The organism is Thalassospira sp. SN3W (assembly GCF_038070535.1).
Taxonomy (GTDB): Bacteria; Pseudomonadota; Alphaproteobacteria; order Rhodospirillales; family Thalassospiraceae; genus Thalassospira; species Thalassospira xiamenensis.
In genome coordinates, this window is the sequence record NZ_CP121124.1 from 3728993 (window position 1) to 3959678 (window position 230686).

Genomic DNA, 230686 nt, shown 5'->3' on the forward strand with positions numbered 1-230686 from the left:
TCGAATGCGTTGGCAAGTGCGCCTTCGATTTTCGAAATCGCGTCATCGTCAAAGCCCTTGGCCTTGAGATCGTCATGGGTGATGGTTGGCGAGTCGACCAGGGTGCCATGACCGACCGCGTATTTTTCAATGTCGCGGATCTGGCGTTCGGTATAGCCGAGTGTGGCGAGTGCAACCGGAACGGTGCGGTTGATGATTTTGAAGTAACCGCCACCGGCAAGCTTTTTGAACTTCACAAGCGCGAAGTCCGGCTCGATCCCGGTGGTGTCGCAATCCATGACCAGACCGATGGTGCCGGTCGGGGCGATAACGGTGGTCTGTGCGTTGCGGTAACCGTGCTTTTCGCCGAGTTCCAGCGCCTTGTCCCATGCCGCACGTGCGGCAATCGGGAGTTCGGCATAGGGGCTATCGGCGGCAACCAGCGGCACCGGATTGATCGACAGGCCTTCGTAGCCTTCCTGTTCGCCGTGCGCGGCACGACGGTGGTTGCGCATGACACGCAGCATTTCCTTGGCGTTATCGGCATAGCCCGGGAAGGCACCGAGTTCGGACGCCATTTCGGCCGAGGTCGCATAGGAAACGCCACACATGATCGCGGTAAGCGATGCGCCAATCGCACGGCCCTCGTCGCTGTCGTACGGGATGCCCATGCTCATCAGCAGGCCGCCAATATTGGCATAGCCAAGGCCAAGCGTGCGGTAACGATAGGACAGTTCGGCGATACGATCCGACGGGAACTGCGCCATCAGAACCGAGATTTCCAGAACAACAGTCCAGAGACGCACGGCATGTTCATATGCCGCGACGTCAACACCACCGTCGTCAGAACGGAAATTCATCAGGTTCAGCGACGCCAGGTTACAGGCCGTATCGTCAAGGAACATGTATTCCGAGCACGGGTTGGACGCATTGATGCGACCCGAATTCGGGCAGGTGTGCCATTCGTTGATGGTGGTGTCGTACTGGATGCCCGGATCGGCGCACGCCCATGCGGCTTCGCCGACCTTGTCCCACAATTCGCGGGCGGCAAGGGTTTTATGAACCTTGCCATCGGTACGGCGGATCAGTTCCCAGTCGCCATTATCAAGAACAGCCTGAAGGAAGTCGTTCGAGACGCGAACCGAGTTGTTCGAGTTCTGACCCGAAACGGTCAGGTATGCCTCGGAGTCCCAATCGGTGTCATAGGTCTTGAAGCTGATTTCGGTGAAGCCCTGACGGGCGAATTCGATGATCTTGTTGATATAGCTATCAGGGATCATCACGGCACGGGCGGCCAGCACGGCTTCTTTGAGCTGCGGGTTGGCACGCGGCAGGAAGCGATCCTCGGAATCGGCGGCACCGTCCCAGTTGGTGCAGGCCGCGAGAACCTCGGTCAGGTGCTTTTCGGCCAGTTTCGAACCGGCGACGAGGGCTGCGACCTTCTGTTCCTCGACGACTTTCCAGTCGATATAGTTTTCGATGTCCGGGTGGTTGATATCAACCACGACCATTTTGGCCGCACGGCGCGTGGTGCCGCCCGACTTGATCGCACCAGCAGCACGGTCCCCGATTTTAAGGAAGCTCATGAGGCCGGAAGAACGACCGCCACCCGAAAGCGTTTCGCCTTCGCCGCGGACATTCGAGAAGTTCGAACCGGTGCCCGAACCGAATTTGAACAGGCGGGCTTCGCGGGTCCAGAGATCCATGATGCCGCCCTCGTTGACGAGGTCATCGGAAACCGACTGGATGAAGCAGGCATGGGGCTGCGGATGTTCGTAAGCACTGGCCGATTTGGTCAGTTCGCCGGTTTTGAAATCGACATAGGAGTGACCCTGTGCCGGGCCATCAATGCCGTATGCCCAATGCAGACCGGTATTGAACCATTGCGGCGAGTTCGGCGCGCCCATCTGGTGGGAGAGCTGATAACGCATTTCATCAAAGAAGGCCTGGGCATCGGATTCGGCATCGAAATAGCCGCCCTTCCAGCCCCAATAGGTCCAGGTGCCCGCAAGGCGGTCAAAGACCTGGGTGGCGCTGGTTTCGCTGGTGTAGCGGGACTCTGATGGCATTTTTTCGAGCTTGGCCTTGTCCGGCGCCTGACGCCAGAGCCAGGACGGAACGTCCTTTTCCTTGACCGGTTTCAGCGCGACCGGAACACCCGCCTTTCGGAAGTATTTCTGCGCCAGGACGTCACTTGCCACCTGCGACCAGGAGGACGGGACGTCGATATCTTTCATTTCAAAGACCACCGATCCATCGGGGTTTTTGATGACGCAGGATGACTTACGAAAATCGATGTCTGCGTAGGGGCTGACACCTTCCTGGGTGAACTTTCTGCTGATCCGCATGGTCTGCTCCGTTTTGGTCAGACTTGATGTCGTGCGCATAAGCACCAACACGGCCTGAACATTATATAGTTTGCTCAACGCTCATACGCTGCCCCCTGGCCCTTATAAACGGCCATGATTGGGCGAACGGAATTCGGTAATCTGTGGCGGTGGTTCCTTGGTTGTCCCCCCTTGGAACCGTCCTGTCCGTGGGCAGGACTATAAGGGGAAAATTTCGGGCTCGTCCACCAAACTTTGTGGTTGACATCAATTTTTATCACTAGATGTAGTGGTTCAATTGATGTCGCGCATATCTGATGTTTGGAAAATCTCGTTAAGATTGTTTAAACGCGCGGCAAGCCCGCGGAATACTGCGCTTTTGCCGCGACGGCGGCGAGGGCAAGCCCGTAAGACTCGGACTACATGTTGTGCCGGGACGAGAGAACCCCCACAAGGCAAAAACAAGCTAACGCCGTTTGGGTTTGAAATCCAGCATCAAGCACAAACAATCTTGTTCCTGTTGTTTTGTTAGCATGAAAAAGTTCGATAACATTTTGATATTTATGTGAAAATCGTTGTTTCCGTCCGGCGCGAATTTTCAAGCCGGGCAGGGTATGTTTCAAACCGGTCGCGTTGAAATGCTGTGGATAAACAGGTGGACAAGGCGGCGTGATGATTGTGTTGCAATGAGTCGGGCATACACAAGTGGTTGTGGGTTGTTTTGATGGTGTTTTCGCGGAGTCATACCCCATATTGTGTGTATATTGTGTGTCTGTGGCGGTTTCGGGCGGCCGTGTGCGGGAAATGCGATGTGATGGCCTGTCTGAAACATTGACTTTGCGCTAACATCACGACATATAAGGTCCTTATTGACCGCCGGACACAGGCCGCAAAATCAGACCCGCCAGCAAACACTGGTTTGCACATAACCGGTTTGCATATACGGGCCTTTTGTCTGCGCGCCGCCAAAGGCGGAAGAACCAGATCTGGAGAGAGACCACACATGGCCACCGTCGGGACCCGCATTTATACCGCGCTGTATGGCAAACGCGTCGGCGAAGACCGTTTTGGAAATATCTATTACACCGAAAAGAAAGCCGCCAATGGTCGCCGTGCTAAACGCTGGGTGATCTATAAAGGTATTACCGAGGGTTCCAAGGTTCCGGCTGAATGGCATGCATGGCTGCATTACACCGTTGATGCGCCGCTGTCGGAAAAGGCCGAAGACCGTTATGACTGGCAGAAAGAACATCTGCCGAACCTGACGGGGACCAAGCATGCCTATCGCCCGAAAGGCCATGAATATAGTGGTGGCAAGCGTGCGAAAGCGACCGGTGACTATCAGGCATGGTCGCCGGAAGGCTGATCAAAGATCGGTATATTCTGCATCCGGGCGCGACAATATGTTGGCGCCCGGTTGTGTTTTTACTGTGTTTTGCCTGATGGTAATTGACCCGGTTGTTTTTTCGGGTCGCACAAGACAATATGCAGATCAACAAGATACCACAGACGGATCGTATCCATGAGCAACAGACTGATCGAGAGCCTTGCCGGGGCAGCCGTAATCGCAGTGGCGGTCGGCTTTGCGGCCTATTCCTATTCCCGGGCGGGCATCGAGTCTGTTGACGGATACGAACTTTCGGCAAACTTCAACAGGGTTGATGGTTTGGTGGTTGGCAACGATGTGCGGATTTCGGGCGTCAAGGTTGGCTCGGTCACGGCACAGGACCTGAACCCGCAGACCTATATGGCCGTCGTCAGGATGACGGTGCGTTCGGATATCGAATTGCCGACCGACAGTTCGGCCAAGATTGCATCGGACGGTTTGCTCGGCGGCAAGTTTGTATCGCTGGAGCCGGGCGGGGATATCGATATGCTGGCCCCGGGTGGCGAGATTGAATACACGCAAGGGTCGGTCAATCTGGAAGAACTGATCGGGCAGGTGATTTATTCGTCCGGTGGGGGTGCTGGTGGTGGCTCCGGTGGGGGTGCCAATAATGAGGCGGGCAGCACTTCATCGGAAGAAAGCCCGCAATAGGCAGACAGGGCAGATCGGTAAAGGCGGCCATGATTTTGCCGGTTTTGCAGGTCAGTTTCCCGGAATATCCTTTGGGCAGCTTGCGTGAAGCGATGTCGACACCGATATTCTCGGCAGATATCCAGAGCAGATCGAAAGGCAGCGGAGCCAATTGATGAGCAAGTCTGAGAGCATGAACAAGAATTTCCCCACATGGCAGGACCCGAAAGGGGCGCCTCTTTCGTGTGTGGAGAAAATCAAGGTTCTGAACGAGAATTTCGGCGAACTGCGTGACATGATGCAGGACGCCATGGAAGACGCGTTGCTGATGGGCTGCGACGAGGAACAGTTCCGCCAGGTGATGCGCAGTGTCGTTGAAGAGCTGCACAATCCCTATGGCAAGCCAGACGATCAGGACTGATTATTGATGAAAACCAAGATAGTGTTTGGTGCTGCTGTTGGCGCGGTTGTTTCGGTGGCGGCAATGTCGTCTGCCTTTGCGCTGGATTACCGCCCGGCCGAGATCGCCCAGCTTCAGGGGCTTGATAAAATCACCGCGCGTATTTCGACATTCGAGGTACCGGTCGGGCAGATGGCGAAATTCGGCACGCTTTCGATCCGGGTGGATGCCTGTTATCGCACGCCGCCGGAAGAGCGCCCGGAAAGTGCCAGTTTCCTTGAAATTTCGGACCAGCGCGAAGATGCCAGTGGCACGGTTGATCAACTGTTTTCCGGCTGGATGTTTGCATCTACCCCCGGTCTGTCAGCCCTTGAACACCCGGTTTATGACGTTTGGGTCAAGGAATGCATTGATGCAGGCGATCAGGGAACCGGGGCCACCGAACAGGGGCAACCGGCACCGGCCCAATAATCTTGCCGCCGGGAATGCGTGATGCGCCATGTGTCCCTAAAACCTTCGGAGCATCAATTGTTTCCCAATGCTGGCCGATGCGCAGTGTGTCGGCCACAATTGTTTGGTCGGGATGATTTGTGACGGCGTGATTTCAAGCGGTTTGACGTTACGTCATGCGGGGGATTCGCAGCGTGGATGATGCGCCGTTTGCCTGTTGTTGCGCGAAATTGCGGGCAAAGTGCAGTGATTTTAGTTTCAATATAAGACCGTTCTCATTCTGGATAAAATAAGGCGGAAACGCCGATGATTGTTTCCATATGAGAAAATGAGTGTTGAGGACTGCCCGACTTGAGGCGGCGGAGGTCAAGTGTCATTCTCTGTTCAGTTTGTTGCGATGCGGTATTGTGTGTCGAACGATTTTGAAACAAGGGATGTGCATATGTTTACTTCGATCAAAAAGGCCGGTTTTGTTCTGGCGATTGCGGCGGGTCTTTCGGGGGCGGCTTTTTCGGCGCAGGCAGCCGAGAATTACAAACTTGATCCGACGCATACCAGCGTGATTTTCATCGTTAACCATCTTGGTTTTTCCAACTTCCAGGGCCGTTTTGGCGGCACGAGCGGCGAACTTACCCTGGACCGTGAAAACCCGGCAGCATCGTCGGCCACCATTTCGATTGACCTGACACAGGTCGATAGCGGTGTCGAAGGCCTCGACAATCATATGAAAACCGCTGATTTCCTGAATGTTGAACAGAGCCCGACCGCGACGTTCAAAAGCACTTCGGTTGAGATGACTGGCGACAAAACCGCCACCATCACCGGCGATCTGACCCTTTTGGGCCAGACCAAGCCGCTGGTTCTGGACGTGACGCTGACCGGTGAAGGCGATCACCCGATGACCGGTGATCATGTTCTTGGCTTTGGCGCGACCGGCACGGTGACCCGTTCGGAATATGGCATGAACTATCTGGTTCCGGCTGTCAGCGACGAAGTCGAACTTCAGATTTCGGCCGAGTTCCTGAAACAGAAATAATGATACTGACACACCGGCGGCGGCAGATGATGGCCCCGCCGGTGTGCCTGTTTTTGATCAGAAAGGATCACATATGGCGCTTCGCAGTACGCAAACGGGCTTTGGTCCGGTGACCAAGGGGTTTCACTGGCTGATTGCGATCCTGTTTGTCACCATGTTTGCGATTGGCTGGTATATGGATCTTCTGCCGCTGGGACTGGAAAAGCTGGCATGGATTTCGCGCCATAAATCGATTGGTGTGACCATCCTTTTGCTGGTGGTTTTACGCATCATCTGGCGTCTGGCCGAACAGACACCGGAAGGGCTGGGCGAAAAGGCATGGGAACGACAGGCCGCGAAGCTTGCGCATTTCGCGCTTTATGTCGTGATGCTGGCCATGCCGCTTAGCGGGTGGTTGATGTCGTCGGCGGCGAATTTTTCGGTCAGTGTGTTTGGCCTGTTCACGCTTCCTGATCTGGTCGGGCCGGACAAGGTGCTTTATGAACAGCTGCGTTTCACCCACTGGATATTGTCCTGGGTGATTGTCGGCCTGGTCGGGCTGCATGTGGCGGCGGCTTTCAAACATCATTTTATCAATCGCGATGCGACGCTCCGCCGGATGCTTCCGGGGACGGGGAAAGGGAATTGATCATGACGTCTTTGTTTAAAAATATTCTGCGGGCTTCGGTGATTGTGCCGGCGATTGCCGTTTGGGTACCGGCCTTTGCCGCCGATACATGGCAGGTCAAAGCCGATGACAGCGATATTAAATTTTCAGGCACCCAGCTTGGTGCGGATTTCGAGGGCGCGTTCGATAAATTTACCGCCGAGATCGTATTTTCACCGGATGATCTTGCCGGATCAAAGGTTAGCGTTCTGATCGATATCGCGTCGGTTGATACCGAAAATGCCGATCGCGACAGCCAGATCATTTCCGCAGACTGGTTTGATGTCGCCCAGTGGCCGACAGCAAAGTTTGAAACCAAGTCGTTCCGGGAAGTTGGCCCAGGCCAGTATGAAGCACTGGCCGATCTGACGATCCGGGACGTGACCAAGGAAGTCGTGTTGCCCTTCAATCTTGAGATCGAAGGCAATGAAGCCGATGCGGAAGGGACGCTTGTGATCAAGCGTACCGATTTCGGCGTCGGGCAGGGCCAGTGGAGCGACACCAGCCAGGTTGGTGATGAGGTCACCATTCGTATTGATATCGACGCGACCCGGTAATCCGGATCGCCGTCTGGTTCTGATCCATGCAAAACAGCCGCCCGGATTACAGGCGGCTGTTTTTATTTGGATCGCAGAGCTGGCTGAAATCAGGCCGAGGCGCTGCGGCGCAATTCGGCAAGGAAGCTTTCGACGGCTTCGTCGAGGGATACGGCTTCGGTGACCAGCTTTTCGGCGGTCTGGGCAAGCTGTGTCGTGCCCGAAGATACCTTGCCCGCATTGTCATTGACGGTTTCAATGCGTTCTGACACTTCGCGGGTGCCGTTGGCGGCTTCTTCGACGTTGCGCGCGATTTCGCCGATGGCGGCGTGCTGTTCTTCGACCGCGGCCGCAATGGCGGTGGAGCTATCGGCGACCTTGGCAATGGTTTCGGAAATGCGGCGGATGGCGTCAACTGCCTCGCCGGTTTCGTTCTGGACCGAGGTGATCTGCTGATTGATTTCCTCGGTCGCCTTGGCGGTCTGGTTGGCAAGGTTTTTGACCTCGCTTGCGACAACCGCAAAGCCCTTGCCGGCGTCGCCCGCACGGGCGGCTTCGATGGTGGCGTTCAGGGCGAGAAGGTTTGTCTGTTCGGCGATGTCACCGATCAGTTTGGCGACGTCGCCGATTTTTTGCGCTGCATCGGCAAGGCCGGTTACGGTTTCATTGGTGCGGGTGGCTTCGTCATTTGCCTGATTGGCGATATCGGCCGAACGCGCGATCTGCTGGGCGATTTCATCGGAGGATGCGGTCAGTTCCTCGGTCGCGGCCGAGACGGTCTGAACGTTGCCCGATGTTTGCGATGTGGCGGTTGCAACCGCACCGGACAGCTTACTGTTCATTTCGGTCGCCGACTGCATGTTTGCCGTCGCCTTTTTCATATCGGCAATCGATGCTGATATGGACCGGATCAGCCCCTTGACGCGGCTTTCGAGACTGCCGGCCATGTCGAGGATATCCTGACGGCGTTTCTGTTCGGCATCTGCTTCCATCTGTTTCTGGCGGTCCTGCAATTGCAGGTTTTCATGCGCCTGTTTGCGGAAGGCAACAACGGTGCGCGCCATATCACCAACTTCGTCGGCGCGATCCTGACCTTCAATTTCACCTTTGAGGTCACCATTGGCGATCTGGGTCATTCGACCCGATAGCTGGCCAAGGGCGGACGTTATGTTGCGGCCAATCGCCAAACCGGAAAGAACCAAAACCACGACGATAACGACACTGATGATGATTGCGGTCGTGGCTGCACTGCGAAAGGCGGTTTCAACATCATCAATGTAAATGCCGGTGCCAAAAATATCGCCCCAGGGCAGAACCATGGCAAAAGAGAGCTTTTCAAACAGCACGTCTTTGGCTTCGCCGGGTTTGGGCCACATATAGGTAAAGAAGCCATCGGTGCGGGTTGCCTTGATCATATCCTGAATGATGAAGGCACCGGTCGGGTCCTGAATATTGTACATTTCCTTGCCGACCAGCGCGGGGTTGGCAGCATGCATCACGTTGCGACCGGTTTCGGTGTAGGAAAAGTAGTAGCCGATGTCACCGTCAAACCGGCCCGATGAAACGGATTTGTAGAAGGCGTCAATTGCCTGCTGCTGTTCGAGTTCGCCTGACTTGACGCGCGCCTGATAACCTTCGGCCATGCTATGGAGAAGTTCGGTCGTGGCACGTATTTTGTCCTTCCGGTCTTCGAGAAGGGTGTCTTTGAGTGTCATGAGCTGAACACTGGACGCGATGATCAGGCCGATCAGGGCGATTAGCGACAGTAGAGCCAGCTTGTATCCGATTTTGATGTTTTGCAGCATTTTATGCAGATCCGTTTTCAATTCGCACACGCGGCGTCGTTGTTTCCGCTGATCAATCGGATCACCGGCATTTGATCATTAACATGATGATGTACGAATGTTTTTGATTTATCCCAATTTCACAAGGCTTTAGGCATATTGTTGCGGCGCTGACGGTTTCAAGATGACCCATAAGAAAAAAGGCCATCCGGGGAAAAACCGGATGGCCTTTTCGCAGTCATGATCGCGACAGATGCGCAGATCAGCCAAGATGCTCTTGCAGGAATTTCGTCGCCAGCATGATGCCTTCTTCGTCGATGCCGTGCTGAAGGCCAGGGCGTTCGTGCAGTTCTGTGTCAAAGCCGTTGGAGGTCAGGGTATCAAGCGCCAGGCGTGATGCCTCGATCGGGACGACCGGATCAGCGGTGCCATGGACCAGCAAAACCGGCGGTCTGGTTTTGATCGCACTTGCAAATGCCTCGTCGCCCAGAAGTGCACCCGAGAAACCGACAACACCAGCCAGGGCCGGATCGCGGCGCGGGGCGGTTTGCAGGGCCATCATCGTGCCCTGCGAGAAGCCGATCAGAGCCAGTTTATCCGCCGGAAGGTCATGTTCGGCCAGAAGGGTGTCGATGAAGCGGTCGATATAGACGGCATTTTTCGCCGCCCCCTCGGCCATGGCGCGCAGCGCGCCGGACATGGTTTCGGGCTGCCGACGGAGGAATTCCGGATCATATTCGGCCAGACTGAACCATTGCCGTCCGAACGGCGACATTTCGCATGGAAACGGGGCATTGGGCGAATAAAACGCGGTGTCGGGCAGGGCACGGGCAAAATGCGGTGCCAGCCCGATCAGGTCATTGCCATCGGCACCATAGCCATGCAGCAGGATCACGATGCTTTTGGTCGTGCCTGATGCGGCCGGCAGCATCGGGCCGTTCAATGCGGTTTCAGCGGTCATGTCAGATCAGATCCCTTTGTTTGTCTTTGTTCCTGATTAGCAATGCTGCGTGGCAACGGCCAGACTTTTTATATCTGCTTATATCTGGCGATTTCCTGTGGCCGCAATTTGACCGGCCTGGGTTCCCCTAAATGATGCGAGAGATGATCGGTTTGCCAAGGATTGCATCAGGCCAAAGAGCAGGTCCGTCGGACAAATGCCGGATGGGTATGCATCTGGCATGTAAATGGCGGAACAGGGGTGTGATCCGGGTTGTGATAGCGCCTGTGGATAACTTTGGGGATAATTGGTTCGGTATAGTCAGAATTGATCAGGATTTCTGCTGTGAAAGTATGAAACTGCGTCGAGAGGTTATGCATTGGGATAGTATTTTGGACAGGAAACATGGCCAAATGGCCGAAAATTTTTTTATAAATTTATCGCAGTTTCACAGTCGTTTGAGGGGGATTGTGAAAAAACTGTGAACCGTCGTTCCACGCCAAACCGGAAATTTACCGATGCCGGGTACGCGCAAAAATCACCTAAAGGGTGAATAACCCGCGGAGGTTGTTCACGAATGTGGATTCTTTGATGCATAACAGTTCCAAAGGTGCCTTTTGCGCCGGTGCAAACTGTGTCACAAGAAGTCCTCCGGGTGATCCGGAATTCGCCCCATCCGATCAGACGATTTTCCGAGGCCCCGATGAGTTCCCCGACGAGTTCCCCAGTGAGCCGCACGCGTCGCTGGTTCGGCAAGGGGGATCGACGCGTTCTGGCGTTGACCCTGCCGATTATCCTTTCGAATGCCACCGTTCCGTTACTGGGCGCGGTTGATACCGCTGTGGTCGGCCATCTGGACAGTCCGCATTATATCGGGGCGGTTGCGGTCGGGGCGCTGATTTTTTCCTATGTGTTCTGGAGCTTTGGCTTTTTGCGCATGGCGACCACCGGGCTTGCCGCACAGGCCGATGGTCGGCGTGATCCCAACGGGGTCCGGGCGGTGTTTGCCCGTGCGGCCCTGATTGCGGTGACGGCGGGGCTTGCGGTTATGGTGCTGCAATGGCCGATCATCGAGCTTGCGATGGCCTTGATCCGACCGACCGCAGCGGTCGAGGCGGCGGCACGGGATTATTTCCATGTGCGCATCTGGGCATCGCCCGCGACATTGATGCAGTACTGCATGCTGGGCTGGTTGCTGGCGATGCGTGATGCGCGCGCGGTGTTTATTTTTCAGGTGGTTCTGAACAGCCTGAACATGGTTCTGGATATTCTTTTTGTCCAAGGCTTTGGCTGGGACGTCAAGGGGGTGGCAGGGGCCACGGTGATTGCCGATTATTCCGGTGTGATGCTGGGCTGGTTTTTGATGCAGCCGCATTTAAAACGGCTTGGCGGGACGTGGCGCGGGATTGGTATTTTTGATCGAACCCAACTGGCGCGCCTGATGAAAATCAATGGCGATATCTTTGTTCGCACCATGGCGCTGACATCGGCCTTTGCAATTTTCACCAGTTTTTCCGCCCGCTTTGGCGAGGTGACATTGGCGGCGAATGCGGTTTTACAAAACTTCCTGATGTTTGGCTCGTTCGCGCTGGACGGTTTTGCCCATGCGGCGGAAACGCTTGTCGGGCAGGCCTATGGCGCGGAGCGGCGCAAGCAGTTCCTTTGGGCGGTGCGCAAGACAACGATCTGGGCGATTGTATCGGCGGTGGTGATGGCGGCGATCTTTGGCCTTATGGGGCCGTGGATCATTGATGGCCTGACATCGATCCCGGAAGTCCGCGATGCGTCATACAGCTATTTGCTGTGGGCGGTGATGTTGCCGATTACCGGGGTGCTTGGTTTTCAGTTCGACGGGGTGTTTCTGGGCGCGATGCAGACCAAGCACTGGCGCAACATGATGCTTTTGTCGGTGGCGATCTATGCCGGGATGGCATGGGGGGCGGTGGTGGCCGACAGCAACCATTTGCTGTGGGCGTCGTTCAATGCGTTCTTCCTGCTGCGCGGGGTGACGCTGGCGGTGCTGTTCCCGACGATCATTCCTGCCCGCCGGGTTGCCACGGTTTAGGGCAGGGGTCCGCGTGTCCCTTATGCCTCCGGCACGGGCAGGGTGGTGCTGTTTTTGACTTCGTGCAGGGTGAAGCTTGATTTGATGTTGGCGACACCAGGCAGCTTCATCATGACGTCGGACAGGAAACGCTGATAGGCGGCCGGGTCCTGCACGACGATGCGCATCATGTAATCCTGATTGCCGACCATGGCATAGCAATCAACGATTTCCGGGTGGGATTGCACCGCGGTTTCAAAGCGGCGCAATGACGGTTCGTCATGCTGGGTCAGGGACACGGTGACAAAGACATTCACACCCAAACGCAGATGTGACGGGGCCAGCAGGGCGACATATTTGCGGATTACGCCGCTTTCTTCGAGCTTGCGCAGGCGACGCAGGCAGGGAGACACGGAAAGACCGACCTTATCGGCCAGTTCGACCATCGAGATGCGCCCGTCTTCCTGAATCTCGCGAAGAATTTTGCGATCAATTGCGTCGAAACCGTTGCGCGCCATGGCGTGCCCCACTCCTTATACTCGATGGATATTATTGTGATCCGGGTTGATTTTGCCGCATTGCGGGCTTTGCATAAATTACCCGCCAGCGCAAAAATCATGCTGCGCGATAAGCCATGACTTCGCGTTCCTGTCAATCCTTGCGTGATCCGGGCGTGATCTTTTTACGGTAACAGATTGTGATTTCGAAGCCGGACCAAAAGACCCCGAAATTCCCGGTTGCCGGGCGGGCAAAACAGTCTGGTTTGCAGTGCGAAAAGCGTTAGGACTTGCATAGAACAAATATCGGCGTTATGTCGTTCAAATCCTTGCATTGCTTTGCTTTGTTCGCACTTGCGGCGGAACTTATCGTTGCCGCGCGTGGTAATGACAGTGTAGTATAATCGTACCAATTTACGTATTTTTACGGTGGTTATTCTCCTGTCAGGAGCTGGGGGGTTGGGGTTTTGCCAACCTGCAGGACAAGAAAGGCATTACGTGGTGGACGCTGCGCAAGATACACCGGGATATAACCTGGTCTCGATTGGCGAGCATAAAATCAATATCCGTCCGGCGGTCAAGGATGACCTTGCCAATGTGGTCGCGCTTGACGACCGCACAACGGGCCTTCGCAAGCCGGAATATTGGGATGACCTGTTCACCCGTTATGGCAATCGTAAGGATTCCCGGTTTTTCCTGATTGCCGAAGAAGGCGATACGTTGCTGGGCTGCATTTTCGGGGAAGTCCGGTCATGGGAATTCAACTCGGTCCCGTGCGGCTGGGTCGGCACTGTCAGTGTCGAGCCGAATTTGCGCATGGGCGGGATCGGCAGCATTCTTTACAAGGAAATCTGCCGCTGTTTCCGCAAGGCCGGTGTGACCAAGATCCGCACCATGATCCCGCGCGATGCGACCGACCTTATGTCGTTCTTCCGCGCGCAGGGTATGATGGCCGGACCCTTTATCCAGCTTGAAACCGATATGGACGAAGGGGTGTAACGCCATGATGTCTTTGCAAAAGGCGACCCTGTTTGCGCTGTATGCCGTGCTGGAACTGGCCGAGGATACGGACCGGCAGCTTTCGGCATCCGAAATCGCCGAGAGATACAATATTTCGACCAACCATCTGGCGAAGGTCCTGCGCGATCTGGGCCGGGCGGGGCTGGTTGAATCGGTCCGTGGGGCCGGTGGCGGTTATCGTTTCTGCGGCAATGCCAAGCGCACGACGTTGCTTGATGTTGTCAGGCTGTTTGAGGAAGTCGGTGCAGGCCCGACAAGCGGCATTGTGCAGGACACCAATGCCGGTGTCGCGCTGTCGCAGGTGATGGACGAGATCGAGGAAATCACCCATGCGACGCTTCTGTCGATTTCGATTGAAACCATGCTGAAACTGATGCGCAAGCGCCGCCCGGAAAAACCGCGGTCGACCGGATTGTTCCGCGCGGTATAAGCCGCCATTTAAGATAATCGCACCAAAATCAAAAGGCCGTCAGAGCAATCTGACGGCCTTTTTCGCATTCGATGAACCGGTAGGGATCAGCCTTCGCTGCCGGTCGTTTCGGCGTCCGCAGTTTCGGTTTTGGCGGCCTTTTTCGGGGCCGGTTTTTTGCGCGGACGACGGGCGGCTTTCGGTTTTTCTTCCTTGGCGGGCGCGTCATCGGCCGCCGGTGCAGGTGCTGGCTCCTGAGCCGGAGCTGGAGCTGGAGATGCAGATGCAGCAGAAACGGCTGCTGCCTCGTCCTTGGTCTCTGGTGCCGGGCTTGCTTTTTTTGCTGTTGCCCGTGTGGTTCTGGTGCGGGTCGGTTTGGCGCGTTCGGTTTTCGCCGTACCGGTTTTTTCCGACGCGGATTTTTCAGCCGTTACTTTTTCGGCAGAGGCCTTTGACGATGTTTTTCTGGCCGGTGCTTTTTTCTCGACCTCGTCGGCGCGCGGCTTGCCAAGGCTAGAGGCCGGGACCGGGGTCAGAAGGAAGGCCGGAGTATGGTCAGCAAAACCGATGACCGGCTTGTCGTCACGATCATGCCGGTCATGACGATCATAACGATCATCGCGATCACGACGCGACGCGGAACGGCCCGAAGAACGATCATTACGATCCTGACGTTCAGGACGGTTCGAACGTTCGTTACGCGGCTTTGCGTCACGCTGCGGCGTATTGTCTCGCGGCTGCTGGGCCGGGCGTGTGTCCTGCTGCTTTGCTTCTGGCGCGGCGGCAGGGGCATTGGCACCAGCATTGGCGGCCTTGCTGTCGCGTTCTGCGCGGTCGTTACGGTTATTGCTACGCGCCGGACGATCATTGCGCGGGGATGCATCACGCTGCGGCGCCTTGCGGCTTTTCTTCACACGGCGTTTCTTGCCGGTGAAGTCCAGTTCAAGGGTTTCGATGCCTTCAAGCTCGGTCAGGGGAATATCCATGTTGATGGATTTGTTGATCGCAGCAACAAGTTTGCCGTCTTCGGGCACGGCCAGCATGAAGGCCTTGCCTGCGCGACCTGCACGACCGGTACGGCCGGTACGATGGACGTAATCCTCGGCGTTGAAGGGCACGTCGAAGTTAAAGACGTGCGAGACATCAGCAACGTCAATGCCACGTGCGGCAACGTCCGAGCAGATCAGCAGGGTGATTTCGCCCGTTTTGAATTTATCAAGCGTTTCGGTGCGTTCGCTCTGGACCAGATCGCCATGCATGCGACCGGCATTGAAGCCGTGCTTGGTCAGCGATTTGAACAGGATATCGACGTCTTTTTTGCGGTTGCAGAACACAAAGGCGTTTTTGACGTCTTCCTGACGGACAAGTTTGCGAAGGGCTTCGCGTTTGTCCATTTCATCCATGACAAGGAGTTTATGTTCCACCGTGGTCGCCATGGTTGAGGGCGGGGAAACGGTGATTTCCTTGGGATTGGAGAGGAATTTGTCGGCAAGGCGACGGATTTCCTTGGGCATGGTCGCCGAGAAGAAAAGCGTCTGGCGCTGTTTGGGCAGCATATTGACGATTTTTTCAATGTCGGGAATGAAGCCCATATCAAGCATGCGGTCGGCTTCGTCGATCACCAGCAATTTGCAGTCCGACAGAAGCAGTTTGCCGCGTTCAAAGGTATCGATCAGGCGACCCGGGGTCGCGATGATGACGTCGGCACCTTTTTCGAGGATTTTCTGCTGTTCGACGAAGGATTCCCCGCCGATGATCAGTGCCTTGGACAGCGACATGTATTTGCCGTAAATGTCGAAGTTTGCTGCTACCTGGGTCGCGAGTTCGCGGGTCGGTTCGAGAATGATCGAACGGGGCATCCGCATGCGCGCACGGCCATGATGCAGGATATCAAGCATCGGCAGGACGAAGCCTGCGGTTTTGCCTGTACCCGTCTGAGCACAGCCCAAAATATCACGTGCCATCAGAACGGACGGAATGGCCTGGCTCTGAATGGGGGTCGGGGTATCATAGCCGGCGTCTGCGACGGCTTTGAGGATATCTTCGCTCAGACCGAGATCGGCGAAATTCATATGGTTCGTTTTCCCGCAATAGAATGCGTTATGATGTGATTATCGCTGCGATAAAGCAGCTTGCGTCGTAAAGCGAAGCCTTAATTAAGTCAAGAAAAACGCCTCAAAAAAGGGTTAAAGAGGCAAATTAACCCGGTGCGAGAGGCTTGTTTGCCACAGACCGGAAGCGTAATCTGGTGAAATAGACAATGAAACGGGGAGAAAAACGGTGTTGATGGATGCATCACGTGCAAGTCTGGTGATTATCGATGTTCAGGAGAAACTCTATCCGGCCTGTCAGGACCCTGATCAGACCGTCGAGAATTGCTGCTTTCTTGTCAAATGCGCCAACCGTTTGAATGTTCCCGTCATTGTGACGGAACAATATCCCAAGGGGCTTGGCCATACGGCGGCCCCGATCCTTGATCTGGTGATGAAGGCATCCGATACGGTCGATGGCGGCAATGTCGTTTCCAAGGTCAGTTTTTCAAGTGTGCCGGCCGACGGCTTTATGGAAAAGATCGAAGAAACACCGGGCCGCGACCAGATCGTCATTGCCGGGATGGAAACCCATGTCTGTGTGCTTCAGACCGTGATGGAGCTTATTGATCGCGGGCGGGAGGTTTATGTGGTGGCCGATGCGGTGACATCGCGCAGCATGCATGACAAGATTTTCGGCTTGGAACGGATGCGCGATGCCGGGGCGAAAATCGTGACGCGGGAAAGCGTGATGTTTGAATGGCTGCGCGTGGCAGGAACCCCGGAATTCAAGGAACTGAGCGCGCTGATTAAATGACGGCCAATCCCCAAAAGGCCATTCCGGTTGTCTTTCTGTCGGGGATGCTGGCCGATCAGCGGATGTGGCAGCCGGTGATCGCACGCATGGATGTGCGTGGCCGTATTGGTGCGGCCCCGGCGATCGCACCGATGATCCCGGCACTTGATACCAAGGAGGATGTGGTGGCCATGGCAAGGGATGTCCTTGATCTGGCACCGGATCGTTTTGTGTTGGTCGGGATGTCGATGGGCGGGTATGTCGCGTTTGAAATCCTGCGCATGGCGCGGGAACGGGTATCGCATCTGATGCTGGTCAATACGCGCGCGACGGCCGATGATCCGGTGATGCGACGGCGCAGGCTTTTGCTTGCCCGGCTTTCGGGTGTGAACCTGCCGTTCAGGGGGATCAATGACGCGATGCTTGACGACATGCTCCATCCCGATCATCGGCACAATCGAGAACTTGTCGGCCTGCTTTCGGATATGGCGGAGGATCTTGGCGAGGATGTTTTCAAACGTCAGATCATAGCTGTTGCCAACCGACCGGACAGTATGGCGTTGTTATCGGAACTCGATATGCCCTGCACCGTGATGGTGGGGGAGGCTGATCGGGTGATCAGCCCGGCATCGCATCATGACATGGCGGCCCGCATTCCCGGTGCACGCATGATCGTGGTTGCCGGGGCCGGGCATTATGTGCCGCTGGAACAGCCCGATATATGCGCCGATGCGCTTTGTGCGCTTATTACCTAGGGCGTAGATGTTTTGGTGTCGGACGGGGTGAGTGTATCGCTCAGGACCATTTCGATGGTGTTTTCATTGGTCAGATACTGCGCATAGAGTTTTTCCAATGCGCCACTGCTGCGCTGTCTGGCGAGGTAGCTGTTAAAGTGCCGCATCAGGCGGGCATTGCCGGGGGTGGCGGGCAATATCAGGCGGTTGATCGTATTCATCAGCGATGTCGGGTGGATCGACAATGCGGCAATTTCATCATCGGTCAAATGGGCGATCTGTTTAAGCGATGCCTTTTGCGCATATCCGCAATAGATCAGCGCAACATCAACCCGCCCGGCAAGCAGCAGGGCAATTGACTGTCGAATTGAATTGAACCGGCTGATATCAAATCGACCGTCGCGCAGATGGCGGGCCAATGGGCCATGCAGTTCAAGGCCGCGCGCGATGGAAACCTGAAGCCCGTCAAGGTCGGCGGCGGTTGTGATGTTCAGGTCGCGCTGCTTAAGGGTAAGGGCATGCAGGCCTGTCGTGCTGATACCGTCCGAAAAGATGACGGTATTGCTTGCCGTGTTGCCGGGAATGCCGATGAAGCCCGCGCGATTGTTGCCGCTGTTTTCAAGCGCGCGTTTGAGCGGCAATTGCTGAAAGGACATATCGATCTGCTGAAGCTTGCTGAAATCACGCAGCAGATCATATAGCGCGCCATTGGCATGGCCGTTAAGCTGATAGCTTTGCGGATAGAATTCCTGATCGGCAAGCACGGTCAGATGCAGGTCATCGGCACTGGTTGCATTGGCGGCATCGGTCGCAACATCGGGATGGCCATCACTGGCCTTTGCCCCCGCGCCAAAACCGGTGATTGCAACGGCGATGACAAGACCGGCACATGCCATGCGGAACAAGGATGGCCGGATCGATTGCCAGACGGACAGAATATGCGACGTCAAGTGTACCCTGTTTTTCATTTCAGGGTCGCCAGCCAGTGCCAGAGGCAACCAGATGGGCGCGCGCAATTTGCCGATACGTGCCATTTCTGGCAACGGTTATTCCCCATTCGAGTAGTCTTCCCTGTTTTTATCGGCACTTATTTTCATGCCTGAAACCTACCCTTCAGAGTAGTTGGCAACAGGGTGCCCGGAATAAAGGGCAAGAGCAAGCATGATAGGGGCAAAATTATACCAATTGCTATTTCGGGTTTAGCAACCGGCACGGAACATGCCGCAACGACGATCACTGTCATCGCGGATTTCGCGTGGGAAAAGCTGTGCGATGATGCTACCACCATTATTGGTAACCTGTTGTTCAAGATCAGCTTTTACGAAATTCGCACGCAGTTCCGAGATCGGTTTGTCGCCTGCGCAAAAGGCAATGCGTGTCGGGATTCTGGTTGTATCTGCGGGGTAGTCGGTAGCCTCGGGCGTGGTGCAGATTTTTTCACCCATCGTGGCTTGTGACGGGCTTACGACGACGACAACACGATACCCGTCGCGCAGAACCTGATTCGGGCCGAGTTGGGTGGCATCGGTGATGAAATCAAGGCGCGGGGGAAATCCGTGACCGGACAGGGCGGATGCCCATGTTTCGGGCGATACAGATGATTGCTTGTCGTGGACTTCGACCATCATGATCTGGTTTGGCGCACCGTAAACCTTGAAGGTCTGCACATCATTGACCTGATAGGTTGGTGGTTCAATCGTTGTGATGTTGCCACATCCCGCCAGCAGCAGGGCACTTCCCAAAACGCCCCCTGCAAGCACGCGCAAGGTGACACGCGGAGACAATCGTTTGGACGCATTGAAAAGGATTCTCATGAGGGCTCCTTGCGGGTGCGGGGCGATAAAAGTCCGGTCTGCGACAAATTGATACAGATGCGACAAAACCTTGCGAAACTTTGCGGCTAGATTGGTGCCGGGATCAGTTACGTCATAGTCAGCAATGAGGTTACAATTATGTCAGATGTCTCTGAAACGCAAATTTCGCGATGGCCGCACTGGTCTGTTCCGGCGCTACACTGGATCATGGCATTGTTGATGGCGGCCGCCTTTGGCATCGGTCAGGTCATGGAAGAAGTCCCGCGTGCCGAACGGGCTGAAATCATGGGATATCACGCGCTTGTTGGCATTTCGGTACTGGTCCTGTTCCTGCCGCGGATTTTGGCGGTTTTGCGCCTGTCCCCAGCAGCGGTACAGGACGATCCCCGTCTGGTTAAAATCATGGCGCGCATTGCGCATGGTCTGCTGTATCTGGCGATGATTGCGATGCCGGTCACCGGGCTTCTGGCGGTGATGACATCGGGACGCAATTTTCCGGTCGCAGGATTATTTTCCCTGCCGGATCTGGGGCGGATCGAATGGCTGCATGAAGGGGCCGAGGAAATTCACGAATTTTTCGTGCCGGTTCTGGTGACGCTGGTAGTGCTGCATGTGATTGCCGCCATTTGGCACCATTATATCCGCCATGATGATGTGCTGGCGCGTTATGTGCCGTCATTGCGAAGGCGCGATTCCTGATCCTTTCTGATCGGCAAACCCGGTCAGAAAACCGATCGTCCGATGGCGCGGATCAGCATTTCAAGCGCCTTGATACCGGCCGCCGAATTGCCGCGTGTATCAAGGCGCGGCGACCAGACACAGACGGAAAATTCACCGGGAATGACGCCGATGATGCCGCCGCCAACCCCGCTTTTGGCCGGGATGCCGACGGTAAAGGCAAAATCGCCCACCCCGTCATACATCCCGCAAGTCAGCATCAGGGCGTTGATGCGGCTGGTTTCCCCGGGTGCGATCACGGTGCGACCGTCAATGCCGACACCCTTGTTGGCAAGGAAGAAGGCCGCACGCGCCATTTCACGGGCCGTCATCGCGACGGAGCATTGCTTGAAATAGGCCCGCACGACGTCTTCGACCGGGTTATCAAGTTTGCCGAAACTTTTCATCAGATAGGCAATCGCGCGGTTGCGATCCCCGTGCTGATCTTCGGAGAGATAGACATCGTTATCGACGCGAATGCCGGGATTACCGCAAAGCTGACCAAGGAATTCGGCCACCGAACGATCCGGGTTGGCGTAGCGCGAGGCGATCAGATCAGCAACACGGATCGCCCCGGCATTGATGAAGGGATTGCGCGGGATGCCGTGTTCCTGTTCGAGCAGGATCAGGGAATTGAAGGCCGAACCGGATGGTTCGCGCCGGACGGCTTTCCACAGATCATCACCATGCGCGCGCTGGGCCAGCACAAGGGCGAAGACCTTGGAAATGCTTTGGATGGAAAAGGGCAGGTCGGGCTGGCCAATGGCAAGTTCGTTTCCATCGGCGGTGCGCAGAACCATGGCAAAATGATCGTCGGGGACGCTGGCAAGGGCCGGGATATAGTCGACCTTGCGGGCGTCGGTAAAATCGGTCTGGTGGATCGCGTCCGAAATATCCTGGAGGATGGCGGCATAATTGTGGGTCATTATGTGCTTGGCCCGCATTTTGGTCGGTTCTGACGAATTGTTTTTGCTATCGGAGGCACAATAGAGAAAAGGTGTCAGACGACCAGTCGGAAAAAAGGTCCCCTGATATGCAGCTTATGGGATTGCAGGTCAGGCCGCGACCAAGGCAAGAGTACGCAGTGCCTTGAGATGGTGAGGCTTTTCCACAGTGCTGATTTCGCTATGTATATAAGCGATCAGCTTTTGCAGTAGAGCGGTTGTATTAAGGTCGCATATCTGCGCCATTTTTTCGATTTCGGACTGGTTGCGGGCGGTGACTTTCAAGGACAAACGTTTGCGGAGCTTGCTGGTCTTCCCTATTGGCGCAAGCTGGTCCGATGCGGCAAGAAATTTGGTCAGACTGGCATTGTTCGTCGCGCAGTCATGCAAATAATACATCAGCAGGCGTTTGCGAAAATCAGGGGTAAGTTGCGCATCAATTCGATAGGCCGCAAGATCGAGAGCCTCGATATAGATTGCGGGCAAGTTTGTTTCGACCGGTACAGATGCCTTGTCACGTTTTGCACGAATTGCCGGTGTTGATTGCGGCGGGGTTGCGATGACGGCACCACATTTGTCGCAAACGCCGACCAGAATATCGCGCACGTAGCCTGTACCATTTTCAAACGGGACATCACGATAGGCAAATGTCATGCTTGTCAGGCCGTCTTTTTCACAGATGGCTTGTCCTGTATCACCGGGAAGATAAAGTTTCATGACATGCCTTTGGGTTCTGCCCCTAGCGATGAACGCTGATGAAAACGGTATCTGGATCAACGAAGTAGAATTTGATGTACCAACCGCTATGCCGCAAAACGTGGACCTCGATAGAAGAGGCACGATGATGCGGGCTGCTGGAATGGTGGGTGCCGTTGCATTTGCGGATAACATTGCTGACGTCGTCCGGTGTGACGTCACCCACGGCAAGCAGGTTCTTATCGTCAATTGATCCACGGGATTCATGAAGAAAGGAACCAGAAGCCAGTGCTTTCAACACATTGGCTTTGACCTGTTTCCAGCCCATTCATAAACTCCGCATGATTAATTATACGATAATCTTCGTATAAATCCATAGGTTTTTTTAAACGTCGATATCCTCGACAAAGCGGGCATGTTCCTGAATGAACTGGAAGCGGAGCTCCGGCTTTTTGCCCATCAGGCGATTGACCAGATCCTTGGTCTGGCCACGCGCATCGGGTTCGGCCGCATCGGGCAGGCAAACGCGCAGCAAGGTGCGTTTTTTCGGCGCCATTGTGGTTTCGCGAAGCTGCGGGGGCGGCATTTCGCCCAGACCCTTAAATCGGGAAATCTCGACCTTGCCGCGGTTTTTGAATTCGGTATCGAGCAGGACCTCTTTTTCCGCGTCATCCATCGCATAGATGGACTTTCCGCCCTGTGTCAGGCGGTAAAGCGGCGGCATGGCAAGATACAGGTTACCGTTTTCAATAAGGCCGGTCATTTCCTGATAGAAGAAGGTCATCAGAAGCGATGCGATATGAGCGCCGTCGACGTCGGCATCGGTCATGATGATGATGCGTTCATAACGCAGATCGGCAAGCCGGAAATCGGACCCGGAACCGCAGCCAAAGGCTTCGATCATGTCCTTGATTTCCTGGTTGGCCATCATCTTTTCACGCGTCGCGGATGCGACGTTAAGGATTTTACCGCGCAGCGGCAGGACGGCCTGTGTTTCACGATCACGTGCCTGTTTGGCTGAACCACCTGCCGAGTCACCTTCGACCAGGAAGATTTCAGTGCCAGCCGCGATGGAACGTGAACAATCGGCAAGCTTGCCCGGAAGGCGCAGGCGGCGGGTTGCTGACTGGCGCTTGGTTTCTTTCTTTTCCTTGCGGCGCTGGCGTTCTTCGGCGCGCAGGATGATGCGTTCGAGCAGGCGTTTGGCATTTTCGGTATCACCGGTCAGCCAGTGATCGAAATGGTCGCGAACCGCGGTTTCAACCAGCTTGGTTGCCGATGCGGTGCCAAGCTTTTCCTTGGTCTGGCCCTGGAACTGCGGATCGGGAATAAAGACCGATAGCATGATGCAGCCACCGCCAAAGACGTCCTCGGCGGTGATGGCAGCGGCCTTTTTCTGACCGACCATGTCGCCATAAGTCTTGATCGCCTTGGTCAGTGCATAGCGGAAACCGGCTTCGTGTGTGCCGCCAAGCGGGGTCGGGACGGTGTTACAATAGGAATGGAAGTACCCTTCGCCACCGTCCGGCCATGCAATCGCCCATTCAACGCGACCGGCACTTTCGGAAAACTTGGCTTCGCCGGCGAACGGACGTTCGGTGATCAGATCACGACCTTCGATGGTCATGTTCAGGTAATCGAGAATCCCGTTGGGGAATTTCAGGACTTCGCTTTGCGGCGTCGGATCATCACTGGTCAGCAGTTCCGGATCGACCGACCAGCGGATTTCAACACCCTTGAACAGGTATGCCTTGGAGCGCGCCATACGGAAGATCGTGGCGGGTTTCAGCTTGGCCCGGCTGCCGAAAATTTCGGGATCGGGGCGGAAGATGACCGTGGTACCGCGGCGATTGTTGACCGCACCGCCATCCTGAAGTGGACCCAGCGGGGTGCCTTTGGAATATTCCTGAAACACCAGTTTGCGATCACGTGCGACTTCGACCCGGAATTTGTCGGTCAATGCGTTCACGACCGACATACCCACCCCGTGCAGACCGCCCGAGGTTTCATAAGCCTTGCCCGAAAACTTGCCGCCCGAATGAAGCGTGGTCAGAATGACTTCGAGGGCGGATTTATCGGGGAATTTCGGATGCGGATCGGTCGGAATACCACGGCCGTTATCACGCACCATGACGGTGTTGTCGGTTCTGAGTTCCAGCTCGATCCAGTCGGCATGGCCGGCAACGGCCTCGTCCATCGAGTTATCGAGGATTTCGGCAACCAGGTGATGCAGTGCGGCATCGTCCGTACCCCCGATATACATACCGGGACGGCGGCGCACAGGCTCCAGGCCTTCGAGAACTTCTATATCCTTGGCGGAATAGGCGTTTGTGGTCGATTGGTTTGAATCTTCGAAAAGGTCGGTCATGCCCCGGAACGCAACTTCTTTATTATGTTAAAACAAGGTCCAACGACGCATATCTGTTGATTGATTTTACGGGGTTGGATGCCTTTAGGCTTAACGAGTATCATATGTTTTCAGATGCGACCCATAAAAATGTTTTTTGATCGCGAATGCAAGCGGTGGTCTTGCCAGAGATCATAATTTCGTTGTGGCAGCGCAGAAAACGGTGCCAGACTTGTCGCGAAAACCGAGACCGTCAGGTCCAATAAAAATACCGGCCCAGACAGGAGTAAGCCCGATGGCGAATGAGAGTGAGATCACACACGGTACCGACAACAGCATGCCGCGCGGCGACATGTGCACCCGAACCCTTGCCATGCCCGCCGACACCAACCCGAGCGGCGATATTTTCGGCGGCTGGCTGATGTCGCAGATGGATATCGCGGGTGGCGTGATGGCAAGCCAGATTGCCGAGGGCCGCGTTGCCACGGTCGCGGTTGACGGCATGACGTTCCATCGCCCGGTCTATGTTGGCGATGTGGTGTGCGTGTATGGAGATATCGAACGGATCGGCAATACATCGATGGTGCTGCATCTTGAAAGCTGGGTACTGCGCAAAAACCAGCCGCCGCGCATCAAGGTGACAGAGGCAACCTTTACCTTTGTCGCGATTGACGCCGAAGGCCGCCCGCGCCCGGTGCGCAAGGATGAAGCCAAGGTCTAAGATGGTAAATATCAAATGTCAAAAGATGTCGCTGTAAAGAGAGTTGAAAACCTATGGTGCGTGATACAAAGCGTTGTTGTTTATGTGCTTTAGCATTAAGATTGAATATGCAATGTTTAAATGCTTGAGCTATTTGAACTTGGTAGATGTTTTTTATAATCATTGCATTCTACAAAACTGGGTATAGTTTTGGATTGCGAAGAACTTGGATTTGGACTTTATCATGTCTATTGCAAATCAGATTATTGATCAGCGTGTTATCGGAATAGTTAACGAAAAGTCACAAGATTTTTCCGATCAGCTAAAGATTAAAAATGACCATGGAAAGTTGAAGTCTGCGGCTTTCGTTTATCTAGTTGCAAACACCGCGTTGGGTTTGAATGAAGAAGACGTGCTTGATGGTATTGTTGACGGTGGGAATGATTTCGGTGTCGACGCTGTATACTATGATGAGCCGTCAGATGGTGAAATAGCGATAACGATTATTCAAGGAAAGTATAGACTAGATATAGAAAAGGAAAGTAACTTTCCTGAAAATGGTATCATTAAAATTATTGACGCGATTTCGGCGTTGTTTGATCCAAATAAAAAGCTAACACTTAATATTCGTCTTCAGAAACGGATAGAAGAAATACGTTCTTTTGTTGCTGGTGGTGCAATCCCAAGGGTAACAGCAATTGCAGCAAACAACGGTATTTCTTGGACTGAAGTTGCAGAGCAAAGAATACAGGAATCGCGCAAAGTTTTTCTTGATCAGGTTGAATGGCGTCATATCGGTCCAGAAGAAATATTGGGTTTGCTGCAAGCTCAAAAGCCAATTGATACGACTTTGAAGATGAGTGGTCAGGCAATTGTGGAGCCGTTCGACTTCCGCAGGGTTCTCATCGGTAGGATGTCGGTTAGTGAACTTGCCAACCTTGCTGAGCAATACGGCGACCGTCTTTTAGAAAGAAATATTAGGCGCTACTTGGGGATGTCCGGGAATCGGGTAAATGAAGCCGTTGCTGCTACCCTTAGAGATAGTCAACAGCGTTCAAATTTTTATTTCTATAACAATGGAATTACGATCATTTGTTCGCAATTCAGGCACAACGCCTTGCAGCAAACCGATTGGCATGTCCAAGTTAATGGGCTGCAAATAGTAAATGGTGGGCAAACTTCGAAGACAGTTCAGCAAATTGCAAAGGAGATCGGGGGCGACATTGGGGCGGCACAAGTCTTGGTAAGGATTTACGAGTTACCTAGTGATGACGATGATTTGGTTTCAGCAATTACTTATGCAACTAACAGTCAAAATCCTGTCGATCTTCGTGATTTAAAGGCCAACGATGCCAATCAAAAGAATTTAGCTCAGTCTATTTCAGCGCTTGGCTATAGCTACCGAGCAAAAAGGGAAGAAAAATCAGTTTCTTCTGATGAGTTTACTAGCGCTGTAGTAGCAGAAGCAGTGCTGGCTGTTTGGAGGCATCGACCTCATCAGGCGAGGTTCTCTGGGCGTAAGCATTTCGGTGCTTTATACGACATCATATTCACGCCAGACTTAAACGGTGCACAAGCAATTATTGCTTCTCTTATCTTAAGGCAAGCGGAAAACCGTCGTAAACGCCCTCCTGTAGATGCACCTGATTTTCTTACTTATGGGTCTCGGTTTGTGGCTATGCTTGTTGGTAAGTACTTGCTTGATGATAAAAATATTAATTTAGAAAGACTAGATCATACAAACTTTATAGAAGTTAAAGAGCATTTGGAGGATAATATGCAGGGATATATTCTTCTGGCAGAAAAGGAGATAGAATCAGCGCTATCTCCTCTATTTCAAGACAGGGAGAGAACATTGCAGCGGCTTTCGGCAACTTTTAGAAGAGCTGATTTAGTTGAAGATTTGTTGCATTCGGAATTGCGTGCTTTACCGGATTGATAATCCACAGTCTCCGCTTAAGTTTGTGAATGAGCCTGTCTAAGCTAAACCGTCCAGCTTTCCCTCGCCACGCGGATAAAGTTTTCACCCATGATTTTATCGACGTCGTCGGGTTTGTAGCCTCCGGCGATCAGGGCGTCGGCAAGGGCCGGGAGCTTTTTGGGGTCGAAGACGGCAGCACCCCCAGCACCCGGGCCATAGCCGCGTTCGGCAGGCCAGTAATAGGCGCGGTCAACACCATCGGGGAAGTCGTTGGTGCCCGCGACACTGGGCATCGTATCAAGGCCGATGCCGACATGGTCCACACCGACCAGTTTTACCGCATAGTCGATATGGCGGATCATGTCGGGGACTTCAGGCGCGTTGGGTGATTTGATGAAGCGCTGGAAGCCGCAAATGCCGATCACCCCGCCGGTATCGGCACAGGCCTTGATCTGTTCATCATCGATGCAGCGTTCATGCCCGCCAAGCACCTTGGGGTTGGCGTGGCTGAAGACGACCGGTTTGGTTGATGTCTTCATGATATCAAGGCTGCTTTGACGGCCGGTGTGCGAGCAATCCATGATCATGCCGCTGTTATTCACCGCCCGGACCATGGCATGGCCCAGCGCGGTCAGCGGGATATCATCATCATGACAGCCACCGGCCACCGAATTGTTGCGGTTATAGGCAAAGTGGATTTGTTTCACGCCCAATTTGGCAAAGACCGGGACCATTTCGGGCATGTCCTGCAACATGACCGAGCCTTCGAGGTCGAAACCAACCCCCAGCAAGCCCTTTGATTTGGCGATTGCCAGATCATCAAAACGTTCGATCTGCATGTATTTATCGGGGTGGGCGGCGATTTTGGCCCGGAAGGCGGCAATCACGCGCAGGATATGGGCAACGGAATTCATATCCATGCCGACATTGACACAGACATAATCAACATCGCCCGCGACATAGTTATCCAGCAGGGTAATCGGTGTTTTGGGATCAAGCGGCAGGCAGGCATGCGCATCCCACGTGAAAGCGGGGCGATGGCGTGACTTGCTGGCGGGCGTGTTCGGGGCGGTGGTGACGTTCATGGTTTCCCTTGTTCTTCTGGCGCGATCAGGCCGCTGTTCAGTCCCAGTCAACGAAGCTGTCAACGACCGCGCGGTCATATCCCGCGGCGGCCTTGAAAAGCTGCTGCGAATAGGGATTTTCCAGTTTGCCTTCGGCAAGTTCAACTGCGGTGGCGCGTTCGACGATGCGGCCGTGGTTCATGATCGCGATATCGTCGCACATATGGGCGACCACAGCGAGATCGTGACTGACCATGATATAGGTAAGTCCCAGATCATTGCGCAACCGGGTCAGCAGGTTCAGCACCTCGGCCTGGATCGAGACATCGAGGGCTGATGTCGGTTCATCAAGCAGCAGGATTTTCGGTTCGAGAATAAGCGCACGGGCAATCGCGACACGCTGGCGCTGTCCGCCGGAAAGCTGATGGGGGTAGCGGAAGCGGAAGGAATTATCGAGCCCGACCTGTTTTAATGCCTCGACCACGCGGGCATCCGAATTGCCGAGCCCGTGAATATTGACCGGTTCGGTCAGGATGCGGTCAATGGTGTGACGCGGATGAAGCGATCCGAACGGGTCCTGAAAGACCATTTGCGCCAGACGGTAAAATGTCTTGTCGCGCTTTTGGGTCGGTTCCCTGTCATTGACGATAATATTGCCTTCCCAGTCATCGACAAGACCGGTGATGGTGCGAAGGACGGTTGATTTGCCCGAACCGGATTCGCCCACCAGACCGAACGATCCGTTGGCCGGGACCGAAATATCGACATCCTTGAGCACGTGGTTGTCGTCAAACCAGGCATTGAGTTTGGTGATTTCAATCATTGCAGTCATTTTTATCTCAGGCCTCCGCCCAGCTTGCTTCGCGGGTCAGGACGGGAAGTTCGGCGTGATTGCCATCCATCTTCGGCAGGCAGTTCAGAAGGCCCTGCGTATAGGGGTGTTTCGCCTGATCGAGTTCGGATGCGCGGATTTCTTCGACGACATGGCCCTGATACATCACCAGAACCCGGTCGCAGAAGCTTGAGACCAGATGCAGATCGTGGCTGATGAAAACCAGCGCCATGCCGCGTTCACGCACCAGATCATCAAGGATCGCCATTACCTGGAGCTGTACCGTGACATCAAGAGCCGATGTCGGTTCATCGGCAATCAGGATTTCCGGATCGGGGATCAGCATCATGGCGATCATGACGCGCTGGCCCATCCCGCCCGATACTTCGTGCGGGTAGGATTTGAACACGCGTTCGGGATCGCGGATTTTGACCGCGGCGAGCATATCGAGGGCGCGGCGTTTGGCCTCGGTCGCGTTGACCTTGTGGTGTTCGCGATAGGCTTCGATGATCTGATCACCTATGGTCATGACAGGATTTAGCGAATATTTCGGGTCCTGCATGATCATGGAAATACGCGCACCACGGACCTTGCGCCAGTCGCGTTTCGAAAGGTTGCGCAGGTCCAGATCGTGGAACTGCATCTGATCGGCGGTGATTTTGCCGTTTGCCGCCGTCAGGCCCAGAATGGCGCGCCCGGTCTGGGATTTGCCCGAACCGGATTCGCCAACAATACCGAGCCGTTCACGTCCGAGATCGAACGACACACCACGCACGGCATGGACCGGCCCCTTGGATGTGGAAAAGGTGATGGCGAGGTTTTTGACAGACAGAAGGGTTTCGTTTGTCATGATCAGTCGCCCCCACGTGGATCAAGAACATCGCGCAGGCCATCGCCCAGAAGGTTGAAACCAAGGCTGACCACGAAAATTGCAAGGCCCGGTACGGTCGATACCCACCATTGTTCCAGAAGGAACTGGCGGCCTTCGGACACCATTGCCCCCCATTCGGGCATCGGCGGCTGTGCGCCAAGGCCAAGGAAGCCAAGCCCCGCCGCAATCAGGATCATGCCCGCCATATCAAGGGTGACACGCACAACAAGCGAGCTTATGCACATCGGGGTGATGTGACCAAGGATCAGACCCATATTCGAGACACCCTGCAACCGGGCGGCTTCGATATAGTCGGACCTGCGGACGGTGATGGTTTCGGCGCGTGCAATGCGGGCATAGGGTGGCCATGCGGTCAACGCGATGGCCAGAACCGCATTTTCGATCCCCGGTCCCAATGCAGAAACGAAGGCAAGGGCCAGGATCAGTTTCGGGAAGGCCAGAAAAATATCGGTGATGCGCATCAATGTCGCATCAATCCAGCCGCCAAAGAACCCGGCAGCGGTGCCGACCAGAAGCCCGACGGGGGCCGCGGTAATCACCACAAGGGCCACGATCATCAGGGTGTATTGCGCGCCGTAAATCAGACGCGACAGAATATCGCGACCCAGTTGATCGGTACCAAACCAGTGTTCGGCACTGGGCGACTGGATGCGATTGGCAAGGTCGGCGGCCAGCGGATCATAAGGTGCCAGAAGCGGGGCAAATATGGTGACAAGGATCAGGGCCAGCACGATCGAAAGACCGATCATGGCGAGCCTGTTTTCGGTGAATTTAAGCCAGCCCAGCCATGCCCGGCCACATTTGGCCTGCCAGCGTGATTGCGGGGTGTCCGATGTCAGCCACTGTTTCAGGCCGGGTTTGACGGCGTTGCTTGTGATATTCATGGTGACCTATCTCCGTGCGCGCGGGTCAAGCAGGCGATAGAGCACATCGGACAGCATATTGACCCCGATGAACACCGCACCCACGACGACGGTACCACCCAGAACCGCGTTCATATCGGCATTGAGCAGCGAATTAGTGATGTAAAGACCCAGTCCCGGCCAGGCAAAGATGATTTCGGTCAGAACCGATCCTTCGAGCAGGTTGGCGTAAGACAGCGCAATCACGGTGACGAGGGGCACCATCACATTGCCAAGGGCATGACGCCAGATGATGCGGGTTTCGGAAATGCCCTTTACCCGTGCGGTCAGGATGTATTCCTGGCTGAGCTGTTCAAGCATGAAAGAGCGGGTCATGCGCGCAATATAGGCCAGTGAAAAATAGGCAAGAATCGAAGCCGGCAGAATGATGTGCGACACCGCATTCCAGAACAGGTCCATATCGCCTTCGATCAGGGTATCGACCAGCATCAGACCGGTGGTCGGTTCGATGAAATCGACATAGAAGGCATCCAGTCGGCCCGGACCCGCAACCCAGTCGAGTTTCAGGTAAAACACCAGAAGCCCCATCAGGCCCAGCCAGAAGATCGGCATCGAATACCCGGCAAGCCCGATGATGCGCACGATATGGTCGGGCCATTTGCCCTTGTTGATCGCGGCAAAAACACCGGCCGGAACGCCAAGGAAAACACCGATGACGGTGGCAAGGGTTGCCAGTTCCAATGTGGCGGGGAAGACGCGTTTGATGTCTTCTAGGACCGGGTTTGATGTCAGAACTGACGTTCCGAAATCACCCTGAACCACATTGCTGATATAGACAAAGAACTGCTGCCAAAGCGGCAGGTTCAGGCCCATTTCTTCTTTGACGCGCTCATAGACCTGTTCGGAGGCATGATCGCCGACAGCGGCCAGTACCGGATCGATTGGCAAAACGCGCCCGATCAGGAAGGTGACCAGCAAAAGCCCGAAAAAGGTTATGGCGAGCGATGAAGCAATACGCACAAGGCTTGCGCCCGTGCTGGAAAAGAGACGGGCGCGTGTGCGCCCGTCCCGTGATTTTCGCGTAGCTGCGGTCATCCGACCGTTGCCTCCCTAGTCCTTGGTGACAAAACGATAATAGTTGTTATCGAACGACGGACCGAGGACGAAATTGTTCACATTGTCCCGCATCGCGGCGATTTCGGTTTCCTGGAACATGATTACGAACGGACCGCTTTCGAGAACCTTTTTCTGAAGGTCCACATACATTGCAGCACGTTTTTCGCCGTCACGTTCAAGAATGGCCTTGTCGACCTCGGCGGTCATGTCACCCGGGTTCCAGGAGTTACGCCATGCAAGCGGCTTGGCCGATGCATCGTCGGAATTGTCGGGGTTCCACGCGAAGGTGGAGGCGTTGGTGTGCGGATCCTGATAATCCGGGCCCCAGCGACCGATATAGATATCGTGCTGGCGGGCGCGGTATTTGGTCAGGGTCTGTTTGTTATCACCCGGAATGATTTCCAGATTGATACCTGCCTGTGCCCAGGTCGCCTGGATCGACTGCGCCATCGACATCACTGCCGTGGTGTTGCGCGTATCCATGGTCACCTTGAAGCCATCGGCAAGGCCAGCGTCGGCAAGCAGCGACTTGGCCTTTTCGATGTCAAGCGAGTAGGGGTTTTCGTTATAGGCGCCAAGGAAACCTTCGGGCAGGAATGCCTGATGGGTCTGGGCGCGGCCCGCCATGATGGTTTCGGTAATGCCATCATAATCGACGAGATATTTAAGCGCTTCGCGAACTTCCGGTTTGGACAGGAATTCGTTTTTCTGTGACAGGCCAAGATACCAGAGCGCGCCTTTGCCTTTGGACAGCAGCTTGATGTTTTCGTCACCCTTGACCGAGGCAAGCTGATCGGCTTCGAGGTTACGCGCAATATCGATATCACCTTTCTGCAACAGGAGCTGCTGGGAAGCGGCTTCCTTGACGTTACGGATGATGACGCGCTTCATGGCTGGTGCGCCGTCCCAGTATTCCTCGTTCGCCGTCAGGCTAAGGCTTTCGCCCGGGGTCCATTTGTTCAGGACAAACGGACCGGAACCGGCATAGTTGGTTTTCATCCATTCTGCGCCCAGGTCGCCGTCCTTTTCATGTTCAAGGACGAGTTCCTTGTCGACAACAGCGCCCACGCCCGAGGTCAGGCAGTATAGCACGAAGCTGGGCGCATAGGGCTTATCGACTTCCATGACCAGCGTGTTTGCGTCGGTCGCGCGAATCCTGTCCTTGACGTTGTCGGCGGTAAAGCCGAACTGGCCGAGAATGAAGGCCGGGGACTGATCCATCAGGACGACACGTTGCAGCGAGAAGGCCGCGTCTTCGGCGGTCAGGTCGTTGCCTGACGCGAATTTGATGCCGTCGCGAATCTTGAAGGTAAAGGTCAGGCCGTCTTCGGAGACGTCCCAGCTTTCGGCGACGACACCATAAATTTTCGAGACGTCGTCATTATCAAAGCCAATCAGGCGGTCATATGTGTTGCCAGCATATTCCAAGGCGGTAAATTCGAACATCCCGGCCGGATCGAGTGTGATGAGGTCGTCGATGGCAAATGCCATGACGAGGGCATTTTTAGGGGTTTCGGCCTGTGCGGCCATTGGCGTGGTAGCCAGTGCGGTTCCCAGAACCAGCCCTGCGATCAGTTTGCGCATTTTGCGCCTCCCGTTTTGTTGCTTGTTGGATCAACAGGTCATTCTGTGTGGGGCGACCTGTAGGATCTTCGACTAGAACCTGTAGAGCGAAGCATAAATTATACGATTAATCAATGACCAGACGGTCAGGAATGCCCAAAAAACACGCAAGATATTGTGTGGTATCTTGCCTGTTCACGTTTGGGTTGTGATGGTCTGGTTGGTGAGGGGCAAGAGATGGGAGGGGCCTGATTTCAGGCACAAAAAAAGCCGCTGTTAAAGCGACTTTCCGTACTCTTTAAAAAGAGTGGCGCGAGTGACGGGACTTGAACCCGCGGCCTCCGGCGTGACAGGCCGGCGCTCTAACCAACTGAGCTACACCCGCTTGGTGTGGCGCGGTTTATATAAGGGGTGGTTCGGTCTGGCAAGGGCTTTTTTTCAAAAAAATGAAGCCTTGATTGGTCAGGGTAAAGGGGGCTTTGCAAATGCGTTGAAAACCGGGAGACGAAATGCTTTGGCGGTCGTGTGGTCGCGCCGTTTTCGCGCAGCACGGGATGGGAAAATCGACCTGCCTGTTTTTTCGACGTGTTGCGTATGAGCGATGGACGCCATGTCGCTCGTCGGCATGTCAGTTCAATACGAAAAAGGGGATGAGAAACAAAAAAACGCCAACGGCGAACCGTGGCGTCTTTTTTGAACTTTCCATCAGGTGGAAAGTGGCGCGAGTGACGGGACTTGAACCCGCGGCCTCCGGCGTGACAGGCCGGCGCTCTAACCAACTGAGCTACACCCGCTCGGTGTGTGGCGCGGTTTCTAACAGCAGGTCCGAGGGGGCGCAAGACCTTTTTTGATCGTGTTCGATACTTTTTTGGCTGTCGCCACCATGGCGCGTTTTGTGTCGTGCAAAATATATCCTTGAGGTGATGGATATCTGCTGAAGATCGTTTCCGGGGCCTGTTTGATGCTGATCAAAGTACAGGTCGCTAAGCAGATGTAAAAGTTTGGGATGATTCAAAAACAGGGTGCGGGGCCCTGACAGGGAATAACCGAAGCGGGGGCTTCATGGGGAACACGATCCTTGCCGTGCTTGATGATATAGATGCCGGGTTAAAAGCCGATCTTGCGACGAGATCAAACGCGATATCGTCTGCAATCCGCCCCAGAGGCGGCGTGACGTGCGATCTGCGGATCGTGCGCAGCCTGATTTTGCTGTGGAGTGGACAGAACGCTGCCTTGGCCGGGGGGAGTGACGAAGTCCGTCAATGGATCATGGATCAGCTGCCCGAAATTACCGAGCGACTGGAGCGGATCGAGGCGCGCATGGAGCATGCCATTGATGACAATGAGCGTGTCGCGGCGGGACAGATCATGCTTTTCGCTGTGAACGGGAACGCACGGTGATGGCATGCATCGTCAGCATCCCTGTCCGATGCGGGCAAAGGCCTTTGATGGCTGGTTTGCTGGCAGGCTATTCGCGTGGCAGCTCGTAGCGTTCGGCAAGCTTGGTCAGTGCGGCAACGGTTGCCTGTTCGACGGTGGTGCCAAACCCGGTGACGCGGCTTGCCAGAATGACGTAAAGAGAATCAATATGAAGCTGAATGACAAGAAGCTGCTTCATATTGGCGGTGGTCCGGTCTGCGACAAAGATTTCAAGTGACTTTGCGATCTGTGTCATCAGCGGATACTGGAATGTTCCACCCAGTGCCTTCACCGAATAGGCAAGGTCGGCACTGTTTTCCAGCGCGGTTGATGCCTTTGAATTATCGCTGATGGCGGCAACGACCAGTTTGCGGCAGTCGGCAAGGTCCTTTCCTATATCGCGAACAAAGGTTTCCGTGCTGCGCTGGACGACCTGCTCAAGTTCGTCGAGCTGTTGAGGGGACAGATTGATGTCAAAGCCCTTGACGAAATTGACCGTACGTCGCTTCAGATCCGTCTGAGGCGGAATGATCTGGGCTTTTTTCTTTTTCTTTTCGGGCGTCACGATTGCTCCGGTCCCCCAGTCAAAATGGGTCATTAATCATCGGGGCTCCGTCTGTCGGGGCCGTCGAAGGCGACCTGTCTGCGGCGGCGATCCGGCCCGAAATAGGTGCCGGTATTGACGAAATGCCGCGGACGGGTGATGACCGATACCAGTCTGCTATAAAGTGCCTTGGCATTGAACGGTTTGGCAAGAAATTCCGTGATGCCGAGGTCACGCGCAGTGGTGACGTATCGCTGCTCCGAATGTGCTGTCAACATGATTACCGGAATGAACCGGTTGGGCGAATTGACCGAATTCCTGAGAACATCAAGGAATTCAAGGCCATCCATCCCGCGCAGACGCCATTCGGTGACGATGATATCAATCTGCTGGGTCCGGAGAACCTCGAACGCATCGTTCGGGGAGCGGACACGCTGCACGGCTGTCGCACCAAGATACGAAAGTGTATCGAAAACTACCTGGGCCGAAATCTTGTCGCCATCGACGACCAGAAAACTGATTTTACTGAAATCGATCTTTGCGCTCATTCGGCCTTTTATCCTGTGCGTCGTCACGGTCCCGGTCCTTGTTCTGGTCAGGGCCTTTTTTCGCGTGATGATCGTACTAGCGTGATCCTAATTGCTTATACCTTTGTCTGATTAGCAGCAAGGCTAAAGCGGCGTTTTGTCAGCTTGGAATTCTGACAAATACTGACGCCTAACCTTGTGCAGATATTGAACAAACGACGTTTACGTTCTTTTTGTTCATGCTCATGATCCCACAGATCACCCTATATTGGGCGGGTCTGCAAAATTAAAAGGGCAAGATCAGGAATGATCGGGAACGGTGTCGGGCAGGGGTTCGGTTGTGCCTTCTTCGTCAATGACCTGAACGGCCACGCCCGCCTCGCCAAACATTTCGGTCGAGATGGTCATGTCCTGTTGCCAGCGTTCGAGAAAATCGGGGGTCAGTTTGCTTTTATCGACAAATACTTCGGCGATGCCAGCCTGAATGATGGCGCGCGCGCAGTCACAGCAGGGGAAATGGGTGACATAAAGCGCGCAGCCGTCAAGCGATGTGCCGGTGTAGCTGGCATTATAGATCGCATTGCGTTCGGCATGTTCGGTATAGGCGTATTTTTCCGGGCGTTGATGGCGGCTTTCGACATTGTCATCGACACCGCGGGGAAACCCGTTATAGCCAACGGCGCGAATTTCTTTTTTCGGGCCAATGACAACCGCGCCGACCTGGGTGCTACGGTCTTTTGACCATTCGGCAATATGGGATGCCAGTCCCAGGAAGCGATGATGCCATTTGCTCATTTGTCCGATCCCCGATGTGTTCGCGCACGGTTGTAAATGTGCGGTTATCAAAAGCGATTGCCGGGCAGGGCCGCCTGCCAGCAATTGATTGCTGCACTGCTTCTTTAAAGGAGTGCCTGCTTGTAATTGTCCAGAGAAAAATCACATTTTTGTAAAGGCATTTAGCGAAAAGTCCCTGTTCAAACAGGGCTTGATTGACTATTAAGGGGATACCCCCAGAGAAAAATCAGGACGTCTCGACGCCTCGCCGGGAAGCTATGGCCGAAGCGGAGAGACCCAATGGAAACCAAAAAACAAGAGGTAAGAGCCGATGCGCCGACAACGTAAGGCGAAGATCATCGCAACCCTGGGGCCAGCGAGCTCTCATCCGGAAACTCTGGAAAAGATCGTAAGGGCGGGTGTTGATGTATTCCGGCTGAATTTCTCGCATGGTGAACATGCAGAGCATCAGGCGCGTTTTGAAACAATCCGTGAAGTCGAGGCCAAGCTTGGCCGTCCGATTGGCGTGCTGATGGATTTGCAGGGGCCAAAGATCCGCTGCGGTACCTTTGCCGACGAAAAGATCGAACTTGAAGCCGGTGCGACCTTCCATTTCGATATGGACAAGAAACCGGGGGATAAAACCCGCGTTTCATTGCCCCATCCCGAAGTTTTTGCCGCACTCAAGCCCGGTGCGAACCTGTTGCTTGACGATGGCAAGCTGCGTATGCGGGTGGAAAAATGCGATAGCAAATCAGCCGAGTGCACCGTTATCACCGGTGGGCCGCTGTCGAACCGCAAGGGCGTTAACCTGCCCGACGTGATGCTGCCGATGTCGCCCCTGACCGACAAGGATCGTATTGATCTGGATTACGGTCTTGAGATGGGCGTTGATTTCGTCGCACTTTCATTCGTCCAGCGTCCCGAAGACGTTGCCGAGGCGCGCAAGATCATCAATGGTCGTGCGGCAATCGTTTCCAAACTGGAAAAGCCGCAGGCGATTGAGCATCTTGATGAAATCGTGGCACTTTCGGACATCATCATGGTCGCACGTGGTGATCTGGGTGTTGAGTGCCCGCCTGAAGATGTTCCGATCCTGCAGAAACGCATCATCAAGGCATGCCGCGAAGCTGGCAAGCCGGTGATTGTTGCGACCCAGATGCTGGATTCGATGGTCAGCAACCCGGCCCCGACCCGTGCCGAAGCATCCGACGTTGCGACCGCCATTTATGACGGTGCCGATGCGGTGATGCTGTCAGCCGAAAGTGCGGTGGGCAAATATCCGATCGAAACCGTCAGCATCATGGACCGGATCATGATCCGGGTGGAGCAGGACGAGCTTTATTATCGTCTGCGCGATGCCAACCGTCCGGATCCCGAGCATAATGCGCCGGATGCGATCAGTGCTGCGGCCCGTCAGGTTGCCGGAACGATTGGTGCCAAGGCGGTCGTGACTTATACCACGTCGGGTTCAACGTCGCTTCGTGCGGCGCGTGAACGCCCGGAAGTTCCCATCCTTGGACTGACACCGAAAATCCAGACGGCACGCCGGATGACCTTGTGCTGGGGCGTGCATGCGGTCTTTACCCGCGATGCGACCAACTTTGCCGAGATGGTCGGCATTGCCTGCGAGGTGGCCAAACGTGAAGAGTTTGCGGCGGCTGGGGATTCGCTGGTGATTACCGCAGGTGTCCCGTTTGGGACCCCGGGGGCGACCAATATCCTGCGCATTGCGTGGTTGTCCGCGAAAAACTGATCAGACTATTGCGTGACGAAACGAGACGGGCGGCAACAAGCCGCCCGTTTTTTTGTGCGAGAGTTTCGCGATGTTCGAAATACCGGCCATACCGCCGGATAGTGGTTTGTATTGTTAATGTTTTTTTGAGTGTTTGCCGTGATAGTCAAAGTGTTCTGACCTGTATCCTTGGTATTTCCGAGAAACGGTCATGACCATGAGTTTAAAAGGTTTTTGGCTCTTGTATTGTTGTTTGGGGTGGATTGCTTTGCTATAAGCGATCCAAGGCCAGATAAAAAATGTTGGCGTTGCAAGGGGTTGACGCCGATTTGCCGAAAGGCAGGGGACAGGGGAATTACTGCGATAATGCTGAACTGGATGTTCAATCGGCAGAAATCGAAGGATGACGGCGCGCTTGACGACAAGTCGGCGGCGAAACTTCGTGATCTGGCGGAAACGGTCCGGAGCATCGCGCCAGACGAGTTTGGCGCGGCCGAACAGGCAAATTCGCGTGCCACCCGTATCCCGCGTAAAAAAGATTCCGATGGTCAACTGGCGCAAAGTGGCCTTGATTATGCCGCGCGCCTGTCGGTCGACCTTGCCGATGATGACGAAGATGAAGACGGCCAGCCGGATTTTGACAGCGACGTCCGCATGGATGTTGCGCGCCGCCTGCGCCGGCATCTGAATGATCTTAGCCCGTCCGAACGCCTTGATATGGTCGAGGAATTCGTAACGGCGATCGGCAATATGGCCGATTGTTATCGTCCGCAGGTCATTGCCCTGATCGAGCAGGAACTGAGCCATACACCTTATATGACACGCCAGGCCGCGATACGTTTGCGTCAGGATATTGCGGCGATTGGCCGGGTGTCGCTTGGCGAATATGTCGAACTTTTAAGCGATGCCGATTTTCTTGATATTCTGCGTGGGCGTGGCGAGTTTGTGCAAACAGCCGCCGAAAAGCTGGAAGCCGAACAGGAGGCCGCGGCACAGGCACGTCTGGCACGGGATCGTTCGGAAAAGGAAAAGGGCGGGTTGCTTAACCGGTTGCTGTCATCGGATGACGCGCCGCGCAATGTGGTGGCCCTGACCCCGAAATTCGGCAGCAGGAAAGAAGCCGCCAGCAAGACGCCACATGATGAAATGGCGGATGGTCGCAACAAGATTTCCCGTCAGGCGCAGCGCCGTGTGGCGCATTTCATTCTGGCATCGTTGTTCGACACGCTGGTCGAACGCGGTCGCATGCGGGCCGAAGTGGCAAGGGCCATGCGCCAATCAGTGCGCCAGCGTATTGAAAAAGCAAAGTTCGAGAGTCGCATTGTAAGCCGCACGGCACCGGTTCCGGTGGAACATGAGTTTGACGATGTGATGCATGACGATGCTGGCGAGCAGGGCGGACCGGTCGAGCCGGTCACCATTGATCATTACATTCTTGATGCGTTGTCGCGTAACGAAGACGCGCTGGTGGTTCAGAGCCTTGCGCATTATGCGCAGATGCCTGCTGCAATCGTTTCCAAAATCCTTGATTCGGGAAGTGCGCGCGCCATTACCGCCCTGGCCTGGCGCGCGGGTATGAGTGCCCCGTCGGCGGTTGTCCTTCAGATGAGCGCTGCGATCCCCGAAGACAGCATCGAGCGCCCGGCGGCGGGTGGCCGTTATGCCATGGCATCGACGGATATGGATTGGTATATCGATTTCTTTAACGAGCTTCAGCCTTCCGGACCGCGTGGTCGTGCGGCGGGTACGACGGCTGTGGCATCGCCGCACGGTTCCGAAAAATCTGGTCGCACACGCCGCTTGCCGGATGAACGACCCCAGGGGCCGAAGGGAGAGTAAACGGGATGCGCAAGGATCTCGGAATCTCCTATGACGGGCTGAAATATGCCCTTTCCATCAAAGATAATTATCGCAGTGGCGAACCGCTGACCGTTACCGGGGCAGGGGCGCAGCAGCGGCTTCTGATGCCGGAGCATTTGCTGAGCAATGATCTGGCGTTGATGCAGTATGATGATCCGCTGGCACTTGCGGTGATTGCAACCAAGGATCCGGAAAGCCCGATGGCATTGGCCGCAGCGATCCGTATGGGACCGCACGCCAAGTGCAAGGAACTTATTACCGGCGTTTTTGAAGTGGTGTCAGAAGCAACCAAGCATGAACTGGTGGCAGATTGCGCCAAGCTTCTGTCGCGGAATGCGTTCAGCCCGGAAGCGTTCCAGTTGGTGCGCAACCGCGCAAGCAACCATGTTGTCGAAATTCGCGAAGCCTATCGCCGGGCGATGGCGGGCAATTTGCGTGCGCTTCTGGATGGCAAGATGGCCGCGCGCGAATTTGTCGAGGAATTCATCGAACTGGCATCGCATGGCAATCTGCGGATTGATATCTATCGTCGTCTGGTGATGAAGCTGATGCGTTCCGACGCCGTGCGCCCAAGTGTCAAATTCATGCTTCTGGAGCGGCTTGATAAATTTCCGCAGATGGTCAAGCTGCAGATTGTTAACGAGGTTAACTCTGCGCCCGATACGCCGGAATACCAGACCCTGAAACAGGAACTGCGCTGGATCTACGAAAGCAAGGCGCGGGAAAAGACCACGCCAGAAGCGCCGGAAACGTCGAAAAACTGGTTTGGCGGTTCGTCACTTGATTACGGTGCCGCAGCAGGGCTTCAAAGCCGCAATGCGATCATCAAGCCCCAGCAGCCAACCCTGAAACGGCAAAGCGTTCCGTCGATGATGGCCAGTGGCGGGTTCAGCTCACGTGAAATTTCATCCTGGCTGAACTGATTTAAGCCAGACGTGCTGCAACACCCGGCAATGCCTGTTCAGCCCGCCAGACGACTGGCGGGTTTTGTTGTTTCCGGGTGCGTGGCCAAGCCTGCCTGATGTTCCAGATAAACCGTGCAGACGACGCGCAGAAGCGATGCGAAATTGGGAATATCGCCGCGCTGGCTGACAACTTCATCATGCAGTTTGCCAAGAAATTGCGGGGTGCTGAAGCCTTCGCCCGCGGCTATTTCATCAAGGATCTGCCAGAATCGCTGTTCAAGGCGGACACTGGTTACAACGCCATTGATGCGCAAAGATCGACTGACGGACTGATAGAGTTCGGGGTTGGTGCCGGAATAGATCTGACACATGATGACGACCTCTCCTGTTTTTGCCACCGACGATGGAACGTCGGTGGCTGGTTACAGGGTCATGGTCCGGCAAACCGTGCCGAAAGGCAATCGCCGATTGTTCTAGAGGCTGATTTCAGTCCCAAGCAGGGTCAGGAAACCGGCCAGCCATTTTGGATGTGCCGGCCATGCCGGTGCGGTGACAAGATTGCCGTCGATGCAGGCATCATCAATCGCGATTTCAGCATAAGTCCCGCCTGCAAGGCGTACTTCGGGGGCGCAGGCCGGATAGGCAGATACACGGCGATCTTTGAGGATATCCGCCGCAGCAAGAATTTGCGCACCGTGGCAGACCGCGGCAATCGGTTTGTCGGCATCGTTGAAGTCACGAACCAGACGGATGACATCCTCGTTTAAGCGCAGATATTCCGGGGCGCGCCCGCCGGGGATCAGAAGGGCATCATAGTCCTGCACCCGGGCTTTTTCGAAATCGGCATTCAGCGCAAAATTGTGCCCGCGCTTTTCGCTGTAGGTCTGATCGCCTTCGAAATCGTGAATGGCGGTCGCAATCGAATCACCGGCTTTTTTGTTTGGGCAAACGGCGTCAACCGAATGACCAACTGCAAGCAGCGTCTGGAACGGAACCATGGTTTCGTAATCTTCGGCATAGTCGCCGACCAGCATCAGGATTTTTTTCGCTGACATTATTTTATCCTCCCGTTTGTTGTGATCCTGAAACTATAGATCATGGCGGGGATCAGCGGGTAACAGCGGGCTACTACGCGTCAAAACGGGCGAAACGGATTGCGTGAAACAAAAAAAGACGGCCCGGATGGGGCCGCCTTTGGCAGATCAAATTTTTATGACAAATCAGCTTTTGGTGGTTGTTGATTTGCTGGCAGCGGGGTTTTTGGCTGCTGTGGTTTTGGCCGCCGTCGCCTTGGTCGCCGGTTTTGCTGCCGTGCTGCGTGTTGCAGGCTTTTTCGCCGGGGCGGCCTTTGTCGGAAGGGCCGTTGATGCGGTTTCGACACCTTCTTTGATATGCAGGTCGCGCTGCGGGAAGGGAATCGCGTAACCGGCGGCTTCAAGTTCCGTTTTCGAACGGCGGCTGAGATCCCAGAAAGTCGCCCAGTAATCGGGCGTGCTGGTCCAGCCGCGTGCCGTCAGATCGACAGAGCTTTCGCCAAGGTTGGCGACGAAGCTCATGGGTTCGGGGTCCTTTAGAACTCGCGGATCGCTTGCGACCAGATTTTTAAGGAAATCAAGTGCGGCATCGACATCATCGTCATAAGAAATACCAACCTTGATATCCAGACGACGGGTCGGATTGCGCGAATAGTTTTTGATCGCGCTGTTCCAGATTTGCGAATTCGGAGCGGAAACAAAGACCCCGTCTGCCGTTTTGAACAGCGTCGTGAACAGGGTGATTTCAACCACGGTGCCCGAAACCGAACCCGCTTCGATGAATTCGTCGACTTTGATTGGTCGCAGGATCAGGATCATTACGCCAGCGGCAATGTTGGACAATGTCCCTTGCAGGGCCAAGCCGATAGCAAGACCGGCGGCACCAAGTACGGCGATGATGCTTGCGGTCTGGACGCCGAAATTCGACAGAACGGCGATCAGGACAAAGATCAGTATCAGGTAGCGCACAATGTTTGCGGCAAGGGGTTTGATCGTCGCGTCGACAAATTTTGCATTCTTCAGGGAATGGCGGACCAGGGCGGAGGCGCGACCAGCGACCCACCAGCCGACAATCAGAATCAGAACCGCACCCAGCAGATCCATCCCGAAGCCCAGCGCAAATGCCTTTAGCATTTCGGCAATCGTCGCCATATCTGTTTCCATCATTTAAACCTCACTTGCTCAGAGATTGTATGTGCTGCTAACATGGGTTGTAGTATAAAGCCCACATACTAGCTTATGATGCTTCAGCATCGCAGGTTTAGGCGATCTTGAAAAGTGACCTCAAAGTACCACCTGAACCTAATGTTATGGAACTTTTCGTATTTTCGGTCGTTTAGAGACATAATATGACCATCATTGGTGATATTGTAGGTTACTGAATAACAACCTGAACTATAGGGGCAAAAACATGCAGCTTCGTCCGTCTTTTATCTGTGCTATCGGGGGCATCGCCCTTCTTAGCGCGTGTAGCAGTGTCGACAACTCGGGTACGGCAGTCCCGTATGGCGGTAACCCGTTTACTTACGGTAACTCCGTGAATGGTGCGATTACCGGCACGGAACCTTCAACCGCGTTTGGCAAGGCGCTTAAAGCCGAATATATCGCATACGCACAGCGTGAAGCCGATGAATGGTACGATTTCTTCGACGCCGACTTCTTTGCGAAGAAAGCAGGCAAGGTCGCTGAAAACGAAACGATTCTTCCGGAAGATCCGGCCAACTGGCGTTTTGACGCCGAAGAAATCGCTCAGAAGCGCGCAGTTCGTGATGAACTGATCGCTCTTCTTGACGATGGCAAGCGTGAAGCAAAACCGGATACGGCCGCAATTGCGCAGGCTCGTTTCGATTGCTGGATCGAAGAAAGCGAAGAAGGCTGGCAGACCGATCTGATCAGCCAGTGCTGGAAAGATTTCGAAGCCGCAATGGCAGAATTGCGTGCGGAAGAGCCGAAAGAAATGGCACCGGAACCGGTTGCAGCCGCGCCGCGTCTGTTCACCATCTTCTTCGACTTTGACAGCACCGCGATCACCCCGGTTTCCGAGCGTGTTCTTGATGCCGCTGCCGAGCAGTGGGCGTCGAGCATGAGCAACGTGACCGTCGTTGGCCATACCGATGCGTCGGGTGCGGCTTCTTATAACCAGGGTCTGTCGGAGCGTCGTGCTTCTTCGGCACTGTCAGAGCTGACCAAACGTGGTGTTAAAGGCGACATGGTTGACAGCGAAGCTGTTGGCGAGAGCGATCTGCTTATCCCGACTCCGGATGGTGTTCGTGAACCGCGTAACCGTCGCGTGACCATCTCGATCGACTAATCCGCGATCGTTTACCAAATCTTCGGCAACGGGGTGGCATGATGCCACCCCGTTGTTTTTTATGGATAGTCGATTAAATACAGATTTAATCCTGTGAATAACGGTTGAAATTGGACGCAATACACCTAATGTCTGCGGGATATCCGAGCCGCGAAAGGGAGAGACGGGGGAAGATGATCAGAAATTTGTGCCGTTCATTGCGCGGTGCCGGTATCTGCGCGATGGCCGTTGTTATCATGGCCGGAAGTTTTGCCCGACCAGGGGCTGCTGCAGATAAAACGCCGCCAGTACCATTTGAAAAGCTTTATGCCGCCGAGCGCGGTGACGGCAAGTATCTTCGTTTCAATGCCTTTTCGGGCGAAATTCCGGGCAAGCGGATCAAGGCACTTTTGCGGTCCGGTCAGGTCATCGGTGATCGCATCCTTCTTGCCGAGGACGTCGCTGTTTATTTCCCGGACGGTTATATCGTCCAGTCACAGGTTCGTTTTGGCAAATATGTTCCCCGTCCCGGTCTGATTGCCGGTGCTGTTGCCAAACGTGACCATCTGATCGAAAACCCGCGCTATGCGCTTGTCGGGCAGTTTGACCAGATTCTTGGCAAGGAATGCGCCCGTACCGAATATGCCAATGGCTTTGCTGCGCTCCGGATCAAGTCCGATGGCGTGATGTCGCTGGTGATGGAAACGTCGGGACTTTACGATCCGCTGGTTGACGAAGCGACGACGACCTACACGGTGACCAGTGCCGTGCAGCCGGATTTCATCGGCAATCAGGGGCTGGTTCCCGATTTGATGAAAATGTGCGGTCGCGGCTGATTTCGGCCTGCTTGGTATGAAATGAAAGGCACCGCCATCACGCGGTGCCTTTTGTGTTTTTGGCGTCGGTCCGGCGCGCCGTGTCAGGCGACTTTCCAGTCCGGGGCGAAAAGACGGGGGATTTCGATTGCCGGGCAACGGTTCATCACGACATCAAGCCCGGCATCCTGTGCGCGGGTGGCACCACTGATGTTGATGACGCCAAGCTGCATCCAGACGGATTTGGCACCAATCGCAATGGCCTCGTCAATCACGCCACCGGCATCCTCGCTATTGCGGAAGATATCGACCATATCGACCGGCTCAGGAATATCGCCAAGGGTTGCGAAGACCTTTTGACCGTGGATTTCACCGCCAGCCTGGCCGGGATTGACCGGAATGACGTGATAGCCGCGCGATAAAAGGAACTTCATCACACCGTTTGACGGGCGTTCGGGTTTCGGGCTGGCGCCGACCAGCGCAATTGTCTTGGTACGTTCAAGCAATGCCTGCGTGGCATTGTCGTCGGGATTTTTGAAATCGCTCATGTCATCTGCCTTTGGTTTGCGATGCGGCATCGTTATGTTTGTATGATACATAAGGTTTTGATCTGCTGCTGCAATCTTCTGGCGTCGGGATTATGTGATGCCGCGACGCTCGCAGAAAGTTGATGGCAAATTTAACTGACGGATTGAACGAAACAGGGTTGAGTAAGGATATATTGCCCATTATCCAAAACACCAAAGGTATCCCGCATGTTTCCATGGCTTGATCCGTCCGGCAGATTTTCGGTTTTTAAGCTGACCGTGTTTGTGCTGCTGCTTGTGCCGGGCTGTTTCATTCTGTGGCCGGTGATTGCCGAAGGCGGGGCGACCATTCCGGTCAAGGAGGCGATCCTTGAAAGCGGGGACTGGGCGATCCGGATGTTGCTGATCTCGCTTCTGATCACGCCGCTTCGCCGGATTACACGTGCCAGCAAGCTTGTTCAAATTCGCCGTCAGGTTGGTTTGGCGGCGTTGGGATATGCCTTAATCCATCTGTTTTTATATATGCTGAGCCAGTCATGGGATGTGCTGCGCGTGGCTAATGAAATTGTGGTGCGGATTTATCTGACCATCGGCTTTGTTGCGCTGACGGGGCTTGTCATTCTTGGGATGACATCGACCAAATCAGCCATGCGCAAGCTTGGCAGGAATTGGACCCGGTTGCACAAGATCAGTTATGGCATTGGCGTGTTGGCGGCCCTGCATTTCTTCATGCAGTCCAAAATCGATGTCAGCGAAGCGACCCTGATGTCGGGATTTTTTGTTGCACTTATGCTGTATCGTGCGGCCCATGCGCGCGACTTGTCGCTGCGATCACCGTTCGTTCTGGTCTCAATCGCGGTTCTGGCTGGGCTGGCAACGGCAGGGATTGAATATGCGTGGTACGGGCTTGCGACCGGTGTGCCGCCGTCGGCGGTTCTGGTCGCCAATCTGGAATTCATGTGGCCGTTGCGACCGGCATGGAATGTGTTGCTGTGCGGATTGGGTGTCGCGGTAATCAGCCTGTTCGGGCGTGATGCGATCGGCCGTGAATGGCTGGGCCAGATCGCATCATCCCTGTCGGTCAGACCGCAGCGTTCGCGCGGCGGGTAAGGGCGGTCAGAAGGCCCGCACCGATCATTACGGCACCGCCTGCACGGGTCAGGCGCAACATGGCGGTCGGTTTGCGGAATTTTTCCCGCAGGGCACCGGCCATGATTGCCCAGATCGCAACATTGACCGCCGCCAGCGAGACAAAGGTTGCGGTCATAATCACGAATTGCGGCAATATGGGCATCGAGGCATTGACGAATTGCGGCACAAAGGCAATGAAGAACACGATGCCTTTGGGGTTTAAGGCCGTCACGATATAGGCCTGCAGGAACATGCGTGATGGTCGGTTGCGTTTGGCATCCGGGTTATCTTCCAGTGCGCCCGGTTTTTCGCGCCACATCTTGATGCCAAGATAAATCAGATATCCCGCGCCGCATAATTTCAGCACCGTAAACGCATTTGCCGATGCCGCCAGCAACGCACCGGCACCGGCCAGCGAAACCGTCATCGCGGTCAGGTCGCCCAGCGCAACACCCGGAACCGTCGCCCATGCGGTCTGGCGGCCCTTGCCAAGGGCATAGCTGACCACCAGCATGATGGTCGGACCGGGAATGGCCAGCACGATTGAGCAGGCCAGAACGAAGGTAAGCCAGATTTCCAAATTCATCATTCCCCTCCTTCGGGTGATTTTCAGCAATTATCAAGCCAGAGCCGACGGGGGAAGTCGAGGGCAAAGTAACGGGCGATATCGCGCCTATTCATGCCGCCATTCCGGATGGCGTTTTTCAACGAATGCGCCGATCCCTTCGCGGGCATCGTGTTTTTGCATGTTGTCGGTCATCACCCCGGATGCATAGGCATAAGCGTCGGACAATGGCATTTCGAGCTGGCGGTAGAATGCTTCCTTGCCCAGTTTTACCGTCATGCCCGAACGTGATGCGACGCGTTTGGCAAGGTCGTCAGTTGCGGTGATCAGGTCGTCATCTTCGACGACATCGGAAATCAGCCCCATCTGCCACGCGGTTTGGGCATCAATCGGGTCACCGGTCAACAGCATGCGCATGGCATGTTTGCGCGATACATTGCGGCTGAGTGCGACCATCGGGGTCGAACAGAACAGCCCGATATTGACGCCGGGTGTGGCAAATTTTGCAAATGTTCCGGCAACGGCAAGATCGCAGCTTGCCACCAGTTGGCAACCAGCCGCGGTCGCCACGGCATGAACGCGTGCGATCACCGGCTGGGGCAGGGTGACAATCCGCATCATCAGCGCGCTGCATTGGGAAAACAGGGCCGCATGGCCGTCGCAGGTGGAAATGCCGTTCATTTCCTTAAGGTCATGACCGGCACAAAAAGCCGGACCGTTTGCTGCAAGGATCACACAGCGAATGGCAGGATCGCCTGCGATCTGATCCAATGCCGTGTGCAGAGCCGCCATCATCGCCCCGGAAAGGGCATTACGGCTTTTGGCGGCATTCAGGGTCAGGGTTGCGACCGGGCCCTCGTCTTTGCGCAGGACAAGGCTGGTTTCATCTGTGTGGCTGTTGGGCGAGTTTCTGGTCATTTATGCCTCCCTGTGATGGCGCGCACTGTATGTTTTTTACTTTTACGTCAATATACTGTCGTTGTAGAATTTCACGTCCCGGTTTTGTTGGAAACCAAAAATACCACAATAATGATCCTGACCTGTGGGGCGGTCCCGTTTATGGGCAGTGGGAAATGACCGACGACGAAAAACGTAAACCACAGCGGGCTCCTGGTCGTTTTGTCACGACCAAGGAAATCGTTAAAAAGCGCCAGCCGGTTTCGCCGGTCGCCAAGACGAAAATGAAACGCTATGACCGTAAGGAGGCCATAGACTGGGACATGGAACGTCAGCGCGCCGAGGCACGCGCCCGGTTGTTAAGCCGCGGGTTTGACGTTCCCGAAATCCTTCAGCCCCGCCGACCGGAAAAGGATCCGGATAACCCGGATGTCAGCGCCCCTGATCCCGATATGGCGCGTGATATTTCCGGGACGGCAATGGCGGGACCGAAACCCGCCGCGCCGAAAAAGATAAAGCCGGTTACCGCAAATGATCTGCGCAGTACCGGTAAACCGGGCGACAGGCCGAAACCCAATCGTCACGTCCTTGCCGGAAATGCCGCTCTGTATCAGGCCCAACCCAATGGGGCGCAGACAAATGCCGCGCAGGAAGACCCGCGGGGCGGGGATGACGGGACAGGAAATGCGTATAAGGAATATCTGGAAAGTCTGGGCGATGGGGCGCAAACCGGCCTGGATATGCATAACGATATTGCCGGTCGTGTAGATGATCTGAAATCCACATCGCGCAATGGATCTGGCAATATCGATCTGCCTGATAACAGTGCAAACTGGCTTAGTCAGGAAGAAGCCCGTCGACTTAATGCCGGCATCGTATCGCCGGCACATTCGGCACGCGTGGGCGGCCGGAAAGCCACCAAGCAGCGCCGGGCCAACAAAAAAGCAACGGAACGCAGAAATGTTTTGGCGCTTGATAAAGTCCTGCCGAAGCTTGGTGCATATATGGTTGCAGCCATTGCTGTCGGCTATGTTCTGGTGCTGGTCTATACCGAGCTTGGCAAATTGATCAGCGGATAGCGTAAAAGCAATCCAGGATAGAATATGAATTCCTGAACTTTGCCTCAAACCTGCCTAAATGTGGGGACTATTATACCGTGTTGCACGCTTAAGCGTGTGACAGGGGATTTTATGATTCGTAATCATGCTTAATGGGGAGAGTGCAAGACGAGGGGGGCCCTGTATTGGCTGGCAAGGTATGCCGGGTAAGGCAGGGGCTGGAATGTGACATTAACCCTTGTTGCAGGAGACGGCGGAGGTAGCGCCGTAGTCGCCATGGAAAGTGACGTAAAAGGTCAGGAAGACCGCCACCCGGTTTACCTTCCGGAAAACCGGTATCACTGGGCGTCCAACGATGAAGTGGACAAGCCCACAGTTATCCTGCGTGGTCCGGTCAGGCCAAGATTTAAACGTCCCACATCCGATATCAGTTCCAATTTCGATCTGAATGACTGGTTGCGGAAAAAATTACCGCGCGCCAGTGCATCCCTGATTGTCAGTATCATAATTGCGAGTGTGATCCTCGCGACCTATTCAGAACTTGCGGTTCTGTTATCACGATGATGGCACGCATATCAGGCGTGGATCGCGCGGCGCCAGCGCGTCTGGTGTCGGCCGGTGTCCGCCATCGGGCGCACATGCAGGGCATCGATAATCCCCAGCCAGATGGCAATCCATCCGCGGCGCAGGACCCGATTGATCCTAACCCGGATCAGGATGCCCGCGACAGTGATCCGCGCGAAAGCGGGGAGCAACCCAAAAAACCAAATCCCATTACCGCAGCGACCGAAACGATATCCGAAGATGGTAAACCGTTTGCTGATTTCATTTCGATCCTGACTCCCTTTGGACACCGCTCCGTTACCCAAGATGGTGACGACACGATGCATTCCAAGCTCCCACAAACCCGGCCCGGTGTGTTTTCCGAAGCCTTGCCGGGGCATCCACCAGAAATTCCTGTCCATGCAAATGCGCTCAGGCCGACTGCATTGTCTGAGGCTGCCGTGAAGCGGCGTGGAGTGGAAAAGTGGTTGCCCAATATCGGATCCTTCCTGATTACGGTCATTGTGATTTTGGCCGTGATCTGGATAACGGTGATCGATCTTTCGTCAATTCTTGGCGGGTAGGAGAGGGGATTGTCGGGGGCGTTTCTATGCGGCACCGGTTGTGATCATCAAGGGTGTCTGGTTCTTCGAAAATATTGACGTTAACGTAAACGTTATGTCAGGCTGTGTTCAAAGGAAACAGTGCTACCAAAGGCAAGGGTGGCGACAGGGAGGAACCCGCAATGACAGCCATGCCACCCCGCACGGGTATAGCGCCTGCTGATTTTGATGTGATCATGCGCGAGAAAGTTCCGTTCGTCGGGGATATGAACGTACGAACCGAAGAACTTTCGGGGGGGCGTGCCCTGTTACGTCTGCCGTTTAACGAACGGCATATCCGGCCGGGCAATGTGATTTGTGGCCCGGCGATCTTTGCGCTGGCCGATATTGCGCTTTATGCGGTGGCGTGGCTTGTGGTACCCAAGGCCGATCTGGCGGTGACGACCGAGGCGACCGTGCATTTCCTCTCCGGGGCGAAGCCGGGTGATTTGCTGGCAGAGGCGAAAATCCTCAAGGCCGGGAAGCGGCTTCTGATTGCGGAATGTCATATCCGGTCGGCTGTTGATGGCGCACTTTGTGCGCATGTCATCGGGACCTATGCCATGCCGCCGGAAAAGGGGGAGGAGCCGAAACCGGTATGAAAATGCGGAAAATCAGTGTGGTAAAATAATACCTATTGATTTAAGTGTTTGAAATATAACGAAATATTCCTGTTGCTTTCCTGTTTAATGCTGGCATACTGCGCCGACTTTCAACGAGGGGCGATTCCCTCCGTGGAACCCAGTTTTCGAGTATTAAATTATGAAAACCTTCACTGCGACACCGAGTGACATCGAGCGCAAATGGTTTGTAGTCGACGCAGAAGACGTCGTACTCGGCCGTCTTGCTGCCGTTGTTGCCAACCGTCTTCGTGGTAAACACAAGGCGATGTTTACCCCGCACATGGATTGTGGCGATCACATCGTCATCGTCAATGCCGAAAAAGTCAAACTGACCGGCCGTAAACTTCAGAACAAGAAGTTCTACTGGCACACCGGTTATCCGGGCGGCATCAAAGAACGCACCATGGACAAGCTGCTGAATGGCGAGCATCCGGAACGTGTGATCATCAAAGCTGTCGAGCGTATGATGTCCCGTGGTCCGCTGCGCAGCCAAGTTCTTTCCAAGCTGCACGTCTATGCCGGTACCGAGCATCCGCATGATGCACAGAAGCCGGAAGTTCTCGATCTTGCCGCAATGAACGACAAGAATAAGCGGAGTGCTAAGTAATGGCCGACACCAAAACTCTTGAAGATCTCAAGGATCTGGCACAGGGCGGTGAAGCTGCTGCTGCAGAAGGCACCCTGCCGGAACCGAAGATCGACGCACAGGGCCGTTCCTATGCAACCGGTCGTCGTAAGAACGCAATTGCACGCGTCTGGATCAAACCGGGCTCGGGTAAAGTCACCGTCAATGGCCGCGAATTCGAAGATTACTTCGCACGTCCGGTTCTGCGCATGGTGATCAACCAGCCGTTCGGCGTTGCCAATCGTAAAGATCAGTTCGACGTCGTTTGCACCGTTACCGGTGGTGGTCTTTCTGGTCAGGCCGGTGCCGTTCGTCACGGTATCTCGCGCGCGCTGACCCTGTTTGAGCCGGCACTGCGTCCGTCGCTCAAGGCAGGCGGCTTCCTGACCCGTGACTCCCGTGCAGTCGAACGTAAAAAATACGGTCGCGCCAAAGCACGTCGTAGCTTCCAGTTCTCGAAACGTTAAGTCGTTTTCGGGCAACAGGCTCGCGATTTTATTGGAAAAGCGTCACCTTCTGGTGGCGCTTTTTCTTTTTGCGGGGGTGCTTTGTCTCCGAGCAAAACCAACAAAAAAACGGCCTCTTCGCGAAGGAAAGACGCCGTTTTTTGTTTCGCGTTTAAAGACTGAGCAGTCTCTGTCGCGTTATTGCCAGCGATCCGAGAAATCGCGCGGGATCATCAGAATATCGCGATCCACCTTGGTCACGTCAGTATGGCCGCAAAGCGCCATGGAAACTTCAAGTTCCTTGTGAATGATCTCAAGCGTCTTGGTCACACCGGCTTCGCCCATTGCGCCCAGACCATAAACATAAGCGCGCCCGATATAGGTGCCCTTGGCACCCAGTGCCAGTGCTTTCAGCACATCCTGGCCGGAACGGATCCCGCTATCCAGATGGACCTCGATCTTGTCACCGACGGCATCCATGATTGCGGGCAATGCACGGATTGAGGACAGGGCACCATCAAGCTGGCGTCCGCCATGGTTGGAAACAATGATGGCATCTGCGCCAACGTTAAGGGCTTCCAGGGCATCACGCGGATCAATGATCCCCTTGATGATCAAGGGCCCATCCCACATTTTGCGGAACTCGCGAATACGGTCCCAATCAAGTGATTCATCGAACGCTTCGGCGGTCCATGTGCTCAGTGAAGAGGGGTCGGCAACCCCCTTGGCATGGCCGACGATGTTACCAAAGAAGCGGCGCTTGGTACCAAGCATACCCAGCCCCCACTGCACCTTTGTCATCATGTTGGCGACCGATTTGACGGTCAGCTTGGGCGGGGCGGAAAGGCCGTTCTTCAAATCCTTGTGGCGTTGCCCGAGCATCTGAAGATCCACCGTGATGACCGCGGCCGAGCACTTGGCTGCTTTCGCCCGGTCAAAAAGCCGCTTCATGAAATCGTCGTCTTTGAGTGTGTAAACCTGTAACCAGAAGGGCTTGGAGGTGTTCTCGGCAACATCCTCGATCGAACAGATCGACATGGTCGACAATGTGTAGGGGACGCCGAACTTCTCTGCTGCGCGGGCAGCCTTGATTTCGCCGTCTGCACATTGCATGCCGGTCAGTCCCACCGGGGCAAGGGCGACAGGCATGGCGACATCCTGACCGATCATCCGGCTTTTGGTCGAGCGCCCGGCCATGTCGATCGCGACCCGCTGACGCAGGTGAATATCCTGAAAGTCGGTGGTGTTTTCACGGAATGTCTGCTCGGTCCAGCTTCCGGATTCTGCGTAATCGTAAAACATGCGCGGTGCGCGACGTTTATAGATACGTTTCAGGTCTTCGACGCAGGTAATCACTGGCATGAGGTCAACTCCGAATAAAATGCGCTCGGTAATGGTAATACCAGTTTCGGAGGTTATCGCAAACCGAATTGAAAATCAGCTTCTTGCAGGGCCCAAATTGTTTCCGTATTCCAGAAGCAGGGTGATGTTGTGGTCGGAAAAGAATTTTAAAAAGAAGGATCGAAAATTCGAAAGGTTGTGATAATAACAATCCATCGAAGAGGCATTTATTGAATTTAAGGTGACATCCGATGGTTGGAACAATGCGACGAGCTTTCAAGACATAAGTGTTTGAACCTCTGTTGGATTACCTTGCGATATGTGAAGGGCCGCTGATGGAGCGGTCTTTTTTTATGCCAATTCGGATGGTTGGCAATTACCTGAAGCCCAAAGAAAGGGACCCCCGATATGCAGTACAGAAAGCTGCAAGATGATGATCTTCATGCCCTTGACGCATTTCTCGCGACCCATGCCGAAACCAGCATGGTTCTGCGCAGCAATTTGCGAAAAACCGGCATGAACCGACGTCATCATCCGCTTTCAGGCTGCTATTACGGTGAAGTTTCCGGCGATGGCACGGTGACGGCGGTTTTGACGATATTTGGCAACGGTAATGTCTTTGTGCAAACCGGCGGTAAACCGGTGCCGCGTGGTTTGATTGATCTATTTCGTTCCGAAAATGCGCAGGCGGTGGCCGGTTTCTATGGTCCGGCGGATCAGGCGAAAAGCGTGATCGAGATGCTTGGGCTTGGCGATGCGGAATTTGCAGTCAATGCATGCGATGCGTTCTATCGGCTTGATCTTGCCAATCTGATTCTGCCGCAAAATGTGCGGTCGGACAGTTTCCAGATGGTTGATGCCGAACGGATTGATCGCAATACGCTGCTGCGCTGGCTACGCGCCTACGAGATCGAGGCACTGGGTGGGCAGGATACGCCAGCCCTTGACAGCCGGATCGCCGGAAGGCTTGTCCATGCGCTTAATGACCGCAATATGTGGGCGCTTATCGTTGATGGCGTTCCGGTCAGTCTTTCGGGTTTCAACGCCGAACTGTCTGACATGGTCCAGATCGGTCCGGTCTGGACGCCGCCCGAACAGCGCAGCAATGGCTATGCGCGCATTCTAGTGGCGAAAACGCTTCTGGCGGCACGAGCGCGCGGCGTAACCCATGCTGTGCTGTCTACGGATAGTCCGGCGGCGGCAAAGGCATACGAAGCCATCGGGTTCGCGCATTGCGGTGCCTATCGCTTGGCGTTGCTGACAGGCCCCTTAAGCGTTTTGCAGCACGCTTAGTGGTTTATCGAAAGATTTTTCTAGCCCGGCCCCGGTCAGTATCAGCTGGCCGGGGTTTTGTTGAGATTGATGATCGGTGGGATAAATAGATCAGTATTTTCTTTCCATTTTTGATGATGGAATGTCAGGTCCATGTTGCCGGTGTCGTAATCGTATGGCACCGGAATCCTTTCGCCGTTTATCGTTGCCAGCAAGCGGTCCCTGCAAGCGCTGATGGACATTTTTGACCTGATGAAAGAGGTACGTTCGGCAAGAACGGTTTCGTCCGGGCCATTTGCAAGGAAGTCCGAAACCTTTTCCTGAAGGTCGGCCATAGATGTCGACAGGAAATCGTCCCCATACATGCCCTCACTGATCCGGTAGCCAAAAATCGGTAAGCCAAGTTTCATCGCGTTGACCACAGATGTGCCGCCACCTTCCGGAAAGCTATCTATGTATGCTTTGGCGTTTGCCATTAATGCCAGTGTCTGATCGCGTGCAACCATCCCTTTTACAATCAGATTATTTCGGGCATCAGGGGATAGGTTGATAAGGGCTGCGTGATCGCCCGGCCCGATCAGAAGTAGTTTTTGTTTCTTCTTCCCGCAAAGAAATTCAATGAATTCCAGAAAGTCATTTGAGCTGCCAAATCGGTATTTGAGTGGAGTACCAACCGATATGAAGTAGGGGGCATCGATGTCAATTTCGGAAGTTCCGGTCTTTCGAAGTTCTTCAATGTCCAGATCGCTTGCTGGAATACCGAGAAATGATTGCGCTTTGGGGTGACGATATTTCTGACTTGAAAGCCAGCTTGAAGCTGTAATTTCAAGGATTGCGCTGCATTGGGATGGGCCGTAAGCGAAATGAATATTTGCATGGTTAACAAAATAGCACGGTATGCCACTACGTTCGGCAATCATCACAGCAAGGCAGGCAGTTATATCGTCCGGATTGATGTGCAGGACAACTGCCTTGCTTTGCATGAATGCCTGGGCAAGCTGAAGCATTTGTGCCACCCCCGTTGCCGGGGTTGATTTTATCGGGACCTGAGCATTTCGCAGTTCGTCGATTATGCTTTGGGTGGCGCTGCGTGTGATGATCAGTTCGACGTCGTCGCCGTGTGCCTTTTGTTCCTTGATCAGATTGACGCAAAGCGGGGTATGACCGCCGGTATCATACCCTTCGGAAAGAACGTGGGTGACGGTGGTTCTGTTTTTTGCAGGCGTGAATTGGGGTAATCGTGGTTCAATCAGATTGAAAATATAGTTCTCTAGATCATTATGCGACCAGCGATCAGTGAGATTAAACCAGTGAAAACGCCCATAATGGCGCGCGAGGTCAAATAATTTGTTAGCGTCCCGGCAGGAATGGATCGCGTTAAGGAGCATTTCATCAACTTTCTGGACCATCAGGCTTTTTTGTTCTTTATCCATTTTGCCTGTCTCCATCCTGTTTAGCTCTTAATTCTATTTCTGAAGTTTCGTGTATAGCAATTTATTGTGCGTGTTGTTTGGCAAAGCGTGCCATCGAACCGATGATTTCTTCACAATCCGGACCGGATATGTGAGGCCCGATCGGAAGGCTCAGTACCTGGCTGGCGATGGTTTCGCTAACAGGGAAGTCGCCTTTTTTGTGCCCGCCATTTTCATATGCTTTTTGCAGATGAGGCGGGACCGGATAATGGATCAGACTGCCAATGCCTGCTTTGGTAAGATGATTTTGCAACGCGTCACGGTTGGGGGTCAGTATGACGAAAAGATGCCAAACCGGAGAAGCCCATTTCGGCACATATGGAAGTGTAATTTCGTGAACCTTCAAGCCGTCCAGATAGGCTTGAGAGATGCTTTCGCGGTGCGCGTTCCAATCGTTCAGATGGCGTAATTTGACGTCGAGCAGGGCGGCTTGAAGTGGATCCAGACGACTGTTAAATCCCTGAATTTCGTGATGGTATTTTTCACGTGAGCCATAGTTTCGCAAGACGCGCAGGCGGTCTGCCAGATCGGCGTTATTGGTCGTGATTGCACCAGCGTCGCCAAATGCCCCCAGATTCTTGCCGGGGTAAAAGCTCCAAGTCGCGGCGTCGCCGTGGGCACCGATCCTTTGGCCTTTGTATTTTGCACCATGTGCTTGTGCCGCGTCTTCGATCACATACAGTTTGTGACGTCGCGCGATTTCAAGAATTCCATCAAGGTCGGCGGGTTGCCCATAAAGGTGAACCGGGATCACGGCTTTGGTGCGTTTGGTAATTGCAGTTTCAATAAGGTCTGCGCGCATATTGAATGTGCGGTCATCCACCTCTATCGGGATCGGGGTTGCACCGGTTTGCGACACGGCAAGCCAGGTTGCGATGAAAGTGTGTGCGGGAACAATGACTTCGTCACCCGGCCCGATTTCAAGCGCGCGCAACGTTAATAACAGCGCGTCCAATCCGCTGGCGACGCCGACGCAATGAGTAGCCTGACAGTATCTTGCGTAGTTGTCTTCGAAGGAGGAGACAGTTTCACCCAGGATATAAACCCCGGAGTTCATGACGCGATGATAGGCATCGTCCAGTTCTTCGCGAAGTTCCCGATATATTTGTCCGGGATCCAGAAAAGAAATTGTCATTTCATCGTTTCCCGGGCTTTCATGAAGCGGTCATAATCCCGGTAATAGTCGTCTTCGTCATACAGATTGGATGCGAGGACCATGCAAACCGATCCGGAAGAAAAGTTATCAAGTTCGCGCCAGATCATGGGGCATATATAGAGCCCCTGATAGGAGCGGTTTAGATGAAAGCGTTGCTTTTCGTTGCCGTCATCAATGACAATATCGAAGCTTCCGGACATGGCGACAATCAACTGATGCAAATCTTTATGCGCATGCCCGCCCCGTGTCGCACCACCTGGCACATCGTAGAGGTAATAGACACGCTGAATGTCAAAGGGGATATGATTATTGCCTTCGATGAATGTCAGATTTCCCTGTGCATTCGAGATTTTAGGCAGTTCCATGATCTTGCAGTGATGAATGCTCATTTCGATCACGATCCCGGTTGAATTCGGTTGCAGATTTATCCGTACCAGTTTGCCGCTTCAATCGTCTAATTTTTGTAAACTGTTGTTGTCTTTGTAACGTGTTTTCGAAGGTTCATGCAAAATTTAACGAATAATTTTTCGGATTTTTGTATTCGGTTTCAGTTGCTTGATGGCAGACTTTGCCAAAATGAAAGATGTTTGATGATATCTGTCCATGTTGCGGAGGCGAAGATATGAGAACAGTGCTTCTTGGAGCAGCTGGAACCGGGACTGCTTTTGCTCTTGCTTCTCGTATACGGGCAGTATGGGGGGCAGACGTCAGAATTGTTGCCGTGGATATCAATCCTGCGGAACTGGTCACAACCTCACTTTTAGCCGACAGTTTCGTTCAGGTGCCGTTGGTAAACGATCCTGCATATGAAAAATGTATTCGAGAGCTTATTGAAGCAGAGCAGGTGAATACATTCATCCCGATCCTGAACGAAGAGCATGTAGTTGCGGTAAACCTGTTAAGCGATCCTGCCTTGGCAAAGCTCGATGTCTGGAGTTCTGAGTTGTACGCGCGCTGTACCGACAAGCGTGTCGCAGACGACTGGCTTTCGGAGATTGGTGTGCCAACCCCCATGAAACCGGACCTGACGGAAGCCTCGGGGGGCGGTGAATGGTTTGTAAAGCCGGTTAATGGAGTGGGGAGCCGCGGGGCGCGGCGCATCAGTGCGGAGGAACTGCATGGATATGACCAGGCCACACGCGAAACTTTGATTGTTCAGGAAGTGTGTAAAGAACCGGAGGTGACAGTTGACAGTTTCCATGATGATCGGACCGGAGCGTCCTTTGTCTATTGTCGGGAACGACTGGAAACCAAGGCAGGGGTTTGTACCAAAGCGCGCGTTTTTTTTGATCCTGAACTTGCAGCAATTGCAAAAAAGATCGCGAGGGGATTGAGACAGCGGGGAACCCTTTGCTTTCAGGTCATGAAGGGGCTGAAAGGATGGGTGGTAACCGACCTTAATCTTCGATCCGGCGCGGGAACGGCAATTACATGCAGTGCAGGCTTCGATGTGCTTGCGGCAGCATTTGCCTGCCGCGCGGGGGAGGACTACACAAAATTTCTGTCACCAATTGCAGCGGGTGAGGAATTTATCGTTACGCGCCAATATGCCGAATTTGTCATGCAGCACCGCACATGAATATCGCAGTTGATTTTGATGGGACATTGATCACGGCGCAGCAGCGTCAGATGACGTTGTTAAAGGCTGTAGCCAAGCGTTACGATGTTGAAATTGATGTGCGCTTGGCGTGGAGTCTAAAGCGTGAAGGTGCTTCGACAAAAGACCTGCTTGCAAATGTTGGTGTCGAGAATGCCGTTGCAGCGCAAATTGCAATCGACTGGATGCACGACATCGAGACGCCGTATTGGTTAAGTTTGGATACATTGTTTGCTGATAGCATTTCGGCATTGGAAGGTTTGGCGGCGAAGGACGTTGCGCTGACATTGCTAACGGCGCGTCAGAATGAATACCTGTTGCGCAATCAGATCCGTCAGTTGAAGCTTGCGAAATATTTTCGGGAAATTGTGTGTGTGTCGCCATTTTCGGCTGAAACAGGTAAGTCCAACGTCCTTAAAGAGGGTCCTTTCGCGGGTATTGTCGGAGACAGCGAAACTGATTTGAATGCCGCAAAACGGGCAAACGTTAAGTTTTGGGGGGTTTCAATGGGGCAGCGCTCTGCGAATTTCCTCAGAACCAGGGGCGCGGAAGTCGTTTTTGAAACGCTTGGAAAATTTGAGAAAGAGTTTTGTAATATTCTACCGCGGTAAGAGCAGAATATACCAGGAGGTCCGCTATGGATGCCGAAGAAAAACAGAGACTGGAACACATTGCGAATAATTCCCTCTATGACAAGGGAGCAAATGCCGCGACGATCCACTACGAATTTAATGTATTTCGCAGGTTTGTTGTTCCGGGCAGTATTCTGGAACTCGGTCCTGCAGAAGGACTGATGACCGGTCATCTTGTCGATTTGGGGCAGGAAGTCATATGCGTGGATGGATCGGAGTTCTTTAGCGAAAAGCTTAAAGAGAAGTATCCGAGTATCGAGGTTATTACCTCGCTTTTCGAGAATTTTGAAACTGATCGCAAGTTTCAGAATATCGTGTTGGGACACGTCCTTGAACATGTTGATGATCCGGTAGAAATCCTGAAGCTTGCCCGTAATTGGCTCGCGCCGGATGGAATCTTGTTTGCCGCTGTGCCAAATGCGCGGTCCCTGCATCGCCAGGCAGGCGTAATTATGGGATTGCTTGGTGCGGAAAACGAGCTGAATGACCTTGATCGTCATCACGGCCATCGACGTGTATTCGATCCGGAAAGCTTCCGTCAGGCCTTCCTGCAATCAGGGTACAATATTGATTACTTTGGCGGATACTGGCTGAAGCCTGTTTCCAATAGTCAAATCGAGGCCCATTGGAGCCCCGAAATGCTGGAAGCCTTTATGAAGCTGGGCGAACGTTATCCGGATATTTCCGGCGAAATATATGTCGTCGGCTCGCTAAAGAAGTAATTTTCTGCGCTATGAAATACCGGGCCAAGATACAGAGCCCGGTATTTTGTTTGCCGTATGTGTCCCTGCCGGTATTTGAAACGTTGGGCGCAAGATAGTTATGTTCATAAAAGGCCGCTACGACGCATGACCAAATCCAAAACATACAACATCTGCATCATCCAGCCACAAGGTTACATCCATTCACTGGCGTTTCTTGAGCTGGCTGAATTGCTGATGTTTTCGATGCGTGATCTCGGTCATGAAGCAGTGGTTCGCAAAAACCAGCTTGGTGCGGATGGGGTAAATATCATTATCGGGGCGCATTTACTTGACCCGAAAGTGCAGGGGAATATTCCTGCCAACACCATTATTCTGAATACCGAGCAGCTTGGCGGAGTTTACACTGCCTGGCGCGACCGTCTTGGTGTCTGGTTTGAGTCCGGTATCGGGCTTTGGGATTATAGTCCTGCCAATATCGACGTTATTCGTGATATGGGCGTTGAAAACGTCAAGCTGCTGAACATTGGCTATCAGCCGGAGCTGAAGCGTATTCCCGAGGATGTCGAGCAGGATGTTGATGTTCTGTTTTATGGATCAATCAACGAGCGGCGCAAGGTGGTTCTGCAGGAACTGGTCGATCGGGGCATCAAACTTAAAGTGCTGTCTGGCGTTTATGGCACCGAACGGGACAAATGGGTGGCCCGGTCCAAGATCATCCTTAATCATCACTTCTACGAAAGCCAGATTTTCGAGATTGTCCGGGTGTTTTATCTGCTGACCAATGCAAAGCCTGTGGTCGCCGAAATCAATGATGCAACCGTTGTCGATCAGCGGTTCCGCGATGGTGTGGTTGGTGTGCCCTACAGCCAGTTGGTTGATACGGTTTGTGATCTCGTAAAGGATCAGACTCGTCTGAAAGAACAGGGCAAAAAGGCTTTTGAGAGCATTTTGAAATATCCACAAACAAGCTTTACTCGAAAGATCCTGTAGTCTGACGGCAAATAGCGATTTTTCGTTTTCAGGTGCGAGTTCGTTGTGTTTTGCTATCGCCAAAATATTTTAGGCAGTCTGCATCAATCATTTTTCCGAAAATGTGTGCATTCGCTCTCGTGCGGATTGACTCTGTGGGCGTTGGCAGGCTCGGGGCATGCGATGGCACAGGATTTATCCCAAGTCCTATACCGTTTCGAAGAGCGGCCGATGGTTCTGGGGAAATATGGTGCGGCAGCCGATTTTCAGCGCCGGTTGTTTACCGCCGCAGCAGAGTGTGCGGGGGGAAAAACGTCTGTCTATGGGGCGGCGGATGGTATTGTTGGCGCCAAGACGCGCAACGCGATCATGGATTTACAGCCCTGTCTTGATCCGAGTGTTAAAGCGGCCATCGGTGGTGCGAATCCCGGCGCGATCACGGTCGGGCTCTGGAGGTTGCTGATGCCGGCAGAACAGCCCTTTCCTGATGCGATCACGCGGGCCAATCATCTGACCTTCGCACTGGAAGGCACGGATTACGACGCCATCCAGTTCAATTTCTGCCAGTCGCGCAATCCGAGGAGCGGCAAGCGATATCTGGAAGGGGATCCGTGGTGTTATACCAATGATCCCAATGCCTATCTGACCTGGGGGCCGCGCGGGGCGACCGCCGGGGCAGGGGCGGAAATCCAGCAGATTGTCTTTGCCGCCGAACGGGCCAATCCCGGATTGCTCAATGCCGTCTTTGGCCCGCATACCGATGCGATTCACCGGTTGGCGCTGGGCAATAATCAAAGTGCGTTTGATATCCTGTGTGCGATCTGGATCGATCCGAAACGTCGGGCCGATTTCACCGAAAGGTTCGCACGATATGGTGCATTGCCCGAAGTGCAGCGTGCCTATCGCCGCGTTTATGATGCAGCCAATGCCGATGGCGGAAAAATCGCCCGGTTTTTCAAGATTTATGCTGCGCTAAAGCCTGTTATCGGTCGTGATCCGACGGAAATTGATCTGGCCTATTTTATCGATATGGCGACCCATGGCATGGCCCCGCCCGGCAATGTTTCCGATCTGTCGTCAAAGATGGTCAAGTTTGCCAGCCGGACGCGCAAGGTGCCAAGCCCGGGAGAATTGCGCCGTCAGCTTGCCGCGTGGTTGCCATCACAGCACAAATATAACGACCGGATCGCACGTGATGCGATTTTCCTGATTGATGATCCGGAAATCACATTGTCCGATACCCATCGCCGTATCTGGCAACAGCGATCGGGCTTGAAAGCCAGCGATTTTGGTCTTTCAGATCATCGATATGTTTCGGATTATCCGGTGGCAGCACCGACGGGGTTTGAGAAAATCGAACGGTTTTATACTGTTCTGCCTGAGGATAAGCGCGCCTGTCCGGCCAATGTGCGCAAATCCCGACGTCCGTAAAAGGCAACTTTTCCCTGTGATGCATGTCATCCCTGCATGGGGCATGATCGCGCAATGCAGGGGAAATACCGCCTAAAGGCTTGCATCTGCGGGGCTTGTTTGCCAACATCCGCCCGTTAATCGCGCCCAGTGACCATAAAGGCCCGGGCGAGCCTAAAGGAGCAGGATTTGAAATGAGCGACGTTAAGGTTAAAGTCGGAATTCTCGGTGCCAGCGGATATACTGGGGCGGAATTGGTTCGTATTCTTGCGCACCATGCCGCTTCTGAAATCACACTGCTGACCGCAGACCGACGCGCCGGGCGTCCGTTCGGGGAGGTTTTCCCGCATCTTGCCCATCTGAAATTGCCGACCATGATCCGGATCGAGGATGCGGACTGGTCGATGGTTGATGTGATTTTCTGTGCGCTGCCGCATGGCACGACGCAGGAAGTGATTGCCGGTTTGCCTGATCATGTCAAAGTTGTCGATCTGTCGGCGGATTTCCGTTTGTTCGATGCCGCGACCTACAAGGAATGGTACGGGGCGGAACATGCCGCACAGGATTTGCAGAAGGATGTGGTTTATGGCCTGACTGAACTGCACCGTGAAAAGATCAAAAAGGCGCGTGTAGTGGCCAATCCGGGATGTTATCCAACCCCGGTGCAGCTTTCGCTGACACCGCTTCTGGAACAGAAGCTGGTGCATGCCGATGACATCATCATTGATGCGAAATCCGGTGTCACCGGTGCGGGCCGTTCGCCCAAGGAAGGCATTCTGTATGCCGAGGTCACCGAAGGCATTCATGCCTATGGCACCGGCGGGCACCGCCATGCGCCAGAAATCGAGCAGGGCCTTGCCTGGGCCGCAGGGCAGGATGTCGTGGTGAATTTTTCCCCGCATCTGATGCCGATGAGCCGGGGCATCCTTGAAAGTATCTATGTCAAAATGACCGATGGCACGACGACCGAAGACATTCAGGCCGCCCTTGAAAAACGTTATGCCGATGAGCCGTTCGTTCGGGTCCTGCCGTTTGGCTTAACCCCGCAGACACGTCACGTACGTGGATCGAACTATGTTCTGATCGGGGTGGTCAAGGATCGGGTGCCGGGCCGGGTGATCATTGTGGCGGTCGAAGACAACCTTGTTAAAGGGGCATCTGGCCAAGCAGTTCAGAACATGAATGTCATGCTGGGCCTGCCGGAAACCATGGGGCTCGAGATCGAGCCGCTGTTCCCGTAATCCGGTATCGGATCGTCAAAACAGAAAAAAATGGGGCGCTGTCCAAAAGGATTGCGCCCCTTTCTATTTTTCAAGCGCGCGTTCAAGCACCTTGAAGATGCGTTCATCCTGACATTGGGCGACGTTAAAGCGCATCAGGTTTCCAGCTGTTTGCGAGATGCTGAAAACATTTCCGGGGGCAAGAACCACACCATCGGAAAGCGCGTTTCGGGCCAGGGTTGCCGCATCCATGTGATCGGGCAAGCGGCACCATAAAAACAGACCAGCATCGGGATTGATTGCCGGTGTGATGCCAAGGTTGCGAAGCCGGGTTTCTGTGATGGTCATCGTGCGTGCCAGTCTATCGCGCAGGGTTTCCATATATTTGCGATAGGTGCCGTCCTTGAGAACCGCAAAAATCAGTTCGGCGGATAAATTCGGACTGGAAAAACCGGTTGCGATTTTAAGATCGGTCAGACCGTCGATCCAGTCGGGACTTGCCGCGATATAACCGCACCGGACCGAGGCCGACAGCGTTTTGGAAAAGCTTCCGATATGGACAACACGGTCAAGCCCGCCCAGTGCGGCCAGCCGCGGGGCAGGGGTGTTTTCGAAATCGGCAAAGATATCATCTTCGATGATGATCAGGTCGTGCTGTTCGGCGATATTCAAAACCCGATGCGCAACCATTGGCGAAAGTGACGCACCGGTCGGGTTGTGCAAGCCGGAATTGGTAATGTAAAGGCGCGGTTTCGTTGTTGCGGCGATCCTGGCAAAGGCATCCACATCCGGGCCATTTTCGGTAAAGGGGACGCCAACGATATTGGCGCGATGGGCGCGCAAGAGTGCCTGAAAATTGAAGTAACACGGATCATCAACCAAAACCGTATCGCCCGGTGCGATCAAAAAACGGCACAGCATGTCGATTGCCTGGGTTCCTGACTCTGTCAGAAGCAGATGGTCGGGATGGGCATCAATGCCGTATCCCGCCATGCGACGGGACAGGAAATGACGCAAGGATGCCAGGCCAAGCGGAGTTCCGTAATCGACCAGTGTGGCGTCATCGGCGCGCGACAGGCTGCGCAAGGCGCGCCTGATTGCGGTTTCGGGCATCCAGTCCGCCGGAAGCCAGCCGCAACCGGGTTTTAGCATATCGGGGGGCGCATCAAGCGACTGTCGTGAGACCCAGAACGGATCAATCGCCCGATCCAGTTTCGGTCCGATCCGGGCGATTGAAAGCGGGGCGGTATGAGGGGCGACATAAAACCCCGATCCGCGTCTGGCCTGAATAACGCCTTCGGCCACCAGTCGATCATAGGCTTCGACAACCGTCGAATTCGACACCTTCATTTGACGGGCAAAGCCACGGATGGATGGCAGACGATCCCCCGCAAGCAGGTTGCGCGTGCCAATCCGGTCACGAATGACATTCATGACGCGGGTGACAAGTGTTCCGTCATCGGGTTGTTTTGATGCCCCGTCAGGTGCCACTGTATTGCTCCTGTAATCAGTACAGTTTGCTCAAATTGTATTTTATTGTGTCTGTTCGGTTCGATGCTGGCAAGCCATAGATAAACCTTCGCACATGACGGAGGTTTTGATGGCAATTGCAGTTCAAAGATCAAGTGGCGGCTGGATCAGCGGGTTGATCGGTATCCTGATTTTCAGTGGATCGCTGCCTGCGACCCGGATTGCTGTCATGGATTTCGATCCGCTGTTTCTTACGGTGGCGCGCGCAACGATTGCCGGACTGCTTGCCGCGACTTTGCTTCTGATATCGCGGCCAAACCGTCCACAGAAATCAGACTGGATGTCGTTACTGGTGGTTGCCGGTGGGGTGGTTGTCGGGTTTCCGCTGTTAACGGCCCTTGCGCTTGAACATATCACGTCAGCACGATCAATTGTCTTCATAGGTTTGCTGCCTTTGGCGACAGCGATTTTTGGCGTCTTGCGCGGTGGTGAAAGGCTACAACCCGTATTCTGGCTGTTTTCTATTTTCGGTAGCGGCTTGGTCGCCGGATTTGCCGCCACAGGAAGCAGTGCCGGGGCGTTACGCGGTGATCTTTTTATGCTTGGCGCGGTCATCGTTTGCGGGCTTGGCTATGCCGAAGGTGCAAAACTGTCGCGCCGTCTTGGTGGATGGCAGGTGATCTGCTGGGCGTTGGTGATATCGCTTTTGCCGATGGCGGCATTCTGCGTTGCGACCTTGCCAAGTAGCTTTGCCGGAGTTGGCGGTCCTGCGTGGTTTGGTCTTGGTTATGTTTCTCTGTTCAGCATGCTGATCGGTTTTTTCTTCTGGTATCGGGGACTGGCGCTTGGTGGCATTGCCGGGGTCGGGCAATTGCAATTGTTGCAGCCGTTCTTTGGTCTGCTTTTGGCGGGGATCGTCTTGGCGGAACCTGTTGGCGTGACCATGATGGCGGTCACCGTCGGGGTCGTTGCCTGTGTTGCCGGGGCAAAGCGGTTTTCCCGATAGGGCGGCTGCTTTATTCATTCGCTGTGGATTGGTTTGCCTGCATCCGCTGCATCGTCACTGGCAGGCCAGTAACGTGCATGTACCCTGGCAATAAAACCCTCTTCGCGCAGGTCGGTGATGATTTTCGATATCTGGTCTGTCTGGCTCATCAGTGGGGAATTGCGCGATACCGCAATGTGGATGTCGTTGTGATGGTCCGGGCGAAATGCGGCCTTGCGGATGATATCATCAAGGTTGTTGCGCCGGATTTCAAAATCGACATTGGCATCAGACCCGACAATGGTATCGACGCGATTTGCCTCAAGCATACGCAGAAGCAGCATTTCGCTGCTGGCTTCGAATTTGTTCAGCGATCTATCGCTATCGAATGGTTCGAAATAGCGGGAATCAACGACCGATCCGACTGCAAGCGTTTTAAGATCGGCATATTGCGCGATGTGCGTATTTTTGCCTTGCCGGACATAGAAAACCGGGCTGACGCGGCTATAGGGTGGTTTGATGTAAAACGCGAATTTTTCGCGTTCGGCGGTGTAGGCAAAGCTTGAAAGAATGTCGATATCGCCATCTTCAAGCATTTTAAGACATCGCCGCCACGGGCAGGGATGTAGCGACAGAGCCTTGTCCATGCGATGGGCCAGTTCTGTCAGGATCGCCATGTCGATCCCGTGTCGTCCTGTTTCATCGTCGATCACGAATGGTTCCCAGACCGAAAATGCCACGCGCAATTCACTTGAGCTTGGCCCGGTGGACTGCGCGTACGCATCGCCATTCGTAAGGATTGTGCCGCAAAACGCCGTTGCCGCCATCATTATCATGATGCTGGCGCGACGGAAGCCTGCAAAGAGGGAAAAATACTGAATTGCGTGCATCTTCACGATTTGAATGAGAACGGGGTTTCCATATCCACATGTTAGAATTTAAACTGCCAAATCAAGATGCCGCTATTTTCCCGGTAACGGGCAAGTGCAGTGCCAGTGAAAACCGATCCCAGAAGTGAAAGGTCGTTAGACCATGATCCTGTCCTATCGCGGGGTACGCCCGACTATTGACGAGACGGCCTTTATCGCGCCGAATGCGACCATCATTGGCGATGTTGAAATCGGGGCGGAGACCGGGATCTGGTTTGGCTGCGTCATTCGTGGTGACGTGCATGAAATTCGCATCGGATCGCGGACCAATATTCAGGACCTGACCATGGTGCATGTCGCCAAGGGAAAGTTTGGAACCTATATCGGCGACGATGTTACTATTGGCCATTCCGCCGTCATCCATGCCTGCACACTTGAAGACAGAAGTTTCGTCGGCATGAGTGCCACGGTCATGGATGGGTGTGTGATCGAGCAGGGCGCAATGCTGGGGGCGGGGGCGCTTTTGGCACCCGGAAAACGCATTCCGGCCGGGGAACTTTGGGCAGGTGTCCCGGCACGCAAGGTGCGAGATCTGACGCAGGAAGAAATCGAGTTTTTCAAAGTATCTGCGGATCGTTATGCCGATCTTGCGCAGGAATATCGTGTGACAATTCCGGATGATCTGAAATCTGAGTAACAATCGCGATTGTCAAACGCAGAGGATCTTCTTGCCTGTGGCAGGACGCTACGATAGCAAGTAATTCAGAAAAACCATATGAACAGGCCGCGCGCCACCACGCCCGGCGATCAGGAAACGGAACCGGGAAATGACGCGTTGGCAGGCGAACGGTGTAATCGTCTTTGTTGCACTTATTTGGGGCACGACTTTTGTCGTCCAGCAAACCAGCATGGACAATATTGGCCCGCAATATTTTACCGGTGTGCGGTTCCTTCTGGGGACGTTTGTGGTGCTGCCGTTTGCACTGCGTGAATTGCGCAAAATGAAGCGCGAAGGACGGACGCTTTCGAGGGTCAACACGCTTGGCCTGATCGTTACCGGCGTTTCAATGTATCTGGCCAGCATCCTGCAACAGATCGGCATCATGGATACGACCGTGACCAATGCTGCGTTTCTGACGGCGTTTTATGTGCCTCTGGTACCGGTACTGGCTTTCGCTGTTTTCCGGGCAAAGCCGCATTGGTCGGTTTGGCCGGGCGGAATAATGTGCGTTTTGGGTACATATCTTCTGAGTGGCGGGAACCTGTCGGCACTTGGTAAAGGTGACTTCTGGGTGATGGGAAGTGCGCTGTTCTGGGCCGTTCAGGTGGTGATGATCGGTATAATGGTGACGCGCACCAATACCCCTGCGCTGGTCGCTGCCGTTCAGTTCTTTATTACCGGTCTGCTTGGCATGGCGATGGGCGGCATGTTCGAGACTTTCAGCTTTGCCGATATCCAGAATGCCGGATTTGAAATTCTTTATGCCGGGATCATGTCGGCCGGAATTGCCTTTACCCTGCAGGCGGTGGCGCAGAATTATACCGAAGCAGCAGATGCCGCGATCATCATGAGTGCCGAGGCGGTATTTGCCGCAATTGCCGGGGCGTTTTTCCTGGGCGAGCGGTTGGCACCCGCCGAATATGCCGGATGCGGTGTTATCCTTGCCGCGATCATTGGGGTGCAGTTGTTGCCGATGATGGGGCGTCGGCCCAAAGTTGCCATTTGATCAATATCGGGGGTTTCATCGCCCCGAATTAAAGGACGGTAACCATTGACCTTTATCAAGGCAGGGTGCAATTAAGGTATTGTAAGTGATTATTGGTCGCGATCATGCGGCCACCAGTGAATACCGGATATCGAACATGCCTGTCTTGTCGCGCGTTTCCAGCATGCCCCTTCGCGGGTTTCTTCACCTTGGTTGTGCGTTTGCAACTACGATGCTGATGATTGGTGCCGGTGGTATCGGGATTACCAGTGCAAAGGCACAAAATGGCCTTGGTGCGCCGAACTCGTCCGCGGCCTTGCTGGCGGAACTGGCAAGCAATACGTCTTCGTTTGCAGATAAAGCGGCACTGGGCGAAGCACTTTATTTCGATACCAACCTGTCAAAAAACCGGACGCAGGCCTGTGCGAGTTGTCATGAACCGACGACTGGGTTCCGTGATCCGCGTTCCGAAATCGCCCATGGGGCCTATTCGCTTGGCGATGATGGTGCATCGCTTGGCGACCGCAATGCGCCGATGGCGGCATATGCGAAGTTCGCACCCGATTTCCATTTCAAAGAAGACGGCACGCCGGTTGGCGGGCAGTTCTGGGATGGGCGCGCGAAGGATTTGGCCGAGCAGGCCGGTGGGCCGCCGCTTAACCCGGTTGAAATGGGCATGCCGGACAAGGCAACCGTTGTCGCGCGCCTTCAGGAAGATGAAGATTACGTCGAAAGCTTCAAGTCATTGTTTGGTGACGATGTCTGGAGCGATACGGACCGTGCTTATGCTGCAATGACCGATGCGATTGCCGCGTTCGAACGCACCGATCAGTTCGCACCTTTTGATTCAAAATATGATCGTTTCCTGCGCGGGGAATACAAAATGACGCCGCAGGAAGAATTGGGGCGTGTGCTTTTCTTCTCGCAGCAATTCACTAACTGCAATGTCTGCCATCAACTTAAATCGTCGCCGACGGCAGAGGGCGAGACATTCTCAAATTACGAATATCATAACATCGGCGTCCCCAGAAACGTTGCCGTGCGGTTGGAAAATGCCAAGGACCCGGATTTTACCGACAATGGATTGCTTGATAATCCGGCAATTGATGATCCGGCCCATAAGGGCAAGTACAAAACGCCGTCGCTGCGCAATGTCGCCGTCACCGGACCATATATGCATAACGGTGTATTTTCCGATTTGCGCACGGTGATCAAGTTTTACAACAAATATAACAGTCGCGCGAAATCGGCCCAGTTGAATCCGGAAACCAAACAGCCGTGGGGCGATGCCGAAGTCCCCGAGACCATTTCCCTTAAAGAGCTGGAGCAGGGGGACGCCCTTGATACCAAACGCATAGATGCGCTGGTCGCGTTCCTTAAAACACTGACCGACGCCCGTTACGAGCCGCTTCTGGCCGAGCAGGAAGAAGTCGCAGCCAAGGCCAAGAAGAAATAGGATTACCGGCCGCGGATGGTTTCCAGCACGGCACTTTGTGCAAGATCGCCAAGTCCGGCTTCGATGGCGCGGTCAAACATTTCGGTGGCTGATCTGCCAACCGGCAGGTCAAGGCCAAGTTCATCGGCAAGCCACATGGCATAACCGGCATCTTTGGCGCGCAACGCGGTTGTGAAATGGATGCCTTCATTGTGATTGCCGCTGATCATGCCCAGGATCGTCATGACACCGGCCCGGCTGGCAACGGCACCATTGGCAAATGCGTCGGCAACCAGATTGCCATCCAGTCCGGCCTTTTGTGCCACCGCAACCAGTTCGGCGGCAGCGGCAATGTGGACCGCCCCCAAAAGGTTGTTCATCAGCTTGTAGATTGTCCCCGATCCAATAGGCCCGAAATGCACGATACGGTTGGCAACGGCTTCCATGATCGGGCGTGCCTGTTTCAGGACGGCGTCATCCGCACCGATTAAAAACATGGTTTCGCCCGCGGCAACCTGTGACGGTACCGCGGTGACCGGTGCATCGACATAAAGGCAGCCTGCCGTCATGATCTTGCCGGACAGTTCCAGAACGAACCCGTGCGAAAGGGTGGAACACTCGATGGCAAGCGCCCCCGGCGTCATTGCACCAAGCGCCCCATTTTCGCCCAGCCAGACGGTTTCGGCAGCGATGTCATCGGCCATGAAGGAAAGGACCGCGTCAACATCACTTGCCGCCTCGGCTGGTGTCGCGCAGGCAATGGCCCCCTTGGCAACCAACGGTTCGATTTTGGCAGCACTACGGTTCCAGACCTTGACCGGATAGCCTTGTTCAAGCAGGCGCGAAATCATTGCAGACGCCATGCGGCCTGCGCCTAGGAAACCGATTTTCTGGGGCATGATATTTTCCTTCGGACCAAAGAAACGGCCCGCCACCTCGGGCGGGCCGGAAATTCCAGTTATCAAGAGATGATCAGGAAAGCTGCACTTTGACATATTCACCCGGTGCCGGGCCAAGCACTTTAAGCTTGCCATCGCCCGGTTTGCGGGCGTCGACTTGCCCGCCGGAACGACGGCTGATCCAGTTTTGCCAATCGGTCCACCATGATCCTTCATGCTGGACCGCCTTGGCGAGCCAGTCATCGGGATTGGGGGGATTGCGATTATAAGTCCAATGGCAATATTTGTTGGCTGCGGGCGGGTTCACCACACCGGCAATATGACCCGATGCCGATAGCACGAATTTCACCTGGCCTGACATCAATTGGGTTCCGGCATATGTTGCCTGCCACGGTGCAATATGGTCTTCGCGGGTGGAGAGGAAATAGACCGGGATTTTGATGTCGCGAAGGTCGATCTTTTCGCCCAGAATCGTAATGCCACCCGGTTCACGCAGCAGGTTCTTGTTATACATGTTGCGCAGATAGAAGCTATGCATTGCCTTGGGCATCCGGGTCGAATCGGAATTCCAGTACAAAAGATCGAACGGGAAGGGATCCTTGCCCAGCATGTAGTTGTTGACCACAAATGACCAGATCAGGTCATTGGCGCGCAGCATGTTGAACGACATCGCCATATCTCGGCCGTCAAGATAGCCTTCCTTCGACATGCGGTTTTCAAGGCTTTCGATCTGTTCGTCATCGACAAAAACCGAAAGTTCGCCGGGTTTTTCAAAGTCGGTCAGGGTGGTAAAGAACGTCGCCGATTTGATGCGTTCATCGCCAATCTTGGCCATGTAGGCCAGCATGGCCGCCAGAAGCGTTCCACCAAGGCAGTAGCCGATTGCGTTGACTTCCTTTTCGCCGGTTGCCTTTTCGATCATGTCGAGTGCCGCAAGCACACCGTCACGCCCGTAATCTTCAAAGCTTTCTTCGGCAAGTTTGCTGTCCGGGTTGACCCACGACAGGACAAAAACCGTGTGGCCCTGATCAACAGCCCATTTGATGAATGAATTTTCCGGGCGCAGATCAAGGATGTAATATTTGTTGATCCATGGCGGCACGATCATAAGCGGCCGTTTCGCGACCTTGTCGGTTGCCGGTTTGTATTGCAGCAGTTCCATCAGCTGCGTGCGACCGATTACCGATCCTTCGGTGGTTGCGACATTCTCGCCGATCTTGAAAGCGTCCAGATCGGTCATTTTGATCTGAAGCTTGCCCTTGCCGCGTTCCAGATCGTCCAGAAGGTTGCTAAGTCCCTTAAGAAGGTTTTCACCGCCACTTTCGATGGTGGCGCGCAGGACTTCCGGATTGGTCATCATGAAATTGGTCGGCGAAATCGCGTCCGCAAACTGCCGGGTATAAAATTCGACCTTTTGGGCGGTTTTTTCATCCAGCCCGTCAACATCATGGACAACATTCTGCATCCATTGCGAGGACAGCAGATAGGATTGTTTGATGAAATCAAAAAGTTCGTTGTTTTCCCACGCCTCGTCGCGGAATCGACGATCCCCCTTTTGCGGGAAGGCGACAGGTTCCGATTCCTGCCCCAGCATACGCATCGTTGTATTGTGCCAGAGCATATAATATTGCTGCCACAGGTCCATTTGTGCTTCGACCAGTTTGGTCGGATTTTGCATCATATGGGTGGTCAGTTCGACAAATGCCGATCCGATATTAAGCGGGTCCGGGTCGGAAATTTCCGGGTCTTCTGCCTGTTTTGCAAGGAAGTCGGACACAAGTCTTTGACTTCTCTCTGCTATTTCTGCCATCGCTGATGACAGCTCTTCGGGATCAGGAAGATGAATTTCGGTTTCTTTGGCCTGTTGATCGTTCATGGCGCATTCCCTTATGATACGGCCGCCGGTGCATCGGAACATAAAACGGGAAATCCGATCTTTGCGATATCGCAATCATTTTCCCGTTTTATGATCCAATGCTCTCAAACTGCGTGCTGGGTTGAAACTCTGCTTGATCCCAAGCTTATCATGGCCTTAGCCTAGCTCGCTGATGAGGGGTAATACAAGAATTATAAGGTGACGGATTTGTCGCAATCTTCAACGGCAACGTCACACATAACATAGTTTGGAGCAGCGAAATCAAATGGGCGTTCTGAAATCGACGACATGGCGGTGGTCGGGGCACGGGTCCGCGAAAGTTAAATTGCGGCCCTTGCTGCATGCGGGATCGGCGCTTGCTGTTGTGCTGATGCTGGGCGCCTGTTCTTCGGTCCCTGATGCAATCAATCCGGTCGAATGGGGAAAATCGATTGGTGATGCTTTTGACGGCGACGAGGAAACTGCTGCCAAGTCGGATCAGCCGATTCCGGGTGAAGACGAAGATTATCCGCGTCTGGCCGATACGCCGGCCAAGCCGGTTGTGACCGGTGATGCCGAACGTGATGCGCTTGTCGCCGGTTTGGCAGCAGACCGCGCCAATGCGCAATATTCCCAGTCGGGCCGTCGTCAAAGCACGCCGCCGGTCAACGCGCTTCAGCCGCAGCCGCAGCAAAGTGCCGAAAGTGTTGATATGCCGACGATTGCGCCGGCACCAACCACATCGGTTAGCAGTAGCGCCATGGCGGAGCCGCAAAAAGCAGCTGAAACCAAGGCAACTGCAACCGCTAGCGCCGCAACGGGCAGTGCTGTGACTTCGGCGCAGTCCGGTTCTAGGATTGCCGATGAATGGAGTGCCAAGGCACCGGCGTCTGGACCCGTTCCAACACCGCAACCTGCGCCCGAGAAGCCCGATGTTCTGAAATCTGAACAGGAAAGAGCCGAGTCTTCACAAGTCGCGCCCGGATCGTCAGGATCATCAACCGGTGACCCGGTGATGGACCAGTACAATCGGCGTCTTGCAGAAGGTCAGGGCGTGTTTGCCAATGAACCGCCGGCACAATCATTTGACTATTCTGCCTATTCCGATAACGGGGCGGTAATTGTCGATGAAAGCCAGCTTGGTAGCGGTGACAATGCCTATCTGTCCGATTCTGCCATGCCCTATGCCGAAACCGCGAACGAGGTTCTGGCATCGCGTCTTGGTGTGCGTTCCGTTGATACGCTGGGACCAAGTGTAAATGGTGTGCAGGTTGCACAAATCCAGTTTGGCCATGGTTCGTCGAATCTGTCGGGCACGGATAACAATGTCCTGAGCCAGGTTGCCCAGGCGTGGCGTCAGACCGGCGGTATCCTTCGTATTATCGGCCATGCGTCGATGCGTACCGCGAATATGAGCCTTGAAGAACATCTGGCGATCAACCGTCAGGTTTCGGAACAGCGCGCTTCGGCGGTGGTGTCGCAGCTTGTGTCTCTCGGTGTTAACCCTGATGCGATCTTTGTCGGGGCCGACGGATCGGCTGACCCGCGCTATTATGAAGGCGTTCCTGCCGGTGAAGCCGGAAACCGCCGTGTTGAAATCTTTATGGATTATTGATCCTAAAAAAGGTACATCCTTCGAATTGTACGGCGCGCCACCCGCATTTTGTCGTGTGGCGCGCAATTTTTTTCAATTCGACGACCCGGTTTTCGCAGAAAATTCGAAAATCGGCGAAATGACGAGGATGTAGGATAATGTCCCAGGAATTCCATCGCATAAAACGCCTCCCGCCATACGTATTTGCTGAAGTAAATGCGATGAAAGCGGCGGCGCGGCGAGCGGGAGAGGACATTATCGACTTCGGCATGGGCAACCCGGACCCGGCCACCCCGCAACATATTGTCGACAAGCTGGTTGAAACGATCAAGAATCCGCGCACGCATGGTTATTCCATGTCGCGCGGTATCCCCGGTCTGCGCAAGGCGCTGGCGGCTTATTACGGGCGCCGGTTCGGGGTGGATATTGATCCTGAAACCGAAACCGTTGTGACGCTGGGCTCCAAGGAAGGGCTTGCGAACCTCGCCGCAGCTATCACCAGCCCCGGTGACATCATTCTGGTGCCCAATCCGTCCTATCCGATCCATGCGTTCGGTTTCATCATTGCCGGTGCGGCATTACGCCACATTCCGATTGGTCATGACGAACAGGGCGAATTCAACGCCGAAAGCTTTATGGAGCAACTACACCGCGCGGTGAAACATTCGGTCCCGAAACCGAGTGCGGTGGTCCTGAACTTCCCGGCCAACCCGACATCGCTGGTGGTTGACCTTGATTTCTATAAGGAAGTTGTCGATTTCTGCCGGGCGCAGGAAATCTATATCCTGTCGGATATCGCCTATTCGGAAATCTATTTTGATGGCAATCCGCCGCCCTCAATCCTTCAGGTCGAAGGGGCGAAAGACATTGCCGTTGAATTCTATTCCCTGTCGAAAACCTATTCGATGGCGGGATGGCGCATCGGTTTTGCCACCGGCAACAAAAAGCTGATCAATGCACTGACGCGGATCAAATCATATCTTGATTACGGTGCATTTACCCCGATTCAGGTGGCGGCAACGGCAGCATTGAACGGCCCGCAGGATTGTGTCGAAGAATTCCGTAACCTGTATCGTGACCGTCGCGATATCTTTATCGAAGGTATGCAAAGTGCCGGATGGCATATTCCGGTCCCGGCGGCGACCATGTTTGCCTGGGCTCCGATTCCCAAGGCGTTTGAAGAACTCGGATCGCTTGATTTCTCGAAGCTTCTTTTGCAGGAAGCGGGCGTTGCGGTGGCACCGGGACTTGGCTTTGGCGAATATGGTGATCGCCATGTGCGTATCGCGCTTGTTGAAAACAAACATCGCATCCGGCAGGCCAATCGTAATATCAAGGCATTCTTCCAGAAATATCCCGATGCAGAATCTGCACGTGAACTGTTGAAGAAATCCGTCTGATATTCGATAAAGCATTCTATGTTTCGCCCGGGACATGTCCCGGGCGAAGTTTTGTGTGCGTATCAGATGTTGTAAAAGACTCCGTCGCGCATGCGCAAATCCAACCACGGCATGAGGAGTTATCGTGCAAAACGTCGTAAAAATCGGTGTGGCAGGCCTTGGTACGGTCGGTGCCGGAACCGTTAAACTGCTGAGCGAACACAGGGGTAATCTGACGGACCGTTCCGGTTCTCCGATGATTGTCACAGCAGTATCGGCGCGCGATCGAACTCGGGACCGTGGATTTTCGACCGAAGGCATTACCTGGTACGAAGACGCCCGTGACCTTGCAACTGACAAGAATGTCGATGTGGTTGTTGAAACCATTGGCGGTTCGGACGGCATTGCCTATGACGTCTGCAAGGCCGCCCTTGAAAACGGCAAGCATGTCGTGACGGCCAACAAGGCGCTGATTGCATTGCATGGGGTGGAACTGGCACGCATTGCCGATGCAAATAACGTGACGATCGCCTATGAGGCCGCGGTTGCTGGCGGTATTCCGGTGATCAAGGCGCTGCGCGAAGGATTGGCGGGGAATGTCATTTCTCGCGTGACCGGGATTCTGAACGGGACGTGCAACTATATCCTGACCACCATGCGCGAACAGGGGCGTGACTTTGCCGATGTTCTGGCCGAGGCGCAAAAACTTGGCTATGCCGAAGCCGACCCGACCTTTGACGTTGATGGCATTGATGCCGCGCACAAGCTTGCAATCCTGACCAGCCTTGCCTTTGGCGTCGAGGTCGACTTTGACGCGATTGCGGTTGAAGGCATTCGTAGCGTTTCCGCCCTTGATATCCAACTGGCTGAAGAGCTTGGTTATCGCATCAAGTTGCTGGCGATTGCCAAACAGACGTCTGAGGGCATCGAGCAGCGTGTTTCACCGGTTCTTGTTGACCGCAGCACCCAGATTTCAAAAGTTGAAGGTGTGTTTAACGCGGTCGTGCTTGAAGGCGATTATGTCGGGCCGGTCGTCCTGCAGGGGCGTGGGGCGGGCGAACGTCCGACCGCATCGGCTGTGGTGGCCGACCTTGTTGATATTGCGGCCGGGCGCAATGCGCCGGTCTTTGGTGTTCCAGCGGATCGTTTGAAAAAGAATGTGCGGGCCTCTCTCGAAAAGCATGTCGGGCCTTATTACCTGCGTCTGATGGTCTGGGATCGCCCGGGTGTCATGGCCGAGGTCACCGCGACCCTTGCCAAGCATGGTGTGTCGATGGCGTCCATGATCCAGCATGGCCGGGCCGAGACCGAGGGTGGGGTTGTTCCGGTGGTGTTCGTGACCCACGAAACCAGTGAAGCGGCGATGTCCGGGGCGCTTTCCGACATTTCGGCGTTCGAAAGCAATTCGCAGCCGCCGGTCCTGATGCGGATCGAAGGATTTACTTCGTAACAAAACAAAAAAAAGACATATGCGCCTCGCAGGTATAATACCGCGAGGCGTAATTATAAGTCCCGAGCCAAACGGGACACGCCGGGAAACAGAAAGACGGGGCTCCCAGACCCCGCGTTAATGACGAGGATGAAGTTATGGATCGAAATCTCGCGCTTGAAACCGTTCGTGTTACCGAAGCCGCAGCACTTGCCTGTTCCGGGCTTATGGGGCGCGGTGATGAAAAGGCCGCTGACCAGGCCGCCGTGGACGCAATGCGCAATGCCCTTAACAGCATGGATATTCGCGGTACCGTCGTGATCGGCGAAGGTGAACGCGACGAAGCACCGATGCTGTTTATTGGCGAAGAAGTAGGTTCGGGCGAAGGCCCGGAAATCGATATCGCACTTGATCCGCTTGAAGGCACGACCATCTGCGCGACTGGTGGCCCGAACTCGTTGGCCGTTGTTGCCATGGCGGAAAAGGGCGGGTTCCTGAACGCACCGGACACCTATATGGACAAAATCGCCGTTGGTGGTGGTCTGCCAGATGATGTTGTCGACCTTGATGCCAGCCCGGCCGAAAACCTGAAAAGCCTTGCCTCGGCAAAGGGCTGCGATGTTTCCGATCTGGTGGTTTGCATCCTTGATCGCCCGCGCCATCAGGAAATCATCGCCAAAACCCGCGAAGCCGGTGCGCGTATCATGCTGATCGGTGATGGTGACGTTGCCGGTGTTATCGCGACCTCGCAGAAAACGTCGGGTATCGATCTTTATATGGGAACCGGTGGCGCGCCCGAAGGTGTTCTTGCGGCGGCCGCCCTTCGTTGCATTGGTGGCCAGTTCCAGGGGCGTCTTGTTTTTCGCAATGATGACGAAATTGCGCGCGCCAAAAAATGGGGCATCGAAGACCTTACCCGTAAATACAAACTGACTGAACTTGCCAAGGGCAATGTCATGTTTGCCGCAACCGGTGTGACCGATGGTGCAATGCTGCGCGGTGTGCGCCGTTTCGCCAATGGTGCGGAAACCGAAAGCATCGTGATGCGGTCGCAGTCGGGCACTGTGCGCTATGTGCGCGCGGTTCACGATTTCAGCCGGAAAATCTGGTACAAGTAATTCGCCAAAGCGGATCGCGAAAACAAGGGAGTGCCTTTGCGCTCCCTTTTTTCGTTTATCGCTTGCGGGGGTACGCTGTCCGGGTTACATCCTCCGCCCCTTGAAAATGAAACGCCTTTGCCGGAGCCGCCATATGTCCGAGATTATCGCCCTTGATTTTGGTACGACCAATTCGGTGCTTGCCGTGGCCGACAGCAACGGCAATGTGCAATCGGCAACGTTCGAGGTCGGGCAGAACAGTTTTGATACCTATCGGACCATCCTGTATTTCTGGGAAGAACAGAAGCTGACCACACCCGGTGCGCCGATCAGTTTGCAAAGCTGTTCCGGGCCGTTTGCTATGGCCGAATATCTGAAGGAAAGTCAGGATTGCCGACTGATTCAGTCGATCAAATCCTATCTGGCGTCCAAGGATTTCGAGGGCACCGAGATTTTCGGCAATGTCTATACGATCGAAGATCTGATCGCGACGTTCCTGACCCAGATACATCATCACGCGCAATACAGCCTTGGCGGCCTTGGCTATCGGGTGATTTCCGGGCGTCCGGTCGCGTTTGCCGGAACAAATCCCGATAACGATTATGCCGAAATGCGCCTGCGTGCGGCCTATGAGCAGGCCGGGTTCGAGGTCGAGGCCATGGTGTTCGAGCCCTTGGCGGCAAGCTATTATTACGGTCGTCAGCTTGATAAACCCGAAACCGTTCTGGTCGCCGACTTTGGCGGCGGTACCAGCGACTTTTCGGTGATCCGCTTTACACCGGGCATGGGGATTCGCGGGGTTCAGGCGCTTTCGCACACCGGTCTTGGCATTGCGGGCGACAGCTTTGATTACCGCATCATCCAGAAAGCGATCTGGCCGCGTCTTGGTTTTGGCAGCGAATATCGCACGATGGGGGCCGCACTTCCGGTGCCGCGCCAGTATTACACCGCGTTTTCGCGCTGGCATTACCTGTCGATGATGCGCCAGCCCAAGGTGATCAACGAAATCAGAAGCCTGATCCGGACCGCCGAACAGCCCGACGATATCGAAGATCTGGTAACAATCATCGAAGAAGAACTGGGTTTCCATCTGTATCAGGCGGTGTCAAAAGCCAAGGCGGAGCTTTCAAGCGAGCAAAGCACGATCCTGCAATTCAACCATGCCGGGGTCGAGATCGAGGAACGCCTGACACGTGCCGATTTCGAAACTGCGATTGCGCCTGATATCGCCGATATCGAAAAGGCCGCCAAGCTGTGTCTTGAGCAGGCGGGTATTCAGGCCCACGAGGTTTCGCGCGTTTTCATGACGGGTGGGACGTCCTATGTCCCGGCGGTGCGCAAAATTTTTGAAGACGGCTTTGGCCAGGAACGGGTCGAAATTGGTCAGCCATTCCTGTCGGTTGCGCATGGTCTTGCGCTAATTGCAGCGGATGAGGGGATCGTTTAGCAACTAAAACTGCCCTGACACTGGGTTTCAAGCAGGATCACGGCCACCGTTATCAGGACAAACCCGATCACGCCAAGCCCGTAAAGCCACAGCGATTTCGGGTGGTTCTTTAGAATCCACGGCAGGATGCCGCCCATCAGGCACAGCACCGGAAACGCCAGAACGGCAAAAAACAGAAACCAGGTCAGGTTGTTTTCGTCCGAGCCTGGTGCATCGAATATCATCGGTGAGAACATCACCAGCGGGGCGGCCATCAGGGCACCCAGAATGGAAAGGACGGTAAGGCCGATCCGAAGACCTTTTCTATGGTTCATTGCGCGTATCCGTTTTTTGTTTATCCCGGCAGTCTGCACAGCTTTGACGTGTGAGCAAGAGGTTGCAGGCAGGCGCATGTTTTTCACGATGCGAAATCGTCACTTCTTTTTGTGAAAGATCGATCACACTCATCTTCAGGTTATCAAGGGGCGGGCATTCGTTGCTGTATAAGGCCCGATGAGCTTTTTCAGGGAGGATGATTGATGAGCAGTGAAAGTGACGCACATGTTGTTGCACGGTTGACGGGCCAGATGCTGCCGTCCCTTGCGTTGGCGGCAACCGATGGTCAGGCGGTTGATCTTGCGACCCTGACCGGGCGCACGGTTGTCTATGCGTATCCGCGCACAGCCGAACCAGACAAGCCAGCCCCCGATGGGTGGGATGAAGTCCCCGGTGCAAAGGGCTGCACGCCGCAATCCTGTTCCTTCCGCGATCACGCCAAGGAGCTGTCGGCTGTCGGTGTCGATCATCTTTTCGGGCTTTCCAGCCAGACCACCGAATATCAGAAGGAAGCCGCCGAACGGCTGCATCTGCCATTTGCGCTTTTGTCCGATGCCGATCACCGGTTCAAGGAATCCATGGCGATGCCGGACTTCATCGTTGATGACATGCGGCTGTTCAAGCGTCTGACCATGATCATTGATGATGGCAGGATTGCCAAGGTTTTCTATCCGGTTGATGCCCCGGCGCAAGATGCCGAAAATGTTCTGGTGTGGTGCCACGATAATCCAAAGGGCTGATGGATTAAAATATCCGGTTTAAGCGCGCCCCGGATTAGGCTATTTCAATGGGCATGACAGACCATGCGCAAGAAAAGACATTTTTGGGGATAGAGCGATCCGTTACCGGTAAATGGTGGCGGGAACGCAATCTGGATGATCGGCTGGCAACCACCATTGCCCAGCGTTTTGGCGTTCCCGAGGTTGTCGGGCGGGTAATGGCTGCCCGCGATATCGGGCTGGATGATGCCGAAAGTTTCCTGAACCCGACCCTGCGCGACCTGATGCCCGATCCTTCGACCTTGAAGGATATGGACAAGGCAGCCGCCCGTATTGCCGATGCGGTGATCAAGGGCGAAAATATCGCGGTTTTTGGCGATTATGACGTTGATGGCGCGACCAGTACCGCGCTGTTAAAGCGCCTTTTCGCAGCCCTTGGGCGCGATGTGGTGGTACATATCCCGGACCGCCAGAAGGAAGGTTATGGCCCCAACAGCCCGGCCTTGCTGGATTTGCAACGTCGTGGTGCCAATCTGATCCTGACGGTCGATTGCGGGGTGACGGCCTATGCGCCGCTGACCGATGCCAAGGAAGCCGGGATCGAGATCATCGTTGTTGATCACCACGCGGCCGAGCCAGAATTGCCACCCGCCGTTGCGGTGGTCAACCCGAACCGTCTTGATGATGAAAGCGGCCTTGGGCATTTGTGCGCCGCGGGTGTTGCCTTTTTGCTGGCTGTTGCGATCCTGCGCGAATTGCGTTCGCGTGGCTGGCTGGAACAGGCAGGCATTCGTGCGCCCGATTTGCGCAACTGGCTTGACCTTGTGGCACTTGGCACGGTTTGCGATGTGGTGCCACTGCGCGGGCTTAATCGGGCATTCGTGACGCAAGGCATCAAGATCATGCGCCATCGCCACAATGTCGGCATGGCGGCGCTGGCCGATATTGCCGGGGTAAATGAAACGCCCAGTGCCTATCATCTTGGATTCATGCTGGGGCCGCGGGTGAATGCCGGTGGGCGGGTAGGGGAGTCGTTCCTTGGGACGACGTTGCTTTCGGGCGATGATCCCGCCCAGGCGCTGGATATCGCGCGCAAGCTTGATGAATATAACCGTGAACGCAAGGCGATCGAGGATATTGTGCTTGATCAGGCGATCAGCGCGGTTGAAAGTCAATCAAAGGTTGGTGCAATGGTGCTGGTCGGCGGCGAAGACTGGCACCCTGGTGTGATCGGTATTGTCGCCAGCCGTTTGAAGGATCGTTACCACGTGCCGGCCCTTGTGATGGGCATGGTTGATGGCGTTTACAAAGGATCAGCGCGTTCGGTGCGCGGGATTGACCTTGGGGCCGCGATCATTGCTGCACGGCAGGCGGGGCTTTTGATCAATGGCGGCGGGCATGGGATGGCGGCTGGTTTCACCCTTGATCCGGAAAAACGCCCGGCATTCGAAGAATTTCTTGAAACCCGGTTTGCCAAAATCATCGCTGAAAATGATATTCGCCCGACCATGACGGTTGATGGTGGCCTGCATGCGATGGGGGCGACGCTTGATCTGATCGAGGCCCTCGAAAAGCTTGGCCCGTTTGGTGCCGGCAATGCCGAGCCGCGCTTTGTTTTCCCGGAATGCCGGGTAGTCAAGGCTGACGTAGTGGGCGCTGATCACGTGCGTTGCATATTATCGGGCAGCAATGGCAAGGGGCGCCTTAAGGCCATTGCATTTCGCTGCCTTGACAATGACATGGGCCAGACTCTGCTGAAGCATGGCGGGCGGCCCTTGCATATCCTTGGCCATTTGCGGCGCGACAGCTGGCAGGGGCGTGATGGTGTGCAATTGATTATTGACGACATTGCCCTACCGGTTCTCGGCTAAGGTACATTTTCAGGTCCTTGTACCGGGCCGTTAAAGCGGCCCGGTAACGCGCGGAATTAAATGCGGAAACTGCCTAGGCGTTCTTTCAGCTTTTGTCCGCGCGGCGTTCTTGCTGCCGATCAAGAATAATGGTGATCGCCTGCGACAATATGGTGGCCATCTCGCTGCTATCTCGATTATTTTCGAGGTTCTCGACGATCTGGTCATAGGCACCAATAATGTCATTGGCAATTTGAGGGCTGTTCGTGATGCCTTCGGCTGCGAGAAATCCGCTTATGATGGCGATAAGGACCTCGCGTTCTGCTGGCCCGGTACAATATGGATTTGGTGCCCGGGTTGTTTCAGGCTCGTTCACTGTATTCGGTTTCTTCGCGGTTCCCCTTGGGGGCTCACCTGTTGCGATCCACTGCAAAGAGATACCCTTTGAGATGGCAAGGCGGGCAACGCCGACAAAGCGAGGTTCCGATTGTGCCTGACACCATCTGTTCAATTGTTCAGGGATGATACCGGCGATCCGGGCTGCATCTTTTTTTCGATCAAACATATCGACGACATGGCGAATGCGATCCCCAAGCGCGCTATCAAGTACGGGCAAAGGGGCGTCTGTATCCCGCCTATCCATGATGCACGCAGTATATTGCCGGCTGTGAAACGTCATTACCCGGTTTCCGCAAAATGCTGGAGTAACGAAATTTTTTAGTTGAATGTCGAATTTTTTCGTTGTAAATCTTGCTCATGTTCAACTTTAACTGGCTTTTTTAACCAAAGGGCTTGGTTTTGTTGTTCGGGCTTGGGGATCGGCGAAGAGTGGGCGCCGAAAGAATCGAAAACAGCATACTACATCAACATGTTCTAAAATTAGACTGCTACCCTTTCGGACGGAATCCGTCTTGCACGTGGCATGTTAGCGTCACGTGAAGGCGCATTCTTGTTCAAATGGATGGTTCCCTTTGAATCTAGATATGTACGACGTTACTGGCAATCAACATGTCGGGCTACCATGTTGAATAAACAGGTTATGTGACAGTTCGTTCTTTCGGTCCTGCAAGTTTCTTTTTTGCGGCTTTTTGCATTTCATAGCTGACAGGGAAACATATGCGACGGACGGGTATATTCTTTCATCCAAAGGAGCGGCGAGGCATTACGATTTTGCGGCGCATTGTCGTAATTGTTGCCTTTGCTGCCGTCATCCTGTGGTCGCACGGTATGGTCGCAGCTGCCCAGACGGGGGATATGCTTGCCGCAGCCCGGTCGATAAAGATTTATACCGAGGATTTTGCACCCTTTAATTACATGTCGGATACGGGGTTGACCGGTGCCGGGACGGATGTGGTCCGTGAAATGGCCGCGCGTCTGGGGCATGACGGAAAATTTGAGGTGCTTCCGTGGAAACGGGCCCTGCAAATTGTCGACAATGAACCCGGCACGGCTGTTTTTTCAATGGTGCGAACGTCTGAGCGCGAAGATGAGTATAAATGGGTTGGGCCAATCATTGTGACGCGTGGCTGGCTTTATAAAATGACCGACAGCAACCTTGAAATCCGCGATTTGAGTGACGCACGCAAAGTTGCCGCCATCGGGGTGCAGGCAGGCGGTGCGGCGGAACGAATGTTGCGCGAACAGGGCTTTAAAAACCTTGCGGCACTTTATACACCTGGGAATGCGTTACAGCTTCTGGCCAGTGACCGGATAGACCTATGGGAAGCATCCGATCTGGTTCTGGAGCATCAGTGTCGCAAGTTCGGAATTGACCGGTCCGAAGTTGAACCGGTTATCGGCTTGGGAATTTACGAGCTTTATCTGGCATTTTCACTGCAAACGCCGGACTTCATCGTGGATCAATGGCAGATGGTTCTTAACGATCTGCGCAGTGACGGGACATTTGTCGAAATCGGCCGAAAATACGGTGTTTCGATGCTGCATGAGGGGGCCGAAGTTCCGTCAGGTGAAGAATTCAATCTGATGACGCGTTGATCGCGACAGAGGGTGATCTGAACCCGCCTGTGTCATTGCGCCAAACGTATCACGGCAATACATCAGGATATATCTTACGGGGGCTTGCGGGTATCCCGTGATCGGATTATGCCATTTGGCATCATGAATGATCATACAAAAACACCAAAGCAGGCCGTGCACGGGGTAGGGACATTTTTATGGATCCTGGCACCGGTCGTGCTGGCCTTTTCGCTCAGCCAGTTTTTCCGTTCTGCACAGGCCTTGCTGGCCGAATCCCTTCGGGCGGAGCTTTCGACCTCTCCCGAGGAACTTGGCCTGATATCGGGCAGTTTTCATTTTGCCTTTGCCTTGATGCAAATTCCCGTCGGTGTGATGCTGGACCGTTACGGGCCGCGTTTGACCAATGGTGTGATGATGATCATCACGGTGGCCGGTGTTCTGATCTTTGCCAATGCGCATAGTGTGGCGGGATTGATGATCGGGCAGGCGGTGATCGGCCTTGGCTGTTCAGCGGCCTTCATGGCGGCATTGGTGCTGGCATCGCGTTGGGTGGCACCGGAAAAGTTTGCCGCGACTTCTGGCCTGATTGTGGCGTTCAGTTTGCTGGGCGTTCTGGCATCGGCAACGCCATTGGCCGCCCTGATCGAACTGCGCGGCTGGCGCGACGTTTATTACGGGCTTGCCGTGCTCAGCGCGCTTTCGGTTGTTCTGACATTCACCATGGTGCGCGACGCACCGCCAAAGCACAGCTTCCATTCCCGAAAGGGCGAAACCGTGGGTGAGGCATTGCGCGGCATGATCTCTGTCTGGAAAAACCGGCAGGTCTGGTTTCTGGTTGGTGTTGCCTTCTTCAGCTATCCGGCGATCCTGACCGTACGTGGGCTTTGGGGCGGGCCGTACCTACAGGACGTCTTCCATCTCGGGGCGGTGGATGTTGGTAACGTTCTTTTGGTGATGACAATCGGCATGATCATCGGACCGCCCGCCTATGGGCAACTTTCGCGCCTGATGGGCGGTGCGGCACATCCCCTGATCGTCTTTGCCGTTCTGATTGCGGCTGTGCTGTGCCTGTTGCAGGCGCTGCTGGGGACGACAGCTCTTTGGCTCGCCGCGGTCCTGATGGTCGCACACGGGCTTCTGGGCAGCTGTGCAACGCTTAACTATGCCGCATCGCGGGCCGCGGTGCCCGAACATCTGATTGGCCGTGCCCTGACCACGGTCAATCTGGCGACCTTTGGCGGGCTGTTTGTCCTTCAGGGGATTGCAGGTGTGATCATTGGTCGGTTTGAGCCGGGCGCAACGGAGGGCTATCGCGTGATGTTTGCCTTCCTTGGTGTCTGCCTTGCGATTGCGGGAACGGCCTTCTGGATGGGAACCCGAAAACGGTCGAATTGATTTCAAGCGGTTTTGTGCGGGTGCCTTTGCGGTTGTCGTTGCGGACATGCGTTCGCATATGTGTTGGACAAGGATATTGCAGGATCGTGCGATGATCCTTGCGGTTAAACAGGATGCTTGGATTTCCCGGCTTTTGGCGTGTTATCGCCCTATTTGCGGTGGGGGATTAAAAAAAACGTCACAGCGGCGAAAAACGCGCTTGACCTTGCCCGACCCAATCGCTAAAAACCGGCCTCGTTAACGCGCTGCGTCCCCTTCGTCTAGAGGCCTAGGACACTGCCCTTTCACGGCGGCAACAGGGGTTCGAATCCCCTAGGGGACGCCACTCGTTAACACGGACTGCATTTTGGTGACTGTGTCCCCTTCGTCTAGAGGCCTAGGACACTGCCCTTTCACGGCGGCAACAGGGGTTCGAATCCCCTAGGGGACGCCACCAAAGCAGACCATACATAAGATCGCACTGCGATTTGCGTCCCCTTCGTCTAGAGGCCTAGGACACTGCCCTTTCACGGCGGCAACAGGGGTTCGAATCCCCTAGGGGACGCCATTTTCTTTCAAAAAGATTGTCCAATCTGTAATACTCGTTCGGTTCGCGATGGGCATTTTTCGTTTCCAGCCGTTCAGGCAATGGAAACGCTAAAATCCGAAACGATGCTGGCGCGATGTTTTCTTGTGCTGGCGATACCGCCGCGTCAGGCTTTCGCGTAATTGCTCCGCCGTCGGGCGCGGGATTTGCGGGATCAGGCGGGCCGGGGGCAGGGCGCTTTCGCCATTATCCTCGATCAATTCGACGGGGGCTGTTTCCTCGGCTTCGCCAAACAGGTCGGCAGGGTCGGCTGTTTCGGCCGGGAAAAGATCGGCAACGCCGACACCCAGCAGGCGATAACGCGTGCCATCGACTTCCTTTTTCAGAAGTGTCAGTGCGGTTTCAAGGATCAGATCTTCGCGCAATGTCGGGTAGGTCAGGCGCATATTGCGCGTGCGGGTTTTGAAATCGGCTGATTTCAGTTTCAGAACAACGGTATGGCCCGCGATTTCCTTGCGTGCGAGGTCACTGGCGACGCGCGCCGTCAGGCGTTTGGCGATATCGACCAGTTCATCTAGGTCGGAAATGTCTTCGTTAAAGGTTGTTTCCGATGACAGGCTTTTGCGTTCGCTGCTTTGTTCGACCCGGCGATTGTCCTGCCCGCGCGAAAAATAGAAGAACCGTTTGCCAATGCTGCCGTAACGGCCCTGCAAGGCATGTATATCAAGCTGTTGCATCTGTCCGATGGTGGTGATGCCATCGTCGCGCAGCTTGCGCTCCATCGCCGGTCCAACGCCCCACATCATGCGTACCGGCTTATCCGCAAGGAACGATACGGCTTCTGCGGAGCCAATCATTGAAAAGCCGAACGGTTTATTGAGGTCGGATGCGATCTTGGCCAGAAATTTGTTGTAGGAAAGCCCGATGGAAACCGTGATGCCGACTTCGCGCCTGATTTCCGCCTGAAGATCAATCAGGCATTCGGCGGCTGTTTTACCATGCGTTCCTTGCGCGTTGGTCAGGTCAAGAAACGCCTCGTCAATTGAAAGCGGTTCAATGTCCGGGGTTATGGCGCGCATCATGTCACGTACCCGGTATCCTTCGCGCTGATATTTCGCCATGTCGGGTTTCAGGAAAACGCCGTCGGGGCAAAGTTCGCGCGCCTTGAAGGCTGGCATGGCGGATCGCACGCCGAATTTGCGCGCGACATAACAGCAGGTGGAAACCACCCCGCGATGCCCGCCGCCAATGATGACAGGCTGATCCATCAGTTCCGGTCGGTCACGCTTTTCAATCGAGGCATAAAACGCATCGCAATCCAGGTGCCCGATGAAAAGTTCGGGCAGTTCGGCATGCGCGATCCCGCGTTTTCCGCCACAGACCGGGCAGGGGGCATAGGCCCCTTCGCCGCTTTTGGCAAGCGGCCGGTCTGCATGGAAACGCCATTTGTGATGGCAATCGGGACAAAGCGCGTAAAGCATATTTATTTGTACCGCTTTTGTTCCCTTTTTGCCAAGCAAAGAAACGCGGCAAATCCCCGTCAGGTGACAGGATTTGTCAGGTGCAATTATCAGATTCTGACGGGATTAGCGTTTCTGTGCGGCTGCCGCACGTTTCGCACGGCGCTGACGGGCAATCATGTTGTCGATATAGCGCCCCTGGAACAGGGTAATGCCCAGCGACTGACCGAATTTGATCGCAGTCGGGCTGTCGCAACGGCACAGGATCACACGTTCCCGGCCAGAGTCTTTCACAAGATTGTCCATTTCGGAATATTTCTTGCGAATGACGTTGTCTGTCATTTCCTCGCGCCAGGCGACCTTGATGAAATCAGCCTTAAGGCTTTTGCGATCCACAAACGAAAGGGCTTCGACAGTCAGATTGTCGATCAAAACGCGATAGCCGCGTTCATGGAATTCGTCACGCAGCCGCAGATAGGTTTCGAGGTTTGAGAACAGATCGACCTGATTGAGCTCGATGATCACATTGCCCGGCCATTTTTTACGAACAACTTCATCGAACCGCTCGAAATCCTTGGATGTCAGCGTTTCCAGATTGAGGTTGATCGAGAATGAGCTGGCATGTGTCTTGAACGTCCGCTTGCACAGATAATTCAGCATGCGTTTATCAAGCACTTCGGTCATATGCTGAAACAGCCAGCGGTTTGACGCAAGGTCAATGTTGGGCATGATCGCGTTGCGCAAGTCCGAGATCGAGACAAAGAATTCGTCAAAAACCGGATGCAGTTCCTTGGACCCCGCGCGGGCAAACACGCAAACAGGTTGCTGACGGATATGTTCGGAAAGATCAGCCGAATGAATGGTGTCTTCCAACTGGGCCAGATTTTCCGCATTGATCGGGCTCAGAACATTGGTTGGCTTCTGAGCCGGGCGCATATTGCTGCTTTGCTGCAGCTTTTTGGCGCGTTCATCAAGATGCTGGCACAGCAGCAGGAATTCCTGAAATTCCGTATTCAGATTGTACCATGTGCAGAATCCGGTTTCCTCGCTTTCGTCCTGCGAAAGCGGATCATCGCGGAACAGGTAGCGCAGCGTGTCAACTGCCGGTTCCACGTCGGCGATCGATTTGTCTTTCCAGATGAACAGAAGGTCATCGTTACTAAGAACAAAGATACGGCCGACATAAAGCTTTACGTAGCTTTCAAAGGTATTGGTCGCGACCCGGATATGATAATCGCGTCGGTGAAATGGCTTGAGCCGGGACAAATGGATATGAACAGCGCGGTGCCCGAATTTGCGGGTTTCCAGGCGCTGGACATAATCAAGCATCAGGTATTCCTGAAGGGCCTGTTGGCCATATTGTTTGGGCTCAATCAATCTACTTCCCCGAAAGAGACAGGATTAATTCCTGATATTTTGAATTCATACAATGGTATGGGACGATCTATCAAACCATATTGTCCCTGAATGCTGCGTTAACAGGTGCGACAGTTATATAGTTTACTTTTACGAATTATATTTTGGACATGTCCTATTGCATAGTTTCTGACATTGGAAAATGCTTTTAACGAATTGTTCGCAGCCATCGGGCAAACTGGATCACCATCAGGGAAATGATGGGGCGGTGCGCGTTGGACTTGACGACAGCCTGCGAAACATGCTCCCTGAATTGTCTTTTAATAATAGGGGGTTGACACCATGAAGGTATCCGCAATGCGGACCGGGAACTGGCTGAAGATCGGCGGCAGAAGCCTTGCCGTTGTCGGCATGGTTTCATGGGTGTCTGGCTGTGCGCCACTGCTTGATCAGGATTTCTGGGACGAGGCGACTTCATTTACCGACGAAAATTATACCGCCAATGGTTTGCAGCAGCTTGCAACCGGCGATTATGCCTCTGCGGAAAAATTCTTTGACGAAGCATTACGCAAAAATCCCCAGGACGGGCACGCGCTTTTATGGCGGTCGGTGATGTATCAAAACACCAACCGTGCTGATCGCGCGCGGGATGGTTACGATACCCTGATCGCCATGAACCCGCCCGGAACGGTTTTGATGACAACGGCCAACGGCACGCAACCGCGCCCGTTGCGCGATGCGGCTGAATTCAACCTGATGCGTTTGCAGCGCGGTCTTCCGGGATCGCTTAGCATCAATGACCAGATTGCGACGGCTCCGGCCGGGTTGGGGACGGCAAATCAATCCGTCATGGCACCGTCGAATGCCATGGTCGCAGCCCCGATGGTCGCCAGCAGTCAACCGCGTGCGAGAAGTGCCGATATGCCTGCCGGTGCTGCATTGAGCACGGGTGACGAAGCCATCGCAAAGCGGTTTGCCATTCTGCGTGATTTACAGGCCGCTGGCCTTGTCACGCCGGAGGAATTTTCAGCGCGCCGGTCTGCCAATCTGGGGGCATTGCTGCCCATGAGCCAGTCAGCACCGGCGGCATTTCTGGATAATCCGCCACCGGACAGCACGCAAATCGAGCAGCGCCTGAACCAGTTGAACCGTGCCCTTCAGATCGGGGCGATCACGGTGCAGGAACATGTCAATGAACGTACCGCTATTCTGGATGCGCTTTTACCGGCCCAACCGCGCCAGCGCGCAACCCCGCCGCCGGCACCACAAGGCTTGATGGATGCCGCACGCCAGATCGCGCGTATCGAAGATTTTTCGCAGATGAAACTGGTGACGCCCGACGAATTCAAACGAGAGCGTGATGCAATCGAAGCCGCCATTGTCGAACCGGCAAAGGCCAATGTAACGACCTTAAGCGCGGGCGAGCCTGTTCGTCGTGTCGCCACCGGCGAAAGCCGTGCGGTTCAGTCGGGCAGCGAAATGGCAGCGGCCCCGACCATGGGGACGGCAAATCCGGTTGCTGCAACAGCCGGGGGCAAAAGCCTTCATCTGGCATCTTATCGCAATCAGGCACAGGCCGAACGCGGTTGGCAAATCCTGACACAACGTTATGCCGAGCTTGCGCCACTTCAGCACGGTGTCACGCAGGCAAACATTCCTGGCAAGGGGACCTATTTCCGTTTGATGGCGACCGGGCTTAGTGACAGTTCTGCCAGTGCAATCTGTGCTGAGCTTAAACGTCGCGGTCAGTTCTGCGAGGTCAAGTAACAGCGCTTTGCGTGCAACCTGACTGAAATCAGGCAGGTTTGCCGACGATCCGGATGTCCGACATGATCCTGATTTTCAGCGATTTTGGCGTAATCGGCCCTTATAGTGGGGCGATGCGTGCGGTTGTTCATCGCAATGCCCCCGACATTACGGTTTGCGATCTGATGGTCGATGCGCCGGATCGCAATCCACGTGCATCAGCCTATCTTCTGGCCGCATTGTCGCGCGAATTTCAACCGGGCGATGTCGTGCTTTGCGTCGTTGACCCGGGTGTCGGCAGCCAGCGTCGCGGCATTGTTGTTGAATGCGATGGCGTTTTTTACGTCGGTCCCGACAACGGATTGTTCGAAATACTGATCCGGCGGTCGAAAACATGCCGGGTGAGAGTGATCAACTGGCATCCCGAAAATGCATCGGCAAGCTTTCACGGGCGAGATATTTTCGCACCGGTGGCCTGCATGATTGCCAAGGGTGAACCTGTGGCACTTGGCGATATCGATGTCGGGTTGCGTTATGTCCCGCCCCAGAGCTGGCCGGATGAGCTTTCAGAAATCATTTATATCGACAGCTACGGCAATCTGATGACCGGTCTTCTTGCCGCACCGGGGTGGCAGAACCGCAATCTGAAGCTTTTGATCAACGGACAGTCTCTTTCGCCTGCCCGGACATTCTCCGATGTCGCGCTGGGGCAGGGCTTTCATTACCGAAATTCAATCGGACTTTGTGAGGTTGCCGTAAACTGTGGACGTGCCGATCAGGCGTTCGGGGCAGAGATCGGTACAGCGGTGTTTATCAAGCCGCAGAATTAGAACGCGGGTAATTTTCTTTTGCGAAATGAGTGTTATATTTCAACGGGATTGATGCATTCGTCTGTCGCGGACGACAGCCACAGACATATGTGAAGGGCAGCGAATGGCAATTGATGTAAAGTTCTGGGGAGTTCGTGGGAGCATTGCCTGTCCTTCCCCCGACCATGTTGTTTATGGCGGCAATACCAGTTGTATCGAAATGCGGATCGGTGATCATACCCTGATCTTTGACGCCGGAACCGGTATTCGCAATCTTGGCAAGGATCTGATCCGGCGCAAGGTAACCGAAGCCAGCATTTATCTGACGCATACCCACTGGGACCATATCAACGGGTTCCCGTTTTTTGTCCCGGCCTATAATCCTGCTGCACGTTTTCACGTGCTGGCCGGACATTTGAAAGAGCAGGGCGGGGTCGAGCGCGTGTTTTCGGCCCAGATGGCCGATCCAACCTTTCCGGTACCGCTTTCGGCCATGCAGTCAAAACTGACATTCGAAGATTTCACGGTCGGGACGGTTTTATACCCGGCCGATGGGATTGCCGTTAGGACCGCGCCGTTGCGTCATCCCAACGGGGCGACGGCGTATCGCGTGGAGCATGACGGCAAGTCTGTCTGTTATGTCACCGATACCGAACATATGCCGGGCCAACCTGACGAGGTGGTTCTTGATTTCATCCGGAATGCTGATCTCGTGATTTATGACAGCACTTACACCGACGATGAATTCCCGGCCAAAGTTGGCTGGGGGCATTCGACCTGGCAGGAAGGAGTTCGGCTGTGTCAGGCGGCAAACGGCAAACGGCTTGCCCTGTTTCATCATGATCCCGATCACAATGATGCGGTAATGGCCGGGATCGAGCTGCAGGCACGCAGCCAATGGTCAAATGTCTTTGCCGCGCGCGATGAAATGGTCGTCGTTATCGAATAGGGTACCCGGCAGAACGCGCACCACCAACATCAGAATACGCGCGAATATTTTGGGAAAATGCGAATTTCGATACGGCGGTTGGCTTCGCGGTTTTCCTCGATCGGGTTGCCATCATCGCCGCGGTTTGGCAATTTCGGCTTGGTATCGCCATAGGAAATTGCCCGCATGCGGTCACTTTCCGGATCAACCCCGACCGCGGTTAAAAAGCGCACAACGGCAATGGATCGCCCGGCCGCCAGTTCCCAGTTCGACGGGAAACGTGGTGTGTTGATCGGGCTGTCATCTGTATGACCGGTCACTTCGACCTGAAAGCCAAGATAGCGGGGTTCTTTTAACAGGTCCCCAACATCTTTAAGGAACAGGACCGCATCCTGCGTCAAATTGGCCGATCCGGGATGGAAAAATGCGCCGCTGCCAAGTTCCATCAGAATACCTTCGTCGTCGGTCGAAACATTGACGGCATTATCCATTGATGTGTTGAACACAACATCCTTCAGATCGGTTTCGAGAACCTGCGTCGGGCGGACGATCTCGCGTTTGCCAATCTGTTCGGCAATACCTGATTGTACTTTTTCGAAAAGCGGGATTTCGACCTTGGAAAAGCTGACCAGCATCACAAAGAACGCCATCAGAAGCGTGATCGCATCGGCATAGGTTACGATCCAGTCTTCTTCGACCAGTTCTTCTTGGCGTCGCCCCATCGGTGATTTGCGTCGGGCCATCATGGCCTCCTGTCGTCAAGCATATCGTCTGTCGCCGCTATTTTGCGGACCTGTCGATATTGAAATGGATCGCCGGATCAAGGAACGAATTCATTTTGTCCTGTATGGCGCGCGGTCCCTTGCGATCGGCTAGCATGATCAGGCCTTCGGCAATCAGGTAATTGCGAAACCGCATGATTTCCTCGCGCTGCTGGATTTTGCTGGCGGCCGGCATGAAAAAGAACCGGGCGGCGACAATCCCGTAAAGGGTCGTGATCAGCGCAATCGCAAGACCCGAACCAAGCTGTGTCGGATCATCGGCCATTTTATCAAGCATGATGACAAGACCAACCAGCGTTCCGATCATGCCAAATGCCGGTGCGGCACCCGCCATGCTTTTCAGGATGGATACAGGCACAAGATTGCGGCTGAACGCGTTTTCAATCGCGTTGTGGAGCATTTCGGCGGTTTCGTCACCGTTATAACCGGTGATGACGACTTCCATCGCCCAGCCCAGAAATGGCTCGTCCTTGCCAACGCGCTGTGCTTCCTGCTCCAGCGCGTTGATGCCTTTTTTCTGAAGCAGATAGCCCCATTTGACCACACGACCGACTTCGCCGGTCAATTGGCCCCGGCCCATCTGCGGTGCCCGAAAGATTTTGAAAATCAGCTTGAGCGCAAGCAGAACATAGCGTGCTTCATAGGCAATAAAAGTCGCTGCCAAGGTCCCGCCGATCACCATCAACGCACTCGACAGACTGATAAACACAAAATAGTTGTCGGTCGAAATGAAGATGGAGCCTACAAAAAGCCCCAAACCGACCAGAATCCCCAAGATCGTCGTAAAAGACATTGTCTTTTATTTTCTCCAAGCGTGAGCCGCTCGAATACCCCCAAGCCGATTAGAATTTTAAAGGTTTAATACCTTTTTTTCAGAATAGACAAATTGGCGGTTGTCGTCAGGTTAATTTTGATACCAAGATTTTAGCTGGCCCATATTTTCCGAAAATTTGTGACATTAATTCAATTTTGGATTTTGCCGGGGAATTGCAGTACACCAAAAAACAAACCCCGCACCACCAGAAATGGTGCGGGGCACAAAATGCAGTTCCGGAAAATTTCAGGATCAAGCCGACCGGATACTGATCAGGAAACTATCGACCTCTCGGCGAAGTTCTGTTGAAAGTTGCCCCAGTTCTTCAGCCACATTCAGGACCTGGTGGGCAGCCTGATCGGTTTCGGCCACCGTATCGCTGACGCGTTCGATATTGCTGCTGACTTCCTGCGTGCCAATGGCTGCCTGTTCGACATTCTGTGCGATTTCGCCGGTGGCATCGGCCTGTTCACGAACCGCATCGGAAATCGTGTTTGTGATGTCGGTAATCCGCGAAATAACGTTGGAAATGTCATCCATTGACTGGACCGTTTTGCCGGTTTCTTCCTGGATGGCCAAAATCTGTTCGGAAATTTCGCTGGTTGCGCGTGCCGTCTGGTTGGCAAGGTTTTTGACCTCTGCGGCAACAACGGCAAAGCCTTTACCTGCTTCGCCTGCGCGGGCGGCCTCGATGGTGGCGTTAAGCGCCAGAAGGTTGGTTTGACCGGCAATGTCACTGATCAGTTCGACAATCTCGCCAATGCGACCGGCGGCTTCTGAAAGTCCGGCGACGGTCTTGCTGGAAACTTCGGCTTCGCGCGATGCTTCGGCGGTGATTTCGGTTGAATGATGCGCCTGATTGCCGATCTGGGTGATCGAATGCGACAGATTTTCCGCTGCGTCGGCCACGGTGCGGACATTAACCGTGGCTTCTTCGGAGGCGGCAGCAACGGTTGTGGCACTTTTGCTTGCCAGATCGGCGGCACCGACCAAGGCGCGGGCCGTGCTTTGCATCCGGTCGGCCGATGTGGAAACCGAACCGACAATATTGGCAATTACCCCTTCGAACCCGCCAATGTGTTTTTCAAGCGTCTTCATGCGTTCTTCGCGCTTGCGCGATGCCGCTTCCTGTTCGGCTTCCATGCGTTTTTTTGCAATCGCATTGGTGCGGAACACATCGACCGATTGTGCCATGCGACCGATTTCGTCCTTGCGGTCAAGGTCATGGATGGTCAGATCGGTTTTGCCATCGGCAAGTTCAGTCATGACCGAACCCAGCTTGCTAAGCGGTTCGGTAACGATTTTCGACAGCAGCAACCGCATGCCAAAGATGGTGGCAAGTGCAATGACGATGCCGCCAATCACAATACCGATCAGGATCTGATTGGTTTTTGCCTGTTCGGGGGCAACCGAAAGACTTGATGACAGAACCGCAATCACGTCGCCCTTTTCGGCTTCCATTGCGCCATGGCAGCTAAAGCAAACCTCGCGATCAGCACCTTTGGTCACACCAAGAACAATTGGCATCGACAGGCGATAGGTGCCTTCGTCGGTATAACGTCCAATGGTTTGACCGGTTTCAATGGCTTCCTGATCAATCGCATCGCGCGGCGTTTTCAGGTCCTTGTCGCCATATTCCTTCATATAGGCCAGCGTGGTCGGGCCCCATGCCGACCATAATTCGCCGGGATAATCCAGATTTCGGCTTTCAAACCAGTTGTTGAAAACATCAATACCGATGTCATCAGAGTCATCAGGACGGGCGGCCATCACATTTACAATCAGCGCATGAAGCGATGTCAGTTCATTCTGGCTTAGCTGATTAAGCTTGGCATCCATTGCCTTTTCTTCGGCAAACATCATCATGGCAAGTGCGATGATCACCGTGGAAGTAACGCCGAAGGCCGACGCCCACATAAAGCGTTTGCGAATGCCCATGGCATTGAAAGCCGATAACAACTTCATCACTGATCCCCGAATGGATTATGCAAATGCACGCGAACAGACCATCAATGATCCACTGATGATCCGTATCAAACTGTCCCGAATGCAGCATCGGACCATGCGGGATGCAGGTCTTTGATTTGTCTCAAGTCGGATGGCAAAATGGCTGGATCATTCGGATAGGTAAGGGCGCGACGGTATAGTTCGCGGGGGGCGGAAACTTGTCATCTGGTAACTGGCAGGGCATAAGGCACGTGGTTATCGTATCAGAACAGGAAACATCATGAGCATTTCATTCTCGGACGCGCAGAAAAAGCTCGAACAGATCACAGCCGAAATGCTGGAGCTGATCCGAAAATATGGTCTGGATGCTGAAAGTCCGTTTGATGTGATCCCGGTTGCACGCGCCAAAATCGACAATCAGCAGGACTATATCCGGTTTCTGGAGCTGTCGATCGAAGGCCGTATCTACGGCGAATATGCCGATGCGTTGCAAAAGAAGTTTGATGAAGAAGCGCGTCAGGCCGAAGCCCAGAAAAAGATGCACTGAACCGGGCTGGCTATTCGCCGGTTGGCGTCTTTTTTCTGTCTGATAGCAGTTTGTTCTGATTGCATTTTTTCCGATTAAGGCGAGGTGTCACAAAATATTCCCGATCTTGTCACCGTCCTGCCGTTGAGAGGCGGCCTTTAGGGGATTATATCGCTGCTTGACGATGCGCTGGCAAAGCCGGGCGTCGTTATTCCGAAGGGGATTGTCATTCGGAACATCACGAGCAACAGGATGGCTGACATGAACAAAAGTTATGTCCAGACCTTGATGGAAGTCGAAAAAGTATTTGGTCAGATCAATGACCATGATTACCGCCTTTATCGCGCAGTATGGGGTAACCGGCAGGCCGCCGGGACCGGTTTGCCGCGTGGTACACGTGCTGAAATCAGCAAGAAACTTGCAAATGACTTTGTCACGGCAAACAACGCCGTAATGCATCGAAACACGGCGCACGCGGCCTAGCTGCGATTGCAGGCCGCAAACCCGATTTGCTGCCAATATTCGGGAACGCTTGATTTTAAACCGCCATCTGGTGTTAAAGATGGCGGTTTTGTTTTTCAGGTTAACCCCGGCCGGAGTTCTCCCATGTCGATCAAGTCGCTGATCCGTACCATTCCCGATTACCCGAAAAAGGGGATCATGTTTCGCGATATCACGACCCTGTTTGCCGATGCAGATGGTTTGCGTGATTTGATCGACAGTTTTGCTGCCGAATTTCAGGATAAACAGATCGACGTGATCGTCGGGATTGAGGCGCGCGGTTTTATCATCGGCCCGGCGGTCGCCGTAGCCCTTGGTGTCGGTTTTGTTCCGATCCGCAAACGCGGCAAACTTCCTGCTGAAACCATCGAAGTCGAATATGAACTGGAATATGGATCGGACGTGATCGAAATGCACACCGATGCGATCAAGCCCGGACAGCGTGTTCTGGTGATGGATGATCTGATCGCAACCGGTGGCACGGCTCTTGCCGCGATTGATCTGATCGAAAAGGCAGGCGGCGAAGTTGCCGGTTGTGCCTTTATTATCGATCTTCCTGATATTGGCGGGGCACAAAAAATCCGTGATCGCGGTGTCGATGTCTTCCATCTGGTCGAATTCGACGGCGACTAATGCCTAAAAACAGCTCTATACCCACTGAAAATGACGATTCTTGTCTCTTTTGAGCCGTAATTGGGATATAATCTTACAGTTGAATAATGCTGTAACATGTTCCGGTTTCGGCTGGAGAGAGGAAAATGGTCGCACCTGTCGTCAACAACCAGTCCATAAGTCAGGTCAGCCAGTATGGCCGACTTGCGGCTGCTGGTGCGCGCGGTGTGGCGACGGTTGACCGCAATAGCCAGATTCAGGCCCCCAGCGAGCATTACACTTATGACCCGGATAATGACGGTATCCTGTTCAATGCCTATATCGACGGCAAGGGCAAACAGCAATCCGGACAGGGAAGTGCGGGTGATCAGAAAGACCAGCGCGCCGAACAAAGCCGTCTGTCGGCGGCTCGTCGGGCAAGCGACCGCGAAGGTGCGATTTCACCCGAAAGCGATATCGATTTCGCAAGCCTTCTTGATCCGGAAATTCCATTCGATCTAAGCGCGAATAGCGGAACATCATTCTATGCGGTGGTTAATGCTGTTGTGCATGGTGCGGGTATTCGCGGCACACGGGTTGATGCTTTGATCTGATCGCCTGCCGGATTTCCTTGAAAAGTGAATAATACATTCCGTTCCGGTCCTTGTTGTCGTGCCCAAGCGGCATTATGATCGTGATCCGCCATGCGTTTCGTTTGCTGGATCAGATATGCAGAACAAGCCGGTCCTTAATTCCGTATTCGAAGCCGTTTTTCGCCTGATTGATCATGCATTAAACGACAACGAATATCTGCAACCGCAAAAGCTTCATCGTCTGCTGTATCTGGCGCAGGCCTATTACGGGGCCAATTATCACGGTCGCATGTTGATGCCCGCTGTTTTCATCGCAGATGATATTGGTCCGATTGAACCGAACGTCTATGCCGTCATGGAAGAAAGTCGACCGGATGTGCGGCTTAAATCGGTTGATCCCAAAACGCAGCATTTTATCGAAAGTATCTGGTCGCAGTTTGGTCATCACTCTGTCGAACATCTTAGCGAAACCGTGCGCAATCATCCGCCTTATCTTGATGCATATAAACAGGGGCCGGGGACAGTGATCCCGTTTCAGGTGATGGTGGATTTCTATGCCTCGGTCCGTAAAAGTGCCACCACGCCTGAGGCAAAAGAAGTTGTCCGCCCGCGTGTCATGCGTTCGCATAAGGGCAAACCGGTTGCGACCACCGATTGGTTGCCCCGTCGAATCAAATAATTTTCGGTTTTTGCTCGGACCTATTGTCCAATCTGAATGTCTTCGCACGGATCGGCACGTGGCAGATCATTTGTGAACCACATGAAATCCGCCACATTTTCTGATCCCATCCGAAGCGCATAATCACGCACACCAGGAAGGTCTTCACCCGGGTCATCTGCCTCGACCAGAATGACAACTGCAATGTCGTTATCGTCGATATCAGGTGCATAACGCCGCAGATGGTAGGGTACCGCAATGTCATCACGCACATGCATGGCACCGGCAATCAGGAATGCGCCATCCGGGCTAATGGTTTTGTTCGCATCAATCATCGCGCGCGCAAGCGACGCATCGCGGGCAAACTGCACAAGCGAAAAGTCAGGTAATTGCGATTTGGGTAACATGTTGCAATGACCGACTGCAATTTCCTGATCAAATCGTGCGGCAATATCATCGGGTAGCGCCGGCAGGGAGAGCTTTTGCGCAAGCTCGGTCGGCAGGGCGCTGATACCTTCGTTGATCATGGGCCGCAGGACATCCCGGGGCAGATTGCCTGCAACCATCGGCAGCCCGTTTTCCTTTGCCGCCTCGGCAATCGGCGCATAGTCATGCCATGATGGCCAACCACTTTCGCCCCACTTCAACTCACTACCAAGTTCCTCGGGCGGTACAGCCTGCCAGGCCTGATCAAGGCTTTCCTGCTGGTCGCGATTAAACATTTCCCAGACAACTGCACGCTTGGTGTTTTCGCGTTTGCTTAGCGCGCGGACCAATTGTGCCTGATGATGATGATGGATCGGATTGTCGTGTTTTTCCCCGATCAGGATAAAACGCGTCCCGGCAAGATGCGAAACCAGGTCGTCAAACATGATATAGCGCTGCTCGGCCATATCGAAAATCAGTCCCGGTGCCGGGGGCAGGGAATTGGCATCGGGAATATCACGCATGCCTGCCGGTTGGCTTGAGGTGCGGGCTTGCGCCTGCGCCGAACGAACCGGAATTTCCGTCGCCGCGATCATTGCTGTAATGGCAAGACACAGCGAAAGTGATTGTTTGAAACAAGATCGTGTGCGGGCACGAAACACAGTTTTCATCACGCGTGGAATTTCCAGTCCGTTGATTGGCCGATTTTCATTCCGACTTTATTTACTCAAATCCAGGGCGGTTTCAATATCATGGATCAAATCGTGGGCATCTTCGATACCGACGGACAAACGCAACAGATCATCGGGTACAGGGCTTGTTGGGCCTTCGACCGATGATCTGTGTTCAATCAGACTTTCGACCCCGCCAAGTGACGTCGCGCGTTTAAACAGTTTGCACTGATTGTGGAAATCCACGGCCCGTTTGCCGCCGCCCTTGACCCGGATCGACATCATGCCGCCAAATCCGCCGGTCATCTGACGCTTGGCAATGTCATGGCCGATATGGCTTTCAAGGCCGGGATACTGGACCTGCGCGATTTCAGGGTGGTTTTCGAAATGGCGGGCGATTGCCATGGCATTGGCACTGGCCCGTTCGACCCGGATTGACAGGGTACGCATACCACGCAAAAGCAGCCATGCTTCGAACACACCCAGAACACCGCCGCCGCCTGCATGCTGTTTGCAAACGCGTTGCCAGAATTCGCTGTCCTTGTTTGCAGTGGTAAGTGTGCCGGCCAGAACATCACTATGTCCGTTAAGATACTTGGTTGCCGAATGCATGACGATATCTGCACCCAGTTCAATCGGGCGGGTCAGAAGCGGTGTGGCAACCGTATTGTCAACCGCAACAATCGCCCCGGCCTTGTGCGCGGCATCGGCAACGGCGGCGATATCGGTGATCTGCCAGTCCGGGTTGGCGGGCGTTTCCAGCCAGACCATTCTGGTTTTGCCCGGCTGGATATGTTTCACCCACTGGGCCGTGTCGCCATTATCAACAAAATCAAATGTCAGACCGGCGCGCACACCGCTATCGAGCATGAAGCTGCGCAGTGCCCAATACATTACCTTTGGCGCGACCACATGATCGCCTGGTGATAACGCATGCAGCAACGCAACGGCGGCGGCCATGCCCGATGCGAAAAGCCGCGTCTGTGTGCCACCTTCGAGCGCGTCAAGAACCGCACAGGCCTGATCATAGGTCGGGTTGTCGGTGCGAGTATAGCATCGGCCATCGTGATAGCTAAGATCGGTATTGCGTTCGAACGTGGTCGACGGATAGATCGGCGGGGTGACCGAACGGGTGGTTTCCTCGACCCAGCCCAGGGCCTGAGCCGTGATGGTTGCGGGGTTCTGTTTCTTGTTATCGGCAGACATGGTGGCACCTGATTTTGTTGTCATTTATTGCCGCGCAACATAACGTGGAACACGCCACATCCCAAAACGAAAACAAAAGAACGACTGATTCAGATGCCCCATATCACGAACGATCCCCAATTCGACCTTCCCAAAGAATGCGATGTTGTCGTTATCGGCGGCGGTATCCATGGTGCCAGCAGCGCGTACTACCTTGCCAAGGCGGGCATGAAGGTTGTCCTTCTGGAAAAGGACACCATTGCCTCGCATCAGTCGGGGCGGGCGTGGGGGTTCGTGCGTCAGCAGGGCCGCGATCCGGTTGAACTGCCCCTGATGATCGAATGCAACCGCATCTGGCAGGGGCTTGAACAGGAACTGAATGCTGATCTGGAATGGCGGCAGGGCGGGGTCATGTTCGTTGCGCGCGATGATGCCGAAATGGCGGAATTTGAGCAATGGATCGAAGACGCCAAAGGATTTGATATCGAAACGCAGGTGCTTGATCCCAAGGGGGTTGCCAGGATCGCACCGGGCATCACGCGCCCCGGCGTTGGCGGGATTTATACCCCGTCTGACGGGCAGGCCGAACCGAAAAAGGCCGCCCCGGCAATCGCAAAACGTGCCGGTGAACTCGGCGCCTTTATTGCCGAAGGTTGCGGTGCCATTGGCATTGAAACGAGTGGCGGTGCAATCAGTTCGGTCATATCCGAACGTGGCGAGATCAAATGCAAATACGTGATCTGTGCCGCTGGGGCCGCGACGCATAAATTCGTTGCCAAATTCGGCCGTCGCCTGCCGCAGCAAACCACGCGCGGCACGGTGATCCGCACCACCCCGGTGCCGGAAATTTCAGCCGCCGGTACATTGGCCGCCGGTCTGGCGTTTCGTCAACGTGCCGATGGCTCGATGAATATCGCTGACGAATTCATGACCGATCTGGATCTGACATTGGGCCGGTTCAAATATGCCCGCGATTTTGCACCGGGCCTGTTTGCTAATTGGGCGACCTTCAAATTCCATCTGAACAGGCGGTTTGTTGATGACCTTGTTGATCGCCTGCCGGGTTCGGCGGCATCAAAGCAGCCATTGATCGGGCGGCGGGAAAATCAGGCGCAGCCCTACGAGGTGCGCGTGAATAACGCGATGGCCAATTTGCAAAAGGTCTTTCCGCAAATCAAACAGGTCGGTATTGCCGATAAATGGGCGGGCGATATCGATGTTACCCCCGATGCCATACCGGTGATCGATCAGTTCGACAATCCAAAACATTTCTTTGTCGCCACCGGTTTTTCCGGCCACGGATTTGCCATGGGGCCAGTGGTCGGCAAGGTGCTGGCGGACTGGATCACAACCGGGCAGCCATCCATTACGCTTGCCGGGATGGAGCTTTCACGGTTTGAGGACGGCACCATCCGCAAACCGCGCACGCGGGTCTGATCTTTTTGTGTGAGGAATAATCTGGCGTCGGGATCGTTTTCAAACGGTCTTGACGCAGGGTATCTGTCATGCAATTAAATGTTATGTTATAACGTAACTTTTAATTTGAAGCTCATGATGAAATTTGCATCGGTCGCCGGTGTTGGTCTGGCTCTTTTCGGTGCAGCACAAATCGCCTAAAGCCGAGACCATGATCGCAGTTCTCCCAAACATTGCGGCCAGGGTTTCGGCTTTCGAAGACCGGCAACGATCTGCACGTTGCCGGTCTTCACCTATCTGTTATGCTCTATTGCGCGGCTTTGGTTTCGGGTAAATCATTCGTCTGATGATTGGTTTTGCCGTCAAAAAACCGTGTTGCCCCAATCGGGGCGGCAATGAAGTCATTCGCGCCAATGTCGGCATCCTTGCGTGCCGATGCCAATCGCACCGGCGGTTCGTCAACCGGTTCTGCGGTCAGGACGAAAGTCCCCCAATGAATGGCAAGCGCCTGCTTGATGCCCATTACCTGCATGATCTGAATGGCTTCTTCGGGGTTGGTGTGGGCGTTGCGCATGAAATCGCTGGGCTCGTAAGCCCCGATCGGGATCAGGCCGAAATCGATCCCGCCATATTGTTCGCCCATTTCGGTAAACAGCCGTTCGTTCCAGCCGGTATCACCGACGAAATAGAAACGATAGCCATCTGCGAATTCAAGGATATATCCGCCCCACAGCATTTCCTTGCGGTCCTTGGTGGTGCGCGCCGACCAGTGATTGCTGGGCACATGGGTGATGGTAACGCCGCCATGCGAAAGGCTTTGATCCCAGTCGAGTTCTTCGTACTGGTCGGGGGAGATTCCGGCCTTTTCCAGAAGGACCCCGTTTTTCAGCGGCAGGATATAGCGCGGGCCATTGCCAATCTTTCCAAGGCTTTCGACATCGAAATGGTCGTAATGATTGTGCGACAGCAGCACCAGATCAAGCGTCGGCAACTGATCGATCCGCAATCCCGGCTGGCTGTATCGTTTGGGGCCGACATATCGGAACGGCGATGCCCGTTTGGCAAAGACCGGGTCGGTCAGGATATTGAGCCCGCCATATTGCACCAGAGCCGTCGCATGGCCGATCCATGTGACTTGCAGGCGCGCCGGATCGGGATTGTGGATCGCGTCCATATCCGGGGCCTCGGTCGGGATTTTGCCGTGCTGGTGTTTGGCTTTTGGCCAGTTTTCAGAGCCGAAATAACGCCGCTTCAGGAAGCGCCAGAATGATCTTTTGCCGGTTTCCGGCAGGGGATAGCGGTTTTCAAATCCGAATGCTGTGTGGTGCGTTGGGCGTTTTTTGTCAGTCACGCGGTCAAATCCCCTGATCGGCTGATTGATATTTTCGATCTTATGAATGTGTCGCGGATCGGGAATTGTGCAAGTGCGGGCTGATCAATGGAAAAGGCCGGAACCGCGTTTGGTTCCGGCCTGCATTCCAGTCGGTTTATTCGATCACGGTCACGTAGCTGTCAAGCGGTGGAACGGTTTCGATAATGCCCTGATCCTTGAGATAATCGGCAAAGCGGGCATAACGGGTGCGGTCAATAGCGGCCGGACGGAGCGCAAAGCGCGGCAGGGTATCGGCCCATGCCTTGATGTTAAGCTCGTCATCCAGGTTCGGATAGGCCGCGATAAAGGCCTGCCAGCTGTCATCGGGATGATTGACCAGATACTGCACACCTTCTTCAAGGGCAGCCAGCATGCGCGCAAAGCGCGGATCATCGGTTTTGTCGTTACGCACGGTCAGGATCAGCTCGTCATAGGGCGGAACACCTTCTTCCTCGACATAAAATGCCTTGCCCGGTTTGCCTTCGATTTCCATCTGGTTGAGCTCGAAATTGCGATAGCCGCCGATGATCGCATCGACCTGCCCGGAATACAGCGATGGCGAGAGCGAGAAATTGACATTCACCAGTTCGACATCGTCAATCGAAACCCCGTATTTGCCCAGCATCGTGCCGAGTAACGCATCTTCGAAACCGGCCAGCGAATAGCCGATTTTCTTGCCCTTAAGGTCGGCAATTTCCTTGATCGGCCCGTCTTTCAGAACGATCAGGCTGTTAAGCGGGGTTGCGACCAGCGTGCCGATCCGGGTCAATGGCAGGCCTTCGGCGGCCTGCACGTGAAGCTGCGGCTGATAGTTCACAGCAACGTCACCCTGACCGGCGGCAACAAGGCGCGGCGGGGCGGATGGATCGGCCGGTTCGATCAGCTCGACATCCAGGTCATGCTTGGCAAAAAAGCCCTTTTCCTTGGCGACGATCAGGGGCGCGTGATCGGGATTGACGAACCAGTCCAGCAGTATGGTGAGCTTGTCCGCGGCGAATGCCGGGCTGGTCATTCCCATCGCAACCGCACCAATCGTGGCTGCGGTGATCATGGATTTCAGGCGTGACATGGATGAACCTCCTATCGGATATCGGATATATTTTTGATGTTCTGTCCCGCAGTTTCGGGCGGGGAATTCGGTTTATTTTGCCGGTTTCAGGCTGTCGGGCTGCCATGGCAAAGCCGCACGTAACGCCCGGTCGACAAGGAAATATTGCGTGATTGAAAACGCGCACAGGATCAGAAGGCAGGCAAAGACCATGTCGATCTGAACCCGTGCATTGGCATGCAGCATCAGATAGCCAAGCCCGTGGCTTGACCCGACCCATTCGCCGATCACAGCCCCGATGGGGGCAACCGCGGTTGCGACCCGAAAGCCCGAGGCAAATGAAGGCAGTGCGGCGGGGAGGCGCACATGGGTCAGCAACCGCCAGCGACTGGCACCCATGGTGCGGGCAAGGTCGAGGAAGCCCGGTTCGGTGCGTGATAACCCGTCAAAAAACGCGACCGTGACGGGGAAGAAAATGATCAAGGCCGCCATCGCGATTTTTGAGCCCAGACCAAAGCCCAGCCATAATACCAGAAGCGGTGCCAGCGCAAAAAACGGGATCGCCTGCGACACGAGCAAGATCGGCATCAGCCAGAACCGCACGGGGGCAAAAAGTGCCATCGGAAGGGCTGCCAAAGCCCCCAATGCCGCCCCGGCAAAAAGCCCGATCACGGTTTCGGCAATCGTGTATCTGGCGTGGTCAAGCAACACGTCATGACGCTTGATCAGGGTCAGCCAGACTTCATAGGGGGCGGGCAGCATATATTTTGGTGCGCCGGTGACGGTCACAACAATCTGCCATGTCGCGATCAGGGCGGCGATGATGATGACGGGTCGGGCGAGTTTCAGCAGCCGCCGTTCGGTAAGTGGGGTGCGGGGCGTTGTTTGGTTGGTCATGCCAGATCCTCCGCCCGGTTGAGTTCCTCTGCGGTGGCGCCAAGCTGACGGAGCAGTTCGGCCTGATGGCGGAGGATTTCCGGATCGGTGACATCGCGCGGGATTGTGCCCGCCGGAAGGATGGCGTCGCTCAGGACCGCCGGGGTGCCACGCAAGACATGAACGCGATCCCCGATCCGAAGGGCTTCGAGCGGATCATGGGTGACCAGCAAAACCGTTTTGCCGCGCAATACCCGTGCGGCAAGGTCCTGAAGGCGCATGCGGTTAAGCGGATCAAGGGCCGAAAACGGTTCATCCATCAGGACAACCGGGCGGTCTTCCATCAGGGTGCGGGCAAGGGCGGCGCGCTGCTTCATCCCGCCCGAAAGTTCGGCCGGGCGCAGGTGGGCGGCGTCTGATAGCCCGACCTTGGCAATCAGCGCATCGGCGCGTGCAAGATCGGGGCGTTGATTGCGAAGCACCGCCCCCAGCACCACATTTTCCCGGACACTCCGCCACGGCAGAAGCAAATCCTGCTGCGCCATATAGGCAACCCGACCCAAAAGCGGCTTGCCATCCGAGCAGGCAATATCCCCGTCGGCCTCGCCATCAACCAGCCCGGCGAGATAGCGCAACAGCGTACTTTTGCCGACACCAGATGGGCCCAGCAAACAGGTGATGCTGTTGGCAGGTAAACTCAGATCAAGATCATGGAAAATATCGTCGCCGTTAAAGGCCACGCGACCACCGCGCAGATGAACATCAAACGGCGTTGTGTTGCCCGGCATAACGGGGGAATTTGGGGAGGTTGCCGGTTTCGGCACTGATTCTGTCTTGCGCATGCGATCCTTCCTACGCCGGTCTTAACCGGTTCAGGTTCAAAGGGTCGTCCGGCAACACCGAACCTCTCAGCCGATTCACGATCAGCCCCCCTGGAGATGACGGGACTATGCGCAGATCATCGCGTTACGTCAAGCATTGGAAAAAGTTCTTGATTTGTTCTTTTGTTTGTGGCATAAGATAAAAGTCAACGGGAGAAATACACCCGGACCGAAACCCGCAAGGCCTTGTGCCTCGCGGGTTTTTGCGTTTGGGACCAGATCAAAGAGGGGATCAGGATGCGGCGGCAAGGATTGAGGCAGGGCGGCGGGGCACCCCGCAGGATATGCGTCGGCGGATGGCGGAGCCATTACGGCGGCATTCCGAGCCGGTTCTAATATGCTTTTAATGCGCTTGTTTGTCATGACGGGAGAGGTGCGTCTTGTCGGGGAACGGACCCCGAATTTGCCGGAAGCGGCAGCAATGGCAGCATTGGCGACATCGGATTGTGGCCCGTCGGTGGTGGACAGGTTGGGGGCAGTGCGCCCGAAAACCGTCTGCTGATGAAGATTGCGGCGGCCCGAGATGTGTCTGGACGCCGGGGTGGCGCGTTGCTGCCGGGGCCGGACGGTGATCGAGGCGGCAGGGAGCCCGATGATGGTCCTTCGGCGAGGTTGCTGGACGCCCGAGGTATGTCCGGCCTTCGGAGGTCATGCCATTGCCGAAAGGGGCCGGAGCGGGCAGCGATGCCGTGGGCGGTCAGTGGCCCGTCGATGGTGGGACAGGTGGGGGCGGTGAGCCCGAAGGCCGTCTGTTGGCGAGGATTGCAGACGCCCGAGGTTTGTCTTGGGTTCACTGGTTGCCGGAAGTGCCGCCATGGCCGGAAGTGATCGGATCGACCGTTCGAAGCTAGCCCGCCGGGTGATCCCGTCCATGTGCTAAGCCATCGATCACCGCCGGGAAGCAAATGCGCCTTGCTTTGCGCCGGCTTGTGGTTCCGATATGCTGGGCGGTGTCATTTTCTGTTTTTGGGGGCGATGGTCTGGGGGCGGTTGGGTTGCGCGTATCACGGCGGCCCTGCAGCATGGGCTTGCATCAACCAATTGATTTGTCGATGCCTGTTGACCTGTACAGGACCGCGATTGATTACTTGGGTGTGCAATCGGCTTGTGTTACCAGCGTGATCGCTCCGCTTGTTCGGCCCGCTTCAAGGTCGGCATGTGCACGTGCGGCCTCGGAAAGGGGATATTCGGTCGCGGCCGGGAACTCATACTGACGCAAAATATTGAACCACGCGTGTGCGGCCCGGTGATAGTTTTCTGTATCCGTGACATACGTAAGGATACTGGGCCGTGCAAGAAACCGGTTGGTCAGATGCCGCAGATCAAGAGGCGGTATGTCTCCGGCAACCTGACCAATTGTTGCGGTAATTCCGAACGGCCTGGTCGCGTTTAGGGATTTGGTCAGATTATCGCCGCCGATCCCGTCAATCGCGTAATCAACACCCCGTCCTGATGTCAGGTCCATGATGGCGGTTTCAAAATCCTGTTCGCGATACAAGATCGCGTGATCAAGCCCCTGCGCTCGTGCTGCCAGTGCCTTGTCTGAGGAGCCGATTGTGCCGATGGTTGTCGCCCCTAAATGCTTGGCCCAGCGGACCAGTATCTGGCCCAGACCACCTGCTGCTGCGTGTATCAGAACGGTTTGGCCCGGTGAGACGCGGCCAATTTGTTCTAATAAAAGGTAGGCAGTCATGCCGCGCAGGAAGGAACCGGCGATCTGATCGGGTTGAAGATCATCGGGGATTTTGATCAGCTGGCTTGCCGAAATGTTGCGTTCTGAGGCATAGCTTCCGGCCGGAAAACCGGCATAGGCAACCTTGTCGCCGATGGCAAAGCCGGTCACGTCAGGACCTGTTCCCGTAACGGTTCCGACAGCTTCAACCCCGATAATCGCGGGCTTTTCTTGCAGCGGATACAGGCCGACGCGATGATAGATATCGACAAAATTAACCCCTATCCGGTTTTGGTCAATCCGGACTTCACCCACGGCTGGTGCGGGTAAATTGATTGCGCGTTCCTGAAGGCATTCCGGGCCGCCGATTTGGCTGAGTTCGATGATTCTGGTCATGAAATACTCCTGACATTCGATGTGATATCAGGAATATCCGTTGTTTTTCTTGGGGGAAATTCCCTATATTTGCGTAGTTAATGGGGAAAAATGCGCAAATGAATTGGGAAGACTACCGATACTTTCTGGCTTTGGCTGATACGGGCAGTTTTTCGGCAGCGGCACGGGAACTGGGTGTGGATCACAGCACGGTTGCGCGTCGGGTCAATGCGCTTGAAACCACATTCGGGGTCCGGTTGATTGATCGTTTGCCGAAGTCGGTGATGTTGACGGTTGATGGCAAACTGGTTGCCGAACAGGGGCGTCAGGCGGTTCTGGCAATGCAGGCGGTTGAACGTGTTGCGGCGGGATCCGCCGACCATGTTTCAGGAACTGTTTGTGTGAGCGCACCACCGGCACTGGCCAGTCATATTATCGGGCCAAAAGTCCGGGAATTGCGAGAACAGCATCCTGAGATCGATCTTGTTTTGCAGGGGGAAACCCGATCAACAGACCTGAACCGGCGGCAGGCCGATATTGCGTTGCGCCTGTCGCGCCCGGAAAAATCGGCGGTCACAGTGCGCAAGTTGACGGATATGCCGTTCGGTTTTTACAGCGCACCTGATTATGACAAGCCCGAGCATGTCTGGGACTTTATCAGCTGGGATGAAACGACGGCTAGTATCCCGCAACATCGCTGGATTGAGGAGCGGTTGCATGGGCGCAAGGTCGTGCTGCGTAGCAATGATACCAGCATACAGGCTGCGGCGGCTGGCTCGGGGTTGGGAGTTGCGATTTTACCGCACTTTGTCGGGGATGCCGATCCAAGGCTGGCCCGCCTTTATCCTCATGAAAGTTTTCCACCGCGCGAGGTCTGGATGCTGGTGCATGAGGATCTGCGTCATGCACCACGCATCCGAACTGTGATGGATTTCCTGATCAAGACTGTTGCCGTGCTGAAAACCCAGATCGTCTGAGTAATTGATATATTGCTTACCACGCTGCCGCGCTGGATAAAAGCCGTCCTGCCGGGTAATCCCAACCATGTGCGACGCCATCAATCGTGGCCGGGAACCGAACGCGCCGGGCCTTGCCCCAGCTTGTGGTTTCGAGATGCGGGGCGATGTCGTTTTCGGTTTCGGGGGCGATGGTTTGGGGTCGGGTTGGTTGCGCAGTCTGGCAGAGCAGGTGGGCGGTGCGGGCCAGCGAATGGCGGGCGGTGGTGATCTGGCCGGTCTGGCTGCGGAGCAACAAGGCGTGGATGGTGCTTGCCGCCATCAGATAGCCGGTTGCGTGGTCAAGGGCCTGCACCGGAAGGGGCGTTGGTTTTGGCGCATCGGCCTGTTTCATGCCGAAATCGGCGATGCCGCAGCTCATTTGGACCAAGCTGTCAAAGCCGCGCCGTTTGGCCCACGGGCCGGTCCAGCCATAGGCGCAGAGTGTCACATCTATCAGGCCGGGATTGATGCGGCGAAGTTCGTCCGCGCCATAGCCAAGGCCGGGCAGGGCATCGGGGCGGTAGCCATGCAGCAGGATATCGGCACCGGCCAGAAGGCTTTCGAATGTTTTGCGATCCTCGGTGCTTTTGAGGTCAAGCCCGGCACAGCGTTTGCCAAGGGTGATTTCGGGGATTACCGCGCCCTCGTCCCAGTGGGGCGGATCGATGCGCAAGACATCCGCGCCATAGGCCGCCAGAAACCGCCCGGCGACGGGGCCAGCCAGGACGCGGGTCAGGTCAAGCACGCGGATCCCGGCCAAAGGCCGGTTCGGCCGGATAACGTGGCGGGATTTTGCGGTGATGCCGTGATGCTGCCAGCCGATCAGCGGTTCGGCCGCAATCGCAACCCCCTGCGGGTGGGATTGCCAGTCACCCAGGCTACGCATGGTGGCGGCACAGCCGCCCGCCGCAATGATTGCGGTTTCGAGGTCATCGGATTTCCAGTTTGCGACAATCGGGGCGAGGGCTTCGCGGTCCGTGTAATCGCCCAGAACCGACAGGGCGGCCGCACGGTGATGCGGGGCGTTGGTGTGAAGCCGTATCCAGCCATCAGCGGTTTTATAGTCACCGGCAATCGCATCCCAGACCGGCGGCAATTCCCAGCCCATCGGGCGGATCGTCATATCAAACCATTTTGATGTCAGCCTTTGATCAATAGTGATGTCCGCCAGATCGCCAGTCGCCAAACAGCGATAGCGCGAGATCATGGCGGCTGCGATGCCGATGGACGCGGTTGCAAGATCGGTGACGGCAAAGAAGGATGGCAGGGCGTCCGTGCCGGTGATTTTGATATCGGGCATGGCGTTTGTGCCGCCCGGAAGATCAAGGGCGGCGTTAAGGGCATCGGTAATCGGGGCGATGAACGGATTGGTCTTGTCGGTCATGGCGGTCATGTTGGTGGCTCCTTTTTCCGCACTGGTGGCGCGGGGCGGGGATTGATCACCCAAGGATCACGCGGGGCTGGACAAATCGTCAATCTTGATCAAGATAATCGATATGAAAAATCTTGATGATCCGATGAATGAAACCGCATTTTTCACGCTGTCGGCACAGGAAGTCTGTGCGGCGACCGGCATATCGCGCGATACGCTTTATGCCTATGTCAGCCGCGGGATCGTGCGCGCCATTGCCCATCCGGGGGACGCACGCAAAAGCCTTTATGACCATCGTGATGTGCGCAAAATCATCGCGGGCAAAAAACGCGGCCGGTCGCGGCAATCGGTGGCGGCATCGACGATTGACTGGGGCGAACCGATACTGGTGTCGAAAATCACCCGCATTGCCGATGGGCGGTTTTTCTATCGCGGCAGGGATGCGGTGGGGCTGTCTGACACCATGACGCTTGAAGATGCCGCGCGTCTTCTGGCGGGATTGCGGGTCGATCAGGATCGATGCTGCGCGCCGGATTTCATCCCGGCCAATCACGCCACACCGTTTGACCGGATGATTGCGATGATGGCGGGCGAGGTGACAAACCATCCTGCCGGGGATGGCCGCCCGGTTGCGGCGAAGCTGATGCGGCTTGCGGCCCTGGCCGCCGCCGGTCTGCGCGATGACGGCGAAAGTCCGATCCATGTGATGCTGGCGCGGGCCTGGTCGGCGAAGCCGGAGGCGACGGATCTGTTGCGCCGCGCGCTTGTGCTGTGTGCCGATCATGAATTGAATGCGTCGGCCTATGCGGTGCGGGTGGCGGCATCGGCGGGGGCGAGTGTTCCGGCGTCGTTGCTGGCGGGGTTGGCGACATTATCGGGCAGTCGGCATGGCGGGTTAACGCCGCGTTGCCGGGCATGGATGGACCGGGTGGAACGGCGCAATATCGATCCGGTACGCGATGGCGTGCCGCCCGGTTTCGGGCATCCGCTTTATCCCGATGGCGATCCGCGCACGCGCGCGATTATGCAATCCTGCGGGCAGGTCGGCGATGCGTTCTGGGCGCGGATTGCCAACCGGGTGACGGATGAAACCGGGCAATATCCCAGCCTTGATTTCGGGCTGGCGTTGCTGGAACGCGAACTTGATTTGCCCAAAGGGGCGGGGCTTGGCATTTTTGCTGTCGGGCGGATGGCAGGCTGGATCGCGCATCTGTTTGAACAACGCCAAAGTGGCAAGATCATTCGGCCGCGGGCGGCTGTGGCCGGGTGAGGGTGTGGGCATGTGGTGGTCTTGGGGGTATTGAATTTGCGGCGCGATGGACTCCCGCGTTCGCGGGAGTGACGGTTTGGGGCGTTGCGGCATGCGCGCGCGTTTTTATCGACTTTTCGGAACACGTGCCGGTCTGGTTTGTTTGATAAACAGGGCAAACGGTAACGAAGGACGAGACAATGCCGGCAAAATCGAAATCCCAGCAGAAAGCTGCCGGTCTGGCGCTTTCGGTCAAGCGTGGCGAGCAGAAAAAGAGCGAACTGACCGGGGCTGCGCGCGAGATGGCAGAAAGCATGTCCGAGGAGGAGCTTGAGGAACTGGCATCGGGCCAGCGCAAGGGCAAGCCGGAGCATAAATCCAAGTCGGGATCGTGATCGGTATCACATCCCTGGCTTGTGAAATCATGCCGTCCGGTTATCTTTTTCGGATCGACAGGATCGCGGAAGGTACAGATGCAGGACCGGCAGCCTTTTTCCATTCATCATGGCATCGAAGATAGCCATATCGACAAGGCGCTTGATCTTTTCTGGCAGGCGTTTCGCCAGAAGCTTGCCCCGGTGTTGAAGCCGGAGGACAAGGCGTTGCGGTTCCTGAGACGGGTTGTTGATCCGGCACATGCGATCAGTGCAGTGTCGTCCGATGGTGATCTGCTGGGCATTGCCGGTTTCAAAACGCCCGCGGGGGCGTTTATTGGCGGGAAGCTATCGGATATCTGCGCGATTTATGGCGCGTGGGGCGGATTGTGGCGCGGTGTTCTGATCGATATTCTTGAACGGGATCTGTCCGAGGGGGTGCTGTTGATGGACGGCATTTTTGTTGATCCTGATGCGCGCGGCAAAGGTGTTGGCACGGCACTTCTGGACGGGATTGCACATGAAGCCCGGGCGCGCAATCTGGCGCAGGTGCGGCTTGACGTGATCGATACCAATCCGCGCGCCCGTGCCCTTTATGAACGATGCGGCTTTGTTGCGGGCGAGGTGCAGGAGCTTGGCCTGCTGCGTCATCTGTTCGGGTTTCGCACGGCAACGACAATGATGTTGCCGGTTTGATGCGGATTAAACACAAAACGCTTTAGCGCGCCGGGCTATGGGCTTTGCGTGATCTGTTTGATCCAGGTGGTGATGTGATCCATCGCGCCGGGGGCATAGACATGCCGCCCCATCACGACAAAGGCCAGTTTGACGATGTCGGGCATCTGATCGGCAAGCTGATAATTAAACAGGCGGCTGCGCAGCAACCCGTGCGTCGCATCGGGAAGGGTGATGACCCTGTTTGCGCGATTGTTGGGCAGGGCAAGCTTGCGATAGATCGTTGCATTATAAGCGGCATCAACATTCAGGTCATCTTCGCCCCATAGGGCAAGCAGGGGCGATGTGACTGTTTCAAGCGGCCCGGTGGCGTCTGATCCGATATTGCGTTTCACAAATTCATAGCGGTCCTGTGACATGACTTCCTGATCATGGGGGATGGCCAGATAGTCCTGATAGGTGCTGTCGGGGCCAAAAATCCGGTTATCCATGTTGTGCGCGGTTTCAATGCGCATGGCGATTTCATCGGGCCGGGTGCCAAGGGCCGCGAGGCGCGTTCGCCTATAATAGGTGCCCTGATGCTGCCAATTGACTGCCGCGCCGACCAGGATGTGAAAGGCGGCATCGGGCAGGCGATTGGCGATATCGGGGATGACCCAGCCAGCCTGCGAGAACCCCAGAAAACCGATTTTGCGGTTTTGGTTGCCATCAAGGTTGCGAAGGGCGGCGAAGGCCGACATCGCCTCGTTGGCGCGATCATTCATGGATTGATCAAGCCAGTTGCCCGTGCTGTTGCCAATGCCGGCCTTGTCCCAGCTATAAACACCAATTCCGTCATCAAGCAGGCTGTTGATCAGCGGCAGGTAACCGTCATGCGAAAAGCGGTCCTGCGGGCCGTCGCCATGGATCAGAAGGACAATGGGGGCCGTGTCGGCCGCCGCACCATCGGGCAGTATCAGGGTGCCCGAAAGCCGGTTGCCGTGATCGTCAAATTCGACAAGGCGGGTATTGCGACCTTCAAGATCAAAATCGGCAAGCCCGGAAAGGGCAAAACCGCCGAAAATGACAATAACGATGATCAGGATCGCAAGCCGCGCGAAAAGGCGGTGGCGTTTTGACGTTTTTCCGGGCACGGGCGGGGCTCCGACGGGTTGGTGATGACGATGGATTGAGAGCGATCAGGACGATGTCATGAAACGGGTCAGAAGGGCCTGATTGGCGGCGTCAAACGTGACCCGGCCAAGGGCGACGCGGCCATCAAGTGCGTTTTTGACCGCATCAAAATCCGTATCGGAAAAACCGCCACAGGTTTCAATGACCTCTATCCCGTTTTGGGCAAAGTTTTGCGCCGCAACGATCAGGGCCGCGATATTTGACGCGGCAAAGATATGGGTGGTGAAGCCATCGCCGGGCAGGGTGGTTTGTGTGCCACGTACCGGGTATCCGTCGGCCTTGATCAGAAAGGCATAGTTTTTGATCGGCATGGGGCGGCCTGTCGTTTAAGAAAAGGGGCGTTTAATAAAAGGACGTTTAAGAAAAGAGAAAGTGTTCCGGGAGCAGAGTTACGCGGATGCGTTTGCGCGTCAATCCTGCGATGCCCCAACGAGCCCAGCCCGAATGAAGCATGATCGGTCATGATGCCATCTGATGAACCTGTTCTGAATTATCCCGATCGTCGCCGCCACGATATTCGTCCGCGCATGATCGCGGCCGAGATTTATCGCGGGTCGAGTTACGGGCCCAAACACCCCCTGTCGATCCCGCGGGTATCGCTGGTGGTGGATATGGTGCATGCGATGGGTTGGGTCGATGGGGAAAATTACCTGACCGGGCCGGTGGCAACGCCGGCACAACTGTCACGCTTTCACGATCCCGACTATATCGCCGCCGTGGCACAGGCCGAACGTGACCAGATGTTGCCCGAGGACATGATGGTCAGATACGGGTTGGGTAAAAACGGCAATCCGATCTATCCGGAAATTTTCCGGCGTCCGGCGACGGCGGCCGGATCATCGATCATGGCCGCCCGGCTGATTGCCGATGGCGGAATCATCCATCATCCGGCAGGGGGCACGCATCATGGATTGCGTGATCGGGCATCGGGGTTTTGCTACTTCAACGACCCGGTTCTGGGCATTCTTGAATTGCTCGATTCGGGGCTGGATCGGGTGCTTTACCTTGATATTGATGCCCATCACGGCGATGGTGTGCAGATTGCCTTTGCCGATGATGACCGTGTTTTGACGGTTTCGATGCATGAAGAAGGGCTATGGCCGCGCACCGGGACGATTGATGATGTCGCCGGGGGAATGGCGCGGAACCTGCCGATGCCAAGTGGCATGCATGATGACGAGATGCGTTATGTCCTTCATGAATATTTCATACCGCTTGCGCAGGAGTTCTCACCACAAGCCATTGTTTTGCAATGTGGATGTGATATATTAGCAGAAGATCCATTATCCAGACAGATGCTTGGTAATCAGGCCATTTGGGACGTGGTCGGGGCCATGATCAAAATGGCATCCAGGTGTCTGGTACTGGGGGGCGGAGGATATAACCCTTATGGGGTTGCGCGCTGTTGGTCCGGGGTGTGGGCGGTTGTAAACGAAATCGAAATACCACCTGTGTTAGCCATCACAGCGGAAAATATCCTGCGTGCCGTAAAATGGACGCATAGCCGTGGAAAGCAGCCGGACGAAAAAATGCTGACCAGCATTAAAGATCCGTGGCGCGGCGGGGACATACGTGACGAAGTCAGGACACGCGTCCAAAGACTGAAGGGGTATGGGTTATGAAGTCGTTCATTCAAATGACCTTGGTCGTTTGCTTTATCAGTGCTGCCGTGATGGCGGGGCTGAATGCAAAGGCAACAGGGTTTGAACGATCGCGCCTGCTGGTGGATGGCAAGGTTTTCAATGTTGAAATGGCGGTTACACCCGATGAACGGTCCCGCGGATTGATGTTCCGCACCGAAATGGCCGAGGATGCCGGGATGCTGTTTGATTTTGGCCGCGCCAGCGACATTTCAATGTGGATGAAGAATACCTTCATCTCGCTTGATATGCTGTTTATCGACAAGAATGGCGTGATTGTCGGGATTGAAAAACGCACCGTGCCGAAATCCGAAACCATCATTCCGGGGCCAAAGCCGGTGCGCTTTGTTCTGGAGCTTAATGGCGGTTCGGCGGACCGGTTGGGATTTGAAGTTGGCGAGAAGGTCGAAGGGCTGCCGCGCTAAGACATAGTAACAGCAATCGTGACAGGCCCGTTGCGGCCATGCGATCCTCAATCAGCAATAGCAAGGCCGCGGATGATTTCTGCGGCCTTTGGTTTTTGGGCTGCATTTTATTTCCAATACGGGCAAAAAACGCATAATGCGGTCTTGCCCGTGCGGAATTATGGTGCTAAATCCACATCCGCGTCGGGGAGTAGCGCAGTCTGGTAGCGTACCTGCTTTGGGAGCAGGGGGTCGCGAGTTCGAATCTCGCCTTCCCGACCATTTTTCCCTTTTGCCATACGGACACGTTTTCATGTGCCGGCAAAAGGTGTAAAAGATGACGAGACAGCGGGTGTTAGAGAGCCCCGCATTCATGTCATCTTATCCGACGGTCAAGACGAGGGTCCCGATGAAGGTCCGTGTTTACAAACCTGCCAAAAACGCCATGCAGTCCGGTCGTGCGGCGACCAAACACTGGGTGATGGAATTTGAACCGGGTGCAAAGAAGGTTGCTGATCAGCTTATGGGCTGGATCGGATCGACCGATACCCGTGGCCAGGTGCGCATGTATTTCGATACCCTTGAAGAAGCACAGGCATTTGCCGCCCGTCACAAGCTGATTGCCGATATCGAACAGCCGAAATCGCGCGTCCGCCGGGTGCAGGCCTATGCCGATAACTTCGCGTTCAAACGCGTCGTCTGATCCTTCGGCCATCAAGACGGCCGATCACCATCATCGGGGCGGTTTCCGCCCCGTTCGTCTGACAGAAGACGTTAAAGACTGAAAAGATATCAGCCGGGCAGGCGTCCAATGCTTTGCCCCGGGGCACCAACCGGCCCCCACAGCGGTCCCTTAGCTCAACTGGATAGAGCAACAGACTTCTAATCTGTAGGTTGCAGGTTCGAGTCCTGCAGGGATCGCCATTTTTCTTTGTTGATTTTAGAAGTTGTACCGATGTTGGGCGGATTGGGTTATGTCCAATATCTTTGATAAAGTTTGGATGTTTGATCGCTTTATTCGTTTAGCTGGCCAATCTTTTTATGACACGAATAAGCCGATCTTCTTGTCTAGTCATTTCATCAATCATAATGGCAGGCATAAGCTCAAGTTTATACCGAATGTTTTTGATGTCATCGGGAGGGGATGTTGGGCTTATTTCTGTGAGTTCATGGATGATATTGGCTATATTGATGTCGGTCTCCTCCGCCTTCTCAAGGCTCTCTATGAGAGTCGAAAGCCACATAATCTCATTTGGTTCCAAGTGGCCGATGAACTCCATTTTTATTGTCTGTACCGCCTGACAAGCCTCAGGAAGTGACCGAGATGTAGAGTAAGTCGCAATGTGGTCAATGTCGTTGCAGGCCGCAGCTCTGAGGGTTTTGAAGGTATCATCAGCTTCGTCGAAAAGTTGTTGATGCTCAGGTGTAAAAGGTATGGGCGTGTTAAATTTTTTTAAGGCATGTAACAGTCCTTTGGTCTTCTCGCTTGTGCAGGATTGATACAATTTTGCCAAACCTTTGAGAACTTCTTGATTCTTTTGAAGGGCATCTTTGCAAGAGTGGACACCGGCAAGAGCAATATACAGGTGGGTCAAAAGCGGTTTGGTTGCGTCCTTTGTTTTAGTTCTATATTCCAGCCAGAATGTTGTTCTCGCTATATAGAACGCACCTGCAACACCAAGTGACGAGCCCAACACGTCACCCCATCCATCCGGTAAGGGCACTGTGTTTGGGAAGAATAGCGCTGCACACAGAGCTCCTGTGATAGCACCGGTGCTAAGCAGAATCAGCGGAGTAAAGTCGGGCAGTTTCATCAGCTTGCCGCCCGCTCTGGTGGATACACCGTTTGCGGTTGCCAGTCGGCTTCGGCCTGTTCGCCGTCCCAGGCATCAACGGATGCCTGAAGGTTCACCCAGAAGAGGGTGGTGTTGCCAAGGGTTTTGGCGATGCGCGCGGCCAGCGGGGCGTCAATACGGGCATGGCCGTTGATGATGCGGCTCAGGTGTTTTTCGCTGATTTCGACATCATCGGCGAAATGCTTTTGCAGGATTTTGCGGGGGACAAGGTAATGTTCGCGCAGGATCACGCCCGGATGGGTCGGGCGGCGATTGCGGCGAAGCGGGCGGGGTGCGTTCATCAGTGATAATCCTCCAGATCAAGGATCAGAAGCAAGAAAAGGGACCGTCCCCTTATTGTCCATGCGCAAATTCATGCCTTAGTCCCCATCGACGGTCCATGTTTCCAGATCGTCATAATCGACGCCAAGGATGCCGGCCAGTTTGGCTTGCAGTTTGCGCGAGGCGGTCTTTTTGCCGGTTTCGATCATGCTGATATAGTTGGTTGAAACGTCTGCCAGTTCGGCGAGTTGCGGTTGGGTCATGTCGCGATGTTCGCGGTAAACCTTGACCGGGTTTTCCCCGTTGGAAAGGCGTTTGACGATCTCGAACGGGAAGCTCTCATCGTTTTTGACTTCATCGGCAAGGCGGATCAGTTCCGCATCCTCGGCGGCTTCGCTGTCGGCGAGGACGCTGGCGGCTTCGCGGGGGAATGCGGCCTTGAAGTCATCAAAGGCCATCACAACGGAAACCGGGTTCATCTGTGCATCGCGCACGACATGCCAGCGCGTGTTGTGTCCGGTGTGTTTGGTTTCGGTGCCCATGGTGCTGTGTTCCCGTTTGGTGGCGTTGGCGTGCCGGGCCGGTCTAGTAGACCGAACCCCGTGGCGCGATGCGTTCGATATTCAGGATCACGCCATCCTGATCAAAGATCACCCGGTATTCGCCAACCCGCATCCGGTGGTAGTTGCTACCGGTCAGGGGTTTGATATCGAGATCCGTGCGGGCGGGGTTTTGTGCCAGCTTTTCAATCGCGTCAAGGATGCGCTGGCGCGTCTTTGGCTGAATGCGTTTCAGCTCTTTGCTTGCCTGCTTTTTGATTTCGATTTTCAGCATCGTCCGCCTTGTTTTGATGCAACTATATATAACTAATAGTTTTGTATTCGGCAAATAAAAATCGAACAAAACAAAACTTTTTGTTTGATCTGTCAGTGCGATGGCCAAGAAGCCCAAAACCAGCAAAGCTACTTTGATGCTTGGCGGAAATATCAGTAATACAGCGTTTGGACGGGTTATCTCGCAGCGAGGTAGCGGCCCGGGCGGTGGTTAAGGGCTATGATCAGGTTGAGCACGACAGCGCCGAGGATCGAGAGCAGGACCTTGTCAAAGGGCAGGGTCAGGAAGGCGCAGGCGAGGATGACCAGATCGACGGCGAGCTGGAAATAACCTGCGCGGATGCCGAAATGTTCCTGCAGGAACAGGGCGAGGATATTGATCCCGCCGAGCCCCGCGCGATGGCGAAACAGCATCAGAAGGCCGATCCCCATCAGCGCACCGCCAGAAATCGCGGCGAAGATCGGGTTGAGCATCGAGAAATCGATCCACACCGGCATCAGTTTTGAAAACAGCGAGACAAGCCCGACCGCGATGAAGGTCTTGATGGTGAAAGCAAGCCCCATGCGTTTAAACGCCAGCCCGTAAAACGGCAGATTGATCGCAAAGAAGATCACGCCAAAGCCAAGGCCGGTGGCATGTTCGATCAGAAGGGCCGCGCCCGCCGTGCTGCCGGTGACCAGCACGCTTTCGCTATAGAGCATCACCCCAAGCGATACGACCATGGTGCCAAGCAGAAGCGCCAGCACATCTTCGTACAGGCGATGGCCGAGATCGGGTTTGGTGGTTTCGGCGGTGTGGGTTGTGGTGCTGGTCATGAAGGAATCGCCGGTTACGGATTGAACAGGCTATCAAATTACGCTTTTCGCATGTGCGAAACAAGCCGGGGGTGGCGACCGGGGGAAATTCGGCGGTTTTTGGCAGGGCGGGGGGATTTAACGCAAAAGACCGGCCTGTCGGGGGCCGGTCTTGATGGTTTTATGCGTGGTTTTGTTCTTTTCCGTCATTCCGGGCGGAGCGAAGCGCAGACCCGGAATTCATTTCTTTACCGCTGGCTGGATTCCCGCTTTCGCGGGAATGACGGGGGTGGGCGGTGCCGCTGGTTCAGGCGGCCTGATCCCATTCGGGGGCGAAATCGGGATCGATCAGGCGGCCGTCGGGCCGGGCGAGTTCGTGGATGTCGGCCATGTCGGAATCCGAGAGTTCGAAATCAAAGATATCGAAATTGGCCTTGGCGTTTTTGGGCGAGCCGGATTTAGGGATCGCCATGACGCCATCCTGTTGCAGCAGCCAGCGCAAGGTGACCTGTGCCGGTGATTTGCCATAGGCCTTGCCGATGGCAACCAGCGTTTCATCATTCATCACCTTGGCACGTGCCAGCGGGCAATAGGCGGTTAGCAGCATGTCATGGCTGCGCAGGCATTCAAGCACCTTGGACTGGTCAAGATAGGGGTGATATTCGACCTGATTGACGGCAAGGGGAAAATCACTGTGGCCGACGGCGCGTTCGATCAGGGCGGTCGGGAAATTGGAAATCCCGATCAGGTGCGTCATGCCGAGGTTTTTGACCTCGTTCAGTGCTGCGATGGTTTCGCGCAGCGGAATGTCATCATTGGGCCAATGGAGCAGCAAAAGATCGACATGGTCGAGATCAAGCTTGCGCAGGCTTTCGACCACGGAGGTTTGCAGATCGCCGCTTTGGAAATTGTCGGGCCAGATTTTGGTGGTGAGGAAGTAGTCATCACGTGAAAGGCCGGATGCCTTGAGCCCGCGACCAACCCCTTCCTCGTTATGATACATCTGGGCGGTATCGAAATGGCGGTAACCGATCTTGGCGGCTTCGGCCACCATATGTTCAGCACTTGCGTTATCGAGCTCGTATGTTCCAAAGCCAAGTGCGGGGATTTTCGTACCCTGCCAGTTCCGGAAAATCATGATGTTCTACCCCCTTCGATTTGATTTGATTGATTGTTTTGAGAGTTTCGGAAAACTGAGGACAGCTTTGCCAACCTGCGCCAGATTTAGTGCAGCGCAACAGCAGCGCAACCTGTACGGTTGGATGGTGGATGCTGTCCTTCGGTTTGGCGAGGGGATAGAATGCCGATGAAAAACGGCAAGAAAAAGGGCGATCACCACATGTGGGATCGCCCGAAGTTCAGGACTTAGAGTGAGGCTGTATCAAGCCAAGACCCAATCTGATCCAATTTCGGGTTGAATGCCTTGATGTGGCTCAAATGCCGAAAGATTTCAGGTATTCTCAGTCGTTCCCGAGACGGCGGCATTCAGGTGATAGAGCGATTCCCGGATCACCTGCGGGCCGAGATCCTTGGTGATGAAGACGATTTTTGATCGGCGATCCTCATCAGGCCATGCGGGCAGGGTGGCGGGTGGATGAAAAACATGCTGCACGGCATGGATCGCGACCGGGTTGCTTTCACCGACAAGGTTCAGGATGCCCTTGACGCGCAAAAGGCTTTCGCCGCGCATCTGGGTGAAGATTTCCGCCCAGGTGACAAACGCATCCCAATGCAGCGGTTCGTCAAAGGTGATGCAGAAGGACCGGATATGGTCGTCATGCCGGTTGACGTCATGCGCATGGGAATGGTGGTGGTGATCATGATCGTGATGATCGTGGTGATCGTGGTGATCGTCGCCGTGCTGTTCATACGCCTCGTCGCGCAGCCATTTCTGCACATCCATGCTTTTGGTCGCCGGGTCATACAGCCCGGCATTGAACAGCTTGGCCGGGTCAATATCACCCATGGTGACGGCATGGATCGGGGCGGCCGGGTTAAGTTGGCGCAGGCGGGTTTCAAGGCGTTCGCGCGTTTCGGCATCGGCCAGATCGGATTTGGTGATCAGGATGCGGTCGGCAACGGCGGCCTGTTTGACACTTTCGGGATGGTCATCAAGCTGCCCCGCGCCATGCAGGGCATCGACGGTGGTGACCACACTATCAAGGCGGAATTTGGCCGTGAGCAGCGGATCGGTCATCAGGGTATGCAGGATCGGGGCGGGGTCGGCCAGACCTGTGGTTTCAATGATGACCCGGTCGAATTCCGGTACCTCGCCACGGGTGCGTTTGACAAACAGATCACGCAAGCCCGAAATCAGATCGCCGCGCACCGAACAGCAGATGCAGCCGGAATTCAGCAGCACGACATCCTCGGACACCTCGCGCACCAGAAGGTGATCAAGCCCGATTTCGCCAAATTCATTGATCAGAACGGCGGTCTTTGCCATGCCGTCCTGTGCCAGAAGGGCATTGAGAAGGGTTGTCTTGCCACTGCCAAGGAAGCCCGTGATAACGGTGGTGGCAACGCGGTCAAACTGTTCGTCGGAAATTGCCATGTCTGATGCTTACTTTTTGCCGTAAAGGTCTTCGACGGCGATTTCGGGTTGGGAAATCACCACTTCCTCGCCATCGCGGGCGGCGAAATAGAAACAGTTGCGACGCCCGGTGTGGCAGGCAACGCCAAGCTGATCGACCAGTATCAGAACCGTGTCCTGATCGCAGTCATAGCGGAAATCGATCAGTTTTTGTAGCTGGCCGGAGCTTTCACCCTTGCGCCAGAGCTTGCCGCGCGAGCGCGAGTAATAACAGACCCGGCCGGTTTCAAGCGTTTCGATTACCGCATCGCGGTTCATCCAGGCCATCATCAGGACCTCGCCACTGTCATGCTGCTGGGCGATTGCCGGGATCAGGCCGCTTTCATTGAATTTCAGTTTGTCGGCAATATTCGCATTCTGGGCATTGGCGGCTTTTGTGGTCTCGGACATCGAAGGCTCCGGTCGATGGTTGTTGACTTTTCGCGGCAGTGGCGTCAAGAAATGATATATTATAACATATCACCCTGTGCCATGGCTTTTTGCAGATTAATGCAAATCGCCCGGCGTGACTTCGGATGTGCGACATGACCGATCTTTTCCCGAAAAAGGGCCACGATCACGACAGATGTATCGATAGCGCAATCGCGCAGGCAGAGAAAGTCTGCGAGGCGGAAAATGCGCGTTTTACCGATATGCGCCGCAAGGTATTCAGCCTGATCTGGCAATCTCACAAGGCGGTGACGGCCTATGAGCTGCTGGATGCGCTGCAGGCCGAAGGACAGCGGGTGCAGCCGCCCACGGTTTATCGGGCGCTGGAATTCCTGACTGATCTTGGGCTGGTGCATCGTATTGAGTCGCTTAATGCCTATTTCGGCTGTGATCAGCCTGATTGCGACCATCTGGGGCAGTATTTCATTTGCACCCGATGCGGCCGCGTTGCCGAAACGGTGGATGAGGATGTGAGCATCGCGGTCCGCAAGGCGGCGAGACAGGTCGGATTTAAAATCGAAGCCACCACTGTTGAAATCAAGGGCCTGTGCCATGACTGCACCACTCATTGAAGGGCGGGGGTTGATCCTTTCGTTTGGCAATGAACGGGTGCTTGATAACGTCACATTGTCGATCAATGCGGGCGAGATCATGACCCTGATCGGGCCGAACGGGGCGGGCAAATCAACATTGGTCAAAACCCTTCTGGGGCTTCAGCACGCCGATCAGGGCGAAGTCACCCGCAAGCCGGGCCTTCGTATTGGTTATGTGCCGCAAAAGCTTGCGATTGATCAGGTTTTGCCGATGACGGTGAAGCGGTTCCTGACACTCACCCGGTCGGCATCGCGAAGCGACTGCAAGAAGGTTCTGGATCAGGTCGGTGCCAGCCACGTGATCGATACTCAGATGAGCAGCCTTTCGGGCGGCGAGACGCAGCGCGTGATGTTGGCGCGGACCTTGTTGCTGCGCCCGGAATTGCTGGTGCTTGACGAGCCGACCCAGGGGGTTGACGTGACCGGGCAGGCGGAGCTTTACCGCCTGATCGATGATATCCGGGCCGAGCTTAATTGTGCGGTTCTGATGATTTCGCATGACCTGCATCTGGTGATGGCCAAGACCGATCAGGTGGTGTGCTTTAACCGGCATGTCTGTTGTTCGGGCATTCCTGAAACCGTGCGTCAGCATCCTGAATACAGATCCCTGTTTGGCAATCAGGCGGCGGATGCGATTGGCATTTATACCCATGCGCATGATCACGAACATGACCTTGCCGGGCATATTGTCGAGGGCGGGCATGATCATCATCATGATCATGGGCATAACCATAACGGGCACGTGCACGGGCCGGGATGCGCGCATGGACATCATCATCATGAAGAAGAAATCGACGAAAAAGATCGGATATGGCGGCCGCAATGATGGATGATTTTCTGACCCGTGCGGTGATCGGCGGGATTTTGCTGGCATTTGTCTGCGGGCCGTTCGGGGCGTTTATCGTCTGGCGGCGGATGGCGTTTTTTGGCGATACGCTGGCACATTCGGCGTTGCTGGGTGTGGCACTCGGGCTTCTGGTCGGGGTGGATGTCCGGATCGGGATGATTGCCACCTGCCTTGCCGCCGCCCTTATCCTTGCCATCGGGCAACGCCAAAGTCGCCTTGGCAGCGATACGGTTCTGGGGATGCTGGCGCATTCGACGCTGGCCCTTGGTATGGTCGCCCTTGCCTTTGTGCAGGGGATTGCGGTTGACCTGATGGCCTATCTGTTTGGCGATATTCTGGCGGTCAATGTTGCCGATATCTGGCTTTTGGGGCTGGGCGGTGGATTGGCGTTGGCCGTTCTGGTCTGGATGTGGCGGCCGTTACTCGCGCTTACCGTCAGCCCGGAAATTGCCGCGGCCGAAAGCATTCCGGTCGAACGGCTGCGTCTGGTTTTCATGTTGCTGATGGCGCTTGTGATCGGCATGGCGATCAAGATTGTCGGGGTTCTTCTGATCACGGCCCTTTTGATTGTGCCTGCCGCCAGTGCACGGTTCTTTGCCAGAACGCCTGAGCAAATGGCGATTGGTGCGGCCCTGTTTGGGGCGGCGTCCGTCATGGCCGGGATCAGCCTTTCATGGCATGTCGATAGCCCGGCTGGGCCAAGCATCGTGATTTCGGCGGCGGGGTTGTTCCTGCTGGTCGGGATGGCATCCCCCGTGATTCGCCGTTTGCGGGGATAACCCGGTATCGGCATTGTTTGGATTGCGCGCAGTTTTAAATGAAACAGGGACGGACAATATGCGGGTGATCAAAGTTGCGATTGCGGGTTTTGGGGGCGTTGGCCGCGCCACGGCAAATCTGCTTTTGGCACGGCGGGCGCATTACCGTAGTCTTTACGGTGCAGATGTTCGTCTGGTGGCGGTGTGCGGATCGCGTTCGGGCCTGTTTGATGCAAACGGACTTGATGACGATCAGTTTGATGCGCTGGAACCGGGCTTGAGCGGGCCGGACTTTATCAGCACGTCCGGGGCAGATGTCCTGATTGAGGCCGGACCCAGCGATTTTCGCACGGGTGGTCCGGGGCTTGCCTATATTCATTCGGCCCTGTCGACTGGACGCGATACGATTGTGATTTCCAAGGGCGCACTGGTCCATAGCGGGCGGGAATTGCGCGATCTGGCGAAGGCATCGGGGGCCATTTTAAAGCTGAGCGGCGCAAGTGCCGCGGCCCTGCCGACCATTGATCTTGTTGAACATAGTCTGACCGGCTGCCGGGTTTTGAGTGTCGAGGGTATTTTGAATGCCACGACCAATTTCCTTCTCGATGCGATGATCTCGAAAGGCGTTGGCTTTGACGCTGCCCTGAAAGAGGCGCAAAAAGGCGGCTTTGCCGAGGCTGATACGCGCAATGATACCGAAGGCTGGGACACGGCATGCAAGCTGTTGCTTCTTGCCAATTTTGGGCTGGGGGCGGAGCTTGCGATGGACGACCTTGTTGTCGAGGGCATTCACGGCGTTACCGCAGACCGGATTGATGAATGGCGGGCGGAGGGCCTTGTTCCCAAACTTGTCGGCAGTCTGGAATGTGCGGATGACGGGACGATTTCTGCGCGTGTCGGTGTCAGGGCCTATCCGAATTCCGATCCCCTAGCGCAGGTCAGCGGCAAGAACAAGGCAATCCGGATCATCACCGATGCCATGGGCGAGACAATCGCCATCGGATGCGGTGAAGAGCCGCTGGCGACAGCCGCCGCAGCCCTAAAAGATTTTGAGCATATCCTGAAAGCCAAGACCTCTTAATTTTCTATCACATCATGATAGTATGGTGGGCAAGCACAGAAGAAGCTTGGTCGCAGTTTTTCCCTATGCGTGATTTTCTGATCCGCGCAGGAGTAACGCCATGAATGCAATGACTTACAAAGGTTATATGGCGCGCGTCGAATTTGATTCCGATGACGAGATTTTCGTCGGCCATATTGCCGGTATTCGGGATCGTGTCGGATTTCATGCCGATACGGTTGCGGATTTGAAGGAAGCCTTTTACGAGGCGGTAGACGATTATCTTGAGACCTGTACCAAGACGGGCAAGACGCCGCAAAAACCTTATTCCGGCAAGATGATGTTGCGGGTCAGTCCCGATATTCACCGGAAGGCAGCGATTGCCGCAGAACTGGCGGGTAAAAGCCTTAACCAGTGGAGCGAGGAAATCATCGAAAAGGCGGTCAAACGCAAGGAGCCTTCGACCGCCTGATATTCGTTCCGGGCCGGAAATCGCGGCTGCCCAAAGCATTCCGGCGGCCTGGGCGCGGTTTTTTGCCAGAACACCCGAACAGATGGCGATTGGTGCGGCCCTGTTCGGGGCGGCATCGGTCATGGCGGGGATCAGCCTTTCGTGGCATATCGACAGCCCGGCCGGGCCAAGCATCGTGATTTCGGCGGCGGGGCTGTTTGTCCTGAGCGCGATGATGGTTCCCATTCTGCGCCGTTTCCAGGCGTGCTGAGGTGATCAGTCAGGGATAAAATAACGTAGAACGAGCATCTTACGCCCAAACGGAGCTCGTCATGGAAGACGCAACCAATTCACCGCAGCAACCCGGTTCAATTCGCGCGATCAGGAGGGATGGATTTTTTGCGGTTATTCCACCTGCTGCGCGCTGGTTCGGGTTGACGGGTGCCATACCTTTCATGGTGCTCTCATTTGGGGGCGAGTTCTTATCGCCAGCTCATCAGTCTTATGCGCAGTTTTCGTTGATGGCTTACGGGGCGGTGATTCTTTCCTTTTTGGGTGGTGTGCACTGGGGAAGAGCGATTGTATCTCCAGAGCATGGCCGACTTGAGGATAAAACCTTGTGGGTGCCGCTTGCGATCAGTGTGACCCCGTCGCTATTCGGGTGGGGTGCGTTGCTGATGCCAGGATTTATCGCGCTGCCGATCCTGGCGGCGAGTTTTGCCGCAATGCTTCTGGTTGATCTGTTTATGGTCAGGATCGGTTCTTTGCCGGAATGGTATGGCAATTTGCGTGTGATTCTTTCGGCGGTGGTTGTGGCCTCTTTGCTTTTTGCGTGGGTATAGGATGATTCTGCAAAAAGGGCGCCGAAATAATTCTGGCGCCCTTTTGCGTTTGACTGCGGGATATCTTAGTCTTTTGCCAGACGGGCAAGACCTGCTTCCAGATCGGCGATCAGGTCGTCGGTGTCTTCGAGGCCGACATGAAGGCGGATCAGTTGGCCGTCTTCGTCCCATTTGGTCGCGGTGCGGATGTTTTTCGGATCGGACGGCAGGATCAGGCTTTCGAAGCCGCCCCAGCTAAATCCCATGCCAAACAGGTCCATATGATCGACCATATTGGCAAGCTGCGGCTTTGTGACCGGTTTCAGGATAAAGGAAAACAGGCCCGATGCGCCGGTGAAGTCGCGTTTCCAGATGGCATGGCCCGGATCATCGGGCAGGGCCGGGTGCAGGACACGTTTGACTTCAGAGCGGGTTTGCAGCCATTGGGCGACTTTCAGGCCGCTTTCATGATGCTGGCGCAGGCGCACGCCAAGGGTGCGAAGCCCGCGTTGTGCCAGATAGCAATCATCGGGACCAACCGCATCGCCCGATATGATGATCTGTTTTTTAATCGTCAGAAGGTCTTCTTCGGTGGCGGTGGTGATCGTGCCCAGCATGACGTCGGAATGACCGACGATGTATTTTGTGCCAGCCTGCACCGATACATCAACCCCCATATCAAACGGGCGGCACAAAAGTGGCGATGCCCAGGTGTTATCGAGCAATACCTTGACGTTGCGCGCATGGGCCGCCGCCGAAATCGCCGGGATATCCTGCATTTCGAAGGTTAGAGATCCCGGGCTTTCGCACCAGACAAGCGCGGTATTGTCACGAATAAGTCCCGCGATATCGCCGCCGATGGTCGGATCGTAATATTCGGTTTCAACGCCAAAACGTTTCAGAAACGTGTTGCACAGATTGCGCGTCGGGTAATAGGTGCTGTCGGTGACCAGAATATGATCGCCCGGTTTGACAAAGGCGAGGATCGCATTGGTGATTGCGGCCACCCCGGACGATACGCATAGGGTGCCAAAGCCGCCTTCAAGCTCGGCAACCGCTTCTTCAAGCAGGAAGCGTGTCGGGGTTCCGTGCCGCCCATAGGTCACCTTGCCCGGTGCGGATGAGCCGGCCTTTTCAAGGTCGGCCAGGCTTTCAAACAGGATGGTCGATGCATGAAGAACCGGCGGGTTGACCACGCCGTGATATTCGCTGGATCGGCGACCGGCATGGACCAGTTGGGTTGCGGGCTTTTGGGGGCGGTGACCTGACATGGGTGGCTTTTCTCCTTGGATGCGTCGGGGGTGACGATGCGACGACGCGCGGGGCCTTGAATTTCTTCTATAACTCAAAGCATTTCAGATCATCGGGTTCAAGGTTTTTTCACCGCAAAGAGTTGTGAAACCGGCATTTTGCGATATTTCAAGCCTTATGCCTCGCGTCCGGTTCCGGGCCGCGTTACAACAGGTAAAACCCGTTTAACACTATCCGACTTGCAGGAGGCCCCGTGCTTGAACTTCAGGATTTTCGCGCCGCGCGTCGTGCCATTTCCGATCACATGCGCCTGACGCCGGTATTTGCCGCCGGTATTTATGGCGACAAGTCGGTTTTCCCCGACCGGGATCATATTCCGGATTTGTATCTGAAGCTTGAAAACATGCAGATATCGGGTTCGTTCAAGGCACGCGGCGCGATGAATGCCGCCCTTGCCCTTGACGAAGACAAACGCGCCGTGGGCCTTTGTACCGCATCGGGTGGCAATCATGGCATGGGGGTGATCAACGCGGCCCGTGTGCTGGGGGTTCCGGTCAAGATATTCCTGCCAACCAATACACCAAAGCCCAAGGTCGAAAAACTGCGCAAGCAGGGTGTTGATGTGGTCCTGATCGGTGCGGTCTGGGATGATGCCAACCGGGCGGCGATGGATCATGCGCGTGAAAGCGGCATGGCCTATATCCATCCCTTTGCCGACCCCAAGGTGATTGCAGGGCAGGGCACAATTGCGCTTGAGATGCTTGAACAGCAGGCCGACCTTGATACGCTGGTGGTGGCGATTGGCGGTGGCGGGCTGATTTCAGGGGTGGCGACGGCGGCCAAGCTTTTGCGGCCATCGATCCGGGTGATCGGCGTCGAGCCGACCGGGGCACCGACCTTGTTCGAGAGCCTCAAGCATAACGAGGTCGCGACATTGCCAAGTGTGAATACAGCGGCCACCAGTCTGGCGCCGCGTCAGTCATCGGCGTTGAATGTTGATCTGATTGGCAGGAATGTCGACCGGATCGTTCTGGTCAGCGATGATGAAATGCGCGATGCGGCGCGCTGGCTTTGGCGGGAATTGGGAATTGCGGTTGAGCTTTCGGCGGCTGCCGGGATTGCGGCAGTGGCATCTGACCGGCTGGGTATTGAAAACCCCGGCAAGGTCGGGGTCGTGATTTGCGGTACCGGTTCGGACGGGATGGCGTGATCAAATAAAAAAGGACGAAACCGCTGGGCTTCGTCCTTTTTTAAACCAAACGCCATCCGAAAAACGGATGGCGTGGAAACTTGTAGCGTCGCAAACCGCCAAAGCCCTCCGGTGCGGAATTACATCTTCGGCTCTACCACCTGACGACCACGGTACATACCGGTGTTCGGATCAATGTGGTGCGGGCGATGCAGTTCGCCGGTTTCTTTGTCTTCGCGGTACGAGCCCTTGGCGAGCTTGTCATGCGAGCGACGCATGCCCTGACGGGACTTGGTCACTTTTTTCTTTGGCACTGCCATGGGTCATCATCCTCTGGCTTGGGTAAACTCAGGCGCGCTTGTTAACGTGCGCGGTCGGGAAAGTCAACGATCAAAGTGCCGGAATTTTCATTTTCCTGCGACCTTTCGGCTTTTTTGCCGTGATCGGCACCGGCATCATGATCAACATGATGGTCGATGGCCGGGATCAGGCCGGTATCACGCGGATCGTCAACAATATCTGTTCGCTGGTCGTATACACCAAAGCCTGCCTTCTGGTAAGCCCCCAAAGCACTTGGATGATCGAGCGAACATGTATTGACTGTTATGCGTTGCGGTTTAAGGCCCCAGGCGGTGTCAATCGCCCAGTTCAGAAGGTATTTGCCATACCCCTTGCCGATGAAATCGGGGATCAGGCCCATATAATGCAGGTCGATCACGCCGTTTTCTTCAAGATCGGTCAGGTCAAGTTCGGCAAACCCGGCCGGGACGCCGCCGACATATAAAACGTAAACGTGGGTTTCGGGGCGGGCCAGAATTTCGGCAAGTTCGTCATCACCCATCAGGCGGCGGAACCACCACAGCCACGGTTCGCCGACCGTATCATAAAGGTAGCGATAAAAGGACAGGGTGGGGTTTTCGGCGCGCACGATGGCGACCTTGCCCGGCGGGATGGTTGCCGCAGGGCGATCTGGCGGATCAAGCATTTCAAGGAAGGTGATGACGACTTCCAGCTTGCGCGGGTTGGATGCACTCATGACTTCAGCCTTTTTCGCATGACCACTAAATCATTTCTGATTTCAGGTGTTTGCGGTTTGGTGTGTGGGGCGGTTTCGACAATTTCATAACCGAGCTTGCGATAAAAATCATGCACTGCCGGGTCTGTGACGGTGACCTTGTTTACAGCAAGGCCGGTGGCGGCAAGGATATCCTCGGCCAGGGCCAGAAGACCCGATCCAAGGCCGGTGCCGCGCGCATCGTGCGATACGGCAAGATAATGAACCCAGCCACTTTCACCGTCATGACCGGCCATGATTGTGCCGATGATTGTAGCGTCTTTTGCCGTTCGCGCCAAAATCACGCTGCCGCGCCCGGAATTCAGACATGTGGCGAGGTCACGACCGGCATCGTGGTCCGGTCCGGTCAGCCCGGATTTATGCCAAAGGTCGCCGATGGCGGCGATGTCGTGGGTGGTCGGTGATTGCAGTCTTTCAAGAAAAACGCCCGGATCCTTGGCTTTGTCACCTGTGCCGACCGCGTCATATCGGGCGGCATCGGCGGGGGACAGGGTAGGGGAGCCGGGCGTTTTCATATCTTTTGTGCGCCGTATTATGCCGGGCCTTTGTCGACCGGACTTCCTTCGGTGCTTGCCCATTCGGCCCAGGAGCCGTCATAAACCGCGACTTCCTTTTTGCCCGCAATATAGGCACCAAGGGCAAGCACGCAGGCGGTCACGCCCGAGCCGCAGGAGGCAACGACCGATTTATCCAGATTGACGCCTGCATCTTGGAAAGCGGTGCGAATGGCATCGGCATCCTTGAAGGTGCCGTCAGCATTCAGGAGTCTGTCAAATGGCAGATTCCGGGAGCCCGGGACATGGCCAGCCTTGCCCCAGGGTTCGTCGGCATCGCCGGTGAAGCGTTCGGTTGCGCGGGCATCGACCAGCTGTTCGCGTTTGCTTTTGACGTTTGCCAGCACCTGATCATATTCGCGCAAAAGGAAGCTGTTGGCGCGCGCGGTGAAATGGCGTTCGCGCGGCGGGGTTGGTGCATCGGTCACCGGGCGGTTTTCCGCCAGCCATTTCGGCAGGCCGCCATCAAGCACGGCGACATCGTGATGCCCGAAATGGCGCAGCATCCACCATACCCGGCAGGCGGCAAGGGCGGACCCCGTCTGGCCGTAGACCACGATGCGCACACCGTCGCCAAGGCCAAGCTTGCGGACCTTGGCCGAAAATTTGATTGCGTCGGGCATCATGTGGGGAAGCGGCGCGCTATCGTCGGCGGCGATTTCGTCAATATCGAAGAATACCGCGCCCGGAATATGCTGCGCGTTATAAATCTCGCGCGCATTTATGTTCTGGGCGGGCATGTACCAGCTGGCATCGACGACGCGAACGTCGGGTGCATCAAGGTGATCCGCAAGCCACTGGGTGGAGACCAGTGCGTCGGAAGTTGGGTTGGTCATCAAAGAGACTCCGGTTTGCAATGGTGGGTATTGCGCGATCCGGGGCGTTTCCGCAGATCTGTATCTTCAAACTCAAATGTTTCTTGTTTTAATTTCTATCCGTCCTGAAAGCGCATGGCAATATCCCGACTTGATTTGTGGATATGCCGATTGCGCGTTTCCGGGGAATTCATTCATCAAAGACGATATTGATGCGGCGGTTCTGGCGGCCTTTCTTTTCGATCTTGGCAACCAGAACCCTGCCGATTTCAGCAGTACTTTTGACATGCGTTCCGCCGCAGGGCTGATAATCGATCCCCTCGATCGTGACGGTGCGGATGCTGTTGCCATCCATCGGCGGTTGCACCGACATGGTGCGGACCAGTTCGGGGTTGGCTTTAAGCTCGGCCACGCTGATTTCACCGTCATAAACCTCGGCATTGCTTGCGATCAGCTCGTTCAGTCTTGTGGTCAGCTCATCCTTGTCAGGCGCTTCGTCGGGCAGGTTGAAATCAAGCCGCGCCTTGTGGGCGGCGATATTGCCGCCGGTGACGTCGCCTTCGACAATCGCACAGAGCAAATGCAGGCAGGTGTGAAAGCGCATCAGGCGGTGGCGGGTTTCCCAATCCAGTTCGGCCGTGATGGTATCGCCGATTGCTGGCAGGTCGTGACCATCGGCGATGATATGCAGGACTTTGCCGCTGTCGCGGTCCTTGATCGTGGTTGCGACCGGCATTTCACGGCCATCGGCGGTTTTGAAAATCCCGACATCGCCGGTCTGGCCGCCGGCGGTGGCGTAAAACACGGTTTGGTCCAGTTCAATGCCGCGGTCCGAGATCGAGATGACTTTGGCGTCACAGTTCCGGCGATAGGCGTCTTCACGAAATAAAAGGCGGGTCACAGACTCCTCCATACTTGGTGGCGATCAGATCGCGTGACCGTCAGTTGGCCGCCTAAATCGGGGAGGCGGCAGATGTGCCTTTTGTGGGGCTGGGCAGCATCGCGGTGATGGTCCGGTCTGAAATCTTGCAGTGAAATCATGGTGCTGCCGGAAGGCTTGGTTTGTCGAGGAGTTTTTGGAATTTAGATTGTGTATATATTGATACATATTTTTGGAATTGATGTTGATAATCATACGAAATGTATGTTATCCCCTTGGCCAAATTGGGGGTGAAAGAAACTTGGCTGCTGTTATTCATGTCAAACTGACGGGCGAAGGTGATTTTGGGCCGGTGGATCTCGAATGTGCGATCCCGCCTGCGCGCCTGCCTTTGGTGATGGCAGCCCTGTTTGGTTCTCCGACCAGTTTGCGGGCGGGTGCGGCGCAAGGGGCGGTGCGGTTGATCATGGGGCGGGGGCTCCTTCGGGGGCTTCGATGTCGCCTGCCATGTCGGCTGCCACGTCCTCTTCCATGTCACCTGCGGCATCATCTCCGTCTGCGCCATCTTCGTCATTCGGGCCTGGTGGCTCTTTGCGGGAGATGCCTGCTGGTGGGCAATTCCCTGTAACGGCGCGGTCGGATCGATCCGGCCCGGCTCTTTCTCCGGCCCGGTCGGCTATTGCGGGCGAGGCTGAATCTGGACCGGAAAACATACCGGGGCAGGTGGCCGCGCAGGCGACAGGGCGCGATTTCGGTGGGGCCGGTCTGCTTGGCGAAGGTACTGCGGATGCGATTGATCCTGCGAACTTCCTGATTGGATATATCGGCAATCTGGGCGATCTGATTGCGCGCCTTCAGCCGCGCGGTTTTGCCGAAACGATCCTGATTGCGGCGATCTGGCTGCATTATCGCGACGGGCGCAGCTTTGTGACGCGCGACGATATTCGCAGGCTCCTGAAACGGCAGGAACATTTGCGCATGCCCCGGAATTTCGGGCGTGATTTTCATAGCGCAATCACGCGGGGCTATATCGAACCGGTTGACGGGGATGGGGGATTTTCCGCCACCGGGACCGGATATCAATGGTTTCGTGACGCTTGTATTAAATGATACAAAAAACCGATAAAGTGGTTGACGTTATGTATCTATAATGTATCATTCTTGACGTGGGACAAGAAAACAGGCGGGGACAAAATGCGGGAATGGGAAGTACGGACAAGCTGCAGGGTCTGGCGCGGTCGATATGTGATCCGTGGGGGCGTTGATCGCATCGCCAATGATATCGTCACCCTGCAGCAAAGCCGCTTTCCGGGGATCGAAACCGGCAAGGTTTCTCTTCGGGTTGTGACCATGGCGGTGATGGCGGTTCTGGCCGAGGAATGCTGCGAAGATGGCGTTACGGCAGCCGAACTTTCGTTTTTGCTGACCACATGCCTTGGTCGGCCGATTTCACCGACCCGGATCGAACGCGAAATGGAAACGCTTTCGGGGCTGGTCTGGTCCGGGCCGTGGGGGGCGGAAACGCTTTATGTTCTTGAAAAGCGCGGCCTTCGCTTTTTTGAAAGCGCGCGCATGATGGCGATGAACGATACCGACGCCAAAAACGAGGATTTGACAGAATATACAGGCGCGGAGGAAGGCGGGGTTTTGCCGAAGATCGATCCGTCGATTACGGCAATCCCCGCCCCACACGCCCGGTACCGGGTGGTGGGATAAACCGCCATTATCCGGCTGATCAACAACACCCGCCTAACGGCTTTGCCGGGGCGGGTGTTTTGCTGTGTGCAGCATTGAACTGGTGCCCCGGTGGGCTGTTCACAGCAACTGCATCTGCCGGTTGGCATTCGGGCGGACAAAGCTGCTGCAATCAGGCTTGACCTGACAGCATAAGGTACGTAATGATTTAAAGATGGAAAACATTGTTACACATCAGAACGCCTATTTTACGTCGTGCACATAGCGCGGCGCCTGTTGATGTGTTTGTAAATTAAACCAAGACCGGCTGCCCCAGGGCGGCCTTTGTTTTTTCCATAAACCGGTTTGCCCGAGGTGGCCCCACCAACAAGGAAACCGGAAAATGACCCATATCTCCCTTGCGGATCGCATGCCGACACTTGATTTCACGTCCAATGCCCTGAAAGACGGGATCGGGGTGGTGCCGCTTATTCTGATGGCGGGGTTTGCCGATACCATTGCGGCAGCGAGCGCGCTGGTCGCAAATGGTGCTGTCATGATCGAGGACAAACAGATTGTGGATCCTGATCATCATATCCTTAGTTACGCATTTGATGATGGCGAAGTATTGCGCCTTACCGTTGGCGGTCAAAGAACGATGCTGATCCGTCGTGCAGAGTGATTGGGGCGGAGTGACCGGGGCGGAGTGATCGGGTTGGTGCCCGCCGGTCGTGCGAGCAGGGCTTGGGGGTGAGGGGGGCGATGTTGCTGGTGATCTCAGAACAGCGACATTTGCCCGTTCGCGTTGGGGCGGACAAAGCCGCTGCAATCAAGGTTGAGCGACCGGCCGGTCATGCCGTGTTTTTTGCGTGCAGCATCAAATCGCCTGGCAATCAGGTCGGCAATCGGGCCGGTGCCGCGCATGCGGGTGCCAAATTCGGATTGATAGCGTTCGCCGTCGCGCATCTGACGGATCAGGGACATGACCTTTGCCTTGCGATCAGGATAATGGGCCGCAAGCCATTCTTCGAACAGGTCGGCGATTTCAAGCGGCAGGCGGACGACGATGTGCGATACGGACGTTGCCCCGGCGTCATGAACCGCGGCAACCAGATTTTCGATTTCCATGTCATTCAGGCCGGGAATGATCGGCGCGCACAGGACCGTTACGGGAATACCGGCATAGGCAAGTTTGCGAATGGCATCAAGCCGACGGTGCGGGGCGGAGGCACGCGGTTCGAGAAGGTTGGATAATCTGTGATCAAGGCTTGTGACCGATATTGCGACCGACGCGCGGTTTCTGGCGGCCATCGGCGCGATCAGATCAATGTCGCGGGTGACCAGTGCGCCCTTGGTGATGATCGAAAACGGATGCTGGCAATCCGATAGTACCCTGATGATTGAGCGGGTCAGCTGTTTTTCTCGGTCTACCGGCTGATAGGGATCGGTGCTGGTGCCAATCACGATCGGGGCGGGCATATAGCTTTTGACGGCGAGCTGTTTGCGCAAAAGGGTCGGGGCGTCGGGTTTCCAGAACAGTTTTGTTTCAAAATCCAAGCCCGGCGACAGGCCCAGATAAGCGTGGGTTGGCCTGGCAAAGCAATAGATGCAGCCATGTTCACAGCCGCGATAGGGATTGATCGAACGGTCAAACGGCACATCGGGGCTTTGATTTCTGGTGATCACGCTGCGTGCGCCATCAATGCCAAGGGTGGTGCGGATGCGCGGCGCGTCCTGATCTTCCATCAGGCTGTTCATCCAGCCATCATCGACCGCCTGATGGATATGGCGTTCAAATCGGCCATCAATGTTCGATACCGCCCCGCGGCCTTTTTGCCTGCGCGCGGGCAGCAGATCCGGATCAAAATCCGGATTGATCCAGCCTTCGCCCGGTTGGGCGGTTTCGATGTGATCTGATGTCGGTTCGATGATGTTTCGCATATGCTCAAATTATAGAACAAAATAGGAACATTCAAGCGAAATACGTTGTACCCAGGTTGCCCCCCCCCCGATATCAACGCGGACAGCGGCAGACCGTTGGCATGACATCATCCGGTTATCAACAGCATTCCTGATTAAGGGCAGGTCGGCGTTGCTGTCGTGAAACTGATGGAGCCGGTGCTTGTCCCGCCACCGACATTGCATGTGCTTACATTGCCGCTGTTGCCGGAGCCGGAGAGATTCGTATTGTTCAGGTTAAAGAAAATCAGGTGGTTGTTTGTCGCCCCGCTGATATTGAGTGTGTTGTTCTCGAAGACGAGGTTGTCTGATCCGATGACTGACAGGGCATAGGCAAAGGTATCGTTACTGGTGGATGTGATCGTATTGCCGCGAATGACGGTGTTTTGCGCGTTTCCGATAACCTGTATGCCAAAGGACGTGTTGCCCGTGGCGTTGCTGGTCAATGTGCTATTGATGATTTCGACGTTATTCACGCCGTTAATCCGCACTGCTGCGGTTGCCTGCGTGTCGGAGGTTGAGACGGTAACGCCGACAAGGCGGCTGTTGCTGGCCATGTTGAAAATATGGCTTGGACTGCCGAAACCGACCGGAGAGGATCCTTCGCCGCTTAGGCTGGCACCCGGTGTGGTAATGGTCACGGTGCGACCGGAAGGTGTTTGAACGTTGAGGTCGCCAGCCCCCATGATGGTTTGACCATTTTGCACATCAAGGCGGCTGTTCACACTGGCAAAGCTGCCATTCAGGATCACGGTCGAATTGGCACCGGCGGATGAGATGGTCGTGGCGAGGTCGGCACTTGATGTTGTTGCACTGCTGACAAGTGTGATGGTGTTGCCGTTGGCTGTGCTTGTTATTTCCTCTGCCGTTGTGAATTGCCCGGCCTGACTGACGATATCAATGTCGCGTATGATCGGATCGGTCATGCGGCGTTCGATAGCGTTCAGGCGCGGTTTGGGATTGTCGCCAAAATCCTGAAGCGGAATGCGCAGGCGGAAGCTGGCAAAGCTTTGTGTGCCGCGCGGGTCGTCATGCTGGATTTCAGCCCCCAGCGAAAAGCGCGAGCCTTCCCACAGGAACGGTATTTCATCAAAGGTCAGGTCAAGCCGCCCGCGAGGTCCCTGTACCGTGTCCACATCGTCTTCGGTAAAGCGATAGCCGCCTGCGTAAAGGCGCAATTGTTGTGGTGCCGTGGCTTCAAACAATGGTGCGCGCCAGCCGATTTCGGCATCAAAACCGCGAAGGGCGCGTTCTTCGCCCTGACGGTACATGATCGTGGTGCCGGAAAAATCCACCGTGCTCAGGCTGTCTTCCATATAGCTTGTCCTGCCGACCGGCATATAGGCATTGGCGCGAAAATCCCAGTCAAGCGAAAGGGCTTCGGCCCCGAAAGTCACCTGATTGAATTTGTTGTCATACGCGCTGTGGCGGCGATCAAAATAGCCATAGCCGCCAATATTCCAGCCGCTATCAAGCATCTGGCGAATGCCGACACCGAAATTGCCTTCGTGACTGTTGGCATCATCCATCCGCGCGCGGATATTGGCAAAGGTCAGGGTATCGTCATCCTGCCATAGCGGAATGAACAGATCGGTTTCACCAAGGTTGCGGTCTGTGCCGGCCTTGCCTTCAAGGTCGATATGCGGTCCCCATTTGTTGCCGCCATCTGCGTCCTGAGCATGCGCGGATGGCGCAAAAGCGACGGCGCAGCTACAGACAAATCCAACCGCATATTTTTTCATTTTTGTCTTCAATCATTTTGATCTGGCTTATGCGCGGCAGGAAAAATCGCTGGCATTTTGCGCATCAGTCAGATCGGCAGTTAAGCCAGTTCATGAAATGGAAGTCCGAGGATTAGGGGATTTGCGCATGGGTCGCCACAGCAACGGCAGGGATGCGATATTTTCCTGCGCGAAGTGGATATCCATTGCGTTTTATGGATAGGAAACAGTGCGAGGTGCGCAAAGGCGGACTATTGAGCCCCGTCTTTTTGTCGACCTTTTAAATTGCCTTTTCGATTGTCATGTATCGGTACAATCGCGCGCTTGCCGGTTTTTACAATCCATCTATAGTTTCGTGGCCACCCTCTTTTAAGGAGCCACTCTGATGGATTGGGCACAGTTTATCAGCTTCACGCTTGTTACGGCCCTTCTGGTGATGTCGCCGGGCCCCAATGGCGTTCTGATTGCCAAAACCGTTCCGACATCGGGACGGGCAGCCGGATTTGCCAATGTTGCCGGTTTCGTGACCGCCTTTTACCTGCATGGCACATTGTCGATTTTGGGGATTTCGGTGATCCTTGTGCAGTCGGCACAATTGTTCATGATGGTGAAGATTGCCGGTGCGGCATATCTTTGCTGGGTCGGTTTCAAGGCGCTGCGCGAGGCATGGCGCGGGGTTAAAACCGTTGCCGAAGTGGCCCCGGCCAAACGCCGCAGGACGCTTCTGGTGGCGTATGGCGAAGGGTTCCTGACCAATGCGCTTAATCCCAAGGTATCGATTTTCTATCTTGCGGCATTTCCGCAATTCATTCCGGTCGGCGACGGGGCCATTACATCGGCCTTCATGCTGGTTTGTGTGCATGCCAGCATCAATATCATCTGGTTTTCGACCATGATTATTCTGCTGTCGCGCCTGACAGGTATGGCACGCAGTGGATCGTTCCAGCGCGCATTAAAGGCCGTGACCGGCAGCGTGTTTATTGCGTTCGGGATCAAGCTTGCGATGTTCCGGCCCTGATATCGGGCCGGAACCGTATTATTTCTTGATGGCAATCAGCGCCATGACGGCCGCAAACAGACCAAACAGAATGCCGCCCACCGGGATGTCAACCGGGATGCCTGACAGGACACCGGAAAGGGCGGCATCTTCGTTTATCAGGGCTTCGAACGCGACCAGCGGCAGGATCAGGGACGCCAGAAACAGAAAGACCGGATTGAACAGCTTGTTTTTCATGGTCTTATCCCCCGATCATCGCAATCAGCAACAGGCCCAGCGCCATGAAGCCGCAAAGGGCGGTGAGAAGCACACCGGTTTTCAGCACGACCGATAATACCGGTCCTTCCTTGCCCGAAAGTCCGACGGTCGAACAGCCGACCAGAATTTTTGACGGGGCCAGCATGCTGCCAAGCGATGCCCCGGTTGCCTGTGCGGCCAGAACAAGGGCGGTGGAAATGCCCGAAAGTTCGGCGGTGTGGCGCTGGAACATGCCAAAGACCACGTTGGAATTATTCGTGCTGCCGGTCATGAAGGCACCCAATGCCCCGATTGCCGGGGCTACCACCGGATAGGCGATGGCAAAGGAGCCGGAAAACAGCGCAGCACCGCCTTCGGCCAAGGCATAGGTCATGCCCGCGTGATCCATAATAATCGCAAGGCCAATGACCGGCACCATGCCGATGCTGGTCGGAAGGCCGCTTTTGACCGTGCGTTGCCAGATACGTCTGGCGATGCCGTTGTCATAGCGTCCGCGAATTTTGAAAAAGGCAAAGCTGATGGCGGCGGTATAGAGCAACAACGCGCCGGGATGGCCGAAAATGGCAATCGGTTTGGCGCTTTCGGCATCGATATTCCAGCCGAGATCGGTTGAAACCGCCGGGAAATCGAAGGTCAGGCGAAGGCCCGACAGGAAATCCTCGACCGGGGGGATGAAAGTTGCGATGCCGACAATCACCATGAAAACGAGATAGGGAGTCAATGCCTCGATCAAAGGCATGTGATGATGGTCGTCGTCTTCGGTGGTTTCGGCAACGTCATCGGGATGGGGTTTCCAGAACCGGGTGACGATGATCGAGGTGACAAGCCCGGCAATCCCGGCAGTTAACCCGCCCAGTGTCCAGACGCCGTAATTCGCCATCAGATATTGAACGACACCCATCACACCGGCAATCAGCACCAGCGGCACGATCCGTCGGCGCACGGTGCGAAAACCGCCATCCAGCCACAGAACCGCCGCCCCGCAGGTAAAGCCCGACAGGCCGAGCAGAATGGCGGAATAATGCGTCAGTTCGGTGCCGGGAATGCCGGTCACACCGATCAGGGCCTCGAACGAGGTTGCCATATTGCCAAACAGCACCGACCAGCTATGGCCGATCATCGGGGCGGCAACGGCGATCACCGGCGAGAACCCCATACCAAGCAAAAGCGGTGCGATCACCGCAATCGGCACACCGAACCCGGCGACACCCTGCAGGAAGGTGGCAAAGACATAACCAAGGATCAGCAATTGCAGGGGGCGGTCGTCGGTTAGCTGGCGGATGGCCCGCCCGATGGTTTTGATGGCCCCGGCTTCTTCGGCCGCGAAATAAAGGATCAGGGCGGCCCAGACGATGTAAAGGATATAAAGGGCCAGCATCACGCCCTTGGCCTGCGCGATGATCAGCATATCGGTCGGCGCACCAAACGCGATCATGGCGATGGCAACGGTGACGAACCATGCGGCCGCACCGGCGCGTGCCGCGCCCCAGTTTGCCTTGATCATCAGAAACAGAATGGTGGCGATTGGCAGGGCAGCCAGAAGGAAGTCTGTCATGGGGGCGAGCCAAAACCTTTTGGAACAATGTGTTGCGGTTGATTTTCCAACCGGGTCGACATCTTGTCCCAGTGCTTCTGCAAGCGCAAGAAAACAGTTATGGCATTTCGTATGATGAAATGCCAATTTTGTAGTGCTATGGCGTTAGGAGTTTTTGGACAGCCGATTTAGTACAGTTTCCCATATTGGGGATGGCAATGCATCGTCGGAATTATGTGTTTTTGATCTGAAAAGAGCATTGAGTATAAGTGCGCGTTCTTCATTGCTTGTTCGCTTCCCGTCATACTCTAGAGCTTTGTATGTCATAACCATGGTTTGTCTTTCTTCAGCATCATCTTCTTGTGCTTGATTTTTTCTATAGTTAGACAAGAATATTTTCGCGACCCATGCATAGATAATTGTTGGAGCGAGAAATATAACTGCTTGCAGTGAGACGGGTATGTTGATTTGGCGAATGGAGTATTTTGTGATATAAATATCTATTGAGTTTGTGTAATATATGGATAGGGAGATTAATCCAAAGATTATCCAAAGTGTTGATGATATAAACCATCTATTTTTGGCTTTTCTGTGTTGATGTTTCTTGTGTCTCCAGAGCGCTTCCCCTGCTCTTAGTTTCATTTCTGTGCTGTATGCTTCTTTAAATTTATTTAGCTCCTCTTTGTTTTTTTCGATTAATTCATGCGAAATAATCTCTGATGACTTTGATATGCTCTTTTGAATGGTTAATATTTTTCTCTGAAGTGATATTGATTTTTTGTTTGAAATTTCGTTGTGGTTGATTTGATTTTGGAATTTTTGTGATAATTCATATAGGGAATTTTCAAAGTTATTTTTTAATTTTGTAAGTTGTGACTTATGTGTCTTTGTTTCTATTTTTATAGATGATATTGAAGCTTTTGCAAAAATCTGTGCATCCATAAATTTGGGAAAATTTGTTATTTCACCCACGTGGTAATTGATAGAGAGTATTTCTAGCAGCATTAGCCATGCTGCATCCCTATCTTCTTTGATGATCTCTTGTAGCCGAATTACTCTTTTATCATTGTAAGTTGCAAAATCACTTTTTCCGAATAAGCTAAATAAGCTGGATTCTGCGTAAGAAGTTATGTCTTCAACTGAACTTTGGTTATCAATTAATTGCCGAGTTGTTATGAATTCTTCTACGTATCTTTCAATTCTTAAGTTATGTTTGATGATGAATGGTGGTGAGTAATCCGCAAGCAATTTGGAAATATTTCGACGCCAGAAAATTTCTTGCATCGACCAGTCATATAATTGCTTTGTGGTTTTGATGGTCGTTTCTGTTCGAGAGGGGCCCGTTGCTTCGAATGTTAGGTTGTGAGGTAGATGTTTACTGGCGACTTTCATGTTGCTCACAAGCCTTTTGGTAAGCCTATAGACATTCCTAATAAGCGATTGGAACGGATTTATGATTATTCTGTCAATCTAATATTATCGTCCAGATTGAAAATGATGCCACTTGCGACCAAGCTTTCAACAGGTGGCATCACGTTGCGCTCTCAATGTAACTTAAGCTTCGGTCTTTATTTTCTTTTCTTGTAAGTCCAACTCTTTAGCCAAATCTGCCGCAATTGAAAATGATTTCAGACGTGCTGCGTGATCAAAGATATTGGCGGTGACCATGATTTCATCGGCCTTGGTCATATAGATGAAATCGCGCAGTTTCTTGCGTGCGGTATCGCGCGAGCCGATTGCGGCACAGCGCATGGCATGATCGACCCCGGCCTTTTCGACCCGGTTCCAGATGTCATCCATCAATTTGACCGGTTTGGGCAACTGGCCCGGCGAACCGCGCCGCAAATTCAGGAATTGCTGCTGCATGGAGGTGGCAATAAATTCGCCTTCCTCGTCGGTATCGGCCGCGAAGAAGCCCATCGCCGCAATCGCATAGGGTTTATCAAGCTGTTTGCTGGGTTCGAACCGGTGACGATAGAGCGACAGCGCATCCATCAGCATATCGGGTGCAAAGTGTGACGCAAAGGCAAAGGGCAGGCCAAGACGTGCCGCCAGATCAGCGGAAAACAGGCTGCTGCCCAGAAGCCACATCGGAACTTCGGAGCCATAACCCGGGACGGCCCGGATTGGCGGGTTGCCTTCAAGCGGGGCAAGGAATTGCTGAACCTGAAGCACGTCCTGGATAAAGCGTTCCTCGGTCCCGTGCATGTCGCGGCGAAGGGCGGCGGCGGTGCGTTGGTCGGTTCCCGGTGCGCGCCCGATGCCAAGATCGATACGGCCGGGATACAGCGCATCAAGGGTGCCGAACTGTTCGGCAATCACCAATGGCGCATGGTTGGGCAGCATCACGCCACCCGAGCCAACCCGGATGGTTTTGGTGCCCGCCGCGACATGGGATATGACGACCGACGTTGCGGCACTGGCGATGCCGGGCATGTTGTGATGTTCGGCCAGCCAGTAACGATGAAAGCCGAGATTTTCGGCATGCTGGGCCAGTTCAAGCGTATTGCGAAGCGCATCGCGCGGGTGTTCGCCCTCGTTCACGGGGCAAAGATCAAGAACGGAAAAACGGGGCATAGGCATAATCCCAATTGGGCGCAGGCCGAAAACGGCGCGCCGGATTTCAGTGTTGGGGTTAATCTAGCCCAAAATCAGGTGCTTGCCAGTCAGGGAGTGTCGGTTTTAGGGTCAGGGCCGGAGAAAGGATAGAATATGCTAATCATTTTTGGCGGTTTGCCCGGTGTTGGCAAGACATCCATTGCACGTGCGCTGGCGCAAAAAATCGGTGCGGTGCATCTTCGGATCGACACGATAGAGCAGGCGGTCCTTGATGCCGGGGTGCCGCCCGATGATGATATCGGCCCGGTCGGCTATATGGTTGCCAACCGGCAGGCGACCGATAACCTTAAGCTGGGCCTGACGGTGGTCGGCGATGCGGTCAATTCGGTTGAAGAAACCCGAAGCGAATGGCGACTGGCAGCAGAGCGCGCCAGTAAACCCTACGTGCAGATTGAACTGATCTGTTCCGATCCGGCGGAGCATCGCCACCGTGTCGAAACCCGGCCTTGTGACATTGAAAACCTGCATCAGCCCGATTGGGACAAGGTCCTTGGCCGCCATTACGAGCCATGGCACGGGGTTGATCTGATTATCGATACGGCAAAGATGACGGTCGATCAGGCCGTTGATGCGATCTGTAAAGTCGTCAATAAAAACAAATAATATTCAATCATTTGTATCGTTTTCCTGATCTTCTGCGCGATGCGCATTCAGCGTGCGGCCAACGAAGTTGCGCAGCACGGTCGAGATATCGTTGCTGCGATAGGCCAGCGCCAGATGCGCCATCGGGACATCCCCCGCGACCTTGCGATAGACGACCCCATTGACCTGCAATTGTGCCATGGCGGCGGGGACAAGCGAGAAGCCAAGTTCGGCAGCGACAAAGTTGATCACCGATCCCAATTGCGGCGCGCTTTGCCCCATGACCGGTTCAAACCCGGCGGCACGGCAGGCGGCAACGACGATATCGAAATGGGTTGGTCCGACCTGTCGCGGGGTCAGGATCAGGGCATCATCACGCAGGGTTTCAAGCGCCACCGTTTCATGCCGGGCCGCAGGATGACCGGCCGGAAGCACAATCAGCATCGGTTCGGATGTCAGGCGGTGCAGTTTGATGTCATCGCTGTTGGCGGCACCCTGACGTAGGAAGACGGCATCAAGCTGTTCATCCATCAATGCATGCAAAAGGCGGGCGGAATTGTTTTCTTCCAGCGTCATTTCAACACCGGGATAGGACCGGCGGAAATCACGGAAAACGCGCGGGACGCTGGGGCTAAACGCGGCGGATGCGGTAAAGCCCACCCGGATCGAGCCGATTTCACCACGACCGGCGCGCTGTGCGGCGCGAATGGCGCGTTCCGCCAGTTCCGGGAAATGCTGCACGATATCGCGAAAGGCAGTTCCGGCCTCGGTCAGTTCCGCGCCATGCGGGACGCGGTGAAACAACTGGGTGCCGATTTCGGTTTCAAGATCGCGGATCTGCTGGCTTAACGGCGGCTGGCCAATGCCGATGCGGGCTGCGGCACGGGTAAAGTTCCCCTCGCGGGCGACTTCAAGAAAATATCGAATATGGCGCAGTTCCATTCGGTATCTCCAAAACATATCGAAAATGACTGTGACATATATTGGACGGATATCGGGAAAGCTGCAATCCTTTCGGTCAGATCAGAATTCTTCAAAACGAGGCCGGAATATGAGTGCCCAACGGGCGAAAAGCCCCGCAGCGCAGGCTGCCAATGATGATATCAAGCCAGCGACCGCCGGGGCCGAGCCGGTTTATACCGAACCGGGATCGCCGGAATTTCGCCGGATCAGTCTGGCGCTGTTTCTGGCGGGGTATGCGACCTTTTCGCTGATTTACTGCGTGCAGCCGCTTTTACCGGAACTGGCGCGGGATTTTGCCGTCAGCCCGGCATCCAGTTCGCTTGCGCTGTCGCTGACGACCGGCTTCCTTGCCTTTGCCATCCTGCTTGCCGGGGCGGTATCCGAGGCGTTCGGGCGCAAGCAGTTGATGTTTGCATCCATGTGCGGGGCGTCGCTTTTGAACCTGATTGCGCCGGTGCTTTCCGACTGGCATGCGTTTCTGGTGGTGCGTGCGCTTGAAGGCCTGATTTTGGGCGGGGTTCCGGCGGTTGCGATGGCGTATCTGGCCGAGGAAATGCATCCGCGCGGCCTTGGCACCACGATGGGAATTTACATCAGCGGGACCGCCCTTGGCGGGATGAGCGGGCGCGTGGTGATCGGCATTCTGACCGATATGTTTGGCTGGCATCTCGCACTTGGTGCGATGGGCGCACTTGGTTTGCTCGCCGCCCTTGGATTTGTCATCCTGTTGCCCGCATCGCGTAATTTCGTGCGCCGCCCCGGCTTTCAATTGTCCTATCATGTCCGGGCATGGGAAGGACATCTGCGCCATCCCGGTCTGCCATTCGTGTTCCTGATCGGGGCATTTGCGATGGGCTGTTTTGTGACGGTCTATAATTATGCCGGGTTCCGTTTATCCGCGGCCCCTTATGACCTGAGCCAGGGGCAGATCAGTCTGATTTTTGTGGTTTATCTTTGCGGGATGGTGACGTCTTCCATTGCCGGTGCCATGTCCGACCGGATCGGCCGGGGCCCGGTTTTGCTGGCGGGGATCCTGATTGCAGGTGTTGGGGTTGCCTTGACACTACTTTCCAGTCTTTGGGGCATGATCGGCGGCATCATGGTCCTGACCAGCGGCTTTTTCGTGGCTCATTCGGTGGCAAGTGGCTGGGTCGGGCGGATGGCGAAACAGTCCAAGGGACATGCGTCGTCGCTTTATCTGCTGGCCTATTATCTGGGGTCTAGCATCATGGGATCGGTTGGCGGCTGGTTCTGGTCGCATGGTGGCTGGGACGCGGTGGCGGCATTTGCTGGCGCACTTCTGATTGGTGCGGCGATTTGCGGAACTTACCTTTGGCAGGCCGCAAGACGGGCTGAGGCTGTTGCCTGACACACAAAAAGAAACCCCCGCCAGAAGGCGGGGGTTTTTGTTTGCTGGTTGTCGCAGTCGGGCTTAGAGCCAATCGGGGCTTGGCAGACCTTTTTCCTTGAGGAAGGCCGGGTTCCACAGTTTGCTTTGATAGCGGGTGCCAAGGTCGCACAGGATGGTGACGATGGTTTTGCCTGGGCCGAGTTCACGTGCCAGACGTACCGCACCGGCGATGTTGATCCCGGTCGAGCCGCCCATGCAAAGCCCTTCTTCCTTGAGCAGGTCAAAGACGATCGGCAGCATTTCATCATCTGAAATCTGGAACGGGTGATCGATATCGATGCCTTCGAGGTTGGCAGTGATCCGGCCTTGACCGATGCCTTCGGAGATCGAGCTTCCTTCGGATTTCAGTTCGCCAAATTTGTAGTGGCTGTAAAGAGCAGCCCCCATCGGATCGGCAAGACCGATCTGAATATCCTTGTTGCGATCCTTGAGCGCCATCGACACACCGGCAAGTGTCCCGCCGGTACCGACCGCACAGATAAAGCCGTCAATCTTGCCGTCGGTCTGTTCCCAGATTTCCGGGCCGGTGGTGTCGATATGGCCCTGACGGTTGGCGACGTTATCGAACTGGTTGGCCCAGATGGCCCCGTTCGGTTCGGTCTTTGCCAGTTCTTCGGCCAGACGGCGCGAAACGTGAACATAGTTGTTCTGATCGCGATAGGGGACGGCGGGGACTTCGCGAAGGTCGGCACCGAGCAAACGCAAAAGGTCTTTCTTTTCCTGGCTTTGCGTTTCGGGGATGACGATCACGGTGCGATAGCCAAGCGCGTTGCCGACCACGGCAAGACCGATGCCGGTATTGCCCGCAGTGCCCTCGACAATCACGCCGCCGGGCTTCAGAAGGCCGCGTTTTTCCGCGTCACGAATGATGGCAAGGGCAGCGCGGTCTTTGACCGATCCGCCCGGATTGGCATATTCCGCCTTGCCCAGAATGGTGCAGCCCGTCAGCTCGGAAACCTTTCTGAGTTTCACAAGCGGGGTGCGGCCAATGGCTTCAATGGTGCCATTGCGAATGTCCATGACAGACTCCAAGCGTGGTTAGAATGTGTTTTGTTACCTGTTGATTGGGTCTTTTATACACAAAAGTCAAGATGGATTAAAAATTACCACGTAATTTGTGTGTTAATTAATTCACATCCCAAAACCGCGCTTACATCCCGGAAACCCCGGCTTCCCGGCGAATACGGTCGCGATTGAGCATCAGCCACTGAACGGCAATCGTCGCCGTTGCATTGCAGAGTTGTCCGTCATGCAACATGGCAAAGCATTCCTCGGACGATACCGTATAAACGCGAATGTCTTCGCCTTCTTCTTCAAGGCCATGCAGTCCATTGGCATCCGATGCATCAACCCGGCCATAATACATGGTGACCGTCTCGCTTGAACAGCCGGGGGTGACATAGTAACGCGAAATCAGTTCCAGGTCGCCGATGATGGTGCAACCGGATTCTTCCTTGGTTTCGCGGTGCGCGACATCTTCCATTTCCTCGCCATCCTCGACGATGCCGGCAACAATTTCTGTCAGCCAAAGCGGCATTTCAGGGAAGCGTTGATGCACCGAAATGGCGCCGGGGCGGAATTGTTCGATCAAAACGACTTCGTCACGCACAGGGTCATAGGGCAGGACCGCGACGGCATGGCCGCGTTCAAGAACCTCGCGCTGCAAAACCGCGCTTTGGCCGCCGTCAAAAAGGTGATGGCGCAATTCATATACATCAAGTTTGAAATGGCCGTCCCAACCGCGTGTGCGGCGAATGATTTCGTAATTATTGTTGTGTTTCATAAATTCTGTCCGGTGGTGGTTCTGGAATTATCATTCTGGAGACAACATATATCTCATGGTTTCACATCAGATTTGTGAAGAGAAGAGGGCAGAGCCACTTTGCGGTTGATGCGCGCCTCCCGTGAGGGGGTGATTAGCCGAAACCGTTCAGGTTGCACTGCAACTATTCGCAAGGGTGTGAGGCCAAGTGCCGTATTTTAATAATTTTTAATGTAGTGTAAAATCTGATCAATTAGCGCGCGGAATGAACGCTGCCAAACCGGACAGGTAGCGCGTTAGATCGCATTGGCGGGGAAGATGGGGCTTTGATGCGATTCGAACCGACTGAAATCGCGCGTCTTTACGGGCGGTCGCGGGTGGGAGTTGTCGTGCACAGGGATTTGAACGCTGTGTATGTCAATGACGCCTATGCGAAAATGCTTGGTCGAAAAGACGTGAAGGATTTCATGGCGGAGCCCGATCTGCGCCAGTATATCCCGCCCAGTTTCCATTACGAAGCCAGCAAGCTTGTTGCGAAGTTTCAGGATTCGACCGGTTTTCACGGTTGGAAAAAGGTCTATAACATCCGCACCGATGGAACCCCGGTCTGGATGGAGATCAGCGACGAAACCGTCGAATGGGGCGATGACAACGCGGTTCTAACCACTGCACAGCTGATTGATAACGGCACGACGGCCATGCAGGTCGATCACATGCTGGGACGATCCTTTATCGGCGTGATGGTCCATCGCGACATGACGGCACTTTATGTCAATGATGCCTTTGCCTGCCTGATGGGGGCGCACAATGCCAGTGCATTCATGGAAAAACCCGATATCTTGCGGTTTATTCCCGAAGCGGATCGGGATCGGGCGATAAAACATGTTGCTGATATTTTACACGGCGCGCGTGAAGGCGAACGTCATCGTGTGCGCGATATTCTTGATGATGGCAGCACGGTCTGGCGCGATCTGACCGACGAGCGGATTTTGTGGCACGACGGACGCCCGGCAATCCTGACCACGGCACATGATGTGCGCGAAGAAGTCGAAATGAACGAAGCCCTGATGCGAACCAAGGCCGGGCTTGAAGAAGCCGTGACCGAGGTCATCCGCATGGTGCCATCGGCTGTAGCCATGCTTGATGTCCATCAGAATGTTACGAACTTCAATCGTGAATTTGCCCGCCTGTTTGGCGAAGAACAACAAAACAAAGATGACAATCCGGTCTTTGATATTTCGATTTTGTGCAATTTGTATGCATCCATGATCAAAGGTGGCCACGGGCACGCCAATGTCGATAGTGTTGAAACCCCGTCCGGTTCTCACGCTGATATTCGCATGAACCTGATGGAAGATGGCAGGGTGATGGTTTCGGCATTGGATATTTCCAGCCACAAGCGCAAGGAGCAGCATCTTGACGCGCTTGCTTCGACCGATCCGCTGACCGGCGCGCTGAACCGGCGCGGATTTGAATCCGCTGTCAGCCGTCTTCGCGAAATTCGCCTGCTTAAAGGCAAGGTCTGGCAATTCGGGCTGGTGGTGCTGGATCTGGATTATTTCAAATACGTCAATGATACCTATGGCCATTCCGTTGGTGACAGGGTTCTTGAGAAAATTGCCATCACCTTGCGGCAGGCGCTTCGTGATGATGACCTTGTCGTGCGTCTGGGCGGAGAGGAGTTTGCTGTCCTGCTGCCATCTGCAACCACGGCGGTTACGAAGCGTATTGCGGAACGGCTTGCCAATATGATCCGTGCCATCGAAATCCCGGTCGGTGCTTCAGGCAACGAGATGGTGACCATCACGGCCAGTTTCGGTGTAACTGTCGGCGGGGAACTGCGTGGGCAGTTTGTGGAACTGGAGCAGGCGTTGCTGGTGGCGGACCGCGCGATGTATGACGCCAAGGAAGCCGGTCGCGACACGATCAGGTTCCTGACCTTCGATGATGATATCGACAACTGAATTTCCGTGAATTATCTTCGCGCTTTGCGCAATCGGGCAGGCGAAAGATGACAATTCGTGAAATGCTGTCTTCGGACGGGGATGCTGTTGTCGATATCTATGACCGAGCACTGAAATCCGGCCATGCATCCTTTCAACAAAACGGCGGAAGCTGGCACGACTGGGATCACGGGCATTTGACGAAATGCCGGTATGTTGCCGTCGATGAGGCCGGTCAGGTTACGGGCTGGGCGGGATTGTCTGCTGTTTCGGGGCGCTGTGCCTTTGCCGGTGTTGCGGAGGTATCGGTTTATGTCGATCCGCAATGCCAAGGGCGGGGCATCGGAAGTGCGTTGATGAATGCATTGATCCGTGGTTCGGAACAGAACGGTTTCTGGTCGCTTGAGGCCGGAATATTCCCGGAAAATACCGGCAGTGTTGCCCTTCATCGAAAACACGGGTTCGAAATTCTTTGCCAGCGTAGCGGATTTGGCCGCATGGGATATGGCCCGATGCAGGGGCAGTGGCGCGATGTGCTGCTGCTTGAACGGCGCAGCAATGTTGTCGGGATCGACTAGATATCAATCCAATCATTTGTCACTGGGTTGCGTAAAAACCCGTAGACGATCTGGAAATTGCGGTGCCGATGCGCTAAGCAGCAGGGGCACCCGCGATAAATGCCGCGAATAAACGATACAGGAGAGCGCCACCGTGAATGAGATCAGCAAAATTGCCCCGGTCGCAATCTGGGAAAACTTCCAGAAGCTTTGCGATACCCCACGCCCGTCAACCAAGGAAGAAGCCGTTTTGCAGCTTCTGGAAAAGATGGCCGATGCCAAGGGTTTTGAGCATTTCCGCGACAGCGGCAGTAACCTTGTCATTTCCATTCCGGCCAAACCGGGGTTCGAGAATCGCAAGATGGTCATCCTTCAGGCCCATGTCGATATGGTGACCCAGGCCAATAGCGGATCGACCCACAATTTCGACACCGACCCGATCCGTATGATCATGGATGGTGAATGGATCACGGCCGACAATACCACGCTTGGTGCGGATAATGGCATCGGGGCGGCGGCCATGATGGGGTTCATGACCGAAGAAGGTCTTGAACATGGTCCGCTGGAACTGTTGTTCACGGTTGATGAGGAACGCGGCCTGACGGGTGCGATGAACCTTGAGCCGGGGCGGCTTAAGGGCGAAATCCTTCTGAACCTTGATACCGAAGACGAGTACGAGCTTTGTGTGGGGTGTGCCGGCGGTGGTGATCTGGTCGCGAGTTTTGCCTATATCCCCGAAGCGGTTGAAGGCGGGCAGGTCGCGCGTGAAATTGCCCTGACCGGGCTTAAGGGCGGCCATTCGGGCATTGATATCATTCTGGGCCTTGGCAATGCCAACAAGCTGATGGCGCGTTTCCTGCGCACCGCCATTCGTGATCTTGGCGCGCGGATTGTGACCATCAATGCCGGTACGGCGCGTAATGCGATCCCGCGGGAATCCTTTGCAACGGTTGTTTTGCCGTCAGAAAAGGTATCTGCCTTTGATGGCGCGCTGAGCGCCTTTGCCGCCGAGGTCAAAGACGAGATCGGCGCGATCGAGCCGAATTTTGCCATCGCAGCCAAAGATGTCGCATTGCCAGCAAAAGCGATGAGTGCAGCGGATTCCAAACGTTTCAATAATGCGGTTGTCGGAGCACCGAACGGTGTGCACGCCATGAGCACCAGTGTTGAAGGTGTTGTTGAGACGTCGATCAATCTGGCGATTATCAAGCTGGCCGATGGCAAGGCGGATGTGACCCTTTCGGCGCGCAGTTCGATCAATTCGGCGCGTGATGCCCTGCGCGAGGTTGCGACATCGGTGTTTGAAAATATCGGTGCGACGGTCAAGTGGGGCGATGCCTATCCGGGTTGGAAGCCGAATGCGGACAGTGAAGTCGTCAATATGATGAAAGCGGTTCATCGCGACATGTTTGGTAAAGACCCTGAAATCCGGGTCATTCATGCCGGGCTTGAATGTGGTGTATTGGGCGCGAAATATCCGCACTGGGATATGGTTTCATTTGGCCCGACCATCAAACGCGCGCATAGCCCGGACGAATGCGTCCATGTGCCAAGTGTCCTGCGTTTCTGGGATTATCTTCTGGCGGCGCTGAAGGCGGTTCCGGTCAAGAACTGACCGGTTCCATCAGGCCATATCAAATGAGTTTTTGTTGCGACTGATCGTATCCGCGGTCAGTCGCAACTGTTTGTAGCGCACCATTCATCGCGGGCCTTGGCACCGCTTCCGGGAACCAGTGCATCCAGATTGACGAACCCTGTTTCGCCAAGGGCTGTTTCAATTTCAATCCAGAAATCCTCGCTTGGTCCGTCGACATAGACAGTTTCGAAGCGTGCCAGACGCCGCATGACCGGATATTCGATGCCGGGGCCTTCGCGCATGTTCAGAAGATCACGGTCGATATAATAAGGATCGCGATCTTCGCCGATCAGCTTTTCGACGGATCGCGTCAGTTCGCTGGTCTTGTCGGCAACAAGTTGCGGGATGTCGTGACTGACAAAGCCTTGCCCCGGTCCAAACGCCACCAGCAAACAGAAAATGGCAACAAACAGCGGGCTTAGATGCAAAAGGGCATCGAGCATCCCGGCCTGTTTCCATTCGCTGCGGACCCGGCGAAGGGGTTTTCCGTCATCCAGACGCCGCAGATTGGCGCGGATCTGTTCGGCCAGCACCGACCGGTTGGTGCCGATGAAATCACTGGCTTGTAACAACACGGCCCGGGCAAGGGGTTTATTTCCGCTGCGTTCGAACGCGGTGGCCTGCGTGAACAGAAGTTTTGCATTGCCCTCTGCTGGCAGGGTGCCGCCGCGCATATTGCCAATGATTGCCCGCCATGCCGGAATGAAGCTGCGCCAGCCCCAGAAACCGCGCAACCATGTTTTGAAACTGGCCTTAAGCGCCATGCGTTTTGCCCCTTTGGGAGCAAGATTGGCGGTGATCTTTTCGATTTTCAGGGAATTGAGAAAACCGCGCACAATGGTGAATTCAACCATGCGGGGTTGGGCGGATACGACTTCTGTCACGGCACAGCGGACAAAACCGGCCTGATCGGGCTTTGCGCGTGCTTTTGCGTGGCGCTTGGCGCCTGGATGGATGTTTGATTTGCGTGCCGCGTTGCGTTCCTGCTGCTGGCGATAGGCTTCGTTGGCGCGGGCAAAGCGTTCCTCTTCGCTTTCGCGATTGGTTTCGGCCTTGCGCCCTGTACCGGCAAAGCCCTGACGGGTGCGTTGTTGCGAATTGGCGTTTTGGGCACCGGCGGCCTGTGGGCCATAGGGGCCGCTTTGCTGCTTGCCGGCTGTGCCATCATTTGTGCCGGTACCGTTTTTACCGTTGCGTGATGGGTTTGGCGGTGCCTTGCGCGCGCCGGTCAGGATTTCATAGGCTTCGGTGATGTCCTTGAATTTTTCCTCGGCATCGATATCTGTATTGCGATCAGGATGAAATTCAAAGGCAAGCTTGCGGTAGGCAAGCTTGATTTCCTTTGCGCTGGCGCCCGGCGCAATTTTCAGCAGGCGATAATAGATCCCGAGGTGATCCTGGCTCATTCGTGAAAAGGCATCCCGCACATAAACATTGTCCCGAAGCCGGGCAGGTTAAATCACATTCACTTTATATTCGTATCGATGCTGGGATCATATGATTGAAATCTTAACACGTTGTCACTTTTGCGTATTTGCCATATTTTGCAAGAATTGATCCGCTTATCTGCGAACCGCTTAGCGAGTATCCGCCTTGAAACTTAAATTCTGGCAACGCAATGCCGACCATGACGGCGATGTCCTTGATCACAATGGTGGTCATGGTGGTGATATGGCGGAATTCGTGATGCCCGAAGGTCACAGTCTGAGCCTTGCAACAAAGCTTCGTGCGCGTTGGCAGGGGTATGACAACCCGGTCGAATATTATCTTTTGCAAAAAGAAATCGATGATTACCGGGCGTGGCTTCACAAAATGCGCCTGTTTCTTGCCCGGCCGGTCGAGCCGGAACTGGGCGAGCTTGACCTTGATGATGAAATCGGTCGCTGGCCACCGGAACGAATCAAGCTTTATGCCAAGCTGTTTGATCGCGGCATCATGATCCCGGGTGGTCATGATTATGCGTTGGAACTGGCAAAGCCGCTTGCACTTGACGAGACGCTGAGCTGCCTTGAAATCGGGGCGAAGCTTGGCGGGGTTGCGCGTTTGCTTGCCGACAAGCTTGGTGTCTGGGTAACTGCCTACGAGCGGGATGGCGAACTGGCGTTGCTGGGGATGGAGCGGTCCGTGCAGGCCGGAGTTCAGAAAAAAGTCCCGGTGCAGACCTTTGATCCGGCCAACCCCGATTTGCGCAAAGCCTATTTCAACGTGGTTTATTCGTTTGGCGATCTTTTTCACATCGAAAAAAAGGATGTCTTGCTGGTCTCGGTGGCGGAAACGCTGCGTGATCACGGCCAGATATTGTTGACCGATTATGTCCTGACGTCCGAGGGTCACGAAGATGAGGTGGCCAATTGGGCAAAGTATGAGGACTTCAAACCGTTTCCATGGACGGCTGACCAATACAAAAAGGTGTTGGGCAAGCTGAAATTCGATATCCGTATCGCCAAGGACGAGACGGATGTGCATGTCAGTCAGATCAAAGCAGCATGGATGGCGATGCTGGCAGATATCCAGAACAGCGGTTTGGACCCGGATGTGCTGACATATCTGGTGCCAGAGATGGAAATGTGGATGAATCGCGTAAAAATGCTTGAAAACGGAACGCTAGCCTTTTATCGGTTCTACGCAACGATCAGGTGATTGCCCTGTTTCATGTCTACGGCGGGCGACGAAGGAATGGACTTTGTCCGGAATTCTGTCGCTGCAACCTGTTTTAGGTGTTGACAGGGGCTGGGTGTACTTCTATTTTCCGGCTTCCTCGAAGGGGCCAAGTTTCTAAGGTTTACTATTATGAAGATCCGGAACTCATTGAAATCCGCGAAGCTGCGGGAAAAAGGCTGCCGTATCGTGCGCCGCCGTGGCCGCGTATACGTGATCAATAAAAAGAACCCGCGTTTCAAGGCGCGCCAGGGTTAATTCCCGGTACCTTGTTCTCTCAGGTTTTACAAAACGCCGCATCGGTTTATCCAATGCGGCGTTTTGTGTTTTGCGGCTTGCCAACCCTTTTCTTAATCAATGCCATCTATCGGAATGGTATAGACAGCGGTTGTTTCGCTGCGTCCGCGCAGCAGAATTTCATCGGCAAGACGGGCCTGTGACGGGTCTGAAAGCTGATCGAATGTGGTGCTTGCGATCAGGATGCGCGTGCCGAGTTCCTTGTTCTTGGCTTCCAGTCTGGCTGCACTGTTGACCGCATCGCCGTGTACGGTGAATGTCAGACGGTCCGGCGCCCCGACATTTCCCGCGACCAGCAGGCCGGTATTGATCCCGCAGCGACAGCGCAGTTCTTCACCGTCAAACAGTTCATTATGAACCAGCGTTTGCAGGGCGACTGCCGTTCGCACCGCCGCATCGGCGTGACCGGGCACCTCGTCAAAGGCATTGAATACGGCAAGGATGGCATCGCCCTGAAACTGGGTAATGATGCCGCCATTTTGTTCGATGATTGCCGTTGCCTTGGCAAAATAGGCGTTCAGGATGGTGACGATCCGCTGCGGGGCGATCTTTTCGCTTAGGGTCGTAAAGCCGACCAGATCGACAAACAGGATGGATGCCTCGCACTGGCGGGATTGGATATTGCCGGTGTCATCGTCAGAGGCCAGCAATTGCTGGGCGATGGCCGTTGGCAGGAATTTGCCAAACAGCCGTCCGATGCGTTCGCGGTCACGCAGGGTGATGGCCATATTGTTGAATGATCGTGATGCATCGTTAAATTCGATGATATGGCTGCCGGGCAGGATCGGCAGATCGTCAAGCATGCCGGTTTCAAGTTGCCTTGTTGCGGCTGAGAACCGTTTCAGCGGGCGCGTGAAATAATGCGCGATCATGACGGCCAGTATGATCGCAAGAACCATGATTGCCGTTCCGATCAGTGTCGCGAGCTTCAGGCGTTCCCATTCGCGGGTAAAAACGGTCGGATCAAAATGCATGCCCATTACAATTGGAAGACCTGCCGATTCTTCAAATTTCCGGGTGATGATAACGTGGTATCCGCCCGCGGTTTCGAGTGCAGAGGCCGTCGAACCATTGGTTCCATCAGGTGTTCGGCCGTCGTTGAAATCAAATGTCTGCCACTGGTCCATCTGTGCAAGAACCGGATCGGCAAGGTCGTCGATACGGGGCAGGACGCCAAGAACATCATCGGTTCCAATATTTGCGGGCGGGTGCAACTGGTGCCAGTCGGGCAAGGCGGGATGGGCAATGACATGATCATTGACGATGACAAATGGCGTGCGTCCGGCCTCTGTCGGGTCCGTTTTCAGATCGCGTGAAAAATCGCCAAGTGATACAAGCTGCACAAGCGATCCGATATATTCCCCCCTTTGAAACAGCGGGATCATTTCGGTGATCACGACCTGATTGACCAGGCTGTTCCAGCGTGGAAACTGCGTGATGCTTTGGCCCGGGCCAAAGGCGATCAGGGATCGGGCGATGATGTCTTCCTGGGGATCGGCCTGGCGCGAGACAGTCCTGTCCGTCTTTGGATCGTACCACCGGAAACGACCATCGGGCATCAGAAGCCCGATGGCGGTCACATCGAGTTCATTGGTCACAAGAGCCGCCAGGGTATTGTCCCAGATGGCAGTGTCATCGGGTGAAAGATCGCCATTTGCCACTTCGCGGGCGACCCAGATATTGCGGCGCTGCATCCGTTCGATCCGGTTGCGCATGGCATTTTGCGCGTCTTTCAGGTCGGCATGGGTCATCGCAATCCATAGATTGCGGGTGTTGTCATAAGCCGTATCAAGGCCAAGGCGAAGTGCAAGCCCCACACCGAGTACGCTGGTCATAAAAAACGCGCCCAGCAATACGCCAAGTATCGAAAAACGCCCCCTGCGTTTGGTCATCATATTCCCCGTATGCCCCCAATGGCCCGGTTTGTCTTTCCGGGTTATCGGCAAAGCTTACTGATGATTGAACGCAATGAAAAGAATATCGCGTGGGTCAATTCCGGCAGGTATAGATTAGGGTTTCGGTATGACGGCCACGCAACTGGATTTGTCCGGCTTTTACCACCCGCTCGGGATCGGAAAGGAGATCGCGGGTGCTGTCTGATAGAAGGATGCGGGTTCCCAGTTCCTTGTTTTCCCGTTCAAGCCGCGACGCGGTGTTCACGGCATCGCCGTGCACGGTAAAGGACAGGCGGGCACTTGCACCGACATTCCCGGCGATCATGCGCCCGGTATTCACCCCGCAGCGGCAATGAATGGAAAGTCCGTCAAACTGGCGGGTTTCGACGGCATGCTGAATGGCGATGGCCGAATCAAGGGCCGCATCGGCATGGTCATGCAATTCATCAAAGGCATTAAATACCGCAAGAATTGCGTCACCCTGGAACTGGGTAATGATGCCACCATGTTCTTCGATAATGCCGGTCGCGCAATCAAAATAGGCATTGAGCATCGAGATGATCTGTTGCGGTTCAAGTTCTTCACATAATGTCGTGAAGCCTTCGATATCGACAAACAGGACAGTTGCCTCGCACTGCTGCGGCGGAAGAACCCCGGAATCGGTTCCCGATGCCAGAAGTTTGCGAGCAATAGAGGCCGGCAGGAATTTACCAAACAGGCTGCTGATCCGTTCGCGGTCATGGACGGCCTTGATCATGTGATTGAACGATCGTGCGGCATCATCATATTCGCGAATACGGCTGCCTTTAAGGTCGGGGAAATCGTGGTTTTCGATGCCATCTTCCTCAAATGCCCGGGCGGCAGCGGCAAAACGGCGGATCGGTTTGGTAAAGTGACGGGCAATGATCACGGCAACGATGATCGATAGCAACAAAACAGTCCCCCCCATCACCGATGCCAGAACCAGTCTGTTCCATTCGTCATCAAACAGTTCTTCTTCGAAATGGATCCCGATGATGATCGGCGAGAAGGGGGTATTCATCATCTGTTTGGTGACGATCATCGAATAGCGGCCATCAAGATCAAGGCCGGACAGGCGAAGGTTTTTGGCTTCGGGGCGCTTTTTGCTTTCATCGCCAATATCAATGGACTCGGACTTGCCGATATTGGCCAGAACCGGATCGCCGATATCATTGATCGTCGGAAGGGGAATAGGGCTGCGTGCGATATCCGCACCATTTACCAGTGCAGATGCAGCACTATCGCCCCATTCACGAAGACGTGGATGGGCCATGACACGGTTTCCGGCGATCAGGATAAACGGAACACCCGGCAAGTCCTCGCGCCCACGGATAAGGCTGTTGGACAGGTTTGACAGTGACAGATACTGGATGAATGTTCCGACGTAGCGGCCGTCCGCAAACAATGGAATCCAATCAGCAATCACTGTCTGCTTGAAATAGGGGTCCCATCGTGGAAAACCGGTGTGATTAGCCGTTGGTCCACGCAAATGCGCCAGTTCTGAAAAAATAACATCATCGCTGGGCAATGTACGGCGGATTTCGCTCATATTTTCGGGATTATAGCCGATAAACTGGCGGTCGCCGGTAATCAGACCATAGGCCATCACATCGATTTGCGACGCCGAAAGTGCGCGCATCGCATTGTTCCAGCCGTACTGAAAGCTTGGATCCAGAGCGCCACTTGCCACCTGATCGGCGACCCAGACCGCACGTTTACCTACATTGTCCATCCGTTCATGCATGGTTCGCTGGACCGATGTCAGGTCCAGATCGCTAAGCATGACCCAAAGGTTGCGGGTGTTTTGATAGGCTGCCCCAAGTCCGACATAAAGGGCAATACCGACACCAAGAATGCTGGTGACAGAAAACCCGGCAAGCAGAACAGTCAGGACGGAATATCTGCGTTTTTCAGCCAATTTTTTGAAAATTCCCGAACAGAGGCTCCCCAACCCGGGGGCAGTTTATCGTCTATCAAATTTCGTGGAAAGGATGATTGAGCTTGCCGTGCGTTTAATTCCGGGCAAGGCCCCGATTTGGTCAAGAACGGTGTCAAGTTCTTCGGATGTGTCGGCGGCAATTTCGGCGATCAGGTCATATTCACCGGAAATCGCAAGGCACCGAATGCAGTGGATTATTTTCTGAAGCGCGCCGACCACCCCGGCAGACTGTTTCTGTTCGACCTGTATCATGACTTCGGCAAGCAAAAGCGCCCGTGCTTGTTCGCCAAGCTGTATTGTGTATCCGGTTATGACCTTTGCCTTTTCAAGGCGTTCAAGGCGTTCCTGAACAGCACTTCGTGACAGATCGACATCACGCGCAAGGGCCGCAATCGGGGTGCGGGCGTTTTGTTGCAGCCGGGCGATCAGGCGGCGATCAATGTCATCAATGTTGCGTTTCATCGGTGTAACCCGTGATTTTAACGGTTAAATCATGAGAAATGACAGTATCGCCGGGTTGTAACCGGCAGTCCAGCGGAAGACCATCAAGACAGCATAACAATAACGTTATCAGGGCCATAATCAGGCGGGGCCACGCATCATATGCGGTCAAAGGCGTCAAAATGGGAGTTTGCTGAAATGAAAAAAGTTCTGATCCTTGGGGCAGGTAAAATCGGTCGTATTGCGGCTGTCATGCTGCGTGAAAGTGGCGAATATGCGGTGACGCTGGCGGATTCCAACGGGCATATGCTTGAGATTTGTGCCAAGGATGATGCGGCAACGCTGGTCAAGGTTGATGTCACCGACGAGGCGGCATTGACGGAAGTGGCCAAAGGCCATGATGCAATCCTGTCGACCTGTCCGTTTTACCTTAATGTCGCGATTGCACGTGTGGCGCGCAGTGTTGGCGCATCTTATTTTGATGTTACCGAAGATGTTGAAACCACCCGTGCCATTCGTGATATTGCCAAGGATGCCGATGGGGCGTTTGTGCCGCAATGTGGTTTGGCACCGGGCTTTATTTCGATTGCGGCACATGATCTGTTCAAGCGGTTTGATAGCGTTCAGAACCTGCGCCTGCGCGTCGGTGCCCTGCCGCAAAACCCGACCAACCGGTTGAAATACAACCTGACATGGTCGACAGATGGTCTGATCAACGAATATCTGAACCCGTGCGAAGCCATCCACAAGGGCAAGCGGATCGAGGTTCTGCCGCTTGAAGGATATGAGCGTTTCACCATCGATGGCACCGAATACGAGGCATTCAATACATCGGGCGGGGTCGGTGCGCTTTGTGACATGCTGGAAGGCAAGGTCGAAAACCTTGACTACAAGACCGTGCGTTACCCCGGGCATCAGGAAATCCTGAAAATCCTGATCGAAGACCTTGGGCTTGGCAAACGCCCTGATCTGATGAAGGAAATCTTTGAAAAGTCGCTGCCGATCACAAGTCAGGACGTGATCGTGATTTTTGCCGATGCAATTGGTACCCGCGATGGCGAGCTTTGCGAGGAAAACTTTATCCGCAAGGTTCATGGCACGGCAATCGGTGGCAGGAACTGGTCGGCGATCCAGATCACGACGTCGGCCGGGCTTTGTGCGGTGATGGATATGGTCCTGACCGGCAAACTGGCGGGCAAGGGATATATCCGGCAGGAACAGGTTTCGCTTGATGATTTCCTTGCCAACCGTTTCGGTCGCTACTTCAGCCACGAGGGTTGATGAATAACCCCCACATCATGCTTTTGGGCATGATGACAAACTTTGCCATCCGGTCTTGTCAGGCCGGGTGGTTTTTTGTGTGTGCTTGCCATAGTCAGAGCCCATATTTTGTGGCAAAGACGTGGTTTGTTAACGCTTGGCGCCTATGGTGGCGGATTAAACAAACTCTCGGGTGGCGATACGATCCTTGTCTGATCTTGGCGAGATGTTCCGGTTTGCAATCGACCTGTTTGAAACGGGTCAACTGGCGGAGGCAGAAAGCGCCTGCCGCAAGATGACGCTTGCCTATCCGCAGGCGGCAGAAGCCATGCATCTGGCCGGCCTGGTGGCGATGAAACAGGGCAATGGTGATATTGCTGCCGAACGCATGGGCCGGGCTGCAATCGCGGATGCCAATAACGCCGAAATCCAGCACGACCATGCGCAGGCGTTAAAGGCAGTCGGAAAATTGCGCGAAGCCGTTGGTGCGTTCAAGCGCGCGATTCGCCTATGCCCCGATTCCCCCGCACTTTATTGCAATATCGCCAATACCTATCGCCAGCTTGATGAACTTGAATTGGCGCATGAAAACTACATGCTGGCTCTTCGACTGGCACCCGATGTTGCCGAAATTCATGCCAATCTTGGGGCATGCCAGTATGCCATGGGGGATATCGCCGGGGCAGAGGCATCCTGCAAAACCGCGCTCAGGCTGCGTGATGATATCGTCAACGCACTTGTGCTTATGGGGCAGATCCGGCTTGATCAGGGGCGAACGGTTTCGGCATCCGAACCCCTTTTGCGTGCCCTTGAATTGCAACCGGGACATCAGCGGGCCCTGACGGCTTATGGCGATGCGCTTTTCCGACTGGGGCAGTTTGCCGGGGCGCTGCATTGCCTGCGTCAGGTTCTGGCACTTGATCCGCAGGATGCCGGGGCGCGGCGGACGCTTGCTCTGTTGTATTTGCGGACCGGGCAGGGGACCGAGGCGATTGGTGCGCTTGAAGCACTTTTGCATGCAAATCCCAACGATCCCGAACTTCTTTTGATGATGGGCGAGGCATTAAGCCTTGCCGGACGTCACAGCGAAGCCGTCGAGCGATTTGGGGCGTCGATTGGTGCGGGTGGTGGCGATGACGCCGTGTTCCGTCTTGCGGTCGAACTGGCGGAAGAAGGCGACGCGGCATCGGCCCAATCGGTTTTGCAGAACGCCATTGATCGCAAGATTGCGATTGGGGAAAATACGGCGTTGTTCCGAACGGCCCGCCGATTGCTGTTTGCGCCTGTTCCGGCCGATCTGGCAGCCCAGAATGACGAAGTTGTTCGTGATCTTCTCGACGATACGCTTGATGACGATGATCTTGACCTTGATCTTGGCCAAAGTGACCTGATCGATCCGATTACCCTGACACGGTTCCCGCCAGTATGGCGTGCGGCCCTTCGTCCCGAAGGCGATGCACAATTGCGTGCAGTTGGTCATTATTGGGAACGGCTGGTTTCAGGTTATGACGTGCCTCATGTTGCGGCGCGAACCCGGCCAAAGGGTGGCAAGGTCCGGCTTGGCGTTGTATCGGCCAATATGCGCGATAATGGTATTGGTCGATGGATTGCGGGGCTGGTCCGGGCGATTGACCGGGACCGTTTTGATATTACGGTTATCCGCCCGCCACTGGGCGAGGATGACATTACCGCCCGCATCGACGCCGAGGCCGATCTGGTGGTGCCATTGCCGCTTGATCCGTTGCATTCGGCGCGCGTGATTGCGGGCCTTGACCTTGACGTTTTGCATTATGCCGATCCACAGGCCGATGCTTATACGATGTTGCTGGCAAGCTGGCGTCTGGCACCGTTGCAAATTGCCGGTGGCGGGATTGCCGCGACGACCGGGCTTGCAAATATTGACTGCCACCTGATTGCCGAGGATTGGGAAACCGCGGGCGGTGAAACCCGCTTTAGCGAGGAATTGATCCGTCTGCCCGGATTGTTTGTCAATGCAACACGGCCTGATGAGATCACCTTGTCGCCGGGCGATTTGCAGCGCCGCTGGCGGATTGATCAGGATCGGAATACCTATCTTTGCCCGCAGCCGCTTGATGTTCTGACGGCTGATTTTGATCCGCTGATTGCCGAAATCCTGCGTCTTGATGAAACCGCCGAACTTTTGCTGATCGCACCGGAACGCGATAGCTGGGACGCGGCATGGGGGCGGCGGTTTGCTCTTAACTATGCCGATGTCGCCGGACGCATGCGGTTTGTTTCGGTGCATAGTCGTGCAGATCTTCATTCCCTGCTGTGTGCGGTGGATGTGGTTCTTGAAAGTCCGGCATGGAACGATGCGATGCTGGCGTTTGACTGCCTTGGTCTTGGTGTGCCGCTGGTGACCTTGCCGGGCAAGGGCGCACGCTCACGGCGTAGCCATACCTGCTATCGCCAGATTTCGGTTTTTGATTGCGTTGCCTATCATTCGGCGGATTACGTTGAAACCGCCCTGACACTGGCAACAGATAAAAGGCGACGTTCGGTGGTTTCACAGGCCATTCGCAATCGTGCCCATGTCCTGTTTGGGCAACGGTCATCGTTTGAAACCTATATGAACTTCCTTGAAGATCGCGCCGTTTGATAAGCCTGTTGATCACTGCGCAAAAAGCCGGGCTATTGCGTTGTCTGGCGTGCGATCAGCTAAGCGCGTCGATATCGGCTTCTGACAGGGCTGCGGGCACAATGGTCAATGGCAGGCGTAATTGACCGACCACATCCCGGTTGGTCAATGCGGTGATCAGTGGGCCGGGGCCGTCACTGTTGGTGCCAGCGGCCAGAACCAGAATGGAAATCTGTTCTTCTTCGTCGAGCAAATTCAGAAGTTCGTCTTTCAGGCGTCCTTCGCGAATGAACAGAAGTGGCATGGAGCCGGTCTGTTCATGGACATAGGCGGCCAGTTCGTTGACGCGTGTTTCTGCATTTTCGCGCGCTTCTTCCTGCATCAGATCGCCAACAGCCATCCAGTGCTGGAATTCAGCAGGTTGAATGACGCTTAGCAGTGCGACACGCCCCCCGGTATGCTGTGCACGGCGACAGGCATAGCGAAGCGCTTTGGTCATTTCGTCACTATCGTCGACCACAACAAGGAACGTGCGATCCGTGGTGGCAGCGCGCAGTTCGCGGTCGGCATCAAATGAATTCATGTCGTCCTGTCCTGAATAAAATGGGTTCCGGGGTGAATGGTCGCCAACGTGCGGGGCGGGGCGCAACCATACCGGACAGACAAAGTTTGCCGTAATTCAAGGCCGGTTTCCAAGCTATTTTTCAAGCATTCCGACAAAGAAAATATCTTTACGCAACTGCAAAACGCGATGGTGCATGTGCGAAAATCATCAAAGGAAGATGTAAGGTGTGCAATCGTTCAATTGGAGATTGGGGCCCGAATCAGCGTTTCCGGAAGGCGACGCTTGCGATCCAGCCGGCACCGATCGCAATGATGACAGCGATGATGCCATAAAGTGCCGAATAACGATGTGCGAAGTCATAAACTTCTGCGCTTACACCGGTTTTTGATACGACCAGCGGCGTTGTTTTAACGCTGGCAATGCGTCCGTCACGGATCAGATAGACATTGATGGTGTAGGTGCCGGTCGGGGTATTGGCCGGAAAATGGATATCGGTCCGGAAAAGCTGATTGGACAGGAAGCTGATTTTGGCCGGGCGCTGGTTGAAAAGGCCGGCCGCGCGCATGTTGCGCAGCAGGGCATCTCGATAATCGCTGCTGTTGCGATCCTTGTCGTCTATTTCAGTGACAAAGCGTTGATGTTCAAGCCCGATACGGTAATCGTTGTAAAGCTGGGAATTGGCGATGATTTCCATCGGCCGGTTCGACGCACTGGCATAATAGGCGGGCACATTGCGGAATGTGGCGCTTTCGCTGTTGACCCAGATGCCAACTTTCCGTTCCTTGCGCCGCACGACCATATCCTGATCAGGACCCTTGACCGTCACGATCACATCGCCTTCGCTTTGCACGGCACCAAACAACAGAACATTGGTGCCGGTAAAGCCGGTGGTAATGGCGACCAGGTGGTTGGAAAGATCGACTACCAGTGCTTCGGCGCGCGCGCGTTCAGGCAGGGCCACGGCCAGCACCGCAGCAACGGCAAGCAGTGTGTGGATGATCGCGCCCGATTTGTGCATTACAAATTCTCCGGCGCGACGGAATACAGTTCGGTCGGCGTGATCACCAGATCGAACAGAAGCTTCAGGCAAACCGAAAGTACCAGAAGCCCCAGCATTGCGCGCAAATGCTCTGCCTTAAGCCGCGATCCGAATTGCGCGCCAAATTGCGCCCCGATGACCCCGCCAATCAAAAGAAGGATGGCAAGAGCGACATCGACGGTCTGTGTCTGGATTGATTGCAGGAAGGTGACGTTTGCCGTCACGAAAATGATCTGGAACAGCGACGTCCCGATAACGACACTGGTCGGCATGCCAAGGATATAGATCATGGCCGGAACCATGACAAACCCGCCACCAACCCCCATCAGAGCCGTCAATAATCCGACAAAGAGCCCGACAAGAAGCGGCAGTAATGCGCTGATATAAAGGCCCGAGCGATAAAACCGCATTTTAAATGGAAGACCATGCACGAAGCTGTGCTGGTGCTTTTTGGTGCGGCGGAGCTGCCCGCCGCGGCGTCGGGTACGGAAAATGGCGCGCGATGCTTCGATCAGCATCATACCGCCAATGATCCCCAAAAAGATCACATAGCAAAGCGAAATGACCAGATCGATCTGGCCCAGGGAACGCAACCATGCAAAGACCCAAACCCCGGCGGTCGATCCGGCAATACCACCCGCAAGCAGCACGAGGCCCATTTTAAGATCGACATTGCCGCGTCGCCAATGGGCAAAAACCCCGGAAACAGAGGATGCTACGATCTGGTTTGCCGCGGTGGCAACCGATACTGCGGGGGGGATTCCGTAAAAAATCAAAAGCGGCGTGATCAGAAATCCGCCGCCAACGCCGAACAATCCGGACAAAAATCCGACGCCGCCGCCAAGCCCCAATATCAGAAAAATGTTTACCGACATCTCGGCAATAGGCAGATAGATTTGCATTGCGGGCGGGCATCAGCGTTTGATTGATTCTGGAAAATCAGTCTAACATATTGTGCCAATGCAACAATCGCCAATTCACGGATTGGCGATGATTATCCCGATTTTTATAAGGTTTTTCATGTCGTTTACTCCAGAAGACCCTTTCGACCTTGTTCTTGATGCCCGTGGACTGATTTGTCCGATGCCAGTACTGAAGGCAAAGAAGGCGTTGCGCGATGTGCCGGTAGGCGGCGTTCTAAAGGTTTTGGCGACTGATCCGGGATCGGTTGCAGATATGAAATCCTTTTGCGATATGACAGGAAACCGCCTGTTATCATCGACACAAGAGGATGATGTGTTTATCTATCATATCGAGAATCTGGCCGCGAAATAACCACAAGAACCGCGCCCGCCACGTCCGGAAATGAAAGTTGCCGCCATGTCCGCCTCATCATCACCCCTGCAATGGGTTCATTGTGCCTTTGACGATATGACGCCGCGTCTGGTCCATGACCTTTTTCAATTGCGGCAACAGATTTTCATCATCGAACAGGAATGTCTTTTTCCCGATATCGATGGATTGGACCCGATTTGTCAGCATGTTCTGGGGTTGCTTGATGGCAGGGTGGTGGCAGCCGCGCGCATTGTGGCACCGGGTATTGACCCCGATCATTCCGCACAGGGGCAACATCCTGCAATCGGGCGTGTCGTTGCCAGCCCGGATTTGCGCGGGCAGGGGATCGGCCGTAAACTGATGTTGCAGGCCATTGCATCCTGCGAAGACAGCTTTGCGGGTAAGGGCATTTTTCTGAATGCCCAACTGTATCTTAAAAACTTCTACGAGGGGCTTGGCTTCATCCAGTTCGGTGAGGCGTTCTATGAAGATGGCATCGCCCACATATCAATGCTGCGTTCGGCCTGATCGCGGGCGGTACGGCCGGTATGGCCGGTACGGTTTAGCGTAGGCCGACCGTTGCCATACCGGTAAAGAATTCAAGCTGCCACTTCATGTCTTCTTCGCTCAAGGGATATGCCTCGCCACGGGGATTAAGCGTCTGACCAGGTGGAACATGACCGAGTTTGACCTGAATTTTAACGGCCAGTTCGGCCGAAAGGCCGGCCTTCCATGCCAACGACACAACCCCCTTGGCCGAATGGGTATTCAGGACCTTACTTACCGCTTCTGGCGGAATTCCGGCAAGTACGGCCAAGGCGGCACGTGCCAGTTTGACATCATTGGCGGCCAATGCCTTGGCAACTTCCTTATCGGTGAGTTTGCCTTTGCTATGCAGGGCCAAGGCCTTTTCGTAGGAGGATTCTTCTTCCTCTTCGCCTGCTGCGCCGTCTTTACCGTCTGTCTTGGCGGCGACTTTCTTTTCGGCCTCTTTTTGCTTGGCCTTGCGGCTTTCAACCGGGACTTCGTCGCGTTTGTCAAATTCGCCTGACGAAATGCGGCGATTGACCACTTCACGCACGGCTTCCAGCTGTTCCTTTTTCAGGTCTTTACGACGTTCAAGCACGCTGATGAGGCTTTCGGCCACAAATCGCGCCAGTTTCCCGGCCGCTGTTGGTGGCAGTTGCGGGCGTTCAACCAATGGCTTGTGCCATTCGGGATAATCCGGGGCACGATCAATCAGCTGATCAAGCGTCTCTTCGCGGATTTGCGCCGATTTATTGCCCAGAAGGTGCGAAATCGCGTCCTTATCGCTACTTGCCGCAATCGCATCAGCCAGTTTTTCGCCGACATTGCGTCTGCGCGAAATAAAGCTTAGCGATCCGCGCCCGGTGCTGCCTTCGATGATTTCAAGCAGGTCCGTTTCGGTCAGAACCGGCGAATATTGCAGCACTGGCCCGCACACGACACTTTCCGTATCGCGTGCCAATTGCTGAATGATCGGCTGCGGCGCGTTGGCGATATCCTTGAGCGTTTCGGAAATCACCTGACGGACATGGACGGCCTGATCACGGGCAAGCTTGTCCAGCGCCTCGTAGGTCATGCGGCGCAGCTTGTCCGACTCGTTGGGGGTCAGTCCGGCTGACAGATTGGCAATCTTTTCGGCCAGACTGCCACGAACGCTGTCATCCTTGTCGTCGGTCAGCAGGACGTCGGCTTGTACCGGGGTTGCCTGGTTTGCTGCAATATGACGCCGCACCTGGGAATCCGCATCACTTGCAAGATAGTACAGGATTTCGGGTTTGGTATCGTGACGCTGGGCCAGTACCCCGCGCACATTTGCATCCGGGCTGGCTGCCATATCCTTGGCTTCATCATACGTGATCGGGGTTTCCCGACGTTTGGTGAAGACCCTCTGCAAAAAGCCCTTCATAGGGGTGTCTCCTGGTTTTCTATTTTTGCCGGTTCATCCGATCCGGGAGGGGCGGCAATACCGAAACTGCCTTTGCCGTGTTTTTTCACCTGATACATGGTCTGATCGGCGCGAAGCACAAGTTGTTCAAGCGGTTCTTTGGATGCGGCATCGCGTACCGCAATACCGACCGAAATACCAAGCGGGCGATCTTTGGCACCGGAAAATGATGATAAGGCTGCGCTTTTTTCCAGAAGGATGCGTGCGCGCTTCGCCGCGGTTTCCATATCGGCCCCATCCAGCCAGACGACAAATTCATCGCCGCCAAGACGCGCGACCAAGTCAATCGGGCGGGTGTTGTCCAGAAGAATGCGGGTTAATGCCAGAATGGCCTCGTCGCCGGTCTGATGCCCGTGCACATCGTTGACCAGCTTAAAATTATCCATATCAACATACATCAGTGCCGCGGGCATGTTGTCATGCAGCAGTCGGGCATGGCGACGACCGAGTTCGTCGAAAAAGGCACGCCGGTTCAATAGCCCGGTCAGACCATCGGTCCGCGACAGGGTGACGATCCGGTCATGCTGTGCGGCCTGTTCGATTGCAATGCCGATCTGATCGGAAACCTCGGACATGATGGCGCGTTCGCCTTCATTCGGGACGGGGTGATCGGCATTGAAGATAAATATCACTGCACCATTCACCCGCTGATGATAGTGGGAGTGATGAGCAAGAACGCGATAGTTTTCGATTTCTGCTTCGAAAACGTCTTCGTTTTCGTCAAGCTGTTTCAAGGCCTGATTGGCAATCGGGTCAATGTCTTCGGGGCCGTGACAGGCGACCATTTCGATCTCGTCGGTGTCTTCGTTGCGGCGAAAAATCGCGCATCCTGCACAGGCCAGTGCGCGCGCGCTGGCATCGGCCGCCCCTTTCAGGACAAGGGTCGGATCGATTTCATCGCGCATGGTTCGCACGATATAGGTCATCAGCCGGTCACGGTTTCGCGCGGTGGCGACTTCGCTTTCTCGGCGGCGCTGTTCGGTAATGTCATGGGCAAGCCCGCGCGTGCCGGTCCAACGGCCATCACGCGTGTAAACCGGGGTCGAGGAAACGGCCAGACAGGCGGCATTACCATTGGCCCGTTTAAGCCAGATCGGCACATCCCGAACGGCCTTTTGGCTGCGAAATACGATTTCGCTGTCCTGATCGGCGGTATCAAGCAGGAAATCAAGAGGTGAGCGTCCGACAAGCTGTTCGGCCTTGTAGCCAAGTGCGCCGCGCGGCGAGACGAAAATGAATTTGCCGGTATCGTCGGTTTCCCATGCAAAGGCAGAGGATACTTCGACAATGTCACGGTAACGCTGGCGTGAATCAATCAAGGCCTCGCGCAGGTTGCGATCCATACTGACATCACGTGGCAGCAGCAGGACACGGTCATCAGCCATTGGCAGGGCGGTCAGTTCAAGCGTTGCCGTGCCGCGCTGTACTTCGAAAGTCAGCAGTTCTACAACCCCGCCGGGTGTTGTGATCGCGCGCAAGACCAGTTTGTTGATTTCGGGGAATAGGCCGTCACGAATGCCTTCGGCGAAGCTTCGAGCATTTTTGTTGGCAAACAGGGGCGTTCCGTTCTTGTCCATGACCAGGACGGGGGCCTCTGCATCGGCCATGGTCTGTGGATCAAGGATGAAAACCTGTTCGGACGTCACATCGGTATGGTCAGACATTGCCTTCTCAGCATCCTTGTGGTGCCGGTTCATTTTCCGCCTCCGGTCGCATCGGCGGTTTGCGTGGTATTTGATGATCCGGTATTCACACTGGCAAGCGTTACAGGCGCGCCAAGATGATATCCTTGACCGTAATCAATACCCAGATCGCGAACCAGTTCGAAGCTGGCCTGATCATAAATCATTTCTGCAATTGTATGGATTCCAAGATCCCGGCAAAGCAAGGCCGTAGCCTTGATAAAAGCGCGGCCTTTGGGTTTGGCCAGAGCCGTTCGCATGGCACCGCCATCAAATTTGATGATGTCGACGTCAAGCGCGCTCAGATATTCGAAATTGGCGGCCCCCGCCCCGAAATCGTCAAGACAGACAAGATGCCCGCGGGCGCGCAGGCGTTGCAGACAGTCATTCACGTCGCGCAATCCGCGAATGCGCGACGTTTCTGTCACCTCGAACATGATTTTTGCCGGATCGATATCATAGCGATCCAGAATTTGTTCAAGTGCTGGCAGAAAATCCTGCTGTTCGAGCGAGTGGCCGGATAAATTAACCGCAACAGAATGAGTTACGCGTTCAGGTTCAAGCGTGACGTGATCCAGCACCTTCTGACACATTGCCAGATCGAATTCGGTGATCAATCCGGTGCCTTCGGCAAAATGAATGATCTGATCAACCGCAAGGGCGCTGCCGCCATCATGGAACCGCGCCAATGCTTCGTAATGGTGCATTTCAAGGCTTTCGAGATGCACGATCGGTTGCAGTGCGACGGCAAAGGATCCATTCTGCACAATTTCGCGAAACGCCCGAACCGATTTCAGGGTTTCCTGAATAAGATGCGGCAAGCTTGCTGAAAGGCGTTCGGCCGATACATCCGAATCACCGCGATGCTGCAGACGATTAAGCGCATATGCAACAGCACGCGTCAGATTGGTTTCTCTTTCACCATTTTCTATCGGTTGGCGGACATTCTGTGTGAGGCGGTGAAACCCGCTGGCAAGGTCATAGTCACGGCCAAACAGATCATTGTTGGTGAGTGTCGAAGCACCCGACGTGCCAGAACTGCCCGTGGCAAGGTTCAGATTTTTGAGAGGATCGGGGGCGTTTGCCGCATCGCTGCAATCCGGATCGTCAAGATCGGCGCGTAATGCACTGGCATAGGCGACAATTCGGCGTTCCAGTTCGATCATCGGCTCGTCAACCAGATAACCGCCGTCTGGTTCAAGGTTTTGGAGGCTTCGGCGGTTGCCGATGCCAATCCCGATCAGGCGCGCAAGTTCGTTGGTCGCATCGGTTTCTGCCTGGCTGCGAAGGGCGGCGAGGTTTTCAAGAACCACAAGGGCTTCGCTATGGCTTGAGGCCATGCGTGCGGCGGTTTCTGCTTGCTGGTCGTTCTTGCCTGTTTTTGAGCTTACCGCAGACAACGTGTTTTGCAGGATCAGGCGATCAATGCCCGATCGTGCGCGCGGACGTATCGCGCGATGGCGGGCCGCAATAAAATAACGACCGATCGGTTCGGAAATCATATAGCCGCTAAGTGACAGGGGAACCGGATTGCCAAGGGCAATTCCATCATCCTCGATCAACTGAAAATCAAGATCGAGTTCTTCAAGCCGTTTGATCCCGGAACTGGCATGAAGATAGGCCCGTAACAGCGGCCGTTCCGACTTTATGACCAGCTTATCAAGTGCCTCGCCGATCAATCGTTCCGGCAGGCAGCCCAAAAGACTTTCGGTCGCACCGGCCACAAACAGGATGTATCCGTTCTCGTCGACTTCAAGCAGCATGTCCGCCCAGCAGAACGCCATGGCAGCCAGTAGGTCCCTGTCGTTTGTTTCTGCTGAATAGCTCATATTGTCCGTCATACGAGAACCATCACAAGCCTGACCCCCAAAAGCTTCGGATGAGTTCCGAAGTCGTTTTCCCTGTTCTTCTTAAATAGCGATCTTAAGGGGTAATATGAAGGAAAAGGACTTAATAAACAAAAAAAAGCCGGTGGATACCGGGCATTGTGATTACACAGGGCTGGTTTGTGTCACGTGACGCAGACGGGAACCGTATTTCAAACGACAATACTGACATCGCAGTCACTGTCAGGCGGCGTTGTGGCTGCTTTCGGAATGGGGGCGTTTTGCGTGTTTGTTGGCATACATTGCGTCATCTGCCTGCTGCAAAAGCTGTGTGATATCGCTTTTGCCATTATAGACGGTAAAGCCGAAGCTGGCTCGGATCGGAAGGGCTGCTCCCTGCCAAATTAGCGGGAAGCGCGATGTTGCTTTTTCAAGGTCACTTATCCGACGTTCTGCGACTTCGGGAATGCTGCCGACCAGCAGTATGGCAAATTCGTCACCACCAAAGCGGGCGACAAAATCATCAGCGCGTGTATGTGTGCGAAGGTTTTGGCCGAAATGGCGCAGGATGGCATCGCCAGCGGCATGGCCATGGTGATCATTGATCAATTTGAAGCCGTCAAGATCGGCAATGACCAGAATGCCGTTTTCCGGGTGACGGGCGGCACGTGCCATGGTTTCGCGAACACGACGCAGGAAACCGCGACGGTTATAGAGACCTGTCAACTCGTCGGTTTCGACCATTTGTTCAAGCTGTCGGATGCGGTTCTGCTGCTGGTCGAGACGGTTTTGCATGTCGCGTGCAAGATCAACAAGTGTCGCAAATGCATCCGTGCTTTCGGCTTCAACTGTGGCACGGGTGTTAACATCCGTTCGCGGTTGAAACTCGTCAGCCAGTTTTTTCAGAAGCTCTAGATGCGAGTTGTTCATCTTTGATCTTGTTATCAATGACAATGCAAACTGAAACGCGTAAAACGTTTGACAGTATCCTTTTTAAAGTCCAGTGCGTTACAACATCATTAACGAAGAACGTAAGGTTTTGTGACGGCAGGAAACCGCACGAGCACAGGAGAACGATAATGAAAACCGGAATTGGCGCCGTGTCTGGCAAGTTTGCTGCGATCCTGGCTGCGGGAATGTTGATGTCGGCATGTTCGGCATTTCAGAAAGAAAACATGACCCTGACCGGGGAAATTACCGATAATGGCCGGGAATGCGTCACGTTTCGTGCGGATGACGGAACCCTTTATGCGCTGGCAAACAAGGCAAGCAATTTCCGTCCTGGTGACAAGGTTCGGGTGACCGGCCATGGCGCGTTGATGACGACCTGCACCGAGGCCGAAACCCTGATCGTTGACAAGATTGTCTTGCTGGGCGGTGATGCCAAATAGGACCGTTTCCGGTCGCATTCACGCAACGTGAATGCGACTTTATTGATCATGCGTTGCAAAGCAATCCGTGCCGTCAGCCAAAAGCTGGCGGCATTGTTTTTCAGCGCTGGCAATATCGGCAAACCCGCCAAGGCGCAGCCGATGAAACGTCCCCTTGGTTCCGAGGTCTGCGGTTGAAAGGTTGCGGGGGTGGGATTGTGCCAGATCGGGATACCGGATCATGAAACTTGCCCAATAGGTTTGGGCACTGATCGTGTCGCGAAACGCACCAAGCTGGATCGCAAATGCGCCGTCGGTTCCGGCGGGGGAGACACTTGTCGCTGTCGATGTTGATGCCTGTGACGCACCGGTTTCGGGGATTAAAGGCGATATTGTCATATGCTGTGTGTTCGCGGATGCAGATGCAGATTTTGGCTGGGCGATGAGTGCTGGCGCAGGTTTTTCCATGATTGTGCGTTTTGCACCTGCGGCTCGCGATGGCGCGCGTTTGATACCCTGTTTTTCCATTCGATATTGCTCGGCAAGGCTTGGCCGATCTGTGTCTTCAAGTAAAACGGGGTCGCTTCGGATGGTGCCGGGCAGAAGGCTGAAAGGTTGATTGACCGGCGACGGGCTGCTGGTGTGAACGGGTAGATCGGTCGGTATGGCATCCAGACCGGATTTCATTTCTTTGCTTGCGGGATGTGCTGTCTCGATATTTTGTGCCGCGACCTGACCCGGGCCCATGGTCAGAAAAAGACCGGCGGCAATGCATCCTGTCACGATACTGGCCAGTTTGGATCCGTATCGAACGCGAACAGGGGATTTCGCCGCCGGTATCATTTATTGTTCCGACCATGCCGGGAAGGCGTGGCGTTCGCGCAGGATGCGGTCATTCTGGTGCAGCCGTTCCATTGCCTTGCCATAAACGCTGTTGGCGGTGTACTGGCCTTCGGGATGATCGCCACATGGCTTGCCGCTGAGCAATTCGATGGCGTCATTGATGTGTTCCACCGTCCAGATGTTGAACTTGCCCTGACGAATTGCCTGAACAACTTCCTCGCGCAGAACAACATTTTCCGCATTGGCCAGCGGGATGATCACACCCTGATCGCCGGTAAAGCCCTGATCGGCACAAATGCGATAAAATCCTTCGATCTTGTGCGAAATGCCCCCGACTGGCTGTGCCTGCCCGAACTGGTTCATTGATCCTGTTACACCGATATTCTGGCGCATCGGGATGTTGGAAATTGACGAAATGATCGCGCAAAGTTCGGCCATGGATGCCGAATCACCTTCTATCCCGCCATAGTTCTGTTCGAACGTCACGTTACAGGCAAAGGATAGGGGGAATTCCTGTGCAAAGCGGGATTTAAGGAACCCTTCGATTGTCATGACCGATTTCTGCTGCAATGGGCCAGACATATCGACCATGCGTTCGATGTTCAAAACGCCGAGGCTGCCGACATAGGAGCGTGCCGATACGCGTGCAGGCAAACCAAATGCGTGATCGCCATAATCGAGAACGGTCAGCGCGTTAACTTGCCCGACAACCGCACCATAGCTGTCGATCAGGATTTCGCGACGCTGAACCCGTTCATGGGACCGGTCTTCAAGTCGGCTGTTGCGATGACGGCGTTCTTCGATGGCGCGTCTGACATCGGCCGCCCGGATGCTGCTGCGTTTGTCGGTTTTGGCCAGTGCGCCGGCTTCGATGGCTACATCCTCGACCCGCTCGATCTGCGCGGTCAGTTTGTCACGTTCCCCGGCCCAGCGGGCCGCCTGACCCAGCAATTGGCGGATGGCCCCGTTATCAAGCGGGATGCCGGTACGTGACAATGCAGAATCACGCAGTAACCCGGTATAGATCGAAATGTTACGACCTGCGGCGGGCATGTCGGCATCGATGTCGGCCTTCACCCGGAAATGGTTGCGAAAATCAACATCCAGCGAGAAGAAAGTATAGTAATATTTCGGTGCGCCGACGATCACGACCTTGACGTCAAGCGGGATGGGGCGCGGCTCCGGTGCACCGGCAGTTGGCGGGCCGGATTTATGGGTTTCCTCGATCCGGATTTCGCCATCACGAAGGGCTGCTTTCAGGAACGCCCAGCTGTCTTCGTGTTCGACCAGCGATTCCGCGCGTAAAACCAGAACGCCGCCATTGGCGCGATGCAGGGCACCTGGCTTGATCAGGCTGAAATGCGGGTGCATGCCACCTGCTACCGGGCGGTACTGGATTTGGCCGAACAGATTATCATAGCTTGGGCTTGGTTCCAGAACGACATCAGGATGCTTGTCGCGCGAATGGTCGATCAGAAGATTGACCGCATAACGGTCATCGACGGTTTCGGGCATTTTGCCATCGCCGCTGTCGATGGCGGGCTGGTCGCTGGCTTCTTCGAACGCGTCGATATTATCCAGAATGTCTTTTTCAAGTGCTTCGAACCACGCCTTCATTCCCGGTGCGGTGAATTTGTCGCGGATTTTGCGAATGCGCGGCTTCAGAACGACCTTTGCGGCCCCGCGGCGAAGCGCATCAAGCGTATCGGAAATCTGTTCTTCGAGATCGCGGGTCGAAAGCAGCGTCTTGCGGGCTTCTTCGGCGACTTCTTCAAATGCATCTTCGGCTTCGGCGCGGCGCTCTTTGGGGATTTCGTCAAGCGAAACGGGCTCGCCTTCCTCGTTCAGGGCGACGATCATCACGCCTTTTTCGTTTTCCTGAACATCCAGACCGCGTTCGCGGGCATATTCGCGCAAGGCGTCGAATTTTTCGCGCAGTTGTGCACGCGCTTCTTCCGTCTGGGTCTGGGTTTCGGTCAGGTGGGCTGGCGCGTTGAATGCGGATGCAAATGCCTCGCGCAGGTGCGATACCAGCGTTTCCATCGCATCGGCCAGTTTGCGGCCTTCACCCGCGGGAAGGGCATAAGGGCGCGGGCGATTGGTGCGGGAAAAGTTGTTCAGATATACCCAGTCCTGTGGTGCTGGGCGTTCTTCCATCGACTTTTTTAGATATTCGAGGGTTGCGGTCATACGACCAGCGCGATCAAGGCCCAGAACAAAGATGTTGAAGCCCGGCTCGGACATTGAAAGACCGAACTTCAATGCCTCTGCTGCTCGGTAATGCGATGAAAAAGCAAAAATTTCAGGAGACTGGTCTTTGTGTGGGCTGCGAATCCGGAAGTGGGGGAAGCCACAATCATCAGCGTCGAGGCGGGAAACTGGCATTTGCTGTCTTTCTGCTGCCCAAGAAGGATGTGATCAGGCAAGGACGCCGATCACGAAATCTTATCTTGGAAGCAACGCGATAGGACGGTCAAGAGCAGCTTGTCGATTTTGCGATATGGGCGTCCCGGGAATTGATGATGCGATGGTGTAATGCCTCGTGCAGCTATTATCAAACCGCAACCAAAAGGCGTTTCAGTCATGGACAAAAAACGGTTTACATCACGACCGTATTGCCAAACTCGCTGGTTTGCAGCAGGCGTTCGACAATCTGAACGCCCTGACGCAGACGTTCGGTCGATTTTTCTGCCCCGAAACAAAGCCTTAGCCCGCGTTGTGGATGCCCGACCGAAAACTGCTGTGCCGCGGTCAGAAGCACACCGTTATTGGCCGCATTCATGACCAGTTCACCCGGATCGATATGGTCGGGCAGATCAAGCCAGATATGATAGTTGGTTGGGTGGAACCGGACATTGTAGCCTTTAAGCGTGCCCAGAATGATCGAAAGTCGTCTTGCGGCTTCTTCACGGTGCCAGGCTTCATATCGTTTGAGGCTGCCATCTTCGATCAGGCGTGAAACAAGTTCCAGATTGATGGCCGATACCATCCAGCAGGTTGATCGAATGGCGCTTGCGAGTTTGGCGATCATTTCGCTTGGGGCGTGGATATAACCGACGCGAAGACCGCCGCCGATGCTTTTTGAGACCCCGTCCAGATAGATGCTGCGTTCCGGCGCAAAGCATGAGAGCGGCGGTGGCGCATCGGGATTGAGGAAGTGATAGATGCCATCCTCGATCAAAAGCAGATCATATTTGCGCAGAATTTCAGCGATTTCCATGCGTCGCTGTTGGCTCATGGTGCAGCACAGCGGATTGTGCAGGGTTGGCATCAAATAAATGGCGCGCGGGCTTTGTGTCCGGCAAAGGGTTTCAAGAACATCCGGAATGATGCCTTCGTCGTCCATGGCAACACCACGCAGACGGAATTGCAGCAGATTTGCAAGGCTGCGCAGGTTCGGATAGGTCAGTTCCTCGCACAGGACCAGATCGCCTGGTCGTACGGTTGCCAGCAATGAAACCGTCATGCCGTGCTGAACGCCTGCGGTTGGCAGAACACGTTCCGGATTGTCATCCAGTCCGAGTGCACCGGCCATTGAGGCAAGGGCGCGCCGGTGGCCCGGCATGCCATATTCCGACTTGTAGGTGATCATGTCATCCAGAGGGGTACATTTGGCGACATCAATCAGGACATTGCGAATATGGTCTTCGCGCGGGGGGAGGGGGCAATTCATGCGGAAATTGACCGGCCCGATATCCTCGTCATCATCATTTGCCGTTTCGCGGGCCATTTTCCCGATATTGTTACTGAAGTGTCCCGGTGCGGGAACCGTCGCCGCCATATCCAGTTCGCTTTGCAAACTGCCCAGCACATATGTGCCGCGTCCGACTTCGCCAGCAACAAGCCCCAGTCTTTCCGCCTCGCGGTAGGACCGCGTAATCGTGCCGACCGTAACGCCCAGGTGATAGGCAAGGTCGCGATGGGTGGGAAGACGGTCGCCGGGTTTGAGTGACCCGTCATCAACCGCGCTGCGGATGGCGTGTGCGATCCGTCGATAAACAGGGCCGCTGCCGCCTTCGATGTTTGGAAACCATATTGTCATGGTGACAATGTTTAAATTGACACAATGTCAATGTCAATGACAAAACAAAATCGGTACAATTAATCGATAGGAGGAAGTGATGGTGAATTGTAACGATACAATCCGGGTTTCCGAACTCAATATCAAAGGAAACGTACAGATGAACACCAAAGGCGCTGTCAAGGCGACTGACTGGCGTTCTGCTGTTGCCGGCATCGCTGTCTTCGTCGTCGAATATCTTCGCGCCTGGCAGGAACACGCACGCGACCGCAGAATGTTGGAAAAGCTTGATGATCACCTTCTGAAGGATATCGGAATGACGCGATCCGATCTGGATCACGAATTGTCAAAGCCGTTTTGGACAGGGTTCCCCCCGCGCAACTAGATTATGTTGCGCCGAACGGAGGTTCACGCTCCCTCGTGCCTCCGTTCGAACCCTGTCTGAAATTGTCCCGATGAATATCATTCAATTGTACTGATGAACTATCCGAAAGGGTGACAATGTCGCTGTTTACCGAAAAGGAGCTTCGCGAAGCTGCGTCTTATGTCCACCAATATGTGGCTTCGACGCCGACAATACGCTGGCCGTTGCTGGATCGGGCGACTGGATTGTCCCTGTATGTGAAGCATGAAAACCATACCCGCCTTGGTGCATTCAAAATTCGTGGTGGGCTGACATTTTGTCGTTATCTGAAAAACTCCATCGGAGTATCGCGGGGCATCATAAGTGCCACGCGTGGCAATCACGGCCAAAGTCTGGCACATGCCGCCAGTCAGTCGGGCCTTTCGGCAACCATTATTGTTCCGCGCGGCAACTCGGTTGAAAAGAACGCAGCGATGCGGGCTTGGGGTGCCGAGGTCATCGAGCATGGCGACGATTTTCAGGATGCTGCGGAATATGCAGGCCAATATGCCGCTGCCGAAGATTTGGTGATGGTGCCGCCCTTTCACCCGGAACTGGTGCGCGGCGTTGCATCATACGGGCTGGAACTGTTTGATGCGGTCAGAAAGCTTGACCGGATTTACGTGCCGATTGGCATGGGGTCAGGTATTTGTTCGTTGATTACAGTGCGCGATGCTCTGGGCCTTGATACCGACATTATCGGTGTTGTCGCGACGGGGGCAGATGCCGTGCTGCAATCCTTCCGGGCGGGCAAGGTGATCACAACACCAACCGCGAATACGTTTGCAGATGGCGTTGCCTGTCGCAGTCCTGATCCGGCAGCGTTCGCAATCATCAAAGACGGCGCGTCAGATATTGTTGCGGTAAGTGATGATCAAATCCGCGAGGCCATGCGCCTTTATTTCAGTTCCTGCCACACCCTTGCCGAGGGTGCGGGGGCGGTATCACTTGCCGCGGCGATTGCAGATCACGAACGCAATATCGGAAAGAAGACTGCCGTCATTCTGAGTGGTGCGAATATCGACCGGACCGACTATGCCCGTATCCTGAACGGAGATACCCAATGAGCCGCCCGTTAAATCGTGCCGACAGCAGCCCCACTGCGACGACGGCGCGTCATCTGATGTTTGATGATCTTGAACAGCTTGACCAGATCCTGGCAGCAACCAGCGATATGGCACGCGACTTTGTTCAGGGTGCTGACGACATGGATGTGACCTGCCGCGACTTTTCTGCCTTTGATCCCTCGCGCCCGATGCCGGGGCAGGGTCGCGGTACGCTTGATGCGCTGCGGGCAGCGAAGGAGGAAATTCTGCCGCTGCTCGCCGCATCAATCGGTCCCCGTTATCTTGGTTTTGTGACCGGCGGCACGACACCGGCCGCCCTTGCCGGTGATTGGTTGACAGGCGCAATCGATCAGAACGCAACCGGCCCCGAGGGCAGCGTTACGGCAGCAGTCGAAGAACAGGTGATCAACTGGATTTGCGAGATGGCCGGGCTACCCCACGGGCGTTTTGACGGTGTGCTGACAACGGGTGCGACCGTATCGAACCTTTTGGGGCTTGTTGCCGGGCGCCAATGGTGCGGTCAGCAGATCGGCGTTGATGTTGACGCCGACGGGGCGGGTGTTCTGCCAGGTTTTGAAATATTTGCCGCAAGCCCGCATGCCAGCATGATCAAGGATTTGTCCGTCACCGGGATTGGTCGCAATAGCTTTAACAAGGTTGCAACCCGACCGGGGACCGAGGCAACTGATGTTGCCGATCTTAAAAACCGACTTGCGGCCAGCACGGCCAAGGCCAAGCTGGTTATCGCGTCTGCGGGCACGGTGAATGCGACTGATTTCGATGATCTGATCGCGATTGCCGATTTGTGTGCGGCTTATGGGGCGTGGCTGCATGTCGATGCGGCGTTTGGCATGTTTGCCGCCCTTGATGATCGGCGCGCCCATCTGCTAGCAGGACTTGACCGGGCAGACTCTATCACCTCAGATGGTCATAAATGGCTGAATGTTCCGTATGATTGCGGGATTTTCCTGACCCGGCATATCAGTGTGCTTGAAACCTGCTGCCGGGCGTTTGCGCCGTATTTGCAGACGGATGCGGTTGGAAATATGTATATCAATCGCGGGGTGGAAAATTCCCGCCGGTTCCGGGCTTTGCCGCTTTGGCTGGCGATGGTGGCCTATGGACGTGACGGTTTTGCCGGGATTGTTCGGGCGAACTGCGATCAGGCAGTTGATCTGGCGCAATGGGTGCGTGGTCATGACCGGCTTGAATTGCTGGCCGATCCCAAACTTAACGTGACCATGTTTACCGGCCCGGGCAGCGATGATGATAATCGTGCCTTGCTGTCGCGTATCAATGCGACTGGGAAACTGTTCATGACGCCAACGATCTATGGTGGACGGTTCGGGTTCCGGGCGGCGTTTAGCAACTGGCGCATGCGCGATCACGATTTGCAAATCGTCAAGGATGCGATTGACAGTGTGCTGTAAAGGCGCTGTTTTCCAAGTATCAAAGACCATTCAGGATAAAAGACGAATGAAAACGCTTCCGATTTACCAGATTGATGCCTTTACCAACCGGATGTTTGCCGGTAATCCGGCGGCAGTCGTGCCACTTGATGGCTGGTTGCCCGAGGTGGTCATGCAAAATATTGCGATGGAAAACAATCTGTCGGAAACGGCTTTCGTGGTGAAGCTTGATCCGGCAAAGAATGACGGGGCTGATTTTCATATCCGATGGTTCACGCCAATGGTCGAAGTGCCGCTTTGTGGTCACGCGACGCTGGCGAGTGCGTTTGTCATTTTCAATATGCTGGGCTTCAAGGGCGATTTGATCCGCCTGCACAGTGCCAGCGGCATTCTGACCGCGCGCCGTGATGGTGATGCGATTGTACTTAATTTCCCCAAGCAATCGATTGCCCCTGACGATGTTCCTGCGCACGTTCTTGCCGCCATATCCGACACAGCCCCGCGGGGGACTTTCCGTGTTACCAGCCGGGATACCGATTTTGTCGTGGTTTATGACGATGCATCGGTGGTGCGGAACATGAAACCGGATATGTCGGCATTGGGGAAACTTGCCGAACGCGGCGTAATCGTTACCGCACCAGGTGATCAGCCGGGCATTGATATGGTATCGCGATATTTCCTGCCCGCCCTTGGCATCGATGAAGACCCTGTAACCGGCTATATGCATTGTGTTGTTTCGCCATATTGGGCGGAACATAGCGGTAAATCCAATGTTGTCGGGTATCAGGCGTCCAAGCGTGGCGGGATCGTTGATTGTACGATTGATGGGGAACGCGTCCATCTGAAGGGCAATGCGCTTTTGTATCTTAAGGGTGAGATTTATCTGCCTGATTGACGTCGGACAGACTGTCGAAAAGCGATCGTTGCAATGGCGGGCAGGGCACAACACTGTCCGCCATTTTTATGGCAAAATACCGGGTTTTGGTGATCTGGCAGGGTTGCGCGGTCTACCCACTATCGCGCAAGGCCGTGATCCGACGTTTGATTTTTATTGACCTCTTGCGGGGGCTTTCGTCTAAGTAAGGGCAAAATACGACTTTCGGGGAATGGACGGGCGTTTTGAATGGCCTGCCACAACCCCGTATAGAAGCGCTGTTGCAGGGGAAGATAGATCGTGATCGATAGTGTTGTCGCCAGTTCTGCGACGCCATTGCAGATGTGGGTGGTTCTGGCGCTGGTCGTCGGATCGCTGGTCCTGTATGGGCTGGAGCGCATATCGCTTGAGCTGACCAGCATGGCGCTGATTGGCACTTTGCTGCTGTTCTTCAATTTCTTCCCGTTGCCTGATGCCGATGGCAACAATCTGCTTGATGCGGGCGCGCTGATGTCTGGGTTTGCCAACCCGGCGTTGCTGACTGTGCTTTCATTGTTGGTCGTCGGGCAGGGCATGGTGCTGACCGGCGGGGTCAGTTATATCGCTGGTCTGATTACCGAACATGGCGGCAAGAATGCCTCGATGGCGATTTTTGTCGGCTTGTTTGTCGTGATGCTTATGTCGGCATTCCTGAACAACACCCCGGTCGTTGTTATCTTCATACCAATCATTCAGGCGCTGTCGGAGCGTATTCAGCGTTCGCCCAGTGCATTGATGATCCCGTTGTCTTACGTCGCCATTCTGGGCGGCATGACGACCCTGATCGGGTCTTCGACCAACCTTCTGGTATCAAGCTCGTTGATCGAACTTGGCATGCCGGCACTCGAGTTTTTTGAATTCACGGTGATTGGCAGTGTGCTGGCGCTGGTGGGCTTTGTCTATGTGCTGTTCGTCGCGCCCCGCCTTTTGCCCGCGCTGGCATCGATGCGCAGCAAGCTTGCCAACCCTGATAGCAGCGGCAAACAATTCATCGCCCAGATCACGGTCGGCCCGGCGTCTCAGATGATCGGTACCCGTCCTGTGGCCGGGTTCTTTAAAGACCTGCCCAATATTACGATCCAAATGATTGTCCGGCGCGAACATGCCGATCTGCCGCCGTTTGACGAAGATATGGAAATTCAGGCAGGTGACGTTCTTGTCGTTGCAGCCACGCGCAAGGCCCTGACCGAGGCGCTGCAAAAAGATCCGGGCCTTCTGCATGCGGAAGCCGCGGCCGTCCATGAAGGCGGTGAAGAAATCCCACAAAAATCGACCCAGCTTCTGGCCGAGGTCATGCTGCCGCCAGGATCGCGTCTGATCGGTTTTAACCTTGAACAGATCGGTTTCCGCTATCAGTACAAATGCCTTGTCCTTGGCATTCAGCGCCGTTCGCGCATGATCCGCACGCAGATGACCGAAATCCGCCTTGAAGCCGGTGACGTTCTTCTGGTCCAGGGGCGGTCCGAGGATGTTGAAGCCCTTCGTACCATTCGTGATGTGGTTTTGCTGGAATGGTCGACCCGTACCTTGCCGCGCCCGTTCCATGCCCGTCGTGCCGCGGCCATTTTCCTTGGTGTGATTGCTGTGGCGGCGACCGGTCTGGTGCCGATCATGGTTTCAAGCTTTATCGGTGCGGCGCTTATGATTGCATCTGGTGCGCTTAACCTGCGTCAGGCAGCGCGCGCGATTGACCGGAAGATCGTGCTGCTGGTGGCGGCTGCCCTTGCCCTTGGCAATGCCTTGCAACTGACCGGCGGGGCGGAATTTGTGGCCGATCAGTTGCTTGCGGCAACGCGCGGGGCACCAGCACCGGTGATTTTGTCGCTGTTTTTCCTGATCGTGGCGGTGTTTACCAATGTTCTGTCGAACAATGCCTGTGCTGTTCTGTTCACGCCAATCGGGATTGGCATGGCCCAGAATCTTGGGGTTGAGCCGCATATCTTTGCCATTGCGGTGGTGATGGCAGCCAACTGTTCATTTGCATCGCCGGTGGGGTATCAGACCAACCTTCTGGTGATGGGGCCAGGGCACTATCGATTTGTCGATTTCCTGCGCGCCGGGACGCCGTTGATCATCATTCTGTGGCTGGCGTTCAGTCTGTTCGCGCCTTGGTATTACGACATTCCGTTCTGATCTGAAATGCCTGTGCGCGATTGGCTGATCTGTCATGCAAATGCGTGCAGTTATAATGCGCCAAAGGCGTTTGACTTTTGGGCGTGCCGCAATAGGATCGGGCTCCGATTTTGACGCAGAATAGTGCGCCTGCACCGTTCGATTATCTCAGGAATATGCCGATGGCCCAGAATGCCAATGTAACCGCCAATTCCACTGATGCCTTTGCCAAACCAAACCAGCGCCCCGCAAGCCCGAATTTTTCGTCGGGCCCGTGCAAAAAACGTCCGGGCTGGTCGGCAGATGCGCTTGATACCCGTGTTCTTGGCCGGTCACATCGTTCCAAATTCGGCAAGGAACGCATGGAAGAGGTCATTGATCGTTCGCGTGCGATCCTGAACCTGCCTGATGATTATCTGCTTGGGGTTGTTCCGGCGTCCGATACCGGTGCGGTGGAAATGGCGTTGTGGTCACTTTTGGGGCCACGCGGCGTTGATATGCTGGCATGGGAAAGCTTCGGGTCGCTTTGGGTAACCGATGTTTTAAAACAGCTAAACCTGCCTGATGTTCGGGTCATGGAAGCCGATTATGGCAAGTTGCCCGATCTTGGTGCGGTTGATTTCGACCGGGACGTTGTCTTTACCTGGAACGGCACGACAGCCGGTGTGCGGGTGCCAAATGGCGACTGGATCGCATCGGACCGCAAGGGTTTGACAGTTTGCGATGCGACCTCGGCGATTTTTGCCATGGAACTGCCTTGGGACAAGCTCGACGTTGTGACCTATAGCTGGCAGAAAGTTCTGGGCGGCGAGGGTGGTCATGGCATCATTATTCTGAGCCCGCGTGCCGTTGAACGCCTTGAAAGCCATAATCCGGCTTGGCCGATGCCGAAAATCTTCCGCATGACCAAGGGCGGCAAGCTGATCGATGGCATTTTCCGTGGGGAAACGATCAATACCCCATCGATGCTGGTGGTTGAGGATGCCATTGACGCCCTGAAATGGGCCGAAGATATCGGCGGTCTTGACGGTTTGCTGAAACGCACCCGTCAGAATCGCGCCCATCTTGATGAATGGCTTGCCAAAAGTGATTGGGCGGCTGATTTGTCGGAAAAGCCGGAAACGGCGTCCAATACATCAATGTGCATCAAGATTGTCGATCCATGGGCGTTATCATTGCCATCGGAAAAGCAGGCAGCATTGCCCAAACGCATTTCGCAGATCCTTGAGGCCGAAGAAATCGCAATGGATATCAATGGCTATCGCGATGCGCCTCCGGGCTTGCGGATTTGGGGTGGGGCGACGGTGGAACCCAGTGATGTCAAGGCGTTGCTGCCATGGCTTGATTGGGCATATGCGACGGTCAAAGCTGAAATTCAGGCTGGATGATCGGTAATTCGTAAGTATTATTTGCGTCTTCGGGGGTTTTCCCGTTGCCCTGTCCGGAACAAAGCGTTAGTAACCGCTACCGGATATATAGATCAGGCACGACCTGAACCGATTTTGCGCGCCTTGTCCGGAAAGCACACATAATGACCGAACTTGCCAGGAAAGCTCTTTTGCCCGCCGGCCTTCAGGATGTTCTGCCTGGAATCGCTGCACGGGAAGCTGACATCCGTGAAAAGCTGATGAGCAGTTTCGCACATGCGGGCTACGACCGGGTCAAGACGCCGCTGGTCGAATTCGAAGAGAGCCTTCTGGAGGGTGCAGCGCCGGAACTAGCCACCCAGACTTTCCGCCTGATGGACCCGGTGTCGCACCGGATGATGGGTGTTCGTTCCGACATGACCCCGCAGGTTGGCCGTATTGCGGCAACCCGCCTTGGCGATGCGCCGCGTCCGTTGCGTCTTTCCTATTCCGGCGATGTATTGCGGATCAAGGGCACACAGTTGCGCCCGGAACGTCAGTTTGCCCAGGTCGGGGCGGAGTTGATTGGTGTATCCAGCGCCGCAGCAGATACCGAGATCGTGTTGCTGGCGCTTGAGGCGTTGGAACATGTCGGTTTGCCGGATGTTTCCGTTGATCTGAATTTGCCGACCTTGCCGGTCCGTCTGTTTGATGCCTTCGGTGTTGCAGCCGATGATCGCGAAACGCTGATCGGGGCCCTTGAACACCGCGACGTCGCGGCGGTCAAAGCTGTTAGTGGCAATGTGACCGATGTGCTGGTGGCCCTGCTTGAAGCCGCCGGTCCGGCACAGGCAGCATTGCCGAAGCTTAAAAAGCTTGAACTGCCGTTGGGTGCGTCCGAAGAATTGCATCGTCTGATCGAAGTTGCCGAGCGCATCCTGGCATCCGATCTTGATGCGGCCTTGACCATTGATCCGGTTGAAATGGCGGGTTTCCGTTATCAGACCGGTGTCAGCTTTACCCTGTTTGCCAAGCATGTTCGCGGTGAATTGGGTCGTGGCGGTCGTTATCGTGCGGGTGGTTCGGGCGGCGAGGCCGCAACCGGCATGTCGCTTTTCATGGATACGATTTTGCGCGGCCTTGCCGATGTAAAGCCGGTTGAACGGGTTTATTTGCCGTTAGGCACGCCACAGCGCGAAGCGCGCCAATTGCGCAAAGACGGCCATTATACTGTGGCGGCACTTGAAGGTGCGGCCGAAGCCAAAACAGAAGATGCGGCGCGCAAGGAAGCACGCCGCATGGGATGCAGTTTCATTTATCTTGGCGGCCAGATCGTGCCGCTGGGTGCGTAACCCAGAACCATTTCTTATCGCGCAAGGAGTTTTGCGATGACCAATGTTGCCGTGATCGGTTCCCAATGGGGGGACGAGGGGAAAGGCAAGATCGTCGACTGGCTGTCCGAACGGGCAGACGTCGTTGTGCGTTTCCAGGGCGGTCATAACGCCGGTCATACTTTGGTGATCGACGGAACGACCTATAAGCTTAGCCTTCTGCCGTCCGGTATTGTTCGCAAGAACAAGCTGTCGGTTATTGGTAACGGCGTTGTCGTTGATCCGTGGGCGCTTCTGACCGAGATTGACCGCCTTAAAGGGCAAGGCGTTGAAATCACGCCGGAAAACCTGCGCGTTGCAGAAAATGCCTGTCTTATTCTGCCGTTGCACGGCAATCTGGACAAGGCACGCGAAGCTGCGGCAACCGGCAACAACAAGATCGGTACCACCGGTCGCGGGATCGGCCCGGCATATGAAGACCGCGTTGGTCGCCGTGCGATCCGCGTTGGCGATCTGGCCGATGTCGAACTTCTTGAAGCCAAGGTCGAAAACCTTCTGACCCATCATAATGCGCTTTTGCGCGGCCTGGGTCAGCCGGAAGTCGACGGTGCGGAACTGCTTGCGCAGCTTAAGGAAATCGCACCGAAAATCCTGCCGTTCTCGGACACAGTCTGGAAATCGCTTAACCAGTTCAAGGAAGCCGGTCAGCGTATCCTGTTTGAAGGCGCGCAGGGCACGATGCTTGATATCGATCATGGCACGTATCCGTTTGTGACCTCGTCCAATACGGTCTCGGGACAGGCTGCTGCCGGTTCTGGCATGGGCCCGTCGGGGGTCGGTTATGTTCTGGGGATTACCAAGGCATACACCACACGTGTCGGCGAAGGCCCGTTTCCGTCCGAACTGTTTGACGCGGACGGCGAACGTCTTGGTGAACGCGGTCATGAATTTGGTGTTGTCACCGGGCGTAAACGTCGTTGTGGCTGGTTTGATGCGGCCCTTGTCCGTCAGTCGGTCAAGGTTAACGGCATTACCGGTATTGCATTGACCAAGCTTGATGTTCTTGACGGTTTCAAGGAAATCAAGATCTGCACCGGCTATGACATTGATGGCAAAATCTATGACCATCTTCCCGCCAACCAGCGTCTTCAGGCCAAAGCCAAACCGGTTTATGAAACCATTGAAGGCTGGTCGGAAACCACGATGGGCGCGCGCAGCTGGGCCGATCTTCCGGCGGCTGCGATCAAATATGTTCGCCGTATCGAAGAATTGATCGAGGCACCGGTGGCGTTGCTGTCAACCAGCCCGGAACGTGATGACACCATTCTGGTTCATGACCCGTTCAGTGCGTGATCACGTGCATGAATGAAAATGCAAAAGCCACCGGTTTTTCCGGTGGCTTTTTCCGTTTAAGACTAATGATTTGGCAGATCATACCCTTATGCCCCGCTTGGATAACGGCTTGCTCCGTTTTGCTATCGGCAGTATCGTTTCGGCAGATCAGAGGACGGGCTGAAACTGCTTTCCAGATAGGGAGGGACAGGGCACGGATCCTCCAACAAAGAAAAACCGGGACTCATGGCACAAGAAGCGGAAATGCAGAAACAGGATGTTTCCGACGGCGCTGACGAACAGGCTGCCGCAGCGGAGCAACAGGATTCCAGAGCCCCTGAGCCAGCCGTCAGGGACGGGGAGCCTTCTGCCCGTGCTGGCGGGCGCAGTGTCGAAGTCGGTAATTTTCGCGTGTTTTCGGATCTGCGATTGCCCGAATATGACATGGGCAGTTGCAAGGCCTATGCCGCCGATAACCTGCGCCGTGAAGAGGGCGGCGCCTTTGCGCTTGTGACCGACCCGACAGTTCCGACGCGCCATGATTTGATGCGGTTTTTGACGGGCGTTCATATCGGGGGACAGATTGATCTTCTGGATTACGAGATCGTTCACTGGCCGCTGTATGAACGAAATACAATGGTACTTTTCTATGAAAAACCGGCAGGTGGCCGTGTTCTTGTCCCGGGAGAAAAGCAACGAAAGATTGATGAGCACGACTTTGCCAAGGTTGTCATCGAACCCTTGATGAATGTCTTGCAGGCCGTCGCGGACAAAGGGATGACCCATCGCAATATTCGGGCAGATAACTTGTTTTTTGGCGACCCTATGTCTGAAAAGGTTGTAGTTGGAGATTGCTGCTCGGCCCCGGCAGGGTTCAACCAGCCGCTTGTTTACGAAACCATATCGCGTATGACGGCCGATCCGGCCGGTCGCGGTTTGGGCTCGGTGCTTGACGATCTTTATGCCTTGGGGATGACGATTGCCGCCCTTGGCATTGGACATACACCACTCGAGAAACTGCGCGAACAGGACATCATTGATGTAAAATTGTCCAAAGGCTCGTTCCAAGCAGTTGTTATGAACGAAAAACTGCCGCTTGTGCTGATCGAGCCTGTGCGGGGGCTTTTGTGTGATGATCCGCAAGAACGTTGGGGATTTGCCGAGTTGCATGCCTGGATCGACGGGCGTCGGGCAAAACCGGTGCAATCCAATACCGAACGTCGTGCGGCACGTTCGCAGAATATTTCAGGCAAGGATTATTATACCGCGCGGTCGTTGGCGCAGGGGATTTCCAAGAACTGGGTCAATTCGCTTGCGCCATTGCGCGACGGGACCGTGGAAATATGGTTGCGGCGCGGGCTTGCCGATAATGATCGTGCCAAGCATATGGCAGAAGCGATCCGGCAACTGCAGTGGGCTGGCGCAGACAAGCGAGCGGCGGAAGATATCCTGATCGCCAAATCAATCATCATTCTTGATCCATCTGGCGCGATCCGTTTCAAGGGCTTTTCGGCGATGGTCGACGGGCTTGGCAGCATGTTGTCCTATGATGTTCAGCATGGTCGCGGGCCACAGCGTTTTTCCGATGTCGTCGTGCGGGATATTCCGTCATTCTGGTTTGGACGCCAAGTCGGATACAGCCCGGAAATTCAGAAGCTTCAGCAGGCATATAAAAACCTGCGATACTATATCCAGCAGCAAAGTGCGGGTTATGGCTATGAACGCTGCCTTTATGCCATTGTGCGTAACCAGCATTGCCTGAGCCCGATGATTGAAAAAGATTATGTTGTAGATATCTCGCAGCTTTTACCCGCGCTTGAAAAAGCGGCGGCGGACCTGCCCGAAGATAGCTGGCCGGTGGATCGTCATATCGCGGCTTTTATCGCAACCCGTCTTGAAGACGACGTCGAGGCACAGCTTCTGGCATTGCAAAATCCTTCAGATGAAGTCGAATACAGTCGCGCAATCATTAGCATGCTGGCACTTGTGCAATGGCGGCATGGGCCTGATAATCTGCAAAATCTGTCGCACTGGGTGGCCCGTTTGATGGAACCCGCAGTCAAGGTGTTTCACAGCAAGGCACGTCGGGAACGTGTTGAACACGAAATTCCGAAACTGGCCAAGCGCGGCAATCTTGTCGAACTGTACAACCTGATTAATGACGAGCAGGAACGCCGGAAGGATCAGACCGAATTCATCACCGCGGTCGAGGAATATTCCGAAGCAGAAAGCGAGGTTTTTGACCTTGAATCATCAGGCCCCGCACGACTTGAACTGGCAGAAAAAGTTGGCCAGCAGGCAGCAGCCTTTGCGTCGACCATGATTGCGCTGCTGACGGTTTCGGCGCTATTTCTGATTCATATGTGGTAGGGGACAGGAATGGCGAGACAATCAGGCGGCCGTAAAAAGAAAAGCGCATTTTCCGGTTTGTCGGTGGTGGCTTCTGCCGTGCTTTTGTTCATGGTTGCGCTGCCGACATTCATTACCCTGGCGGTTGGATTGTTACCATCAATGGTGGCGTTCATGTTTGACCGCAGCCAAGGGCGTACCATGTCGCGCTGCATTTTTGGTCTGAATTTTTCAGGGGTTGCACCCTATATCATGGAAATCTGGCAGCAGGGCGGGCAGACGGCCAGTGTGGCAACTCAGGAAATTTTCCAACCCGTTGCCCTGTCGATCATGTATGGCTCGGCCGGTCTTGGATGGCTTTTGTATCTGGCGATGCCACCGATTGTCGCCAATGTGCTTAATCTTTCGGCCCAGCGCCGTGTTTCTGAATTGCGTAAAAGGCAGCGTGGTTTGATCAAAACCTGGGGCGACAGCCTGATCAAGGAAATCGACCGTTCAGGCAGTTAATCCGCAACCGAATCACAAACCATCGACCAATAAAAAAAGCGGCGGACAATTTGTCCGCCGCAGTCATGTTGGTTGGTTAACGAGGGTAAGCAAGGCACTCACATTGGCAGATCAGTGTGGATCGATTTGCGTACTTTTTCAAAGGCCCGAACTTCAATCTGACGAATGCGTTCGCGCGATATTCCGTATGCGACGCTCAGATTTTCAAGCGTTACAGGTGAATCGAGCAGGCGGCGCTGGGTCAGGATGTCACGTTCACGTGCATTCAGGTGTGACATCGCACTTTTCAGCAGATTCATGCGCTGGACAAATTCCTCGCGCTTGCCATACAGGGTTTCCTGATCTTCATCTTCGCTTTCGATCCAGTCGACCCATTCGCCGTCACCATCAATACGCACTGGCGCATTCAATGAGTGATCCGGCCCCGCGAGACGGCGGTTCATCATGATCACGTCATCTTCGGTGACGTTAAGTTTTGTGGCGATGAATTCGACCTGTTCCGGTCGCAGATCGCCTTCGTCAATCGCCTGCATCTGGCTTTTGAGTTTCCGAAGATTGAAGAAAAGTTTTTTCTGGGCGGCAGTGGTACCCATTTTCACCAGCGACCAGGAATGCAGGATATATTCCTGAATTGCGGCGCGGATCCACCACATCGCATAAGTCGCAAGGCGGAAACCTTTGTCCGGGTCAAAGCGCTTGACCGATTGAAGCAGGCCCACATTGCCTTCGGAGATCAGTTCGTTTATCGGAAGTCCGTAACCGCGATAGCTCATGGCTATCTTGGCAACCAGCCGCAAATGACTTGTAATCAGCTTTTCTGCGGCAGTTGCATCATCATTGTCACGGAATTCACATGCAAACGTCGTTTCCTGTTCAGGTGTAAGCATGGGGTAACGGCGGATGCGCTGCAAATAGACTGTCAGACCATCTTGGGAGATGATTGGAAGTGCATTTCCCTGTTTCATTGAAGCCTCCCGTTGCGCTTCGTATAAAGTGCGGTTTATCCCCTGGCACTTATTGAAAGGTATACGGGAGTATTAGGTATCGTCAATAAAAATTAGACCAAAAAGGTTAGGTCAAACTATCCCAATGGGTAGGTCTAGGCAGGTGATGAGTTCCTGTAGGTCTTCCGGGAGGGGGGCTTTGGTGAGGACGTAATTCCCTGTTTTTGGGTGTAAAAATCCCAGTGTTCTGGCATGTAGCGCCTGTTTTTCAAAGCCCGTCAGGACCTCGTGCACGTGCTTGCTGAACTTCTGGGTAAGTTTGCTTCTACCGTAAACTGGATCACATATAAGTGAGTGACCAAGATGGGTCATGTGAACGCGAATTTGATGTGTTCTGCCAGTCAAAAGCCTGCATTCAACAAGAGATGCCAACGAGTCGTCGCGTTTTGCCAAAACCTTGTAACGCGTAAGGGCCGGTTTTCCCCCATTTCGAAGTACCGCCATCTTCTTTCTATTGCGCGGGCTTCGGCCGATATTTCCCTCTATGACGCCTTCGATTTGGCGCGGGACACCCCAAACAACGGCGATATAAGCGCGTTCGATATTTTCCTTATCCTCGGAAAACAGGGTCGAAAGTGCCCGATGGGTTGCATCGTTCTTCGCGACCACCATTGCCCCACTGGTGTCTTTGTCGAGCCGGTGCACGATACCCGGGCGCTTCACGCCGCCGATCCCCGACAGGCTGTCACCACAATGGGCCAGCAAAGCATTGACCAATGTACCGCTTTCATTGCCCGCAGCAGGATGAACAACCATCCCCGCGGGTTTATTGATCACCAGCAGATCGTCGTCTTCATAAAGGATATCGAGCGCGATTTTTTCGGCGATTGGGTCGGCCGCGACTGCGGGTGGGATTTCAAGCGCAAAGCGGTCGCCACTTTTTACCTTGTGTGACATCTTGGCGATCGGCGTGTCATTCAGCAGCAGATGTCCGTTCTCAATCAGGCTTTTGATGCGCGAACGGGATTGCTCGGGCCATGCGGTTGCCAGAACCTTGTCAAGCCGCGCTCCCTCGTCAGCGGGAGAGGCAATATATTCAAGATGTTCGGTGTTCAAGCCGCTATCCATATTCATATCTGCTGCTATTCTGGCCTGCTATGACCGTCACTGTGCGTTAAAGGGCGGTTTTAATCGCTTACTGATGAAATGCAATCCCGCTTTGCAAACTTGCAATTGGCTTCTCTTGTCGCTATGGCCTTCAATATCGTCCTGTCAGGCCTGTTGTGATCATAGCGTGACGCAAGACAGGGGCATTCTATCAACTTATCAATCGGAAATGTGATGCGCGTTATCAAGATTCTGGTCGCTTTTATGGGAGTGCTGATCGTTGCGGGCGTCGCACTTGTGGTTTATGGCCTGTCGCGTCAGGAAGATGGCAGCGTTGCATCCGATGCGCCAAAGCTATCCGCGCCGATTGCGGGGCCGTTTGAGACGCCAACAGATACAGGCCCACGATCCGCAACACAGATCGCACCGTTCGGAACGATCAATGTTGATTTGGCACCGGGGGAGACCTTGGTTGATTTTTCCCGTCAGGGAACAGAGGCAACTCTTCGTCTTGAGGGACGCCAAGGAAGCCGTCTGGTGATTGTTTCTTTGCGTGACGGCGCTATTCTTGGGCAGATTTTACTGGTGGAGCCGCAATAAGCACCGCTTGAACTGATGGTGGTTTGATGATCGACGCGGGTAAAATCATAAAACTGCGGACAGGTTTGTTGGCAGAGATTTCAGATATCGCAGCTGCGGCATGGCCGGAGGAATGCTGTGGTCTATTGATTGCCGACGCGGAAAGTCCCGAAGTTATTCTGCGTTTTGTTGCAGCACGCAATGTCGCCATCGATCGCCAAAAAACATTCGAAATTGATCCGCACGTTCTGATTGCGACGCATCGATCGGTTCGGCAACGCGGAGAGGCGATTATCGGATGCTATCATTCACATCCGAATGGCGATTGCCAGCCATCGAAAACCGATTTGTCCCGCGCCGAAGAAGCCGGTTTTCTGTGGCTGATTTTCGCCACCGGCAAAAACGGCGTTGATGAATGGAAGCTATATCGCCGGATGCCGGAACGTGCCGATGACACAGCACCGCGTTATTTCAAAACTTGTGATATCGCCGAGGCCTGATCATTGCTTTGCCATGCGTTCGATGAGGCCAGTCTGCTTTTCAAGTGATTGCTGAAGCGCGAAGTTTTGCGTGATTGTCCGACGCGCCAGCTGGCGTATTTCGCGAAGGCGGTCAGGATTGGCCAATGCTTCGGCCATTGTGCTGGCAAGCTGGTCTTCATTCCAGAAGCCACACATTAATCCATTCCTGCCATGACGAATGATATCGCGGCAGGGGCCTGTGTCCGATGCGATCACCGGCGTTCCGCATGCCATGGCTTCAAGTACCGACCATGACAAAACAAACGGATATGTCAGATAGACATGGGCCGAACTGATCTGGAACAGACGGATCAGCTGATCGTGGGGGATTTGCCCTAGAAAGACGATGCGAGAGGGATCCATACCGGTTTCAGCCATCATCGCATCACGCCATTTCTGGCCGTCGGCGCGCGGCGTTCCATAACTGACGCCATCCCCCCCGGCGATGACAAAGGTTACATCGGGGTTGCGCCGGGCCAGCTTGGCAGCGGCACGCATGAATTGTGGAAAGCCGCGATAGGGTTCGAGATCGCGTGCAACATAGGTCACTATCGGATCGCCATGTCGCAGCACACGACCATCGGGCAGGCGAAGCAGTGCCTTGTCGTCCGGACGGCAACGATGGATATCGATGCCATCGTGGCAAATACCGATCTTGTTATGGAAGCTTTGCGGAAAGGCGGCTTTCTGCCATGCCGTGGGGCTGATCCCGGTGTCTATTGCCTCCAGACTTGAAAGCTGTGCGCTGTTGCGCAGCCGAAGTTGTGTGCGTTTTGCCAAGGTCACCGTTTCTGTCGGGTCAAAGCCGACATCGCGACCTTCGGCGTGGTAAAAATGTTCGCAATAGCCAACCAGTGGCGTTTTGCGCAGGACATCGCGCGCAAACATCATGCTGCCCCAGCCGATATGCCCGTAAACGATGTCGGGTGGGCCTTCCTGTGCGACGAGTGAATCAAGTGTTGTCGCCGCATGCATGCCGATCTGCTGGTGATATTGCGGAAATGGGGTCGCAGGCGGGGGCAGAGTTGCCCGCTGACGCAGGACGCGAATGCCGGGAAGCTGTACGTTCATTGCTTCGCAAAGGAAGGAAACCTGCCATCCGGCATTTGCCAGATGACAGGCCAGGTGAACAAATTGTCCCGGTCCATGGCGGTGGACAAAGACAATTTTCATCGGCGACTGCGAAGCTCGTGTGTCATAACGCCACTTGTGACGGGGACACCGCCATACCGAAGGGTCTGTGTCCAGAATTCCTCCAGGCGACGCAAAGTTCGAAGTGCCGTTTCCATTTCCTGCTGGTCCTGCAGGTCATTGGTCAGTGCGTTGTGATATTCTTCGTGAAATTCATGCAGGGATTCACAAAGTTCGTGCCCCTTGCGCGTCAGCTTTATTCTGGCAGACCGTCGGTCACGGGCCATGACATGTCGTTCGACATAGCCCGATTCAGCCAGCTGTTTCAGATTATAGGATGCATTCGATCCCATATAGTGGCCGCGATCCAAAAGATCACGTACCGACAGTTCATCGTCGCCGATGGTAAACAGCAACGCGACTTGTGCGGGGCTGATGTCATCTTTGCCGAGTCGAATGAGATCTACACGAAGCAGATCAGCAAAACGCCGATAAATACGCTCGACGGTATTTGCAAGTTCAAGATGAGTGACGGTCATGTTGTTTGATCCGTTATCTGGTCCCAAGCGAGAGTTGATGCCATGGTCTTTTGACCAAGGCAGGCCTTTCGTGTGGGGAAGATAACAGGACGTTGCTCTTGAACGATTTTTCCGCACGCCCAATTCTTCCCTCAGTTTGCTCGTAATTTCGAAGTAATTTCAAAGTATTTTTATTTTAAAATTACTTCATATTCTTCTGTTTTTACATTGTCAGATCATGAACATGAGATCGACATATTTGATTTTATTGTAGATCATCATGACATCGCAACTATGTGATTAGATTGCGGAAAAACTATGACTTTTGGCTGATTGGATGAAAATCAATGCATTTTGGTCGTAAAAACACGCCAAAAACCGCAGAAAGCAAAGCTGTCAGACCATCTCTGGATGCAAAATCGGTTATCCGCGAGGCGAGATTCACTTTTGTACGCGGTCTTGGATGGGCCGGGGTCTTGAGTGGCTTTATCAATGTTCTGCAACTGACCGTGCCGCTTTTCATGCTTCAGGTGCATGATCGCGTGATTAACAGTCAAAGTACCGATACGCTTAAATTGCTGCTGGCAATTGCGGTCGGCGCTATCATTCTATACGGCATCCTTGATTTCATTCGGGCCCTTATCTTTCAGGAAATGGCCAAATCATTGTTGCGTCGCCTGAACTTGCCGGCCATTTCGGCGGCAATGAGCGTGGCGCTTGAAAAAGGATCGATACAGGGCACGCAGGTTCTGCGCGATTTGTCGGATTTGCGCAATTTTATCAATGGCAATACCATCAGTGCGCCACTCGAAGCGATATGGTCGCCGATTTTCCTTGGTGTGATGTTTGCCCTTCATCCGTTTTACGGTATTGCGGGGCTTGTGGCGGTGCTGGTCCTGATCGGGCTTAGTCTGTTGGGTGATTTGCTGGTGCGACAGATCACCAAGGAAGGCACCGATGCCAATCTGCGTAATATCGGCGATATCGGGTCAACCGTATCAAATGCCGAGGCGATTGAGGCAATGGGCATGTTACCTGCACTTGCCATGCGCTGGCGCCAATCGCAGGTCCATGCCAGTGAGTTGCTTGATATCGGGAATGTCCGAAGTAAAGGCATGTATTCTGTCACGCGCTCGGCCCGTTTCGGCATGCAGATTTGCGTGCTGGCGATGGGTGCGTATCTGGTTATTCTGGGGGAAACAACACCCGGGGCGATGATTGGCGGTACGATTATCATGGGCCGTCTTCTGTTGCCGTTTGATAATGTTACGCGCGACTGGCGGGCGTGGGTTTCTGCTCTTTCGTCATGGAAACGCATCCGGAATATCCTTGAGGAGCGTCAGTCCGAGCGCGAAATCGAACCGACACCGCGTTCCGAAGGGCCGCTTGTTGTCGATAATCTTGTATATGCGGTGCCCGGTTCGAACGTGCCGGTTCTACGCGGGGTGAGCTTCGATCTTAACCCGGGCGAAATTCTGGGCGTGGTCGGGCCGTCGGCCGCAGGTAAATCGACCCTGTCGCGTCTGCTGGTCGGATCGGCGAAACCGACTGCTGGCGGCGTATTTCTTGACGGGCATAGCACCTATCTTTGGGAGCGCGGTTCGTTTGGCAACATGGTCGGTTATCTGCCGCAATCCGTGTCGCTTCTGAACGGCACTATCCGCGAAAATATTGGCCGCATGCGTGAAGCCAATCCGCGCAAGGTAATTGATGCGGCCCGCGCAGCAGGGGTGCATGAAATGATCGGGCGACTGCCACTTGGTTACGATACGCCGATCGGGGCGGGGCGACATACCCTGTCTGGTGGGCAGCAGCAACGCATTGCACTTGCCCGTGCTCTTTATGGCTGGCCACGTCTTCTGGTGCTTGATGAACCCAACGCCAACCTTGATGCTGAAGGTGAAGCATCACTGATCCGGGCGGTCCGTCAGGCAGCAGAAGGTGGGGCAATGGTTGTTCTGATCGCACACCGGCAAAGCATCATGCAATACGCCCACAAGCTGCTTGTCATGCAGGAAGGGCGGGTCAAACAGTTTGGTGAACGCACCAATGTGATCCGGGCGATGACGCAGGATGATAACGATATCAAAAACCTGCCCCCGGTTAAGCGCAATCAGCAAAAAGGGGGGGCAGCATGAACCGAGTGATCAATGTCGACAACCGTGGTGAGGTCATGATTCCCGAAGACCCGCAACCGGCATGGTATCAGGTCCTTGACGAAGAGCGCACCGCGTCGCGTCAAAGCCTGCGAAAGCCGATCATGGCGGGAATCATCGTTATTGCCGTCGGGTTTGGCGGCTTCTTTTCCTGGGCTTTTACGGCCGAACTCGACAGTGCTGCAGTGGCATCGGGCTCTGTCATTGTTGATTCCCGCAAAAAGGTTGTGAACCATTTCGAAGGCGGCATTTTGAAGAAGCTGCTGGTTGAAGAAGGTGATCGCGTCAAGGCGGGGCAAACATTGATGTTGCTGGATGGAACACGCAGTGAGTCCGAGTTGGGCCAGCTGCGCGGTGAACGATATGGGCTTATCGCCAAGCTTGCCCGACTTCGCGCGGAGCAAAGTGGCCGTGGTGAAATCGATTTTCCCGAGCAAATACTGAATGCGGAGCAGGATTATGTGGCCGATATCTTGCTGGATGAAAAGCGATTGTTCGGCAAGCGCAATGAGGTTTACGATGCCAAGCGAAATGCCCAAGCCAAGCAAATAGAACAATTTGATGCCGAGGCGCGCGCACTGGAATCCCAGATAAATGCCCGCACCCGTCAGGAAAAGCTTGTTGCCGAGCAGCTCAAGGGCATCAGGCAGCTTGCGGAAAAGGGCTTCGCGACGCGTACCCAGTTGGTCGAGATAGAAAACAACTGGTCTGACCTTGTCGGGGATATGGGCGAGTTCAAGGCCCAAAAAGCCGCCGCCGAACAGCAAAAGGCTGAGGCCGAAATCAATCTTGCCTCGATTGAAATGGAATGGCAAAGCGATATCGCGACAGAAATCCAGGAAGCGCAACTGGCACTGAATGATGTGACCCAGCGTATCCGCGCCAGCGAGGATGTTCTGAACCGGCGCGAAGTCAAGGCACCGCAGGACGGTATTGTTGCCAATATTCAGATTCGCACGCCGGGTGGCGTGATCAGTCCGGCGGAACCCATCATGGATATCATCCCGGAAAACGAGCCGCTTCTGATCGAAGCCATGATCAACCGTCAGGACATTGATTCGGTTCATGTCGGATCAAAAGCCCAAATCAAGCTTACGGCATATAGTCAGCGCCGGTTGGCACCGCTTGACGGCGAAGTCCGCTATGTTGCCGCCGACCAGACGGTCGATGAGAAACGCGATTCTTCCTATTACATCGTTCGGGCCGCAATTAACCCCGATGCATTGGCAAAACGCGATGATATCGAAATTCGACCGGGTATGCCGGCCGACATTCTGATCCTGAAATCCCCCAGAAGGGCGATCGACTATCTGATTGATCCGATCACTGAAAGCATGAGCAGGGCCTTCCGCGAGGACTGATTTTTGCTGATGCTGCGGGTGCGAAGGCCGCGGGCTGAAAGGTCTGCGGCCTTTTTCTTTGAATTATTGTTCAAAAGTAAAACTAAATAAAAATCAAAAAACAACAAATACTTATTAAATAAATCTAGAAGTATAATGTGATTATTGCCTTAATCCATAATATTGACACAATAAAAACACGAGAATATCTTCCTAAGATAAAAGAAAAGAATATAGGGTTGCTGTGTGGCCGATCTCAGGGTGGCCTCTAGCTGCCTTGAGGGAACGGCCAGCCTCTCGTGAGGGGATAACCCCCGCGATGTCAATAATGTTGGGACACGAAGGAGGATACCATGGCAACTCTCGAAGGCGGCGCCTTTGATGATGCGCTTCTAGGGTCTCGTTTCAGCGACGTGATTTTCGGACGTGGCGGTGACGATACAATCTTCGGACAAGGTGATGACGATGTTCTGTTCGGTGAAGAGGGCGATGACGTTCTGTTCGGCGGCGCAGGAAACGATGTCGCGATTGGTGGCGAAGGTGACGATATCCTGTTCGGTGGATCGGGTGACGATGTGCTGATGGGGGATTCCGGCAGCGACCTGTTGATAGGTGGCTCTGGCGAAGACGTACTGTCAGGTGGTGCCGGTGACGACACCCTGCTTGGCGGTTCGGACAATGATGTCCTTGATGGTGGCGCAGGCGATGATCTTATGGTCGGCGGTGGCGGCGATGACATCATGCTGGGCGGTGCAGGCGACGATCAGTTGCTGGGCGGTTCTGGGGACGATGTTCTCCAGGGTGGCGATGGCAATGACGTCCTGCTTGGCGGCTCCGGGGACGATGTCCTTGACGGTGGTGCCGGGGACGACCTGCTGGTCGGTGGCTCGGGTAGCGATACCTTTGTCTTCACCGGTGGCGGCGGCAACGACGTCGTGCTCGACTTCACGGTTGGTGAAGACATGCTTTCCATTAGCAGCAACATCAATGATACCGGCATTGAAAGTGCCGATGATATTGCTGCGCGTGCATCGCAGGTTGGCGCCAACACTGTTATCGACCTTGGCAATGGGGATTCCATCACCCTCAACAATGTCGATGCAGAAGACGTCCAGGACAATCCGGACAGCTTCTTCAGCGTCCAGTAATCCGAATGTTGGCGTCCGCAACTTATGTTGCGGGCGTCACCCCGTTCTTCTTGTGAAGTGAAAATCGCCATGCTTGAATTTGCCTCGTCCGATGCTGTGCGGACGACCGGTGACGCGCCGGACGTTTGCCTGCTTAACCCGGAAACATTGCTTCTGATCTGGGATATGCCGACCCGCTTGTGGGCGGTTCCCAAACTTGAAACTACCGAAGGCAAGGCAATCTCGCCGCAAGCCACACTGCGTTTGCCGCTTAATGGTGGCGGCACGCGACTTCTGCGCCTGATCCGTCGGCCCAAGGACGAACCGGTTTCGTTCCTGGCAGAAGCAGGGACTCTTGGCCGCAAAGATGAAATCACCATTGATCCGGAAGGTGATTTTGAATTTGCCAATGCGAGCATGCTGCTTGAAGACGTGACGCCATCGGGACGCTTGTCTCTTATGTCTGCGCTGCTTGGTGCGTGGGCAAGCATGTTTCGTACCCGCCGAAGCAAAAGTTACACCGCATTTCTCAATAAACTGGTTTCCGAAATTGTCGATACGCCACAGCGCGCCAAAGCGGTCGCAAAACTCTCAGATCAGCAGATACTGATCTCGGCCGGGCTGCCGGTGGCGTTTGGTGACATCGAAGCTGTTTATATCGTGTCCTCGTTCGGATTCCGCCGTCTGGCTGTTCCGCCGCATGAAAGCAGCGAGGGGCCCCAAGGCAAAAAACAGACCTACATGATCGCTGATCGCGACGGCACCGAGAACGGTGCCTATCTCGTCGTGACCGGCGGACGCGCGCTGGCCATTCGCCATCTGGCGGCGACGCCAGTTTTGCCCTCGTTGTCGCGATGGTGGCTGGCGCGCGGCAAATCCGATGCCGATCTGCGCGAATATATCATTGGCGCAATGGCGCGTGGCGATACCAAGGCCAGAAAGGCCGCGCTTGAATTCCAGCTACGCTGTCCGCTTTCAAGCCAGCGGGTTACGGGTGGCGGTGGCTTGCCCAGTGGTGAGGTCGACCTTGCCGTAACCACTGCGCGTGGCACCCTGATTGGCGGCTGGTATCGTGATCCGGCTGAAATGATCGCCAGCATCGATATTCTTGACAGCAAAGGCACAGCCCATCCATTCGGCGATGGTTTTTATCGCTATGCCGGGAATGTCATGGATGACGACCGAACGGTTTCGGCCACCGGGTTTGTCGGGTTTTATCGTGACATTCAAAGCCAGGTACCGATCCTTCAACCACGCAGTTTGATGCGACTGACCTCGGGCAGTCGTCATCTGATGGTGCCAACCGCCCAGCCGATTGACCCGGCAGAGGCGCGGGCACGTATCCTGCGTGCGGTCCCACCGCAGCACCTGACTGACGAGATCATTGAAAACTGTCTGGCACCGGTCATTGGTGATTTGCAGCAGAAATTGCTTGCTGCTGCCAAAACGGATCGAACCATCGAGTTTGGTGAGCAGCTTAAAGAGCCCGCTGTTTCGATTGTTGTGCCGCTGTATCGGGTGCTCGATTTCCTGCGTGCCCAGGTTGGTGCCTTTGCCTGTGATCCTTGGATTTCACGGTATTGCGAAGTGATTTACGTTCTGGATTCTCCGGAACAGGCAGAAGAGTGCGAACATCTGCTGCGTGGGTTGCATCTGCTTTATGACATGCCGATGCGTCTGGTGGTCATGACTCGAAATGGGGGGTATGCGCGGGCCTGCAATTCAGGTGCCGAACAGGCTCGGTCAGACCTGATCGCGATGCTGAATTCGGATGTCATTCCCTATCAGATTGGCTGGCTGGAATTGATGGCCTCAAAAATGGGCGGTCCGCAGGATGTCGCCGCGGTCGGGCCAAAGCTTTTGTTCGAAGATGGCTCGTTGCAGCATGCCGGAATGTATTTTGCCCGCAATGAACGCGGACAATGGCTGAACCATCATTTCTATAAAGGGCTGCCCGATCAGTTCCGCGACGCCAATGTTGAACGATCCGTTCCGGGGATCACCGGGGCCTGCATGCTGTTGCATCGTGGTGCCTTCAATGATGTCGGTGGCTTTACCGAAGATTACGTGATCGGCGATTACGAGGACAGCGACCTTTGCCTCAAAATCCGCAAGGCCGATTTCGATATCAAATATGTACCTGACGCCAGCCTTTATCATTTCGAGCGAAAGTCGATCTCGACCCACACCGATTACATGCTTGGTGTGGCGACACAATACAACGCCTGGCTTCATGCCTCGCGCTGGTCAGACATGCTCGAAGATTTCCACAAAAACGATGTTCCGCAGAACCGGCCGCAAAACCGTGTTTCAGATAAAGACGATCAAGGAGAAGCGGCATGAGCCAGGTTCTGGCATTTTCCAACCATGATGACCCGGTGCTCGGCGCTAAAAGCGAACAGCATCTGGACTGGCTTTGCGAGCAGATCATCGCCAATCGTTTTCTGCCGGTACCGCCCGAAGAAGCCGTTTTTGTCGGCGATGGCGACTATCGTGCCATCGGTGCCGAATTTCTGGGGCATTTTGTCCGTCGGGCGGGCCTTATGCCTGATCATGATGTGCTTGATATCGGGTGCGGCATCGGGCGGATGGCGGTGCCACTGACCCAGTATCTTGATGCGTCCAATGCGATCTACGAAGGCATTGACCCGGTTGCAAACGGGATTGAATGGTGCAAGCGCACGATTTCACCCGCTTATCCAAATTTTGGTTTCCAGGTACAGGATGTCAAAAACGCGCTGTACAACCCCGAAGGATCCATCGGCGGGCGTGGCATGCGGTTGCCTTTTCAGGACGGTGCATTCGATTTCACGGCAATGATCTCGGTGGCAACCCATCTGCCGCCCGAAGAAATCGAAACCTATTGCGCCGAGGTGTTCCGCGTGCTGCGCCCAGGCGGGAAGCTGTTTCTGACGGCATTCATCATTCGCGATCCAGAAGAACTTTCAAAGCCCGGTTGCGATCCGCGACTGACCAGTCTGGAAAAACTTGAAAACCAGCCGTGCTGGCATCTTAAGGGTGAAAACCCGATGGCGGCTGTTGGCTTTGATGATGGTTTCATCGACGGCGCGATGAGTGCCGCCGGATTTATCCTGAAATCCAAAAGTTTCGGAACCTGGCACGGTGATCAGGCCGATCATTACCAGGACTTCCTGATTGCAGAAAAACCGCGGAGGAACGCATGAACCCGCGCATCATGGTTCTGGCTCATAATCATCCCGATTTGCATCCCGGCGGCACCGAGATTTTCGCCCACGATCTGTTTAATGCCTATAAGCGGGCAGGGTGCGAAGCCATTTTCATTGGCGCGACCAACGATATCCATCGTGAACGTCGCCCTGGCACCAGCTTTCAGGCGATCAATGATGCCGGTGATGAAATGCTGTTCTGGGCGGGGCATTTTGACCGGTTCAACATGTCGCAGACGGATATTTATGCCGTCGCGCCGAATTTTACCGAGCTTCTGAAAACCTGGGATCCGGATGTGGTGCATATCCACCATCTGGTTCTTTGGGGTATCGAGTTGCCGATGCTGATCCGCCGTGTTCTGCCGCATTGTCAGATCGTGATGACCTTGCATGACTACTATGCGATTTGCCCGAATGACGGGTTGATGATCCATCGAGGCACCCGTCAGCGTTATCTGGAAGCGGACCGGATTGGCAAACGTTGCGGCCTTGATGGCATTGCGCCGGAACGGTTTTCAATGCGGACGGTCAATCTGCGCAATCATCTTCGCGTTGTTGATCGCTTTCTGTCTCCAAGCGCGTTCCTGCGTGATCGCTATGTCGATTGGGGAATTGACCCGGCAAAGATCGAGGTCATGCACAATGGTCGCCCGTCCGTACCGGCCGCACCCAAACGCGATATGGGGGCCGGGATGCCAAATGTGTTTGGTTATTTCGGCAATCTGAACCCATGGAAGGGGGCGGATGTTCTGCTTGAAGCCAGTCAGAAACTGGCAGCCGATGATGTCGATTTTGAATTGCGTATTCACGGCGGGGCACCGTTCCAGACGGTTGCCTTTAATGAAAAGATTGATGGTCTTTTTGATGCAACCGGTTCGAAAGTTCACCGTATGGGGGCCTATGAACGAGCCGATATTCCCGAACTTATGGCACGTGTCGACTGGATCGTTGTGCCGTCAATCTGGTGGGAAAATGCTCCGCTGGTCATTCAGGAAGCGTTCCAGCATGGCCGTCCCGTGATCACAAGCGGCATCGGCGGCATGGCTGAAATGGTCCGCGATGGTCATGACGGCATTCACGTGCGCGCCGATGATCCGGCCGATCTTGCCCGCGTGATGAAGGACTGTGCGACCAATCCGAAACTCTGGAAGAAGCTGTCGGGGCATGTGCGTCCGCCAGCCGGTATCGATGATGTCGCGCAAAAGCACCTTGTGCTGTTTCGCAAGATGATCCGTCCCGATTTCGTCGCGGCCTGACACAGATAAAAGGAGGCATTCATGGCGATTGCCCAGAAAGACCTATCAGAAACATCTGCAAAGCCCGTTGCCAATGATTTGGCAAAAACCGATGCCGAGCAGGCGATCCCGACAATCGAGGGACGCGTTGATGCGATTGACCGTCAACGGTTGTTTGGCTGGGTCTGGTGCCCGGAGCGCCCGGATGCGCGCATCGAAGTTATCGTTCGTCTGAACGGGCATACCTTGTTGCGGATGAAGGCCGAAAACGAGCGTGTCGACCTGCGCCGTAATGGCATAGGCGACGGTGCCCACGCATTCGAGGTGGAGCTCCCCGAAGCCGCCTTGGCAAGTGTTGAAAATGTTAGCGTTTTCGCGATTGCGCCTGAAACCGGCGATCAGATCGAGTTGCGCATTCCGTCGCAAAGCGAACAGCAGGCGCAATCGGCCGTCAACGCGCCGCTTTCGAAAATTCTGGACCGGCTTGATCGTTTGCTGGCGGCTCAGCACATTTTGCAAAATGGTCAGCGTGAAGCCGCCAAGCGCCTTGTTGATGCATCCAAGCGCATGGATGAACTGGCGTCCGCCGATGACGGGATCGAGGCCGGTGTGAAGCTTGTTCGTACCGGGCAGGACGAACTGACCCGTCGTGTTGAGGAACTGGAAGTTTTCCTGGTTCGCTTCGACAAGTCACTTGGCGGATTTGACGAACGTCTTTCCGTATTGACCGAGCGGCATCGCAACGATCTGAAAACGCCGCTTTTGGTGCTGTCCTGCCTGATTGGTGTGACGGTCGGACTTTCCATCGGCGCAATGGTTTGGTGAGGCAGGGCGTCATGACAAAGGCCACCAATCATCGCGAATTGCTCGAAAGTACCGGCAGCGCGGATTTTTCGGCGCCGTCATTTGTAATGACGGTGCTGTTCGGTCTGGCTGAACTGTTTTTCAATTCACAATCACAAGAAATGACAAGGAGGGCAGGGCATGACTGAACCGTCTGGAATGCCGCTGGACGGAAGGACCGTTGTGGCCGCTTTGGTCGATGACGGGCTTGCGCTTATGGCGGGTGTCGGTGCTGCGATGCCCGCGACAATCGATGTATTCCTGAACGGTCAATCCGATGCCAAGGTTCAGGCATCAATCATCAGCTGGCGTCGTGCCGATGGCCCACCCGAGGCTGCTTTTGGTTTTGTCGCACTTCTGCCGATGCAGAATGTATCGCAACGCCGATTGAAAACAGCCCTGTTCAAGGCACCGGGACAGCCCGGCGAATATCGGATTGAAAGCCGCTCGCAGGGACTTGAATCCATTCTATCTGCTGTGGCCGAGCAATCCGGGTCGGCTTTTGCAACCGTGATTGACGGCGTTATCGAAGCGCTTCTGGCTGGCAACCCGAACAAGAAGCGTTTGCGCACTGTGGCTGCCCTTGTCCGGATTGCTGCACGAAGCAACGGCTTTATCGAAGTTCTGGGCGGTCTGGAAGAAGGCGATATTTACATTCAGGGCTGGTCGAGCAATTTCCCGACCGGCCGCACCCGCGTGATCGCGATAGACGAAGGCCCGGTTCTTGCCGAACTGACCAGTGCTGAATTTCAACGCGATGATCTTGGTGAACATGCATCGGGCGTTACCGGGCTTATGGCTGGCGACACCAGGATCAATCCGAGCAAGTTGCAGCGCGTTTATTTCCGTGGTCGTGATGGCTGGTTCTCGATTGAGGTTTATCAGCAGCGCGTGCTGGTTGCCTTGCAAGACGTGCCTGCACATATCCGTTCTGTTCTGGATCGGGTAAAGGCGCCCGATAACATCCTTGCGCAAATCCGGATGGCGGCCCATCGCTTCGATGGTCGCGATACTGTTTCCGAACTGGATCGTCCGGTGCGGATCGGGATCGACTTTTCGCTGGTGATAGAAGGAAGTGGCATTCTGGTATCGGGCTGGATGCTTGACCCGGATCGCGCGGTTGAAACCGTCATGTTGCGCGTTGGCGGTGAAGCGGTTCGGATTGATGATCGCTGGACCCGGCAGTCACGGCCGGACGTTACCAATGCATTTCTGAACGATCCGATGTTTTCGGGGCTTAACCCGGCACGCAACAGCCATGGTTTTCTGGTGTTCTGTCCGCTGGAAGATACACCGTCATCCGATCAGCCGGTTTATCTGGAACTGGCCATATCCGACGCGTTCCCGGCCTATTGCCCGCTAAATCCTACCCGTGCGTCGGCGCGACAGGCATTGTCGCGGGTTCTGCCGTCCCTTGATCCGCGTTCGGTTACGGCATCAAACAGTATCGAACGACAGTTTGGCCCAATGTTGCAGAACATGACGGCGCAAAACCCGTTTGCCATCGATACCCATGATATCGGCAATTTCGATGAAGACGCGCCAGTTGCCCTGATCGTTGGTGTTGACGACACGATTAGCGATATCGGTGTGACTATTGCCTTGCTTGGCCTTGATGAGGTCACGCGCCATCTGCCGATTGTGATTGCAGGTCCCGCCGAAAGTTTTGATCAGGTCGGCAGCGACATGATGAGGCTGGCGGCCTTTTACAAACTTAATGTCCGCATCGTTTTTGCCGAGGGCGTCGAGGATTTTTGCGATGCGCTTGAGGTTGGCGTTGCTGCAACGAATTCCGAAACAATCGCGTTGGTGTCCGCACACATCCTGCCGCACGACACAGGCTGGTTCGAGCCATTGCTGGCGGCTTATCGCAAACGCGGCAGCAAATGCGTCGTCTGTCCGACGATCCTGTTTGAAGATGATTCCGTCCGTTGGGCAGGTACCTGGATCGAGGGCGATGTTGACGGGCAGTATTTGTCGGATCGTTATGTCGGTTATCCGCGTGCCGTTCTGGCCGACGCCGAACCGACAGAAGTCAGTGCCGGAACCCCGGAATGCTGCGTCATGCCGCGCAAGGCATTCGAAGACATAAACGGTTTTACCCGTGGCTATATCGGCCCGTCGGAAAAGGGGCTCGACCTTGCGCTGAAACTGCGCATGGGCGGAACGGCGTCATGGTGGATTCCGGAAATCGAAGTCTTGGGGAGCGAACAATCGATAACAAGCGCCCCCGCCTGGGAGGAACTTTCGCATCGTCTTGACCGCTGGGCGTTTGATCGCCGCTGGTCATTGGTCGTCTCAAATTTGCGGAGCCACAATCATGCCGTCGACTGACCTGCGTGTCCTCATCATTTCGCACGGACATCCCAGCATGTCGCTGGGCGGGGCCGAAGTGGCCTCCTACAACCTGCATAAAGGCTTGAACGAACTGGACGGGGTAGAAAGCTTCTATTTGGCCCGTGTCGGTCATCCGGTGCCGCGTCACGGTGCGTCTGCACTTATGAGTCTGCGCCAGAAAGATAACGAAATCCTGTATCATGCAGAAAACTATGATCATTTTCTGCTGTCGAACGGGAATACTGACGAAATTGATCGCGATCTGTTGCGCTTTGTGCGCGATTATGAGCCGGATGTTGTGCATTTTCACCACTATCTCGGCCTCGGTTTGGAAACGATCTATGCGATCCGCGAAGCCATGCCGGATGCCGCGATCTTCTTTACCTTCCACGAATTCCTGACGATCTGTCACAACCACGGACAGATGGTAAAAAGCGGCGGGACGAAGCTTTGCAACCGGGCAAGCCCCATCGAATGCAACGGTTGTTTCCAGAACATCTCGCCGGCATCCTTCCTGCGTCGCGAGCGGTTCATCAAGGCGATGCTTAATCTGGCCGATCATTATGTGTCGCCCAGCGATTTTTTGGCGGATCGGTTTGTCGACTGGGGATTGGATCGTGACAAGATGTCGGTGATCGAAAACGGTCTGGACGTCAAGGAGGCGGCAAATACCCGGGCACTTTCCAAGGCGCAACCACGCCGGTCGCGTTTCGCGTTCTTTGGTCAGCTAACCATGTTCAAGGGCGCTGATATCCTGCTGGATGCGGTGGGCCGTGTGCCTGATGAAATCTGGGGGGATGATGCCCGGATGATGATCTTTGGTGGCAACCTTGAACGGCAACCCATTGAATATCAGGAAAAAGTCCACGACCTGATCGAAAAAGCCGGTGAACGTGTCCGGTTCTATGGCGCTTATCAGAACAGCGAAATGCCCAAACTGATGGAGCTTGCCGACTGGACGATCATTCCGTCGATCTGGTGGGAAAATTCACCGATCGTCATTCAGGAAGCCTTCTTCCATGGGCGTCCGATGATCTGTTCCAACATCGGTGGCATGGCCGAAAAAATTACTGATGGCGTCAATGGTCTGCATTTCCGTGTCGGCAGTGCCGAAGACCTTGCCGACCGTCTTGTAGATGCCCTTACCGACAATAAAATCTGGGATCGGATGCGTGAGGGGATTCCTCGCCCGCCGACCTATATCGATTGCGCCGAGCAACATCTCGCGCAGTACCGGGAGGTTCTCGAGACCCGCCCGATGTCTGTGACTCCTGTGTCGCAGCACTCCGTCGCCAGCACGGCATAACGATAATCAGAAGTCACCTAGCCAAGGAGAAATACTATGGCGCGCGTTCTCGTAATGATTCCATCGGGCGAAGTCTACGACCATGATTGTGTCCGCTGGTACAATTATCAGGATATTCAACGTAGTATCGACCACTATCACAATATTGGCGATGCGTTCGTATACGATTCATCACTGAAATTGATGAATTATGACAAGCTCGGCGTTCTGCCGATTGCAGAGCCCAAAATGGAAGATATTGATCGTCTGCGTGAAGAATACGATTACGTCTTCCTGCGCGGGTCGAACTATATCCATTCTGACATGGATTGGCGCAATACCATCGAAGTCCTCGAGCGGCTGCGCTTGCCTGTTCTGGGTTTTGGTATCGGTGCGCAGGCTCCGGTCAAGGGCAAGCTGGAATTATCCGACCAGACCAAACGCGTCTTGCGGATGATGGCCGATTCCACGACTTCAATCGGTGTGCGCGGGGCTTACACTGCCCAGGTTCTTTGGGATCTGGGAATTACCAATGTTCGCATTGTCGGGTGTCCGACGGCCTTCCGGTCCAATAATCCGGATATGCGCATCAAGCTCCCGTCGCTTGACGCTGTACGCAATGTCGGTATCACCCTGCGGCGCGAAGTTTCCCCAGCCTACGCACAGAACATTGAACGGTATCTGACTTTCCATCGCGATCTGGTCAAGGAACTGGCACATCGGTTCGATGACATCACCCTGATGGCCCAGGGCGAACCCGAAGAAAAGAAACTGGTTTTCGGGACCAATGCCCAGAAAGAAGAGGCAATGCAGGCCCTTAAAAACAACGATTGGGTCAAGAACTGGTATCTCGATCCGACGATGGAAAAGCTGTATCGCGAAAAGCTGTTCTATTCCGATGTCGTGGCCGATTACGAACATCTGGTCCGTACCAAGGATTGTGTTCTGGGCTATCGCTTGCACGGCAATCTGATGGCGTTGTCGAACGGTGTTCCATCGATCTATTTCACCTATGACAGCCGCACTGTGGAATTTGCCGAAACCTATCAGATTCCTTCCTATGACGTGTTCTCGAAAAAGGAATTCGTGCTTGAGGATTACTGGAATCAGGATCTGTTCGACAAATTCAATCGCGCCTGGTTCCAAACCTATCGCGAGATGGCAACGTTCCTTACGGAAAACAATATTGATCACAAGATGGTCGATGTGATGGCCCGAGACGCTCAGCCCGAGCGCAAGGTCGCCTGATTAAACCCGGTGCAGCCATTTCGCACCGTACTATCGGGCGGGATGGCTGTGCCACCACAAGCATGTCCGCAAACGGGCAGCGATAGCAAGGAGACACGGCAATGACTGTACTTGTAACGGGTGGCGCAGGTTATATCGGTAGCCACGCAGCGCTTGCACTTCTGGATGCCGGGCGACATGTCGTCGTCCTCGATAACCTTAGTCAGGGGCACCGCTGGGCTGTTCCGGCCGGGGCTGCCTTTGTCGAAGGTGACTGCGGCGATTATGAGCTGGTTCGCAAACTCATCACCGATCACGATGTGACGGCAATCATGCATTTTGCGGGCTCGATCATCGTGCCGGAATCGGTCGTTTATCCGCTTGATTATTACTACAACAACACGGTGAATTCCCGTGCGCTTGCACAGGCCGCTGTTGATGCCGGTATCCGGCATTTCATCTTTTCCTCGACCGCAGGTGTTTATGGTGAACCCGCCAGAACCCCGATCCTTGAAGATTTCCCGTCAAAACCGATTTCGCCTTATGGCACGTCGAAAATGATGACGGAAAAGATGCTGGCCGATGCCTCGGTTGCCCATGACATGAATTATGTCGCATTGCGCTATTTCAATGTTGCCGGTGCCGATCCCAAAGGTCGGGCAGGGCAGACGTCACGCAAGGCGACCCATCTGATCAAGATCGCAAGCCAGGCGGCGACCGGTGTCCGCTCGCATCTGGAAATCTATGGCGAAGATTACGAAACCCCCGATGGCACCTGCATTCGCGATTACATCCATGTTTCCGATCTTGCCAATGCGCATGTTCTTGCATTGGAATATCTGGAAAATGGCGGCGAAAGCGACGTGATGAATTGTGGTTACGGTCGCGGTTTCTCCGTCAAGGAAGTGATTTCGGCGGTTAAGGAAGTATCAGGCGTTGATTTCCCGGTCAAACTGGCTGAACGCCGGCCGGGTGATCCCGCGGCGCTGATTGCCGGAGCAGACCGTGTTCGCGAAAAACTCGGTTGGGTGCCGAAACATGATGATCTTGAAATGATCGTGCGTCATGCCCTTGACTGGGAGGAAAGCCTGAAAAACCGTCAGGTGGTCGACGCCGCATAACACCCGAGCGCCAAGAAGGGAGGAAACGTCCATTACGAGCAAGCGGTTCAGAAGGATCAAAATGGCCCGAACCGCCATAGCAGGAGTACCAGAAATGAGCCAGATAACCCCCTCCACTGGCCAGAGGCCCCGTATCGGCGTTCTCATGCCGGCAGGCAGAGTTGTCGAAAATGTCGGAGTGGTAACGCATACTTTTGGATCCCCGGAAAAAGCCACTCGGCTATTTACCAATATCGGTGACTGCTTCGTCTATGACTCATCCCTGAGAATTCTTGATTACGCTGAACTCTATCCTATTTATGCTTCGGCCAATGGCGATATTTCAGAAGCCCAGATCGAAAAAATCAACCAGCTTGATTATCTGTTTCTGCGCGGATCTAATTACATCCATACCAACGGTCAATGGGATCCGATCATTCGGGTGCTGGAGCGAACCAAAGTTCCGGTAATTGCATTTGGTATTGGTGTGCAAACACCTGACAATTCCGAAGACTACGTCAATGAGTCGACCAAGCGTTTCCTTCAAATCGTATCTCATCGGTCGGCAACGCTGGGTGTGCGCGGGAATCTTTCGAAAAAGGCGCTGAACTCGATCGGGATCAAGAATGTCCGCGTTTTTGGGTGTCCGACGGCGTTCCGCCACTGCAAACCGAAACTCAGTCTTCCCCGCATCAAGGCCAACGAAATTAAAAGGCTTGGTTTTACCCTAAGGCGCAAAACACATGGCTTTGGGACGCTGCAACGCTATTTGATGCGCACACTTGCGGAGAGATATCAGACCGAATTCCTATGTGCGGGTGAACTGGAAGAAAAGGCCATTTTCTATGCCCGCTGCAACCAGATTGCCAACGCGGACGAAGTGATGGCAAAGGCCGTCAACCAGCTTATCAAGGAACGCTGGCTTTACGGTGAAAACGACCCGATCCTGCAACTGTATAAATCGTCACTGGCGGTTTTCGAAACGGTGGCAGATTTCGAGGAAGCAGAACGGCATCTTGATGCCGTAACCGGCTTCCGTCTGCATGGTAATCTTCTGGCGCTCGCCAACGAAGTGCCTGCGCTTTACATCACCTACGACACGCGAACTCGCGAATTTGTCAAAACGCTGGGCATTCCGCATGTCGACGGTCGCTATATCGACAAGTTTTCCTTCGAAGAAGCCTGGGATCAGGCAGATTTCGGCCATTTCGAGGAAACCTACCAGATGCGGTTTGGCGAACTTAAAACCTTCCTTGAAGAGAACGGCATGGCGCACCGCCTTGGTGCAACTCCGACCCCATACGTGGTCGAGGCGGCGTGATCAATGCTGCGCGGGCGTGGCCGGTTTTCCTAGTGCCGGTCATGCCTGTGTTTCTTTTCGTTTCAAACGGTAATGGATGGCGACGTGTTAACCAGATCGCATTTCCGCTACGCGGCAGTATTGATTGCGACCGTCTTTTCCGGTGGCGGCATACTTGCTTTCTCATCTCCGAATTCCTCGGCGCTTGAATTGACCGTCACGGGACCGGGAAAAGTCATTTTTGACAGTGACGTTGCGGGTTGTGATTCACATCATTTGCCCGATGCGCCAGCACGTGCCTTTCGCGATGACAAGGGGCGCATGATCCTGTTTGCGCCGAATTTTCAGAACCGGGCATTTGTCGGCTATGGTTTCGATAGCCTGAAACCCGATTGCGACAGCCGGTTTATGGCGGCAGGCAAGGCGCGGCCCGATCTTCTCGATGACCGCACCTGGATCCACGCCATTTACACCAATGATGGCAGAAATGTTTATGCACTGGGCAGTGCCAGCTTCATGCCGTATCGGCACGAAATGCCCTGCAAGGGACGGACAAAGCGGATTGATTGCTGGATCAACGGATTGGTAACGCTGAAATCGACCGATGGTGGCAAGACATTTGATTATCTGGGAAAACCGCCTCATCACGCACCCTTTCCGCCACCCGAACCTTATCGCGATGACCGCAAACGTGCGCCAAGCTACGTAACCGTGACCAACATCATCAATTGGCAGAATTATCTTTATGCCATTGTCTGGCGACGGGAAGAGGAATGGAAAAATTCGCGCAATTGTCTGGTCCGCGCCCCCGCCAATGACCCGTCAAGCTGGCAGGTTTGGGATGGCGAGGATTTCATCGACGCTGCCCGCCTGACTGAAAACGTATGGCATGTCAAACAGACTGATTGCGCCCGCGTTGGGCCAAGAGGCATTACCTCGATCCGGGGGCTGGTGCGACACGAAGGCACCAATAACTTTATTGCGATCTATCAGCACCGGCAACGCAACAAGGACGGTACAGATCGTCACGGAATCTTTTATTCGACGTCGGCAGATATGAAAAACTGGTCGGATCCGCAGTTCCTTCTGGATGAGGATCTGGACCCCGATGCCGGACCGGGGGATCCGTTTGCGGCCTATGCCACCATGATTGATGAAGACAGTCAGGATCGGCTTTTTAGCACTGTGGATGACGAGGCCAGCCTCGTGTTCGTGCGTTTGATCCCAAAGCCTCATAACGGGAAGTGGCGGGTGCCGCGACAGTTGGTACGTTTTCCCGTTTCCATCAGGAAGTAAAAGGATAAGGCCATGGAATTTGATCGTTTTGACATTGACGGGCCGGTGCTTTTTGTCCCCAACCGTCATCGTGACCCGCGTGGAACATTTGCCGAAACCTTCCGCGAGGATGAATTTCGTGCGGCAATTGGCGATGTAACACTCGTGCAGGAAAACCAGTCCATCAGCAAACCGATCAACACCATTCGTGGTTTGCATTACCAATCTGAACCCCATGTTCAGGGTAAGCTGGTCCGGGTGACAACGGGGGAGATCATGGATATCGCCGTTGATATCCGCCCGCATTCACCGACTTTCGGGCACCACATCAAGATCAAACTGTCGGCGGAAAACTGGTATCAGCTATGGATACCGCCGGGATTTGCCCATGGTTTCCGTACCATGCGGCCCGACACCACCGTGATTTACAAGGTGTCGGATTATTACAGCCCTGAAAATGACCGTGGGATCGCGTGGAATGACCCTGATCTTCAGATCGATTGGGAATTATTTGGTCAGCAGCCCGTACTATCGGAAAAAGACAGAGCGCAGCCCGCATTGATCGAACTGTTTTCAGTTGATGTTGCGCGTGCGGCGGCGGCGCATCATGCTCTTGCCGGGGATATCGGGCGTTATCACGCGTCGACGGGTGATTGATATAGCGGGGCCAGCGCAATCAGGCTTTCGTCCGGGATTTTATCGTTGATTGAGTTGATGTTCTTTTCAAGCGTCCTGCCCAGGGCGTGCACCAGGACCTTTTCCACTTTGCCGTCGTTGGCCATTTGCAAAAGGATGGATAAAGATTCTGTGACGCTGAAGGGTTCTTTGTAGGATCGCCGTTCAAGCAGCGCACCCATGATATCGCAAACGGTCAGAATACGGGTCAGATCGCGAATTTGGTCACCTGACAGGCCATCAGGGTAGCCAGTGCCGTTCAGGAATTCATGATGATGCAGGATGGCATCCAGAACGTCTTCGTCAATGCCGCCTTGCCGGGAAAGGAACCGGTAACCCGCCAAGGGATGGGTACGGATGACGTCAAACTCTTCGGGGGTTAATTTTCCCGGCTTATCAAGGATTGCAGCCGGGATATCGACCTTGCCGATATCATGCAGCAATCCGGCGATGGTCAGCTTTTCGATATCGCCGCGCCGCATTCCCATTGCAGTAGCAAACGAGCAGGCAAGACCGGTTACGATCAGGATGTGCTGGAAGGTTGTCTGGTGATATGCCCGCACCGTCGATAGCCATTCATTTACACCGACATCGCCAATGGTTTTTGCAACTTCCTCGCCGGTTGCCGCAACTTCGTCAAGGTCGACGGGCCTGTTTGCTCCGAACTGGGTGAAGGTTTTTTCAAGTGTCTTTGCTGCTGCGTTTATCGCTTTGGTCGCTGTCGGGGTAAATATGCCCTCCGCCTCGCGAATGTCTTCGATAATCTTTGCCAGCCCGACATCGTTTAACGGTTTGTGCGTTGTCTTGCGCGCGCCAAGAGTGGTCGCCTGCAATTCTTCCTGCAGGTTGCCTTTGGTGATCGCGAAAATCTGTTTGCAGCGGGCAGGAGCCGTTTTGCGAAACGCTGTCAGCTTGGTGATATTATCGGCCTTCGCAAGATCGATATCCAGAACGATGGTTTGCGCATCCAGCGGAATTTTATCAGCAATGGACGAGACCCGAATGTCAAAACCAAGCAGGGATACCGGCATCAAAGCCGTGCGGTCGCTTTCGCACACGACATGCAATATGTTTTGGGTTCCGGTGGTCAACGAAGTGCCATGAGACTGAATTCCTGCCCGATATTATCGCTTGTATTCGTATGAATATAAGATTTTATCAAGCAATTAGAAGCCTCTAATCAAAAAATTATGCGGCCAGTGCTGCAATCACCTGTTGTTTGCTTAAGATGCCGACCGTTTCTTGCCTGTCGTTAATCACGGCCATTGATCCCTCGGTCGCCAGTGCGACGGGCAGGATATCTTCAAGGCGCATGTCCCCGGCAATCCTGGGCCAGCCCGCATTGATGTCGCTGCCATTTGCAACGGGTTGCATCAAGGTACGGGCACGCAGTACCCGTGATCTGTTCACATCGCGGGTGAAGGCACGTACATACGCATCAGCGGGCTGCATGATGATTTCTTCGGGTCGACCGACCTGAATGAGTTTGCCATCCTTCAGGATCGCAATCCGATCGCCCAGCTTAAGTGCCTCGTCCAGATCATGGGTAATGAACACGATGGTTTTATGAAGCTCGCCCTGAAGTTTCATCAACTCATCCTGCATGTCATTGCGGATGAGTGGATCAAGGGCTGAAAATGCCTCGTCCATCAGAAGGACTTCGGGATCGGTTGTTAAAGCACGGGCAAGGCCGACACGCTGCTGCATGCCGCCTGAAAGCTGATCGGGGAACTTATCTTCGTATCCGGCAAGGCCGACCCGTTCGATCCAGTTGCGAGCCGCATCTTCGCGTGGTTTGCGATCAATCCCCTGAATTTCCAAACCATAGCCGACATTGTCGATCACACTGCGGTGGGGTAAAAGCCCGAAGCGCTGAAACACCATTCCAAGCCTTTTGCGCCGAAATGCATTCAATTCACTGATGCTCATGGCAAGGATATCGGTGCCGTCAAAAAGGACTTCGCCTGACGTCGGATCAATCAGGCGGTTCAGATGCCGGATCAGGGTTGATTTTCCTGACCCCGAAAGCCCCATAACCACAAATGTTTCACCCCGTTCGACAGAGAGTGATACATCATGCAGGCCGACCGTATGGCCGGTCTTGGCAAGGATTTCATCCTTATCGGCACCGTCTTGCGCCAGTTTAAGTGCTGTTTGCGGATCTGGGCCGAAGATTTTGAAAATATTGCGGATTTCAATATAACTCATGGCTTTTCCTCCGCCTTGTGACTGCGTTGGGACCGTCTGCCATAAGCCTGACCGATCCGGTCAAACACAACCGCCAGAAGCACAATCGCAATACCGGCCTCCATACCCGCACCAACATCAAGGCGCTGGATGCCCATCAATACCTGTTCACCAAGGCCGCGCGCACCGATCATGGATGCAATCACCACCATCGAGATCGACATCATTGTCGTCTGATTGATCCCGGCCATGATGTTGGGCAGGGCGAGGGGGAGTTGCACTTTCCAGAGGATTTGCTTGCGGCTGGCTCCGAATGACCGGGATGCTTCAAGAACTTCGGCATCGACCAGCCTGATGCCCAGATCGGTCAGACGGATTACCGGCGGGGCCGCGTAAATCACAGTTGCAAGGATAGCTGGTACCTTGCCCAGCCCAAACAGCATCAGGGCAGGGATCAGATACACAAAGCTTGGCATGGTCTGCATGGTGTCCAGGATCGGCAGCATCACGGCGCGCAGCCGGTTTGACATCGCCATAGCAATACCGACTGGAACGCCGATGATCACCGAAAGTGACGTTGCCACGATCATCAGGGCAAGGGTCTGCATCGCCTTGTCCCAAAGCCCCAGCGATCCGATGGCAACCATGGAAATTGCCAGTCCGGCGGCAATTTTCCAGTTGCGGCTGGCATGAAATCCGATGACCGCAACCGCGATCACCACGATCCACCAAGGCGTTCCGCGCAGGATTTGTTCAAGCCAGACCAGAATTGTCAGCAGGCTGTCGGCAAACGCTTCAAACGCATCGCCATAGTTCACCACCAGCCAGTCGACAAAGCGATTGACCCATTTGCCCAAGGGCACATTCAATTGTTCTGGAAACATCGTGTGCGTCCGGCCGGTTGTGTTCAGAAAACCAATGAACGTAGGAGCCTAGCAATATGATCCCGCCTGCGCACGATTAATTGCTTGAGGGACTGACATCTCCTGACAGTTTTTTGCGTCAGGAACTGATAATAAAACAGCCCGCCCCATTCAGGCGGGCTGCTTTACACGTCAAAGACGTCAAAGCTTAAAAGCCTTAACGCGATTACATCGCAGCTTTACGTGCTTCTTCAAGCCAGCCATCGAATTTCGCCTGGTTGGCTTTGATCCAGGCATCGGCATGACGGTTGATGTCTTCGGCCGACTTTTCACCATCGCGCATGCGAAGGTTCTGGGCCGAGATATCGTTGGCCGACAGTTCCATGATCGCAAACAGTTTCGCTGCAGCCGGGTTTTCTTCGGCCCATGCCTTGTTGGCGATGATCTGCTGGTTGTTCACCTGGAAGCCATAGTTCGAACCGTCCGGAAGGGCGGTATCGGCTTCCTTGTTTTCACCCGGAAGCGACGAGAACGGAACCTGAAGCCATGTAACGTCCTTGCCCGGTACGAGAACGCCCGAAACCCAATAAGGGGTCCAAGTGTAATACAGGATCGGCTCGCCAGCCTTATAACGGGTGATGGTATCGGCGATGATCGCCGAATAGGAACCCTGATTGTGGGCCACCGTATCGCGCAGGTCATAGGCATCAAGGTGATGTTCGATCACACCTTCGCAGCCCCAACCCGGGTTACAGCCCGCAAGATCAGCTTTGCCGTCGCCGTTATTGTCAAAAATCTTGGCGATTTCCGGATCGGACAACTGGCTGATATTGGTGATGTTGTATTCATCAGCTGTTTTCTTGTCGATCAGGTAACCCTGCAACGCGCCCGGTGAATATACACCTTCGCGATAGATTTTCTCGTCACCGCCAGCAGCCTTGTAGAAATCGGCATGTAGCGGGTTCCAGTGATCGGCCATGAAAGTTGCATCGCCATTACCAATGGCAACGTGACCAGCGGCATATTCGATTTCCTGGATGTCCTGGACGTCATAGCCGAGTTCTTCAAGCGCCTTGTTCACCAGAACGGTCTGGAATGTTTCTTCGGCGATCGAGCTTTTAAGCGGCTGAACTTCAACGCCTTCGCCCGGTTTCATGTTGTCGGCAAAAGCAGCGCTGCTGATCAGAAGCGAGCTGGTGACAGCAATGGCTGCACCGGTGGAAAGTTTCTTCAGGATCGTCATTAGCTTCTCCTTGTTGGTTGATTGGAGCAGTTTTCTGCCCTTGTTTTCAAACCGGCGTGCCGGCTATTTCTTGCCCATAAGGGAACGGATAGCTGCGGCCGGGCCGCTTTCGTACCAGTGGCGGGTGCCCTTGCTGCGGCTATCCTGACCAAGCGCCTGTGTCATGCGGTCAAGCACGATGGCCAGAAGCACAATCCCGACACCGCCAACTGTGGCAAGGCCCATGTCAAGGCGACCAATGCCGCGCAAAACCATCTGACCAAGGCCACCAACAGCTATCATCGAGGCGATCACCACCATCGAAAGGGCAAGCATCAAGGTCTGGTTCACACCTGCCATGATTGTCGGCATGGCAAGCGGAAGCTGAACACGGAACAGAAGCTGTTTCGGGCTGGCGCCAAAGGAACGAGCCGCTTCGACCAGATCGCTGGGCACCTGACGGATACCCAGAATAGTCAGGCGGATCAGTGGCGGTAGGGCAAAGATGATGGTCACCACCACGCCCGGAACGTTGCCAATACCAAACAGCATCACGATAGGCACAAGGTAAACAAACGCAGGTGTTGTCTGCATTGCGTCAAGGACGGGGCGTGCCGTATTTGCTGCCCGTTCATTGCGTGCCAGCCAGATACCGGTCGGCAGGCCCAGGACCACGCAGAACAGAACCGATGTTATAACCAATGATAATGTCACCATGGCTTCTGACCAGGCACCGATCAGACCAACGGCAATCATCGAAATCAAAGTACCAATCGCAAGGCGACGACCGGCCAACTGCCACGCAATCAATGACAGGATCAGAATGACAACGATGGCTGGTGTTGCCTGCAACCCGGTTTCGACACCCGATAGGACCGCATCAATCGGCCAGCGGATCGCCTGAAAGACGCTGCGAAAGTTATCGACGACCCATTCCAACCCATGATTGACCCAGATATCAAGTGGAATGACCGCATCCTGAAACGGATGGAGGATATCAAAATGATGTTCCGGGGCAGGGGCGGCATTCGAAAGCCAGTCTCCTGCCGTGTCAGAAGCGTCACCGCCACCCCATGGATTGGATGCACCGTTCCGGGCCGCATCGGAGGCACCTGATGTGGTTGCGTCTTTTGCTGCATCTGCCGCGCCGGTATCGGTGGCAGCACCCCACGGATTGCTGTTATCAGCCATTTGCGCCATCTCCTTCGCGGTCGAGAGTCGCCAAAAGATTGGCTCTGTTGATTACGCCAAGATATTTGCCGTTTTCATTGACGACCGGCACGCCGCACGGTGTATGTGCCACGGTTCCGATCAGGTCAGAAAGCTGGGTGTCATGGGAAACGGCTGCGATATCAGGCAGGAAAGCTGCTGAAAGTTTGTCGGCACCTGATTTGATCGCCTGATCGACGCTGTCGACGGAAATGATCCCGTGGAAATCAAGCTTGTCACCAACGATATAGCCATATTCGCGGTCTTCGTTACGCAGGCGGTTAAGGGCTGTTTTAAGGCCAACACCTTCGCGTTCGATCACAGTAACCTGGCGTTTTACGACGATATCCTTGGCCGTAAGAATTGTTGAGACATCAACACCGCGGAAGAACGATTTGACATAGTCATTGGCCGGATTGTTGAGGATTTCCTCAGGCGTTCCGACCTGAACGACAATGCCGCCCTCCATGATCGCGATACGGTCACCGATGCGCATCGCTTCATCCAGATCGTGCGAGATGAAGATGATGGTGCGCTTGTGTTCACGTTGCAGGGTTAGAAGTTCGTCCTGCATTTCTGTACGGATCAGCGGATCAAGGGCGGAAAAAGCTTCGTCCATCAACATAACGGATGGGTCGTTGGCAAGGGCACGGGCAAGGCCGACGCGCTGCTGCATGCCACCCGAAAGTTCATCGGGGTAGGAATTGGCCTGTGCTTTCAGTCCGACCTGATCAAGCGCATTCAGGGCGCGCTCATGGCGTTCGTTTTCGGCAACACCCGCCAATTCAAGGCCAAATGCTGCATTTTCGACAACGCTCATATGGGGCATCAGTGCAAAGGACTGGAATACCATGGACATGTCCCTGCGGCGTAATTCGCGCAATTCTTCGTCATTCATGGCGGCAATGTCGGTGCCGTCATAAAGAACCTGGCCCAACGTTGGCTCGATCAAACGGTTCAGCAGGCGAACAAGTGTCGATTTTCCAGATCCCGAAAGCCCCATCACAACGAAAATCTCGCCCTGGCGGACGGTGAAGCTGGCGCCGCAAACCCCGACGGTTTGTCCGGTTTTGTCAAAAATTTCGGCTTTGTCGATCCCGTCATTGATCATCTGCATTGCCTGATCAGGACGGTCGCCAAAGACTTTATAAAGGTCCTTTACAACGATTTTATCGGTCATTGGCCCTTGTCATTTGTTGTTGTCGGACAACAAGCGTCGTCGATCCCGGGTTGCGGAAACCACGCGATGTCATCCATTGAAAATGTCATGTCGAGACAGGTGTGATCTTTGCGCCGGATCGCGCCTGCTCCCCCAATTTCGTCACATTCTGTGTTTTGATAGTTACAGATCAAAACATTTGATGTCAAATTATAATGGCGCTAAGTTGGCCCGATAACATGACAGGGAGAACGGCGCGTATGATCACGGATCAGCAGAAAAGAAGAGAGTTTCTCGATGTTCTGGTCGCGCTGAGGCAGATCATTCGTGCAACCGATCTGCATTCAAAACATGTGATGAAGGTTTGTGGTCTTACTGTTCCGCAGCTTGTCGTGCTTCTGGCAATCGAAGAATTGGGGGCGGTGACGGTCAAGGAAATCTCGCGGCATGTCTCGCTTAGTCAGGCAACCGTTACGACGATCCTGAACCGGCTTGAAGATCGCGGTTTTATCGAGCGGGCCCGCAACGCGGATGACAAGAGGGTGGTCAATAGTCGCCTTACCGACAAGGGGCTTGCCGTACTGAGCGATACGCCACCGCTGATGGACGGTGAATTCATGCAGCGCTATGAAATGCTTGATATGAACGAGCGCAGTCGCATTCTGACCTCATTGCAGCATGTTGCCCGCCTGATGGATACCGAAGAAGTCGACCCCAGGCCGCCGACCGGACACGATCGGTTTTCCGTGGACTAGAATGGGGCAATCCGGATTGCCTCGATTGTTTCCACCCCTAACCAATTTTGAAGGCGCAGCAAAAAGGGGCAGATCGAAATCTGCCCCGTGATCAACATTTGCAAGACCGCATTGCGATCAGGTTGATACCTGTTTTTAAAGCGCGGCCTCAACCCGCTCTGCCACTTTCTCCGGCACCCAGGCTTTCCAAACGTCCGGCTTTTCTTTCAGGAAATAAAGTGCTGCATCTTCGGGCTTTTCTTCGTTTTCCTGCATATAGGCCAGCATTTCCGAAACCATGGCGTTGCTGGTTTCATAATGCGTCAGGAATTCGATCAGTTTGGGCGCTGATTTCATGAATTCCGTATTAACCCCGACCGTAACAGTGCTTTCGGGATAGGCCGTGGCTTTTTTCGGGTTTGGATCTGTTTTCAGCTTGTCGAAGATCGATTGATCATAGGCCGGTTCTTCAAGGCGATAGCTGTCATAAAGACCCATCACCCATGTCGGCCCCCAATAGTAATAAAGTGCTGGCTCGCCACGCTTGTGCGCAGAGGCGATTGCCGCAGAAAGCGCCGCACCGGTGCCCGGGCGGAAGTTGGTAAAGCTGTCATCAAGGCCATAGGCCACGAGTTTCGCCGAATTGACCTTTTCGCAAACCCAGCCCGCCGGGCAATTGTAAAAGCGGCCTTTGTCCGGTTCTTCGGCATCTTCGAACAGTTTGGCGTATTTGGGCAGATCATCGACCGACTTCAGATCGGGTGCCATCGGCTCGATCCCGCGTTCCTTATCGCCTTCGATCACATAACGCGGCACGAACCAGCCTTCGACGGCATCATCGAAATTCACCCCGATCTGGGTAACATTTCCGGCGGCCTCTGCCTTTTTCCATGCGTCTGCCACGTTATCGCGCCAGATTTCCATGACAACGTCGATGTCGCCTTTACCCGCACCGGTCAAAAGCGGAATCACATCACCGGGCAGGGCGTCGGTCTGGCAGCCATAACCCTTTTCAATGATAAAGCGCGCGACAGCATTGTGGAAAAGCGCGCTGTCATAATTCAGCCCGGCGAACATCACCGGGCGATCAATCTCGCAACTGGCATCTTGTGCCTGTGCGCTTGTGTGCGTGGAAAATGCAAGGCCAGCGGCCATAAGCATTGCGGCTCCGGTAGGCAGGATGTTCATCATTTTTCCCTTTGATTATCTTCTACGGTCCGGAAGCGCATCAAATGCAATGTCCGACGGTTGGATGCCGTCATGTCACCAGTGGTTGTTCATTTGGTCCCCTGACTGGACTTTGCCCCTGATACAGGTAGGTCAAAGTTTAACCTCGGGCCCAAAGATGACGCAACCCTGCTTGCCGACATTTGCCGGACTTGTGATGTGCCATGATGGGTTGCAGTCTAAAACGCTCCTCCTGACAACGATGTCAGGAGATGTCAGTGTATTTACGATTGCGGGGGTGGAATTTTGACCGGAAGTTCGTGAAACTTTCCTGTGGCATGTTTATGCTGCGCCAAACGCATTTTCGCCGGGGGGCACCATGACGCATGACAGTCTGTTTGTTTTTGATATCGAAACCGTTCCCGATATCGATGTTCTGCCACAATTGACCGGCGAAACCGCACCTGATCCGGCAACAGGCCGCGAGATGCTGGAAAAATATCATCTTGATATCACCGATGGTCGAAACGGTTTCCCGCGCCAGCCGTTTCACAAGGTTGTCGCGATCAGTTTCCTGCGCGCCACGATCCAACGTGACGGAAATCTTGAGACATATGAAATAGAAGAGCTTCGGTCAGGCGGGAAATTGACAAGCGAGGAAAAAGATTTAGTGAGGGGGTTCTTTGATTATTGTGGAAAGATTTACCCCAGACTGGTTAGTTTCAATGGGCGTGGGTTTGATCTGCCAGTTTTAAAATATCGCGCGATGAAGCATGGGGTGAGTGCGCGGTGGTTACACCAATCTGCCAACAAGTGGGAAAATTATACGTCGCGTTATGCGCCAAACTGGCATTGCGACCTTGCCGAAGTTCTTTCCGACTATGGTGCGTCCGCAAGAACCAAAATGAACGAGGTCTGTGCCGCTCTTGATCTTCCGGGCAAGACCGGCGTTGATGGTAGCAAAGTTTCGGACATGTATGACAATGGCGAGATTGAAGGCATTCGTCGTTACTGCGAAACGGATGTTCTCAACACCTATCTTCTTTATCTTCGCTATGTGCTCCACACCGGATTAAGCGACCATGACGGTTATAATCACGCCATCAATCTGACCGTCGCATGGCTTGAGGAACGGGCAGGGGATATCCCGGCTTATCAGGAATTCCTCGACGCCTGGCGGGCTTCAAGCGCCGGATCATTCAATCTGCTTTAAGATATCCCGGTTTCGGCAAAGTGAAGCGTTTCACACCGACGGGATCGTTTTGTGTGATCTGTATTGAATTGCGAATCATTTGCGATTAGTGCTGGTGTCTTGTTGCAAGTGACTTGCAAACGCATGTCGTGGTGAAAAGATTTCAAGGGAAACGTTTCGATGGATATCAGGAGAATCATCTGTGGCACGGTGTTGGGTGCTGCCGCCGTTACGGCTTCGGCCGCCTCTGCACAGGAAGTGAATGTCTACTCCCTGCGCCAGCCTTTCCTTGTTGAGCCCCTGTTCGAGAGCTTCACCAAGGAAACCGGAGTTAAGGTCAATGTGATCTTCGCGGAAAAAGGTCTGGTTGAGCGGATCAAGCAGGAAGGTGCAAACAGCCCGGCGGATGTCCTGATGACCGTCGATATCAGCCGCATCAAGGAAGCCGTCGATGCCGGTGTCACCGACGGCGTCAATAGTGATGTTCTGGAAGCAAATATTCCGGCCCACTTGCGCGATGAAAACGATCAGTGGTTCGCGCTGACCCAGCGTGGTCGCGCTCTTTATGCATCGAAAGACCGTGTGACCGAGGGCGAAATTGCCACATACGAAGATCTTGCCGATCCGAAATGGAAGGGCCGCGTTTGTACCCGTTCTGGTACGCATGATTACAATATCGCGCTGGTTTCTTCGATGATTGCGCATCACGGCACAGAAGAAGCCAAAACATGGCTCGAAGGGTTGAAAGCAAACCTTGCACGCAAGCCACAGGGCAATGATCGTGGTCAGGTCAAGGCGATCAAGGAAGGCGAATGCGATGTCGCGATTGCCAATACCTATTACTACGGCAAGATGCTTGATGACCCGGAACAGCGCGCATGGGCGGAATCGGTAAATATTATCTTCCCCAATCAGAATGACCGCGGCATGTCGATGAACATTTCCGGCATGACCCTGATCAAAGGCGCCCCGAACAAGGAAAACGCCGTCAAGTTGATGGAATTCCTTTCGGGTGACGAGGCACAGAAAATCTATGCCGAAGTGAATTACGAATATCCGGTCAAGCCGGGTGTTGAATGGTCCGACTATGTGAAGTCGTGGGGCACGTTCAAGGCTGATGAGCTGCCGTTGTCTGAAATTGCGCGTCTGCGTGCGGATGCTGTACGCATGATCGATGAAGTGGGATACAACGAATAAACGAATTTTCGGTTTTCGAATCATTCCGGAAAGGGGCGGTAACCATTACCGTCCCTTTTTTTATGTCTGTAAACCCGGCAATTCCGCGGCGCAAACCGACATGGACAAGGCGGTTATGTTCTATTGGCTCTTGCAAAATAGGGTAGCAGCCCTTTAATTTCCCCGACAGCGAGTACAAATCATTCTTACTTGCCCCAGCGCTTTGCGACCATTTCAGGAGATTCAAGATGACTTCACTGCGCAACAAGGTCTTTGGCATTATGGGCGCGGTGGTCGGATTGACGGCATTTCATGCGAATGCTGCCGAGGAGGTGAATGTATATTCGCTTCGCCAGCCTTTCCTGATTGAACCGATGTTCAAACAATTCACTCAGGAAACCGGCATCCGGGTCAATACGCTGTTTTCGCAAAGCGGTCTGGTCGAGCGTATCAAACATGAAGGCCGCAACAGTCCGGCTGATCTTTTGCTGACGGTTGATATCGGGCGCATCCAGGATGCCGTTGATGCCGATATCGCAACACCGCTTCAAAGCGATGTGATCGATGCCAATATCCCCGAACAATTCCGAGATCAGGACCATCTGTGGGTTGGTCTGACCACTCGTGCACGTGTTTTTTATACGTCGCTTGATCGTGTGAAGCCCGACGCCATTTCGACATACGAAGAACTTGCCTATCCGGAATGGAAGGGGCGCATTTGTGTCCGTTCTGGAATGCATGTTTACAATATCGCACTGGTGGCCTCGATGATTGCCCATCATGGCGAGGAATACACAAAAACCTGGCTTCAGGGACTGAAAGACAATCTTGCTCGCAAACCGCAAGGGGCCGATATCGACCAGATCGAGGCCGTATCGCAGGGTGTTTGTGATCTGGCAATCGGCAATTCCTATTATTACGGCAAGATGCTTGATGATCCGAACAAAGCCGATGCCGCCAAGGATGTCCGGATTGTTTTCCCCAATCAGGGTGACCGCGGTACGCATGTGAATATTTCGGGCGTTGCGCTGATCAAGAATGCACCCAACAAGGAAAATGCGATCAAGCTGGTCGAATTCCTATCGGGGGACGAAGCGCAGCATATGTATGCTGACGTCAATTTTGAATACCCGGTCAAGCCGGGGGTGGCATGGTCGGAAATGGTCCGTTCTTGGGGAACTTTCAAATCCGACACGCTGCCGCTTAATGAAGTTGCCAACAATCGTGGCGCCGCCATTCGTCTGATCGACGAAGTCGGCTTTAACGAATAGGGCATTCTTCGCGTGAACAATTCCTGTCAGACCAAAGATGATCGCGATATCCGGCCGTCGGCCGTGACCGAAACGCTTGATCCGTTGCGCGAACGGTCGCTTGGAACCTCGATGCGGTGGTTGCCGCGCGGCCAATCAGGTCTCTGGTTGGCCGGGGCGTTCATTATAGCGCTTCTTGTGGCGACGCCGTTGATTGCGGTTGTCTATCTGGCACTGTTCCCCACCGAAAATATCTGGCCGCATCTCGCATCAACCATGTTGCCCCGATACCTTAAAAATACCGGCATTCTGATGCTGGGCGTCGGTGTTGGTGTAACATTGATCGGTGTGTCGGCGGCATGGGTCGTAACGATGTGCCGCCTGCCGGGCAAACGGTTCTTTGAATGGGCAATGCTGCTGCCGATGGCGGTTCCGGCCTACATCGTTGCTTATGTTTATACCGATCTTCTGGAATATGCCGGGCCGTTTCAGCGTCTGTTGCGCGAAATTTTTGGCTGGCAATCGGCGCGCGATTACTGGTTCCCCGATATCCGGACCAAGGGCGGGGCAATTCTGGTGCTCAGTCTGACGCTGTATCCTTATGTTTACATGCTGGCCCGGGCTGCCTTTTTGGCGCAATCGGTCTGTGTCCTTGAAGCTGCGCGCGTTCTTGGGCGTTCGGCGTGGAATTCGTTTGTGACGGTGGCCTTGCCATTGGCGCGGCCTGCCATCGTGGTTGGGGTGGTCATTGCGTTGATGGAAACGCTAAATGATTTCGGCACCATCGATTTCTTTGCGGTTCATACCCTGACCGCCGGTATTTTCAACGTCTGGCTTGGTATGGGAAATGCCGGTGGGGCGGCGCAGATTGCGCTGACCATGCTTGCGGTTGTGATTGTCCTGATCGTGGCCGAACGCTATTCGCGTCGTCGCCAGCGCTTCCACGACACAACCAATCGTTTTCAGGAATTACCGGGCTACGAGCTTGGCCCGGTCGCCAAGTTCTTTGCACTGGCGGTTTGTGTTCTGCCGATTGTGCTGGGTTTCGTGATCCCGTCGCTGGTGCTGATCTATTACTCCGTTGGCTATTTTGACCAAAGCTGGACATCGGACTTCTTTGAATATGCGGGCAACAGCCTTCTGGTTGCTGGTCTTGCGACCTTTGTTGCGGTCGGATGTGCTGTGTTTCTGGGATATGCCCTGCGGCTTTTCCCGCAGCCGCTTTTGCGGTTCTGCATCCGCATGGCGTCGGTTGGCTATGCCGTGCCGGGGGCAGTTCTTGCAATCGGGGTTCTGATTCCATTCGCAAGGTTTGATAATGCGGTTGACGCCGTGATGCGCGAAACATTCGGGATTTCAACCGGTCTGCTTCTAAGCGGTACGGTCTTTGCCATCGTGTTTGCCTATGCCGTGCGGTTTATGGCTGTTTCTTATGGTTCGATCGAGGCCGCCCTTGGCAAGGTCCGGCCAAGTATGGATGACGCCGCCCGGACATTGGGGGAAAGCCCGTGGGGTACGTTGAAACGTATTCATTTCCCGATGGTGCGTGGCGGTATTCTTGCCGCCGCGGTTCTGGTCTTTGTTGATGCGATGAAAGAACTTCCGGCGACACTGATTCTGCGGCCGTTCAATTTTGAAACGCTGGCAACGCATGTCTATCAGTTTGCCAAGGACGAAATGATCGAGCAGGCCGCACTTGGTGCCTTGACCATCGTCATTGTCGGCGTAGTGCCGGTGGTTATGCTCAGCCGTGCAATTTCTCGGTCCCGCCCCGGGCATGGCAGTGCATCTTCGCGCCATTGACGTTCCTGTTCCGGCGGACCACTATCGCTGCTATATGATCCCGATAAATTCGACAGGCTGCCGATGACCACGTCGCAAAAAAATCCTGCCAAGACCGACCTTTGCCATCAACCGGGCCTGACCCGGTTGGAAGATGCACTGCGTATTGCGTTTAACGACGTGGCTGTTCGCGCCCCGGTGATTGAGGCACCACTTTCTGATTGTTATGGCGCAATCCTGCGCAAGGATATCGTTGCCAGGGTCGATGTTCCGTCTGCTGATAATTCGGCGATGGACGGATATGCATTTTGTCATGCCGATTTGCAGGAATTTGTCGGGGCGTCGGATGCACAAATCATTGTGGGCGGCGTATCACTGGCAGGTCATCCTTTTGCCGGAGAAATCCCGCGCGGGCAGGCAATCCGCATTGCGACCG

General features: G+C 54.6%; 220 protein-coding genes, 7 tRNA genes and 1 riboswitch (2 of these 228 cut by a window edge). Of the genes, 126 read left to right on the plus strand and 101 right to left on the minus strand.

The window, feature by feature from the left end:
* Positions 1-2327 carry the 5' portion of a vitamin B12-dependent ribonucleotide reductase gene (locus P8T57_RS17065; RefSeq protein WP_341363789.1) on the minus strand. 1387 nt of this gene lie to the left of the window's left edge, so the window shows 2327 of its 3714 coding nt (coding positions 1-2327); it begins with the start codon at positions 2325-2327; the stop codon falls past the left edge of the window.
* A 982-nt stretch (positions 2328-3309) separates the two neighbouring features.
* Between P8T57_RS17065 and P8T57_RS17070 the strand changes: the two genes are divergently transcribed.
* From P8T57_RS17070 to P8T57_RS17100, 7 genes are all read left to right on the plus strand, one after another.
* Positions 3310-3672 carry an NADH:ubiquinone oxidoreductase subunit NDUFA12 gene (locus P8T57_RS17070; RefSeq protein WP_341363790.1) on the plus strand — a complete coding sequence of 121 codons (363 nt, stop codon included), beginning with the start codon at positions 3310-3312 and terminating at the stop codon, positions 3670-3672.
* Positions 3673-3828: 156 nt separating this feature from the next.
* Complete coding sequence (mlaD, locus tag P8T57_RS17075) at positions 3829-4344, plus strand: outer membrane lipid asymmetry maintenance protein MlaD (protein WP_037991687.1); 516 nt, start codon at positions 3829-3831, stop codon at positions 4342-4344.
* Positions 4345-4498: 154 nt separating this feature from the next.
* Positions 4499-4744 (plus strand): hypothetical protein, encoded by a 246-nt coding sequence (locus tag P8T57_RS17080; RefSeq protein WP_007091962.1) that lies wholly within the window; start codon positions 4499-4501, stop codon positions 4742-4744.
* A gap of 6 nt (positions 4745-4750) precedes the next feature.
* The gene (locus P8T57_RS17085) at positions 4751-5194 is read left to right on the plus strand and encodes a DUF2155 domain-containing protein (RefSeq protein WP_063093363.1); all 444 of its coding nucleotides are present in this window, start codon (positions 4751-4753) and stop codon (positions 5192-5194) included.
* Positions 5195-5615: 421 nt separating this feature from the next.
* Positions 5616-6209 carry a YceI family protein gene (locus P8T57_RS17090; RefSeq protein ID WP_007091960.1) on the plus strand — a complete coding sequence of 198 codons (594 nt, stop codon included), beginning with the start codon at positions 5616-5618 and terminating at the stop codon, positions 6207-6209.
* A 73-nt stretch (positions 6210-6282) separates the two neighbouring features.
* Positions 6283-6837, plus strand: coding sequence for a cytochrome b (locus P8T57_RS17095; protein WP_341363791.1), 555 nt, complete (start codon positions 6283-6285; stop codon positions 6835-6837).
* Positions 6838-6839: 2 nt separating this feature from the next.
* Positions 6840-7412 (plus strand): YceI family protein, encoded by a 573-nt coding sequence (locus P8T57_RS17100; RefSeq protein WP_341363792.1) that lies wholly within the window; start codon positions 6840-6842, stop codon positions 7410-7412.
* Positions 7413-7501: 89 nt separating this feature from the next.
* Here the strand turns inward: P8T57_RS17100 and P8T57_RS17105 are convergent, their stop codons facing one another.
* Positions 7502-9196: a cache domain-containing protein gene (locus P8T57_RS17105; RefSeq protein WP_114094292.1), complete on the minus strand. Its 1695-nt coding sequence runs from the start codon at positions 9194-9196 to the stop codon at positions 7502-7504.
* A 241-nt stretch (positions 9197-9437) separates the two neighbouring features.
* The gene (locus P8T57_RS17110) at positions 9438-10136 is read right to left on the minus strand and encodes an alpha/beta fold hydrolase (RefSeq protein ID WP_341363793.1); all 699 of its coding nucleotides are present in this window, start codon (positions 10134-10136) and stop codon (positions 9438-9440) included.
* A gap of 706 nt (positions 10137-10842) precedes the next feature.
* Here P8T57_RS17110 and P8T57_RS17115 point away from each other — a divergent pair.
* A complete protein-coding gene (locus P8T57_RS17115) occupies positions 10843-12180 on the plus strand; it encodes an MATE family efflux transporter (protein ID WP_071241421.1) in 1338 nt (445 codons plus the stop codon).
* Positions 12181-12200: 20 nt separating this feature from the next.
* Here the strand turns inward: P8T57_RS17115 and P8T57_RS17120 are convergent, their stop codons facing one another.
* Entirely contained in the window at positions 12201-12677 is a 477-nt protein-coding gene (locus P8T57_RS17120; protein WP_007091953.1) for an Lrp/AsnC family transcriptional regulator, read from the minus strand.
* Positions 12678-13157: 480 nt separating this feature from the next.
* Here P8T57_RS17120 and P8T57_RS17125 point away from each other — a divergent pair, with 480 nt between their 5' ends.
* Positions 13158-13655, plus strand: coding sequence for a GNAT family N-acetyltransferase (locus P8T57_RS17125; RefSeq protein ID WP_223305055.1), 498 nt, complete (start codon positions 13158-13160; stop codon positions 13653-13655).
* A gap of 4 nt (positions 13656-13659) precedes the next feature.
* Positions 13660-14106: an Rrf2 family transcriptional regulator gene (locus tag P8T57_RS17130; RefSeq protein WP_007091951.1), complete on the plus strand. Its 447-nt coding sequence runs from the start codon at positions 13660-13662 to the stop codon at positions 14104-14106.
* An 86-nt stretch (positions 14107-14192) separates the two neighbouring features.
* On the opposite strand, the gene P8T57_RS17135 is transcribed toward P8T57_RS17130, so the two are convergent.
* Entirely contained in the window at positions 14193-16157 is a 1965-nt protein-coding gene (locus tag P8T57_RS17135; protein ID WP_341363794.1) for a DEAD/DEAH box helicase, read from the minus strand.
* A 214-nt stretch (positions 16158-16371) separates the two neighbouring features.
* On the opposite strand from P8T57_RS17135, the gene P8T57_RS17140 reads away from it, so the two are divergent.
* Both P8T57_RS17140 and P8T57_RS17145 read left to right on the plus strand, forming a co-directional pair.
* On the plus strand, positions 16372-16932 hold the full coding sequence (locus P8T57_RS17140; protein WP_007091949.1) for a hydrolase: 561 nt from the start codon (positions 16372-16374) through the stop codon (positions 16930-16932).
* Complete coding sequence (locus P8T57_RS17145; protein WP_341363795.1) at positions 16929-17666, plus strand: alpha/beta hydrolase; 738 nt, start codon at positions 16929-16931, stop codon at positions 17664-17666. The genes P8T57_RS17140 and P8T57_RS17145 overlap by 4 nt, the downstream gene beginning before the upstream one ends.
* On the opposite strand, the gene P8T57_RS17150 is transcribed toward P8T57_RS17145, so the two are convergent.
* The gene (locus P8T57_RS17150; protein ID WP_341365381.1) at positions 17663-18679 is read right to left on the minus strand and encodes a transporter substrate-binding domain-containing protein; all 1017 of its coding nucleotides are present in this window, start codon (positions 18677-18679) and stop codon (positions 17663-17665) included. The genes P8T57_RS17145 and P8T57_RS17150 overlap by 4 nt on opposite strands.
* Positions 18680-18844: 165 nt before the next feature.
* Positions 18845-19459: a hypothetical protein gene (locus P8T57_RS17155; RefSeq protein ID WP_341363796.1), complete on the minus strand. Its 615-nt coding sequence runs from the start codon at positions 19457-19459 to the stop codon at positions 18845-18847.
* A 138-nt stretch (positions 19460-19597) separates the two neighbouring features.
* Here P8T57_RS17155 and P8T57_RS17160 point away from each other — a divergent pair, with 138 nt between their 5' ends.
* The gene (locus P8T57_RS17160; protein WP_341363797.1) at positions 19598-20158 is read left to right on the plus strand and encodes a cytochrome b; all 561 of its coding nucleotides are present in this window, start codon (positions 19598-19600) and stop codon (positions 20156-20158) included.
* 23 nt (positions 20159-20181) lie between these two features.
* Here P8T57_RS17160 and P8T57_RS17165 read toward each other — a convergent pair whose 3' ends face one another.
* From P8T57_RS17165 to parE, 4 genes are all read right to left on the minus strand, one after another.
* Positions 20182-21102 carry a glutaminase gene (locus P8T57_RS17165; protein WP_341363798.1) on the minus strand — a complete coding sequence of 307 codons (921 nt, stop codon included), beginning with the start codon at positions 21100-21102 and terminating at the stop codon, positions 20182-20184.
* 129 nt (positions 21103-21231) lie between these two features.
* Positions 21232-21897, minus strand: coding sequence for a hypothetical protein (locus P8T57_RS17170; protein ID WP_341363799.1), 666 nt, complete (start codon positions 21895-21897; stop codon positions 21232-21234).
* A complete protein-coding gene (locus tag P8T57_RS17175) occupies positions 21860-22144 on the minus strand; it encodes a hypothetical protein (protein WP_341363800.1) in 285 nt (94 codons plus the stop codon). The genes P8T57_RS17170 and P8T57_RS17175 overlap by 38 nt, the downstream gene beginning before the upstream one ends.
* A gap of 57 nt (positions 22145-22201) precedes the next feature.
* Positions 22202-24184 (minus strand): DNA topoisomerase IV subunit B, encoded by a 1983-nt coding sequence (parE, locus tag P8T57_RS17180; RefSeq protein ID WP_341363801.1) that lies wholly within the window; start codon positions 24182-24184, stop codon positions 22202-22204.
* Positions 24185-24458: 274 nt separating this feature from the next.
* On the opposite strand from parE, the gene P8T57_RS17185 reads away from it, so the two are divergent.
* Both P8T57_RS17185 and P8T57_RS17190 read left to right on the plus strand, forming a co-directional pair.
* Positions 24459-24884, plus strand: a complete 426-nt coding sequence (locus tag P8T57_RS17185; protein ID WP_341363802.1) for an acyl-CoA thioesterase — start codon at positions 24459-24461, stop codon at positions 24882-24884.
* A 223-nt stretch (positions 24885-25107) separates the two neighbouring features.
* A complete protein-coding gene (locus tag P8T57_RS17190; RefSeq protein ID WP_341363803.1) occupies positions 25108-26802 on the plus strand; it encodes an AIPR family protein in 1695 nt (564 codons plus the stop codon).
* Positions 26803-26846: 44 nt separating this feature from the next.
* Here P8T57_RS17190 and P8T57_RS17195 read toward each other — a convergent pair whose 3' ends face one another.
* From P8T57_RS17195 to P8T57_RS17230, 8 genes are all read right to left on the minus strand, one after another.
* On the minus strand, positions 26847-27869 hold the full coding sequence (locus P8T57_RS17195) for a membrane dipeptidase (RefSeq protein WP_341363804.1): 1023 nt from the start codon (positions 27867-27869) through the stop codon (positions 26847-26849).
* A 37-nt stretch (positions 27870-27906) separates the two neighbouring features.
* Positions 27907-28671, minus strand: coding sequence for an ABC transporter ATP-binding protein (locus tag P8T57_RS17200; protein WP_341365382.1), 765 nt, complete (start codon positions 28669-28671; stop codon positions 27907-27909).
* Positions 28672-28687: 16 nt separating this feature from the next.
* Entirely contained in the window at positions 28688-29530 is an 843-nt protein-coding gene (locus P8T57_RS17205) for an ABC transporter ATP-binding protein (protein WP_007091935.1), read from the minus strand.
* A gap of 2 nt (positions 29531-29532) precedes the next feature.
* Entirely contained in the window at positions 29533-30456 is a 924-nt protein-coding gene (nikC, locus tag P8T57_RS17210) for a nickel transporter permease (RefSeq protein ID WP_071241412.1), read from the minus strand.
* Positions 30457-30462: 6 nt separating this feature from the next.
* Positions 30463-31530: an ABC transporter permease gene (locus P8T57_RS17215; RefSeq protein ID WP_114094307.1), complete on the minus strand. Its 1068-nt coding sequence runs from the start codon at positions 31528-31530 to the stop codon at positions 30463-30465.
* A gap of 15 nt (positions 31531-31545) precedes the next feature.
* Positions 31546-33135 carry an ABC transporter substrate-binding protein gene (locus P8T57_RS17220; RefSeq protein ID WP_341363805.1) on the minus strand — a complete coding sequence of 530 codons (1590 nt, stop codon included), beginning with the start codon at positions 33133-33135 and terminating at the stop codon, positions 31546-31548.
* Between the two features lie 287 nt (positions 33136-33422).
* Positions 33423-33499: transfer RNA gene (locus P8T57_RS17225), tRNA-Asp, on the minus strand.
* Between the two features lie 332 nt (positions 33500-33831).
* Positions 33832-33908: transfer RNA gene (locus P8T57_RS17230), tRNA-Asp, on the minus strand.
* Positions 33909-34176: 268 nt separating this feature from the next.
* Here P8T57_RS17230 and P8T57_RS17235 point away from each other — a divergent pair.
* Positions 34177-34515, plus strand: coding sequence for a hypothetical protein (locus P8T57_RS17235; protein ID WP_341363806.1), 339 nt, complete (start codon positions 34177-34179; stop codon positions 34513-34515).
* Between the two features lie 67 nt (positions 34516-34582).
* On the opposite strand, the gene P8T57_RS17240 is transcribed toward P8T57_RS17235, so the two are convergent.
* The 3 genes from P8T57_RS17240 to P8T57_RS17250 all read right to left on the minus strand — a co-directional run bounded on the left by P8T57_RS17240 (position 34583) and on the right by P8T57_RS17250 (position 36399).
* A complete protein-coding gene (locus tag P8T57_RS17240) occupies positions 34583-35131 on the minus strand; it encodes a hypothetical protein (protein WP_007091655.1) in 549 nt (182 codons plus the stop codon).
* Positions 35131-35625 carry a response regulator gene (locus P8T57_RS17245; RefSeq protein ID WP_007091654.1) on the minus strand — a complete coding sequence of 165 codons (495 nt, stop codon included), beginning with the start codon at positions 35623-35625 and terminating at the stop codon, positions 35131-35133. Before P8T57_RS17245 ends, P8T57_RS17240 begins: the two co-directional genes overlap by 1 nt.
* 279 nt (positions 35626-35904) lie before the next feature.
* The gene (locus P8T57_RS17250; protein ID WP_037987742.1) at positions 35905-36399 is read right to left on the minus strand and encodes a dCMP deaminase family protein; all 495 of its coding nucleotides are present in this window, start codon (positions 36397-36399) and stop codon (positions 35905-35907) included.
* Between the two features lie 310 nt (positions 36400-36709).
* On the opposite strand from P8T57_RS17250, the gene pyk reads away from it, so the two are divergent.
* The 3 genes from pyk (at position 36710) to P8T57_RS17265 (ending at position 40896) form a co-directional block, all read left to right on the plus strand.
* Positions 36710-38134, plus strand: a complete 1425-nt coding sequence (gene pyk, locus P8T57_RS17255; protein ID WP_007091652.1) for a pyruvate kinase — start codon at positions 36710-36712, stop codon at positions 38132-38134.
* A gap of 345 nt (positions 38135-38479) precedes the next feature.
* Positions 38480-39952, plus strand: a complete 1473-nt coding sequence (locus P8T57_RS17260) for a DUF2336 domain-containing protein (protein ID WP_341363807.1) — start codon at positions 38480-38482, stop codon at positions 39950-39952.
* A gap of 5 nt (positions 39953-39957) precedes the next feature.
* Positions 39958-40896, plus strand: a complete 939-nt coding sequence (locus P8T57_RS17265) for a hypothetical protein (RefSeq protein ID WP_007091650.1) — start codon at positions 39958-39960, stop codon at positions 40894-40896.
* Positions 40897-40934: 38 nt separating this feature from the next.
* Here P8T57_RS17265 and P8T57_RS17270 read toward each other — a convergent pair whose 3' ends face one another.
* The 3 genes from P8T57_RS17270 to P8T57_RS17280 form a co-directional block, all read right to left on the minus strand.
* A complete protein-coding gene (locus P8T57_RS17270; protein ID WP_007091649.1) occupies positions 40935-41249 on the minus strand; it encodes a ribbon-helix-helix domain-containing protein in 315 nt (104 codons plus the stop codon).
* Positions 41250-41351: 102 nt separating this feature from the next.
* Entirely contained in the window at positions 41352-41933 is a 582-nt protein-coding gene (locus P8T57_RS17275) for a DJ-1/PfpI family protein (protein ID WP_037987738.1), read from the minus strand.
* 165 nt (positions 41934-42098) lie between these two features.
* On the minus strand, positions 42099-43079 hold the full coding sequence (locus P8T57_RS17280) for a mechanosensitive ion channel domain-containing protein (protein WP_341363808.1): 981 nt from the start codon (positions 43077-43079) through the stop codon (positions 42099-42101).
* A gap of 244 nt (positions 43080-43323) precedes the next feature.
* Between P8T57_RS17280 and P8T57_RS17285 the strand changes: the two genes are divergently transcribed.
* Together P8T57_RS17285 and P8T57_RS17290 are read left to right on the plus strand one after the other, a co-directional pair.
* Positions 43324-44223 (plus strand): OmpA family protein, encoded by a 900-nt coding sequence (locus P8T57_RS17285; RefSeq protein WP_341363809.1) that lies wholly within the window; start codon positions 43324-43326, stop codon positions 44221-44223.
* Positions 44224-44396: 173 nt separating this feature from the next.
* Positions 44397-45038: a hypothetical protein gene (locus P8T57_RS17290; RefSeq protein ID WP_341363810.1), complete on the plus strand. Its 642-nt coding sequence runs from the start codon at positions 44397-44399 to the stop codon at positions 45036-45038.
* Between the two features lie 83 nt (positions 45039-45121).
* Here the strand turns inward: P8T57_RS17290 and P8T57_RS17295 are convergent, their stop codons facing one another.
* Complete coding sequence (locus P8T57_RS17295) at positions 45122-45565, minus strand: CoA-binding protein (RefSeq protein ID WP_051682113.1); 444 nt, start codon at positions 45563-45565, stop codon at positions 45122-45124.
* Between the two features lie 207 nt (positions 45566-45772).
* Between P8T57_RS17295 and P8T57_RS17300 the strand changes: the two genes are divergently transcribed.
* The gene (locus P8T57_RS17300; protein ID WP_341363811.1) at positions 45773-46654 is read left to right on the plus strand and encodes a protein-methionine-sulfoxide reductase heme-binding subunit MsrQ; all 882 of its coding nucleotides are present in this window, start codon (positions 45773-45775) and stop codon (positions 46652-46654) included.
* Here P8T57_RS17300 and P8T57_RS17305 read toward each other — a convergent pair.
* Both P8T57_RS17305 and P8T57_RS17310 read right to left on the minus strand, forming a co-directional pair.
* Positions 46626-47261, minus strand: a complete 636-nt coding sequence (locus tag P8T57_RS17305; protein ID WP_063093385.1) for a LysE family translocator — start codon at positions 47259-47261, stop codon at positions 46626-46628. The two genes, P8T57_RS17300 and P8T57_RS17305, sit on opposite strands and share 29 nt — an antisense overlap.
* 87 nt (positions 47262-47348) lie before the next feature.
* Positions 47349-48158 carry an enoyl-CoA hydratase gene (locus tag P8T57_RS17310; protein ID WP_341363812.1) on the minus strand — a complete coding sequence of 270 codons (810 nt, stop codon included), beginning with the start codon at positions 48156-48158 and terminating at the stop codon, positions 47349-47351.
* Between the two features lie 155 nt (positions 48159-48313).
* Here P8T57_RS17310 and P8T57_RS17315 point away from each other — a divergent pair, with 155 nt between their 5' ends.
* The 6 genes from P8T57_RS17315 (at position 48314) to rpsI (ending at position 52055) form a co-directional block, all read left to right on the plus strand.
* The gene (locus P8T57_RS17315; protein WP_341363813.1) at positions 48314-49216 is read left to right on the plus strand and encodes a hypothetical protein; all 903 of its coding nucleotides are present in this window, start codon (positions 48314-48316) and stop codon (positions 49214-49216) included.
* A gap of 204 nt (positions 49217-49420) precedes the next feature.
* A complete protein-coding gene (locus P8T57_RS17320) occupies positions 49421-49759 on the plus strand; it encodes a hypothetical protein (protein WP_341363814.1) in 339 nt (112 codons plus the stop codon).
* Complete coding sequence (locus P8T57_RS17325; RefSeq protein WP_341363815.1) at positions 49756-50322, plus strand: hypothetical protein; 567 nt, start codon at positions 49756-49758, stop codon at positions 50320-50322. The genes P8T57_RS17320 and P8T57_RS17325 overlap by 4 nt, the downstream gene beginning before the upstream one ends.
* Positions 50323-50483: 161 nt before the next feature.
* Entirely contained in the window at positions 50484-50942 is a 459-nt protein-coding gene (locus P8T57_RS17330) for a PaaI family thioesterase (RefSeq protein ID WP_341363816.1), read from the plus strand.
* A 160-nt stretch (positions 50943-51102) separates the two neighbouring features.
* Complete coding sequence (rplM, locus tag P8T57_RS17335) at positions 51103-51570, plus strand: 50S ribosomal protein L13 (RefSeq protein ID WP_007091636.1); 468 nt, start codon at positions 51103-51105, stop codon at positions 51568-51570.
* A complete protein-coding gene (rpsI, locus tag P8T57_RS17340; RefSeq protein WP_007091635.1) occupies positions 51570-52055 on the plus strand; it encodes a 30S ribosomal protein S9 in 486 nt (161 codons plus the stop codon). Before rplM ends, rpsI begins: the two co-directional genes overlap by 1 nt.
* A 177-nt stretch (positions 52056-52232) precedes the next feature.
* Here rpsI and P8T57_RS17345 read toward each other — a convergent pair whose 3' ends face one another.
* Positions 52233-53396: an alpha-hydroxy acid oxidase gene (locus tag P8T57_RS17345; RefSeq protein WP_341363817.1), complete on the minus strand. Its 1164-nt coding sequence runs from the start codon at positions 53394-53396 to the stop codon at positions 52233-52235.
* 387 nt (positions 53397-53783) lie between these two features.
* Between P8T57_RS17345 and P8T57_RS17350 the strand changes: the two genes are divergently transcribed.
* On the plus strand, positions 53784-54668 hold the full coding sequence (locus P8T57_RS17350; protein ID WP_341363818.1) for a GNAT family N-acetyltransferase: 885 nt from the start codon (positions 53784-53786) through the stop codon (positions 54666-54668).
* Positions 54669-54709: 41 nt separating this feature from the next.
* Here the strand turns inward: P8T57_RS17350 and P8T57_RS17355 are convergent, their stop codons facing one another.
* The 3 genes from P8T57_RS17355 to P8T57_RS17365 all read right to left on the minus strand — a co-directional run bounded on the left by P8T57_RS17355 (position 54710) and on the right by P8T57_RS17365 (position 57664).
* Positions 54710-56080: a hypothetical protein gene (locus P8T57_RS17355; RefSeq protein WP_341363819.1), complete on the minus strand. Its 1371-nt coding sequence runs from the start codon at positions 56078-56080 to the stop codon at positions 54710-54712.
* Between the two features lie 61 nt (positions 56081-56141).
* Positions 56142-57254 carry a DegT/DnrJ/EryC1/StrS family aminotransferase gene (locus P8T57_RS17360; protein WP_341363820.1) on the minus strand — a complete coding sequence of 371 codons (1113 nt, stop codon included), beginning with the start codon at positions 57252-57254 and terminating at the stop codon, positions 56142-56144.
* On the minus strand, positions 57251-57664 hold the full coding sequence (locus P8T57_RS17365; protein WP_114094323.1) for an FdtA/QdtA family cupin domain-containing protein: 414 nt from the start codon (positions 57662-57664) through the stop codon (positions 57251-57253). Before P8T57_RS17365 ends, P8T57_RS17360 begins: the two co-directional genes overlap by 4 nt.
* Positions 57665-57897: 233 nt before the next feature.
* On the opposite strand from P8T57_RS17365, the gene P8T57_RS17370 reads away from it, so the two are divergent.
* The 6 genes from P8T57_RS17370 (at position 57898) to argC (ending at position 63828) form a co-directional block, all read left to right on the plus strand.
* The gene (locus P8T57_RS17370) at positions 57898-58854 is read left to right on the plus strand and encodes an ATP-grasp domain-containing protein (protein ID WP_341363821.1); all 957 of its coding nucleotides are present in this window, start codon (positions 57898-57900) and stop codon (positions 58852-58854) included.
* Positions 58851-59483, plus strand: coding sequence for an HAD hydrolase-like protein (locus tag P8T57_RS17375; protein ID WP_341363822.1), 633 nt, complete (start codon positions 58851-58853; stop codon positions 59481-59483). The genes P8T57_RS17370 and P8T57_RS17375 overlap by 4 nt, the downstream gene beginning before the upstream one ends.
* Before the next feature lie 26 nt (positions 59484-59509).
* A complete protein-coding gene (locus P8T57_RS17380) occupies positions 59510-60226 on the plus strand; it encodes a class I SAM-dependent methyltransferase (RefSeq protein ID WP_114094326.1) in 717 nt (238 codons plus the stop codon).
* Between the two features lie 126 nt (positions 60227-60352).
* Positions 60353-61198, plus strand: coding sequence for a hypothetical protein (locus tag P8T57_RS17385; RefSeq protein WP_341363823.1), 846 nt, complete (start codon positions 60353-60355; stop codon positions 61196-61198).
* 162 nt (positions 61199-61360) lie between these two features.
* Positions 61361-62608, plus strand: coding sequence for a hypothetical protein (locus P8T57_RS17390; protein ID WP_341363824.1), 1248 nt, complete (start codon positions 61361-61363; stop codon positions 62606-62608).
* A gap of 173 nt (positions 62609-62781) precedes the next feature.
* Entirely contained in the window at positions 62782-63828 is a 1047-nt protein-coding gene (gene argC / locus P8T57_RS17395) for an N-acetyl-gamma-glutamyl-phosphate reductase (protein ID WP_341363825.1), read from the plus strand.
* A gap of 63 nt (positions 63829-63891) precedes the next feature.
* Here argC and P8T57_RS17400 read toward each other — a convergent pair whose 3' ends face one another.
* Positions 63892-65298 (minus strand): PLP-dependent aminotransferase family protein, encoded by a 1407-nt coding sequence (locus P8T57_RS17400; protein WP_341363826.1) that lies wholly within the window; start codon positions 65296-65298, stop codon positions 63892-63894.
* Between the two features lie 109 nt (positions 65299-65407).
* Here P8T57_RS17400 and P8T57_RS17405 point away from each other — a divergent pair, with 109 nt between their 5' ends.
* Positions 65408-66283 (plus strand): DMT family transporter, encoded by an 876-nt coding sequence (locus P8T57_RS17405; protein WP_341363827.1) that lies wholly within the window; start codon positions 65408-65410, stop codon positions 66281-66283.
* Between the two features lie 14 nt (positions 66284-66297).
* Here the strand turns inward: P8T57_RS17405 and P8T57_RS17410 are convergent, their stop codons facing one another.
* Complete coding sequence (locus P8T57_RS17410; RefSeq protein ID WP_341363828.1) at positions 66298-67092, minus strand: transporter substrate-binding domain-containing protein; 795 nt, start codon at positions 67090-67092, stop codon at positions 66298-66300.
* 202 nt (positions 67093-67294) lie between these two features.
* Here P8T57_RS17410 and P8T57_RS17415 point away from each other — a divergent pair, with 202 nt between their 5' ends.
* From P8T57_RS17415 to P8T57_RS17425, 3 genes are all read left to right on the plus strand, one after another.
* A complete protein-coding gene (locus P8T57_RS17415) occupies positions 67295-67828 on the plus strand; it encodes a gamma carbonic anhydrase family protein (protein ID WP_007091625.1) in 534 nt (177 codons plus the stop codon).
* 130 nt (positions 67829-67958) lie between these two features.
* A complete protein-coding gene (locus P8T57_RS17420) occupies positions 67959-68858 on the plus strand; it encodes a DMT family transporter (RefSeq protein WP_071241385.1) in 900 nt (299 codons plus the stop codon).
* 136 nt (positions 68859-68994) lie between these two features.
* On the plus strand, positions 68995-70293 hold the full coding sequence (locus P8T57_RS17425; protein ID WP_341363829.1) for a cytochrome c peroxidase: 1299 nt from the start codon (positions 68995-68997) through the stop codon (positions 70291-70293).
* Positions 70294-70295: 2 nt separating this feature from the next.
* On the opposite strand, the gene P8T57_RS17430 is transcribed toward P8T57_RS17425, so the two are convergent.
* Entirely contained in the window at positions 70296-71171 is an 876-nt protein-coding gene (locus P8T57_RS17430) for an NAD(P)-dependent oxidoreductase (protein ID WP_341363830.1), read from the minus strand.
* Between the two features lie 73 nt (positions 71172-71244).
* On the minus strand, positions 71245-73047 hold the full coding sequence (gene phaC / locus P8T57_RS17435) for a class I poly(R)-hydroxyalkanoic acid synthase (protein ID WP_341363831.1): 1803 nt from the start codon (positions 73045-73047) through the stop codon (positions 71245-71247).
* Between the two features lie 265 nt (positions 73048-73312).
* Here phaC and P8T57_RS17440 point away from each other — a divergent pair, with 265 nt between their 5' ends.
* The 5 genes from P8T57_RS17440 (at position 73313) to P8T57_RS17460 (ending at position 79972) form a co-directional block, all read left to right on the plus strand.
* Positions 73313-74641 carry an OmpA family protein gene (locus P8T57_RS17440; protein WP_341363832.1) on the plus strand — a complete coding sequence of 443 codons (1329 nt, stop codon included), beginning with the start codon at positions 73313-73315 and terminating at the stop codon, positions 74639-74641.
* 137 nt (positions 74642-74778) lie between these two features.
* Entirely contained in the window at positions 74779-76020 is a 1242-nt protein-coding gene (locus tag P8T57_RS17445) for an LL-diaminopimelate aminotransferase (protein WP_007091618.1), read from the plus strand.
* 124 nt (positions 76021-76144) lie between these two features.
* Positions 76145-77449, plus strand: coding sequence for a homoserine dehydrogenase (locus tag P8T57_RS17450; protein WP_341363833.1), 1305 nt, complete (start codon positions 76145-76147; stop codon positions 77447-77449).
* Between the two features lie 137 nt (positions 77450-77586).
* The gene (gene glpX, locus P8T57_RS17455; RefSeq protein ID WP_007091616.1) at positions 77587-78546 is read left to right on the plus strand and encodes a class II fructose-bisphosphatase; all 960 of its coding nucleotides are present in this window, start codon (positions 77587-77589) and stop codon (positions 78544-78546) included.
* A 133-nt stretch (positions 78547-78679) separates the two neighbouring features.
* Positions 78680-79972, plus strand: coding sequence for an Hsp70 family protein (locus P8T57_RS17460; protein ID WP_341363834.1), 1293 nt, complete (start codon positions 78680-78682; stop codon positions 79970-79972).
* Here the strand turns inward: P8T57_RS17460 and P8T57_RS17465 are convergent.
* On the minus strand, positions 79969-80286 hold the full coding sequence (locus P8T57_RS17465) for a hypothetical protein (protein WP_007091614.1): 318 nt from the start codon (positions 80284-80286) through the stop codon (positions 79969-79971). The two genes, P8T57_RS17460 and P8T57_RS17465, sit on opposite strands and share 4 nt — an antisense overlap.
* A gap of 204 nt (positions 80287-80490) precedes the next feature.
* On the opposite strand from P8T57_RS17465, the gene P8T57_RS17470 reads away from it, so the two are divergent.
* Positions 80491-81027: a peroxiredoxin gene (locus tag P8T57_RS17470; protein ID WP_341363835.1), complete on the plus strand. Its 537-nt coding sequence runs from the start codon at positions 80491-80493 to the stop codon at positions 81025-81027.
* 47 nt (positions 81028-81074) lie between these two features.
* Entirely contained in the window at positions 81075-82877 is a 1803-nt protein-coding gene (gene recJ / locus P8T57_RS17475; protein WP_341363836.1) for a single-stranded-DNA-specific exonuclease RecJ, read from the plus strand.
* Positions 82878-82962: 85 nt separating this feature from the next.
* Here the strand turns inward: recJ and P8T57_RS17480 are convergent, their stop codons facing one another.
* The gene (locus tag P8T57_RS17480) at positions 82963-83535 is read right to left on the minus strand and encodes a hypothetical protein (RefSeq protein WP_341363837.1); all 573 of its coding nucleotides are present in this window, start codon (positions 83533-83535) and stop codon (positions 82963-82965) included.
* Positions 83536-84026: 491 nt separating this feature from the next.
* Between P8T57_RS17480 and P8T57_RS17485 the strand changes: the two genes are divergently transcribed.
* The 5 genes from P8T57_RS17485 to P8T57_RS17505 all read left to right on the plus strand — a co-directional run bounded on the left by P8T57_RS17485 (position 84027) and on the right by P8T57_RS17505 (position 86775).
* A complete protein-coding gene (locus P8T57_RS17485; RefSeq protein ID WP_007091610.1) occupies positions 84027-84851 on the plus strand; it encodes a transporter substrate-binding domain-containing protein in 825 nt (274 codons plus the stop codon).
* 123 nt (positions 84852-84974) lie between these two features.
* Positions 84975-86228, plus strand: coding sequence for an MFS transporter (locus P8T57_RS17490; protein ID WP_139328168.1), 1254 nt, complete (start codon positions 84975-84977; stop codon positions 86226-86228).
* A 249-nt stretch (positions 86229-86477) separates the two neighbouring features.
* Positions 86478-86553, plus strand: a tRNA-Glu gene (locus P8T57_RS17495).
* Between the two features lie 32 nt (positions 86554-86585).
* Positions 86586-86661 (plus strand) — tRNA-Glu (locus P8T57_RS17500).
* Positions 86662-86699: 38 nt separating this feature from the next.
* Positions 86700-86775: transfer RNA gene (locus P8T57_RS17505), tRNA-Glu, on the plus strand.
* 89 nt (positions 86776-86864) lie between these two features.
* Here the strand turns inward: P8T57_RS17505 and P8T57_RS17510 are convergent.
* A complete protein-coding gene (locus tag P8T57_RS17510; RefSeq protein ID WP_341363838.1) occupies positions 86865-88235 on the minus strand; it encodes a DNA polymerase IV in 1371 nt (456 codons plus the stop codon).
* A gap of 105 nt (positions 88236-88340) precedes the next feature.
* Positions 88341-89591: an EAL domain-containing protein gene (locus P8T57_RS17515; protein WP_007091607.1), complete on the minus strand. Its 1251-nt coding sequence runs from the start codon at positions 89589-89591 to the stop codon at positions 88341-88343.
* A gap of 321 nt (positions 89592-89912) precedes the next feature.
* On the opposite strand from P8T57_RS17515, the gene P8T57_RS17520 reads away from it, so the two are divergent.
* The 3 genes from P8T57_RS17520 to P8T57_RS17530 all read left to right on the plus strand — a co-directional run bounded on the left by P8T57_RS17520 (position 89913) and on the right by P8T57_RS17530 (position 93074).
* A complete protein-coding gene (locus P8T57_RS17520) occupies positions 89913-91337 on the plus strand; it encodes a tetratricopeptide repeat protein (RefSeq protein WP_341363839.1) in 1425 nt (474 codons plus the stop codon).
* A 62-nt stretch (positions 91338-91399) separates the two neighbouring features.
* Positions 91400-92146 (plus strand): SAM-dependent chlorinase/fluorinase, encoded by a 747-nt coding sequence (locus P8T57_RS17525; protein WP_037987774.1) that lies wholly within the window; start codon positions 91400-91402, stop codon positions 92144-92146.
* Positions 92147-92249: 103 nt separating this feature from the next.
* Positions 92250-93074 (plus strand): MBL fold metallo-hydrolase, encoded by an 825-nt coding sequence (locus P8T57_RS17530; protein WP_341363840.1) that lies wholly within the window; start codon positions 92250-92252, stop codon positions 93072-93074.
* A 29-nt stretch (positions 93075-93103) separates the two neighbouring features.
* Here the strand turns inward: P8T57_RS17530 and P8T57_RS17535 are convergent, their stop codons facing one another.
* From P8T57_RS17535 to P8T57_RS17545, 3 genes are all read right to left on the minus strand, one after another.
* Positions 93104-93775: a flagellar motor protein MotB gene (locus P8T57_RS17535; RefSeq protein WP_341363841.1), complete on the minus strand. Its 672-nt coding sequence runs from the start codon at positions 93773-93775 to the stop codon at positions 93104-93106.
* Between the two features lie 58 nt (positions 93776-93833).
* Positions 93834-94628 (minus strand): MotA/TolQ/ExbB proton channel family protein, encoded by a 795-nt coding sequence (locus tag P8T57_RS17540; RefSeq protein ID WP_071241370.1) that lies wholly within the window; start codon positions 94626-94628, stop codon positions 93834-93836.
* 273 nt (positions 94629-94901) lie between these two features.
* A complete protein-coding gene (locus tag P8T57_RS17545; protein WP_341363842.1) occupies positions 94902-96614 on the minus strand; it encodes a HAMP domain-containing methyl-accepting chemotaxis protein in 1713 nt (570 codons plus the stop codon).
* Between the two features lie 262 nt (positions 96615-96876).
* Between P8T57_RS17545 and P8T57_RS17550 the strand changes: the two genes are divergently transcribed.
* The 5 genes from P8T57_RS17550 (at position 96877) to P8T57_RS17570 (ending at position 99486) form a co-directional block, all read left to right on the plus strand.
* Positions 96877-97143: a hypothetical protein gene (locus P8T57_RS17550; protein ID WP_007091600.1), complete on the plus strand. Its 267-nt coding sequence runs from the start codon at positions 96877-96879 to the stop codon at positions 97141-97143.
* 240 nt (positions 97144-97383) lie between these two features.
* Positions 97384-97605, plus strand: coding sequence for a hypothetical protein (locus tag P8T57_RS17555; RefSeq protein WP_007091599.1), 222 nt, complete (start codon positions 97384-97386; stop codon positions 97603-97605).
* 123 nt (positions 97606-97728) lie between these two features.
* Complete coding sequence (locus P8T57_RS17560; RefSeq protein WP_341363843.1) at positions 97729-98256, plus strand: adenine phosphoribosyltransferase; 528 nt, start codon at positions 97729-97731, stop codon at positions 98254-98256.
* Positions 98257-98381: 125 nt separating this feature from the next.
* Positions 98382-98828 carry a hypothetical protein gene (locus P8T57_RS17565; RefSeq protein WP_341363844.1) on the plus strand — a complete coding sequence of 149 codons (447 nt, stop codon included), beginning with the start codon at positions 98382-98384 and terminating at the stop codon, positions 98826-98828.
* A gap of 115 nt (positions 98829-98943) precedes the next feature.
* The gene (locus tag P8T57_RS17570; protein WP_007091596.1) at positions 98944-99486 is read left to right on the plus strand and encodes a hypothetical protein; all 543 of its coding nucleotides are present in this window, start codon (positions 98944-98946) and stop codon (positions 99484-99486) included.
* 20 nt (positions 99487-99506) lie between these two features.
* Here P8T57_RS17570 and P8T57_RS17575 read toward each other — a convergent pair whose 3' ends face one another.
* Positions 99507-100562, minus strand: a complete 1056-nt coding sequence (locus P8T57_RS17575) for a ChaN family lipoprotein (RefSeq protein ID WP_341363845.1) — start codon at positions 100560-100562, stop codon at positions 99507-99509.
* 48 nt (positions 100563-100610) lie between these two features.
* Complete coding sequence (locus P8T57_RS17580; protein ID WP_341363846.1) at positions 100611-101792, minus strand: PLP-dependent aspartate aminotransferase family protein; 1182 nt, start codon at positions 101790-101792, stop codon at positions 100611-100613.
* Positions 101793-101861: 69 nt separating this feature from the next.
* Here P8T57_RS17580 and P8T57_RS17585 point away from each other — a divergent pair, with 69 nt between their 5' ends.
* Positions 101862-103184 (plus strand): FAD-binding oxidoreductase, encoded by a 1323-nt coding sequence (locus P8T57_RS17585; RefSeq protein ID WP_341363847.1) that lies wholly within the window; start codon positions 101862-101864, stop codon positions 103182-103184.
* Positions 103185-103470: 286 nt separating this feature from the next.
* On the opposite strand, the gene P8T57_RS17590 is transcribed toward P8T57_RS17585, so the two are convergent.
* The 5 genes from P8T57_RS17590 to P8T57_RS17610 form a co-directional block, all read right to left on the minus strand.
* Complete coding sequence (locus tag P8T57_RS17590; protein ID WP_341363848.1) at positions 103471-104514, minus strand: MBL fold metallo-hydrolase; 1044 nt, start codon at positions 104512-104514, stop codon at positions 103471-103473.
* Between the two features lie 136 nt (positions 104515-104650).
* Entirely contained in the window at positions 104651-105604 is a 954-nt protein-coding gene (locus P8T57_RS17595) for an ABC transporter substrate-binding protein (RefSeq protein WP_341363849.1), read from the minus strand.
* 72 nt (positions 105605-105676) lie between these two features.
* A complete protein-coding gene (locus tag P8T57_RS17600; RefSeq protein WP_341363850.1) occupies positions 105677-106480 on the minus strand; it encodes an ABC transporter permease in 804 nt (267 codons plus the stop codon).
* Positions 106477-107301, minus strand: coding sequence for an ABC transporter ATP-binding protein (locus tag P8T57_RS17605; protein ID WP_341363851.1), 825 nt, complete (start codon positions 107299-107301; stop codon positions 106477-106479). Before P8T57_RS17605 ends, P8T57_RS17600 begins: the two co-directional genes overlap by 4 nt.
* Positions 107292-107403: riboswitch (TPP riboswitch) on the minus strand. (Overlaps the previous gene by 10 nt.)
* A gap of 1021 nt (positions 107404-108424) precedes the next feature.
* Complete coding sequence (locus tag P8T57_RS17610) at positions 108425-109408, minus strand: quinone oxidoreductase (protein WP_341363852.1); 984 nt, start codon at positions 109406-109408, stop codon at positions 108425-108427.
* Between the two features lie 98 nt (positions 109409-109506).
* On the opposite strand from P8T57_RS17610, the gene P8T57_RS17615 reads away from it, so the two are divergent.
* Complete coding sequence (locus tag P8T57_RS17615) at positions 109507-110364, plus strand: LysR family transcriptional regulator (protein ID WP_007090052.1); 858 nt, start codon at positions 109507-109509, stop codon at positions 110362-110364.
* Positions 110365-110380: 16 nt separating this feature from the next.
* Here the strand turns inward: P8T57_RS17615 and P8T57_RS17620 are convergent, their stop codons facing one another.
* Complete coding sequence (locus P8T57_RS17620; protein WP_341363853.1) at positions 110381-111778, minus strand: CoA transferase; 1398 nt, start codon at positions 111776-111778, stop codon at positions 110381-110383.
* 103 nt (positions 111779-111881) lie between these two features.
* Between P8T57_RS17620 and P8T57_RS17625 the strand changes: the two genes are divergently transcribed.
* The 3 genes from P8T57_RS17625 (at position 111882) to P8T57_RS17635 (ending at position 114076) form a co-directional block, all read left to right on the plus strand.
* A complete protein-coding gene (locus P8T57_RS17625) occupies positions 111882-113027 on the plus strand; it encodes a citrate/2-methylcitrate synthase (RefSeq protein ID WP_341363854.1) in 1146 nt (381 codons plus the stop codon).
* A gap of 179 nt (positions 113028-113206) precedes the next feature.
* Positions 113207-113401, plus strand: a complete 195-nt coding sequence (locus P8T57_RS17630; RefSeq protein WP_341363855.1) for a DUF3008 family protein — start codon at positions 113207-113209, stop codon at positions 113399-113401.
* 78 nt (positions 113402-113479) lie between these two features.
* On the plus strand, positions 113480-114076 hold the full coding sequence (locus tag P8T57_RS17635; protein WP_341363856.1) for a GNAT family N-acetyltransferase: 597 nt from the start codon (positions 113480-113482) through the stop codon (positions 114074-114076).
* A gap of 35 nt (positions 114077-114111) precedes the next feature.
* On the opposite strand, the gene P8T57_RS17640 is transcribed toward P8T57_RS17635, so the two are convergent.
* Together P8T57_RS17640 and P8T57_RS17645 are read right to left on the minus strand one after the other, a co-directional pair.
* The gene (locus P8T57_RS17640) at positions 114112-115188 is read right to left on the minus strand and encodes an alpha/beta hydrolase (protein WP_341363857.1); all 1077 of its coding nucleotides are present in this window, start codon (positions 115186-115188) and stop codon (positions 114112-114114) included.
* Between the two features lie 45 nt (positions 115189-115233).
* Positions 115234-115539, minus strand: a complete 306-nt coding sequence (locus P8T57_RS17645; protein WP_007090046.1) for a DUF6506 family protein — start codon at positions 115537-115539, stop codon at positions 115234-115236.
* A 150-nt stretch (positions 115540-115689) separates the two neighbouring features.
* Between P8T57_RS17645 and P8T57_RS17650 the strand changes: the two genes are divergently transcribed.
* The 5 genes from P8T57_RS17650 to P8T57_RS17670 all read left to right on the plus strand — a co-directional run bounded on the left by P8T57_RS17650 (position 115690) and on the right by P8T57_RS17670 (position 118196).
* Complete coding sequence (locus P8T57_RS17650) at positions 115690-116850, plus strand: acetoin utilization protein AcuC (RefSeq protein WP_341363858.1); 1161 nt, start codon at positions 115690-115692, stop codon at positions 116848-116850.
* Positions 116847-117293, plus strand: a complete 447-nt coding sequence (locus tag P8T57_RS17655) for a DUF192 domain-containing protein (protein WP_007090044.1) — start codon at positions 116847-116849, stop codon at positions 117291-117293. The genes P8T57_RS17650 and P8T57_RS17655 overlap by 4 nt, the downstream gene beginning before the upstream one ends.
* A 184-nt stretch (positions 117294-117477) precedes the next feature.
* Positions 117478-117554: transfer RNA gene (locus tag P8T57_RS17660), tRNA-Pro, on the plus strand.
* A 127-nt stretch (positions 117555-117681) separates the two neighbouring features.
* Positions 117682-117975 carry an ETC complex I subunit gene (locus P8T57_RS17665; protein WP_062951849.1) on the plus strand — a complete coding sequence of 98 codons (294 nt, stop codon included), beginning with the start codon at positions 117682-117684 and terminating at the stop codon, positions 117973-117975.
* Positions 117976-118119: 144 nt separating this feature from the next.
* A tRNA-Arg gene (locus P8T57_RS17670) sits at positions 118120-118196 on the plus strand.
* Between the two features lie 98 nt (positions 118197-118294).
* Here P8T57_RS17670 and P8T57_RS17675 read toward each other — a convergent pair.
* The 8 genes from P8T57_RS17675 to hisI all read right to left on the minus strand — a co-directional run bounded on the left by P8T57_RS17675 (position 118295) and on the right by hisI (position 124000).
* Positions 118295-119086: a hypothetical protein gene (locus P8T57_RS17675; RefSeq protein WP_341363859.1), complete on the minus strand. Its 792-nt coding sequence runs from the start codon at positions 119084-119086 to the stop codon at positions 118295-118297.
* Complete coding sequence (locus P8T57_RS17680; protein WP_341363860.1) at positions 119086-119409, minus strand: HigA family addiction module antitoxin; 324 nt, start codon at positions 119407-119409, stop codon at positions 119086-119088. Before P8T57_RS17680 ends, P8T57_RS17675 begins: the two co-directional genes overlap by 1 nt.
* A 78-nt stretch (positions 119410-119487) precedes the next feature.
* Positions 119488-119931 carry a helix-turn-helix transcriptional regulator gene (locus P8T57_RS17685; RefSeq protein WP_341363861.1) on the minus strand — a complete coding sequence of 148 codons (444 nt, stop codon included), beginning with the start codon at positions 119929-119931 and terminating at the stop codon, positions 119488-119490.
* Between the two features lie 43 nt (positions 119932-119974).
* The gene (locus tag P8T57_RS17690) at positions 119975-120223 is read right to left on the minus strand and encodes a type II toxin-antitoxin system RelE/ParE family toxin (protein ID WP_341363862.1); all 249 of its coding nucleotides are present in this window, start codon (positions 120221-120223) and stop codon (positions 119975-119977) included.
* A 176-nt stretch (positions 120224-120399) separates the two neighbouring features.
* The gene (locus tag P8T57_RS17695) at positions 120400-121038 is read right to left on the minus strand and encodes a YitT family protein (protein ID WP_341363863.1); all 639 of its coding nucleotides are present in this window, start codon (positions 121036-121038) and stop codon (positions 120400-120402) included.
* A 286-nt stretch (positions 121039-121324) separates the two neighbouring features.
* On the minus strand, positions 121325-122155 hold the full coding sequence (locus tag P8T57_RS17700) for an aldo/keto reductase (protein ID WP_114094366.1): 831 nt from the start codon (positions 122153-122155) through the stop codon (positions 121325-121327).
* Between the two features lie 312 nt (positions 122156-122467).
* Entirely contained in the window at positions 122468-123571 is a 1104-nt protein-coding gene (locus P8T57_RS17705; protein WP_341363864.1) for a GTP-binding protein, read from the minus strand.
* A 9-nt stretch (positions 123572-123580) separates the two neighbouring features.
* Entirely contained in the window at positions 123581-124000 is a 420-nt protein-coding gene (gene hisI, locus P8T57_RS17710; RefSeq protein WP_341363865.1) for a phosphoribosyl-AMP cyclohydrolase, read from the minus strand.
* Positions 124001-124134: 134 nt separating this feature from the next.
* On the opposite strand from hisI, the gene P8T57_RS17715 reads away from it, so the two are divergent.
* From P8T57_RS17715 to P8T57_RS17745, 7 genes are all read left to right on the plus strand, one after another.
* Entirely contained in the window at positions 124135-124611 is a 477-nt protein-coding gene (locus P8T57_RS17715) for a Fur family transcriptional regulator (protein WP_051682109.1), read from the plus strand.
* Positions 124592-125458: a zinc ABC transporter ATP-binding protein ZnuC gene (znuC, locus tag P8T57_RS17720; RefSeq protein WP_341363866.1), complete on the plus strand. Its 867-nt coding sequence runs from the start codon at positions 124592-124594 to the stop codon at positions 125456-125458. The genes P8T57_RS17715 and znuC overlap by 20 nt, the downstream gene beginning before the upstream one ends.
* Positions 125455-126258 carry a metal ABC transporter permease gene (locus P8T57_RS17725; protein WP_341363867.1) on the plus strand — a complete coding sequence of 268 codons (804 nt, stop codon included), beginning with the start codon at positions 125455-125457 and terminating at the stop codon, positions 126256-126258. Before znuC ends, P8T57_RS17725 begins: the two co-directional genes overlap by 4 nt.
* Positions 126259-126316: 58 nt before the next feature.
* Positions 126317-127318 carry a homoserine dehydrogenase gene (locus tag P8T57_RS17730; protein ID WP_341363868.1) on the plus strand — a complete coding sequence of 334 codons (1002 nt, stop codon included), beginning with the start codon at positions 126317-126319 and terminating at the stop codon, positions 127316-127318.
* Between the two features lie 100 nt (positions 127319-127418).
* Positions 127419-127769, plus strand: a complete 351-nt coding sequence (locus P8T57_RS17735) for a type II toxin-antitoxin system HicB family antitoxin (protein ID WP_037992300.1) — start codon at positions 127419-127421, stop codon at positions 127767-127769.
* Positions 127678-128019 (plus strand): metal ABC transporter permease, encoded by a 342-nt coding sequence (locus tag P8T57_RS17740; RefSeq protein ID WP_341363869.1) that lies wholly within the window; start codon positions 127678-127680, stop codon positions 128017-128019. Before P8T57_RS17735 ends, P8T57_RS17740 begins: the two co-directional genes overlap by 92 nt.
* Positions 128020-128080: 61 nt before the next feature.
* On the plus strand, positions 128081-128590 hold the full coding sequence (locus P8T57_RS17745) for a DUF3429 domain-containing protein (protein WP_341363870.1): 510 nt from the start codon (positions 128081-128083) through the stop codon (positions 128588-128590).
* 65 nt (positions 128591-128655) lie between these two features.
* On the opposite strand, the gene metC is transcribed toward P8T57_RS17745, so the two are convergent.
* Positions 128656-129840, minus strand: coding sequence for a cystathionine beta-lyase (gene metC / locus P8T57_RS17750; RefSeq protein ID WP_341363871.1), 1185 nt, complete (start codon positions 129838-129840; stop codon positions 128656-128658).
* 233 nt (positions 129841-130073) lie between these two features.
* Here metC and P8T57_RS17755 point away from each other — a divergent pair, with 233 nt between their 5' ends.
* Positions 130074-131030, plus strand: coding sequence for a threonine/serine dehydratase (locus tag P8T57_RS17755; RefSeq protein WP_341363872.1), 957 nt, complete (start codon positions 130074-130076; stop codon positions 131028-131030).
* A 119-nt stretch (positions 131031-131149) separates the two neighbouring features.
* Here P8T57_RS17755 and rpmF read toward each other — a convergent pair whose 3' ends face one another.
* From rpmF to P8T57_RS17780, 5 genes are all read right to left on the minus strand, one after another.
* Complete coding sequence (gene rpmF, locus P8T57_RS17760; protein ID WP_007090029.1) at positions 131150-131329, minus strand: 50S ribosomal protein L32; 180 nt, start codon at positions 131327-131329, stop codon at positions 131150-131152.
* Positions 131330-131370: 41 nt separating this feature from the next.
* Positions 131371-132045, minus strand: coding sequence for a GNAT family N-acetyltransferase (locus P8T57_RS17765; RefSeq protein ID WP_007090028.1), 675 nt, complete (start codon positions 132043-132045; stop codon positions 131371-131373).
* The gene (locus P8T57_RS17770) at positions 132042-132599 is read right to left on the minus strand and encodes a GNAT family N-acetyltransferase (RefSeq protein WP_341363873.1); all 558 of its coding nucleotides are present in this window, start codon (positions 132597-132599) and stop codon (positions 132042-132044) included. Before P8T57_RS17770 ends, P8T57_RS17765 begins: the two co-directional genes overlap by 4 nt.
* Before the next feature lie 17 nt (positions 132600-132616).
* Complete coding sequence (locus P8T57_RS17775) at positions 132617-133474, minus strand: sulfurtransferase (RefSeq protein ID WP_341363874.1); 858 nt, start codon at positions 133472-133474, stop codon at positions 132617-132619.
* A gap of 169 nt (positions 133475-133643) precedes the next feature.
* The gene (locus P8T57_RS17780; RefSeq protein ID WP_341363875.1) at positions 133644-134354 is read right to left on the minus strand and encodes an alanyl-tRNA editing protein; all 711 of its coding nucleotides are present in this window, start codon (positions 134352-134354) and stop codon (positions 133644-133646) included.
* Positions 134355-134828: 474 nt separating this feature from the next.
* Here P8T57_RS17780 and P8T57_RS17785 point away from each other — a divergent pair, with 474 nt between their 5' ends.
* From P8T57_RS17785 to P8T57_RS17795, 3 genes are all read left to right on the plus strand, one after another.
* The gene (locus tag P8T57_RS17785) at positions 134829-135443 is read left to right on the plus strand and encodes a hypothetical protein (RefSeq protein ID WP_341363876.1); all 615 of its coding nucleotides are present in this window, start codon (positions 134829-134831) and stop codon (positions 135441-135443) included.
* Between the two features lie 84 nt (positions 135444-135527).
* The gene (locus tag P8T57_RS17790) at positions 135528-136049 is read left to right on the plus strand and encodes a hypothetical protein (RefSeq protein ID WP_341363877.1); all 522 of its coding nucleotides are present in this window, start codon (positions 135528-135530) and stop codon (positions 136047-136049) included.
* 361 nt (positions 136050-136410) lie between these two features.
* Entirely contained in the window at positions 136411-136689 is a 279-nt protein-coding gene (locus P8T57_RS17795; RefSeq protein WP_341363878.1) for a tyrosyl-tRNA synthetase, read from the plus strand.
* 95 nt (positions 136690-136784) lie between these two features.
* Here the strand turns inward: P8T57_RS17795 and P8T57_RS17800 are convergent, their stop codons facing one another.
* Entirely contained in the window at positions 136785-137948 is a 1164-nt protein-coding gene (locus tag P8T57_RS17800; RefSeq protein ID WP_341363879.1) for a PA0069 family radical SAM protein, read from the minus strand.
* Positions 137949-138082: 134 nt separating this feature from the next.
* Positions 138083-139708 (minus strand): inverse autotransporter beta domain-containing protein, encoded by a 1626-nt coding sequence (locus P8T57_RS17805; RefSeq protein WP_341363880.1) that lies wholly within the window; start codon positions 139706-139708, stop codon positions 138083-138085.
* A gap of 364 nt (positions 139709-140072) precedes the next feature.
* Between P8T57_RS17805 and P8T57_RS17810 the strand changes: the two genes are divergently transcribed.
* On the plus strand, positions 140073-140705 hold the full coding sequence (locus tag P8T57_RS17810; RefSeq protein WP_341363881.1) for a LysE family translocator: 633 nt from the start codon (positions 140073-140075) through the stop codon (positions 140703-140705).
* 18 nt (positions 140706-140723) lie between these two features.
* Here the strand turns inward: P8T57_RS17810 and P8T57_RS17815 are convergent, their stop codons facing one another.
* The 4 genes from P8T57_RS17815 to P8T57_RS17830 form a co-directional block, all read right to left on the minus strand.
* A complete protein-coding gene (locus P8T57_RS17815; RefSeq protein WP_341363882.1) occupies positions 140724-140921 on the minus strand; it encodes a hypothetical protein in 198 nt (65 codons plus the stop codon).
* A gap of 4 nt (positions 140922-140925) precedes the next feature.
* Positions 140926-142497 carry an L-lactate permease gene (locus P8T57_RS17820; RefSeq protein WP_341363883.1) on the minus strand — a complete coding sequence of 524 codons (1572 nt, stop codon included), beginning with the start codon at positions 142495-142497 and terminating at the stop codon, positions 140926-140928.
* A 144-nt stretch (positions 142498-142641) separates the two neighbouring features.
* Entirely contained in the window at positions 142642-143868 is a 1227-nt protein-coding gene (locus P8T57_RS17825) for a hypothetical protein (RefSeq protein WP_341363884.1), read from the minus strand.
* Positions 143869-144030: 162 nt separating this feature from the next.
* On the minus strand, positions 144031-145053 hold the full coding sequence (locus P8T57_RS17830) for an LLM class flavin-dependent oxidoreductase (RefSeq protein WP_341363885.1): 1023 nt from the start codon (positions 145051-145053) through the stop codon (positions 144031-144033).
* Positions 145054-145188: 135 nt separating this feature from the next.
* Here P8T57_RS17830 and P8T57_RS17835 point away from each other — a divergent pair, with 135 nt between their 5' ends.
* Positions 145189-145698 (plus strand): AAA family ATPase, encoded by a 510-nt coding sequence (locus tag P8T57_RS17835; protein WP_341363886.1) that lies wholly within the window; start codon positions 145189-145191, stop codon positions 145696-145698.
* Positions 145699-145701: 3 nt separating this feature from the next.
* Here the strand turns inward: P8T57_RS17835 and P8T57_RS17840 are convergent, their stop codons facing one another.
* On the minus strand, positions 145702-146619 hold the full coding sequence (locus tag P8T57_RS17840; protein ID WP_341363887.1) for a LysR family transcriptional regulator: 918 nt from the start codon (positions 146617-146619) through the stop codon (positions 145702-145704).
* A 109-nt stretch (positions 146620-146728) separates the two neighbouring features.
* Between P8T57_RS17840 and P8T57_RS17845 the strand changes: the two genes are divergently transcribed.
* Positions 146729-148009, plus strand: a complete 1281-nt coding sequence (locus P8T57_RS17845; RefSeq protein WP_341363888.1) for an MFS transporter — start codon at positions 146729-146731, stop codon at positions 148007-148009.
* Positions 148010-148072: 63 nt separating this feature from the next.
* Here P8T57_RS17845 and P8T57_RS17850 read toward each other — a convergent pair whose 3' ends face one another.
* Together P8T57_RS17850 and P8T57_RS17855 are read right to left on the minus strand one after the other, a co-directional pair.
* Positions 148073-149071 (minus strand): cysteine synthase A, encoded by a 999-nt coding sequence (locus P8T57_RS17850; protein WP_007090011.1) that lies wholly within the window; start codon positions 149069-149071, stop codon positions 148073-148075.
* 130 nt (positions 149072-149201) lie between these two features.
* Entirely contained in the window at positions 149202-149834 is a 633-nt protein-coding gene (locus P8T57_RS17855; protein ID WP_341363889.1) for an NUDIX domain-containing protein, read from the minus strand.
* A gap of 308 nt (positions 149835-150142) precedes the next feature.
* Between P8T57_RS17855 and P8T57_RS17860 the strand changes: the two genes are divergently transcribed.
* The 3 genes from P8T57_RS17860 (at position 150143) to P8T57_RS17870 (ending at position 153928) form a co-directional block, all read left to right on the plus strand.
* Positions 150143-151777, plus strand: a complete 1635-nt coding sequence (locus P8T57_RS17860) for a diguanylate cyclase (protein WP_341363890.1) — start codon at positions 150143-150145, stop codon at positions 151775-151777.
* Between the two features lie 47 nt (positions 151778-151824).
* Positions 151825-152334 (plus strand): N-acetyltransferase family protein, encoded by a 510-nt coding sequence (locus tag P8T57_RS17865; protein ID WP_341363891.1) that lies wholly within the window; start codon positions 151825-151827, stop codon positions 152332-152334.
* Between the two features lie 133 nt (positions 152335-152467).
* On the plus strand, positions 152468-153928 hold the full coding sequence (locus P8T57_RS17870; RefSeq protein ID WP_341363892.1) for an aminoacyl-histidine dipeptidase: 1461 nt from the start codon (positions 152468-152470) through the stop codon (positions 153926-153928).
* A gap of 56 nt (positions 153929-153984) precedes the next feature.
* On the opposite strand, the gene P8T57_RS17875 is transcribed toward P8T57_RS17870, so the two are convergent.
* Positions 153985-155355 (minus strand): DnaJ domain-containing protein, encoded by a 1371-nt coding sequence (locus tag P8T57_RS17875; RefSeq protein ID WP_341363893.1) that lies wholly within the window; start codon positions 155353-155355, stop codon positions 153985-153987.
* Positions 155356-155542: 187 nt separating this feature from the next.
* Between P8T57_RS17875 and P8T57_RS17880 the strand changes: the two genes are divergently transcribed.
* On the plus strand, positions 155543-156589 hold the full coding sequence (locus P8T57_RS17880; protein WP_063092891.1) for a methyltransferase domain-containing protein: 1047 nt from the start codon (positions 155543-155545) through the stop codon (positions 156587-156589).
* A gap of 150 nt (positions 156590-156739) precedes the next feature.
* Positions 156740-156865 carry a type B 50S ribosomal protein L36 gene (ykgO, locus tag P8T57_RS17885; RefSeq protein WP_007090004.1) on the plus strand — a complete coding sequence of 42 codons (126 nt, stop codon included), beginning with the start codon at positions 156740-156742 and terminating at the stop codon, positions 156863-156865.
* 92 nt (positions 156866-156957) lie between these two features.
* Here ykgO and P8T57_RS17890 read toward each other — a convergent pair whose 3' ends face one another.
* The 3 genes from P8T57_RS17890 to P8T57_RS17900 all read right to left on the minus strand — a co-directional run bounded on the left by P8T57_RS17890 (position 156958) and on the right by P8T57_RS17900 (position 161221).
* Positions 156958-158739, minus strand: coding sequence for an adenylate/guanylate cyclase domain-containing protein (locus P8T57_RS17890; protein ID WP_341363894.1), 1782 nt, complete (start codon positions 158737-158739; stop codon positions 156958-156960).
* 154 nt (positions 158740-158893) lie between these two features.
* On the minus strand, positions 158894-160738 hold the full coding sequence (locus P8T57_RS17895; protein ID WP_341363895.1) for an adenylate/guanylate cyclase domain-containing protein: 1845 nt from the start codon (positions 160736-160738) through the stop codon (positions 158894-158896).
* A 45-nt stretch (positions 160739-160783) separates the two neighbouring features.
* Positions 160784-161221, minus strand: coding sequence for an Lrp/AsnC family transcriptional regulator (locus tag P8T57_RS17900; protein ID WP_341363896.1), 438 nt, complete (start codon positions 161219-161221; stop codon positions 160784-160786).
* A gap of 177 nt (positions 161222-161398) precedes the next feature.
* On the opposite strand from P8T57_RS17900, the gene P8T57_RS17905 reads away from it, so the two are divergent.
* Positions 161399-162481, plus strand: coding sequence for a saccharopine dehydrogenase C-terminal domain-containing protein (locus P8T57_RS17905; protein WP_341363897.1), 1083 nt, complete (start codon positions 161399-161401; stop codon positions 162479-162481).
* 187 nt (positions 162482-162668) lie between these two features.
* Positions 162669-165080: a tetratricopeptide repeat protein gene (locus P8T57_RS17910; RefSeq protein ID WP_341363898.1), complete on the plus strand. Its 2412-nt coding sequence runs from the start codon at positions 162669-162671 to the stop codon at positions 165078-165080.
* Positions 165081-165135: 55 nt separating this feature from the next.
* Here P8T57_RS17910 and P8T57_RS17915 read toward each other — a convergent pair whose 3' ends face one another.
* From P8T57_RS17915 to P8T57_RS17925, 3 genes are all read right to left on the minus strand, one after another.
* Entirely contained in the window at positions 165136-165642 is a 507-nt protein-coding gene (locus P8T57_RS17915) for a universal stress protein (protein WP_037988523.1), read from the minus strand.
* A gap of 241 nt (positions 165643-165883) precedes the next feature.
* The gene (locus P8T57_RS17920) at positions 165884-166642 is read right to left on the minus strand and encodes a TIGR02186 family protein (RefSeq protein WP_037988521.1); all 759 of its coding nucleotides are present in this window, start codon (positions 166640-166642) and stop codon (positions 165884-165886) included.
* Entirely contained in the window at positions 166642-167565 is a 924-nt protein-coding gene (locus P8T57_RS17925; protein ID WP_007089996.1) for a sulfite exporter TauE/SafE family protein, read from the minus strand. Before P8T57_RS17925 ends, P8T57_RS17920 begins: the two co-directional genes overlap by 1 nt.
* An 88-nt stretch (positions 167566-167653) precedes the next feature.
* Here P8T57_RS17925 and P8T57_RS17930 point away from each other — a divergent pair, with 88 nt between their 5' ends.
* Both P8T57_RS17930 and P8T57_RS17935 read left to right on the plus strand, forming a co-directional pair.
* On the plus strand, positions 167654-167938 hold the full coding sequence (locus P8T57_RS17930) for a sulfurtransferase TusA family protein (RefSeq protein ID WP_083379468.1): 285 nt from the start codon (positions 167654-167656) through the stop codon (positions 167936-167938).
* Between the two features lie 45 nt (positions 167939-167983).
* Positions 167984-168466 (plus strand): GNAT family N-acetyltransferase, encoded by a 483-nt coding sequence (locus P8T57_RS17935; RefSeq protein WP_065702201.1) that lies wholly within the window; start codon positions 167984-167986, stop codon positions 168464-168466.
* Between the two features lie 34 nt (positions 168467-168500).
* On the opposite strand, the gene P8T57_RS17940 is transcribed toward P8T57_RS17935, so the two are convergent.
* From P8T57_RS17940 to P8T57_RS17955, 4 genes are all read right to left on the minus strand, one after another.
* Positions 168501-169871 (minus strand): DUF2336 domain-containing protein, encoded by a 1371-nt coding sequence (locus P8T57_RS17940; RefSeq protein WP_341363899.1) that lies wholly within the window; start codon positions 169869-169871, stop codon positions 168501-168503.
* Positions 169868-171574: a sensor domain-containing diguanylate cyclase gene (locus P8T57_RS17945; protein WP_341363900.1), complete on the minus strand. Its 1707-nt coding sequence runs from the start codon at positions 171572-171574 to the stop codon at positions 169868-169870. The genes P8T57_RS17940 and P8T57_RS17945 overlap by 4 nt, the downstream gene beginning before the upstream one ends.
* Positions 171575-171603: 29 nt before the next feature.
* Positions 171604-173421: an EAL domain-containing protein gene (locus P8T57_RS17950; RefSeq protein ID WP_341363901.1), complete on the minus strand. Its 1818-nt coding sequence runs from the start codon at positions 173419-173421 to the stop codon at positions 171604-171606.
* A 240-nt stretch (positions 173422-173661) separates the two neighbouring features.
* Complete coding sequence (locus P8T57_RS17955) at positions 173662-174348, minus strand: GGDEF domain-containing protein (protein ID WP_007089990.1); 687 nt, start codon at positions 174346-174348, stop codon at positions 173662-173664.
* A 149-nt stretch (positions 174349-174497) separates the two neighbouring features.
* Between P8T57_RS17955 and P8T57_RS17960 the strand changes: the two genes are divergently transcribed.
* Entirely contained in the window at positions 174498-174809 is a 312-nt protein-coding gene (locus P8T57_RS17960; RefSeq protein WP_007089989.1) for a DUF5818 domain-containing protein, read from the plus strand.
* A gap of 39 nt (positions 174810-174848) precedes the next feature.
* Here the strand turns inward: P8T57_RS17960 and P8T57_RS17965 are convergent, their stop codons facing one another.
* The 3 genes from P8T57_RS17965 to P8T57_RS17975 all read right to left on the minus strand — a co-directional run bounded on the left by P8T57_RS17965 (position 174849) and on the right by P8T57_RS17975 (position 179673).
* Entirely contained in the window at positions 174849-175571 is a 723-nt protein-coding gene (locus P8T57_RS17965) for an SPOR domain-containing protein (RefSeq protein ID WP_341363902.1), read from the minus strand.
* 60 nt (positions 175572-175631) lie between these two features.
* Positions 175632-177893, minus strand: a complete 2262-nt coding sequence (locus P8T57_RS17970) for an ATP-binding protein (protein WP_341363903.1) — start codon at positions 177891-177893, stop codon at positions 175632-175634.
* A 337-nt stretch (positions 177894-178230) separates the two neighbouring features.
* A complete protein-coding gene (locus P8T57_RS17975) occupies positions 178231-179673 on the minus strand; it encodes a PLP-dependent aminotransferase family protein (protein ID WP_341363904.1) in 1443 nt (480 codons plus the stop codon).
* 139 nt (positions 179674-179812) lie between these two features.
* Here P8T57_RS17975 and P8T57_RS17980 point away from each other — a divergent pair, with 139 nt between their 5' ends.
* From P8T57_RS17980 to P8T57_RS18025, 10 genes are all read left to right on the plus strand, one after another.
* On the plus strand, positions 179813-180037 hold the full coding sequence (locus P8T57_RS17980) for a DUF1127 domain-containing protein (protein ID WP_076519542.1): 225 nt from the start codon (positions 179813-179815) through the stop codon (positions 180035-180037).
* Positions 180038-180153: 116 nt separating this feature from the next.
* Complete coding sequence (locus tag P8T57_RS17985; RefSeq protein WP_341363905.1) at positions 180154-181122, plus strand: threonine dehydratase; 969 nt, start codon at positions 180154-180156, stop codon at positions 181120-181122.
* Positions 181119-182552 (plus strand): pyridoxal-dependent decarboxylase, encoded by a 1434-nt coding sequence (locus tag P8T57_RS17990; RefSeq protein WP_341363906.1) that lies wholly within the window; start codon positions 181119-181121, stop codon positions 182550-182552. Before P8T57_RS17985 ends, P8T57_RS17990 begins: the two co-directional genes overlap by 4 nt.
* 46 nt (positions 182553-182598) lie before the next feature.
* Positions 182599-183426: a PhzF family phenazine biosynthesis protein gene (locus tag P8T57_RS17995; protein ID WP_341363907.1), complete on the plus strand. Its 828-nt coding sequence runs from the start codon at positions 182599-182601 to the stop codon at positions 183424-183426.
* Between the two features lie 279 nt (positions 183427-183705).
* Positions 183706-185577, plus strand: coding sequence for an SLC13 family permease (locus tag P8T57_RS18000; RefSeq protein ID WP_341363908.1), 1872 nt, complete (start codon positions 183706-183708; stop codon positions 185575-185577).
* A 161-nt stretch (positions 185578-185738) separates the two neighbouring features.
* Complete coding sequence (locus P8T57_RS18005) at positions 185739-186944, plus strand: phosphoserine transaminase (RefSeq protein ID WP_114094404.1); 1206 nt, start codon at positions 185739-185741, stop codon at positions 186942-186944.
* A gap of 143 nt (positions 186945-187087) precedes the next feature.
* The gene (locus P8T57_RS18010; protein WP_341363909.1) at positions 187088-188254 is read left to right on the plus strand and encodes an ATP phosphoribosyltransferase regulatory subunit; all 1167 of its coding nucleotides are present in this window, start codon (positions 187088-187090) and stop codon (positions 188252-188254) included.
* 36 nt (positions 188255-188290) lie between these two features.
* Entirely contained in the window at positions 188291-189586 is a 1296-nt protein-coding gene (locus tag P8T57_RS18015; RefSeq protein ID WP_062949251.1) for an adenylosuccinate synthase, read from the plus strand.
* Positions 189587-189829: 243 nt separating this feature from the next.
* A complete protein-coding gene (locus tag P8T57_RS18020) occupies positions 189830-191935 on the plus strand; it encodes a serine/threonine-protein kinase (protein ID WP_341363910.1) in 2106 nt (701 codons plus the stop codon).
* A 9-nt stretch (positions 191936-191944) separates the two neighbouring features.
* On the plus strand, positions 191945-192421 hold the full coding sequence (locus P8T57_RS18025; RefSeq protein WP_007089976.1) for a hypothetical protein: 477 nt from the start codon (positions 191945-191947) through the stop codon (positions 192419-192421).
* 98 nt (positions 192422-192519) lie between these two features.
* Here P8T57_RS18025 and rpoH read toward each other — a convergent pair whose 3' ends face one another.
* Together rpoH and P8T57_RS18035 are read right to left on the minus strand one after the other, a co-directional pair.
* Positions 192520-193386 (minus strand): RNA polymerase sigma factor RpoH, encoded by an 867-nt coding sequence (gene rpoH / locus P8T57_RS18030; protein ID WP_007089975.1) that lies wholly within the window; start codon positions 193384-193386, stop codon positions 192520-192522.
* 111 nt (positions 193387-193497) lie between these two features.
* Complete coding sequence (locus tag P8T57_RS18035; RefSeq protein WP_341363911.1) at positions 193498-194481, minus strand: RluA family pseudouridine synthase; 984 nt, start codon at positions 194479-194481, stop codon at positions 193498-193500.
* Positions 194482-194706: 225 nt separating this feature from the next.
* Here P8T57_RS18035 and P8T57_RS18040 point away from each other — a divergent pair, with 225 nt between their 5' ends.
* Both P8T57_RS18040 and P8T57_RS18045 read left to right on the plus strand, forming a co-directional pair.
* On the plus strand, positions 194707-195072 hold the full coding sequence (locus P8T57_RS18040) for a hypothetical protein (protein WP_114094408.1): 366 nt from the start codon (positions 194707-194709) through the stop codon (positions 195070-195072).
* Positions 195073-195098: 26 nt separating this feature from the next.
* Positions 195099-195551, plus strand: coding sequence for a M67 family metallopeptidase (locus tag P8T57_RS18045; RefSeq protein ID WP_341363912.1), 453 nt, complete (start codon positions 195099-195101; stop codon positions 195549-195551).
* On the opposite strand, the gene P8T57_RS18050 is transcribed toward P8T57_RS18045, so the two are convergent.
* Both P8T57_RS18050 and P8T57_RS18055 read right to left on the minus strand, forming a co-directional pair.
* On the minus strand, positions 195552-196745 hold the full coding sequence (locus P8T57_RS18050) for a glycosyltransferase (RefSeq protein ID WP_341363913.1): 1194 nt from the start codon (positions 196743-196745) through the stop codon (positions 195552-195554). It abuts the gene before it with no gap.
* Positions 196742-197242, minus strand: a complete 501-nt coding sequence (locus tag P8T57_RS18055; protein WP_007089970.1) for a winged helix DNA-binding protein — start codon at positions 197240-197242, stop codon at positions 196742-196744. Before P8T57_RS18055 ends, P8T57_RS18050 begins: the two co-directional genes overlap by 4 nt.
* 455 nt (positions 197243-197697) lie before the next feature.
* Here P8T57_RS18055 and P8T57_RS18060 point away from each other — a divergent pair, with 455 nt between their 5' ends.
* The 15 genes from P8T57_RS18060 to rfbC all read left to right on the plus strand — a co-directional run bounded on the left by P8T57_RS18060 (position 197698) and on the right by rfbC (position 216291).
* A complete protein-coding gene (locus P8T57_RS18060) occupies positions 197698-199359 on the plus strand; it encodes a type I secretion system permease/ATPase (RefSeq protein ID WP_341363914.1) in 1662 nt (553 codons plus the stop codon).
* On the plus strand, positions 199356-200738 hold the full coding sequence (locus P8T57_RS18065; RefSeq protein WP_063092914.1) for an HlyD family type I secretion periplasmic adaptor subunit: 1383 nt from the start codon (positions 199356-199358) through the stop codon (positions 200736-200738). Before P8T57_RS18060 ends, P8T57_RS18065 begins: the two co-directional genes overlap by 4 nt.
* A 332-nt stretch (positions 200739-201070) precedes the next feature.
* The gene (locus P8T57_RS18070) at positions 201071-201865 is read left to right on the plus strand and encodes a calcium-binding protein (RefSeq protein WP_007089967.1); all 795 of its coding nucleotides are present in this window, start codon (positions 201071-201073) and stop codon (positions 201863-201865) included.
* A gap of 69 nt (positions 201866-201934) precedes the next feature.
* On the plus strand, positions 201935-204187 hold the full coding sequence (locus tag P8T57_RS18075; RefSeq protein ID WP_341363915.1) for a glycosyltransferase: 2253 nt from the start codon (positions 201935-201937) through the stop codon (positions 204185-204187).
* A complete protein-coding gene (locus tag P8T57_RS18080) occupies positions 204184-205029 on the plus strand; it encodes a class I SAM-dependent methyltransferase (protein ID WP_341363916.1) in 846 nt (281 codons plus the stop codon). Before P8T57_RS18075 ends, P8T57_RS18080 begins: the two co-directional genes overlap by 4 nt.
* A complete protein-coding gene (locus tag P8T57_RS18085; RefSeq protein ID WP_341363917.1) occupies positions 205026-206288 on the plus strand; it encodes a glycosyltransferase family 4 protein in 1263 nt (420 codons plus the stop codon). The genes P8T57_RS18080 and P8T57_RS18085 overlap by 4 nt, the downstream gene beginning before the upstream one ends.
* Before the next feature lie 21 nt (positions 206289-206309).
* Positions 206310-207092, plus strand: a complete 783-nt coding sequence (locus tag P8T57_RS18090; RefSeq protein ID WP_341363918.1) for a hypothetical protein — start codon at positions 206310-206312, stop codon at positions 207090-207092.
* A gap of 11 nt (positions 207093-207103) precedes the next feature.
* Positions 207104-207259 (plus strand): hypothetical protein, encoded by a 156-nt coding sequence (locus P8T57_RS18095; protein ID WP_341363919.1) that lies wholly within the window; start codon positions 207104-207106, stop codon positions 207257-207259.
* Positions 207252-209444, plus strand: coding sequence for a hypothetical protein (locus P8T57_RS18100; RefSeq protein ID WP_341363920.1), 2193 nt, complete (start codon positions 207252-207254; stop codon positions 209442-209444). The genes P8T57_RS18095 and P8T57_RS18100 overlap by 8 nt, the downstream gene beginning before the upstream one ends.
* A complete protein-coding gene (locus tag P8T57_RS18105) occupies positions 209431-210753 on the plus strand; it encodes a glycosyltransferase family 4 protein (protein WP_063092920.1) in 1323 nt (440 codons plus the stop codon). Before P8T57_RS18100 ends, P8T57_RS18105 begins: the two co-directional genes overlap by 14 nt.
* 36 nt (positions 210754-210789) lie before the next feature.
* Positions 210790-211980: a polysaccharide pyruvyl transferase family protein gene (locus P8T57_RS18110; RefSeq protein ID WP_007089960.1), complete on the plus strand. Its 1191-nt coding sequence runs from the start codon at positions 210790-210792 to the stop codon at positions 211978-211980.
* 101 nt (positions 211981-212081) lie between these two features.
* A complete protein-coding gene (galE, locus tag P8T57_RS18115) occupies positions 212082-213080 on the plus strand; it encodes a UDP-glucose 4-epimerase GalE (protein ID WP_341363921.1) in 999 nt (332 codons plus the stop codon).
* Between the two features lie 145 nt (positions 213081-213225).
* Complete coding sequence (locus P8T57_RS18120) at positions 213226-214380, plus strand: polysaccharide pyruvyl transferase family protein (protein WP_007089958.1); 1155 nt, start codon at positions 213226-213228, stop codon at positions 214378-214380.
* An 84-nt stretch (positions 214381-214464) separates the two neighbouring features.
* On the plus strand, positions 214465-215655 hold the full coding sequence (locus P8T57_RS18125; RefSeq protein WP_341363922.1) for a hypothetical protein: 1191 nt from the start codon (positions 214465-214467) through the stop codon (positions 215653-215655).
* A 12-nt stretch (positions 215656-215667) separates the two neighbouring features.
* Positions 215668-216291, plus strand: a complete 624-nt coding sequence (gene rfbC, locus P8T57_RS18130) for a dTDP-4-dehydrorhamnose 3,5-epimerase (protein ID WP_071241298.1) — start codon at positions 215668-215670, stop codon at positions 216289-216291.
* Here the strand turns inward: rfbC and P8T57_RS18135 are convergent.
* The 6 genes from P8T57_RS18135 to proV form a co-directional block, all read right to left on the minus strand.
* Positions 216270-217400, minus strand: coding sequence for an HD domain-containing phosphohydrolase (locus tag P8T57_RS18135; protein ID WP_341363923.1), 1131 nt, complete (start codon positions 217398-217400; stop codon positions 216270-216272). The genes rfbC and P8T57_RS18135 overlap by 22 nt on opposite strands.
* A gap of 97 nt (positions 217401-217497) precedes the next feature.
* Complete coding sequence (locus tag P8T57_RS18140) at positions 217498-218517, minus strand: glycine betaine/L-proline ABC transporter ATP-binding protein (RefSeq protein ID WP_341363924.1); 1020 nt, start codon at positions 218515-218517, stop codon at positions 217498-217500.
* Positions 218514-219380 carry a proline/glycine betaine ABC transporter permease gene (locus P8T57_RS18145; RefSeq protein WP_341363925.1) on the minus strand — a complete coding sequence of 289 codons (867 nt, stop codon included), beginning with the start codon at positions 219378-219380 and terminating at the stop codon, positions 218514-218516. Before P8T57_RS18145 ends, P8T57_RS18140 begins: the two co-directional genes overlap by 4 nt.
* A 205-nt stretch (positions 219381-219585) precedes the next feature.
* Positions 219586-220602 carry a glycine betaine/L-proline ABC transporter substrate-binding protein ProX gene (proX, locus tag P8T57_RS18150; RefSeq protein WP_341363926.1) on the minus strand — a complete coding sequence of 339 codons (1017 nt, stop codon included), beginning with the start codon at positions 220600-220602 and terminating at the stop codon, positions 219586-219588.
* A gap of 63 nt (positions 220603-220665) precedes the next feature.
* Positions 220666-221772: a glycine betaine/L-proline ABC transporter permease ProW gene (gene proW / locus P8T57_RS18155; RefSeq protein WP_341363927.1), complete on the minus strand. Its 1107-nt coding sequence runs from the start codon at positions 221770-221772 to the stop codon at positions 220666-220668.
* Positions 221765-222970: a glycine betaine/L-proline ABC transporter ATP-binding protein ProV gene (gene proV, locus P8T57_RS18160; RefSeq protein ID WP_341363928.1), complete on the minus strand. Its 1206-nt coding sequence runs from the start codon at positions 222968-222970 to the stop codon at positions 221765-221767. Before proV ends, proW begins: the two co-directional genes overlap by 8 nt.
* Positions 222971-223209: 239 nt before the next feature.
* On the opposite strand from proV, the gene P8T57_RS18165 reads away from it, so the two are divergent.
* Positions 223210-223704, plus strand: coding sequence for a MarR family transcriptional regulator (locus P8T57_RS18165; RefSeq protein WP_007089949.1), 495 nt, complete (start codon positions 223210-223212; stop codon positions 223702-223704).
* Positions 223705-223839: 135 nt separating this feature from the next.
* Here P8T57_RS18165 and P8T57_RS18170 read toward each other — a convergent pair whose 3' ends face one another.
* On the minus strand, positions 223840-224844 hold the full coding sequence (locus P8T57_RS18170; protein ID WP_233421859.1) for an ABC transporter substrate-binding protein: 1005 nt from the start codon (positions 224842-224844) through the stop codon (positions 223840-223842).
* Between the two features lie 385 nt (positions 224845-225229).
* Between P8T57_RS18170 and P8T57_RS18175 the strand changes: the two genes are divergently transcribed.
* The 5 genes from P8T57_RS18175 to glp form a co-directional block, all read left to right on the plus strand.
* Positions 225230-226063, plus strand: a complete 834-nt coding sequence (locus P8T57_RS18175; RefSeq protein ID WP_341363929.1) for a 3'-5' exonuclease — start codon at positions 225230-225232, stop codon at positions 226061-226063.
* Between the two features lie 159 nt (positions 226064-226222).
* Positions 226223-227239 (plus strand): Fe(3+) ABC transporter substrate-binding protein, encoded by a 1017-nt coding sequence (locus P8T57_RS18180; protein ID WP_341363930.1) that lies wholly within the window; start codon positions 226223-226225, stop codon positions 227237-227239.
* Between the two features lie 227 nt (positions 227240-227466).
* Positions 227467-228489 carry a Fe(3+) ABC transporter substrate-binding protein gene (locus P8T57_RS18185; protein ID WP_341363931.1) on the plus strand — a complete coding sequence of 341 codons (1023 nt, stop codon included), beginning with the start codon at positions 227467-227469 and terminating at the stop codon, positions 228487-228489.
* A gap of 12 nt (positions 228490-228501) precedes the next feature.
* The gene (locus P8T57_RS18190) at positions 228502-230271 is read left to right on the plus strand and encodes an iron ABC transporter permease (RefSeq protein ID WP_007089943.1); all 1770 of its coding nucleotides are present in this window, start codon (positions 228502-228504) and stop codon (positions 230269-230271) included.
* Positions 230272-230334: 63 nt separating this feature from the next.
* Positions 230335-230686, plus strand: the start of a protein-coding gene (glp, locus tag P8T57_RS18195) for a gephyrin-like molybdotransferase Glp (protein ID WP_341363932.1). Its footprint extends 953 nt past the window's final position; only the first 352 of its 1305 coding nucleotides appear in the window; the start codon lies at positions 230335-230337; its stop codon lies off the right edge, out of view.

What these genes read in the sequence shown, in the direction of transcription:
- P8T57_RS17460 (WP_341363834.1), top strand. Translation starts at nt 78,680, where the DNA reads ATGTCCGAGATTATCGCCCTTGATTTTGGTACGACCAATTCGGTGCTT.
- P8T57_RS18100 (WP_341363920.1), top strand. Translation starts at nt 207,252, where the DNA reads ATGACTGAACCGTCTGGAATGCCGCTGGACGGAAGGACCGTTGTGGCC.
- P8T57_RS17665 (WP_062951849.1), top strand. Translation starts at nt 117,682, where the DNA reads ATGAAGGTCCGTGTTTACAAACCTGCCAAAAACGCCATGCAGTCCGGT.
- P8T57_RS17205 (WP_007091935.1), bottom strand. Translation starts at nt 29,530, where the DNA reads ATGACAAACGAAACCCTTCTGTCTGTCAAAAACCTCGCCATCACCTTT.
- P8T57_RS18015 (WP_062949251.1), top strand. Translation starts at nt 188,291, where the DNA reads ATGACCAATGTTGCCGTGATCGGTTCCCAATGGGGGGACGAGGGGAAA.
- P8T57_RS17330 (WP_341363816.1), top strand. Translation starts at nt 50,484, where the DNA reads ATGACAGCCATGCCACCCCGCACGGGTATAGCGCCTGCTGATTTTGAT.
- P8T57_RS17425 (WP_341363829.1), top strand. Translation starts at nt 68,995, where the DNA reads ATGCCTGTCTTGTCGCGCGTTTCCAGCATGCCCCTTCGCGGGTTTCTT.
- P8T57_RS17585 (WP_341363847.1), top strand. Translation starts at nt 101,862, where the DNA reads ATGCCCCATATCACGAACGATCCCCAATTCGACCTTCCCAAAGAATGC.
- P8T57_RS17630 (WP_341363855.1), top strand. Translation starts at nt 113,207, where the DNA reads ATGCCGGCAAAATCGAAATCCCAGCAGAAAGCTGCCGGTCTGGCGCTT.
- P8T57_RS17915 (WP_037988523.1), bottom strand. Translation starts at nt 165,642, where the DNA reads ATGAATTCATTTGATGCCGACCGCGAACTGCGCGCTGCCACCACGGAT.
- P8T57_RS17690 (WP_341363862.1), bottom strand. Translation starts at nt 120,223, where the DNA reads ATGCTGAAAATCGAAATCAAAAAGCAGGCAAGCAAAGAGCTGAAACGC.
- P8T57_RS17375 (WP_341363822.1), top strand. Translation starts at nt 58,851, where the DNA reads ATGAATATCGCAGTTGATTTTGATGGGACATTGATCACGGCGCAGCAG.
- rpsI (WP_007091635.1), top strand. Translation starts at nt 51,570, where the DNA reads ATGGCCGACACCAAAACTCTTGAAGATCTCAAGGATCTGGCACAGGGC.
- argC (WP_341363825.1), top strand. Translation starts at nt 62,782, where the DNA reads ATGAGCGACGTTAAGGTTAAAGTCGGAATTCTCGGTGCCAGCGGATAT.
- P8T57_RS17600 (WP_341363850.1), bottom strand. Translation starts at nt 106,480, where the DNA reads ATGACCAACCAAACAACGCCCCGCACCCCACTTACCGAACGGCGGCTG.
- glpX (WP_007091616.1), top strand. Translation starts at nt 77,587, where the DNA reads ATGGATCGAAATCTCGCGCTTGAAACCGTTCGTGTTACCGAAGCCGCA.
- P8T57_RS17975 (WP_341363904.1), bottom strand. Translation starts at nt 179,673, where the DNA reads ATGACAATATGGTTTCCAAACATCGAAGGCGGCAGCGGCCCTGTTTAT.
- P8T57_RS17805 (WP_341363880.1), bottom strand. Translation starts at nt 139,708, where the DNA reads ATGAAAAAATATGCGGTTGGATTTGTCTGTAGCTGCGCCGTCGCTTTT.
- P8T57_RS17635 (WP_341363856.1), top strand. Translation starts at nt 113,480, where the DNA reads ATGCAGGACCGGCAGCCTTTTTCCATTCATCATGGCATCGAAGATAGC.
- P8T57_RS17565 (WP_341363844.1), top strand. Translation starts at nt 98,382, where the DNA reads ATGGTCGCACCTGTCGTCAACAACCAGTCCATAAGTCAGGTCAGCCAG.
- P8T57_RS17900 (WP_341363896.1), bottom strand. Translation starts at nt 161,221, where the DNA reads ATGAAACGCAACATTGATGACATTGATCGCCGCCTGATCGCCCGGCTG.
- P8T57_RS18020 (WP_341363910.1), top strand. Translation starts at nt 189,830, where the DNA reads ATGCAGAAACAGGATGTTTCCGACGGCGCTGACGAACAGGCTGCCGCA.
- P8T57_RS17550 (WP_007091600.1), top strand. Translation starts at nt 96,877, where the DNA reads ATGAGCATTTCATTCTCGGACGCGCAGAAAAAGCTCGAACAGATCACA.
- parE (WP_341363801.1), bottom strand. Translation starts at nt 24,184, where the DNA reads ATGACCGACCTTTTCGAAGATTCAAACCAATCGACCACAAACGCCTAT.
- P8T57_RS17480 (WP_341363837.1), bottom strand. Translation starts at nt 83,535, where the DNA reads ATGACGTTTCACAGCCGGCAATATACTGCGTGCATCATGGATAGGCGG.
- P8T57_RS17570 (WP_007091596.1), top strand. Translation starts at nt 98,944, where the DNA reads ATGCAGAACAAGCCGGTCCTTAATTCCGTATTCGAAGCCGTTTTTCGC.
- P8T57_RS17345 (WP_341363817.1), bottom strand. Translation starts at nt 53,396, where the DNA reads ATGCCAGTGATTACCTGCGTCGAAGACCTGAAACGTATCTATAAACGT.
- P8T57_RS17840 (WP_341363887.1), bottom strand. Translation starts at nt 146,619, where the DNA reads ATGGAACTGCGCCATATTCGATATTTTCTTGAAGTCGCCCGCGAGGGG.
- P8T57_RS17105 (WP_114094292.1), bottom strand. Translation starts at nt 9,196, where the DNA reads ATGCTGCAAAACATCAAAATCGGATACAAGCTGGCTCTACTGTCGCTA.
- P8T57_RS17545 (WP_341363842.1), bottom strand. Translation starts at nt 96,614, where the DNA reads ATGAAGTTGTTATCGGCTTTCAATGCCATGGGCATTCGCAAACGCTTT.
- P8T57_RS17785 (WP_341363876.1), top strand. Translation starts at nt 134,829, where the DNA reads ATGTCGCCTGCCATGTCGGCTGCCACGTCCTCTTCCATGTCACCTGCG.
- P8T57_RS17765 (WP_007090028.1), bottom strand. Translation starts at nt 132,045, where the DNA reads ATGAGTGCATCCAACCCGCGCAAGCTGGAAGTCGTCATCACCTTCCTT.
- P8T57_RS17380 (WP_114094326.1), top strand. Translation starts at nt 59,510, where the DNA reads ATGGATGCCGAAGAAAAACAGAGACTGGAACACATTGCGAATAATTCC.
- rfbC (WP_071241298.1), top strand. Translation starts at nt 215,668, where the DNA reads ATGGAATTTGATCGTTTTGACATTGACGGGCCGGTGCTTTTTGTCCCC.
- P8T57_RS18180 (WP_341363930.1), top strand. Translation starts at nt 226,223, where the DNA reads ATGGATATCAGGAGAATCATCTGTGGCACGGTGTTGGGTGCTGCCGCC.
- phaC (WP_341363831.1), bottom strand. Translation starts at nt 73,047, where the DNA reads ATGAACGATCAACAGGCCAAAGAAACCGAAATTCATCTTCCTGATCCC.
- P8T57_RS17980 (WP_076519542.1), top strand. Translation starts at nt 179,813, where the DNA reads ATGAACACCAAAGGCGCTGTCAAGGCGACTGACTGGCGTTCTGCTGTT.
- P8T57_RS17845 (WP_341363888.1), top strand. Translation starts at nt 146,729, where the DNA reads ATGAGTGCCCAACGGGCGAAAAGCCCCGCAGCGCAGGCTGCCAATGAT.
- P8T57_RS17490 (WP_139328168.1), top strand. Translation starts at nt 84,975, where the DNA reads ATGAATGATCATACAAAAACACCAAAGCAGGCCGTGCACGGGGTAGGG.
- P8T57_RS18045 (WP_341363912.1), top strand. Translation starts at nt 195,099, where the DNA reads ATGATCGACGCGGGTAAAATCATAAAACTGCGGACAGGTTTGTTGGCA.
- P8T57_RS17520 (WP_341363839.1), top strand. Translation starts at nt 89,913, where the DNA reads ATGAAGGTATCCGCAATGCGGACCGGGAACTGGCTGAAGATCGGCGGC.
- P8T57_RS17445 (WP_007091618.1), top strand. Translation starts at nt 74,779, where the DNA reads ATGTCCCAGGAATTCCATCGCATAAAACGCCTCCCGCCATACGTATTT.
- mlaD (WP_037991687.1), top strand. Translation starts at nt 3,829, where the DNA reads ATGAGCAACAGACTGATCGAGAGCCTTGCCGGGGCAGCCGTAATCGCA.
- P8T57_RS17990 (WP_341363906.1), top strand. Translation starts at nt 181,119, where the DNA reads ATGAGCCGCCCGTTAAATCGTGCCGACAGCAGCCCCACTGCGACGACG.
- P8T57_RS17385 (WP_341363823.1), top strand. Translation starts at nt 60,353, where the DNA reads ATGACCAAATCCAAAACATACAACATCTGCATCATCCAGCCACAAGGT.
- P8T57_RS17185 (WP_341363802.1), top strand. Translation starts at nt 24,459, where the DNA reads ATGGCGAATGAGAGTGAGATCACACACGGTACCGACAACAGCATGCCG.
- P8T57_RS17920 (WP_037988521.1), bottom strand. Translation starts at nt 166,642, where the DNA reads ATGCACAAATCGGGCGCGATCATCCACACACTGCTTGCCGTTGCTGCG.
- P8T57_RS17430 (WP_341363830.1), bottom strand. Translation starts at nt 71,171, where the DNA reads ATGCCCCAGAAAATCGGTTTCCTAGGCGCAGGCCGCATGGCGTCTGCA.
- P8T57_RS17715 (WP_051682109.1), top strand. Translation starts at nt 124,135, where the DNA reads ATGACCGATCTTTTCCCGAAAAAGGGCCACGATCACGACAGATGTATC.
- P8T57_RS17930 (WP_083379468.1), top strand. Translation starts at nt 167,654, where the DNA reads ATGATTATCCCGATTTTTATAAGGTTTTTCATGTCGTTTACTCCAGAA.
- P8T57_RS17745 (WP_341363870.1), top strand. Translation starts at nt 128,081, where the DNA reads ATGGAAGACGCAACCAATTCACCGCAGCAACCCGGTTCAATTCGCGCG.
- P8T57_RS17905 (WP_341363897.1), top strand. Translation starts at nt 161,399, where the DNA reads ATGAAAAAAGTTCTGATCCTTGGGGCAGGTAAAATCGGTCGTATTGCG.
- P8T57_RS18175 (WP_341363929.1), top strand. Translation starts at nt 225,230, where the DNA reads ATGACGCATGACAGTCTGTTTGTTTTTGATATCGAAACCGTTCCCGAT.
- P8T57_RS17410 (WP_341363828.1), bottom strand. Translation starts at nt 67,092, where the DNA reads ATGATGGCGGCAACGGCGTTTTGCGGCACAATCCTTACGAATGGCGAT.
- P8T57_RS17535 (WP_341363841.1), bottom strand. Translation starts at nt 93,775, where the DNA reads ATGGGGCGACGCCAAGAAGAACTGGTCGAAGAAGACTGGATCGTAACC.
- P8T57_RS17800 (WP_341363879.1), bottom strand. Translation starts at nt 137,948, where the DNA reads ATGCGAAACATCATCGAACCGACATCAGATCACATCGAAACCGCCCAA.
- P8T57_RS17305 (WP_063093385.1), bottom strand. Translation starts at nt 47,261, where the DNA reads ATGAATTTGGAAATCTGGCTTACCTTCGTTCTGGCCTGCTCAATCGTG.
- P8T57_RS17080 (WP_007091962.1), top strand. Translation starts at nt 4,499, where the DNA reads ATGAGCAAGTCTGAGAGCATGAACAAGAATTTCCCCACATGGCAGGAC.
- P8T57_RS17100 (WP_341363792.1), top strand. Translation starts at nt 6,840, where the DNA reads ATGACGTCTTTGTTTAAAAATATTCTGCGGGCTTCGGTGATTGTGCCG.
- P8T57_RS17275 (WP_037987738.1), bottom strand. Translation starts at nt 41,933, where the DNA reads ATGTCAGCGAAAAAAATCCTGATGCTGGTCGGCGACTATGCCGAAGAT.
- P8T57_RS18080 (WP_341363916.1), top strand. Translation starts at nt 204,184, where the DNA reads ATGAGCCAGGTTCTGGCATTTTCCAACCATGATGACCCGGTGCTCGGC.
- P8T57_RS17695 (WP_341363863.1), bottom strand. Translation starts at nt 121,038, where the DNA reads ATGACCAGCACCACAACCCACACCGCCGAAACCACCAAACCCGATCTC.
- P8T57_RS17085 (WP_063093363.1), top strand. Translation starts at nt 4,751, where the DNA reads ATGAAAACCAAGATAGTGTTTGGTGCTGCTGTTGGCGCGGTTGTTTCG.
- P8T57_RS17610 (WP_341363852.1), bottom strand. Translation starts at nt 109,408, where the DNA reads ATGACCAGAATCATCGAACTCAGCCAAATCGGCGGCCCGGAATGCCTT.
- P8T57_RS17540 (WP_071241370.1), bottom strand. Translation starts at nt 94,628, where the DNA reads ATGTCTTTTACGACGATCTTGGGGATTCTGGTCGGTTTGGGGCTTTTT.
- znuC (WP_341363866.1), top strand. Translation starts at nt 124,592, where the DNA reads ATGACTGCACCACTCATTGAAGGGCGGGGGTTGATCCTTTCGTTTGGC.
- P8T57_RS17150 (WP_341365381.1), bottom strand. Translation starts at nt 18,679, where the DNA reads ATGGCACGTATCGGCAAATTGCGCGCGCCCATCTGGTTGCCTCTGGCA.
- P8T57_RS17580 (WP_341363846.1), bottom strand. Translation starts at nt 101,792, where the DNA reads ATGACAACAAAATCAGGTGCCACCATGTCTGCCGATAACAAGAAACAG.
- P8T57_RS17370 (WP_341363821.1), top strand. Translation starts at nt 57,898, where the DNA reads ATGAGAACAGTGCTTCTTGGAGCAGCTGGAACCGGGACTGCTTTTGCT.
- P8T57_RS17685 (WP_341363861.1), bottom strand. Translation starts at nt 119,931, where the DNA reads ATGGGCACCGAAACCAAACACACCGGACACAACACGCGCTGGCATGTC.
- P8T57_RS17815 (WP_341363882.1), bottom strand. Translation starts at nt 140,921, where the DNA reads ATGAAAAACAAGCTGTTCAATCCGGTCTTTCTGTTTCTGGCGTCCCTG.
- recJ (WP_341363836.1), top strand. Translation starts at nt 81,075, where the DNA reads ATGGGCATGACAGACCATGCGCAAGAAAAGACATTTTTGGGGATAGAG.
- P8T57_RS17140 (WP_007091949.1), top strand. Translation starts at nt 16,372, where the DNA reads ATGGATGCATCACGTGCAAGTCTGGTGATTATCGATGTTCAGGAGAAA.
- P8T57_RS17795 (WP_341363878.1), top strand. Translation starts at nt 136,411, where the DNA reads ATGACCCATATCTCCCTTGCGGATCGCATGCCGACACTTGATTTCACG.
- P8T57_RS18065 (WP_063092914.1), top strand. Translation starts at nt 199,356, where the DNA reads ATGAACCGAGTGATCAATGTCGACAACCGTGGTGAGGTCATGATTCCC.
- P8T57_RS17510 (WP_341363838.1), bottom strand. Translation starts at nt 88,235, where the DNA reads ATGCTTTACGCGCTTTGTCCCGATTGCCATCACAAATGGCGTTTCCAT.
- P8T57_RS17960 (WP_007089989.1), top strand. Translation starts at nt 174,498, where the DNA reads ATGAAAACCGGAATTGGCGCCGTGTCTGGCAAGTTTGCTGCGATCCTG.
- P8T57_RS18090 (WP_341363918.1), top strand. Translation starts at nt 206,310, where the DNA reads ATGGCGATTGCCCAGAAAGACCTATCAGAAACATCTGCAAAGCCCGTT.
- P8T57_RS17250 (WP_037987742.1), bottom strand. Translation starts at nt 36,399, where the DNA reads ATGAGCAAATGGCATCATCGCTTCCTGGGACTGGCATCCCATATTGCC.
- P8T57_RS17855 (WP_341363889.1), bottom strand. Translation starts at nt 149,834, where the DNA reads ATGAAACACAACAATAATTACGAAATCATTCGCCGCACACGCGGTTGG.
- P8T57_RS18050 (WP_341363913.1), bottom strand. Translation starts at nt 196,745, where the DNA reads ATGAAAATTGTCTTTGTCCACCGCCATGGACCGGGACAATTTGTTCAC.
- P8T57_RS17620 (WP_341363853.1), bottom strand. Translation starts at nt 111,778, where the DNA reads ATGACCGCCATGACCGACAAGACCAATCCGTTCATCGCCCCGATTACC.
- P8T57_RS17365 (WP_114094323.1), bottom strand. Translation starts at nt 57,664, where the DNA reads ATGAGCATTCATCACTGCAAGATCATGGAACTGCCTAAAATCTCGAAT.
- P8T57_RS17725 (WP_341363867.1), top strand. Translation starts at nt 125,455, where the DNA reads ATGATGGATGATTTTCTGACCCGTGCGGTGATCGGCGGGATTTTGCTG.
- P8T57_RS18070 (WP_007089967.1), top strand. Translation starts at nt 201,071, where the DNA reads ATGGCAACTCTCGAAGGCGGCGCCTTTGATGATGCGCTTCTAGGGTCT.
- P8T57_RS17295 (WP_051682113.1), bottom strand. Translation starts at nt 45,565, where the DNA reads ATGAGCGATTTCAAAAATCCCGACGACAATGCCACGCAGGCATTGCTT.
- P8T57_RS17390 (WP_341363824.1), top strand. Translation starts at nt 61,361, where the DNA reads ATGGCACAGGATTTATCCCAAGTCCTATACCGTTTCGAAGAGCGGCCG.
- P8T57_RS17265 (WP_007091650.1), top strand. Translation starts at nt 39,958, where the DNA reads ATGCGCAAGGATCTCGGAATCTCCTATGACGGGCTGAAATATGCCCTT.
- P8T57_RS17220 (WP_341363805.1), bottom strand. Translation starts at nt 33,135, where the DNA reads ATGCGCAAACTGATCGCAGGGCTGGTTCTGGGAACCGCACTGGCTACC.
- P8T57_RS17790 (WP_341363877.1), top strand. Translation starts at nt 135,528, where the DNA reads ATGCGGGAATGGGAAGTACGGACAAGCTGCAGGGTCTGGCGCGGTCGA.
- P8T57_RS17655 (WP_007090044.1), top strand. Translation starts at nt 116,847, where the DNA reads ATGAAGTCGTTCATTCAAATGACCTTGGTCGTTTGCTTTATCAGTGCT.
- hisI (WP_341363865.1), bottom strand. Translation starts at nt 124,000, where the DNA reads ATGTCCGAGACCACAAAAGCCGCCAATGCCCAGAATGCGAATATTGCC.
- P8T57_RS17135 (WP_341363794.1), bottom strand. Translation starts at nt 16,157, where the DNA reads ATGAATTTCGCCGATCTCGGTCTGAGCGAAGATATCCTCAAAGCCGTC.
- P8T57_RS18005 (WP_114094404.1), top strand. Translation starts at nt 185,739, where the DNA reads ATGGCCCAGAATGCCAATGTAACCGCCAATTCCACTGATGCCTTTGCC.
- P8T57_RS17825 (WP_341363884.1), bottom strand. Translation starts at nt 143,868, where the DNA reads ATGAAAGTCGCCAGTAAACATCTACCTCACAACCTAACATTCGAAGCA.
- P8T57_RS17865 (WP_341363891.1), top strand. Translation starts at nt 151,825, where the DNA reads ATGACAATTCGTGAAATGCTGTCTTCGGACGGGGATGCTGTTGTCGAT.
- proV (WP_341363928.1), bottom strand. Translation starts at nt 222,970, where the DNA reads ATGACCGATAAAATCGTTGTAAAGGACCTTTATAAAGTCTTTGGCGAC.
- P8T57_RS18075 (WP_341363915.1), top strand. Translation starts at nt 201,935, where the DNA reads ATGCTTGAATTTGCCTCGTCCGATGCTGTGCGGACGACCGGTGACGCG.
- P8T57_RS17285 (WP_341363809.1), top strand. Translation starts at nt 43,324, where the DNA reads ATGCAGCTTCGTCCGTCTTTTATCTGTGCTATCGGGGGCATCGCCCTT.
- P8T57_RS18165 (WP_007089949.1), top strand. Translation starts at nt 223,210, where the DNA reads ATGATCACGGATCAGCAGAAAAGAAGAGAGTTTCTCGATGTTCTGGTC.
- P8T57_RS17260 (WP_341363807.1), top strand. Translation starts at nt 38,480, where the DNA reads ATGCTGAACTGGATGTTCAATCGGCAGAAATCGAAGGATGACGGCGCG.
- P8T57_RS17850 (WP_007090011.1), bottom strand. Translation starts at nt 149,071, where the DNA reads ATGGACATTCGCAATGGCACCATTGAAGCCATTGGCCGCACCCCGCTT.
- P8T57_RS17440 (WP_341363832.1), top strand. Translation starts at nt 73,313, where the DNA reads ATGGGCGTTCTGAAATCGACGACATGGCGGTGGTCGGGGCACGGGTCC.
- P8T57_RS17875 (WP_341363893.1), bottom strand. Translation starts at nt 155,355, where the DNA reads ATGAGCCAGGATCACCTCGGGATCTATTATCGCCTGCTGAAAATTGCG.
- P8T57_RS17190 (WP_341363803.1), top strand. Translation starts at nt 25,108, where the DNA reads ATGTCTATTGCAAATCAGATTATTGATCAGCGTGTTATCGGAATAGTT.
- rpmF (WP_007090029.1), bottom strand. Translation starts at nt 131,329, where the DNA reads ATGGCAGTGCCAAAGAAAAAAGTGACCAAGTCCCGTCAGGGCATGCGT.
- P8T57_RS17120 (WP_007091953.1), bottom strand. Translation starts at nt 12,677, where the DNA reads ATGGCGCGCAACGGTTTCGACGCAATTGATCGCAAAATTCTTCGCGAG.
- P8T57_RS17935 (WP_065702201.1), top strand. Translation starts at nt 167,984, where the DNA reads ATGTCCGCCTCATCATCACCCCTGCAATGGGTTCATTGTGCCTTTGAC.
- P8T57_RS17325 (WP_341363815.1), top strand. Translation starts at nt 49,756, where the DNA reads ATGATGGCACGCATATCAGGCGTGGATCGCGCGGCGCCAGCGCGTCTG.
- P8T57_RS18085 (WP_341363917.1), top strand. Translation starts at nt 205,026, where the DNA reads ATGAACCCGCGCATCATGGTTCTGGCTCATAATCATCCCGATTTGCAT.
- P8T57_RS17235 (WP_341363806.1), top strand. Translation starts at nt 34,177, where the DNA reads ATGGGGAACACGATCCTTGCCGTGCTTGATGATATAGATGCCGGGTTA.
- P8T57_RS17820 (WP_341363883.1), bottom strand. Translation starts at nt 142,497, where the DNA reads ATGACAGACTTCCTTCTGGCTGCCCTGCCAATCGCCACCATTCTGTTT.
- P8T57_RS17735 (WP_037992300.1), top strand. Translation starts at nt 127,419, where the DNA reads ATGAATGCAATGACTTACAAAGGTTATATGGCGCGCGTCGAATTTGAT.
- P8T57_RS18040 (WP_114094408.1), top strand. Translation starts at nt 194,707, where the DNA reads ATGCGCGTTATCAAGATTCTGGTCGCTTTTATGGGAGTGCTGATCGTT.
- P8T57_RS18105 (WP_063092920.1), top strand. Translation starts at nt 209,431, where the DNA reads ATGCCGTCGACTGACCTGCGTGTCCTCATCATTTCGCACGGACATCCC.
- rplM (WP_007091636.1), top strand. Translation starts at nt 51,103, where the DNA reads ATGAAAACCTTCACTGCGACACCGAGTGACATCGAGCGCAAATGGTTT.
- P8T57_RS17280 (WP_341363808.1), bottom strand. Translation starts at nt 43,079, where the DNA reads ATGATGGAAACAGATATGGCGACGATTGCCGAAATGCTAAAGGCATTT.
- P8T57_RS18095 (WP_341363919.1), top strand. Translation starts at nt 207,104, where the DNA reads ATGACAAAGGCCACCAATCATCGCGAATTGCTCGAAAGTACCGGCAGC.
- proX (WP_341363926.1), bottom strand. Translation starts at nt 220,602, where the DNA reads ATGACGATCCTGAAGAAACTTTCCACCGGTGCAGCCATTGCTGTCACC.
- P8T57_RS18145 (WP_341363925.1), bottom strand. Translation starts at nt 219,380, where the DNA reads ATGTTTCCAGAACAATTGAATGTGCCCTTGGGCAAATGGGTCAATCGC.
- P8T57_RS17530 (WP_341363840.1), top strand. Translation starts at nt 92,250, where the DNA reads ATGGCAATTGATGTAAAGTTCTGGGGAGTTCGTGGGAGCATTGCCTGT.
- P8T57_RS17810 (WP_341363881.1), top strand. Translation starts at nt 140,073, where the DNA reads ATGGATTGGGCACAGTTTATCAGCTTCACGCTTGTTACGGCCCTTCTG.
- P8T57_RS17215 (WP_114094307.1), bottom strand. Translation starts at nt 31,530, where the DNA reads ATGACCGCAGCTACGCGAAAATCACGGGACGGGCGCACACGCGCCCGT.
- P8T57_RS17860 (WP_341363890.1), top strand. Translation starts at nt 150,143, where the DNA reads ATGCGATTCGAACCGACTGAAATCGCGCGTCTTTACGGGCGGTCGCGG.
- P8T57_RS17415 (WP_007091625.1), top strand. Translation starts at nt 67,295, where the DNA reads ATGATCCTGTCCTATCGCGGGGTACGCCCGACTATTGACGAGACGGCC.
- P8T57_RS17925 (WP_007089996.1), bottom strand. Translation starts at nt 167,565, where the DNA reads ATGCAAATCTATCTGCCTATTGCCGAGATGTCGGTAAACATTTTTCTG.
- P8T57_RS17995 (WP_341363907.1), top strand. Translation starts at nt 182,599, where the DNA reads ATGAAAACGCTTCCGATTTACCAGATTGATGCCTTTACCAACCGGATG.
- P8T57_RS17950 (WP_341363901.1), bottom strand. Translation starts at nt 173,421, where the DNA reads ATGAGCTATTCAGCAGAAACAAACGACAGGGACCTACTGGCTGCCATG.
- P8T57_RS17525 (WP_037987774.1), top strand. Translation starts at nt 91,400, where the DNA reads ATGATCCTGATTTTCAGCGATTTTGGCGTAATCGGCCCTTATAGTGGG.
- P8T57_RS17830 (WP_341363885.1), bottom strand. Translation starts at nt 145,053, where the DNA reads ATGCCCCGTTTTTCCGTTCTTGATCTTTGCCCCGTGAACGAGGGCGAA.
- P8T57_RS17195 (WP_341363804.1), bottom strand. Translation starts at nt 27,869, where the DNA reads ATGAACGTCACCACCGCCCCGAACACGCCCGCCAGCAAGTCACGCCAT.
- P8T57_RS17360 (WP_341363820.1), bottom strand. Translation starts at nt 57,254, where the DNA reads ATGACAATTTCTTTTCTGGATCCCGGACAAATATATCGGGAACTTCGC.
- P8T57_RS17890 (WP_341363894.1), bottom strand. Translation starts at nt 158,739, where the DNA reads ATGACCAGCGTACTCGGTGTGGGGCTTGCACTTCGCCTTGGCCTTGAT.
- P8T57_RS17165 (WP_341363798.1), bottom strand. Translation starts at nt 21,102, where the DNA reads ATGACCCACAATTATGCCGCCATCCTCCAGGATATTTCGGACGCGATC.
- P8T57_RS17770 (WP_341363873.1), bottom strand. Translation starts at nt 132,599, where the DNA reads ATGAAAACGCCCGGCTCCCCTACCCTGTCCCCCGCCGATGCCGCCCGA.
- P8T57_RS17775 (WP_341363874.1), bottom strand. Translation starts at nt 133,474, where the DNA reads ATGACCAACCCAACTTCCGACGCACTGGTCTCCACCCAGTGGCTTGCG.
- P8T57_RS17835 (WP_341363886.1), top strand. Translation starts at nt 145,189, where the DNA reads ATGCTAATCATTTTTGGCGGTTTGCCCGGTGTTGGCAAGACATCCATT.
- P8T57_RS17595 (WP_341363849.1), bottom strand. Translation starts at nt 105,604, where the DNA reads ATGTCACGCCTGAAATCCATGATCACCGCAGCCACGATTGGTGCGGTT.
- P8T57_RS17575 (WP_341363845.1), bottom strand. Translation starts at nt 100,562, where the DNA reads ATGAAAACTGTGTTTCGTGCCCGCACACGATCTTGTTTCAAACAATCA.
- P8T57_RS17310 (WP_341363812.1), bottom strand. Translation starts at nt 48,158, where the DNA reads ATGACCAGAAACTCGCCCAACAGCCACACAGATGAAACCAGCCTTGTC.
- P8T57_RS17730 (WP_341363868.1), top strand. Translation starts at nt 126,317, where the DNA reads ATGCGGGTGATCAAAGTTGCGATTGCGGGTTTTGGGGGCGTTGGCCGC.
- P8T57_RS17355 (WP_341363819.1), bottom strand. Translation starts at nt 56,080, where the DNA reads ATGGATAAAGAACAAAAAAGCCTGATGGTCCAGAAAGTTGATGAAATG.
- P8T57_RS17155 (WP_341363796.1), bottom strand. Translation starts at nt 19,459, where the DNA reads ATGAGAATCCTTTTCAATGCGTCCAAACGATTGTCTCCGCGTGTCACC.
- P8T57_RS17405 (WP_341363827.1), top strand. Translation starts at nt 65,408, where the DNA reads ATGGCAATTGCAGTTCAAAGATCAAGTGGCGGCTGGATCAGCGGGTTG.
- P8T57_RS17090 (WP_007091960.1), top strand. Translation starts at nt 5,616, where the DNA reads ATGTTTACTTCGATCAAAAAGGCCGGTTTTGTTCTGGCGATTGCGGCG.
- P8T57_RS17315 (WP_341363813.1), top strand. Translation starts at nt 48,314, where the DNA reads ATGACCGACGACGAAAAACGTAAACCACAGCGGGCTCCTGGTCGTTTT.
- P8T57_RS17605 (WP_341363851.1), bottom strand. Translation starts at nt 107,301, where the DNA reads ATGCGCAAGACAGAATCAGTGCCGAAACCGGCAACCTCCCCAAATTCC.
- P8T57_RS17420 (WP_071241385.1), top strand. Translation starts at nt 67,959, where the DNA reads ATGACGCGTTGGCAGGCGAACGGTGTAATCGTCTTTGTTGCACTTATT.
- P8T57_RS18140 (WP_341363924.1), bottom strand. Translation starts at nt 218,517, where the DNA reads ATGAGTTATATTGAAATCCGCAATATTTTCAAAATCTTCGGCCCAGAT.
- P8T57_RS17700 (WP_114094366.1), bottom strand. Translation starts at nt 122,155, where the DNA reads ATGATTTTCCGGAACTGGCAGGGTACGAAAATCCCCGCACTTGGCTTT.
- P8T57_RS17675 (WP_341363859.1), bottom strand. Translation starts at nt 119,086, where the DNA reads ATGAAACTGCCCGACTTTACTCCGCTGATTCTGCTTAGCACCGGTGCT.
- P8T57_RS17650 (WP_341363858.1), top strand. Translation starts at nt 115,690, where the DNA reads ATGATGCCATCTGATGAACCTGTTCTGAATTATCCCGATCGTCGCCGC.
- P8T57_RS17270 (WP_007091649.1), bottom strand. Translation starts at nt 41,249, where the DNA reads ATGTGTCAGATCTATTCCGGCACCAACCCCGAACTCTATCAGTCCGTC.
- P8T57_RS17245 (WP_007091654.1), bottom strand. Translation starts at nt 35,625, where the DNA reads ATGAGCGCAAAGATCGATTTCAGTAAAATCAGTTTTCTGGTCGTCGAT.
- P8T57_RS18185 (WP_341363931.1), top strand. Translation starts at nt 227,467, where the DNA reads ATGACTTCACTGCGCAACAAGGTCTTTGGCATTATGGGCGCGGTGGTC.
- rpoH (WP_007089975.1), bottom strand. Translation starts at nt 193,386, where the DNA reads ATGAAACAGGGAAATGCACTTCCAATCATCTCCCAAGATGGTCTGACA.
- P8T57_RS17645 (WP_007090046.1), bottom strand. Translation starts at nt 115,539, where the DNA reads ATGCCGATCAAAAACTATGCCTTTCTGATCAAGGCCGACGGATACCCG.
- P8T57_RS18025 (WP_007089976.1), top strand. Translation starts at nt 191,945, where the DNA reads ATGGCGAGACAATCAGGCGGCCGTAAAAAGAAAAGCGCATTTTCCGGT.
- P8T57_RS17555 (WP_007091599.1), top strand. Translation starts at nt 97,384, where the DNA reads ATGAACAAAAGTTATGTCCAGACCTTGATGGAAGTCGAAAAAGTATTT.
- P8T57_RS18010 (WP_341363909.1), top strand. Translation starts at nt 187,088, where the DNA reads ATGACCGAACTTGCCAGGAAAGCTCTTTTGCCCGCCGGCCTTCAGGAT.
- P8T57_RS17945 (WP_341363900.1), bottom strand. Translation starts at nt 171,574, where the DNA reads ATGTCTGACCATACCGATGTGACGTCCGAACAGGTTTTCATCCTTGAT.
- metC (WP_341363871.1), bottom strand. Translation starts at nt 129,840, where the DNA reads ATGTCAGGTCACCGCCCCCAAAAGCCCGCAACCCAACTGGTCCATGCC.
- P8T57_RS17705 (WP_341363864.1), bottom strand. Translation starts at nt 123,571, where the DNA reads ATGGCAATTTCCGACGAACAGTTTGACCGCGTTGCCACCACCGTTATC.
- galE (WP_341363921.1), top strand. Translation starts at nt 212,082, where the DNA reads ATGACTGTACTTGTAACGGGTGGCGCAGGTTATATCGGTAGCCACGCA.
- P8T57_RS17470 (WP_341363835.1), top strand. Translation starts at nt 80,491, where the DNA reads ATGAGCAGTGAAAGTGACGCACATGTTGTTGCACGGTTGACGGGCCAG.
- P8T57_RS17145 (WP_341363795.1), top strand. Translation starts at nt 16,929, where the DNA reads ATGACGGCCAATCCCCAAAAGGCCATTCCGGTTGTCTTTCTGTCGGGG.
- P8T57_RS17200 (WP_341365382.1), bottom strand. Translation starts at nt 28,671, where the DNA reads ATGATTGAAATCACCAAACTCAATGCCTGGTTTGACGACAACCACGTG.
- P8T57_RS17680 (WP_341363860.1), bottom strand. Translation starts at nt 119,409, where the DNA reads ATGAACGCACCCCGCCCGCTTCGCCGCAATCGCCGCCCGACCCATCCG.
- proW (WP_341363927.1), bottom strand. Translation starts at nt 221,772, where the DNA reads ATGGCTGATAACAGCAATCCGTGGGGTGCTGCCACCGATACCGGCGCG.
- P8T57_RS17110 (WP_341363793.1), bottom strand. Translation starts at nt 10,136, where the DNA reads ATGACCGCTGAAACCGCATTGAACGGCCCGATGCTGCCGGCCGCATCA.
- P8T57_RS17290 (WP_341363810.1), top strand. Translation starts at nt 44,397, where the DNA reads ATGATCAGAAATTTGTGCCGTTCATTGCGCGGTGCCGGTATCTGCGCG.
- P8T57_RS17615 (WP_007090052.1), top strand. Translation starts at nt 109,507, where the DNA reads ATGAATTGGGAAGACTACCGATACTTTCTGGCTTTGGCTGATACGGGC.
- ykgO (WP_007090004.1), top strand. Translation starts at nt 156,740, where the DNA reads ATGAAGATCCGGAACTCATTGAAATCCGCGAAGCTGCGGGAAAAAGGC.
- P8T57_RS17070 (WP_341363790.1), top strand. Translation starts at nt 3,310, where the DNA reads ATGGCCACCGTCGGGACCCGCATTTATACCGCGCTGTATGGCAAACGC.
- P8T57_RS17465 (WP_007091614.1), bottom strand. Translation starts at nt 80,286, where the DNA reads ATGAACCATAGAAAAGGTCTTCGGATCGGCCTTACCGTCCTTTCCATT.
- P8T57_RS17175 (WP_341363800.1), bottom strand. Translation starts at nt 22,144, where the DNA reads ATGGGCTGGAAACAGGTCAAAGCCAATGTGTTGAAAGCACTGGCTTCT.
- P8T57_RS17350 (WP_341363818.1), top strand. Translation starts at nt 53,784, where the DNA reads ATGCAGTACAGAAAGCTGCAAGATGATGATCTTCATGCCCTTGACGCA.
- P8T57_RS18120 (WP_007089958.1), top strand. Translation starts at nt 213,226, where the DNA reads ATGCCGGCAGGCAGAGTTGTCGAAAATGTCGGAGTGGTAACGCATACT.
- P8T57_RS18055 (WP_007089970.1), bottom strand. Translation starts at nt 197,242, where the DNA reads ATGACCGTCACTCATCTTGAACTTGCAAATACCGTCGAGCGTATTTAT.
- P8T57_RS17240 (WP_007091655.1), bottom strand. Translation starts at nt 35,131, where the DNA reads ATGACCCATTTTGACTGGGGGACCGGAGCAATCGTGACGCCCGAAAAG.
- P8T57_RS17300 (WP_341363811.1), top strand. Translation starts at nt 45,773, where the DNA reads ATGTTTCCATGGCTTGATCCGTCCGGCAGATTTTCGGTTTTTAAGCTG.
- P8T57_RS17560 (WP_341363843.1), top strand. Translation starts at nt 97,729, where the DNA reads ATGTCGATCAAGTCGCTGATCCGTACCATTCCCGATTACCCGAAAAAG.
- P8T57_RS18110 (WP_007089960.1), top strand. Translation starts at nt 210,790, where the DNA reads ATGGCGCGCGTTCTCGTAATGATTCCATCGGGCGAAGTCTACGACCAT.
- P8T57_RS18170 (WP_233421859.1), bottom strand. Translation starts at nt 224,844, where the DNA reads ATGCTTATGGCCGCTGGCCTTGCATTTTCCACGCACACAAGCGCACAG.
- P8T57_RS17940 (WP_341363899.1), bottom strand. Translation starts at nt 169,871, where the DNA reads ATGAAGGGCTTTTTGCAGAGGGTCTTCACCAAACGTCGGGAAACCCCG.
- nikC (WP_071241412.1), bottom strand. Translation starts at nt 30,456, where the DNA reads ATGAATATCACAAGCAACGCCGTCAAACCCGGCCTGAAACAGTGGCTG.
- P8T57_RS17095 (WP_341363791.1), top strand. Translation starts at nt 6,283, where the DNA reads ATGGCGCTTCGCAGTACGCAAACGGGCTTTGGTCCGGTGACCAAGGGG.
- P8T57_RS17625 (WP_341363854.1), top strand. Translation starts at nt 111,882, where the DNA reads ATGAAAAATCTTGATGATCCGATGAATGAAACCGCATTTTTCACGCTG.
- P8T57_RS17130 (WP_007091951.1), top strand. Translation starts at nt 13,660, where the DNA reads ATGATGTCTTTGCAAAAGGCGACCCTGTTTGCGCTGTATGCCGTGCTG.
- P8T57_RS17955 (WP_007089990.1), bottom strand. Translation starts at nt 174,348, where the DNA reads ATGAACAACTCGCATCTAGAGCTTCTGAAAAAACTGGCTGACGAGTTT.
- P8T57_RS17985 (WP_341363905.1), top strand. Translation starts at nt 180,154, where the DNA reads ATGTCGCTGTTTACCGAAAAGGAGCTTCGCGAAGCTGCGTCTTATGTC.
- P8T57_RS17160 (WP_341363797.1), top strand. Translation starts at nt 19,598, where the DNA reads ATGTCAGATGTCTCTGAAACGCAAATTTCGCGATGGCCGCACTGGTCT.
- pyk (WP_007091652.1), top strand. Translation starts at nt 36,710, where the DNA reads ATGCGCCGACAACGTAAGGCGAAGATCATCGCAACCCTGGGGCCAGCG.